This window comes from Candidatus Pelagibacter sp. PS_11, from assembly GCF_059417975.1.
This window is the reverse complement of the sequence record NZ_CM182075.1, coordinates 513366-744051: the sequence shown is the minus strand read 5'-3', so window position 1 is coordinate 744051 and position 230686 is coordinate 513366. Positions and strand designations below refer to the sequence as shown.

At 29.5% G+C, this 230686-nt stretch carries 214 protein-coding genes, 11 tRNA genes, 1 pseudogene and 1 riboswitch (1 of these 227 running past the window's edge); of the genes and pseudogenes, 152 read left to right on the top strand and 74 right to left on the bottom strand.

Going from position 1 to position 230686, the window contains the following annotated elements; genetic code table 11:
• Nucleotides 1-47: 47 nt before the first annotated feature.
• Together xsc and AC5SLT_RS03895 are read left to right on the top strand one after the other, a co-directional pair.
• Nucleotides 48-1832, top strand: coding sequence for a sulfoacetaldehyde acetyltransferase (gene xsc / locus AC5SLT_RS03900; protein WP_494591246.1), 1785 nt, complete (start codon nt 48-50; stop codon nt 1830-1832).
• Nucleotides 1833-1871: 39 nt separating this feature from the next.
• Entirely contained in the window at nt 1872-3176 is a 1305-nt protein-coding gene (locus AC5SLT_RS03895; protein WP_494591245.1) for an NAD(P)/FAD-dependent oxidoreductase, read from the top strand.
• Here the strand turns inward: AC5SLT_RS03895 and AC5SLT_RS03890 are convergent, their stop codons facing one another.
• Nucleotides 3177-5762 (bottom strand): ABC transporter permease, encoded by a 2586-nt coding sequence (locus AC5SLT_RS03890; RefSeq protein WP_494591244.1) that lies wholly within the window; start codon nt 5760-5762, stop codon nt 3177-3179.
• The gene (locus AC5SLT_RS03885) at nt 5698-6363 is read right to left on the bottom strand and encodes an ABC transporter ATP-binding protein (protein WP_006997068.1); all 666 of its coding nucleotides are present in this window, start codon (nt 6361-6363) and stop codon (nt 5698-5700) included. The genes AC5SLT_RS03890 and AC5SLT_RS03885 overlap by 65 nt, the downstream gene beginning before the upstream one ends.
• On the opposite strand from AC5SLT_RS03885, the gene AC5SLT_RS03880 reads away from it, so the two are divergent.
• From AC5SLT_RS03880 to AC5SLT_RS03845, 8 genes and pseudogenes are all read left to right on the top strand, one after another.
• Nucleotides 6362-6976: an arylesterase gene (locus AC5SLT_RS03880; RefSeq protein ID WP_006997067.1), complete on the top strand. Its 615-nt coding sequence runs from the start codon at nt 6362-6364 to the stop codon at nt 6974-6976. The genes AC5SLT_RS03885 and AC5SLT_RS03880 overlap by 2 nt on opposite strands.
• Nucleotides 6977-6990: 14 nt before the next feature.
• Nucleotides 6991-8283, top strand: coding sequence for an NAD(P)H-dependent oxidoreductase (locus tag AC5SLT_RS03875; RefSeq protein WP_494591243.1), 1293 nt, complete (start codon nt 6991-6993; stop codon nt 8281-8283).
• 20 nt (nt 8284-8303) lie between these two features.
• On the top strand, nt 8304-9368 hold the full coding sequence (locus AC5SLT_RS03870; RefSeq protein WP_494591242.1) for a tartrate dehydrogenase: 1065 nt from the start codon (nt 8304-8306) through the stop codon (nt 9366-9368).
• A gap of 84 nt (nt 9369-9452) precedes the next feature.
• Complete coding sequence (locus AC5SLT_RS03865) at nt 9453-9812, top strand: hypothetical protein (protein WP_494591241.1); 360 nt, start codon at nt 9453-9455, stop codon at nt 9810-9812.
• A gap of 104 nt (nt 9813-9916) precedes the next feature.
• Nucleotides 9917-11143, top strand: coding sequence for a DegT/DnrJ/EryC1/StrS family aminotransferase (locus AC5SLT_RS03860; protein WP_494591240.1), 1227 nt, complete (start codon nt 9917-9919; stop codon nt 11141-11143).
• Nucleotides 11140-11963, top strand: a pseudogene (locus AC5SLT_RS03855) (NAD-dependent epimerase/dehydratase family protein). The gene AC5SLT_RS03860 and the pseudogene AC5SLT_RS03855 overlap by 4 nt, the downstream one beginning before the upstream one ends.
• Entirely contained in the window at nt 11960-12688 is a 729-nt protein-coding gene (locus AC5SLT_RS03850) for a glycosyltransferase (RefSeq protein ID WP_494591239.1), read from the top strand. The pseudogene AC5SLT_RS03855 and the gene AC5SLT_RS03850 overlap by 4 nt, the downstream one beginning before the upstream one ends.
• The gene (locus AC5SLT_RS03845; RefSeq protein ID WP_494591238.1) at nt 12685-13881 is read left to right on the top strand and encodes a hypothetical protein; all 1197 of its coding nucleotides are present in this window, start codon (nt 12685-12687) and stop codon (nt 13879-13881) included. The genes AC5SLT_RS03850 and AC5SLT_RS03845 overlap by 4 nt, the downstream gene beginning before the upstream one ends.
• 249 nt (nt 13882-14130) lie before the next feature.
• Here the strand turns inward: AC5SLT_RS03845 and AC5SLT_RS03840 are convergent, their stop codons facing one another.
• From AC5SLT_RS03840 to AC5SLT_RS03815, 6 genes are read right to left on the bottom strand one after another with little or no spacing between them, the layout of a single operon-like run.
• Nucleotides 14131-15282 carry a M24 family metallopeptidase gene (locus AC5SLT_RS03840; protein ID WP_494591237.1) on the bottom strand — a complete coding sequence of 384 codons (1152 nt, stop codon included), beginning with the start codon at nt 15280-15282 and terminating at the stop codon, nt 14131-14133.
• An 18-nt stretch (nt 15283-15300) separates the two neighbouring features.
• Entirely contained in the window at nt 15301-16077 is a 777-nt protein-coding gene (locus AC5SLT_RS03835; protein ID WP_494591236.1) for a fumarylacetoacetate hydrolase, read from the bottom strand.
• On the bottom strand, nt 16077-16877 hold the full coding sequence (locus AC5SLT_RS03830; RefSeq protein WP_271616042.1) for a M23 family metallopeptidase: 801 nt from the start codon (nt 16875-16877) through the stop codon (nt 16077-16079). The genes AC5SLT_RS03835 and AC5SLT_RS03830 overlap by 1 nt, the downstream gene beginning before the upstream one ends.
• On the bottom strand, nt 16862-17620 hold the full coding sequence (locus AC5SLT_RS03825) for an SDR family NAD(P)-dependent oxidoreductase (RefSeq protein ID WP_018414038.1): 759 nt from the start codon (nt 17618-17620) through the stop codon (nt 16862-16864). Before AC5SLT_RS03825 ends, AC5SLT_RS03830 begins: the two co-directional genes overlap by 16 nt.
• Complete coding sequence (locus AC5SLT_RS03820) at nt 17621-18211, bottom strand: TerC family protein (RefSeq protein ID WP_020169329.1); 591 nt, start codon at nt 18209-18211, stop codon at nt 17621-17623.
• Nucleotides 18211-19806, bottom strand: a complete 1596-nt coding sequence (locus tag AC5SLT_RS03815; protein ID WP_494591235.1) for a GMC family oxidoreductase — start codon at nt 19804-19806, stop codon at nt 18211-18213. The genes AC5SLT_RS03820 and AC5SLT_RS03815 overlap by 1 nt, the downstream gene beginning before the upstream one ends.
• 151 nt (nt 19807-19957) lie before the next feature.
• Between AC5SLT_RS03815 and AC5SLT_RS03810 the strand changes: the two genes are divergently transcribed.
• The 6 genes from AC5SLT_RS03810 (at nt 19958) to AC5SLT_RS03785 (ending at nt 26180) form a co-directional block, all read left to right on the top strand.
• Nucleotides 19958-21052 (top strand): TRAP transporter substrate-binding protein, encoded by a 1095-nt coding sequence (locus tag AC5SLT_RS03810; RefSeq protein WP_018414041.1) that lies wholly within the window; start codon nt 19958-19960, stop codon nt 21050-21052.
• 69 nt (nt 21053-21121) lie between these two features.
• The gene (locus AC5SLT_RS03805) at nt 21122-21769 is read left to right on the top strand and encodes a TRAP transporter small permease subunit (protein ID WP_034391601.1); all 648 of its coding nucleotides are present in this window, start codon (nt 21122-21124) and stop codon (nt 21767-21769) included.
• Nucleotides 21769-23103, top strand: a complete 1335-nt coding sequence (locus tag AC5SLT_RS03800; protein ID WP_494591234.1) for a TRAP transporter large permease — start codon at nt 21769-21771, stop codon at nt 23101-23103. The genes AC5SLT_RS03805 and AC5SLT_RS03800 overlap by 1 nt, the downstream gene beginning before the upstream one ends.
• A 25-nt stretch (nt 23104-23128) precedes the next feature.
• Entirely contained in the window at nt 23129-24586 is a 1458-nt protein-coding gene (locus AC5SLT_RS03795) for a cytosine permease (RefSeq protein WP_494591233.1), read from the top strand.
• A gap of 4 nt (nt 24587-24590) precedes the next feature.
• The gene (locus AC5SLT_RS03790) at nt 24591-25337 is read left to right on the top strand and encodes an SDR family NAD(P)-dependent oxidoreductase (RefSeq protein WP_020169333.1); all 747 of its coding nucleotides are present in this window, start codon (nt 24591-24593) and stop codon (nt 25335-25337) included.
• A 201-nt stretch (nt 25338-25538) separates the two neighbouring features.
• Entirely contained in the window at nt 25539-26180 is a 642-nt protein-coding gene (locus tag AC5SLT_RS03785; RefSeq protein WP_006997048.1) for a DUF3047 domain-containing protein, read from the top strand.
• Between the two features lie 2 nt (nt 26181-26182).
• Here AC5SLT_RS03785 and AC5SLT_RS03780 read toward each other — a convergent pair whose 3' ends face one another.
• Nucleotides 26183-26320 (bottom strand): hypothetical protein, encoded by a 138-nt coding sequence (locus tag AC5SLT_RS03780; RefSeq protein WP_006997047.1) that lies wholly within the window; start codon nt 26318-26320, stop codon nt 26183-26185.
• Nucleotides 26321-26377: 57 nt separating this feature from the next.
• On the opposite strand from AC5SLT_RS03780, the gene AC5SLT_RS03775 reads away from it, so the two are divergent.
• Nucleotides 26378-26803, top strand: coding sequence for a YbgC/FadM family acyl-CoA thioesterase (locus tag AC5SLT_RS03775; RefSeq protein WP_018414049.1), 426 nt, complete (start codon nt 26378-26380; stop codon nt 26801-26803).
• On the opposite strand, the gene AC5SLT_RS03770 is transcribed toward AC5SLT_RS03775, so the two are convergent.
• Complete coding sequence (locus AC5SLT_RS03770) at nt 26796-27470, bottom strand: uracil-DNA glycosylase (RefSeq protein WP_494591232.1); 675 nt, start codon at nt 27468-27470, stop codon at nt 26796-26798. The genes AC5SLT_RS03775 and AC5SLT_RS03770 overlap by 8 nt on opposite strands.
• A gap of 2 nt (nt 27471-27472) precedes the next feature.
• Here AC5SLT_RS03770 and AC5SLT_RS03765 point away from each other — a divergent pair, with 2 nt between their 5' ends.
• A complete protein-coding gene (locus AC5SLT_RS03765; protein WP_494591231.1) occupies nt 27473-28024 on the top strand; it encodes a histidine phosphatase family protein in 552 nt (183 codons plus the stop codon).
• Nucleotides 28025-28042: 18 nt separating this feature from the next.
• Nucleotides 28043-28180 carry a hypothetical protein gene (locus tag AC5SLT_RS03760; RefSeq protein ID WP_020169337.1) on the top strand — a complete coding sequence of 46 codons (138 nt, stop codon included), beginning with the start codon at nt 28043-28045 and terminating at the stop codon, nt 28178-28180.
• On the opposite strand, the gene AC5SLT_RS03755 is transcribed toward AC5SLT_RS03760, so the two are convergent.
• The 3 genes from AC5SLT_RS03755 to AC5SLT_RS03745 are packed head-to-tail and all read right to left on the bottom strand — an operon-like array spanning nt 28177 to nt 29012.
• Nucleotides 28177-28611 carry a hypothetical protein gene (locus AC5SLT_RS03755; RefSeq protein WP_494591230.1) on the bottom strand — a complete coding sequence of 145 codons (435 nt, stop codon included), beginning with the start codon at nt 28609-28611 and terminating at the stop codon, nt 28177-28179. The genes AC5SLT_RS03760 and AC5SLT_RS03755 overlap by 4 nt on opposite strands.
• The gene (locus tag AC5SLT_RS03750; protein ID WP_006997042.1) at nt 28598-28768 is read right to left on the bottom strand and encodes a hypothetical protein; all 171 of its coding nucleotides are present in this window, start codon (nt 28766-28768) and stop codon (nt 28598-28600) included. The genes AC5SLT_RS03755 and AC5SLT_RS03750 overlap by 14 nt, the downstream gene beginning before the upstream one ends.
• Nucleotides 28761-29012, bottom strand: a complete 252-nt coding sequence (locus AC5SLT_RS03745; RefSeq protein WP_494591229.1) for a DUF1289 domain-containing protein — start codon at nt 29010-29012, stop codon at nt 28761-28763. Before AC5SLT_RS03745 ends, AC5SLT_RS03750 begins: the two co-directional genes overlap by 8 nt.
• Before the next feature lie 101 nt (nt 29013-29113).
• On the opposite strand from AC5SLT_RS03745, the gene AC5SLT_RS03740 reads away from it, so the two are divergent.
• From AC5SLT_RS03740 to lpxB, 42 genes are all read left to right on the top strand, one after another.
• A tRNA-Leu gene (locus tag AC5SLT_RS03740) sits at nt 29114-29198 on the top strand.
• Nucleotides 29199-29214: 16 nt separating this feature from the next.
• Nucleotides 29215-30636 carry a trigger factor gene (tig, locus tag AC5SLT_RS03735; protein ID WP_494591228.1) on the top strand — a complete coding sequence of 474 codons (1422 nt, stop codon included), beginning with the start codon at nt 29215-29217 and terminating at the stop codon, nt 30634-30636.
• A gap of 31 nt (nt 30637-30667) precedes the next feature.
• Nucleotides 30668-31279 (top strand): ATP-dependent Clp endopeptidase proteolytic subunit ClpP, encoded by a 612-nt coding sequence (gene clpP, locus AC5SLT_RS03730; RefSeq protein WP_006997039.1) that lies wholly within the window; start codon nt 30668-30670, stop codon nt 31277-31279.
• Nucleotides 31280-31370: 91 nt separating this feature from the next.
• Entirely contained in the window at nt 31371-32639 is a 1269-nt protein-coding gene (clpX, locus tag AC5SLT_RS03725; protein ID WP_006997038.1) for an ATP-dependent Clp protease ATP-binding subunit ClpX, read from the top strand.
• A gap of 59 nt (nt 32640-32698) precedes the next feature.
• Nucleotides 32699-35083, top strand: coding sequence for an endopeptidase La (gene lon, locus AC5SLT_RS03720; protein ID WP_494591227.1), 2385 nt, complete (start codon nt 32699-32701; stop codon nt 35081-35083).
• 49 nt (nt 35084-35132) lie between these two features.
• Nucleotides 35133-35208, top strand: a tRNA-Val gene (locus AC5SLT_RS03715).
• 13 nt (nt 35209-35221) lie between these two features.
• A tRNA-Asp gene (locus tag AC5SLT_RS03710) sits at nt 35222-35298 on the top strand.
• Nucleotides 35299-35386: 88 nt separating this feature from the next.
• Complete coding sequence (locus tag AC5SLT_RS03705) at nt 35387-35755, top strand: NADH-quinone oxidoreductase subunit A (RefSeq protein WP_006997036.1); 369 nt, start codon at nt 35387-35389, stop codon at nt 35753-35755.
• An 11-nt stretch (nt 35756-35766) separates the two neighbouring features.
• Complete coding sequence (locus tag AC5SLT_RS03700; protein WP_006997035.1) at nt 35767-36288, top strand: NuoB/complex I 20 kDa subunit family protein; 522 nt, start codon at nt 35767-35769, stop codon at nt 36286-36288.
• A gap of 5 nt (nt 36289-36293) precedes the next feature.
• Nucleotides 36294-36902, top strand: coding sequence for an NADH-quinone oxidoreductase subunit C (locus tag AC5SLT_RS03695; RefSeq protein WP_006997034.1), 609 nt, complete (start codon nt 36294-36296; stop codon nt 36900-36902).
• Nucleotides 36886-38061: an NADH-quinone oxidoreductase subunit D gene (locus AC5SLT_RS03690; protein WP_006997033.1), complete on the top strand. Its 1176-nt coding sequence runs from the start codon at nt 36886-36888 to the stop codon at nt 38059-38061. The genes AC5SLT_RS03695 and AC5SLT_RS03690 overlap by 17 nt, the downstream gene beginning before the upstream one ends.
• Nucleotides 38061-38669 carry an NADH-quinone oxidoreductase subunit NuoE gene (nuoE, locus tag AC5SLT_RS03685; RefSeq protein WP_011282014.1) on the top strand — a complete coding sequence of 203 codons (609 nt, stop codon included), beginning with the start codon at nt 38061-38063 and terminating at the stop codon, nt 38667-38669. The genes AC5SLT_RS03690 and nuoE overlap by 1 nt, the downstream gene beginning before the upstream one ends.
• Nucleotides 38662-39993: an NADH-quinone oxidoreductase subunit NuoF gene (gene nuoF, locus AC5SLT_RS03680; protein WP_271564600.1), complete on the top strand. Its 1332-nt coding sequence runs from the start codon at nt 38662-38664 to the stop codon at nt 39991-39993. The genes nuoE and nuoF overlap by 8 nt, the downstream gene beginning before the upstream one ends.
• Entirely contained in the window at nt 39986-42025 is a 2040-nt protein-coding gene (gene nuoG / locus AC5SLT_RS03675; protein WP_271741176.1) for an NADH-quinone oxidoreductase subunit NuoG, read from the top strand. The genes nuoF and nuoG overlap by 8 nt, the downstream gene beginning before the upstream one ends.
• A 3-nt stretch (nt 42026-42028) precedes the next feature.
• Complete coding sequence (gene nuoH, locus AC5SLT_RS03670) at nt 42029-43027, top strand: NADH-quinone oxidoreductase subunit NuoH (RefSeq protein ID WP_006997029.1); 999 nt, start codon at nt 42029-42031, stop codon at nt 43025-43027.
• Nucleotides 43028-43029: 2 nt separating this feature from the next.
• Nucleotides 43030-43515, top strand: coding sequence for an NADH-quinone oxidoreductase subunit NuoI (gene nuoI, locus AC5SLT_RS03665; RefSeq protein WP_494591226.1), 486 nt, complete (start codon nt 43030-43032; stop codon nt 43513-43515).
• Nucleotides 43516-43517: 2 nt separating this feature from the next.
• Nucleotides 43518-44150 carry an NADH-quinone oxidoreductase subunit J gene (locus tag AC5SLT_RS03660; RefSeq protein WP_006997027.1) on the top strand — a complete coding sequence of 211 codons (633 nt, stop codon included), beginning with the start codon at nt 43518-43520 and terminating at the stop codon, nt 44148-44150.
• The gene (gene nuoK, locus AC5SLT_RS03655; RefSeq protein WP_026225064.1) at nt 44146-44454 is read left to right on the top strand and encodes an NADH-quinone oxidoreductase subunit NuoK; all 309 of its coding nucleotides are present in this window, start codon (nt 44146-44148) and stop codon (nt 44452-44454) included. Before AC5SLT_RS03660 ends, nuoK begins: the two co-directional genes overlap by 5 nt.
• Nucleotide 44455: 1 nt before the next feature.
• Nucleotides 44456-46369: an NADH-quinone oxidoreductase subunit L gene (nuoL, locus tag AC5SLT_RS03650; RefSeq protein ID WP_494591225.1), complete on the top strand. Its 1914-nt coding sequence runs from the start codon at nt 44456-44458 to the stop codon at nt 46367-46369.
• Nucleotides 46369-47862, top strand: coding sequence for an NADH-quinone oxidoreductase subunit M (locus tag AC5SLT_RS03645; RefSeq protein WP_011282019.1), 1494 nt, complete (start codon nt 46369-46371; stop codon nt 47860-47862). The genes nuoL and AC5SLT_RS03645 overlap by 1 nt, the downstream gene beginning before the upstream one ends.
• Nucleotides 47862-49277: an NADH-quinone oxidoreductase subunit NuoN gene (gene nuoN / locus AC5SLT_RS03640; RefSeq protein ID WP_494591224.1), complete on the top strand. Its 1416-nt coding sequence runs from the start codon at nt 47862-47864 to the stop codon at nt 49275-49277. The genes AC5SLT_RS03645 and nuoN overlap by 1 nt, the downstream gene beginning before the upstream one ends.
• Nucleotides 49277-49840 (top strand): biotin--[acetyl-CoA-carboxylase] ligase, encoded by a 564-nt coding sequence (locus AC5SLT_RS03635; protein WP_494591223.1) that lies wholly within the window; start codon nt 49277-49279, stop codon nt 49838-49840. Before nuoN ends, AC5SLT_RS03635 begins: the two co-directional genes overlap by 1 nt.
• A complete protein-coding gene (locus AC5SLT_RS03630) occupies nt 49837-50583 on the top strand; it encodes a type III pantothenate kinase (protein ID WP_271480035.1) in 747 nt (248 codons plus the stop codon). The genes AC5SLT_RS03635 and AC5SLT_RS03630 overlap by 4 nt, the downstream gene beginning before the upstream one ends.
• Nucleotides 50584-50585: 2 nt before the next feature.
• A complete protein-coding gene (locus tag AC5SLT_RS03625) occupies nt 50586-52241 on the top strand; it encodes a ribonuclease J (RefSeq protein WP_494591222.1) in 1656 nt (551 codons plus the stop codon).
• The gene (locus AC5SLT_RS03620; RefSeq protein WP_011282023.1) at nt 52242-52487 is read left to right on the top strand and encodes a DUF1467 family protein; all 246 of its coding nucleotides are present in this window, start codon (nt 52242-52244) and stop codon (nt 52485-52487) included.
• A 2-nt stretch (nt 52488-52489) separates the two neighbouring features.
• Nucleotides 52490-53824, top strand: coding sequence for a proline--tRNA ligase (proS, locus tag AC5SLT_RS03615; RefSeq protein ID WP_494591221.1), 1335 nt, complete (start codon nt 52490-52492; stop codon nt 53822-53824).
• The gene (locus tag AC5SLT_RS03610) at nt 53821-55053 is read left to right on the top strand and encodes an FtsX-like permease family protein (RefSeq protein ID WP_494591220.1); all 1233 of its coding nucleotides are present in this window, start codon (nt 53821-53823) and stop codon (nt 55051-55053) included. The genes proS and AC5SLT_RS03610 overlap by 4 nt, the downstream gene beginning before the upstream one ends.
• Complete coding sequence (locus AC5SLT_RS03605) at nt 55046-55732, top strand: ABC transporter ATP-binding protein (protein ID WP_494591219.1); 687 nt, start codon at nt 55046-55048, stop codon at nt 55730-55732. The genes AC5SLT_RS03610 and AC5SLT_RS03605 overlap by 8 nt, the downstream gene beginning before the upstream one ends.
• Nucleotides 55716-59132, top strand: a complete 3417-nt coding sequence (gene dnaE, locus AC5SLT_RS03600) for a DNA polymerase III subunit alpha (protein WP_494591218.1) — start codon at nt 55716-55718, stop codon at nt 59130-59132. Before AC5SLT_RS03605 ends, dnaE begins: the two co-directional genes overlap by 17 nt.
• Nucleotides 59133-59261: 129 nt before the next feature.
• Nucleotides 59262-60083 carry a 30S ribosomal protein S2 gene (gene rpsB, locus AC5SLT_RS03595; protein ID WP_494591217.1) on the top strand — a complete coding sequence of 274 codons (822 nt, stop codon included), beginning with the start codon at nt 59262-59264 and terminating at the stop codon, nt 60081-60083.
• A 1-nt stretch (nt 60084) separates the two neighbouring features.
• Nucleotides 60085-60936 (top strand): translation elongation factor Ts, encoded by an 852-nt coding sequence (tsf, locus tag AC5SLT_RS03590; protein ID WP_494591216.1) that lies wholly within the window; start codon nt 60085-60087, stop codon nt 60934-60936.
• A complete protein-coding gene (gene frr / locus AC5SLT_RS03585; RefSeq protein WP_271486466.1) occupies nt 60937-61488 on the top strand; it encodes a ribosome recycling factor in 552 nt (183 codons plus the stop codon).
• Nucleotides 61485-62162, top strand: a complete 678-nt coding sequence (uppS, locus tag AC5SLT_RS03580) for a polyprenyl diphosphate synthase (RefSeq protein WP_494591215.1) — start codon at nt 61485-61487, stop codon at nt 62160-62162. Before frr ends, uppS begins: the two co-directional genes overlap by 4 nt.
• The gene (locus tag AC5SLT_RS03575) at nt 62159-62827 is read left to right on the top strand and encodes a phosphatidate cytidylyltransferase (protein WP_494591214.1); all 669 of its coding nucleotides are present in this window, start codon (nt 62159-62161) and stop codon (nt 62825-62827) included. Before uppS ends, AC5SLT_RS03575 begins: the two co-directional genes overlap by 4 nt.
• A gap of 1 nt (nt 62828) precedes the next feature.
• Nucleotides 62829-63995 carry a 1-deoxy-D-xylulose-5-phosphate reductoisomerase gene (locus tag AC5SLT_RS03570; RefSeq protein ID WP_494591213.1) on the top strand — a complete coding sequence of 389 codons (1167 nt, stop codon included), beginning with the start codon at nt 62829-62831 and terminating at the stop codon, nt 63993-63995.
• A gap of 6 nt (nt 63996-64001) precedes the next feature.
• A complete protein-coding gene (bamA, locus tag AC5SLT_RS03565) occupies nt 64002-66242 on the top strand; it encodes an outer membrane protein assembly factor BamA (RefSeq protein WP_494591212.1) in 2241 nt (746 codons plus the stop codon).
• A complete protein-coding gene (locus tag AC5SLT_RS03560) occupies nt 66242-66772 on the top strand; it encodes an OmpH/Skp family outer membrane protein (protein ID WP_494591211.1) in 531 nt (176 codons plus the stop codon). The genes bamA and AC5SLT_RS03560 overlap by 1 nt, the downstream gene beginning before the upstream one ends.
• Before the next feature lie 2 nt (nt 66773-66774).
• A complete protein-coding gene (gene fabZ, locus AC5SLT_RS03555; RefSeq protein WP_494577488.1) occupies nt 66775-67224 on the top strand; it encodes a 3-hydroxyacyl-ACP dehydratase FabZ in 450 nt (149 codons plus the stop codon).
• Nucleotides 67225-67280: 56 nt separating this feature from the next.
• Nucleotides 67281-68261, top strand: coding sequence for a UDP-3-O-(3-hydroxymyristoyl)glucosamine N-acyltransferase (lpxD, locus tag AC5SLT_RS03550; RefSeq protein WP_494591210.1), 981 nt, complete (start codon nt 67281-67283; stop codon nt 68259-68261).
• Nucleotides 68258-69034: an acyl-ACP--UDP-N-acetylglucosamine O-acyltransferase gene (gene lpxA, locus AC5SLT_RS03545; RefSeq protein WP_494591209.1), complete on the top strand. Its 777-nt coding sequence runs from the start codon at nt 68258-68260 to the stop codon at nt 69032-69034. The genes lpxD and lpxA overlap by 4 nt, the downstream gene beginning before the upstream one ends.
• A 1-nt stretch (nt 69035) precedes the next feature.
• Nucleotides 69036-69830, top strand: coding sequence for an LpxI family protein (locus AC5SLT_RS03540; RefSeq protein WP_494591208.1), 795 nt, complete (start codon nt 69036-69038; stop codon nt 69828-69830).
• Complete coding sequence (gene lpxB / locus AC5SLT_RS03535) at nt 69827-70963, top strand: lipid-A-disaccharide synthase (protein ID WP_494591207.1); 1137 nt, start codon at nt 69827-69829, stop codon at nt 70961-70963. The genes AC5SLT_RS03540 and lpxB overlap by 4 nt, the downstream gene beginning before the upstream one ends.
• Here lpxB and gltX read toward each other — a convergent pair.
• The 7 genes from gltX to AC5SLT_RS03500 form a co-directional block, all read right to left on the bottom strand.
• Nucleotides 70940-72340, bottom strand: a complete 1401-nt coding sequence (gene gltX, locus AC5SLT_RS03530) for a glutamate--tRNA ligase (protein WP_494591206.1) — start codon at nt 72338-72340, stop codon at nt 70940-70942. The two genes, lpxB and gltX, sit on opposite strands and share 24 nt — an antisense overlap.
• A 22-nt stretch (nt 72341-72362) precedes the next feature.
• Nucleotides 72363-73040, bottom strand: coding sequence for a transcriptional repressor LexA (lexA, locus tag AC5SLT_RS03525; RefSeq protein ID WP_271487021.1), 678 nt, complete (start codon nt 73038-73040; stop codon nt 72363-72365).
• Between the two features lie 88 nt (nt 73041-73128).
• Nucleotides 73129-73920, bottom strand: coding sequence for an indole-3-glycerol phosphate synthase TrpC (locus AC5SLT_RS03520; RefSeq protein ID WP_494591205.1), 792 nt, complete (start codon nt 73918-73920; stop codon nt 73129-73131).
• The gene (gene trpD, locus AC5SLT_RS03515) at nt 73913-74905 is read right to left on the bottom strand and encodes an anthranilate phosphoribosyltransferase (RefSeq protein ID WP_494591204.1); all 993 of its coding nucleotides are present in this window, start codon (nt 74903-74905) and stop codon (nt 73913-73915) included. The genes AC5SLT_RS03520 and trpD overlap by 8 nt, the downstream gene beginning before the upstream one ends.
• Nucleotides 74902-75477 carry an aminodeoxychorismate/anthranilate synthase component II gene (locus tag AC5SLT_RS03510; protein WP_018414084.1) on the bottom strand — a complete coding sequence of 192 codons (576 nt, stop codon included), beginning with the start codon at nt 75475-75477 and terminating at the stop codon, nt 74902-74904. The genes trpD and AC5SLT_RS03510 overlap by 4 nt, the downstream gene beginning before the upstream one ends.
• A complete protein-coding gene (trpE, locus tag AC5SLT_RS03505; protein ID WP_494592561.1) occupies nt 75477-76931 on the bottom strand; it encodes an anthranilate synthase component I in 1455 nt (484 codons plus the stop codon). Before trpE ends, AC5SLT_RS03510 begins: the two co-directional genes overlap by 1 nt.
• Nucleotides 76931-78352, bottom strand: a complete 1422-nt coding sequence (locus tag AC5SLT_RS03500) for a SurA N-terminal domain-containing protein (RefSeq protein ID WP_494592559.1) — start codon at nt 78350-78352, stop codon at nt 76931-76933. The genes trpE and AC5SLT_RS03500 overlap by 1 nt, the downstream gene beginning before the upstream one ends.
• A 56-nt stretch (nt 78353-78408) precedes the next feature.
• Between AC5SLT_RS03500 and AC5SLT_RS03495 the strand changes: the two genes are divergently transcribed.
• From AC5SLT_RS03495 to AC5SLT_RS03420, 16 genes are all read left to right on the top strand, one after another.
• Nucleotides 78409-79149 carry a triose-phosphate isomerase gene (locus AC5SLT_RS03495; protein ID WP_006996994.1) on the top strand — a complete coding sequence of 247 codons (741 nt, stop codon included), beginning with the start codon at nt 78409-78411 and terminating at the stop codon, nt 79147-79149.
• Nucleotides 79150-79154: 5 nt separating this feature from the next.
• Entirely contained in the window at nt 79155-79454 is a 300-nt protein-coding gene (gene secG / locus AC5SLT_RS03490; protein WP_006996993.1) for a preprotein translocase subunit SecG, read from the top strand.
• Nucleotides 79455-79540: 86 nt separating this feature from the next.
• A complete protein-coding gene (locus tag AC5SLT_RS03485) occupies nt 79541-81457 on the top strand; it encodes a TolC family protein (protein ID WP_494592558.1) in 1917 nt (638 codons plus the stop codon).
• A 14-nt stretch (nt 81458-81471) separates the two neighbouring features.
• The gene (locus AC5SLT_RS03480) at nt 81472-81699 is read left to right on the top strand and encodes a hypothetical protein (protein WP_011282048.1); all 228 of its coding nucleotides are present in this window, start codon (nt 81472-81474) and stop codon (nt 81697-81699) included.
• A gap of 56 nt (nt 81700-81755) precedes the next feature.
• Nucleotides 81756-88331, top strand: coding sequence for a cadherin-like domain-containing protein (locus tag AC5SLT_RS03475; protein WP_494592556.1), 6576 nt, complete (start codon nt 81756-81758; stop codon nt 88329-88331).
• Nucleotides 88291-108066, top strand: a complete 19776-nt coding sequence (locus AC5SLT_RS03470; protein WP_494592554.1) for a cadherin-like domain-containing protein — start codon at nt 88291-88293, stop codon at nt 108064-108066. The genes AC5SLT_RS03475 and AC5SLT_RS03470 overlap by 41 nt, the downstream gene beginning before the upstream one ends.
• Before the next feature lie 14 nt (nt 108067-108080).
• Nucleotides 108081-108794 carry an efflux RND transporter periplasmic adaptor subunit gene (locus tag AC5SLT_RS03465; RefSeq protein WP_494592552.1) on the top strand — a complete coding sequence of 238 codons (714 nt, stop codon included), beginning with the start codon at nt 108081-108083 and terminating at the stop codon, nt 108792-108794.
• A complete protein-coding gene (locus tag AC5SLT_RS03460) occupies nt 108791-110125 on the top strand; it encodes an efflux RND transporter periplasmic adaptor subunit (RefSeq protein ID WP_494592550.1) in 1335 nt (444 codons plus the stop codon). Before AC5SLT_RS03465 ends, AC5SLT_RS03460 begins: the two co-directional genes overlap by 4 nt.
• Entirely contained in the window at nt 110122-112224 is a 2103-nt protein-coding gene (locus tag AC5SLT_RS03455) for a site-2 protease family protein (RefSeq protein WP_494592548.1), read from the top strand. The genes AC5SLT_RS03460 and AC5SLT_RS03455 overlap by 4 nt, the downstream gene beginning before the upstream one ends.
• Before the next feature lie 78 nt (nt 112225-112302).
• Nucleotides 112303-112920, top strand: a complete 618-nt coding sequence (locus tag AC5SLT_RS03450) for a pilin (protein ID WP_494592546.1) — start codon at nt 112303-112305, stop codon at nt 112918-112920.
• 87 nt (nt 112921-113007) lie between these two features.
• Nucleotides 113008-114624: a CTP synthase gene (pyrG, locus tag AC5SLT_RS03445; protein ID WP_494592543.1), complete on the top strand. Its 1617-nt coding sequence runs from the start codon at nt 113008-113010 to the stop codon at nt 114622-114624.
• Nucleotides 114621-115445, top strand: a complete 825-nt coding sequence (gene kdsA, locus AC5SLT_RS03440) for a 3-deoxy-8-phosphooctulonate synthase (protein WP_494592542.1) — start codon at nt 114621-114623, stop codon at nt 115443-115445. The genes pyrG and kdsA overlap by 4 nt, the downstream gene beginning before the upstream one ends.
• Nucleotides 115446-116702: a phosphopyruvate hydratase gene (gene eno / locus AC5SLT_RS03435; protein WP_027306928.1), complete on the top strand. Its 1257-nt coding sequence runs from the start codon at nt 115446-115448 to the stop codon at nt 116700-116702. It begins immediately after the preceding gene.
• Entirely contained in the window at nt 116702-117004 is a 303-nt protein-coding gene (locus AC5SLT_RS03430; RefSeq protein WP_006996975.1) for an FtsB family cell division protein, read from the top strand. The genes eno and AC5SLT_RS03430 overlap by 1 nt, the downstream gene beginning before the upstream one ends.
• A complete protein-coding gene (gene lipA, locus AC5SLT_RS03425; RefSeq protein WP_018414093.1) occupies nt 116994-117920 on the top strand; it encodes a lipoyl synthase in 927 nt (308 codons plus the stop codon). Before AC5SLT_RS03430 ends, lipA begins: the two co-directional genes overlap by 11 nt.
• 61 nt (nt 117921-117981) lie before the next feature.
• Nucleotides 117982-118356 (top strand): type II toxin-antitoxin system RatA family toxin, encoded by a 375-nt coding sequence (locus AC5SLT_RS03420; RefSeq protein WP_494574318.1) that lies wholly within the window; start codon nt 117982-117984, stop codon nt 118354-118356.
• A 17-nt stretch (nt 118357-118373) separates the two neighbouring features.
• Here the strand turns inward: AC5SLT_RS03420 and AC5SLT_RS03415 are convergent, their stop codons facing one another.
• Genes AC5SLT_RS03415 through ispD form a run of 3 tightly spaced genes read right to left on the bottom strand, consistent with a single transcriptional unit; the run spans nt 118374 to nt 120443 of the window.
• Nucleotides 118374-118865, bottom strand: coding sequence for a CinA family protein (locus AC5SLT_RS03415; protein WP_018414094.1), 492 nt, complete (start codon nt 118863-118865; stop codon nt 118374-118376).
• On the bottom strand, nt 118832-119335 hold the full coding sequence (locus AC5SLT_RS03410; RefSeq protein WP_494592540.1) for a phosphatidylglycerophosphatase A family protein: 504 nt from the start codon (nt 119333-119335) through the stop codon (nt 118832-118834). The genes AC5SLT_RS03415 and AC5SLT_RS03410 overlap by 34 nt, the downstream gene beginning before the upstream one ends.
• Nucleotides 119328-120443 carry a 2-C-methyl-D-erythritol 4-phosphate cytidylyltransferase gene (gene ispD / locus AC5SLT_RS03405; RefSeq protein ID WP_494592538.1) on the bottom strand — a complete coding sequence of 372 codons (1116 nt, stop codon included), beginning with the start codon at nt 120441-120443 and terminating at the stop codon, nt 119328-119330. Before ispD ends, AC5SLT_RS03410 begins: the two co-directional genes overlap by 8 nt.
• A gap of 33 nt (nt 120444-120476) precedes the next feature.
• On the opposite strand from ispD, the gene AC5SLT_RS03400 reads away from it, so the two are divergent.
• The 10 genes from AC5SLT_RS03400 to AC5SLT_RS03355 all read left to right on the top strand — a co-directional run bounded on the left by AC5SLT_RS03400 (nt 120477) and on the right by AC5SLT_RS03355 (nt 131511).
• Complete coding sequence (locus tag AC5SLT_RS03400) at nt 120477-122258, top strand: sensor histidine kinase (RefSeq protein WP_494592536.1); 1782 nt, start codon at nt 120477-120479, stop codon at nt 122256-122258.
• Nucleotides 122258-123613: a sigma-54-dependent transcriptional regulator gene (locus AC5SLT_RS03395; protein WP_494592534.1), complete on the top strand. Its 1356-nt coding sequence runs from the start codon at nt 122258-122260 to the stop codon at nt 123611-123613. Before AC5SLT_RS03400 ends, AC5SLT_RS03395 begins: the two co-directional genes overlap by 1 nt.
• Nucleotides 123614-125005, top strand: coding sequence for a Trk system potassium transporter TrkA (gene trkA, locus AC5SLT_RS03390; protein WP_011282062.1), 1392 nt, complete (start codon nt 123614-123616; stop codon nt 125003-125005). It begins immediately after the preceding gene.
• A 4-nt stretch (nt 125006-125009) separates the two neighbouring features.
• On the top strand, nt 125010-126419 hold the full coding sequence (locus AC5SLT_RS03385) for a TrkH family potassium uptake protein (RefSeq protein WP_027306936.1): 1410 nt from the start codon (nt 125010-125012) through the stop codon (nt 126417-126419).
• Between the two features lie 31 nt (nt 126420-126450).
• Nucleotides 126451-126527: transfer RNA gene (locus AC5SLT_RS03380), tRNA-Arg, on the top strand.
• A gap of 170 nt (nt 126528-126697) precedes the next feature.
• A complete protein-coding gene (locus AC5SLT_RS03375) occupies nt 126698-127738 on the top strand; it encodes an amino acid ABC transporter substrate-binding protein (RefSeq protein ID WP_011282064.1) in 1041 nt (346 codons plus the stop codon).
• Between the two features lie 65 nt (nt 127739-127803).
• Nucleotides 127804-128949 carry an amino acid ABC transporter permease gene (locus tag AC5SLT_RS03370; protein WP_006996964.1) on the top strand — a complete coding sequence of 382 codons (1146 nt, stop codon included), beginning with the start codon at nt 127804-127806 and terminating at the stop codon, nt 128947-128949.
• Nucleotides 128949-130229, top strand: a complete 1281-nt coding sequence (locus tag AC5SLT_RS03365) for an amino acid ABC transporter permease (RefSeq protein ID WP_018414101.1) — start codon at nt 128949-128951, stop codon at nt 130227-130229. The genes AC5SLT_RS03370 and AC5SLT_RS03365 overlap by 1 nt, the downstream gene beginning before the upstream one ends.
• A 3-nt stretch (nt 130230-130232) precedes the next feature.
• Nucleotides 130233-130967, top strand: a complete 735-nt coding sequence (locus AC5SLT_RS03360) for an amino acid ABC transporter ATP-binding protein (RefSeq protein ID WP_020169391.1) — start codon at nt 130233-130235, stop codon at nt 130965-130967.
• A gap of 172 nt (nt 130968-131139) precedes the next feature.
• A complete protein-coding gene (locus tag AC5SLT_RS03355) occupies nt 131140-131511 on the top strand; it encodes a helix-turn-helix domain-containing protein (RefSeq protein WP_018414103.1) in 372 nt (123 codons plus the stop codon).
• Between the two features lie 112 nt (nt 131512-131623).
• On the opposite strand, the gene AC5SLT_RS03350 is transcribed toward AC5SLT_RS03355, so the two are convergent.
• Both AC5SLT_RS03350 and AC5SLT_RS03345 read right to left on the bottom strand, forming a co-directional pair.
• Nucleotides 131624-131699: transfer RNA gene (locus AC5SLT_RS03350), tRNA-Asn, on the bottom strand.
• 51 nt (nt 131700-131750) lie between these two features.
• Nucleotides 131751-131824, bottom strand: a tRNA-Cys gene (locus AC5SLT_RS03345).
• Between the two features lie 127 nt (nt 131825-131951).
• On the opposite strand from AC5SLT_RS03345, the gene AC5SLT_RS03340 reads away from it, so the two are divergent.
• Genes AC5SLT_RS03340 through AC5SLT_RS03330 form a run of 3 tightly spaced genes read left to right on the top strand, consistent with a single transcriptional unit; the run spans nt 131952 to nt 137499 of the window.
• Nucleotides 131952-134579: a valine--tRNA ligase gene (locus tag AC5SLT_RS03340; protein ID WP_027306938.1), complete on the top strand. Its 2628-nt coding sequence runs from the start codon at nt 131952-131954 to the stop codon at nt 134577-134579.
• Nucleotides 134579-136297, top strand: a complete 1719-nt coding sequence (gene ilvD, locus AC5SLT_RS03335; RefSeq protein ID WP_027306939.1) for a dihydroxy-acid dehydratase — start codon at nt 134579-134581, stop codon at nt 136295-136297. The genes AC5SLT_RS03340 and ilvD overlap by 1 nt, the downstream gene beginning before the upstream one ends.
• Nucleotides 136297-137499 carry a sugar phosphate nucleotidyltransferase gene (locus AC5SLT_RS03330; RefSeq protein ID WP_494592531.1) on the top strand — a complete coding sequence of 401 codons (1203 nt, stop codon included), beginning with the start codon at nt 136297-136299 and terminating at the stop codon, nt 137497-137499. Before ilvD ends, AC5SLT_RS03330 begins: the two co-directional genes overlap by 1 nt.
• A 57-nt stretch (nt 137500-137556) precedes the next feature.
• Here the strand turns inward: AC5SLT_RS03330 and AC5SLT_RS03325 are convergent, their stop codons facing one another.
• A complete protein-coding gene (locus tag AC5SLT_RS03325) occupies nt 137557-137778 on the bottom strand; it encodes a DUF6552 family protein (RefSeq protein WP_006996955.1) in 222 nt (73 codons plus the stop codon).
• 112 nt (nt 137779-137890) lie between these two features.
• On the opposite strand from AC5SLT_RS03325, the gene AC5SLT_RS03320 reads away from it, so the two are divergent.
• From AC5SLT_RS03320 to AC5SLT_RS03310, 3 genes are read left to right on the top strand one after another with little or no spacing between them, the layout of a single operon-like run.
• Nucleotides 137891-138253: a Fur family transcriptional regulator gene (locus AC5SLT_RS03320; protein ID WP_006996954.1), complete on the top strand. Its 363-nt coding sequence runs from the start codon at nt 137891-137893 to the stop codon at nt 138251-138253.
• Entirely contained in the window at nt 138253-138651 is a 399-nt protein-coding gene (locus AC5SLT_RS03315; RefSeq protein WP_006996953.1) for a hypothetical protein, read from the top strand. The genes AC5SLT_RS03320 and AC5SLT_RS03315 overlap by 1 nt, the downstream gene beginning before the upstream one ends.
• 14 nt (nt 138652-138665) lie before the next feature.
• The gene (locus tag AC5SLT_RS03310; RefSeq protein ID WP_020169397.1) at nt 138666-139664 is read left to right on the top strand and encodes an Ldh family oxidoreductase; all 999 of its coding nucleotides are present in this window, start codon (nt 138666-138668) and stop codon (nt 139662-139664) included.
• Here AC5SLT_RS03310 and xth read toward each other — a convergent pair.
• On the bottom strand, nt 139656-140432 hold the full coding sequence (gene xth / locus AC5SLT_RS03305; RefSeq protein ID WP_020169398.1) for an exodeoxyribonuclease III: 777 nt from the start codon (nt 140430-140432) through the stop codon (nt 139656-139658). The genes AC5SLT_RS03310 and xth overlap by 9 nt on opposite strands.
• Nucleotides 140432-140749 (bottom strand): HesB/IscA family protein, encoded by a 318-nt coding sequence (locus AC5SLT_RS03300; protein ID WP_006996950.1) that lies wholly within the window; start codon nt 140747-140749, stop codon nt 140432-140434. Before AC5SLT_RS03300 ends, xth begins: the two co-directional genes overlap by 1 nt.
• A gap of 50 nt (nt 140750-140799) precedes the next feature.
• Here AC5SLT_RS03300 and AC5SLT_RS03295 point away from each other — a divergent pair, with 50 nt between their 5' ends.
• Genes AC5SLT_RS03295 through secF form a run of 12 tightly spaced genes read left to right on the top strand, consistent with a single transcriptional unit; the run spans nt 140800 to nt 151561 of the window.
• The gene (locus tag AC5SLT_RS03295; RefSeq protein ID WP_494592529.1) at nt 140800-141915 is read left to right on the top strand and encodes a deoxyguanosinetriphosphate triphosphohydrolase; all 1116 of its coding nucleotides are present in this window, start codon (nt 140800-140802) and stop codon (nt 141913-141915) included.
• Entirely contained in the window at nt 141915-143648 is a 1734-nt protein-coding gene (gene argS / locus AC5SLT_RS03290) for an arginine--tRNA ligase (RefSeq protein ID WP_027306942.1), read from the top strand. Before AC5SLT_RS03295 ends, argS begins: the two co-directional genes overlap by 1 nt.
• Nucleotides 143648-143911: a hypothetical protein gene (locus AC5SLT_RS03285; protein WP_011282074.1), complete on the top strand. Its 264-nt coding sequence runs from the start codon at nt 143648-143650 to the stop codon at nt 143909-143911. Before argS ends, AC5SLT_RS03285 begins: the two co-directional genes overlap by 1 nt.
• Entirely contained in the window at nt 143901-144851 is a 951-nt protein-coding gene (locus AC5SLT_RS03280) for a glycoside hydrolase family 3 N-terminal domain-containing protein (RefSeq protein WP_011282075.1), read from the top strand. The genes AC5SLT_RS03285 and AC5SLT_RS03280 overlap by 11 nt, the downstream gene beginning before the upstream one ends.
• A gap of 8 nt (nt 144852-144859) precedes the next feature.
• Nucleotides 144860-145600: a segregation and condensation protein A gene (locus AC5SLT_RS03275; protein WP_011282076.1), complete on the top strand. Its 741-nt coding sequence runs from the start codon at nt 144860-144862 to the stop codon at nt 145598-145600.
• Entirely contained in the window at nt 145597-146298 is a 702-nt protein-coding gene (gene scpB, locus AC5SLT_RS03270) for an SMC-Scp complex subunit ScpB (RefSeq protein WP_011282077.1), read from the top strand. Before AC5SLT_RS03275 ends, scpB begins: the two co-directional genes overlap by 4 nt.
• A 42-nt stretch (nt 146299-146340) precedes the next feature.
• Nucleotides 146341-146541 carry a twin-arginine translocase TatA/TatE family subunit gene (gene tatA / locus AC5SLT_RS03265; RefSeq protein WP_006996943.1) on the top strand — a complete coding sequence of 67 codons (201 nt, stop codon included), beginning with the start codon at nt 146341-146343 and terminating at the stop codon, nt 146539-146541.
• Between the two features lie 5 nt (nt 146542-146546).
• On the top strand, nt 146547-147518 hold the full coding sequence (gene tatC / locus AC5SLT_RS03260) for a twin-arginine translocase subunit TatC (RefSeq protein WP_494592527.1): 972 nt from the start codon (nt 146547-146549) through the stop codon (nt 147516-147518).
• Entirely contained in the window at nt 147511-148770 is a 1260-nt protein-coding gene (gene serS / locus AC5SLT_RS03255; protein ID WP_494592526.1) for a serine--tRNA ligase, read from the top strand. The genes tatC and serS overlap by 8 nt, the downstream gene beginning before the upstream one ends.
• Nucleotides 148771-148820: 50 nt before the next feature.
• Nucleotides 148821-149108 carry a preprotein translocase subunit YajC gene (gene yajC, locus AC5SLT_RS03250; RefSeq protein ID WP_420887231.1) on the top strand — a complete coding sequence of 96 codons (288 nt, stop codon included), beginning with the start codon at nt 148821-148823 and terminating at the stop codon, nt 149106-149108.
• A 12-nt stretch (nt 149109-149120) separates the two neighbouring features.
• Entirely contained in the window at nt 149121-150674 is a 1554-nt protein-coding gene (gene secD / locus AC5SLT_RS03245; protein ID WP_494592524.1) for a protein translocase subunit SecD, read from the top strand.
• Complete coding sequence (gene secF / locus AC5SLT_RS03240) at nt 150674-151561, top strand: protein translocase subunit SecF (protein WP_494592522.1); 888 nt, start codon at nt 150674-150676, stop codon at nt 151559-151561. The genes secD and secF overlap by 1 nt, the downstream gene beginning before the upstream one ends.
• Nucleotides 151562-151564: 3 nt before the next feature.
• Here the strand turns inward: secF and AC5SLT_RS03235 are convergent, their stop codons facing one another.
• Both AC5SLT_RS03235 and uvrA read right to left on the bottom strand, forming a co-directional pair.
• On the bottom strand, nt 151565-152158 hold the full coding sequence (locus AC5SLT_RS03235; protein ID WP_494592521.1) for a urate hydroxylase PuuD: 594 nt from the start codon (nt 152156-152158) through the stop codon (nt 151565-151567).
• Nucleotides 152159-152185: 27 nt separating this feature from the next.
• Nucleotides 152186-155065, bottom strand: coding sequence for an excinuclease ABC subunit UvrA (uvrA, locus tag AC5SLT_RS03230; RefSeq protein WP_494592519.1), 2880 nt, complete (start codon nt 155063-155065; stop codon nt 152186-152188).
• Nucleotides 155066-155155: 90 nt separating this feature from the next.
• On the opposite strand from uvrA, the gene ssb reads away from it, so the two are divergent.
• The 7 genes from ssb (at nt 155156) to AC5SLT_RS03195 (ending at nt 162000) form a co-directional block, all read left to right on the top strand.
• Nucleotides 155156-155614 (top strand): single-stranded DNA-binding protein, encoded by a 459-nt coding sequence (gene ssb / locus AC5SLT_RS03225; RefSeq protein WP_006996934.1) that lies wholly within the window; start codon nt 155156-155158, stop codon nt 155612-155614.
• Nucleotides 155615-155619: 5 nt separating this feature from the next.
• Complete coding sequence (gene gyrA / locus AC5SLT_RS03220; protein ID WP_494592517.1) at nt 155620-158169, top strand: DNA gyrase subunit A; 2550 nt, start codon at nt 155620-155622, stop codon at nt 158167-158169.
• Nucleotides 158169-158663 carry a pantetheine-phosphate adenylyltransferase gene (gene coaD / locus AC5SLT_RS03215; protein ID WP_011282085.1) on the top strand — a complete coding sequence of 165 codons (495 nt, stop codon included), beginning with the start codon at nt 158169-158171 and terminating at the stop codon, nt 158661-158663. Before gyrA ends, coaD begins: the two co-directional genes overlap by 1 nt.
• Nucleotides 158656-159210 carry a peptidylprolyl isomerase gene (locus AC5SLT_RS03210; protein WP_011282086.1) on the top strand — a complete coding sequence of 185 codons (555 nt, stop codon included), beginning with the start codon at nt 158656-158658 and terminating at the stop codon, nt 159208-159210. The genes coaD and AC5SLT_RS03210 overlap by 8 nt, the downstream gene beginning before the upstream one ends.
• Before the next feature lie 18 nt (nt 159211-159228).
• A complete protein-coding gene (gene tgt / locus AC5SLT_RS03205) occupies nt 159229-160341 on the top strand; it encodes a tRNA guanosine(34) transglycosylase Tgt (protein WP_494592515.1) in 1113 nt (370 codons plus the stop codon).
• 200 nt (nt 160342-160541) lie between these two features.
• Nucleotides 160542-160617 (top strand) — tRNA-Lys (locus tag AC5SLT_RS03200).
• 96 nt (nt 160618-160713) lie between these two features.
• A complete protein-coding gene (locus AC5SLT_RS03195; protein WP_494592514.1) occupies nt 160714-162000 on the top strand; it encodes a hypothetical protein in 1287 nt (428 codons plus the stop codon).
• 343 nt (nt 162001-162343) lie between these two features.
• On the opposite strand, the gene AC5SLT_RS03190 is transcribed toward AC5SLT_RS03195, so the two are convergent.
• A complete protein-coding gene (locus AC5SLT_RS03190) occupies nt 162344-163171 on the bottom strand; it encodes a M48 family metallopeptidase (RefSeq protein WP_494592512.1) in 828 nt (275 codons plus the stop codon).
• 183 nt (nt 163172-163354) lie between these two features.
• On the opposite strand from AC5SLT_RS03190, the gene AC5SLT_RS03185 reads away from it, so the two are divergent.
• Nucleotides 163355-163945, top strand: coding sequence for a DUF502 domain-containing protein (locus AC5SLT_RS03185; protein WP_494592568.1), 591 nt, complete (start codon nt 163355-163357; stop codon nt 163943-163945).
• A gap of 3 nt (nt 163946-163948) precedes the next feature.
• Here AC5SLT_RS03185 and AC5SLT_RS03180 read toward each other — a convergent pair whose 3' ends face one another.
• Nucleotides 163949-166000 (bottom strand): ATP-dependent DNA helicase RecG, encoded by a 2052-nt coding sequence (locus tag AC5SLT_RS03180; protein ID WP_494592511.1) that lies wholly within the window; start codon nt 165998-166000, stop codon nt 163949-163951.
• A 24-nt stretch (nt 166001-166024) separates the two neighbouring features.
• On the opposite strand from AC5SLT_RS03180, the gene AC5SLT_RS03175 reads away from it, so the two are divergent.
• Nucleotides 166025-166291, top strand: coding sequence for a succinate dehydrogenase assembly factor 2 (locus tag AC5SLT_RS03175; protein WP_271481469.1), 267 nt, complete (start codon nt 166025-166027; stop codon nt 166289-166291).
• Here AC5SLT_RS03175 and AC5SLT_RS03170 read toward each other — a convergent pair.
• A tRNA-Ser gene (locus AC5SLT_RS03170) sits at nt 166292-166381 on the bottom strand.
• 92 nt (nt 166382-166473) lie between these two features.
• Here AC5SLT_RS03170 and rarD point away from each other — a divergent pair.
• Genes rarD through AC5SLT_RS03125 form a run of 9 tightly spaced genes read left to right on the top strand, consistent with a single transcriptional unit; the run spans nt 166474 to nt 174854 of the window.
• Entirely contained in the window at nt 166474-167355 is an 882-nt protein-coding gene (gene rarD, locus AC5SLT_RS03165; RefSeq protein ID WP_494577367.1) for an EamA family transporter RarD, read from the top strand.
• On the top strand, nt 167342-168343 hold the full coding sequence (locus AC5SLT_RS03160) for a lytic murein transglycosylase (protein ID WP_271564266.1): 1002 nt from the start codon (nt 167342-167344) through the stop codon (nt 168341-168343). The genes rarD and AC5SLT_RS03160 overlap by 14 nt, the downstream gene beginning before the upstream one ends.
• Nucleotides 168333-169091 (top strand): hypothetical protein, encoded by a 759-nt coding sequence (locus tag AC5SLT_RS03155; RefSeq protein WP_494592509.1) that lies wholly within the window; start codon nt 168333-168335, stop codon nt 169089-169091. Before AC5SLT_RS03160 ends, AC5SLT_RS03155 begins: the two co-directional genes overlap by 11 nt.
• Nucleotides 169084-170235, top strand: a complete 1152-nt coding sequence (locus tag AC5SLT_RS03150; RefSeq protein ID WP_494592508.1) for a D-alanyl-D-alanine carboxypeptidase family protein — start codon at nt 169084-169086, stop codon at nt 170233-170235. Before AC5SLT_RS03155 ends, AC5SLT_RS03150 begins: the two co-directional genes overlap by 8 nt.
• Entirely contained in the window at nt 170228-170839 is a 612-nt protein-coding gene (gene tmk / locus AC5SLT_RS03145) for a dTMP kinase (RefSeq protein WP_271564269.1), read from the top strand. The genes AC5SLT_RS03150 and tmk overlap by 8 nt, the downstream gene beginning before the upstream one ends.
• A gap of 4 nt (nt 170840-170843) precedes the next feature.
• Nucleotides 170844-171776, top strand: coding sequence for a DNA polymerase III delta subunit-related protein (locus tag AC5SLT_RS03140; protein ID WP_494592506.1), 933 nt, complete (start codon nt 170844-170846; stop codon nt 171774-171776).
• On the top strand, nt 171777-173318 hold the full coding sequence (gene metG / locus AC5SLT_RS03135; RefSeq protein ID WP_494592504.1) for a methionine--tRNA ligase: 1542 nt from the start codon (nt 171777-171779) through the stop codon (nt 173316-173318). It begins immediately after the preceding gene.
• Nucleotides 173311-174075 carry a TatD family hydrolase gene (locus AC5SLT_RS03130; protein WP_271564272.1) on the top strand — a complete coding sequence of 255 codons (765 nt, stop codon included), beginning with the start codon at nt 173311-173313 and terminating at the stop codon, nt 174073-174075. Before metG ends, AC5SLT_RS03130 begins: the two co-directional genes overlap by 8 nt.
• Nucleotides 174075-174854 carry an MBL fold metallo-hydrolase gene (locus AC5SLT_RS03125; RefSeq protein ID WP_020169420.1) on the top strand — a complete coding sequence of 260 codons (780 nt, stop codon included), beginning with the start codon at nt 174075-174077 and terminating at the stop codon, nt 174852-174854. Before AC5SLT_RS03130 ends, AC5SLT_RS03125 begins: the two co-directional genes overlap by 1 nt.
• Here the strand turns inward: AC5SLT_RS03125 and AC5SLT_RS03120 are convergent.
• The 3 genes from AC5SLT_RS03120 to AC5SLT_RS03110 are packed head-to-tail and all read right to left on the bottom strand — an operon-like array spanning nt 174843 to nt 177090.
• Nucleotides 174843-175355, bottom strand: a complete 513-nt coding sequence (locus AC5SLT_RS03120; RefSeq protein ID WP_494592502.1) for a glutathione peroxidase — start codon at nt 175353-175355, stop codon at nt 174843-174845. The two genes, AC5SLT_RS03125 and AC5SLT_RS03120, sit on opposite strands and share 12 nt — an antisense overlap.
• Nucleotides 175356-175400: 45 nt before the next feature.
• Nucleotides 175401-176573, bottom strand: a complete 1173-nt coding sequence (gene nhaA / locus AC5SLT_RS03115) for a Na+/H+ antiporter NhaA (protein WP_020169422.1) — start codon at nt 176571-176573, stop codon at nt 175401-175403.
• 4 nt (nt 176574-176577) lie between these two features.
• The gene (locus tag AC5SLT_RS03110) at nt 176578-177090 is read right to left on the bottom strand and encodes a zinc-ribbon domain-containing protein (protein WP_494592500.1); all 513 of its coding nucleotides are present in this window, start codon (nt 177088-177090) and stop codon (nt 176578-176580) included.
• Nucleotides 177091-177183: 93 nt separating this feature from the next.
• On the opposite strand from AC5SLT_RS03110, the gene AC5SLT_RS03105 reads away from it, so the two are divergent.
• The 18 genes from AC5SLT_RS03105 to AC5SLT_RS03020 all read left to right on the top strand — a co-directional run bounded on the left by AC5SLT_RS03105 (nt 177184) and on the right by AC5SLT_RS03020 (nt 190859).
• Nucleotides 177184-177260: transfer RNA gene (locus tag AC5SLT_RS03105), tRNA-Pro, on the top strand.
• Nucleotides 177261-177264: 4 nt separating this feature from the next.
• Nucleotides 177265-177546, top strand: a complete 282-nt coding sequence (locus AC5SLT_RS03100) for an ETC complex I subunit (RefSeq protein WP_006996913.1) — start codon at nt 177265-177267, stop codon at nt 177544-177546.
• Between the two features lie 2 nt (nt 177547-177548).
• Nucleotides 177549-178541, top strand: coding sequence for a putative transporter (locus AC5SLT_RS03095; protein ID WP_494592498.1), 993 nt, complete (start codon nt 177549-177551; stop codon nt 178539-178541).
• Nucleotides 178541-179488, top strand: a complete 948-nt coding sequence (gene glpX, locus AC5SLT_RS03090) for a class II fructose-bisphosphatase (RefSeq protein WP_494592497.1) — start codon at nt 178541-178543, stop codon at nt 179486-179488. Before AC5SLT_RS03095 ends, glpX begins: the two co-directional genes overlap by 1 nt.
• Entirely contained in the window at nt 179485-181179 is a 1695-nt protein-coding gene (recJ, locus tag AC5SLT_RS03085; RefSeq protein WP_494592495.1) for a single-stranded-DNA-specific exonuclease RecJ, read from the top strand. Before glpX ends, recJ begins: the two co-directional genes overlap by 4 nt.
• A gap of 50 nt (nt 181180-181229) precedes the next feature.
• Nucleotides 181230-181304: transfer RNA gene (locus tag AC5SLT_RS03080), tRNA-Glu, on the top strand.
• A gap of 26 nt (nt 181305-181330) precedes the next feature.
• Complete coding sequence (locus AC5SLT_RS03075) at nt 181331-181567, top strand: GIY-YIG nuclease family protein (protein ID WP_494578734.1); 237 nt, start codon at nt 181331-181333, stop codon at nt 181565-181567.
• Entirely contained in the window at nt 181564-182634 is a 1071-nt protein-coding gene (locus AC5SLT_RS03070) for a glycosyltransferase family 4 protein (protein ID WP_494592493.1), read from the top strand. Before AC5SLT_RS03075 ends, AC5SLT_RS03070 begins: the two co-directional genes overlap by 4 nt.
• A 107-nt stretch (nt 182635-182741) precedes the next feature.
• Entirely contained in the window at nt 182742-183686 is a 945-nt protein-coding gene (locus AC5SLT_RS03065; RefSeq protein WP_494592491.1) for a glycosyltransferase, read from the top strand.
• Complete coding sequence (locus AC5SLT_RS03060; protein WP_494592489.1) at nt 183687-184574, top strand: glycosyltransferase family 2 protein; 888 nt, start codon at nt 183687-183689, stop codon at nt 184572-184574. It abuts the gene before it with no gap.
• Nucleotides 184575-184576: 2 nt separating this feature from the next.
• Entirely contained in the window at nt 184577-185098 is a 522-nt protein-coding gene (rfbC, locus tag AC5SLT_RS03055; RefSeq protein WP_494592487.1) for a dTDP-4-dehydrorhamnose 3,5-epimerase, read from the top strand.
• Nucleotides 185098-185730, top strand: coding sequence for a class I SAM-dependent methyltransferase (locus tag AC5SLT_RS03050; protein ID WP_494592485.1), 633 nt, complete (start codon nt 185098-185100; stop codon nt 185728-185730). The genes rfbC and AC5SLT_RS03050 overlap by 1 nt, the downstream gene beginning before the upstream one ends.
• Entirely contained in the window at nt 185730-186377 is a 648-nt protein-coding gene (locus AC5SLT_RS03045; RefSeq protein WP_494592484.1) for a LicD family protein, read from the top strand. The genes AC5SLT_RS03050 and AC5SLT_RS03045 overlap by 1 nt, the downstream gene beginning before the upstream one ends.
• A gap of 19 nt (nt 186378-186396) precedes the next feature.
• A complete protein-coding gene (locus AC5SLT_RS03040) occupies nt 186397-186795 on the top strand; it encodes a sugar 3,4-ketoisomerase (RefSeq protein WP_494592483.1) in 399 nt (132 codons plus the stop codon).
• The gene (locus AC5SLT_RS03035; RefSeq protein WP_494592481.1) at nt 186792-187715 is read left to right on the top strand and encodes an SDR family oxidoreductase; all 924 of its coding nucleotides are present in this window, start codon (nt 186792-186794) and stop codon (nt 187713-187715) included. Before AC5SLT_RS03040 ends, AC5SLT_RS03035 begins: the two co-directional genes overlap by 4 nt.
• Before the next feature lie 38 nt (nt 187716-187753).
• The gene (locus AC5SLT_RS03030; RefSeq protein ID WP_494592479.1) at nt 187754-188911 is read left to right on the top strand and encodes a class I SAM-dependent methyltransferase; all 1158 of its coding nucleotides are present in this window, start codon (nt 187754-187756) and stop codon (nt 188909-188911) included.
• Nucleotides 188912-190036 carry a DegT/DnrJ/EryC1/StrS family aminotransferase gene (locus tag AC5SLT_RS03025; protein ID WP_494592478.1) on the top strand — a complete coding sequence of 375 codons (1125 nt, stop codon included), beginning with the start codon at nt 188912-188914 and terminating at the stop codon, nt 190034-190036.
• 19 nt (nt 190037-190055) lie between these two features.
• A complete protein-coding gene (locus AC5SLT_RS03020) occupies nt 190056-190859 on the top strand; it encodes a hypothetical protein (RefSeq protein WP_494592477.1) in 804 nt (267 codons plus the stop codon).
• Here AC5SLT_RS03020 and AC5SLT_RS03015 read toward each other — a convergent pair.
• Nucleotides 190856-191719, bottom strand: a complete 864-nt coding sequence (locus tag AC5SLT_RS03015; protein WP_494592475.1) for a glycosyltransferase — start codon at nt 191717-191719, stop codon at nt 190856-190858. The genes AC5SLT_RS03020 and AC5SLT_RS03015 overlap by 4 nt on opposite strands.
• Nucleotides 191720-192238: 519 nt before the next feature.
• Here AC5SLT_RS03015 and AC5SLT_RS03010 point away from each other — a divergent pair.
• On the top strand, nt 192239-192610 hold the full coding sequence (locus AC5SLT_RS03010; RefSeq protein ID WP_494592473.1) for a class I SAM-dependent methyltransferase: 372 nt from the start codon (nt 192239-192241) through the stop codon (nt 192608-192610).
• An 11-nt stretch (nt 192611-192621) separates the two neighbouring features.
• On the opposite strand, the gene AC5SLT_RS03005 is transcribed toward AC5SLT_RS03010, so the two are convergent.
• Entirely contained in the window at nt 192622-193578 is a 957-nt protein-coding gene (locus AC5SLT_RS03005; protein ID WP_494592471.1) for a site-specific integrase, read from the bottom strand.
• A 310-nt stretch (nt 193579-193888) separates the two neighbouring features.
• Here AC5SLT_RS03005 and AC5SLT_RS03000 point away from each other — a divergent pair, with 310 nt between their 5' ends.
• Together AC5SLT_RS03000 and AC5SLT_RS02995 are read left to right on the top strand one after the other, a co-directional pair.
• Nucleotides 193889-194326: a GNAT family N-acetyltransferase gene (locus AC5SLT_RS03000; RefSeq protein ID WP_018414140.1), complete on the top strand. Its 438-nt coding sequence runs from the start codon at nt 193889-193891 to the stop codon at nt 194324-194326.
• Complete coding sequence (locus AC5SLT_RS02995; RefSeq protein WP_494592469.1) at nt 194307-194585, top strand: methylated-DNA--[protein]-cysteine S-methyltransferase; 279 nt, start codon at nt 194307-194309, stop codon at nt 194583-194585. The genes AC5SLT_RS03000 and AC5SLT_RS02995 overlap by 20 nt, the downstream gene beginning before the upstream one ends.
• A gap of 597 nt (nt 194586-195182) precedes the next feature.
• On the opposite strand, the gene AC5SLT_RS02990 is transcribed toward AC5SLT_RS02995, so the two are convergent.
• The 7 genes from AC5SLT_RS02990 to rplM are packed head-to-tail and all read right to left on the bottom strand — an operon-like array spanning nt 195183 to nt 200434.
• A complete protein-coding gene (locus AC5SLT_RS02990) occupies nt 195183-196031 on the bottom strand; it encodes a DMT family transporter (RefSeq protein WP_041185791.1) in 849 nt (282 codons plus the stop codon).
• A 17-nt stretch (nt 196032-196048) separates the two neighbouring features.
• Entirely contained in the window at nt 196049-196951 is a 903-nt protein-coding gene (locus AC5SLT_RS02985; RefSeq protein ID WP_494592467.1) for an AEC family transporter, read from the bottom strand.
• Nucleotides 196951-198243, bottom strand: coding sequence for a homoserine dehydrogenase (locus AC5SLT_RS02980; RefSeq protein ID WP_494592465.1), 1293 nt, complete (start codon nt 198241-198243; stop codon nt 196951-196953). The genes AC5SLT_RS02985 and AC5SLT_RS02980 overlap by 1 nt, the downstream gene beginning before the upstream one ends.
• Nucleotides 198244-198468, bottom strand: a complete 225-nt coding sequence (locus AC5SLT_RS02975; RefSeq protein WP_494592463.1) for a hypothetical protein — start codon at nt 198466-198468, stop codon at nt 198244-198246.
• Nucleotides 198465-199487, bottom strand: a complete 1023-nt coding sequence (argC, locus tag AC5SLT_RS02970) for an N-acetyl-gamma-glutamyl-phosphate reductase (protein ID WP_494592461.1) — start codon at nt 199485-199487, stop codon at nt 198465-198467. Before argC ends, AC5SLT_RS02975 begins: the two co-directional genes overlap by 4 nt.
• A gap of 34 nt (nt 199488-199521) precedes the next feature.
• Nucleotides 199522-199971 (bottom strand): 30S ribosomal protein S9, encoded by a 450-nt coding sequence (rpsI, locus tag AC5SLT_RS02965; RefSeq protein WP_494592459.1) that lies wholly within the window; start codon nt 199969-199971, stop codon nt 199522-199524.
• A 1-nt stretch (nt 199972) separates the two neighbouring features.
• Nucleotides 199973-200434 carry a 50S ribosomal protein L13 gene (rplM, locus tag AC5SLT_RS02960; protein WP_006996896.1) on the bottom strand — a complete coding sequence of 154 codons (462 nt, stop codon included), beginning with the start codon at nt 200432-200434 and terminating at the stop codon, nt 199973-199975.
• A gap of 139 nt (nt 200435-200573) precedes the next feature.
• Nucleotides 200574-200642: riboswitch (SAM riboswitch) on the top strand.
• 4 nt (nt 200643-200646) lie between these two features.
• Between rplM and AC5SLT_RS02955 the strand changes: the two genes are divergently transcribed.
• Nucleotides 200647-201975 (top strand): O-acetylhomoserine aminocarboxypropyltransferase/cysteine synthase family protein, encoded by a 1329-nt coding sequence (locus AC5SLT_RS02955; RefSeq protein ID WP_006996895.1) that lies wholly within the window; start codon nt 200647-200649, stop codon nt 201973-201975.
• On the opposite strand, the gene AC5SLT_RS02950 is transcribed toward AC5SLT_RS02955, so the two are convergent.
• A complete protein-coding gene (locus AC5SLT_RS02950) occupies nt 201968-202939 on the bottom strand; it encodes a COX15/CtaA family protein (RefSeq protein WP_494592457.1) in 972 nt (323 codons plus the stop codon). The two genes, AC5SLT_RS02955 and AC5SLT_RS02950, sit on opposite strands and share 8 nt — an antisense overlap.
• Before the next feature lie 81 nt (nt 202940-203020).
• On the opposite strand from AC5SLT_RS02950, the gene AC5SLT_RS02945 reads away from it, so the two are divergent.
• On the top strand, nt 203021-203311 hold the full coding sequence (locus tag AC5SLT_RS02945) for a chorismate mutase (RefSeq protein ID WP_006996893.1): 291 nt from the start codon (nt 203021-203023) through the stop codon (nt 203309-203311).
• 2 nt (nt 203312-203313) lie between these two features.
• On the opposite strand, the gene AC5SLT_RS02940 is transcribed toward AC5SLT_RS02945, so the two are convergent.
• From AC5SLT_RS02940 to AC5SLT_RS02915, 6 genes are read right to left on the bottom strand one after another with little or no spacing between them, the layout of a single operon-like run.
• A complete protein-coding gene (locus AC5SLT_RS02940; RefSeq protein ID WP_006996892.1) occupies nt 203314-203505 on the bottom strand; it encodes a 50S ribosomal protein L33 in 192 nt (63 codons plus the stop codon).
• A 1-nt stretch (nt 203506) separates the two neighbouring features.
• Nucleotides 203507-203884, bottom strand: coding sequence for a MerR family transcriptional regulator (locus tag AC5SLT_RS02935; RefSeq protein WP_271563510.1), 378 nt, complete (start codon nt 203882-203884; stop codon nt 203507-203509).
• Complete coding sequence (locus AC5SLT_RS02930; RefSeq protein ID WP_018414148.1) at nt 203874-204176, bottom strand: HU family DNA-binding protein; 303 nt, start codon at nt 204174-204176, stop codon at nt 203874-203876. The genes AC5SLT_RS02935 and AC5SLT_RS02930 overlap by 11 nt, the downstream gene beginning before the upstream one ends.
• Entirely contained in the window at nt 204176-205180 is a 1005-nt protein-coding gene (gene plsX, locus AC5SLT_RS02925; RefSeq protein ID WP_494592455.1) for a phosphate acyltransferase PlsX, read from the bottom strand. Before plsX ends, AC5SLT_RS02930 begins: the two co-directional genes overlap by 1 nt.
• Before the next feature lie 14 nt (nt 205181-205194).
• Nucleotides 205195-205377, bottom strand: a complete 183-nt coding sequence (gene rpmF / locus AC5SLT_RS02920; protein ID WP_011282128.1) for a 50S ribosomal protein L32 — start codon at nt 205375-205377, stop codon at nt 205195-205197.
• 7 nt (nt 205378-205384) lie between these two features.
• Nucleotides 205385-205852 carry a ubiquinol-cytochrome C chaperone family protein gene (locus AC5SLT_RS02915; protein ID WP_494592453.1) on the bottom strand — a complete coding sequence of 156 codons (468 nt, stop codon included), beginning with the start codon at nt 205850-205852 and terminating at the stop codon, nt 205385-205387.
• Here AC5SLT_RS02915 and AC5SLT_RS02910 point away from each other — a divergent pair.
• Complete coding sequence (locus AC5SLT_RS02910) at nt 205851-206315, top strand: hypothetical protein (protein ID WP_494592451.1); 465 nt, start codon at nt 205851-205853, stop codon at nt 206313-206315. The two genes, AC5SLT_RS02915 and AC5SLT_RS02910, sit on opposite strands and share 2 nt — an antisense overlap.
• A gap of 1 nt (nt 206316) precedes the next feature.
• Here AC5SLT_RS02910 and AC5SLT_RS02905 read toward each other — a convergent pair whose 3' ends face one another.
• The 11 genes from AC5SLT_RS02905 to AC5SLT_RS02855 all read right to left on the bottom strand — a co-directional run bounded on the left by AC5SLT_RS02905 (nt 206317) and on the right by AC5SLT_RS02855 (nt 215859).
• On the bottom strand, nt 206317-208422 hold the full coding sequence (locus tag AC5SLT_RS02905; RefSeq protein ID WP_494592450.1) for a sodium-translocating pyrophosphatase: 2106 nt from the start codon (nt 208420-208422) through the stop codon (nt 206317-206319).
• 86 nt (nt 208423-208508) lie between these two features.
• The gene (gene thiL, locus AC5SLT_RS02900; RefSeq protein ID WP_494592448.1) at nt 208509-209468 is read right to left on the bottom strand and encodes a thiamine-phosphate kinase; all 960 of its coding nucleotides are present in this window, start codon (nt 209466-209468) and stop codon (nt 208509-208511) included.
• Nucleotides 209461-209865, bottom strand: coding sequence for a transcription antitermination factor NusB (locus tag AC5SLT_RS02895; protein WP_011282132.1), 405 nt, complete (start codon nt 209863-209865; stop codon nt 209461-209463). The genes thiL and AC5SLT_RS02895 overlap by 8 nt, the downstream gene beginning before the upstream one ends.
• 2 nt (nt 209866-209867) lie before the next feature.
• Nucleotides 209868-210254: a 6,7-dimethyl-8-ribityllumazine synthase gene (ribH, locus tag AC5SLT_RS02890; RefSeq protein WP_006996882.1), complete on the bottom strand. Its 387-nt coding sequence runs from the start codon at nt 210252-210254 to the stop codon at nt 209868-209870.
• Nucleotides 210254-211354, bottom strand: a complete 1101-nt coding sequence (gene ribB, locus AC5SLT_RS02885) for a 3,4-dihydroxy-2-butanone-4-phosphate synthase (RefSeq protein ID WP_006996881.1) — start codon at nt 211352-211354, stop codon at nt 210254-210256. The genes ribH and ribB overlap by 1 nt, the downstream gene beginning before the upstream one ends.
• The gene (locus tag AC5SLT_RS02880; protein ID WP_494592446.1) at nt 211341-211934 is read right to left on the bottom strand and encodes a riboflavin synthase; all 594 of its coding nucleotides are present in this window, start codon (nt 211932-211934) and stop codon (nt 211341-211343) included. The genes ribB and AC5SLT_RS02880 overlap by 14 nt, the downstream gene beginning before the upstream one ends.
• 4 nt (nt 211935-211938) lie before the next feature.
• Complete coding sequence (gene ribD / locus AC5SLT_RS02875) at nt 211939-213039, bottom strand: bifunctional diaminohydroxyphosphoribosylaminopyrimidine deaminase/5-amino-6-(5-phosphoribosylamino)uracil reductase RibD (protein WP_494592444.1); 1101 nt, start codon at nt 213037-213039, stop codon at nt 211939-211941.
• Entirely contained in the window at nt 213020-213478 is a 459-nt protein-coding gene (gene nrdR, locus AC5SLT_RS02870; RefSeq protein ID WP_006996878.1) for a transcriptional regulator NrdR, read from the bottom strand. The genes ribD and nrdR overlap by 20 nt, the downstream gene beginning before the upstream one ends.
• Complete coding sequence (gene glyA / locus AC5SLT_RS02865) at nt 213478-214788, bottom strand: serine hydroxymethyltransferase (RefSeq protein WP_494592443.1); 1311 nt, start codon at nt 214786-214788, stop codon at nt 213478-213480. The genes nrdR and glyA overlap by 1 nt, the downstream gene beginning before the upstream one ends.
• Before the next feature lie 2 nt (nt 214789-214790).
• Nucleotides 214791-215216, bottom strand: a complete 426-nt coding sequence (gene rpiB, locus AC5SLT_RS02860; RefSeq protein WP_494592441.1) for a ribose 5-phosphate isomerase B — start codon at nt 215214-215216, stop codon at nt 214791-214793.
• A gap of 1 nt (nt 215217) precedes the next feature.
• The gene (locus tag AC5SLT_RS02855; protein WP_494592440.1) at nt 215218-215859 is read right to left on the bottom strand and encodes an aspartyl/asparaginyl beta-hydroxylase domain-containing protein; all 642 of its coding nucleotides are present in this window, start codon (nt 215857-215859) and stop codon (nt 215218-215220) included.
• A gap of 72 nt (nt 215860-215931) precedes the next feature.
• On the opposite strand from AC5SLT_RS02855, the gene hemB reads away from it, so the two are divergent.
• Nucleotides 215932-216921, top strand: coding sequence for a porphobilinogen synthase (hemB, locus tag AC5SLT_RS02850; protein ID WP_494592439.1), 990 nt, complete (start codon nt 215932-215934; stop codon nt 216919-216921).
• Here the strand turns inward: hemB and recO are convergent, their stop codons facing one another.
• The 10 genes from recO to dapA are packed head-to-tail and all read right to left on the bottom strand — an operon-like array spanning nt 216922 to nt 224250.
• Complete coding sequence (recO, locus tag AC5SLT_RS02845; RefSeq protein WP_494575774.1) at nt 216922-217602, bottom strand: DNA repair protein RecO; 681 nt, start codon at nt 217600-217602, stop codon at nt 216922-216924. It abuts the gene before it with no gap.
• Nucleotides 217599-218267 carry a ribonuclease III gene (gene rnc / locus AC5SLT_RS02840; RefSeq protein ID WP_271480929.1) on the bottom strand — a complete coding sequence of 223 codons (669 nt, stop codon included), beginning with the start codon at nt 218265-218267 and terminating at the stop codon, nt 217599-217601. Before rnc ends, recO begins: the two co-directional genes overlap by 4 nt.
• Nucleotides 218267-219001, bottom strand: coding sequence for a signal peptidase I (gene lepB / locus AC5SLT_RS02835; RefSeq protein WP_494575776.1), 735 nt, complete (start codon nt 218999-219001; stop codon nt 218267-218269). Before lepB ends, rnc begins: the two co-directional genes overlap by 1 nt.
• Nucleotides 218998-219384: a holo-ACP synthase gene (acpS, locus tag AC5SLT_RS02830; RefSeq protein ID WP_271626341.1), complete on the bottom strand. Its 387-nt coding sequence runs from the start codon at nt 219382-219384 to the stop codon at nt 218998-219000. Before acpS ends, lepB begins: the two co-directional genes overlap by 4 nt.
• A gap of 2 nt (nt 219385-219386) precedes the next feature.
• Nucleotides 219387-220106 carry a pyridoxine 5'-phosphate synthase gene (locus AC5SLT_RS02825; protein WP_494575778.1) on the bottom strand — a complete coding sequence of 240 codons (720 nt, stop codon included), beginning with the start codon at nt 220104-220106 and terminating at the stop codon, nt 219387-219389.
• Nucleotides 220103-220690 carry an orotate phosphoribosyltransferase gene (gene pyrE / locus AC5SLT_RS02820; protein WP_018414157.1) on the bottom strand — a complete coding sequence of 196 codons (588 nt, stop codon included), beginning with the start codon at nt 220688-220690 and terminating at the stop codon, nt 220103-220105. Before pyrE ends, AC5SLT_RS02825 begins: the two co-directional genes overlap by 4 nt.
• Nucleotides 220647-222392: a bifunctional (p)ppGpp synthetase/guanosine-3',5'-bis(diphosphate) 3'-pyrophosphohydrolase gene (locus AC5SLT_RS02815; protein ID WP_271479680.1), complete on the bottom strand. Its 1746-nt coding sequence runs from the start codon at nt 222390-222392 to the stop codon at nt 220647-220649. Before AC5SLT_RS02815 ends, pyrE begins: the two co-directional genes overlap by 44 nt.
• A 19-nt stretch (nt 222393-222411) precedes the next feature.
• Entirely contained in the window at nt 222412-222933 is a 522-nt protein-coding gene (folK, locus tag AC5SLT_RS02810) for a 2-amino-4-hydroxy-6-hydroxymethyldihydropteridine diphosphokinase (protein ID WP_271563469.1), read from the bottom strand.
• Complete coding sequence (gene smpB, locus AC5SLT_RS02805; protein WP_006996865.1) at nt 222899-223369, bottom strand: SsrA-binding protein SmpB; 471 nt, start codon at nt 223367-223369, stop codon at nt 222899-222901. The genes folK and smpB overlap by 35 nt, the downstream gene beginning before the upstream one ends.
• Nucleotides 223369-224250, bottom strand: a complete 882-nt coding sequence (gene dapA, locus AC5SLT_RS02800; RefSeq protein ID WP_494592437.1) for a 4-hydroxy-tetrahydrodipicolinate synthase — start codon at nt 224248-224250, stop codon at nt 223369-223371. The genes smpB and dapA overlap by 1 nt, the downstream gene beginning before the upstream one ends.
• A gap of 41 nt (nt 224251-224291) precedes the next feature.
• Between dapA and AC5SLT_RS02795 the strand changes: the two genes are divergently transcribed.
• Nucleotides 224292-226505 carry a lytic transglycosylase domain-containing protein gene (locus tag AC5SLT_RS02795; protein ID WP_006996863.1) on the top strand — a complete coding sequence of 738 codons (2214 nt, stop codon included), beginning with the start codon at nt 224292-224294 and terminating at the stop codon, nt 226503-226505.
• Here the strand turns inward: AC5SLT_RS02795 and AC5SLT_RS02790 are convergent.
• A tRNA-Ser gene (locus AC5SLT_RS02790) sits at nt 226506-226597 on the bottom strand. It lies immediately after the preceding gene.
• A gap of 68 nt (nt 226598-226665) precedes the next feature.
• On the opposite strand from AC5SLT_RS02790, the gene AC5SLT_RS02785 reads away from it, so the two are divergent.
• The 3 genes in view from AC5SLT_RS02785 to AC5SLT_RS02775 are tightly spaced (at most 4 nt apart) and all read left to right on the top strand, a layout consistent with a single transcriptional unit that may run on beyond the window.
• A complete protein-coding gene (locus AC5SLT_RS02785) occupies nt 226666-227919 on the top strand; it encodes a sarcosine oxidase subunit beta family protein (protein ID WP_006996862.1) in 1254 nt (417 codons plus the stop codon).
• Nucleotides 227919-228194: a sarcosine oxidase subunit delta gene (locus AC5SLT_RS02780; protein WP_006996861.1), complete on the top strand. Its 276-nt coding sequence runs from the start codon at nt 227919-227921 to the stop codon at nt 228192-228194. The genes AC5SLT_RS02785 and AC5SLT_RS02780 overlap by 1 nt, the downstream gene beginning before the upstream one ends.
• Nucleotides 228195-228198: 4 nt before the next feature.
• Nucleotides 228199-230686, top strand: partial view of a sarcosine oxidase subunit alpha family protein gene (locus AC5SLT_RS02775; RefSeq protein ID WP_006996860.1) — the 5' portion only. 521 nt of this gene lie beyond the right edge of the window; only the first 2488 of its 3009 coding nucleotides appear in the window; its start codon is at nt 228199-228201; its stop codon lies beyond the right edge, outside the window.

Sequence of the window (230686 nt, the reverse complement as noted above, 5' to 3'; positions counted from 1 at the left end):
ATTATTTATAGATTTTTTAACAACTTAAGCAGGAAGGCCTAATTATTATGACTAAAATGACAACAGAAGAAGCTTTTGTAAAAGTTTTACAAATGCATGGAATTGAACACGCATTCGGAATTATTGGTTCAGCTTTTATGCCTATTTCAGATATTTTTCCTGATGCTGGAATTACTTTTTGGGATGTTGCTCATGAAACAAACGGTGGATTAATTGCCGATGGTTACACAAGATCAACTGGTAAAATGTCAATGGTTATTGCTCAAAATGGTCCTGGAATTACCGGTCTTGTAACACCAATTAAAACTGCATACTGGAACCACACACCATTATTATTAGTAACGCCGCAAGCTGCTAACAAAACTATGGGTCAAGGTGGTTTTCAAGAAGTAGAACAAATGAACTTATTTAAAGATATGGTTTGCTATCAAGAAGAAGTTAGAGACCCTTCAAGAATGGCAGAAGTATTAAATAGAGTAATTGAAAAAGCGATCAGAGGATCAGCTCCAGCACAAATAAATGTTCCAAGAGATTATTGGACACAAGTAATTGACATTGATCTTCCTCCAATTGTTAGACTTGAAAGGCAAGCAGGTGGAGTTGATGCAATTAAAAAAGCAGCTGACTTATTGTCAAACGCTAAGTTTCCAGTAATACTATCTGGGGCAGGTGTTGTAATTGGTGGGGCAATTGAAGATTGTAAAAAATTAGCTGAGAAATTAGATGCTCCAGTTTGTTCAGGGTATCAACATAATGATAGTTTTCCAGGAAGTCACCCATTAGCAGCTGGACCTTTAGGGTATAATGGATCAAAAGCTGGAATGGAATTAATTAAGCAAGCTGATGTTGTTCTTGCACTTGGTACAAGATTAAATCCTTTCTCAACATTACCAGGTTATGGAATGGATTACTGGCCTAAAGATGCAAGTATCATTCAAGTTGATATGAATTCAGATAGAATTGGTTTAACAAAAAAAGTCACAGTTGGTATTTGTGGGGATGCAAAATTAGTATCACAACAAATTTTAGCTCAACTTTCTCCAACAGCAGGTGATACAAATAGAGAAGAGAGAAAAAATACAATCCACCAAACTAAATCTGCTTGGTTACAAGAGTTATCAAGTTTAGATCATGAAGACGATGATGAAGGAACAGTTTGGAATGCTGAAGCTAGAAAAAGAGATGCGGATAGAATGTCTCCTAGAGAAGCTTGGAGAGCAATTCAAGCTGGTATGCCTGATGATGTAATTATCTCCAGTGATATTGGTAATAACTGTGCAATTGGAAATGCTTATCCAACGTTTGAAAAAGGTAGAAAATATTTAGCACCAGGATTATTTGGTCCTTGTGGTTATGGTTTTCCAGCAATTCTTGGAGCAAAAATTGGATGTCCTGATACACCAGTAATTGGTTTTGCAGGTGACGGTGCATTCGGTATTAGCATGAACGAAATGAGCTCATGTGCTAGACCAGAATGGCCAGCAATTTCAATGGTAATCTTTAGAAATTACCAATGGGGTGCTGAAAAAAGAAATACTACTTTATGGTTTGATGATAACTTCGTTGGAACAGAGCTTGATCCAGAATTAAGTTATGCAAAAGTTGCTGATGCTTGTGGATTAAAAGGGGTCACTGTTCGAACCATGGAAGAGACTACTGCTGCTATCAAGCAATCATGTGAAGATCAAAAGAAAGGGATTACAACATTTATTGAAGTAATTCTTAACCAAGAACTGGGAGAGCCTTTCAGAAGAGATGCTATGAAAAAACCAGTTAAAGTTGCAGGGATTAAAAAAGAAGACATGATCAAGCAACCTTCTTTGGTATCTTAAGATCTTTCAAAAATATCTTATCTGTCATAATCTAACTACATGAAAGTAGTTAATGATACTAGCTGTAGTTGGATCAATGACCTTGTTAAAAGATCTAATATAAAATTTTTAGATAAAGAAAAATCCTGTGACTGGCTAATAATAGGTGCTGGTTATACAGGCTTGTCTGCTGCTAGAAAATTATCAGAACTACACTCAAATCAAAAAATTATTATTGTTGATGCCCAATTAGCAGGTGAGGGTGCAAGTGGAAGGAACTCAGGATATTTAGTCGATACGACCCTTAATGATGGTTTCACCTCAAATAAAGAACTTTCTAATTATAAAAAGAAAACAGACATTTATAAATTAGGAATTGATGTTGTGAAAAAGTTTATTAAAGAGCATCAGGTAGATTGTGATTGGAATGAATGTGGAAAATATTTTGCCTCATCAAATGAAAAAGATAGAAAGATACTGGATAATTTTAGCAAAACTTTATTAAAATTAAATTTTGAACATAATATTTTTGATAAAGATGATTTAGGTAAAAGATTAGGTACAAATTTTTATAACTTAGCACTTTATACTAAGGGTGGAATTTTATTACATCCAGGAAAGCTTGTTAGAGCTATGATTGACACTTTGCCAGATAATGTTGAGCTATTAGAAAACACTCAATTAAATGAATGGTCAAAAAATAAAGATACGATTATTTCTAGATTTAATAATCATAAAATAATTACTAAAAAGATTATTTTTTGCACAAATGGATTTTTAAAATCACTTGGTATTAAGAATAATTATAATTTCCCCTTAACCTTAACTGCAAGCATGACAAGACCATTAACTGATACAGAGTATAAGTCTATTGGTGAGCCTAGAGAATGGGGTGTGCTGCCTGTTAGACCAATGGGAGCAACTATTAGAATGACAAAAGATAAAAGAATTTTAATTAGAAATACTGCAGAAGCTCATAGTCCTTTTAAAATGTCAAAAATAGAGTTAGATAAAAGATCTTTAAATCAAAAACTTGGTATCAAAAAAAGGTTTCCAAGTTTAGCAGATAATATTATTGAATCTAGTTGGTCTGGGGTTGTATCTAGAACTAGAAATAGTTCACAAATTTTTGAAAAAGTAGAAGACAATGTTTTTGTGGCAGGCTGCTATAACGGTTCTGGTATTGGAGTTGGAACTTTATTTGGTGAACAGATAGCAATTAAAGCAAGTAATGAAAATAGTGATGAAATTAATATAATAGAATCTAGAACTAAACCTACTTGGCTTCCACCTCAGCCTTTTTTAAATATTGGGGTTAAAACAAGATTGATGTTTGAGAGGTTTAGATCTCGATCTGATGTGTAGTTATTGATTTCTTATAAGTGGATAAACCTTAGGGCTTAAATATTTAAAATTAGTAATCATAATTAAGATTAAAGTAGCCAGTCCAATTCCAATAGTTACCTGCAAAAATATTACTAAATCAAACTTCCAAGTGATTTGAAAAATATTTTCAATGATAAATTGTGAACCTATGACCGCAAAAAAGAGAGCTATTAGAATTATGGATGTGAATATTATAAAAAACTCAATAATTGAAGAAAGTATAACCTCAACTTTGGAAAAACCTAAAATTTTAAATATTAAATTTTGAAATTCTTTAATTTTACCCTGAACTATAATTGCACTTGAAATGACAATTAAACCAATGACTATAGTTATTGCAGAGATAACGGTTACAGCAATAAACACTTTGTTTAAAAGATCTGTTACTTTCTCCAAGTAATCAGTAATTTTTATAATAGAAAGACTAGGCATTTTATCTAGTAAAGCAGTTTCGTTAAAATTCTCTAAACTTTTAAACTTTGAAGTAGCCAAATATTCGTGAGGTATATTTTTTGCAAATTGAGGATTTAATAACATTGCAAAGTTAATAGAAAAATCTCTGTAGTCTACTAATCTAAAATTTACTATTTCACCTTCAATTTCACGTCCATAAATATTAAGAGTAAAAATATCACCAATTTTAATATCAAAATCTTTAGCAATTTTACTATCAAGTGAAATTTGAAGTTTATCAGGTCTATCTAGATCCCACCATTTGCCTTCTACAATTGGGTTATCTTTTAAAACTTTATCAGCCCAAGAAGACCTTCTGTCATTTCTGATCACCCAGTGGCTATCATTACTTGAATCGATATAAGTATTTGGATCTATTCCATTTATTTTTACAATGCCTGTTGAAACCATTGGAACAATTTCAAGGTTAGCTTCTTTATCCATTTTAAAAATTAAATCTTCAAATATTTGTCTTTCATCACTTTGAATACCAATGAAAAAATAATCAGGCGCAAGTTCTGGTATAGATTTAGCAATTTCTCTTTTAAAATTTGAACCTACAAAAGCTAAAGTTAATAGTAAAGTGACCCCTAAACCTAAAGACATAATAGTTATAGGGGTAATACTTTTAGTTTGAGTAATATTTTTAACTGATACTTTAATTGAAATATTTGGGTGCTCTTTAAGTCCTTTAAATAATTTAATGATCAAGTTTGATAATAAGTAGAAGACCAATAGACAAACAAAGAAAGCTCCAAAATAACCCAAGCTATAAATGGGGCGAGCTGAACCGATGGTAAATAAAGAAATTAAAATTGATAATAATAACAGACTTAAAAGAATTGATTTTTTTGAATAATAAAATTGCAGGTTTTGAAATACATTTCTAAATAAGTTTGATGCTTTAACTTGATCAATTGCATTAATGGTTGGTATAGAAAATATGATTAATACTAATAACCCTACTAAAAAAACTTTGAAATAATTAAGAATAGAAAAACTACCTTCAATATTTAATCCAAGACCAGCTGACAGATAAACATCAACAATAGGAACTAGAAAGAAACTAAAAGAGTAGGCGGCAGTGGATATTAAGAATAATAGAATGAGTAATTGTAGATAGTAGACTATTTTAATATCTTTTGAGAAAAAGCCTAAAGACTTCTTAACTGCAATAGACATATTGTTCTGATTTATAAATGAAAGTAACGTGTTAGCAATTCCAATTCCTGCAATTAGCATTGCACTGATTGATACAAGAGACAAAAATTGAGAGAAATTATCAATTATTCGCTTTAAAGGACCGTCAGATTTTTCGTGATATCTAAGTCTAACCTTCTTTTCATTTTTGAATAACTGCTCAATTTTTTTAGATAAAGTATTTGGATTATCTCCCTCATTAAATTTTACTTTATACTCATAGTTTAAAAAGCTCCCCAGATTATTAAGTTTTAATAATTCTAATGTTTGTTTGCCAGCTAAAGCAAAATCACCAAATACAAAAGCACCCCCAATATCAGGTACTGATTTTACGATACCAATTACAGTAAACAACTGATCTTGAACTTTGATTTTATCATTAATTTTTAAATTGAGATTTTTGAAAATGTTTTCATTAACAAGGATTGTATTCTCTATAGTTTGTAATTTTTCAAATGCACCACTTGGTTCATAACCTACCTTGCCAAATAATGGGTAATTTTGATCTACTGTTTTAATTCTAGAAAATATTGATTTATTTTTAGATTGATTGGTAGTTGAGATCATGGTGCTAAACTCAACCATTTGTGAAACAGTAGCAAATTCTTTAACTTGGTTAATTAATTCTAAGTTGCCAACATTACGATTATAGTCAATTTCAATATCTCCACCTAAAAGTGCTCTTGAATTATTATTTAATTCTTTATTCAAACTATCTTCAATGGTGAAAATTGAACTTAAAATAAATAGGCTGATAAAAAGTGTTAGAATAATACTAGAAATTTTTTTATAATTTCTACTCAAGTCTCTTAAGGCATATATCAAAGTTAACTTGTACTCTGAAAGCTTAGACAATTTTTCCATCTTTGATTTTAATTTTTCTTTTTGCTTTATTTGCAAGTTTTGGGTCATGGGTGACCATAATTAAAGATGATTTTTCTTCTTTAATATATTTGAATAAAATATCTGCAATCATTTGTGAATTTTCACTATCTAAATTTCCCGTAGGTTCATCTGCCAAAATTAGTTTAGGTTTCATGGCTATAGCTCTTGCAATTGCCACACGTTGCTGTTCACCACCTGAAAGTTGACTCGGTAAATTATTAAATCTATTTTTTAGTCCAAATCGATCCAACAACTCTTTGGCTCGTTCAGTAGGGTTTTTTAAATTATTTAACTCTAAGGTTAGAGCAACATTTTCAACAGCTGTATAATTTGGAATAAGATAGAAAGATTGAAAAACAATACCAATATTTTTTCTTCTAATTTTAGAAACTTCATCTTCACTCATTTTAGATATTTCTTGATCTTCAAAAAATATCTTACCAGAGGTTGCTTTCTCTAGTCCACCAGCAAGCATGATTAAGCTAGTTTTTCCAGATCCACTTTCACCAACTATTGAAATAGACTCATTTTTTTTAGTTTCTAAATTAACATTCTTTAAAACCTTAATAGTATCATTACCAGTTTGGTATTTAAGATTAACGTTTTTTAGCTTAAGAAGACTATCCATGATTAAAAGATTTATTATTAAAATTATTGCCGTCTGTCTAGTGAGCATAAACGTCAATGCTCTAGAAAACGTTATCTTATTTGGTGATAGCTTAATGGCAGGCTATGGTCTTCCACAAGAAAAACATTTAGCCATTGTACTTCAAAATAATCTTAATGATAGTGGTTATGATCTTGGAATTATTGATGGAAGTGTATCTGGAAGCACATCTGCTGGAGGATTAAATCGAGTTGAATGGTCTTTATCTCAACCGAATATTGACTTAATGATCTTAGGATTGGGTGCTAACGACATGTTAAGAGGAATAAGCCCAATCGAGACTGAAAAAAATTTAGAAAAAATTATTCAAACAGCAAAATTAAAAAATATAGAAATAATTTTAGCAGGAATGATTGCTCCAACAACTCATGGAATTAGTTATAAAAAAAAATTTGATAATATTTATCCAAGTTTAGCTAAAAAATATAAACTAAATTTAATCCCTTTCTTATTAGAGGGTGTTGCTTTAAAACCTGAACTTAATCAAGATGACGGTATGCACCCAAATGAAAAAGGAACTATAATTATAAGTGATACACTTACAAAAAGTATCATCAATTTTATAAAAAAATAGTATATCGTGATCAAATGTTTTTAAATACTAAACTACAATCCAGAAAAAAACCAATAAAAGTTGCATTCATTGGCTGTGGAAAATTTGTAAGCATGTTTCTTGCTCAATACAATCAATTACAAAAAATTACTATTGATACTATCGTTGATATTAATATTGATAACGCCAAAAAAAACTGTCTTAAGAGCGGTTTAACTACAGAGACAGTTAATAAAATAAATTTTGTAACTACTTTAGATGAGGCAATTGATAGAGATGTTGAAGTTTTTATAGAAGCTACTGGAAATCCAATTATAGGAACAGTTCATGCTGTAAAGATTATTAAAAACAAAAAACACATCATATTAGTAAATGTTGAAGCTGATATTACTTGTGGGAAATACCTTGCTGATCTTGCAAAAGAAAACAATGTTATTTGTTCAATGGCATATGGTGATCAACCTTCATTAATTATGGAACAGATTGAATGGGCTAAGTTAAACGGTTTTTCTGTAGTTTGTGCAGGAAAAGGAACAAAGTACCACCCAGATTTTGAATATTCAACACCAGACACGGTTTGGGGTCACTACGGTTTAAGTAAAGAACGTGCTGAAATTGAATCTGGTATGAATCCTAAAATGTTTAATAGTTTTTTATGTGGAGATAAATCTGCAATTGAAATGTGTGCAGTCAGTAATGCATCAAATTTAAAATGTCCAAATAATGGATTAACTTTTCCACCTGTTGGGGTTTATGACATTGCTAAAAAATTAATTCCAAAAGTGGAAGGAGGATTAATTGATTATGAAGGTCAAGTGGAGGTGATATCTAGCATTGATTTAAATCAAAAAGATGTTCCAAATGATCTTAGATGGGGTGTTTACATAGTAATTAAAGCTCAAAATCAATATGTCAAAAATTGCTTTAAAGATTATGGAATGGTGACCGATTTGTCTGGCAGTTATTCAGCTATATGGAGGCCATATCATTATATTGGTTTAGAACTTGCTCAATCGATATATGCAATTGCACTTGATCAAAAAGCAACAGGTCAAACTATAAATTATAATGCAGATGTTGCAGCTTATGCTAAAAAAGATTTAAAAATTGGTGAGCGATTAGACGGTGAGGGTGGTTTTTGTGCTAGAGGAAAATTGATAACTTCTAAAAAATCTAAACAAGAAAACATATTGCCGTTAGGTCTTACTGATAACGCTGTGTTAAAAAAAGACATAAATAAAGATGAAGTTATAAAAATTGATGATGTTGAGTTAAATTTACCTAAAGAGGTAATTGAAGCTAGAGATTATCAATACAATTTAATATAAAAAGTTAATAAAATTATCTTATGAAAACATACAATATTGCATCAATAGCAGGAGACGGAATAGGAAAAGAAGTTGTCCCAGTAGCACAAAAAGTTTTAAAAAAAATTTCAGAACAACATCAATTTAAATTAGTAATTGATGAATTTGATTTTTCATCGTGTGATTACTACGAGAAACATGGAAAAATGCTTCCAGATGATTGGAAAGAAAAAATTGAAAAACATGATGCCATTTTCTTTGGTGCTGTCGGTATGCCAGAGAGATACCCAGATCACATAACTTTATGGGGTTCATTAATAAAATTTAGAAGAGAATTTGATCAATACATCAATCTAAGACCAGTAAAATTATTTCCAGGAGTTAAATCGCCATTAGCTGACAAAACACCCGGCGATATTGATATGATTATTGTTAGAGAAAATACAGAAGGAGAATATTCATCTGTTGGTGGTAGAATGTATGAGGGAACAGAGCGAGAAATAGTTCTTCAAGAAACAATAATGTCCAAGCATGGTATTGATAGAGTGCAAAAATTTGCTTTTGAAATAGCAAAATCACGAAAAAGAAAAAAATTAACTAGTGCAACAAAATCTAATGGTATTTCAATTACAATGCCATATTGGGATGAAAGATTTGATGCTAATAAAAAAAATTACACTGAAATTGAAACCGATCAATTTCATATTGATATTTTAGTTGCAAGATTTGTTTTAAACCCTGAATGGTTTGATGTTGTTGTAGCATCAAATTTATTTGGAGATATTCTGTCTGATTTAGGGCCAGCTTGTACCGGTACTATTGGTATTGCTCCATCTGCAAATATAAATCCGGAGAAAAAATTTCCATCACTATTTGAACCCGTTCATGGTTCAGCTCCTGATATTGCAGGCAAAGGTATAGCAAATCCTATAGGACAAATTTGGTCTGGTGCTTTAATGTTAGATCATCTTGGTGAGAAAGAAGCAGCTAATGCAATTATGTTTTCAGTAGAAAAAACATTATTGGATAAAAAAAATAGAACAAAAGATTTGAGTGGAGAAAGTAATACAATCGAATGTGCACAAGCTGTATTAGATAATTTATAATTTAATTAAGTAGCAACAAAAAATAATGAATAGGATTACTTGAAGTCAACAGTGCCTCAGTCCTAAAGAACAATTAAATCAGAGTTGGATAAAAGATCTTTAAATCAAAAGCTTGGAATTAAAAAAAGATTTCCAACTTTACCTGAAGGTATTATAGAAACTAGTTGGTCAGGAATTGTATCTAGAAGTAGAAATAGCTCGCAAATTTTTGAAAAAATTGATGAGTGTATATTTGCAGCAGGTTGTTATAATGGTTCTGGCATTGGTGTGGGGACTTTATTTGGTGAACAAATAGCTTTTAAAGCAAGCAATATCAACACAAAAGAAATTTTAATAATCGAGTCTAAAATTGAACCATCTCGTATCCCACCAGAACCAATTCTTAGTATAAGTGTAAAAATTAGATTAATTTATGAAAGATTTAAAGCTTTATCAGAAATCTAAAAAAAATAATTTTAGAAATGGTCTTATTTAAAATCTATATATAAGCTATATATTTAAAGTGACATTTAAATTAATTATCACATAACTTTAGATTATAAAAATTTATGAAAAAAAATTTATTAAATTTATTTAACATAAAAAAAAATAGCAATAAAAAATTTTATCACCCATTACATGAGGATGCACTGAATAAAGAAGATTTATTAGAAGCTGTTAAAGTATTGATCAGTAGACAGTTAACAATGTCAAAAAAAACAATTGAATTTGAAAATTATTTTAAAAAAAAATTAGGACTAAATTATTGTTTAATGGTAAACTCAGGATCTTCAGCAAATTTGTTGGCTTTATTTACTTTAATAAATCCAAAAAAAAAAAATAGATTAAAAATTGGTGATGAATGTTTGGTACCGGCGGTATGTTGGGCCACCTCATTGTGGCCTGTAATTCAAGCTGGTTTAACACCAAAATTAATAGATGTAGATTTAAACTCTTTCTCTATTAACCTTGATTTGATTAAAAAGAACATAACAAAAAAAACTAAAGCTATCATGATGATTAATGTTTTGGGTAATTGTTCTGAAATTGATAAAATTCAAAGATTTGCAAAAGAAAAAAATATATATTTGATAGAAGATAATTGTGAGTCTTTAGGCTCTAAATACAAAAATAAATATCTTGGATCCTATGGTGATTTTAGTTCTTTTTCATTTTATTATTCACACCAAATTACTGCTGGTGAAGGTGGAATGATAGCTTGTAAAAAAAAAGAAGATTATGATTTATTAAAAACTTTAAGAGCTCACGGATGGGATAGAGATTTAACTAAAAGTAAGAATAAAAAATTTAATTTTATTAATTCTGGTTTTAATTTAAGGCCTTTAGAAGTTTCTGCAGCCATAGGATTAAATCAATTTAAAAGACTATCTAAAATGATGTCTATAAGAACTTATAATAGAAATAAAATAGTTAATACTCTTCAAAAATCAAATAATTGGAATGAACAATTTACTTTTTTTAATCATAAAAAAGATTTGAAACCTAGTTGGTTTGGATTTCCATTATTAATAAGCCCTAAATTTAAAAAAAATAAAGATAAATTTTTAAAGTTTTTAAATAATAATAACTTAGAAACCAGACCAATTATTAGTGGTAATTTTGTAAATCAACCCGCTATAAAACTATATGATATTAAATATAACAAACATGAACTTAAAAATTCTAATGAAATTGATAAAAGAGGTTTTTTTATTGGACTTCCTACAGTTAAGTTGACTCAAAAAAAGTTAGATAAAATAAGTGATTTACTACTTAGTGTATCAAATTTGAAATGATTACTTGTGCAATAACAGGCTCAAATGGAGTGCTTGGTAAAAAATTAAAAAGAAAATTACCCTATAGATTTTATGAATTTAAGAAAGATATAAGAGATGTAAAGAGTGTTGAAGATTGGGTTTTAAAAAAGGATTTTGATATAGTAATTCATCTTGCTGCAGTAGTTGCAGTGGATGAAGTTAACAAAAGCTATAAAAAAGCTTATGATATTAATGTTAATGGCACTTTAAACTTGATTAATTCAATTCTAAAAAAAAAAATAAACCCAAATGGTTTTTTTTTGCATCAACTTCCCATGTTTATAAGCCAACATTGAAACTTAGAATAATTAATGAAAAAAATATTACAAATCCACAAAATAAATATGGAAAAACTAAATTAATTGCTGAAAAACTTATTAAAAATTTATTAAAAAACAATTCTATAAAATTTTGTATAGGTAGAATTTTTAGTTTTACTGATAGTAAACAAAAATCACCATACGTTATACCAAATATTATTAAAAAGATTAAATCAAAAAATAAAATTATTACTTTCAAGAATTTAAATAATTTCAGAGATTTTCTAAATATCAAAGATATTGTCCTCGCAATAGATACTCTAAGAAAAAATAAAGCATTTGGTGTTTACAATATAGGCTCTGGCATAAGTTTTGATTTAAGAAAAATTGCTACAATTTTTTCCAAAAAATATAATAAAAAGATTAATTTTCAAAGTTTATCTAAACCTTCTTTTTTAATTTCCAATAATAAAAAAATTAAGAAATTAGGATGGAAACCCACTAAATTTAATAATAAAATTGAATATTTTTTTAAATGAAAAAGATAAATATTGTAATTCCCACATTTAATGAAGATAAAAATATTTTGCCTTTAATTAAAAATATTAAAAAATATGTGCCACATGCTTATATATGTATTGTTGATGATTCAAAAAAAAATAATGTTGGTAGAATTTTAAAAAAAAATAATCTTCATAAAGTAATTTATTTTCATAGAAAAAATAAGAAAGGAAGGGGTTCTGCGGTTATATATGGATTTAAGAAACTATTTAATAAAAACTTAGATCAAATTTTTATAGAAATGGATGCTGATTTTTCTCATAAGCCATCAGAGTTAAAAAAAAATATTAGATTATTTAAAAAAAATAAAAGTGATTTACTAATTGCAAGTAGATATCTTAAAAAAAGTAAAATTTTAAATTGGTCAATATCTCGAAGAATATTATCAAAAGTCTCAAATATTTTAGCAAAAACTATTTTGAAGGTTAATATCAGTGACTATACTAATGGTTTTAGAATCTATTCAAATAATTCTATTAATTTGATAATTAAGAAATGTGGACGTATTGGTGACGGATTTATTGTTTTGTCCGAAATACTCATGGTTATTCATGTTAATAATTTAATAATTAATGAGACTCACTCAATTTTTAAAAACAGAGTTAGGGGTGAAAGCTCGGTAAATATTAAGCTAATTTTTCATTCTTTAATAGGGCTATTAAAACTTTTTTTAATTAAGAAGAAATATAAATTATTAAAATGAAAAAAATTCAATTGTCAATTTTACCCTTTCTATTAGCAACCTTTGTTATTTACTTATCAATCAATGACCATTTATGGGTTATTTTTTGGAAAACTTTAAATATACCCGCAGTTATACCTCCATTTTCTGATTTAGATTCCATTACAAAAACTTTATTGAGTAAAAACTTTGGTTTCAATGTTTACTTGGAAAATCCATACGACCCAACACATGGTGTTTATATGTATCCATCTATATGGCTAACTATATTTGATTTTTTAAAATTATATAATTTAACTTATTTTAAAATTTTCAACTTTATTATAATTTTGATCTATTTTTTTGTGATACAAGATATTTATCTTAGAAATTCAAAAATCAAATCAAAATTTATCTTAATTATTTTTTTCTTTTCAACGACAAATTTTTTGATTTTAGAAAGACTAAATATTGAAATTATAATATTTTCCTTAATTTATTTTGCAATTATTTCTAGAAATTATATCTTGAAGTCACTACTTTTTTTAATTGCTTTAGCAGGAAAAGTTTTTCCAATTTTTTCTATATTTTTATTTATAGCAAATAAGCGTTTCTTTTATCTAATTTTATTTTTTTCTATTTTATATTTATTTTTAATTAAAGATGAAATTTATTTTATGTCGACAAATATGATTGAGTATGCGCGAATTTTTGCATATGGTTCAGGCTCCATATCGAAAGCAATTTATTATTATTCTAGAGAGTATAATTTATTTATTAATGATGAAAATTATATCTATCTAAAATTAATAATTATTTTTTTGTTTTCAGTTATTGCAATTACTCTTTTTAAAATTAATTTTATATCTGGTGATAAACCCTTAGAAAAAAATATTAACTTAGATGATGCTTTATTTTTAGCTGGTGGAGGTATTTATTTAGGAACATTTATTTTTTCTGCAAATGTTGACTACAGGCTTGTTTTTTTATTATTAACCTTTTCTTTTATGTTAAAAATTAATAATTCTCTTATAAAAAATATTTATATTATCTCATGCTTAATAATATTTAACAGTTTTATATTTGAAGGGGGAGACCCATACTCAATTAAATATTTTATTAAAGCTGGTTTTATATACTCACTTAAGTTTATTGTATTTGTAGTTATTTGTTATTTTTTTGGTGTAGTTCTAAATAAATATTTTAAAATTCAAATAAAGAGTAATTGGAATTAATCCAAATCATATACATGCTCAAAATAATTTAGGAATAATTTTTCAAAATTTAGGACTAGATGACTAAAACCAACATCTAATAGTCAGATATGTAAGAACCTAATACTGTAAGTGTAAGTCTTTATTTAAAAGCTAAAACTACGTTTGGTTTCCAACAGGACCCCTATGATAACAGGACCCCTATGATAATAGTAGAAGTTATAATTAAGCTTATTTATTGAAACTAGAAGCAAACTGGAAGATAGAGCCCTATAAGACTACTAAATCCAACTTTTGCTTACCTAATCTCTCGTTACCATTCTCGGTCACCAAATAGGTTTCACCTAAATTCATAGCTAGTTTACTATCTGAATCCATTAAGATCATGTGCATAAAGAAGACATTACCAGGAACAATCTTATAAGGATTACCTGTGTATAGCATTGGCCAGTCCATCCAATTGGGTGAGAAGGTTGTCCCTAATGAATAACCACAAGCATTCATTCTGGCTTTATTGTATCCAAGATCATCAAAAGTTTTAGCATGTACATCAAATACATCTCCAGCAGTTTTTCCTGGTATTAAAGTTTTTGCACAATTGGTTAAAGCCTCAAGACATGCCTCATGCATTTTAATGTGCTTTGGATCAGCTTTACCAATAGGAATAGTTCTAAACATTGCAGAGTGATAATGTTTATAAGTACCAGCCCATTCAATAGTTAACTGATCAGTATCTGATAAAATTCTTTTCTCGGATTGATATCTGCATAATAATGCATTGTGTCCAGAGCCTATAATATATTCATTTGCTGGATAATCACCGCCACCTTCTAAAACAACTCTTTGCATTTCAGCTAAAATTTTTGCTTCACTAGCACCAGCTTTTGCATATTTCCATGCTTCATCTAGCGCTTGATCAGCAAGTTCTGCAGCTTTTTTTACATAAACAATTTCTTCAATAGATTTAACAACCCTATGTTTGGTGATTAATTCTGATTGATCTGCTACCTCACAATAACCTTTTAGAGATTTATTAAGTCTTAAAGCATTACGACCTGTCATACCGTAAGCTTCGTATTCAACTCCGATTTTTTTATCTTTTAGATTTAATTCATTTAAGATGATTTTAAGATCATCTGTTGGATTAGACTGGTCTTTATCTATCCAAATTCTTATATCTTCAATATTTGAAGTGTTTTGAGCCTGTCTTAAATCTGGAGCCCTTGTTAAAAGAATAATATTTCCTTTATGGTCTAATATTAATGTTTGAAAGAAAACATAACCAAAGGTATCGTAGCCTGTAAGCCAAAACATAGATTCTTGTCTGAACATTAAAAGAGCATCAAGATTTTGCTCTTTCATTGATTTTAATGTAGCCAGTTTTCTTTTCTCAAATTCTTGTTTACTAAAGTGTAACGCCATTAATAAATTTTTTAAAAATTAATGAATAATTGCTTTGGCAGATCCAAGTTGATCTACTTTTCCAGTGTAAAGACCTTTACCTAAAATTGGCACAACCCCAACAGTTGATCCAGTGAATACATAAAAATCTTTATCAAGATTTACTTTATCTTTTTTTAATTCATTCAAAACAAATCTAAGTGAATTAAGTGGATTTATATAAACAGTATTTGTATTTCCATTAACACTTTGCCCAATTTTTTTATTAGTAATATTTGTCTTTAAGTTTCCAATTTTTATTCTTTTGTATTTCTTCTTTTGACCAATCAAAAATTTAACGTTAGCACCAAAGTCACTACATAAATCTCCAAAACTAGTAATGCCTTTTTTCTTTTGTCTATAACCTATAACCTCAATACAAGCTGCCATGTGAGAAATATGTTTTGTTATATTTTTCGTTGTAATTAATCCTTTTGATGAGAAAAAGTTTTTCTTAATTAGGTAACAAACCTCAAGTTCTATCCCTAAAGTTGATTTATTAATTTTTACTTTTTTTCCACTTTTTAAAAAATTCTTTTTAAAGATTGCAGCATAGAAAGGTTTTTTTTCTTTAAGTTTTTTCATGACGGGTATACCTGTCCCTGCAGCTTTAAATCCTATTATTGGATCTTTAACTTTACTCTCACATAATTTTCTTAGCTTTTGAGCTTCACTTAATGTTTTTGTAAATTTTATTGGAAGTGGTGCAATAATTTTATTGTTAACAAATGCATTAACTAATTTATCTGCTGTTTTTTCTAATATGGTTTTTTTCATTATTGAATGTTTAATATAGTTGCAGGATCTAGTCTAGTACCAAACCAATTAAGTCTTACATCAAGATGAGGTCCTGTTGATCTACCAGAGGAACCAACTGTAGCAATGATATCTCCTTTTTTAACATGATCACCTACATTTACAAAAATTTCATCCATATGCATGTAAAGAGTTGAAACACCATGACCGTGGTCAAATATTAAAGTTGCTCCAGTATAAAATAAGTCCTTTTCAGCCAGAGTAACAACACCGTTATTCATTGCTTTAACTGGAGTACCTTTTTTTTGAGCAAAATCTAAACCATAATGAGGCCATTTGGGTATGCCATTTAAAATTCTTTGACTGCCATAAACACCAGTAATTATTGCATCATCAACTGGGATAATAAACTTTTCTTTAAAAAACTGTAAGTCACTTTCAATTTCTCTTGCATCAGCTATTAATTTGTTTTCCCTTTTTATTCTTGCATAAAATTCTTCAGGTGGTGTAACTTTTTTTTTAGGTAAGCCTTCAATTTTTTGAATATTATATTTTCTTTTTTTAATTTTTTTTACAATTTTGTTATTATTTTCAGTAATTGTAATGTCAAATTTTCTATCTTTTTCAATTCCAAATGCAAAATAACCATCTTTTGTGACTTTAACTTTTTTTTTATCTACAAAAATTGATGACCCAGGCTCAGTTTTTCCAATAATGTAATGTCCTTGAATGAATTTTCCCTGAAACTCTACGGCAAAAGATTGAGTTGAAAAAAATAACGCTACTAATGAAAGTAATCTATATATTACTTTGCTGTCCATCCACCGTCTACTAGGATTGATGTAGCTGTAATCATCGATGAAGCAGATGAAGCTAAAAAACAAACGCTTGTTGCAACATCACTTTCTGTTGCTAATTTTCCCATAGGAATATTCCCTAAAGCTAATTTTTTAAATTCTTTATTTTTAAAAAATCTTTTAACCATTGGTGTTGCTACAAAAGTAGGGGCCACTGTATTTACTCTAATATTGTTTTTTGCAAGCTCAACACCCATACCTTTAGTCAAACCTTCAATACCAAATTTTGTCATATTATAAACATTTCTGCCAGACATTCCAACATGACCAAGTTGAGATGACATATTAATAATAGATCCACCTCTTTTTTTATTTTTTAACATTTTTTTAACAACTAATTGAGCAACATTAAAAGCAGCTTTAAGGTTTAAATCTACTAAGTAGTTCATGCTTTCTTGTTTAATTTTTTCAAAAGGTTCTGGAATATTTGTCCCAGCATTATTAACCAAAATATCTATAATCTTAATCTTATCTAGTTTTTCTTTAAGATCTTCATAATTCATTACATCACAATTAACTTTGATAACTTTACCTTTTATCTTTTTTATTTCTTTTTCAAGTTTATCAAGATCTGATTGAGTTCTACTTAAAGCAATGATTGTAGCTCCAGCTTCAGCTAGAGCAATTGAGCAGGCTCTTCCCAATCCTTTGCCAGCACCTGTAACTAATGCATATTTGTTTTTAAGATTTATTTTTTGTAAGTACATTTAAATAAATAACTTTAAATCCGTATAAATTAATTCGATAGCAACAACCAGTATAGCAATTAAACCAATCCAGGCTATCCATTTATATTCATTAATCCATCTTGAAATTACAGTAGCTGCTGTTGCCATAAGAATTATTGATAAAGCTAAACCAAATATTAATAATACATAGTGATCACCTGCAGCACCAGCTACACCTAAAACATTATCCAAACTCATCGTAAAATCAGCAAGTAAAACTGTCCATATAGCTTTCATAAAGCTTGAATTGTCTACTTTAATATCTTCTTCACCTGACTGACCTTTAATTACATCTGTGTAGAGTTTGTAGACTATATAAAGAAGAAGCAATCCTCCTATTAATCTTAATCCTGTTATTTGTAATAAATAAGCAGTTAACATGGTTAAAATAATTCTTAAAATTACTGCACCACCTATTCCCCAAAAGATTACTTTTTTTCTTTGTTCGGGTGGAAATTTAGAGGCAACCATTCCAATAATAATGGCATTATCACCAGCTAATACTAAATCGATAAATATAATTTGGCCTAAAATTATAAGTTGTTCAGGCCCGAATAATTCTGCAAACATTAGCTGCTTAATATCATATCAGCACCTTTTTCTGCAATCATTATTGTGGGTGCGTTAGTGTTTCCAGAGGTGATATTGGGCATTATTGATGCATCTATTACTCTTAAATTTTTAATTCCATGAACTTTTAGTTGATCATCAACAACGGCCATATCATCTTGACCCATTTTACATGTTCCAACAGGATGAAAAATAGTTTGAGCATAATCTGCTGCTGCTTTTAAAATATCTTCATCTTCTGTTAAATGAATTCCAGGTCGGTATTCTTCTGGGCTAAATTTTTTAAATGTCTCAGATTCTAAAACAATTTTTCTTGTTAATTTAAGACCAGCTGCTGCAATTTTTCTATCTTCATCTGTCGACAAATAATTCATTTTTATTTTTGCGTAAGTTCGTGAGTCTTTATCTGCTATACTAATATGACCTCTACTAGTTGGTCTAATTTGTGAAACTGTTGGAGTAAAACCATGAAAATCATGGTTTTTGGTAGCTCCCAATGTATCCATACTCATTGGCTGAACATGCCATTGTAAATCAGGCAGCTCTAATGAAGGATCACTTTTTGCAAACATACACATCTGACTTGCACCCATAGTCATTGGCCCACTTCTATTAAAGATATATTCTAATCCAATTAACAAGTTACCAAATAAACTATTAATTTTTTTATTAAGAGATTTTATATTTTGTATTTTATATATTGGTCTAAACATTAAATGGTCTTGTAAATTTTCACCTACACCCTTTAATTCATGTACCATTTCAATTCCTAGTTCCTTTAATTTATTTGAATTTCCAACTCCAGATACTTGTAATAATTGTGGAGAACCAATTGCTCCTGAAGATAAGATAATTTCTTTATTTACACTTACAGTGAATATTTCATTTTCAATCCAATACTCAACTTCTTTAGCAACTTTGTTTTCAAAATTAATCTTTTTAACATGCGCTTTTGTAACTATTCTTAAATTAGGTCTTTTCTTAGCTGGGTTTAAATAACCAACAGCAGTACTACATCTAAAGCCATCCTTCTCTGTTACTTGAAAATAACCACAGCCATGATTGTCTCCTGTATTAAAATCTTTAGTTTTTGGAATTCCAAATTCCTCAGCCGCTTTTTGAAACTGATTTAATAAAGGCAATTGTATTCGTTGATCAGAAACAGACAAAGGACCTCCTACACCATGAAATTCACTTTCTCCTCGTTCTTGATTTTCAGCTTTGATGAAATAAGGTAATACATCTTCCCAACTCCAGCCTTTATTTCCTAGCTGCCTCCAAACATCGTAGTCTCTGTGTTGACCCCTAACATAAAGTAGACCATTTATTGATGAGCTACCTCCAAGAGTTTTTCCTCTAGGATACCTTATGGACCTATTGTTCATAGTTTCATCCGGTTCTGTATTATAACACCAATCAACATTGGGGTTATGCATAGTTTTGAAATATCCTACTGGTATATGAATCCATGGGTAATTATCTTTGCCACCAGCCTCAATTAAAAGAACTTTGTTTTTTGGATTTTCAGACAGTCTATTTGCAAGAACACAACCTGCTGATCCAGCTCCTAAAATAATATAATCAAAATTTTCCATCAATTTAGAATGTCTATAATAGTAAAAATTAAAATTCTAGTACTACCAATGCTTATAATCAGTATTTTTCTAATATTAAGACTTGTTTTATTTTTTTATTTTTGAAAAGGTAGTTTTTTTATAAAAAAACACAACAAGAGGAAATATAAATATGAAAAAAATCATATCTTTGTTTGTTGGATCGCTTCTACTTACTGTAATGACAGTAACGGGTGCATCTGCACAAACTCTTAAGTGTCAAACAGTAATTAGTTCAAAAGCTGATGAAGTGGTAATGTTGAAAGACTTCACTGATACAGTAACAGAATTAACTGGTGGATCGCTTAAGTTCGAAATTATGCCAGCTGGATCTGTAGTGGGTGTAAAAGAAACTTTAGATGCAGTTGATAAAGGATTAATTGATTGTGGTTTTGCTTGGACTCACTATTGGTCAGGCGATCACCCAGCAGCTATGTTATTTGGTTCGCCAGTAGCAGGTGCAGGTGTTGGTATCGATAACATCGCTTTTTTATCTTGGTTCCAATATGGTGGTGGTAAAGAACTTTACGACCAACTATGGTCTGAGATGGGAAGAGACATCAAAGGATTTATGTTACAACCAGTAGGACCTGAAGCTTTAGGTTGGTTCAAAGAGCCAATTAATAGCATGGCCGACTTTAGAAAGTACAAGTTCAGAACTCCTCCGGGAATTCCTGGCCAAACTTATAAAGACATTGGTGTAGCTTCTGTTGCAATGGGTGGTGGAGATATTTTACCAGCACTTGAAGCAGGAACAATTGATGCTGCTGAATGGTGTTGTCCTAAGCCAGACATGACATTCGGTTTCCAGAAAGTTCTAAAACATTACTATCTACAAGGTCTTCACCAAGTAGTAGTAAATGCTGATTTCTACATTACAGGATCTAAGTATAAAAAGATGTCTGCTTTAGAGAAAAAAGCTTTAGAAGTTGCTGCGAATGCATCTCTATCAAAATCTATGAGTTACAGAATATATGAAAACGGAAAAGCTCTTGCTGAGTTGACCGGAAAACACGGTGTGATTTTACATGATACTCCAGCAGATTATTTCCCAGCATATATGGCTGCTGCAAAAGCAAGTCTAGAAAAAAATGCTAATGAGAACAAATTCTTTAAAGAAGTTTGGGACTCTCAAAAAGCGTTTGCTGATATTGCAGTTCCTTTCTGGTCTGGATCTCAAATGTCTAATGCTAAGCTAGGAATGGCTCACGCAGCTACTTTAAAGTAGTATTTAGATAAAAAATAAATATAACTAGAGCGGATTTTACGATCCGCTTTAGTTTTTTTTTAAATATTTATGCCAAGAAACCACAAATCTAAAAAACCTCTTAAATCTATAAAGCCTATGAAACTAGACATTTCAGATGAAATGATTGCTGAAAGAAGAGGTGGTTCAGGTAAAATGCCAAGAAATATGCCTAAGTGGATGGCATTAGCAATTACAAAAATTGATTTATTTAATAAATGGGTTGGCAACACAGTTTGCTGGATTACTATACCGTTAATATTTGCAATGGTTTATGAAGTTTTAGCCAGAAAACTTTTCAATGCACCCACTATGTGGGCTTATGACATGAGTAGATTTATGTATGGAGCTTTATTTATGTTGGGAGCTGGTTATGCGCTTTCAAAAGGTGTTCATATTAGAGCAGACTTTTTATACAGAAATTTTAAAACCAAAAACCAAGGAAGAATAGATTTTTGGCTTTACCTAATATTTTATTTTCCAGGACTAAGTGTATTTCTTTATATGTCAACTGGCTTTCTTCAAGAGTCTATCATGAGAGGTGAAAAGGGTATGGACACAGCATGGATGCCTTATATGTGGCCAATTAAAGCTTGTTTGTTTGTCGGAATTATTCTTTTGATTGTTCAAGGGATATCGGAATTATTTAAAAGTTATTGGGCAGCTACTAAAGGTAAGTGGCCTGGAGAGGAGAAATAATGTTAGCTGAATTTATGGATCCTGCTTTATTAGGATTTATTCTTATAGGAGTAATGCTTTTTTCAATTTTTGTAGGCTTTCCAATTTCATTTACCTTAATTTTCTTGGGTTTTGTATTTGGTTATTTGGGATTTGGTAAATTAGTATTCTATTTAATGACCTTGCAGTTTTCTATGGTCATGACAGAGCAAACACTTGCTGCAGTTCCCCTCTTTGTCTTTATGGGAATTATGATGGAGCAAGCTGGATTAATGGAAAGATTATTCTCAGCTTTCCAACTTATGTTAGCTAAAGTAAGAGGCTCACTTTATTATGCTGTGCTTTTCGTTTCTGTAGTTTTTGCTGCAGCAACTGGAATTGTTGGTGCATCAGTTACCATCCTTGGGATTATGGCTGCAAAATCAATGAATAAGTCAGGATACAATGTAAGATTAGCAGCTGGAACTATTACTGCTGGTGGAACGCTTGGAATTTTAATCCCACCTAGCATTATGCTTGTTGTGATGGGTCCAATAATGGAAATTCCTGTAACAGATTTGTTTGCTGCAGCAATAATACCAGGTGTATTGCTTGCAACTCTTTATGGGGCATACACAACAATTAGATGTTGGATAGATCCAAGTTTAGGACCTGTATTACCAAAAGAATTAAGAGCAACAAGTATGAAAGAAGTTTGGGTTGAATTTTTCTTAGGATTAGTTCCACCTGCAGCATTAGTGTTTGCTGCTCTTGGAAGTATCTTGTTTGGATTTGCAACACCAACAGAGGCTGCAGGGTGTGGAGCTATGGGATCTTTACTTTTAGCTTTAGCTTATAGAAAATTAACTTTCAAAAAATTACAAGACTCTCTTGTTAAAACATTAGAAATAGCAGCATTAATTATGGTTTTAGTTGCTGCATCTAACTTCTTTGGAGCTGTATTTTCAAGACTTGGAACACCCATGCTTCTAACGGAATTTTTACTTGGTCTAGAGATGAACAGATACTTAATTCTTGCAATGATTATGGTTATAATTTTTCTTTTAGGTTGGCCTCTAGAATGGGTACCAATCGTAATGATAATAGTTCCAATCATATTGCCTTTAGTAGAAGCACTTGGTTTTAATTTAACTTGGTTTGCAATACTTGTTGCAGTCAATCTCCAGACAGCCTGGCTCTCACCACCAGTCGCCTTATCAGCATATTTTCTTAAAGGTGTTGTTCCAGAGTGGGATCTTAAAGATATTTACTACGGCATGATGCAATTTATGGTAATTCAAATTATAGGATTGATTTTAATAATAATCTTCCCACAAATAGCTTTATGGTTACCAACCTATCTATATGGACAGTAGAACTTATTAGTTTATTATAGTTTTAGTGAATCAGATCAAATCAAAAAATACCCTAATTAACTGGGAATTAGTTGCAGTTAATCCAAATGATAAAAATTGGAATTGGAAAGATCTGTTTTATTTTTGGGCGAATAATATCCAAAGTTTGATTGCTTTTTCTTTAATTGCCTCACTTTATTTGGTTTATGAATTAAATGTTTTTGTAGTTTTAACTGGAAGTTTAATTGCTTCAATATTTGTTTATTTCTTTGCAAATTTAATTGGTAAACCATCCCAAAAATATGGACTTCCTTTTCCAGTAATTTTAAGAACCTCGATTGGAATAAAAGGAGCTAAATATTTTGCTCTATTAAGAGGATTGGTTGGAATTTTCATGTTTGGAATTCAAACATATTTTTTATCAAAACTTTTTAGCTACTTAATTAGAATAACCTTATATTCTATTGATAGTTCACTTTTAGATCAGGATATTTTTTTAGTATTTGTTTTTGGTTTAAATTTAATTGATTGGATAGCATTTGTTTTTGCAATTTTATTACAAGCTTTTTTATTTAGTAAAAGCCATCAGTTTAATAGACTTATAATAAAAGTTTCTGCGATTACCGTTTATTCAGGAATGCTTATATTTTTTTTAACAGTTTTTCTTTATGATGTTAAGGTTACTTCTGCTGCATTTGTTGATATTTTTTCGATACAAAACATTTTAAATAGTAGCAATGTTGCTCCATTGATTACTGTGGCGGCAACTTTATTTGCTTATTTTTCAGTAGTTATTGTCAACTATGGTGACTTTAGTAGATATGTAAAGAATGAGAGTGAATTAAAAAAAGGAAACTTAAGCTTAATATTAAATTTGATAATTTTTTCTTTCTTTGCAGTTTTTATAGTCATTGGATCGGATATTTTTCTAAACAAAAATTTAGAACTCATGGAAAGAATTTTAACAAATCCTACAGATATCATTGGTAAAATTGACAATTCTCAGTTAACTGTGATTGTCTTATTTTTTATTGTTTTTGCATCTGCATCAACAAATTTAATAGCAAATTATGTTCCAGCTCAAAATTCATTACTGAATTTTTTTCCTCAAACTCTTGATTTAAAAAAATCTGCTATTGTTATTACTGTTATTGGTTTTATTGTTGGTATGCTTTGGTTACCATTATTAAGCCAGATTGGAATATTAGCATTTGTAGATACCCTTGGTTCTTTTTTTGGCCCATTATTTGGTGTTATGGTTGTTGATTATTATCTATTAAAAAAAACTAACTTAAATAACAATGAGATTTTTTCTTTAGACGACAAGGGCATGTATTTTTATTCTAATGGCTGGCATTTGAAAGGTATCTACTCTTTAGTTTTAGGTTTTATTTTTGCAGCCTCAACTATCTGGAATGAAAGTTTAATGAGTTTTCACTCTTATTCTTGGATCATTGGAGCATTTGTATCATCTTTGACTTATTATCTTTTAGCTAGTAAATAAACTAATGCATCAGTTTGATTTAAATAATAGAACAGCAATTATCACAGGTGGAGCTCAAGGTTTTGGTCTTGATATAGCAAAAAGATTTTTAAGCTCAGGTGTTAAAACTATTATTTGGGATATAGATGAAAATGAACTTAAAAAAGCTACTCAAGAACTAAACAACCCAAATCTGTCTTATAAAGTTGTTGATGTTTCTAATTATAAAAATGTTAAAGAAACTGTAGATGAAATAACAAAATCTACGAACATTGATATTTTAATTAATAATGCTGGTATTACAGGTTCGACATCCTCTCTATGGGATTATGATGTTGATGAGTGGAATAAAATAGTACAAATTAATTTAATGGGGACTTTTAATTGTTGCAAGTGTGTTGTGCCCAATATGATTAAAAATAATTATGGTAGAATCATCAATGTTGCATCTGTAGCTGGCAAGGATGGTAACGCTAATGCTAGTGCCTACAGTTCAGCTAAAGCAGGAGCTATTGGTTTAACTAAATCATTAGGTAAAGAACTGGCTGATAAAAATATAGCTGTAAACGCTGTTACCCCAGCTGGTGCAAAAACAAGAATTCTTGATCAAATGTCAAAAGAACATGTTGCCAGAATGCTTTCTAAGGTTCCTAGAGGTAGATTTTTAGAGATAGAAGAGTTTACTTCATTAATTTGCTGGCTAGCTTCAGAAGAAAACTCATTTTCAACAGCAGCTGTTTTTGATATTAGTGGTGGTCGTTCTACTTACTAACTAGCACTTTAGAATCAACATTAAGAGACTTACTTTCTTTAGAAATAACTGGTGCCAGTAGAATTATGGACCAATATATTAATAAAACAAATATAGAAATTAATTTCATTCTATTTATATAGTATCCAATATTGATAATTTAATGCTTAAAGTGTGTTCAAATATTGTTTTAAAATTAAATTTAGATATACCCTCAGACTGATGAAATTTTTTTTAATATTATTAGGATATTTATTTTTAATAACAAAACCTTTGTTAGCTGAAAATGTTTATGTTTTCGATTTTACTAACGATGAGCTAAATACATTAAAAGTTAAAAAAGTTAAAGGAGAGACCAGCTGGGCTGTTGGGTCTAACGAAAATGGTAACTTTATAAGAGCAGAGGCTGAAGGTGTTGGGTCAGGCTTGGGAAAAGAAATTAGAATTGATCTTAATAAAACTCCTATTATTAATATTACATGGAAAGTTGAGAAAGATTTATCTGGAATTATTGAAAATAGTAAAAAAGGGCACGATTATGCTGCTAGAGTTTTTGTAATAAAAAAAACAGGTTCTACACCATTATCTAACAGGGCAATTAATTATGTTTTTTCAAGTAATAATGATGTTGGAAAATATTGGCCAAGTCCATATACAAAAAAATCTATTGATTATGTTCTCTCAACCACAAAAAATAACAAAAATACATGGGTTACTGTTAAAGCAAATGTGCAAAAAGATTTTAAGAAACTTCATGAAATTGATGTTACAGAAATTTCAGGTATAGCTATAATGACTGACACTGATAATTCGAAATTAAAAGCTATCTCTTATTATCAAGATATTTATTTTTCAGCTGAATAAGATTATTTAAATACTTTTTTAAGACCAATACTTAAAAAAGATAAAAGTACTGCAACAATTACATCTTCAATGGGTGCAGCATTAGGGACCAAATAATTCCAAGCAATTACACCTAAAAGCCAAATAATATAAACTTTCATTGTTATATTATATCTTAGTTTGATGCTAAAAATATTTATTTTTGATAGTATAAATTCATGCACGAAAATTTTTTTCACAATATAAAGGTTTATTATGAAGACACTGATGCAGGTGGAGTTGTTTATTATGCAAACTATTTGAAGTTTCTTGAAAGAGCAAGAACAGAAGCATTGTTTACAATCGGATTTAATAATAAAAAAATTAAAGAAGATTATGGAGCCTTAATTGTTGTTAAATCTTGTAACATTGAGTACAAAAAACCCTCTTATCTTGAAGACGAGTTAAAAATTAGATCCTTTGTTAAATCTATTACAAAAACTTCTTTTTTTATGTCACAATTTATTTCTAGAGATGACGAATTAATTGTTGAGGCAAAAGTACATTTAGTTTTTGTAGATAAAAATGGAAAACCTATAAAAGTTCCAGAGGACATTTTTAAAGTTTTTAAACCTTATTTTTGCGATAGTATAAAAATTAAATAATTTTCTTAGCCTTCTTTAACAAGCTTACCATTTTTTGTGTATTAATTATTTTTCTATTAACATTTCTTGGACTAGGGTGATAACTAGGAATTAGAATTTTATTATCAGGTAATAAATATTTTACACCGTGAATGAAGATTAATTTTTTATCAAAATGATAATTTTTTTTATAAAATTCTATACAATTATCAAATGAAACTTTACCTAATGCTATAATAACTTTTAAATTTTTTAATAAGTTCAATTCATTTTTAAAAAATGTTGAACAGTTGGATAATTCATTTTTTAAAGGTTTATCTTCTGGAGGGACACATTTAAGAATATTTGTAATATAGGTTTTATTTAATTTTAAACCATCATCAATATGCGTAGAAGTTGATATATTCGATATGTTAGCTTTAAATAAACAGTTAAAAAGAAAATCTCCAGATTTATCTCCAGTGAACGCTCTGCCTGTTCTAGTACCCCCGTGAGCTGCAGGCGCCAGACCTACTATTAATAGTTTAGCGTTAATATCACCAAATCCTGTAACTGGTTTAGCCCAATAAGTTTCCTTTATATTTTGTTTTCTTTTTTCTATAGAAATTTTTTTACTAAACGTAATTAACCTAGGACAACTTTTACATTTAACTATTGAATTATTTAATTTTTTGAATTTTATATCCATATATGAAACTTATAAAATTTTTTTTATTAATACTTTTATCTTTCAATATTTCAGTAAAAGCAAATTCAAATGATGAAATACAAAGTTTGTTAAAAGAAGGTAAAAAATTAATATTTATAAGACATGCAATTGCACCAGGTGGAGGTGATCCATTAGATTTTGATATATTAAAATGTGAAACTCAACGAAATTTAAGCATAGAGGGTATTGAACAATCTAAAAATATTGGGAAGTTTTTTTCACAAAATAATATTAAGATCGATAAGGTGTTATCTAGTGAGTGGTGTAGATGCAAACATACAGCTCAACATGCTTTTGATAAATATGAAACAAAAAGTTTTTTAAATTCATTTTTTAGTGCAAAATTTGCAAGTAATAAAAATAAACAAATTTATGATTTAAAAAAATATATTAATGAATGGAACGGTTATAACAATTTGGTATTAGTTACACATTATGTAACAATTCAAGAAGTACTAAATATTACAACTTCTTCTGGAGAGATAATCATTTCAGACAAAAATTTTAATGTTCTTGCTCGACAAAATTTTTAAAAAATATAAACTAACAAAATGTCATCTAAAAAAGCTATGAAGTTAGCTCAAAAACAAGCTTATGCTAAACATAGAAGCAATATAACTAATACTAGGTTTGGTTCAAAAAAAATAAACTTTACAAGTAAAGTAAATAAGAAAAGTAAAAAATCTTAACTTTCTTTTACGAAAACTTCCACTTTATCACATGTTGAAATTTTTGAGATACCTTGTTCTCCATTTATGACTGTTTTGATTTTAATTAATGGTTTATTTTTTTCAAAAACTAGTTGGGTATAAAATTGTGGGTAACCAATTTTGTCTGTTAGTATTAAGTTCTCATCTTCATAGATAAATCTTTCAATTAAATTTTCTTGTTTAACACTAAGATCAGTAGATTTATATTTTTTAAAAGTTTTACTGTCATAAATATAATTTCTCTTCATTAAAGACTTTTCTAAATCTAAAATATATTCATTTTTAATAAAACCATCTTTTAAATTCTTACAGCCTGTTAAATGCATAATTTCAGATAAAGCAAATGTCTGGAAGCTTACTAATAAGATTGAAAATATACCAAAAAAAAATATTTTTTTACTTTTTTTCATGTTTGTCAGCGTAAAAAAGTGCAATTAATAAAATTGCTGTCCAAATTATCCCTATAAAAGCTTTGGGTCCAGTTTCTGCACTCCATATATTTAAAACCAACGCTCCAAAGATTAACCCCGCAACATAAATTAATATAGCTAAAGTAGATTTACTCATTATTTAAATTCTTTTTATAAAGTGAAATTCCATTTTCAATCTTATGACCATAAGATTCTTTAAAACTCTCTAATTGCCAGCCACTCAGACGTGTTTGAATGATTGTTAAGTTTGATTTTTTCCATTCTTCTGTAGTTTTTTGCATTTTCCACATTTTTTTTTCCTCATTATTTCTTGCACATCCATAACAATATCCTGTTTGAGGATCTGTTTTACATATACTTATACATGGAGAAATAATCATTTTTTTTAAATTACTAGTAAATATAATTGATTATTAATATATTTCATTATTATTGTCATTGGACAAATAGAAACTATCCTATATAAAGCCACAAGAATTGTGGGCGAATGGCGGAATTGGTAGACGCGCTGGTCTTAGGAACCAGTATCGCAAGATGTGAAGGTTCGAGTCCTTTTTCGCCTACCAACAAGCTTAAAAAATTATGAAAGTTACAGTAGAAAATAAAAAAGGTTTAAATAAAGACATTAAAGTTTTCATAGATAAAGAAACTATGAATTCTTATATGGATGAAAAATATGAAGAAATTAAAAAGACTGTTAACTTAAAAGGTTTTAGACCTGGCAAGGTGCCTAAAGAAGTTTTAAAAAGACAATTTGGCCAAGCAATTTTTAGTGAAGTGCTAGATAAAGTTCTTAAAGATACATCAGTTAAAGCTTTAGAAGATAATAAAATTAAGCCAGCTGGACAACCAAAGCTCGATCTTAAAACCTATGGTGAAGATAAAGATTTAGAATATGTAATGTCGATAACAGAACTTCCAAAGGTAGAGTTAAAGTCTGTTGAAAATATTAAATTTGATGAATATTCAGTTAAAATTGACACAAACGAAACAGATAAAAGAATTAAAGAAATAGCCAAAAGTCAGAACAATTTTAAAGAAGTTGCAGCAGATGTTAAAGCAGTAGAGGAAAATTTAGTTATTTTTGACTACAAAGCAACGATTGATGGAAAAGATTTTACTGGTGGTGAAGGAAAAAATACTCAATTAATTCTAGGTAAGGACTTATTTATTAAAGGCTTTGATAAACAGCTTATCGGCGTTAAAAAAAATGATGAAAAATCTGTTGACGTTACTCTGCCTGAAAATTATCCACAAAAAGAATACGCAAATAAGAAAGCTAATTTTATTTGTAAAATTACAGAAGTAAAAAAATCAGAGGAAGTAAAAATAGATGATGTTTTTGCTAAAAACTTAGGTGCAAAAGATCTTGCTGATTTAAAAGTATTAGTTAGTAAACAAATTAATGATGAATATAAAAATTCTCTAGATAAATTGGCAAAAACTCAAATCTTAAAAGAAATTGAAAATTTTAAAGTGGATGAAATTCCGGAAAACTTAATTGAAGAAGAAGTTAAGATTTTATCTCAAGGTATGACTGAAGAAGATTCTAAAAAAAGTAGAAAAAATTTTGAGGAAATCGCTAAAAAAAGAATTAAAGTTGGGTTGATATTAAATGAATTCGGTGAACAAAATAAAATCAAAGTAACTGAACAAGAAGTTCAAGCTGAAGTTCAAAAACAACTTAGAATGATGCCTGGCCAAGAAAAGATGGTTATGGAATTTTATCAAAAAAATCCATCAGCATTAGCTAGCTTAAGAGGAACCGTGTATGAAGAAAAAATTATCGATTTAATTAAAACTAAAGCAAAACCATCTAAAAAAGAAATTAGCAAAGAAGAGGCAGAAAAAATTTTAAAGGAACATCAAAAACAAGATCATAATCATGAACATGACCACGATCATCCTGAGGAAAAAAAAGCTTCAAAATCTACTAAAATTGAAAAAAAACCAAAACCCTCAGCATCTAAAAAACCTTCAACAAAAAAAGTTAGTAAAAAGTAATCACAAGTTGTATAAGTAAGAGAATCAACTTATGACAACAAATTTATTAGATCAAATGAATACTCTTGTACCTATGGTTGTTGAACAATCAAATAAAGGTGAGAGAGCTTATGATATTTATTCAAGACTTCTCAAAGAGAGAATTATTTTTTTGGTAGGACCAATAAATGATAACGTAGCATCTTTAGTTACAGCTCAACTTTTGTTTTTAGAGTCTGAGGATCCAAAAAAAGAAATCAATTTATATATCAATAGTCCTGGAGGACTAGTGACAGCAGGTCTTGGAATTTATGATACTATGCAATACATTAAACCAGATGTTTCAACATTATGTATTGGTCAAGCTGCATCAATGGGTTCATTTTTATTAGCTGCAGGTAAAAAAGGTAAAAGATTTTCTTTGCCAAATTCTAGAATTATGGTTCACCAACCTTCTGCTGGTTTTCAAGGACAAGCTACAGATATTGAAATTCATGCTAACGAGGTTTTAGCCTTGAAAAAAAGACTTAATGAGATTTATTCAAAACATACTGGAAAATCTGTTGATGATGTGAAGAAAGCACTAGAACGTGATAACTTTATGACTCCAGATACCGCAAAAGAGTTTGGTTTGATAGATGAAGTAGTTGAAAATAGATCTTAATACACAACATCTTGACACCCCATTAAACTGATACTTGATTAGTATGAGTCTTCTATATTAAAGTAACTTTACTGATTCGTTTATAAATTATATGACAACAAATAATAAAAATATTCTTTACTGTTCTTTTTGTGGAAAGAGCCAACATGAAGTTAGAAAACTTATTGCAGGTCCAACTGTATTTATATGTGATGAATGCGTTGAACTATGCATGGATATCATCAAAGAAGAAAGTAAAGACACATTTGTTAAACATCAAGATGGGTTACCACCGCCTAAAGAAATTTGTGCTGTATTAGATGATTATGTTATTGGGCAGCCTCACGCAAAAAAAGTTTTATCAGTTGCTGTTCATAATCATTATAAGAGACTTAATTATGAGACTAAAACCAGCAAAACAGTTGAACTTTCAAAATCAAATATTCTTTTAGTTGGTCCAACTGGTTGTGGAAAAACTTTATTAGCTCAAACTCTAGCAAGAATCCTTGACGTTCCTTTCACAATGGCAGATGCAACCACTTTAACAGAAGCAGGTTATGTTGGTGAAGATGTTGAAAATATAATTTTAAAATTATTACAAGCTGCTGATTACAACGTTGAAAAAGCACAACGTGGAATTGTATACATCGATGAAGTTGATAAGATTAGCAGAAAGTCAGAAAACCCTTCTATAACTAGAGACGTGTCTGGAGAAGGTGTACAACAAGCTCTATTAAAAATTATGGAAGGGACAGTGGCGAGCGTTCCACCTCAAGGTGGCAGAAAGCATCCACAACAAGAATTTTTACAAGTAGACACAACAAATATTTTGTTTATTTGTGGTGGAGCATTTGCTGGCTTAGATAAAATAATATCTCAAAGAGATAAAGGTACATCAATAGGATTTGGTGCAAATGTAAAAAAAACAGATGATAAAAAAACAGGTGAGTGGATGAAAACTTTAGAACCTGAAGATTTGTTAAAGTATGGCTTAATCCCAGAATTTATTGGAAGACTTCCAATGATAGCTACATTAGAAGATCTTGATGAAAAATCTCTAGTTAAAATACTACAAGAACCAAAAAACTCGCTAATTAAACAATACCAAGAATTATTTAAATTAGATGGAGCTAAGTTAAGTTTTAAAGAAAATGCGATCAAAGAGATTGCACAAAAAGCAATTAATAAGAAAACTGGGGCTAGAGGCCTTAGATCAATCTTAGAAAATATTTTATTAAAAACAATGTACGATCTTCCAAGTCAAGACAATGTGGAGGAAGTTATTGTAGACGCTAGTGCGGCCAAAGGACTATCTCAACCAATCATAGTTCATTCAAAAAATAGTAGCAAAACAAAGACTGACAAAACTTCTGCTGCCTAATTTCACGTTAATAAGTAATAAATAGCTATTGCAATATCATATTTAATATCCATATTTAGATGATGGATGTAAAAATTGAACGACCTTTATTACCGTTAAGAGATATTGTTGTATTTCCAAATATGGTAGTTCCATTATTTGTTGGTAGAGATAAATCTATTGCCGCTTTAAATGAAGTTATGAAAAAGGACAAAAAAATTGTTCTAGTTACCCAAAAAAATTCAGAAATAGATGACCCTAAAAAAACTGATGTTTTCATGTATGGTTGTGAAGGTAATATTCTTCAGTTATTAAAATTACCAGACGGTACAGTAAAAGTTTTAGTTGAAGGAAGTAAAAGAGTAAAAATTTTAGATTTTAAAGATAATGAGAAATTTATTATTTGTGAATATGCTCATCACCATGATGTAGTAACTAAAGATGAAGACTTAATACCACTAGCAATGACTGCTGTAAGAAGATTAGAAAAACTAACTTCAATTAATAAAAAAGTATCAAGTGAAACGATTAATAATATTAAAAAGTTAACTAATGCATCACACATTGCTGATAATATCGCATCTCACCTAACAGCTACAATTTCAGAGAAGCAACAAATATTTGAAACTATAGATGTTAAGAAAAGACTTAATTCTATAATTAAAATAATGGAGAATGAAACCAGTATTATTGGAGTTGAAAAAAGAATTAGAGGAAGAGTTAAAACTCAAATGGAGAAGACTCAAAGAGAATATTATTTAAATGAACAACTTAAAGCTATTCAAAAGGAATTGGGTGAAATCGAAGATGGAAAAGATGAAACTTCAAGTTTGAATAAATTAATTATTAAAGCAAAAATGCCAAAAGATGTTGAGAAGAAATGTATGGCTGAGCTTAAAAAATTAAAAAATATGAGCCCAATGTCTGCTGAGGCTACTGTTATCAGAAATTATCTTGATTGGATGACAGATCTTCCTTGGTATAAAAAAAGCCAAGTTGATATTGATCTGAAAAAAGCACTTGCAGTTCTTGATGCAGATCATTTTGGTTTAGAAAAAGTTAAAGAGAGAATTATTGAATTTTTAGCAGTCCAAAAAAGAATGGAAAAGATTAAAGGTCCAATTTTATGTTTAGTTGGTCCTCCAGGTGTTGGTAAAACATCATTAGGAAAATCAATTGCAAAAGCTACTAACAGAGAATTTGTAAGAGTTTCTGTAGGTGGTATGAGAGATGAAGCGGAAATAAGAGGACATAGAAGAACTTATATAGGCTCTTTACCTGGTAAAATTATTCAAATGATGAAAAAAGCAGGTACAAAAAATCCACTTATTCTTCTTGATGAAATAGATAAAATTGGAAATGATTATAGAGGAGATCCATCTTCTGCTTTGTTAGAAGCATTAGATCCAGAACAAAACACAACATTTAATGATCATTATCTAGAAGTTGATTATGATTTATCTGACGTCATGTTTGTTACTACAGCTAACACTTTGAATATTTTACCACCGTTATTAGATAGAATGGAAGTCATTAGATTAGCTGGTTATACAGAAGATGAAAAAATTAATATTGCAAATAAGTATCTACTACCCAAACAAGTTAAAGATAATGGAGTTAAAGAAAATGAAATGACTTTATCTGAGGATATAATTAAAGAAATTATCCAAAGCTATACAAAAGAGTCTGGTGTAAGAAACCTAGAAAGAGAAATTTCAAAAGTAGCGAGAAAAGTTGTTAAGAAAGTAGTTTCTGGAGAAGAGAAAGAAGTTAAAATTGATTTAAAAAATTTACCAGACTATTTAGGAATTCAAAAATTTAAATTTGGTGAACTTGAAAGTAAAGATAAAATCGGTGTTGTTACTGGTTTAGCTTGGACTGAATACGGTGGGGAAATTCTTAAAATTGAAACTGTTATAATGCCAGGAAAAGGCAGAATGCAAATTACAGGAAAATTAGGTGAGGTTATGCAAGAGTCTATCAAAGCTGCAAAATCTTTTATTAGATCAAAAAGTTTAGATTATGGAATCATTCCTCCTTTATTTGAAAAAAAGGATTTTCATATTCATGTTCCAGAAGGAGCTACTCCTAAAGATGGACCCTCAGCAGGTATTGGTATGGTCACTTCAATAGTTTCTGCAATCGCAAATAATCCCGTCAGAAGAGATGTTGCAATGACAGGCGAGGTAACATTAACAGGTCAAGTATTGCCAATTGGTGGATTAAAAGAAAAACTATTAGCAGCACACAGAGCTGGGATAAAACAAGTTATAATTCCGAAGGAAAATGAAAAAGATCTTGTTGATATGCCTAAGAAAATTATTGATGATATAAAAATTACTCCTGTTGAGCATGCTGACGAAGTATTAAAAATAGCTTTAACAAAAGAATTAAAAAGAGTTGAGTGGGTCGAGGTTGAGAAAATTTCTCAATCTAATGATAAATCTCAAGCCAGTATTCAATAATTACCAATTTACATTATCTATTCCTTGATGTAATAGTAGCGCTTGTTTTGGGCGGTTAGCTCAGTTGGTAGAGCATCTCGTTTACACCGAGGGGGTCAAAGGTTCGAGTCCTTTACTGCCCACCAAAACAACTAAAGTGGGGGTGTAGCTCAGTTGGTTAGAGCGATCGCCTGTCACGCGATAGGTCGAGGGTTCGAGTCCCTTCACTCCCGCCACTTTTTCCCTATTAATTAACATTTATATTATTAAAAATGTGACGTAAGTACCCTTCAACAAGAGGTAAAAACTGTTATATAGACTCAAATGCTTTCAGAATTTTTAAAAGATTACTTACCAATTATTATATTTTTGATTATTGCACTTGGTCTGAGTTGTGCTTTTGTTGTTGTAAACTTAATATTATCACCAAAACATCCAGATCCAGAAAAATTATCTGCGTATGAATGTGGTTTTGAACCCTTTGAAGATTCAAGAATGGAATTTGATGTAAGGTTTTATTTAGTGGCAATTCTATTTATAATCTTTGATTTAGAGATAGCTTTCCTTTTTCCTTGGGCAATATCATTGGGCAATATTGGAGGTCTTGGCTTTACTTCAATGATGATATTTTTATTCATTCTTACGGTTGGATTTATTTATGAATGGAAAAAAGGTGCACTAGACTGGGAATAAAATTTTAGATTATGAACTTAGAAAATAAAAATAAAGAAATTCCTGAAGAATTTAAAAAACTTGCTGAAGACTTTAGTAAAAATGGTTTTATCACAACTTCACTTGATAATTTAATAAACTGGTCAAGAGCTGGTTCATTACACTGGATGACTTTTGGTTTAGCTTGCTGTGCTGTTGAGATGATGCAAACAGCAATGCCAAGATATGATTTAGAAAGATTTGGTGCTGCACCAAGAGGGTCACCAAGACAATCTGATGTTATGATTGTAGCTGGAACTTTAACTAATAAAATGGCACCGGCATTAAGAAAAGTTTATGATCAGATGCCTGAACCGAGATATGTTATTTCGATGGGTAGTTGTGCAAATGGTGGTGGTTATTATCACTACTCTTATTCTGTAGTCCGTGGTTGTGATAAGATAGTACCTGTGGATATTTATGTGCCAGGATGTCCTCCATCAGCTGAAGCATTACTTTATGGAATCTTGCAATTACAAAAAAAAATTAGAAACAAAGGATCTTTTGAAAGGTAATTTATATGCAAAATTTAATAGATCTTGAAAAAAAAATTAACTCGGAACTTACAACTAAAATTAAAAAAACTGAGATTAGACATGAACAGTTATATATTAATATTGATAATGAAGATTTGATAGATGTAACGTTATTTATTAAAAGTAACGAGAATACAAAATTTAGACAGTTAATTGATATTACAGTTGTTGATTACCCTGAAAATGCTCAACGTTTTAAAGTTGTGTATTTGTTTTTAAGTCATGAATTTAATCAAAGAATTATATTAAGTTACCTAATAAGTGAAAATGAAGTTATTCCATCACTAACACCGATTTATCCTGCAGCAAATTGGATGGAGAGAGAAGTTTTTGATATGTATGGAGTTAAGTTTAAAGACCATCCAGATATGAGAAGAATACTTACTGATTATGGCTTTGAAGGACACCCATTAAGAAAAGATTTTCCTTTAACTGGTCATACTGAAGTTAGATATAGCGAAGATCAAAAGAAAGTTATTAGTGAACCAGTTAAGTTAGAGCAAAATTATAGAAATTTTGATTACGAAAGCCCTTGGGAAGGAACAAAATATATTAAAGATCAAACTGACCTTGAAAATGACAAAAAAAATTAAAACATTAAATCTAAATTTTGGACCTCAGCACCCCGCAGCTCATGGTGTGTTAAGATTAATTTTAGAATTAGATGGAGAGGTTGTTGAAAAAGCTGATCCACATATTGGTCTTCTACACCGGGGAACAGAAAAGTTAATAGAAAATAAAACGTATATGCAAGCAGTCCCTTATTTTGACAGACTTGATTATGTTGCTCCAATGAATCAGGAACATGCTTTTGCTTTAGCTATAGAAAAAATTTTAAAGATAAATGTTCCAATTAGAGCCCAATTAATCAGAGTAATGTTTTGTGAAATTGGAAGAATATTAAGTCATATATTAAATGTTACAACTCAAGCTCTTGATGTAGGCGCTTTAACTCCATCACTATGGGGTTTTGAAGAACGTGAAACATTAATGACATTTTATGAAAGAGCATCTGGTTCAAGACTACATGCCAATTACTTCAGGGCCGGTGGTGTTCATCAAGATTTACCGATGGGTCTTGAAGAGGATATAGGTAATTTTTGTGAGTCGTTCCCGAAGATAATAGATGATCTAGAAACATTATTGACTGACAACAGAATATTTAAACAGCGAAATGTTGATATAGGAATTGTAACCAAGGAAGATGCGTTAGATTATTCTTTTAGCGGTGTTATGATTAGAGGCTCTGGAGTTCCTTGGGATCTAAGAAAATCTCAACCTTATGACTGCTATGAACAACTAGAATTTAAAATTCCAGTAGGAAAAAATGGAGACTGTTTTGATAGATATTTATGTAGAATTGAAGAAATGAGAGAAAGTGTTTCAATAATCAAACAATGTTTAAGTAAAATGGAAAAAGGACCAATTAAATCATTAGATGGAAAAATTAGTCCTCCACCTAAAAAAGATATTAAACAATCAATGGAAGCTTTAATTCATCACTTTAAATTATTCACTGAAGGTTATCGTGTTGACAAAGATGAAATTTATACTGCTGTTGAAGCACCAAAGGGTGAATTTGGTGTTTATTTAATATCTGATGGAACCAGCAAACCTTACAAATGTAAAATTAGAGCTCCTGGCTTTTCTCACCTACAAGCAATGGATTATTTGATTAAAGGACATATGCTTGCTGATGTACCTGCTGTTTTAGGTTCGTTAGATATTGTTTTTGGAGAGGTTGACAGATAATGAGTTTAAGAAAACCTGCAAAAGAACAACCAGAAAAATTTGAATTCACAGCTGATAGTCTAGCTGCAGCAAAAGAAATGATTTCCAAATATCCAGAAGGAAAACAACAAAGCGCTGTAATGGCATTACTATATATCGCTCAAAAACAAAATGATAACTGGATACCACTTGCAGCAATGAAATATATCGGAAAGTTTTTAGATATGCCTTATATAAAAGTTTATGAGGTGGCCACTTTTTATACAATGTATAACCTATCACCAGTTGGAAAACACTTTATTCAAGTTTGCACAACTACACCATGCATGATCAGAGGAGCTTATAAACTTGTTGAAGCATGCAAAGAAAAAATTTCAGAAAATGAAAATGAATTATCCACTGATAAATCATGCTCATGGATGGAAGTTGAATGTTTGGGTGCATGCGTTAATGCCCCAATGATGCAAATTAATGATGACTATTATGAAGACCTAGATAAAGAAAAAACTTTAAAAATTTTAGATGAGATACTTGACGGTAAGACGCCAAAGCCAGGATCTTATAGAGGAAGAGTTAATAATGAACCTGAAAATAACAGAAAAACACTTTTGGATTTAAAAAATGCTTAACGATAAAGATAGAATATTTCAAAACCTATATAATGATAAAGGTTCAGATGTTGAGTCTTCAAAAAATAGAGGCGACTGGGTAGATACTGCTGAAATAATAAAAAAAGGTAGAGAATGGATTATAGAAGAAGTTAAATCATCGGAATTAAGAGGAAGAGGTGGTGCTGGATTTCCTACGGGTCTTAAATGGTCTTTTGCCCCAAAAGAACTTGGTTCTAGACCTCACTATCTAGTTATAAATGGTGATGAATCTGAACCTGGCACATGTAAGGATCGTGATATTTTAAGGTTTGAACCTCACAAATTAATAGAAGGATGTTTGATTGCTGCTTACGCAGTTCAGGCCCATGTTTGCTATATTTATATACGTGGCGAATATTTTATTGATGGACAAAAACTTCAAAAAGCAATCGATGAAGCTTATGAAAAAAAACTTATAGGAAAAAATGCCTCTGGTACTGGCTGGGACTTAGATATTTATATTCATTATGGAGCAGGCGCTTATATATGTGGTGAAGAAACAGCACTTCTAGAAAGCATCGAAGGTAAAAAAGGTCAGCCAAGATTAAAACCTCCTTTTCCAGCTTTAATAGGATTATACGGATGTCCAACAATAATTAATAACGTGGAAACTATAGCTGTTGTTCCGACGATTTTGAGAAAAGGTGGTAAATGGTTTGCGTCATTAGGAAAAGCGAAAAATACAGGAACTAAAATATTTTGTATATCTGGAAATGTTAATAAACCATGTAACGTTGAAGAGGAAATGAGTATATCTCTTAAAGAGTTAATAGAAGTACATGCTGGCGGAGTAATTGGTGGATGGGATAATCTACAAGCAGTAATACCAGGTGGATCTTCTATGCCTATTATACCAAAAAAAACATGTGAAACTTTAACAATGGATTTTGATTCACTTGTTGCTGAGAAAAGTGGTTTAGGAACCGCAGGTATTGTCGTTATAAATAATGATCAGGATATTATTAAATGTATGGCAAGAATTGCTAGATTTTATAAACATGAAAGTTGTGGACAGTGCACACCATGTAGAGAAGGTTCTGGATGGATGTGGAGAATGTTAGAAAGAATGGCTAAGGGAGAAGCGTCAAAAGATGAAGTAGAAATGCTTGGTGATGTTACAAATCAAATTGCTGGTCATACTATTTGTGCTTTTGGTGAAGGATCTTCATGGCCTGTCCAGGGTTTGTTAAGACATTTTAGAAAAGAAATTGAGGAACGAAACAATTTTGAACCAACAATAAAAAAAAATAATGAAGTTCCTTATTTAGTCGATCAACATTTATTGGATAAAAAAAATGCCTAAATTAAAAGTTAACAATATTGAAGTTGAAGTTGAAGATGGCTTAACAGTCTTACAAGCTTGTGAAAAAGCTGGAGTTGAAATTCCAAGATTTTGTTATCACGAAAAACTTTCAATTGCTGGAAATTGTAGAATGTGCCTAGTTGAAATGGAAAAATCTCCAAAACCAGTTGCATCATGTGCGATGCCTGCTGCTGAAGGTATGAATATTAAAACGAATACTGAATTTGTTGAAAAAGCAAGAAAAGGTGTGATGGAATTTTTACTTGCAAATCACCCATTAGATTGTCCTGTATGTGATCAAGGTGGCGAATGTGATCTTCAAGATCAATCAATGTTTTATGGGGTAGATAAATCTAGATTTAAAGAAAATAAAAGACAAGTTCCTGAAAAAAATATGGGTCCTTTAATTAAAACTCAAATGACAAGGTGCATCCATTGTACTAGATGTGTTAGGTTTGCAACAGAAATTGCTGGTGTACCAGAAATAGGAGCAATAGGACGTGGTGAAGATATGCAAATAACTACTTACCTTGAGCAATCAATGCAATCAGAATTATCTGCTAATGTTGTTGATTTGTGTCCTGTTGGAGCTTTAACATCTAAACCATATGTTTTTGAAGCAAGACCTTGGGAATTAAAAAAGACCGAATCTATTGATGTTATGGATGCTATTGGCTCTAATATAAGAGTTGATACCTATGGCTGGGAAGTTAAGAGAATTTTACCAAGAATAAACGAAGACATTAACGAGGAATGGATTTCTGATAAAACAAGACATGCTTGCGATGGTTTATCAAATCAAAGACTAGATACACCTTATATTAAGTATAATGGAAAATTTGAAAAAGCATCATGGTCTGAAGTTTTTAATATAATTAAATCTAAGTTTAAAAACACTGATAAAGAAAAAATCTGTGGGTTAACTGGTGATTTAGTCAATATGGAAACACTTTATATATTTAAAGAATTTTTTAATAAAACATTAGGTTCTCAAAATATAGAGTCTAGAGATAATTACAGTTATTTAAATCCAGGAAAGCGAGAAAATTATTTATTCAACTCATCAATTAATGGAATTGAAGAAGCTGATTTTATTTTCCTTTTAGGAACAAACCCTAGATTTGAAGCAACAATTTTAAATGCCCGAATTAGAAAATCCTATCTTCAAAACAAAACTAAAATTATTTCGCTAAATGAAGTAGGTGACCTTACATACCCTTACCAGTCTTTAGATGGAAACACTGAAACTGTTAAAAAAATTATCGAAGGTAAACATGAGGTATCTGATTTAATTAAACAAGCAAAGAAACCTATGATTATAATGGGTCAATCTGCACTAAAAAGTAAATCATCTAAATATATTTTTGAATCAATCAAGCAATTTTTAGATGAAAATAATAAACTTTCCAATGATTGGAACGCTTTAAATATAATTTCTGAAAATGCATCCACGGTAGGTGCGTTTGATCTTGGGGTATACAAAACAACTGATGGTGACAATGAAGTTTTGAAAGACTTGGAAGATCACAAGTTTGAAATTGTTTATCTTCTAGGTCTAGACACTATTAATTTTGAAAAAAAAAATGAGTTTATTATTTATCAAGGCTCTCATGGAGATAAAGGAGCGGAAATAGCAGACATTATTTTGCCAGGGGCTGCTTATACAGAACAAAATGGTTATTTTACAAATTTAGAAGGTAAATTACAAAAAGCCTACAAAGCATCTTATCCACCAGAACTTGCAAAAGATGATTGGGTAATAATAAATGAACTTGCAGAGTCCATGAATCATAGAAAATTATTTAATGATAAAGATGAGCTGGATAGCAGTTTAATTAATCAAATAAATCTACATATTGAAAAAAATAACTCTTTAACTTCATCAAAAGTTAAGGAATTAATTTTTGAAAATGAATTGATTAAAATAGATAATGATTATTATTATTCAAATGTAATTGCTAGAGCTTCAAAAACTATGTCTGAGTGTAGACATTTAAAAGCAGATTTAAAGTCTACAGGAACAGAAGGTTAATTTATGGAATATCTTAATATTATTTTTTTACAAACTTACAAAATATTATTTTTATTAGTTCCTGTTTTAGTTTCTGTGGCTATGATTGTGTGGCTTGACCGACGTATTTGGGCCTTTGTACAAAAAAGGCAAGGACCTAATGTTGTTGGACCTTTTGGTTTGCTTCAATCATTAGCTGATGCATTAAAATATATTTTTAAAGAAGTTATAATTCCTTCAAGTTCAAATAAAGTAATCTTTATACTAGCACCAATTGTAACTATGACTTTGGCCTTAGTTTCGTGGGCTGTTATTCCATTCAGTGCAACTCAAGTATTGGCTGATATTAATGTAGGTGTCCTTTATCTATTCGCTGTTTCTTCTTTGGGTGTTTATGGAATTATTATGGGTGGTTGGGCTTCAAATTCAAAATATCCTTTTTTAGGCGCTATTAGATCTGCTGCACAAATGGTTTCCTACGAAGTATCAATTGGAGTTATTATTATAAATGTTTTGCTTTGTGTTGGTTCTTTAAATTTGAACGATATAATTATGGCTCAAGAAAATTTATGGTTTATAATTCCATTATTTCCAATGTTTGTGATTTTCTTTATTTCTGCATTAGCGGAGACAAACAGACCGCCATTTGATTTGCCTGAAGCAGAAGCAGAACTTGTTGCGGGTTATCAAACTGAATATTCAGGCATGATGTATGCAATGTTTTGGCTTGGAGAATATGCAAATATTCTTTTGATGTGCGCTATGGGGTCAATACTTTTTTTAGGCGGGTGGCTATCGCCCATTGATCTTTATCCATTTAACTTAATTCCAGGCGCAATTTGGATGATTTTTAAAATATTATTCTTATTTGTTTTGTTTGCCTTGGTTAAAGCTATTGTTCCAAGATATAGATACGATCAATTAATGAGACTAGGATGGAAGATATTTTTACCATTATCATTAACATGGGTAGTTCTAACAGCTAGCTATTTGTTTTACTTCAACTTATTACCGGTTAATTAATTATGAAAATTTCAAGAATATTTAAAACAATTTTTTTATTAGATTTTTTAGGCGGCTTAAATATTGCTATCAAAGAAATATTTAAATCTAAAAAAACAATAAATTACCCTTTTGAAAAAGGAAAAATAAGCCCAAGATTTAGAGGTGAGCATGCTTTAAGAAGATATCCTAACGGTGAAGAAAGATGTATTGCATGTAAGTTATGTGAAGCTGTGTGTCCAGCTCAAGCAATCACAATTGAATCCTCTGAAAGAGCTGATGGTAGCAGAAAAACTACTAGATATGATATTGATATGATGAAATGTATTTATTGTGGTCTTTGTGAAGAGTCTTGTCCAGTTGATGCTATTGTACAGGGGCCTAATTTTGAATTTTCAACTGAAACAAGAGAAGAGCTTTATTATAATAAAGAAAAATTACTCGATAATGGAGATAGATGGGAAAATGTTTTAGCAGCCAATATTAAAGCTGATAACTCTTACAGATAATTATGTTAGCGCACGCAATATTTTTTTATACGTTTTCTTTTATAGCAATTGTTTCTGCTATAATGGTAACAGTATCTAAAAACACCGTTCATTCTGTTTTCTTTTTAATTTTAGATTTCATAAGCATTTCATGCCTATTTATAATGATCGGCGCTGAATTTTTGGGAATGATCATGTTGATTGTTTATGTAGGTGCGGTTGCTGTTTTATTTTTATTTGTAGTTATGATGTTAAATGTAGCTCAACAAAAAAATCAGTGGTTTAGTGCACAGGAAAGTTCAAAACATATACCTATTGGACTAATAGTAAGTGTTATAATATTTTTCGAATTAATAATCGTAATTGGTGGATGGAAATATAAACCTGATCTTGTCTCGGCAATGTCTTTAACAATAGATAAAAATATAACCAATACTCATTCAATTGGTTACGTTCTATATACAGATTACATTCATGTTTTTCAGTTAAGTGGAATGATTTTATTAGTTGCAATGATAGGTGCTATTGTTCTTACATTTAGACAAAGATCTGGAGTTAAAAGACAAAGTTATTTTAGTCAAATATCTCGTGAAAGATCAGATGGTGTTGAATTAATTGATGTTGAGAACAATAAAGGAGTCAAATCTGATGATTAGTATAGGTTTAGGTCACTATCTTACATTGGCTGCAATAATTTTTACTATCGGCATAGTCGGATTATTTTTAAATAGAAAAAATATTATAGTAATTTTAATGAGTATTGAGCTTATTTTATTAGCTGTAAATATTAATTTAGTTTCATTTTCAATATTTTTAAACGATATTTCTGGTCAAATATTCACTCTTTTTATATTAACTGTTGCAGCGGCAGAGGCGGCAATAGGTTTAGCAATTATTGTTGTCTATTATAGAAACTCATCAACAATTGATGTTGAGAAAATTGACAGTTTAAAAGGATAATATGGAATTAGCTTTAATATTTCTTCCATTATTAGCCTCAATAACTTCAGGTTTTTTTGGTAAATATTTAGGTGATAGGAATTCAGAAATTGTAACTAGTCTTTTTGTGTCAATTTCAGCGTTACTTTCAATTATATTATTCTATCAAGTAATTGTTAACGGATATGAAAGTAATGTAGTTGTAGCAACTTGGATTAACTCTGGAACTTTAGATGTTAATTGGTCTATTAAAGTTGATGCTTTATCATCTGTAATGCTTGTTGTTGTAACTTTAGTTTCAGCTTTAGTGCATATTTACTCAATTGGTTATATGTCTCATGATCCGCATAAGCCAAGATTCATGGCTTATTTGTCACTTTTCACTTTTTCAATGCTAACATTAGTTACCTCTGATAATTTTCTTCAGCTATTTTTTGGATGGGAGGGTGTAGGGCTTTGTTCATATTTCTTGATTGGTTTTTGGTTTAAAAAAGAAACAGCAAATGCAGCTGCAATAAAAGCCTTTGTGGTAAATAGAGTAGGTGATTTTGGCTTTGCTTTAGGAATTTTTTTAATCTTTTATTTATTTGGTACTGTAAACTATGTAGAAGTATTTAATCAAATTCCACAAATTGTTGAAAAAAAACTTTTATTTTTAGGAATGAATGTTGGAGCAATTGATTTAATTTGTATTCTTTTATTCATAGGTGCAATGGGTAAATCAGCACAAATTTTCTTACACACTTGGTTGCCAGATGCCATGGAAGGCCCCACACCAGTTTCAGCTTTAATTCATGCGGCTACCATGGTTACAGCTGGTGTTTTTTTAGTGGTAAGATGTTCTCCAATTTTTGAATACTCACCTCTTACGCTAAATATAATTACTGTTGTTGGTATGACTACAGCTTTTTTTGCTGCAACTGTAGCTTTAGTGCAAACTGATATAAAAAAAATAATTGCATACTCAACTTGTAGTCAGCTTGGTTATATGTTTTTTGCGGCAGGAGTAGGTGCTTATAATGTTGCTATGTTTCACTTATTTACTCATGCCTTTTTCAAAGCTTTACTTTTTTTAGGTTCTGGATCTGTAATTCACTCATTTAAAGATGAGCAAGATATTAATCAGATGGGAGGTGTTTATAAAAAACTTCCATATACCTATATATTTATGATTATTGGAACATTAGCTCTTACTGGTTTTCCATTCTTATCTGGTTTTTATTCAAAAGATGCAATTATAGAATTTGCGTATCTTAAAGGAAATACAACAGGATATTATGCGGCAGGTGTAGGAATTTTGACTGCTGTTTTAACATCAATTTATTCTTGGAGATTAATTTTTAAAACGTTTCATGGAGATTATAATAATAAAAAAATTAATATTAACGAAATGCACGAATCCCCATTAGTAATGCTTTTACCTTTATTTATACTTGCTATTGGAGCTATTTTTGCTGGTTTTTTATTTAAGGATTTGTTCATTGGTAATAGTAGTGGAAATAGTTTTTGGGGAGATTCAATTAAATTTTTAAATCCATTAAGTACAAAACATCCTCCTTTATGGTTTCTTTTAACTACACCAGCACTTGTATTAACCTCCATTCCAATTGCTTATTATTTATTTGTTAAAGATAAAGATATTCCAAATCGAATTGCTCAATCCAATAAACCATTACATAATTTTTTAATAAACAAATGGTATTTCGATGAACTTTATGATGTTTTGTTCATTAAATTTTCAAAAAAATTAGGAATATTTTTTTGGAAGGTGGTTGATGTTAAAATTATTGATAAATTTGGACCAGATGGAGTTTCTTCATTGATTAATAGGCTATCTTTAAAAGCAAGTAAATTTCAAAGTGGATTTATCTATCAATATGCATTTATGATATTATTAGGATTTTCTGCGTTATTAACATTTTTAATTTTGAATTAATGAATTTTCCAATTTTATCATCTTTAATTTTACTTCCTGTAGTGGGCTCTTTGTTTCTATTATTTTCCAAAGATAAGAATTCTAATACAGGTAAATATGTTGCTTTATTTACATCGTTTGTTAACTTTTTGATTTCTTTATACCTTTGGTATCAGTTTGACCCAACCACTTCTGATTTTCAGTTTGTTGAAGATAGAGAATGGTTAAAGGGAATTATTAATTATAAGATAGGTATTGATGGAATATCAATCTTATTTATAGTTTTAACTGCGCTAATAACACCACTTTGTATAATCTCAGTTAACAATACTGTTAAAGACAGACTTAGAGATTTCCTGATTGCTATCTTAGTAATGGAAAGTTTAATGATTGGTGTTTTTTGCTCTCTTGATCTTGTTATATTTTATTTATTTTTTGAAGCTGGATTAATACCTATGTTTTTAATAATTGGAATATGGGGTGGAGCAAGAAGAGTATATTCAGCATTTAAATTTTTCTTATACACATTACTTGGTTCTGTTTTAATGCTAATTGCTATAATTTCGATCTACTGGATATCAGGAACCACAGATATAACTCAGCTTTATGAACTTGGTATAGACACCAAATATCAAAATTTATTATGGTTAGCTTTCTTTAGTTCTTTTGCTGTGAAAACTCCAATGTGGCCTGTACACACTTGGTTGCCAGATGCACACGTTGAAGCTCCTACTGCTGGCTCTGTTTTGCTTGCAGCTATATTACTTAAAATGGCTGGTTATGGGTTTATTAGGTTTTCTTTAGGACTTTTCCCAGTAGCTTCTGATTTATTTACGCCTCTTGTTTATGCCTTGAGCTTGATTGCTATTGTATACACTTCTCTTGTTGCGCTGATGCAAGAAGACATGAAAAAGTTAATAGCGTATTCTTCAGTTGCACACATGGGATTTGTTACATTAGGTATTTTTACAATTACCCAACAAGGTATTGAAGGAAGTATAGTTCAAATGATAAGTCATGGTTTGGTTTCAGCAGCATTGTTTTTATGTGTTGGAGTTGTTTATGATCGTATGCACTCCAGGTTAATAGCAACTTACGGTGGCTTAGTTTCGGTTATGCCTAAATATTCTATATTATTTATGCTTTTTACTTTAGCTGCATTAGGCTTACCCGGTACTAGTGGTTTTATAGGTGAATTTTTAATACTGATGGGGGCATTTAAAGATAATTTCTTAGTAGCCGTTATAGCTAGTTTAGGTGTTATTTTTGGCGCCGCATATATGTTGTGGCTATATAGAAGAGTTGTATTTGGAGAAATTAAAAATAAAGAACTTTTAAAAATGCCTGACCTTAATAATTCAGAAAAATTTATTTTGTGGTGTTTAGCAATACCAGTTTTATTTTTTGGATTTTATCCAGAACCTCTTATTAACACGATTGAAATTTCTGTAAAAGATTTAATAGAGATGTACAATTTTAACTTAAATATGAATATAACAGAGATACAAAATTAATGGATAATTTAAATTTTATACTACCTGAAATATTTATCTCTTTGTCTATAATGTTTTTATTGCTTCTTGGAGTTTATAAAAAGAATAGCTCAAATATTGTTCATAATCTTGCAGTAGGTTCTTTACTTATTACGGGTATTTTAATTTTTAATAATCCGTTAGATCAAAATATCTCACTATTTAATGATGGTTACATTGTGGACAATCTTTCATCATTTATGAAAATACTCACTATTTTAGGAGGTGCATTTGTTTTATCAATTTCAACAAGATATCTCAAAATATTTAAGATTTTTTTAATAGAATATCCAGTTTTAATTCTTTCTTCAATTTTAGGCATGATGGTAATGATCAGTTCAAATGATCTTATGGTTTTTTATATAGGTCTTGAGTTGCAATCTTTAGCTTTATATGTGTTAGCATCATTTAATCGAGATCAATTAAAGTCTTCAGAGTCTGGACTAAAATATTTTGTTTTGAGTGCTTTATCATCAGGATTATTGTTGTATGGATGTTCTTTGGTTTATGGGTTTTCTGGATCAACTAATTTTAATGTTATTGGTAATGCAATGAATTCATCTCATTATGGTTTAACATTTGGAATTGTTTTTATACTTGTTGGTTTGGCATTTAAGATATCAGCTGTACCATTTCACATGTGGGCACCAGATGTGTATGAAGGCTCTCCAACTGTTGTCACATTATTCTTTGCAATTGTACCAAAAGTTGCTGCTCTTACGGTATTCATAAGATTTTTATATATACCTTTTGTTAATATGATCGATCAATGGCAACCTATATTAATATTTTTATCAATCGCCTCTATGATCTTTGGTGCTATTGCTGCAATTGGTCAAAATAATCTTAAAAGGTTGATTGCATATAGTTCAATAGGTCATATGGGTTATGCTCTAGCTGGTTTGTCTACAGGTTCAAACGAAGGCATTCAAAGCTCTATTGTATATATGTCGATATACTTGGTTATGAATCTTGCCTTTTTTAGTTGCCTATTGATGTTAAAGAGAAATGATGCGTACTATGAAACCATTGATGATTTATCAGGGCTATCAAAAAATCATCCAATTTTATCTTTATCATTACTAGCTATCCTTTTTTCATTAGCAGGCATTCCTCCACTAGCTGGTTTTTTTGCAAAATTTTATATTTTTAAAGCTGTCATAGAGCAGTCAATGTACTTCTTGGCTATTGTAGGTCTTTTATCAACGGTAATAGCTGCATTTTATTATCTCAAAATAATTAAGGTTATTTACTTTGATAAAGAAAAGGAAAGTTATGACACAGATCATAATATTTGGCTAAAAGGATCCCTGACTTTTTCAACATTATTAATTCTCTTATATTTTATTTTTCCAAGCAAATTAGTGGAAATTGTATCTAGAATTAATATTATTTAATGAAATTAAAAAAGTTCAATTTTAAAACTGTAAATAGTACTAACGATCTAGCTATACAAATAATTAAAAAAACCAATAACAAATCTGGAATTATAATTGCTGAAAAGCAAAAAAAGGGAAGGGGTCAATATGGAAAAAAATGGACTTCTTTTAAGGGAAATTTATTTGTTAGTATTTTTTTTAAAATTAACAAAGTCCAATTATCATTGAAAGATTTGACAAAAGTAAACTGTCTTTTAGTTAAAAAATTATTATCAAAATTTTATAATGGTAAAATTATAATTAAAAAACCAAATGATTTGTTAATAAATAAAATGAAAATTTCAGGTATTTTACAAGAAATATTAATCAAATCTGGTGAAAAATTTATTGTTGTTGGAGTGGGTATAAATTTGACCAAGAGTCCAATTATAAAAAACTATTTAACTACAAATTTGTTTGACTTAACTGGAATCAAAATTACACCTAATTATGCTGCTTTAAGGTTAAAAAAAATTTATGAAACTTTTATTCCAATGTTTCCTAAATTTAATATAAAAAACTTAGATAGAAATTTAAAATGATTATTGTTGGTGATATAGGAAATACAGAAACTAAAATTTGTTTGGTAAACTCTAAAAATATTATTATTAAACGTGTTACTTTGTTAACAAAAAAAATAAATCACTCCTCACTTAATAAATCTTTACTTGGCCTAAATTTAAAAAATAAATCAATTAATAAATGTTTATTTTGCAGCGTTGTACCAAAAAAATTTAATGCAGTTAAAATCTTTTTTAACAAAGTTTATAAAATTAAGTGTCACGAACTGAAAAAACTTAAGTTAAATAAATTGATTAAGATTAAAGTTAATTATAAACAAATTGGTTCAGATAGATTAGCAAATGCAATTAGCATCATTAATAACAAGGATAATTTTATAATTTTAGATTTTGGAACTGCAACCACATTTGATGTTTTGATTAAAAATACTTATCATGGTGGCGTTATAGCGCCTGGTGTTAAACTCTCATTGGATACATTAACCGATAAAGCATCACAAATACCAAAGATCAATTTAAAAAAAACAAATAGAGTAATTGGATTAAACACTATTAGTGCTGTTAGAGCAGGTTTTTTTTGGGGATATGAGGGTTTAATTGACAATATTGTTAATTTAATTAAGAAAGAGACTAAGATGTCCTTTAAAATTATTATTACTGGAGGATTTTCTGGTTTATTCAAAAATTCAATAAAAACGAAAGTTACATTAAATAAAGACATAACAATTAAAGGCCTAATCAGAGCCACTACTTTAATTAAATAAATATGAAAGATGAATTATTATTTTGCCCTCTAGGAGGGTCCGGTGAAATTGGTATGAATATGAACCTATTTGCCTACGGTAAACCTGGTGAGCATAAATGGATCATGGTTGATATTGGGGTTACATTTGCTGATGATACTTTACCCGGTATTGATCTTATTTACCCAGATCCTGGATTTATTGTTGATAAAAAAGACGACCTTTTAGGAATTATTTTAACTCATGCACATGAAGATCATATTGGTGCGATCGCACATCTTTGGCCTCAACTTAAATGTAAAATCTTTGCAACTCCATTTACTGCAGTTTTAATAAAAGAAAAATTTAAAGAAAAAAATATAGATGTAACCAAGTTTCTCAAAATAGTTCAATTAAATGGAACGGTAAATTTAGATCCATTTAAAATAGAATATATAACTCTAACTCACTCAATCCTTGAACCCAATGGTCTTAGAATTGAAACTCCTTCAGGTGTAATACTGCATACTGGTGATTGGAAGATTGATCCTGAGCCACTTATTGGTGAAAAGATCAATTCAGATAGACTTAAAGAAATTGGTAATGAGGGTGTGCTTGCTATGATTTGTGATTCAACAAATGTATTTAGCATGGGTAAAGCTGGTTCAGAGTTAGATGTTAGAAAAAGCTTATTAAATATCATGGGTAGCCTTAAAAAAAGAATTGTTATGGCTTCTTTTGCATCGAATGTTGCACGTATGGAAACAGCTTTTTATTGTGCAGAAAAAACTGGTAGAAAAATATCTTTAGTAGGAAGGTCCATGCATAGAATATTTAAAGCAGCAAGACAATGTGGTTATTTAAAAAATGTTATTGAACCTGTCGATGCGCGTGATGCAAAAAAAATTGCTAGAGAAAAAATAGTTTATCTTTGTACAGGTAGCCAAGGGGAACCTATGGCAGCACTAATGAGAATTTCTAGTAATACTCACCCAGATGTATTCATTGAAAAAGATGATGCTGTTATTTTTTCTTCAAAAATTATTCCAGGTAATGAGAAAAAATTGTATAAATTACAAAATCAACTAGTTAAAGATGGTGTTGAAGTTATTTCAGAAGAAAGCGAATTTGTTCATGTTTCTGGACACCCCAATAGAGATGATCTTAGAGAGATGTACGATTGGGTAAAACCTCAATGTGCAGTTCCTGTTCATGGTGAACACAGACATATGATTGAACATATGAAGTTTGCTAAAGAAATGAAAGTTCCACATCCTGTTCAAGTTGAAAATGGAGATATTGTAAAATTAGCGCCTGGTAAACCACATGTTTTTGATAAAGCACCAAGCGGTAGACTTTATTTGGATGGTAATATGAGTGTAGAAGAAGATGCTCAATCAATTAAAGATAGAAAAAACATTAGTGCAAATGGATATATGGAGGTTACTATTTTAATTACTGCAAAAGGCAATATCCACAAAAGACCCGTATTAACTTTTAGAGGACTGCCTGTTTATGATGTTGATGAGTTTATATACGAATTAGAAGAAGCAATCGAAAAAACAACTAGAACTTTTTCTATAAAAAGTAAAAAGCAAGAATTTAATTTAATTGATGCTTTAAAAATAACATGTAGAAAATGTGCTAAAGATTTCACTGGTAAAAGACCATTTATCAATATCAACCTAGTAAGAATTTAAATGAGTGCAACAGGTCTTGCTATAATTTATATAATAATTTGGTGGATAGTTTTTTTTACAATCCTTCCAATTGATGTAAATAGACAAAAATCTATCAAAATTGATGGTGAAGACGCAGGTTCTCCTGAAAATCCTAAGATGCTAAAAAAATTCATTTATTGTACTGGTATTACAACAGTTATTTTCGTGATAATTTATTTATTGATAAAATATGAATATTTAAATTTAAGATATATAATTAATTAAAAATGTACATTTCAAAGTCATTCATTCCAATATTAAAAAATAACCCATCAGAAGCAAAAATTAAATCACATCAGTTAATGCTAAGGGTTGGTATGATTAAACAATCCTCAGCAGGTATTTATTCATGGCTACCTTTAGGTTTTAAGGTGATGAAAAAAATTGAACAAATAGTAAGAGAAGAACAAAATAAAATTGGCGTCCAAGAAATACTTATGCCAACTATACAACCCAGTGATATTTGGAAAGAAAGTGGTCGTTATGACGATTATGGTGATGAAATGCTTCGTATTAAAGATCGTCAAGGTAGAGAAATGCTTTATGGACCAACCAATGAAGAGTTAGTTACAGATATATTTAGATCAAGTATTAAATCTTATAAATCACTTCCTCAATTATTATATCATATACAATGGAAATTTAGAGATGAAGTTAGACCAAGATTTGGAATAATGAGAGGTAGGGAGTTTTATATGAAGGATGCATATTCGTTTGACGTTAATGATGAAGATGCAACATTCTCGTATAATAAATTCTTTTTCTCATATTTAAAAACATTTAAAAGATTAGAACTTTCAGCAATACCAATGGCAGCTGATACAGGACCAATTGGAGGAAATTTATCTCATGAATTTATTATTTTAGCAGATACAGGAGAAAGTAAAATTTTTACAGATAAAAGAGTTTTTGATTTAGGTAGTGAAGGAACTGTATTGGATAGACTATCCTTACAAGACTTAAGAAAAAAATATGAACAATATTACGCTGTAGCCGATGAAAAATTTAATAAAAATGAATTTGAAGAAAAGGTGTCAGAAGAAAATAGACTAATTACAAAAGGTATAGAGGTAGGTCACATTTTTTATTTTGGAGATAAGTATTCAAAAGCTTTAAATGCAGCTGTAGACCTTCCAGGTGGCAAAAAAGATTTTGTTAAAATGGGATCTTATGGAATTGGTGTATCAAGGTTAGTTGGAGCAATTATAGAAGCTAAATATGATCAAAAAGATGAAATAATGAAATGGCCATTTTCTGTAGCACCATACGAACTTGCAATAATACCTATGATTAACAAAAATGATACATCGGCATTAGATAAAGCAAATAAACTTTTTAAACATTTTGAAAGTAAAAATATTGATACAATTATTGATGATATGGATGAAAATCTTTCATCTAAAATTAAAAAATTTAATTTGATAGGTGTGCCTTATCAAATAATTTTAGGAAAAAATTCAGAAGATAATTTATTAGAGTTTAAAGAGATTGGAAGGGATCCTAAAAGTTTAACACTAGATCAAATAACTCAAATTTTAACTGAACAAAAATTAAAAAATTGATTTCTGCATTAGAAAAAGAAATTACACTTAGATATTTAAAAACCAGAAAAAAAGACGGTTTTTTAAATATAATATCCATTTTTTCATTTATTGGAATTAGCCTTGGTGTTGCAGTACTTATTATTGTGATGTCTGTTATGAATGGTTTTAGAAGTGAGTTAATTAATAAGATTGTAGGATTTAATGCTCATATTACTGTTAAGCCATATGAGACTTCTATTAATTTAGAAAAACTAGATAGTGAAAATCTAAAATTAATTTCAAAAGAATTAATACTTAGTAATTCCGGTGAAGCAATTGTTATTAGCAAAAAATACACCAAAGGTTTAATTTTAAGAGGTTATAGTAGAGAAAACTTTCTAAAACTTGATGTTGTAAAAAAAGGAAACTTAATTGGTAAATCAAACCAATTAACAAAGAATTCGATATCAATAGGTAAAGAATTAAGTTTTAATTTAGATCTTAGTGTAGGAGACAAAATATCAATAATGTCTCCAGTAGGCATTGAAACAATAATAGGAAGTTTACCCCGGCAAGAAACTTTTATTATTAGATCTATCTTTGATAGTGGTTTAGCGGATTTCGATGCAAATATTGCTTTTATAAATTTAGAAACATTGGAAAACTTTTTTAGTTTTAAAAAAGAAAAGCGTAACCTAGAAATTTATTTGAACAAACCATCAAATATTCAAGAAGCAAAAAGTAAAATTCAACAAATATTCAAAAATGAATTTGTATACAGTTGGGCTGATATGAATAGCTCATTGTTTTCTGCATTAAAGGTTGAAAGAAATGTAATGTTTATAATCTTATCTTTGATTATTATAGTAGCTGCTTTTAACATTATTTCGGGTCTTACAATTTTAGTTAAAAATAAGACAAGAGATATAGCTATACTTAAGTCCATTGGTGTCCTGAACAAGTCTATTGTTAAGATATTTTTCCTTGTGGGTGTTATTATTGGAACTACAGCAACACTTTTTGGAATCTTTTTAGGTGTAATATTTTCTTTATACATTGAAAACCTGAGAGAATTCTTAAGTAATACATTTAATATTAGCTTGTTTCCTGAAGAGATTTATTTTTTGAGCACAATGCCTTCTGAAATAAACCCAACTTCAATTTTTATAATTTCTCTTTGTTCAATTTTTATAACTATTATCGTTTCAATTTTTCCAGCAATAAAAGCTTCAAAATTAGACCCCGTTAAAGGACTTAAGTATGAATAATTTGATATCATTAAAGAACATATCTAAATCTTTTTCCAACAATAAAAAAATAAATGTTTTAAAAAGAATTAATTATTCTTTTACAAAAGGTAAGATTTATTCTCTAGTTGGTCCATCTGGATCTGGAAAGTCTACACTATTAAATGTTTTGTCACTAATAGATAAACCTACCACTGGTTCATTGTTAATTAATAAAACACCGGTAAACTTTAATGAAAATGCAAAAAATGATAAAATTAGATCAAGTAAAATTGGTATTATCTATCAACAAAATAATTTACTTCCAGATTTTACAGCATTAGAAAATGTTTATTTTGCTGGTTTAGCTTTAACTAATGATAAAAAAAATTCAATTGAAAGAGCAAAAGAAATTATAAAAACAATGGGTCTTTCATCACGTGAAGCTCATTTTCCATCTGAACTATCAGGAGGTGAAATGCAAAGAATTGCCATGGCTAGAGCACTAATTAATGAACCTGAAATTATATTAGCAGACGAGCCTACAGGCAGCTTAGATCATACTACTGCTAAAGAGGTTTTTAATGTTTTATATAAATTAAAAAATAAAAATAGATTAATAATTTATGCAACTCACAATAGATTTTTTGCTAATATGGCTGATTGCAAATTAGAAATGATTGATGGTAATATAAAAACTATCAATGCCAGAATTAAATAATCAAAATTTTAATCACTTAAAAATTCACACACAGTATTCAATTTGTGAAGGTGCTATCAAAATTGATAACTTAAAAGATTTTTGTAAAGAAAAAAAAATACCTTGTTTAGGTATTTCAGACACATCTAATTTATGTGGTGCATTAGAGTTCGCTGAAAATATTTCTAAGGTTGGTACACAGCCAATTATTGGCACTCAAATTTATTTTAGATTTGAAGATACAACAGGGCTATTACCCCTAATAGCTCTTAACGAAAATGGATATAAGAGAATTATTGAACTTTCCTCAAGGTCTTACCTTGAAAATGATGCATTATCTGACCCTCATTTAGATGTAAAAGATCTTTTAATAGACACTGAAGGTGTGTCCTTACTTTCTGGAACTATTCAAGGGTTATTCGGTAAACTATTTGAAAAAGGTCGTTTAGATGAAATATCAAAACTATATAGAAGCTTATCATCAAAATTTAATGATAATTTTTACTTAGAAATCCAAAGACATGGTGATCAAAACGAAATTGCTTTTGAAAAATTCAATTTAGAACAATCTTTAAAAATTCAAATACCAATTATAGCTACAAATGAAGTTTATTACTTAACACCTGACATGCACGAAGCTCATGATGCTTTAACGTGCATTGGTTCTAAAACTTATGTTAATGAAAAAAATAGAATTAAATATAGCAACCAGCATTATTTTAAATCTAATGAAGAAATGTCAAAGCTATTTTCAGATCTTCCTGAAGCTTTAGAAAATAACTTCAATTTACCATTTAAATGTAATTTTAGACCACAGTTTTCAAAACCTGTACTTCCAAATATTAGTTCTGAAAAAGGAGGCAATGCTGATGAAATGCTTAAAAAAGATTCGCTAGACGGATTAAAAGAAAAATTCCAAAAAGTTTTTAAAATTGAAGAAAACAATTTAAAAACAGATGATAAATTTTTGAAATACAAAGATAGACTAGATCATGAGTTAAAAATCATAATCGAAATGAAATATCCAAGTTATTTTTTGATTGTATCTGATTATATTAAATGGGCTAAAAATAACGATATTCCAGTAGGACCTGGTAGAGGTTCTGGGGCTGGCTCTCTAGTTGCTTGGTGTTTGTCCATTACTGATGTTGACCCGATTAAATTTAATCTAATATTTGAAAGATTTTTAAACCCTGATCGAGTATCAATGCCTGACTTTGATATAGATTTTTGTGAGGAAAAAAGAGATCTTGTTTTTAAATATTTAACTACAAAATATAAAGATAGTGTTGCTCATATAATTACATTTGGAAAATTAAAAGCAAGAATGGTTATTAGAGATGTTGGTAGAGTATTAGGCTTACCATATGGTTTTGTTGACAGTATTTCAAAGATGATCCCTTTTGACCCTTCTAGACCTCAGAGTCTAACAGAGTGTATAAATAGTGAACCACGACTTCAAAAATTAGTTAATGAAGACCCACGTGTAAAAAAATTAACTGATCTTTCTTTAAAATTAGAAGGTTTAAATAGAAATGTAGCAACTCATGCAGCAGGTGTTGTAATAGCTGATAGAAAATTAACAGAAGTTGTACCTTTATACAAAGATGCTGCAGCAGACTTGCTGTTGCCATCAACACAATTTGATATGTATTCAGCAGAAAATGCTGGCTTAATCAAGTTTGATTTTTTAGGATTAAAAACTTTAACAGTTATTAATAGAACACAAAAATTGATTAATAAAAAAGTTAAAGATTTCAAAATTGAAGATATTGATTTTGATGATCAAAAAGTTTTTGAACTTTTATCTTCTGGTAATACTGTTGGATTATTTCAAGTTGAAAGTGCTGGTATGCGCGAAGCTTTGTTGCAAATGAAACCCAACCATATTGAAGATATTATTGCTCTTGTTGCTCTTTACCGTCCAGGACCTATGAGCAACATACCAATTTACAATGACTGTAAACACGGAAGACAAACACCTGATTATTTGCATCCATTACTTGAGGATATTTTAAAACCTACTTATGGAGTTATTATTTATCAAGAACAAGTGATGCAAATAGCGCAAAAACTCTCTGGTTTTACCGCTGGTGAGGCAGATATTTTAAGAAGAGCTATGGGTAAAAAAAAAAGAGCCGAATTAGAAAGGCAGAAACAGGGATTTATTGCTGGTGCTTTGAAAAATGGAATTAGCAAAGAGGTTGCAGCTAGTATATTTTTAAAAATTGAACCATTTGCTGAATATGGATTTAACAAAAGTCATGCTGCTGCTTATGCTATAATTTCCTATCAAACAGCTTTTTTAAAAGCCTATTATCCTAAAGAGTTTTTTGCAGCATCTATGACAATGGATATTTCAAATCAAAATAAATTGGGCGAATTCCATGAAGAACTAAAAAGAATTAATATTAAAGTTATACGACCTGATATTAATAAGTGCTTTGCAGATTTTCAATTTGATGACAATAATTTTTATTATGCTCTCGGTGGAATTAAAAGTGTTGGTTATGAAGCAATATCAAATGTTGTTAAAGAAAGAGATGAAAATGGTGATTTTAAATCTATAAATGATTTTTTAAATAGAGTTAATCCAAAAGATATAAATAAACTTCAATTAGAAGGTTTGGTTAAAGCAGGAGCTTTTGATAATATAGATAACAATCGACAAGCCTTATTTAATTCTATTCCAAATTTTATTTTAAAAACAAAAAATATTTATGAAAACAAAGCAGCAAATCAAATTGATCTTTTTGGCTCAGATGAAGAGCAAGATAATGAAATAGTTTTAAATATTGAAGATTGGAAGTTTGAGGATCGTTTAGCAAGAGAATTTGAAGCTATCGGTTTTTTTATATCTGACCATCCCTTAAATCAATTCAAAGAAATTTTTGACGACTATAAAATTGTCGATTATGCAAAGTTTAATTTAGATGATACAATAAAAGAGGCAAATATCGCAGCTACACTTTTAAAAATCACTGAAAGAAAAACTGCAAAAGGTAATTCATACGGTGTTATTAAGTTCACTGATTTAACTAGTGTTTTTGAGCTTTTTATTTTTTCAGATATTTTAGAACTTAATAGAGAGTCTTTAGTTGAAGGTAGCTCTTTAATCATAACCTTGATCAAAACCATTTCTAACGATGAGAATAGATTTAAAAGAATAAATGTTCAAAAAATAGCTTCTCTCAAGGATCTCTTTAATAAGCCTGTTAATGAAATCGTATTTAATATTAAATCAATTCAAGACATCGATAAAATATCTGATTTAGTGGATGCAGAGGGGACAACTGAGGTAAAAATTAATATAACTGATAAAAATAATGAGATTAGCTTTAAATTGAAAAACAAGCGTCTAATTGACAGGAAAGCTATTAATATCATCAGAAATAAAGATATTTCGACAATTATTCATTAAAAAAGACTTGTTTGTTCCATGAATAATTTGTAAATAACTCTTAAATTAAATTAACACGCACACAGTTTGTGGTTTTATACCTCCGGTCCTTAAATGGAAATTACTGTGGTGGCTTAACCGGGAATAAATATGAAAATACCAAGTCTAACTATCCAACAATTATTAGAAGCAGGCGTTCATTTAGGTCATAAGACCTTAAGATGGAACCCAAAGATGAAAAAATACATTTTTGGAAAAAGAGATTCAATTCACATTATTGATTTAACTCAAACATTAGAATTAACGAATATAGCTTTGGAAAAAGTTTACAATACGATAGCCAATAATGGCAAAATTCTTTTTGTGTCTACAAAAAAACAAGCATCAGAAGCTATTGCTGAAGTTGCAAAAGAAACTGGACAATACTTTGTAAACTACAGATGGTTAGGTGGAATGCTAACCAACTGGGGAACAATCTCAGGATCAATTAAAAAGATGAAAAAATATGAGGCTGATCTTGTAGCTGAAAATAGAGGCTTTACAAAAAAAGAACTATTAAAGATGAGTGTTAAAAAAGATAAATTAGAAAGAGCATTGGGTGGAATTGCAGAAATGAAAAAGGTTCCCGATCTAGTTTTTATTATTGACACTAATTATGAATCTCTAGCTATTGCTGAAGCTTCTAAATTAGGTATTCCAATCTGCGCTATACTTGACAGCAATTCTAATCCTGATGGTATTGATTACCCAATTCCTGGTAATGATGATGCTAGAAGAGCAATTGATTTATATTGTAATTTAGTAAAAGAAACTATTGAAAATGCAAAAAAAGCTGCTCCATCTAAATCTGAAGAAAAACCAGATGTTGATGAGACAAAAATAAAAGAAACTTCATCAAAAACTATTCAGGAGATTGATAGAGAGAAGTTAGATGCTAAATTTTCAAAAAAAGATATGGAAAAACTTAATTAACATGAGTGATATAGAAAAAGTAAAACAATTACGTGAAGCAACTGGTGCTGGATTTAAAGATTGTAATTTAGCAATCAAAGAATCTGGAGGTGATCTAGATAAAGCTGTTGAAATTTTAAGAGTAAAAGGAATTTCTAAAGCATCAAAAAAAATGTCAAGAGATGCTAAAGAAGGTGTTATTGCAACTTCAGGTGATGAAAACAAAATATCTGTTATTGAAATTAACTGTGAAACAGACTTTGTTGCTAAAAATGATGACTTCGTATCTTTTGCGAAAGAATTAAGTGAATTAAATAATCAAAATTCATCTGACTTAGAGAAACTCAATAAGTCAAAAATGGCAAATGGAGAAACAGTTGAAGATAGCCTTGTTGCATTAATTGCAAAAATGGGAGAAAAGATAACACTTGGTAAAGCTAAAACATTTAGCCAACCAGGTTCTAAAAATTTTAATTATTTGCATACTGTAGTTAAAGATAATTTGTCTAAATTATCAGTCATAACTTCACTTGAGACCTCAAACGATAGTGAAGATGTTAAGGCATTTGGTAAACAACTTTCAATGCATATTGCAGCTTCAAATCCTTTGGCTTTAAGTTCAGATTTAATTGATAAAGACCTTCTTCAAAAAGAACAGGATCTTGTTACAGAGGAGTTAAAAAATTCAGGAAAACCAGAGGAGATTGCACAAAAAATTAGCTTAGGTAAAATGAATAAGTTTAAAGAGGAAAATGCATTATTAACACAAGCATGGGTTATGGAACCAAAAAAGAAAGTTCAAGATATTATAAAAGAACTAAACATACCAGATTTAAAGATTAACAATTTTCTTAGAATTAAAATAGGTGAATAAATGTTTAATGAAAAAACATACAGCCAGAAGATGGATAAAACCATTGAGGTTTTTCAGAAAGAGTTAACATCATTAAGAACAGGTAGAGCAAATGCTTCAATGTTAGATCTTGTTAAGGTGGAAGTTTATGGTCAAGCGATGCCTTTAAATCAAGTTTCAAGTATAACAACCCCTGATGCTAGAACAATTAACATCCAAGTTTGGGATCTTAATAATGTTCCACTTGTTGATACTGCAATTAAAAAATCAGAATTAGGTTTAAATCCTCAAATCGATGGTCAATTAATTAGGTTGCCCGTACCAGATTTAAATGAAGAAAGAAGAACGGAGATTAAAAAATTAATAAAATCTATGGGTGAAAAGTGTAAAATCTCAATTAGAAATATTAGAAGAGAAGCGAATGATGATTTAAAAAGCTTAGTTAAAGAAAAAATAATTAGTGAAGATGATGAAAAAATTAATGAAAAATTAGTACAAACATTTACGGATGAGCATATTAAAATCATAGATACTAAAGTTGAAGCAAAAGAAAAAGAAATAATGACCATATGAACCCAGTCAAACATGTGGCCATCATCATGGATGGAAACGGAAGGTGGGGTATTAAACATAAAAATTCAAGAAACGCAGGCCATAGAGCAGGGTTATATACAGTTGAGTCTGTTATTGATGAATGTTTAAAGATAAATATTAAATATTTAACACTCTATACCTTTTCAACTGAAAATTGGAAAAGACCAAAAAAAGAAATAAATTATTTATTTAATTTATTGGAAAATTTTTTGACAAATAAAATTGACAACCTATTAAAAAAAAATATTAAACTAAAATTTATAGGCGAAATAAATAAGTTACCCATTAGATTAAGAAAAATTTTAAAAAATTCAGAATTAAAAACATCAAAAAATTCATCATTACAGGTAAATGTTGCTTTGAATTATGGTTCCAAAAGTGAATTAATTAACTCTATAAAAAACATCAGGAAAAAAAAAATTAAAATAAATGAAAAAAATATTGATAATAATTTATTTACAAAAAATATAATAGATCCAGATATTTTGATAAGAACTGGAAATACTCAGAGACTAAGTAATTTTATGCTATGGCAGTTGGCATACACGGAAATTTTCTTTGAAAAAAAATTATGGCCTGACTTTAAAAGTAATGATTTTAAGAAAATATTGAATAAATTTAAATCCATAAAAAGAAATTTTGGCTCAATATGATAAATAACGAATTAAAAAAAAGAATATTCACATCTATTATTTTACTTTCTTTATTGGCAGCAATGTATTTTTATACATTTATAATGATTGGTTCAATAATGATTATAGCAATAATTATATGGATTGAATTTTATGCATTGATTTCTAAAATTATAAAAGGCAATAGATATCAGGACCATTTTTTTAGGTATATATCAAAGTCAGCTTCATTACTGTATTTATCTATTTTGGTTTATTTTCTATTTATAATAGAATCTGATTATACTGATTTAAAAATATATTTATTGTATTCAGTTTTAGTTGCAATTTTATCTGACATTGGTGGATTAGTATTTGGAAAAACTTTTAAAGGAAAAAAACTTACTAAAATAAGCCCTAATAAAACTATATCAGGATCCATTGGTTCAATTGTTTTTTCGATGGTTTTAATACCAATATTTTATAATGAAGTAATTATATACGACTTGCTTACTTTAATAATACTAACAATTGTAATTTCTTTAATTTCCCAAATAGGAGATCTATTCATCTCTCTTTTAAAAAGAAAAGCTAAAGTTAAAGATACTAGCGATCTTCTTCCTGGTCACGGTGGATTACTTGACAGAATGGATGGCATAATTTTTGCTGTGCCGTTAGGTATACTTTTGTTAAATTTTTTAAACTAATATGAAAAAAAAAATAGTACTTTTAGGCTCGACCGGTTCAATTGGTAAATCCTTTTTGGATATACTTAAAAAAGATAAAAAAAATTGTGATATTTTATTATTATCTGTAAATAGAAATATTAATGAATTACTTAAACAATTAAAAATTTTTAAAGTTAGAAATATTGTTGTTAGAGAAAAAAAAAGTTTTTTAAAAATTAAAAAAATACTTAAAAATAAAAAAATTAATATTTATAATAACTATGATTCAATACATAAAATTTTTAATAAAAAAAAAGCTGACTATATATTAAATGCAATTTCTGGTTTGGATGGTTTAAGCCCCACTTTAAAAGTAATTAGGTTTACAAAGAATATAGCAATAGCCAATAAAGAGTCTATCATTTGTGGCTGGTCATTAATAAAAAAAGAATTAGATAAATTTAAAGTTAAATTTATACCAGTAGATTCTGAACATTTTTCAATATGGTCTTTAATTGATGATGCTAAAAATATTAATATAGAAAAAGTGTTTATTACAGCATCAGGTGGACCATTTAACAAATTAAATTTTAATAAGTTTAAAAAAATTACTATAAAACAAGCGCTTAAGCACCCCAATTGGAAAATGGGAAAAAAAATAACAATAGATTCTGCAACATTGATGAATAAAGTTTTTGAAATTATAGAAGCTAAAAAAATTTTTAATTATAAATATAGTCAATTAAACATCTTAATTCACCCAGCTTCCTATGTTCATGCTATTATTAAATTTAATAATGGCTTAACTAAAATGTTAATACACGATACAAATATGAAAATTCCAATTTTTAACTCTTTTTATAGCAAGTATGAAAAAAAAATTCGAACGCAAAAACTTAACTTTAATCTATTAAGTAAACTTAATTTTACAAAGGTAGATACTACTAAATTTCCAGTTGTAAAAATTTTAAAGAAGATGCCACACAATGACTCATTATTTGAAACTGTTATAGTAAGTGCGAACGATAAATTGGTTGATTTATTTTTAAAGAAAAAAATAACATTTAATCAAATATCAACTTTCTTATTGAAAATAATCAAAATGAAGGAATTTACAAAATTTAAAAAAATTAAGGTCAAAAATATTGATGAAATCATCAAATTGAACAGTTATGTAAGTTTGAAAATTAACAAATTAACTATATAAAACCTTATGTTTAAAACAATTATAAGAATTAATTTTATTTTATTCTTTATTTCCTCTTTATCTATAGCTCAAACTATTAGTGAAATTAAGGTGGATGGTAATAAGAGAATATCTAAAGAATCTATAATAATTTTTGGTGATATAGATTTTAACAAAAGTTACAATGACGATGATTTAGATATGGTGCTTAAGAATATTTATGAGACAAATTTTTTTAAAGAAATTAACTTAAAAATTAATAATTCAATCTTAGAAATTTCTGTCATTGAAAATCCAATCATCGAAGATGTCCAAATAAATGGAATTAAAAGTACAAAATTAACTGAGCTATTATTAGATAAGATTAAATTAAAAAACCGTAGTTCTTATATCGAATCATTGTTTCTATCAGATTTAAATTTAGTAAAGAATATTTTGAAAAGTAGCGGGTATTACTTCGCTGATGTTAAAACTACCTCTACATTAAATGAAGAACAAAATTCTACAAGACTTACTTACGATATAAATCTAGGCAAAAGAGCCAAAATTCATGAAGTACAATTTATTGGAGATAAAAAAATTAAAGATAGAAAACTTATGAACATAATCACCTCTGAAGAGTCTAAATTTTGGAAATTTATTTCACAATCTATTTATCTTAATTCGGAAAGAATCGAATTAGACAAAAGACTATTAACAAATTTTTATAAAAATAATGGGTATTATAACGTAAAAATAACAAACTCCTTTTTAGAATTTAATAATGAAGATTCTTTTAAGTTAATTTTTAATATTAATTCTGGTGAAAAATTTATATTTAACGAATTAACTTTAGTATTATCTGATGACTACGATTCAAAATATTTTACGAAAATTAATGAATCCTTAGTAGATTTAAAAAATCAAGAGTACTCATTAGATAAAGTTGAGAAAATTTTAAGAGAAGTTGATAAAATAGCGCTTACTAAACAATACCAATTTATTGATGCGTCACTAGAAGAAACAATAATAGATAATAATAAATTGAACATTTCATTTTCTTTAAAAGATAACGAAAAATTTTATGTTGAAAAAATTAACATACTAGGAAATAATTATACTATTGAAGAGGTTATTAGAAACTCTTTAATAGTAGATGAGGGTGATCCTTATAATGAAATTTTATTCAACAAATCTGTAAATAATATTAAAGCAAAAAATATTTTTTCAAAAGTAGAAACTAATATTGTTCCAGGTTCTAGCGAAGGTCTTAAGGTGGTAAATCTTACTGTTGAAGAAAAACCTACTGGAGAAATTTCTTTAGGTGCTGGTGTTGGAACATCAGGCGGCACAATAGGTGGAGGTATAAAAGAAAATAATTTTTTAGGGAAGGGGATTAAATTAAACTCAAATTTACAATTTTCAGAAAATTCTATTAAGGGACAATTTATATATGAAAAACCTAATTTTAATTATTCAGATAACTCTTTATTTACTTCTATAAGAAGTACCAGTACTGATAATATAACTGACTTTGGTTACAAAACATCAGATTTAGGTGTATCCCTAGGTACTTCTTTTGAACAATTTGAAAATTTATACTTTAGACCTGAGGTTGATATCTCCTACGAAAAACTTGAAACAACAAGCGCTGCATCAACATCTCTTAAAAAACAAGAAGGAAATTATTTTGATAGTTATTTTAACTATTCTTTAGACTATGACTTAAGAAATAAAAGATTTCGACCAGATGAAGGTTTTAGAAATATATTTCAACAGGAACTACCTGTAATGTCAGATAATTATGAAATTGTTAATTCATTTGAGTCAACCAGATATCAGAAAATATTAGATACGGTTACAAAAGTTAGTTTTTATGGAAAAGCTGTAAATTCACTTGGTAATGAGGATGTAAGAATCTCAAAAAGGTTATTTATGCCTAGCAGTAAACTCAGAGGTTTCGAATCTGGTAAAATTGGTCCAATCGAAAATAATGACTATATTGGTGGTAATTATATTTCTGCTCTAAATTTCAGTGCTACACTACCTAAACTTCTACCATCCTTTCAAAATATGGATTTTTCTCTATTTATTGACGCTGCTAATGTATGGGGTGTCGATTATGATAGTGCTATTGATGATAATAATAAGATTAGAAGCTCAACAGGAGTCTCAATGGATCTATTAACACCAATTGGACCTCTAAATTTTTCATTGTCTCAACCTATTACTAAAAGTTCTACTGATAAAACCGAAAGTTTTAGATTTAACCTTGGCACAACATTTTAATGACTTTCAAAAAAATCTGTATTTATTTAACCACAGCATTTATTCTTTTTTATACAAATATTGCTCTATCAAATAATAATATTTACTATCTAGATATAGATTATTTGATGAATAATTCACTAGCTGGGAAGTTAATCATTAAGAAATTAGATGAAAAAACTAAATTTAATAAAAAAAAGTTTGAAGAAATTGAAAAAAATTTACAAACTGAAGAAAGGAATATAATTTCAAAAAAAAATATTTTAAGTGAAAAAGAATATCTCATTGAAGTACAGCTATTTAAAAAAAAAGTTGAAGACTACAAAGTATCTCGAAGTAAAACAATTAATCAAATTACAAAAATAAAAAACGTTGCCCAAAGAAATCTTACTGAGTCACTTACACCAATTCTTGCGGATTATGCTAAAAAAAATTCTATCTCATACATCATTCCAAAACAGGGCATTATAATAGGTAAAAAAGAATTAGATATTACAAGTCAGATACTTGAAATTTTAAATTCAAAAATTAAAAGTATAGAATTACAATAATTATGACCAATAAATTAAATAAAAAAGAAATAATCAATTTATTACCTCATAGAGAGCCCATGCTCCTTATAGAAGAATTAACTAATATCAAAAAATTATTTTCTGCAACGGCAATTGTTAATGTTAAGAAAGATAGTTTTTTTGTACAAGGACATTTCCCTGGTAATCCCGTTATGCCAGGAGTTTTGATTGTTGAAGCTTTTGGTCAAGCAGCTGCAGCTCTTACCGCGCATGGTATTGATAGAGAAACTTATGAAAACAAACTTGTTTTTTTAATGGGTATTGAAAAAGCAAGATTTAGAAACCCAGTTATTCCAGACTGTAAGCTAGAACTAAATATAGAAGCAATTAGATCTCATGGAAGAGTCTGGAAGTATAAGGGTGAAGCATTTGTTGATGGAAAAAAAATGGCTGACGCTCTATGGTCAGCTACTATCGTAGATAAAAAATAATTAGTAATAATTCTTGATAAGCAAACCTTTAAAATTTTTGATAAAAAACTTTATCAATGAATAATCTATTTTTTAAGAATAAAGGTCCTATAAAAATTGATGATATCTTAATTTCTGCAAATATTAATAATAAACATAAATATGTTGAAACAAATATTTTAGATATCAAGGATCTTGTTACAGCATCAAATACAGATATTACTTTTTTTCATTCAAAAAAATATGAAGCTGCGGCTTCAATCACTAAAGCTGCTTATTGCCTAACTACTAAGCAATTATCAAGTATATTACCAAATAATTGTAAACCTATTGAGGTTGATAATGTTCTTATCTCTACCGCTATAATTACTAAAATATTTTATCCAGATTCTGTTACTGATGATTTTGATCCTCAAACTGAAAATATTGAAAAAACAATTTTACATAAGACTGTGAAACATGGTCAAAATGTATTGGTTGGAAAAAATGTTAAAATTGGGCTCAATTCTTCAATAGGGCATAATTCAATAATTGAAAGCAATGTAATCATTGGTGATAATTGTTCAATTGGATCTAATGTTATCATCAGAAATACTTTAATTAAAAATAACGTTTATATTTTAGATGGATGTGTAATTGGAAAAAAAGGTTTTGGTTTTTTCCCAAATAAAAATGGAAATACTAGATATCCTCACATAGGAATTGTGATAATTGAAGATAATTGTGAAATAGGTTGTGGATCCACAATAGACAGGGGCTCCTTGTCTAATACTTTAATTGGCAAGAATACCTTTATTGATAATCAAGTTCATATTGCTCACAATAATAAGATCGGAGAAAATTGCATCATTGCTGGTCAAGTTGGATTTGCTGGAAGCTCTTCATTAGGAAATAATGTGATGATTGGTGGTCAAGCAGGAATATCTGGACACTTAAAAATTGGTAATAATGTACAAATAGGAGGTGGATCCGGTGTTATAAAGAATATTCCTGATAATACTAAACAAATGGGTTATCCTGCTAAAGATTTAAAAAAATTCATCAAAGATAATAAATGATCCATAAAACAGCAATAATAGATCCAAAAGCAAAAATAGCCTCAAATGTTGAGATTGGTCCATATTGTGTAATTGGTCCAAATGTAGAAATTGATGAAAATACTATCATTCATTCTCATGTAAATATTTCTGTAAGTGCTAAAATCGGAAAGGGAAATAAGATTTATCCTTTTGTTTCAATTAATGATCCACAGGACTTGAAATACAATGGTGAACCCACCAATTTAATAATTGGTAATAATAACAAAATTAGAGAGTATGTAACAATAAATCCTGGTACAGTTAGTGGTGGGGGCAAAACAGTTATTGGAAATAATTGTTTATTTATGATTTCATCCCATATCGCTCATGACTGTCATGTTGGTAATAATGTAATAATAGCAAATAATGTACCATTAGGTGGTCATGCAATTATTGAGGACAATGTTGTTATTGGCGGCAATTCTGCTGTTCAACAATTCACTAGGATTGGAAAAATGGCAATGATTGGTGGAATGACGGGTGTTTTACATGACGTAATACCCTATGGATTGTCTACTGGAAATAGAAATTCATTGCAAGGATTGAACTTAATAGGGTTGAGAAGAGCTAAGTATGAAAACAAGGATATCTTAGGTTTAAGTGACGCTTACAAAAAAATTTTTGCTACAAAAAATGTTAATGAAAATATAAGTAAATTGAATGGTTCTTTTCAAGAAAATCCGTTAGTTAAAGATGTAATTAAATTTATAACAAAAGATAAAAAAAGATCTATTTGCACACCATTTTCATAAGATGATAGGATTAATTTTTGGTGATACTGATTTTCCAAAGGAAATTCTAAAAACAATTAAAAAAAATAAAATAAAATATTTGATAATTGATTTATCAAAAACAAAGAAATTTAAGAAAGATAAAAATTCTTTTGCTGTATCCATTGGTCAATTCGGTAAAATTATTAATATTCTTAGGGAAAATAACTGTAAAAAAGTCTTATTTGCTGGAAAAGTAAATAAACCAAACTTTTCTAAATTAAAATTAGATTTAAAAGGAATTTATTATATACCAAGAATAATCAAAGCCTCAAAGCTTGGAGATGCAGCGATACTTAAAGAAATTATTAAGATATTTGCTCAAAACAAGATTAAAACAGAAAATTCTCTTAAATTTAATCCCGAATTATCTTTAACGAAAGGTAATTATTCAAAGATAAAACCAAACAAACAAGATCAATTAGATATTAAAATAGCAATTAAAACATTAAATAATTTAAGACAATATAATTTTAGCCAAGCTGTTGTGGTTAGAAACAAAAAAGTGATTTCTATAGAAGGAAAAGGTGGAACCAAAAAAATGCTTGAAAAAAGCAAAAGTAAAATATTTAGAAATCATGGAGTATTAGTTAAGTTTCCCAAAAAAAAACAAGACTTGAGAGTAGATCTGCCAACGATAGGATTAAAAACTATCAAACAAAGCAAGATTGCTGGTTTAAAGGGTATTGTTATAAAAAACAAACAACATGTTTTTTTAGATAAAATCAAATGCATAAAATTTGCGAATAGAAATAGGATGTTTATCTCAGTAAAATGAAAAAAATCTTTATATTAACTGGTGAACCCTCTGGAGATAAACTTGCCTCTAAAGTCATATCCAAAGTCCAAAAAAATAATCCAAATATTCAATATGCTTGTGTCGGTGGAACACATTTAAATTCGTTAGGGATAAAATCTATTTTTAAGCTAAAAGAAATTACCCACATCGGCTTTACAAGTGTTTTATTAAATATTTTTAAAATAAAGAATAAAATAGATAAAACTGTAGAAGAGATAATAAGATTTAATCCAGATATTTTGTTTAGTGTAGATAGTCCTGATTTTACATTAAGAGTTGCAGAAAAAGTTAAAAAATTAAACAATGATATAAAAACTATTCATTATGTAGCACCACAAGTATGGGTATGGCGTGAGGGCAGAGTAAAAAAATTTAAAAAGTTTTTAGATCATATTTTATTATTATTTGATTTTGAAAAAAAATACTTTGATAAAGAAAATATTCCAAATACTTTTGTCGGTCATCCGTTGCTAGAAGAAGAGTCAAAAAACAAAATAGATCTAACTAACATCATATCTAATGATAAAAAAATTATTTCTCTTTTTTCTGGAAGTAGATCGTCGGAAGTTAATTTACTTTTACCTATCTTGATAGATTTTATTAATATGATGAATAAAAAATTTAATAATTTTACTTTTATTTTTCATACTACTGAGGATAATAAAAATTTAATTAGTGAGAAAATTAATAATATAAATTTAAAAAATGTTGAAGTTATTTCTGAAGAAAATATTAAAAAACAAATTTTAAATAAATCTATTTTTGCAGTTTCTAAATCTGGAACTGTTTCTCTTGAAATTTGTAATGCAAGAGTTCCTTCTATAATTATTTATAAAATGAATTTTTTGAATTTTTTAATTGTTAAAATGTTAGTGAAAACAAAATTTGCCAATATCATCAATATTATTAACAACAAAGAGATAATTCCTGAATTAATACAAAAAGAATGTAATGCTAAAGAGATTTACGACTCTGTTGTTTATTTTTTAAAAAATCCAGAATTAATGAAAAAACAAATCAATGAGTGTGATGAAACTTTAACTAAAATTAGATCAAAAACCTCATCTTCTGATGAAGCTTCTTCCGTATTAACTAAGTTTCTTATTAGTTAATCTTTTTATAACTTCCTCTTTTCCAAGTGAAATAATTATATCATATATGCCAGGTCCAAATTTTGAACCTGTTAAAGCTATCCTTAAAGGCTGACCAACTCCTTTAAAATTTGTATTATTTGATTTAATTAGTTCATTTACTATTGGCTCCAATGTTTCTTTGCTAAGTTTATCTATGATAGCAAATTGAGCATTGAAAGCAGAAATGATTCTTTTTGCCTTATCATCAATGATCTTAATGTCATCCTGATTAAAATTTATCTCATCTACAATAATATATTGACCATTATTAAATATATCTTCTAATGTTTTTGCTTTATTTTTTAAGAAAGTTAGAGATTTTTTGATCTTATCTTTTTTATCTGACTTAATTTCACTTTTATATAATTTGCAGTATTCTATTAGCTGATTAAATAAATCATTTTCATCAATATTTTTAATATAATGTTCGTTCATTGATAGAATTCTACTCATATCTAGTTTAGATGGTGATCTTCCTATACCTTCTAAGTTAAAGTACTTAATGCTCTCATCTAGGGTAAATATTTCTTTATCTTCAAAAGACCAGCCCAATCTCAGTAAATAATTCCTTAATGCATCGGGTATTATTCCTATTTTGGAGTAGTCATCTAAAGTTGATGCATTATCTCTTTTTGATAATTTTTTACCCTCTATTGTATGAATAAGAGGTATATGTGCAAATTGAGGAACTTCCCATTTCATTGCTAAGTATATTTGCATTTGTTTAAATGTATTAATCTTATGATCGTCGCCTCTAATGATATGGGTCATATTCATTTGATGATCATCAACGGTTGCAGATAAATTATATGTTGGCGTTCCATCATTTCTTAATATTATAAAATCCTCTATTGTAATATTCTCTATTTCAACATTTCCTTGCACCAAATCTTTTAGTACTGAGGTTCCTTTAATTTTACTTTTAAATCTAATTACTGGTTTGATAATTGTAGGCGCATTAGACTCTTGAAGATCTCTACATTTTCTATTGTAAACATAAGGAAGTTTTTTTTGTCTCGCTCGTTTTTTTTGCTCTTCTATTTCATCACTTGAACAATAACATTTATAAGCATGACCATTTTTAAGCAGTTCATTAGCTACATTTACATGATCATCAATTTTAGTTGATTGAATGTATTCATCACCATCATGCTCAATACCAATCCATTTTAAAGACTTGATAATTTGAATTTTATGTTCATCTTTAGATCTTTCCTTGTCTGTATCTTCAATCCTTAGATGAAAGGTCCCATTTTTATTTTTAGAATATAGCCAATTGAATAAGGCAGTTCTTACACCACCAATATGAAGAGCTCCAGTAGGAGAGGGAGCAAATCTTGTTGCTACTTTTGACATCAATGATTTTTAGACTATTTTCTTAGAAGTTTCTATATAAAGATACAAGAATACCTTGAACTTTTACTCTATCTGGACCAAATATTTTGGTTTCATAGTTTCTATTAGCACTTTCAAGCGCTACAGTTTTTCCTTTTCTTCTAATTCTTTTCAACATTGCCTCGTGTTCATCTATTAAAGCTACTACAATTTTACCGTTATCAGCAGTGTCAGATCTTTTTATGATAACAGTATCACCTTCATTAATGCCAGCCTCAATCATTGAATCACCTTGAACTTTTAGACCAAAATATTGACCGTTTTTTTCAAGATTGCTTGGAAGAGGTATACGAGAAACTTCATTTTGTATTGCCTCTACAGGTGTTCCTGCTGCTATACTACCTAATACAGGAATTTCCATTTCATTTAAGTTAGTATTTTCTGTATCTAGACCACCCTTAATAACACTAGGTGAAAAGCTATTGTAAATATCATTAGCAGAAGCTGTTTCAGGAAGTTTTATAACCTCTAAAGCTCTAGCTTTGTGAGCCAACCTTCTAATAAAACCTCTTTCTTCTAAGGCACTTATTAATCTGTGTATTCCTGACTTAGACTTTAAATTTAAAGAATCTTTCATTTCTTCGTATGAAGGAGATACACCTGAGGCTCTCAATTTTTTGTTGATGAATAAAAGCAGGTTTTTTTGTTTTTTAGTTAGCATAAGAACAAATAAAGTACAAAATATGTTCTACAAGTGTTCTTTTAATTCTGCAATAGCTAAAAAATGTTTAAAATAGGGGCTTATTTTACTAGAGAATGGAAAAAATAGAATTTTTATTTAAATTTTTTAAAAGTGATTCACCAATTAAAAAAGTTTTTATTTCTGTTTTGTTCTCTAAAGAAAGAAGTTCTTCCTTTGTTTTAATGCCGCTTTCAGAAATTAAAGGGGAGGAGTGATTACTTAAGACGTTATAGATATCATAAGTTGTATTAAGATCTGTTTTTAAAGTTTTAAGATTTCTATTATTTATTCCAATTAATGCTTCTTTAAAGTTAAGAGCTTTTTCGGCTTCTTCAATTGTATGGACCTCAACAATTATTGACATATTAAGTCTCATTGCTTCTTCATATAATTCATTAGCAAGGTCGTCAGAGACACCAGCTAATATAATTAATATTGCATCCGCACCATAACTTTTTGCAAGAGGTACTTGAAACTTATCAATAAAAAAATCTTTACATAAAACAGGTAAATTTATTTTTTCTTTCACTTTACTAATGTCACTTAGGCTGCCCAAAAAGAAATCTTCTTCAGTAAGAATTGATAAACATGTTGCTTTATTGTTATTGTAGATTTTTGCTATTTCTATAGGGTTATAATCATCAATTATAATACCAGCGGATGGGCTTGCCTTTTTTATTTCTGCAATTAGAGAAATTTTATTATTATCAATGTTGTTTTGAATTTTATCTTTAAAGTTAATAAATGATTTATTTTGATCTATTTGTTCATTTAAAGAATTTAATGAAATTGATTTTTTTAATAAATCAACTTTTTCAATTTTTTTTTTAATAATTTCCTCTAGTACATCTTTAGACATTTTGAATTTCCTTTAAGTCATTGTATGTTTTTCCTGACAATATATGTGTTCTTGCTTCGTTATAAGCTTCAATAAAAATTGTATATTTTTCTGAAACGATAAGACCTGCTGCAGCATTTAAACAAACAGCTTTTGAAAAATCGTTATCTTCACCTTTAAATATATCTAGCATTTTATTTGCGTTAAATTTTGCATCATCACCAAGTAAATCTTCAAATTTATTCGCACCTATATTTAATTTTATAGGATCAATTAATATTTCAGAAATTTTACCATTTTTTAATTGAACAACATTAGTTTTTGAATAGGGTGATATTTCATCTAATCCATCTTCACTATTTACAATCCAGGCAAATTTAATATTTAAATTATTCAAAGCATTAGCAAAAATTTTTAATAGTTTTTTATCAAAAACACCAATTACTTGTCTATCAACTAGTGCAGGATTACTTAAAGGGCCAATCATATTAAAAATTGTTCTTTTTCCTATTTTTTTTCGAGTAGGACCAACAAATCTCATTGCACTGTGATAGTTAGGTGCAAACATAAAACCAAAGTTATTTTTTTCAATTTGTTCCTCAATATTTTTAGGCTCTAAATCTATCTTTATATTTAAAGCTTCCAAAACATCTCCTGAACCACATTTAGAGGAAACAGCTTTATTGCCATGTTTTGCAACTTTTATCCCCATACTAGATAGAAGTAGTGCTGAAGCGGTTGAAATATTAAGTGTGTTCATACCGTCTCCACCCGTTCCACATGTATCAATACAGTCATTAACGTTAACTCTTTTAGATTTATCTCTTAAAACAAAAACCCCTCCAGCAATTTCATCTGAGCTCTCACCTTTAGATGAAAGTAGAGTTAAAAAATCAAATATCTCATCATCTGATGCTTTACCATCCATTAGTATTTCAAAAGCATTTTTGCTTTCATTGAACGATAAGTCTTGTTTATCTTTTAATTTATCTATGAAAACTTTCATTTACTTTTGTAATTAATAAAATTTTTTAATATTTTAATTCCAATGGTAGTTTTTATACTTTCAGGGTGAAATTGAACACCGTGAATATTATATTTTTTATGCATTATGCCCATGATAATTCCATCTTCAGTTTCTGCAGTAATTTCAAGATGATCAGATAACGTTTTTTTATCAACTATAAGACTGTGATACCTTGTAGCTTCAAATTTAGAGGGAAGATTTTTAAGTATACCTATTTTTTTTGATTTTATAAAACTAGTTTTCCCATGCATTAACTTTTTTGCTTGAATAATTTTTGAACCGAAAACTTGGCCAATAATTTGATGACCTAAACATACTCCAAGAATTGGTATTTTTCTATAAAGTGCTTTTACTATTTTAATACAATTTCCTGATTGATTTGGATTACCTGGTCCTGGTGATATAATAATTTTGTCATATTTAATTTTTAGTATTTGTGTATGGGTGATTTTATCATTTCTAACCACATCAACTTTAACGCCTAGTGATGATACATAGTGATATAAGTTAAATGTAAAACTATCATAGTTATCTATTAATAAAATTTTCATTATTTTAATGCATTCATTAAAGCTTTGGCTTTATTAACAGTTTCTTCGTATTCTTTAATTGGATTACTGTCAGCTACTATTCCTGCACCAGCTTGAACATAGAATTTTTTATTTTTTGCTACAGCAGTTCTTAAAGCGATGCAGGTATCAAATTCACCATTTGCAGAAAAATAACCTATTCCTCCAGCATAAATTTTTCTTTTAGTTTTTTCTAGCTCATCGATTATTTCCATAGCTCTAATTTTAGGTGCACCAGAAACAGTCCCTGCAGGAAATCCAGCAAGTAGTGATTTAAATTTTGAAATTTTATTATTATAAGTACCCATCACATTGGAAACTATATGCATTACATGAGAGTATTTCTCGATCATAAAACTATCTGTAACTTTAACAGTTCCTATTTTAGAAACTTTACCAGCATCATTTCTACCCAAGTCAAGTAGCATCAAATGTTCAGAAAGTTCTTTTTTATCTTTAAGCAAATCTTTTGCAAAAAAGTTATCCTCTTTTAAATCTTTACCCCTAGGTCTAGTTCCAGCAATTGGTCTAACAGTAATCTTGTTATCTCTTAGTCTTACTAAAATTTCTGGACTAGCGCCTATAATTTGAAAATCATCAAAATTAAAAAAATACATAAATGGAGATGGGTTAGTAATTCTAAGTTTTTTATAAATTTCTAATGGTCTTTTAGACAATTCAGCTTCAAACCTTTGACTTAAGACGACTTGAAAAATATCTCCAATTTTTATGTATTTTTTAGCTTTGTTTACCATCTTTAAAAACTTATTTTTGGTTGTATTAGATTTAATTTTTATATTTTTGATAATGGCTTTATTAAAATCTTTTTTTTGGAGAGAAGCTTGAATTAATAATTCATTTATTTGTTTTTCAATTTCAAGGTATTTATTCTTATAGTTTGTAATTTTTTCATCCTTAAAGATATTAACAATATAAAAAATCTTTTTTTTCAAGTTATCGTGGACAACTAACACCCTTGGTCTTAAAAGCCTTACATCAGGTAGTTTTAAATCATCTCTACATTTGTTTGGAATTTTTTCTATGTATCTAATTGAATCATAAGAAAAATAACCAGAAATTAATGAACTAATAGGAGGAAGCCCTGATGGTATCTTAAATTTAAATTCTTCAATTATCTTTTCTATAATTTTTTCAGGTTTTCCTTTAATTCTTTTTTTAGTTTTGTTTGTAACTAAATATGAATTGTTATTATTGAACTCCCAAATTTTATCAGGGTTTTTACCAAAAATAGTGTATCTACCTCTTATTTTTCCCTTTTCTACGGATTCAAAAACAAAACTATTTTTTTCTAGAAGAAAATTATCTATTAGATTTAGGATTTCGTCATCATTTCTTATTTTCCTAGTGGTGTAGAGGATTTGATTTTTGTTTCTTTTATGTTGAAACTTAAAATCATTAAAGTTTCTGTTTAACATTATTTAAAATAATTTTTAACTCGCTCAAGTGTTTTTTCATTCACAACAACTTGGTATCTGTTATTTAAAAATAAATCATATGATTTTAAAATATTATTTTTACTTTGAGCTCCCTCTTCAGAAGATATTTTTCCAAAATTAGCAGAATTTTTGTTAATGTTTTTTTCTTCGTATTTTATAGTCTTTGCAATAAACACATCATTTTCATTGTTTGCAATTAATGTAAAAGAATTAATAGGAAGAGAATAGAGTATTTGAATTGAGTTTGTCTCAAATTTTTTAGTATCATTTATAGAATCTAGCTTAATTTCTTTTATATTGTTTTTACCAAACTCATCAAATGACACTTGATTGAATGTTTTTTTATTAATTTTTTCTAAAATATTTTTATTAAATTCTAACTTTTCTTTTTGAAATAGAAGATTTGTAATTTGTTCTTTAATTATAGGATTTTCAAGATCTGGCAATTTAGAGATTGAATTATTTATATTGTAAAAAATATAAGCACCATTATTTTCAAGAATTTCAATTTTATCTTCTCTTGAATTATAGATCATATTTTCTATTATTTTTTTATTATCAAGATTTATGTATGAGTTAACTTCGGTAGGGGAAATATCCAAATTTTTAACTATAGTTTTAAAGTCAATATTTTTTGATATTTGGTTTTCTATATCGTCAATTTTATCAAAAAATGCTTGATTAAAATCATCAATACCTAGTAAGTTTTTTGGGCTAATTTCAACAAAAGAGAAATCAATATAATCTTGTTTTAATTTTTCTGCATTTTCTTCAACGAAAAACTTAATATCGTTATCTGTAAACATTTCCTTTTTTTTATAAAAGGTACTTAGATCGATATATTCGATATCTAATTTTTTGTTATTTTCTTTATAAAATTTATTAATTAAAAATTCTGGTGATTTTGTTCCACCACTTATGTAGGTAAATAATTGTTTTTGAAGTTCATTATTTTTCAAGCGTATTTCAAACATGGCTGCAGAAGAATTATTTGTTAATAAAAATTTTTCATATAATGTTCTTTGAAATAATCCATTTTCATCATGGAAATTTTTATTATTTTTAATTTTTCTAATCAATACGTCTTCTGTGATTGAAAGATTAAGTTCTTCTATTTCAAGATCAAGAAGAGTCGTGGATACTAATGTAGATAAAAGTTCTTCTATAATATTTTTATCGATATTTTCTTTAATTACCTGTTGGCTTAATCCCGTTTCATTTAAATAATCCATAAAATCTTGTGTAGAAATATTAGTATTATTTATCTTAGCTATGTTGTTTTGATTGCCAGTGCTAAATCCTCCACCAAAACCACCAAAACCAAAAGCTACTATAATTACAAAAATTAGTAGTAGACCACCAATTTTCTTTTTAGAAAAATTTTTAAAAGGATTTATCATTACTTCATTAATTTATTGATCTTTAAAATACCAAGCTATAGATTAAATTTTTCATTATGACAAATAAATATATGTATTTTGTAGCTAATTGGAAAATGTATGGGAATTTATCTTCTTTAAATACATTGGATAAAGTTATTAGATTTTCAAAATCTAAAGAAATAAAGGGAGGTAGATTAATTTACTGCCCTCCAAATACTTTAATAAGTTCTTTTGCTAAAAAATTTAATAATTGTCAAATTGGTATTGGTGGACAAAATTGTCATGAAAGCAAAGATTATGGTGCTCACACTGGCCATGTTAATTCCCGTATGTTAAAAAACATTGGTGCGCATTTTGTAATTATTGGTCATTCTGAAAATAGAAAACAAGGTGAGAGTGATAAACTAATTAATCTAAAAATAAAAAGTGCTCTCGAAGCTAAATTAAAAGTTATTTTTTGTATTGGTGAAACTTTAAGTGAAAAAAGAAAAAAAAAGACACGTTCAATTTTATCTAAACAAATTAAAATTGGTCTAAAAAATATTAAAAATAAATCTAATATTTTTATTGCTTATGAGCCTGTTTGGGCTATTGGCAGTGGCATTATACCAAAATCATATGATCTTTTTAAAACTATAGAATTTATTAAAAGTAAATTTAGAGATAAATTGCCAAAAGTTTTATATGGAGGTTCAGTCAACCCTGAAAATATTACAAACTTAAAAAAAATTAATAATATTGATGGTTTTTTGATTGGTGGTGCATCTCAAAGTGCTAAAAAATTTATTGATATAGTCAAAAAAACGTATAGTTAAGCCACATGGAAAATATTTTATTAGTGGTCAACTTAGTACTAGCAACAATACTTGTACTTTTGATACTTGTACAAAAATCAGAAGGTGGTGCTCTTGGCATAGGTGTCTCTCAGGATAATTTTATGCTTTCCAGATCTGCAGGTAATTTTATGGGGAAGGCTACTGCAGTAGTTGCAACTTTATTTATAATTTGTAGCTTAGCTTTAACAATTATATCTAGAGGTGAGTTAACACCTACTGAATCAGTTTTGGATATCATTGAAGAAAAGTCTAGTGATACACCTTCAATTCCTGAAAATAATTAAAAAATTAAAAAAAAGTTTAAGAAATAAATACTTTTTTCCCTTTAAAACCCCAAACTGGTCACTCAACCTTTATTAGAATATTTCTAATGATTTATAAAGAGTTCGTGTACCAAAAAATTATAAAAATTGTATTAATCTTAAGCCTTAGCTTGTTGGCTTCGTGCGCCAATAGAGGCCCATTGCCATTTTCTTTTGATTTTTTAAAGAAATCTGCTGATGAAGATATTGAAAAAATTTCAAAAATTAGAAAGCAAAATGAAATATTACAAAAAAACTTAGACATTGATTTATATACAGCGATCGCCCTTGCAATCGAAAATAACAAAGATTTAAAAGTAAAATTATTCGAAACCGCATTAGCGGACCGTCAATTGAAAGACGTAAAGTTTGACATGTTACCAACCATGTCAGCTAATGCAGGTTATTCTGGAAGTGACAATTATCAATCATCCACAAGTGCAACTGTTGGAAATAATGATATAGCAGCATCCAAAGGGTCTACATACTCTACATCACGAAATAGAGATGTTGTTGATCAAGATATAGGTTTTGCTTGGAACGCACTTGATTTTGGTTTGTCTTATATTAGAGCAGGACAAACAGGGGATCGTTTTTTAATTGCAAAAGAGATAGAAAAAAAATCAGCCAACAATATTGCAAAAGAAGTTATTCGATCTTATTGGAATGCTCTTTCTGCAGATAAGTTAATTCAAAAATACGATCCTTTAATTAAAAAAGTAAAAATAGCTTTAAGCGACTCTCAAAAAATAGAAGAGATGTTGCTACAAAAACCAATGGATGCACTTTTGTATCAAAAAGAATTGCTAGATATAAAGAGAGCTCTTATTACACAAAGACAAACTTTAATTAATTCTAAAATTGAATTAGGAACCTTAATGGGATTGTTGCCCAACCAAAGCTATAAATTAGTAGCAACCAATCAACCTATCAATATTTTAGACATGGATTTAAAAAACATGGAAAAACATGCTTTAGTTAGTAGAGCAGAGTTATTAGAAAATCGATATCAAGAAAGAATATCCGTTGCTGAAACTAAAGTTGGATTAAGATCTTTGTTACCTAATTTTAATATTAACGCAGCTTTCACAAGTTCTTCAAATGATTATTTACAAAATAAATCAAATTTTGAATTTGGTTCTTCAGTTGGCGCAAACTTATTAAATGTCTTTAGAGCACCATCGATTAAGAAAATGAATGAGGCAAATACAGAAATTATTAAAGAACAACGTCTTGCTTTATCTATGGCTATCTTATCACAAGTTCATTTAGCAAATATTGATTTTCAAATGAGCATGGAAGAATATGATACGGCTGAACGTTATTTAAAAGTCTCAACAAAAATTGCCGACCAAGTTCGAAACGCACAAAAAATTGCAAGATTTGGTGAGTTAGAATTAATTAGAGAAGAAGCAGGTACTCTTGTTGCTGAACTAAGAAGAGATATTTCATTTTCTAAAATGCAACATTCAATTGCACAAGTTTATACCTCAGTTGGAATTGATATTACCACAAGAGACACCATAGTAGGGGGAACGGAATTATTTGCATATGAAATTAAGAATAAATTTAGTGGTTTAGGTAAAAAATACATTGCAAAAGTAACAGAACCTATTCAAAAACAAAATCCAGTTGCTAAACAATTTGATGAAAATTATAAAAAATTTGAATTTTCAGATAAAACGTTCAAACTTGAAGGTCAAGGTTCTGTTCAATATTCAGCAAGATTAGCAAATGATCAACCATTACCTAGTTGGATAGATTTTTTACCAACGCAAAGAGCGTTTTTAATAGACTCGGTACTAAAGGGCGATATTCATGAAATAGATCTTATTGTTAATGCAAAAAATATCAATTCTACAGTTGATGATCAATTTACTTTGATAGTGGATCCAATTTTAAAGAGCCAAAAAGATTTAGCAAAAATAATAGGTACCACATTAAAAGAAAAAGCTGAAATAGTTAAAGCTTCAAAAATCCAATAAATTAAGGAGATCTAATGAAGAAAATTACAAAGAATATTAAGGTTAAAGTTGCCTCGAATAAAAAAAAAGTTTCAGGAAACATATTGAATGCACCTAAAACGCACAAATTACCTCGTGTGGTTAAAGCAAGAGCAGGACAAACTATAACAGGTAAAATTGGAGGTATTAGAAAGACACCCAATAAATCAATTGCAAAACCAGGACAAACAATAACTGGTAAAATTAGACGAAGAACCAATTGACCCAAAAACCTAAAAAGAAACAGAAAATATTTATAGAAGCCCTTGAGCAGAGGATAATGCTCGACGGAGCAGGGGCCTCAACCTTTTTAGATTTAATTGATGAACGTAATCAAGAAGATATAAAAAAAAACTCTAAAATAATCGATACCACTAAAGACAACAATGAAGTTCCTTTTGCAAACACTGCAAGAGACCAAAACAAAAAAAATGTAGTCTTTATTGATAGTGCTGTCTCTGATTATGAAACCATTATTAATTCATTTAAAGAAAACACTGAGTTTTATTTAATCAACTCCAATGAAGATGGATTTAAAAGAATTAGTGAAATTTTAAATGATCGAAAAGATATTGATGGTTTACACATCATCGGTCACGGTAGTGCTGGACAAATTTTATTTGGTAATGCCTTTTTAAATAACGATACCATCACTAATTACCAATCAACTTTAGCATCCATTGGTCAATCGTTAACCACAAGTGGAGATATTTTATTTTATGGTTGTAATGTTGCATCCACTGAACAAGGTGAAATTTTAATTAAAAAAATATCAGAGATTACTAAAGCAGATATTGCAGCGTCAGATGACCTTACTGGTAAAGGTGGAGACTGGGATTTAGAAAAAGAAGAAGGTTTTATTGATGTAAAAGAACTAAGAGTTGAAAATTACGATCACTCATTAGGATCACTATCTACCTCAGGGGTTATAGCAAACTCAGGTGTTACTCACATAGATACCAATATTGAAATGATTGACTCGGGAAATGTAGGACTTGGATCTACTGGAGCTACATCACAATTATCAGCAAATCATTTTGGTTTAGTTGTTGAGGAAAAATATGTCTCTGTTTCGTCTGGTGATCTTATTTCCGATGTAGATGTAGACCAAGAATATACTTTAAACGATAATGATAATGGCAGTGGTAATAATGCAATAATAGCAGGAGGCTCAAATCAGAATGCTTCAACTTCTATGTCTGTCAATTCCTATCTATTGATGGCGGTGTTTAATGATAATAGAAGATCAATAGGTGATGCTGCTGAAGTAGTATTTGATGGTGAAATAGTTGGAGTTTTATTCGATCAAGCACATACACGAGGACAAGATATTGATGGTAATACTTTTCATAGTTCTAGCCTTGTTTATGCAATGGGAGGAAGTGGAGGAAACTCTAATTCAAATGATACTGACGGGGGTAGAATTATTGAAGGTAATTCTTCGAGTGATAGTTCATGGAGAAATTTTTTTAATACGGCCATTACCTCAATAAGTAACTCAAAAAGAGCTAGTAATGGTGTTGATTGGGTTGCTGTAGGAGATTACGGCAGTGGTACAAACAATTATTTGAAATTTGGATCAAAAAATTCTGGAACTAGTACAGGGGATTATATTCGTGTTTTAGTTAAAGTTAATGCGGATCCAAGTGCTGTTGCAGATACTGGATATATTCAAGAAGGTAAAACATTAACTGTTGCTAATAGTGGATCAGCAGTTGCTGGCACGACTACTGGAAGTAATACAGGTGATATAACTGATAATGATACAGATGCCAATAATGACAGTTTAACTGTCACACACATTCAACATAGTGGTGCAGGTTCTTCAACTTCTGTAACAAATGTTACTTATAATCATGGATCAGCAACTTCTGTTAGTGGTACTTATGGAACCTTAACCATTGGTTCAGATGGTTCTTATCAATACGTTGCAAGTTCAGATATCAATAATTTAGATGCAGGTGATGCAAATGTAACCGATGTCTTTACTTATACTGTATCAGATGGAAATGGTGGAACCGATACTGAAACATTAACTATAAATGTTATTCCAAGCCAAGATCTTACCGCAAGAAATGATACAGGAACTGTAAATGAAGATGCTACGTTAACTGTTGCAGATGGTGATAATGCTAACAGTATTACAACTGCTGCAACCTCATATAGTGCAGATGATGCTGAGAGTATTAGTGTTCAAGAAAATAAAGCTGCTGGACTTGCTTTTAGCAAAGATGGTTTAAAAATGTTTCATGCAGGAAATGATAATGATGATATTCATGAATACACTTTAACATCAGCATTTGATGTATCGTCAGCTTCTTATGTAGATTCTTTAGATGTCTCAGCAAGAGATGCCGAAATTTTTGGTATAACTTTTAATAATGATGGAACTAAGTTGTATTTCACTGGTGCTAACACAGCTGATGCAGTTTTCCAATATAGTTTAAGTACAGCTTACGATATTTCATCAGGAACATACGATAACGTTAGTTTATCTGTTGTAGACAATAGACCTTGTGGAATTCGTTTTAATAATGATGGAACAAAATTATTCGTAACTGGATTTGATAGTCAACGAATTGAAGAATATTCTCTATCAACAGCATTTGATATATCTTCATCTTCAGTTACGTATGCAGGTGATAGTGAAAGGTTAAATACATCGTCTTATGAAACTAATCCTAGAGACATTGAATTTAATAGCGACGGAACAAGATTATTTATTACCGGAGGTACGGGTGATGATATTACGGAATATGAATTATCTACTGCTTTTGATGTTTCTACAGCAACATATCATGGCGAATACGATACGTCATCACAAGACATAGACACTTTTAGTTTAAGGTTTAATAACGATGGATCTAAAATGTTTATGTTGGGTTATAATTCAGATAAAGTTCATGAATATAATTTAGCTAGTCCTTATAATTTAATAGATATTTCAGGTGAACATTCAGGAGATGTCATTAATACAAGTTCAACTGCTAATTATGATACAGACCCTGACAGCGATACTCTTACAGTTACTGCAATTAGAACAGGATCAAGTGAGGGTTCAGGAACTGATGGTTCAATTGGTTCAGCTTTAACAGGAACATACGGTCAATTAACTATTGCAGCAAATGGATCATATACATATGTAGCAAATCAATCTGCTGCAGATGCATTGGATCCAGGTGATGTGGTAACTGACACTTTTAATTATACAGTTTCAGATGGGCAAGGCGAAACGGATATTGCAACTATAACCATAACAGTTATTGGTGTTAATGATGCACCAGTTGCAGATAATGAAACTGGGTCTGTTAATATCAGCCAAACTTTAACAGTTACAGATGGATCTTCAGATCTTTTAGATGGAGACACGGATCCTGATACAAGTGCTTCATTAAGTGTATCTAGTATTGTTGCAACCACAGCAAGTGGAAGTGCTACAGCTGTAAATTCAGGAACCGCTTATAATTCAGGTTATACATCAGTTACTGGAAGTTATGGTACTTTAAGAATTGGTGCAGATGGTACTTATCAATATATTGCAGGTTCAAGTGCAGGAACGGATGTTTTCACTTACACATTATCAGATGGAACAGCTACAGATACTGCTACTTTAACTATTACAGTTAATGCCTTACCGGTTGCACGTAATGATACCGGTAATATTAATGTTGGTGGAACTTTAACCGTTTCAAATAGTTCTAATGCAACAAGTGTGGATACAGCTACATTCAGTTCCTCAAATTCATACAGTTCACAATACCCATCTCATTCTTCTGATGTAATTTTTAATGATGATGGAACAAAAATGTATGTATCAGATTCTAGTACTGGTTATATATACCACTACAATCTCTCAACTGCCTTTGATGTAAGTAGTGCATCTTACCTTAATGCCTATGCGAGTGGTTTTGCCGTCCAATCCATGGCATTTAATAATGATGGAACAAAATGGTTTATGCTAAATACAAACCAAATAAGAGAATACAGTGTTTCAACAGGATTTGATACAACTGCTAGTAACGTAAGCGCAACTACATACAGTACTCTTAATTCCCAAGACGCAACTATGATGGGGGTAACCTTTAATAACGATGGAACTAAGATGTTCACCGTTGGTGCATCAAACTATAAAGTATATGAATACGCCCTAAGTACAGCTTTCGACGTTTCATCATCATCACTTTCATATACTGATAGTGTTAGTATTCAATCTCAAGAAATATACCCAACAGACATAAGATTTAATCACGATGGAACAAAAATGTATATCACAGGTACAAATGGTCGAGATATTAACGAGTATACGTTATCATCTGCCTTTGATATATCATCTACTGTTACCCATAAAGGTAGTTACAGTCTTGCTACTTCAGACTCGTATCCAACTGGTTTTTCTTTTAATAATGATGGAACAAAACTTTTTACCACAGGTCAATATTACGATAGAGTTAATGAACATTCTTTAACAACTCCTTTCAGCCTAGTGGATGTCTCTGGTGAACATTCAGGTGATGTCATTAACACAAGTTCAACTAATAATTATGATACAGACCCTGATGGTGATACTTTAACAGTTACAAACATATCACATTCTAACACTAATACAGATACAGTTGACTCTGGTTCTACTTATTCTGACAGTGGAGGACAACCTGGAAGTATTGCGGGTACCTACGGAACAATAACTATTGGTGCAGATGGAAGTTATAAATATGTTGTTGCAGATAACAGTACAACGAATGCCCTTGATGCAGGCGATATTGTAACCGATGTATTTACTTATACTGTTTCAGATGGAAATGGTGGAACAGATACAGCAACTATAACCATAACAATTACTGGAATAAATGATGCGCCAACAGCAGATAATGATACAGATACTGTTACGGCAGCTGGTACTGTAACTGATGCCACTAATAGCGCTGGAACCTTAGTTTTAGGTGATACCGATGCTGATGCAAGTTCTAGTTTATATGTAACAAAAATTACTCACACTAACGGAAACAGCTCAGAGGTAACGTATAGCTCAACAAAATCATCGAATGCAGCAACCATTGTTGGTTCTAAAGGTACCTTAACATTTGGTTCAGATGGTACTTATTCTTATACTGCAAATTTAAATGTCACAACAGGACCGGATATTTTTACTTACACCGTAACTGATGGAACCTCTACAACAACTGCAACACTTACAATCAATGTTGTAGTTAATCATTTTGGTTATATCCAAGAAGGTAAAACATTAACGGTTGCAAATACGGCCTCACTTGTTTCTGGTACAAGTACTGGAAGTAATACAGGAGACATCGTCTTTAATGATACTAGCGATACATATACTGTAACACATATCCAACATAGTGGAGCAGGTTCTGCAACCTCTGTAACAGATGTTACTTACTCTCATGGTTCAGCAACTTCTGCTAGTGGTACTTATGGAACCTTAACCATTGGTTCAGATGGTAGTTATAACTATGTTGCAAACTCTAATATATCAGGTGTTAATGCAGGCGGTTCAAACGTAACCGATACATTTACTTACACCGAGAGTATTGGAGGTGTAGCCACTACAAAAACATTAACTATATATGTTATTCCAAGCCAAGATCTAACCGCACGTAATGATACCGGTAATATTAATGTTGGTGGAACTTTAACCGTTTCAAATAGTTCTAATGCAACAAGTGTGGATACAGCTACATTCAGTTCCTCAAATTCATACAGTTCACAATACCCAAATAATTCTTCTGATGTAATTTTTAATGATGATGGAACAAAAATGTATGTATCAGATTCTAGTACTGGTTATATATACCACTACAATCTCTCAACTGCCTTTGATGTAAGTAGTGCATCTTACCTTAATGCCTATGCGAGTGGTTTTGGCGTCCAATCCATGGCATTTAATAATGATGGAACAAAATGGTTTATGCTAAATACAAACCAAATAAGAGAATACAGTGTTTCAACAGGATTTGATACAACTGCTAGTAACGTAAGCGCAACTACATACAGTACTCTTAATTCCCAAGACGCAACTATGATGGGGGTAACCTTTAATAACGATGGAACTAAGATGTTCACCGTTGGTGCATCAAACGATAAAGTATATGAATACGCCCTAAGTACAGCTTTCGACGTTTCATCATCATCACTTTCATATACTGATAGTGTTAGTATTCAATCTCAAGAAATATACCCAACAGACATAAGATTTAATCACGATGGAACAAAAATGTATATCACAGGTACAAATGGTCGAGATATTAACGAGTATACGTTATCATCTGCCTTTGATATATCATCTACTGTTACCCATAAAGGTAGTTACAGTCTTGCTACTTCAGACTCGTATCCAACTGGTTTTTCTTTTAATAATGATGGAACAAAACTTTTTACCACAGGTCAATATTACGATAGAGTTAATGAACATTCTTTAACAACTCCTTTCAGCCTAGTGGATGTCTCTGGTGAACATTCAGGTGATGTCATTAACACAAGTTCAACTAATAATTATGATACAGACCCTGATAGCGACACACTAACTGTTACTGCAATTAGAACCGGTTCAGATGAAGGTAATGGTACAGGAGGTACTGTTGGTTCAGCCTTAACAGGATCGTATGGTAATTTAACTATTGCAGCAGATGGGTCTTATACTTATGTTGTTGCAGATAACAGTACAACGAATGCCCTTGATGCAGGCGATATTGTAACGGATATCTTTAATTACACTGTATCTGATGGACAAGGCGAAACAGATATTGCAACTATAACAATTACAATTACTGGAATAAATGATGCGCCAACAGCAGATAATGATTACAGATACTGTTACGGCAGCTGGTACTGTAACTGATGCCACTAATAGCGCTGGAACCTTAGTTTTAGGTGATACCGATGCTGATGCAAGTTCTAGTTTATATGTAACAAAAATTACTCACACTAACGGAAACAGCTCAGAGGTAACGTATAGCTCAACAAAATCATCGAATGCAGCAACCATTGTTGGTTCTAAAGGTACCTTAACATTTGGTTCAGATGGTACTTATTCTTATACTGCAAATTTAAATGTCACAACAGGACCGGATATTTTTACTTACACCGTAACTGATGGAACCTCTACAACAACTGCAACACTTACAATCAATGTTGTAGTTAATCATTTTGGTTATATCCAAGAAGGTAAAACATTAACGGTTGCAAATACGGCCTCACTTGTTTCTGGTACAAGTACTGGAAGTAATACAGGAGACATTGTCTTTAATGATACTAGCGATACATATACTGTAACACATATCCAACATAGTGGAGCAGGTTCTGCAACCTCTGTAACAGATGTTACTTACTCTCATGGTTCAGCAACTTCTGCTAGTGGTACTTATGGAACCTTAACCATTGGTTCAGATGGTAGTTATCAATATGTTGCAAACTCAAACATTACTAATTTAGATGCAGGTGATTCAAACGTAACCGATACATTTACTTACACCGAGAGTATTGGAGGTGTAGCCACTACAAAAACATTAACTATATATGTTATTCCAAGCCAAGATCTAACCGCACGTAATGATACCGGTAATATTAATGTTGGTGGAACTTTAACCGTTTCAAATAGTTCTAATGCAACAAGTGTGGATACAGCTACATTCAGTTCCTCAAATTCATACAGTTCACAATACCCAAATAATTCTTCTGATGTAATTTTTAATGATGATGGAACAAAAATGTATGTATCAGATTCTAGTACTGGTTATATATACCACTACAATCTCTCAACTGCCTTTGATGTAAGTAGTGCATCTTACCTTAATGCCTATGCGAGTGGTTTTGGCGTCCAATCCATGGCATTTAATAATGATGGAACAAAATGGTTTATGCTAAATACAAACCAAATAAGAGAATACAGTGTTTCAACAGGATTTGATACAACTGCTAGTAACGTAAGCGCAACTACATACAGTACTCTTAATTCCCAAGACGCAACTATGATGGGGGTAACCTTTAATAACGATGGAACTAAGATGTTCACCGTTGGTGCATCAAACGATAAAGTATATGAATACGCCCTAAGTACAGCTTTCGACGTTTCATCATCATCACTTTCATATACTGATAGTGTTAGTATTCAATCTCAAGAAATATACCCAACAGACATAAGATTTAATCACGATGGAACAAAAATGTATATCACAGGTACAAATGGTCGAGATATTAACGAGTATACGTTATCATCTGCCTTTGATATATCATCTACTGTTACCCATAAAGGTAGTTACAGTCTTGCTACTTCAGACTCGTATCCAACTGGTTTTTCTTTTAATAATGATGGAACAAAACTTTTTACCACAGGTCAATATTACGATAGAGTTAATGAACATTCTTTAACAACTCCTTTCAGCCTAGTGGATGTCTCTGGTGAACATTCAGGTGATGTCATTAACACAAGTTCAACTAATAATTATGATACAGACCCTGATAGCGACACACTAACTGTTACTGCAATTAGAACCGGTTCAGATGAAGGTAATGGTACAGGAGGTACTGTTGGTTCAGCCTTAACAGGATCGTATGGTAATTTAACAATTGCAGCAGATGGGTCTTATACTTATGTTGTTGCAGATAACAGTACAACGAATGCCCTTGATGCAGGCGATATTGTAACGGATATCTTTAATTACACTGTATCTGATGGACAAGGCGAAACAGATATTGCAACTATTACAATTACAATTACTGGAATAAACGATGCGCCAACAGCAGATAATGATACAGATACTGTTACGGCAGCTGGTACTGTAACTGATGCCACTAATAGCGCTGGAACCTTAGTTTTAGGTGATACCGATGCTGATGCAAGTTCTAGTTTATATGTAACAAAAATTACTCACACTAACGGAAACAGCTCAGAGGTAACGTATAGCTCAACAAAATCATCGAATGCAGCAACCATTGTTGGTTCTAAAGGTACCTTAACATTTGGTTCAGATGGTACTTATTCTTATACTGCAAATTTAAATGTCACAACAGGACCGGATATTTTTACTTACACCGTAACTGATGGAACCTCTACAACAACTGCAACACTTACAATCAATGTTGTAGTTAATCATTTTGGTTATATCCAAGAAGGTAAAACATTAACGGTTGCAAATACGGCCTCACTTGTTTCTGGTACAAGTACTGGAAGTAATACAGGAGACATTGTCTTTAATGATACTAGCGATACATATACTGTAACACATATCCAACATAGTGGAGCAGGTTCTGCAACCTCTGTAACAAATGTTACTTACTCTCATGGTTCAGCAACTTCTGTTGATGGTACTTATGGAACCTTAACCATTGGTTCAGATGGTAGTTATAACTATGTTGCAAACTCTAATATATCAGGTGTTAATGCAGGCGGTTCAAACGTAACCGATACATTTACTTACACCGAGAGTATTGGAGGTGTAGCCACTACAAAAACATTAACTATATATGTTATTCCAAGCCAAGATCTAACCGCACGTAATGATACCGGTAATATTAATGTTGGTGGAACTTTAACCGTTTCAAATAGTTCTAATGCAACAAGTGTGGATACAGCTACATTCAGTTCCTCAAATTCATACAGTTCACAATACCCATCTCATTCTTCTGATGTAATTTTTAATGATGATGGAACAAAAATGTATGTATCAGATTCTAGTACTGGTTATATATACCACTACAATCTCTCAACTGCCTTTGATGTAAGTAGTGCATCTTACCTTAATGCCTATGCGAGTGGTTTTGCCGTCCAATCCATGGCATTTAATAATGATGGAACAAAATGGTTTATGCTAAATACAAACCAAATAAGAGAATACAGTGTTTCAACAGGATTTGATACAACTGCTAGTAACGTAAGCGCAACTACATACAGTACTCTTAATTCCCAAGACGCAACTATGATGGGGGTAACCTTTAATAACGATGGAACTAAGATGTTCACCGTTGGTGCATCAAACTATAAAGTATATGAATACGCCCTAAGTACAGCTTTCGACGTTTCATCATCATCACTTTCATATACTGATAGTGTTAGTATTCAATCTCAAGAAATATACCCAACAGACATAAGATTTAATCACGATGGAACAAAAATGTATATCACAGGTACAAATGGTCGAGATATTAACGAGTATACGTTATCATCTGCCTTTGATATATCATCTACTGTTACCCATAAAGGTAGTTACAGTCTTGCTACTTCAGACTCGTATCCAACTGGTTTTTCTTTTAATAATGATGGAACAAAACTTTTTACCACAGGTCAATATTACGATAGAGTTAATGAACATTCTTTAACAACTCCTTTCAGCCTAGTGGATGTCTCTGGTGAACATTCAGGTGATGTCATTAACACAAGTTCAACTAATAATTATGATACAGACCCTGATAGCGACACACTAACTGTTACTGCAATTAGAACCGGTTCAGATGAAGGTAATGGTACAGGAGGTACTGTTGGTTCAGCCTTAACAGGATCGTATGGTAATTTAACTATTGCAGCAAATGGGTCTTATACTTATGTTGTTGCAGACAACAGTACAATAGATGCACTCGATGCAGGCGATATTGTAACGGATATCTTTAATTACACTGTATCTGATGGACAAGGCGAAACAGATATTGCAACTATAACCATAACAATTACTGGAATAAATGATGCGCCAACAGCAGATAATGAAACCGGGTCTGTTAATATCAGCCAAACTTTAACAGTTACAGATGGATCTTCAGATCTTTTAGATGGAGACACGGATGCAGATGGAAGTGCTTCATTAAGTGTATCTAGTATTGTTGCAACCACAGCAAGCGGAAGTGCTACAGCTGTAAATTCAGGAACCGCTTATAATTCAGGTTACACATCAGTTACTGGAAGTTATGGTACTTTAAGAATTGGTGCAGATGGTACTTATCAATATATTGCAGGTTCAAGTGCAGGAACGGATGTTTTCACTTACACATTATCAGATGGAACAGCTACAGATACTGCTACTTTAACTATTACTGTTGCTCCAAATAGCGCACCTTCAGCTACAAATGATACAGATGCTGTAAATGAGGATGCAACTATAACTGAAAGCTCAGGATCGAAATTATTAGTTGCAGATGATACAGATGCAAATAGCGATACTTTAACCGTTACACAAATTGCAGCAACAGGTGGAGAAAATAGTTCAGTTGCTGGAAGTAGTACTTACAATAATAATTTTACGTCAGTTACTGGAAATTATGGAACATTAAAAGTTGGTGCAGATGGAACGTACACTTACGTTGCAGACCAAAATGCTGCTGATGATTTAGATGCTACAGATACTGCAACAGATAGTTTTACTTATACTGTTTCAGATGGAACAGATACTGATACAGCAACTTTGATTATTACTGTAACAGGTATCAATGATGCTCCAGTTGCAGATAATGAAACGGGAGCTGTTAATGAAGATGCAACATTAACCGTTACTGATGGAACGTCTGATGTTTTACACGGAGATACAGATGCAGATGATAGTGCATCTTTAACAGCTACAACTTATTCTCATACTTCAGCTACAAATCAAAGTGGTGGAAGTGCATCATCTGGAAATGGAAATAGTGGAACTGCAGGATCAAGTGCTGTTGTAGGTTATTATGGTACATTAACTTTAGCAGCGGATGGAACTTATACTTATGCAGCTGATCAAAGTGCTGCTGATGATTTAGATGCTTCAGATACTGCAACAGATGTCTTTACCTATACACTATCAGATGGAACGGCAACGGATACTGCAACAATCACAATTACGATTACAGGTGTTAATGATGCTCCAGTTGCAGATGATGAAACGGGAGCTGTTAATGAAGATGCAACATTAACCGTTACTGATGGAACGTCTGATGTTTTACATGGAGATACGGATGCTGATGATAGTGCATCTTTAACAGTTTCAGCAATTAGAACTGGAACTGAAGGTGGAAGTGGAACCGCAGGCTCTATTGGCTCTGGTCTAACTGGTACTTATGGAACTTTAACTTTAGCAAGTGACGGAACATATACATATGTGGCCGATCAAAGTGCTGCAGATGATTTAGATGCCTCAGATACTGCAACAGATATCTTTACCTATACACTATCAGATGGAACAGCAACAGATACCGGAACGATTACAATAACTGTAACAGGGATCAATGATGCTCCAGTTGCAGTCAATGATACTGATGCTGTAAATGAAGATGCAACAGTTACAAGAACTTCAGGATCAAGTCTATTAATGGATGATGATAGTGATGCTGATGACGATGATAGTTTCACAGTTACACAAATTGCAGCAACAGGTGGAGAAAATAGTTCAGTTGCTGGAAGTAGTACTTACAATAATAATTTTACGTCAGTTACTGGAAATTATGGAACATTAAAAGTTGGTGCAGATGGAACGTACACTTACGTTGCAGACCAAAGTGCTGCTGATGATTTAGATGCTTCAGATCCTGCAACAGATAGTTTCACTTATACAATATCGGATGGAACAACAACAGACACTGCAACATTAATCTTTACGGTAACAGGAGTTAATGATGTACCAACAGCTGCAGATAAAACTGTAACTACAAACGAAGATACTCCTTACGTATTTTCAGCATCAGATTTTGGCTACACAGATGCAGATGATGATGATGCATTAGTAAGTATAAAAATTACAACATTAGAAGATGCTGGTGCATTACAATATTATAATGGTAGCGCTTGGGTAGATGTAACTTCAAATCAAGTAATAACAGCAACAGACATTGCTGCTAATAAATTGAGATTAAATCCAACTGCAAATGAAAACGGATCCCCTTACACTACTTTTAATTTTACAGTAAACGATGGCGATGCAGATAGTGCATCAGCCAATACTATTACAGTAAATGTAACAGCAGTTAATGATGCACCAGTAGCAGATGATGAAACGGGAGCTGTTAATGAAGATGCAACATTAACCGTTACCGATGGAACGTCAGATGTTTTACATGGTGATACCGATGTTGATAGTGGTGATACTTTAACAGTTTCAGCAATTAGAACTGGAACTGAAGGTGGAAGTGGAACCGCAGGCTCTATTGGCTCTGGTCTAACTGGTACTTATGGAACTTTAACTTTAGCAAGTGACGGAACATATACATATGTGGCCGATCAAAGTGCTGCAGATGATTTAGATGCCTCAGATACTGCAACAGATATCTTTACCTATACACTATCAGATGGAACAGCAACGGATACTGCAACAATTACAATAACTGTAACAGGTGTTAACGATGCTCCAGTTGCAGTCAATGATACTGATGCTGTAAATGAAGATGCAACAGTTACAAGAACTTCAGGATCAAGTCTATTAATGGATGATGATAGTGATGCGGATGATGATGATAGTTTTACAGTTACACAAATAGCAGTAACAGGGGGATCTAATAACGCAGTTACTGCAAGCAGTACTTATAATTCTGGTTCACCAGAAACAGTAACAGGAACTTATGGTACACTTACTGTTGGAGCTGATGGAACATATACATATGTAGCTGATCGAAGTGCTGCGGATGATTTAGATTTAAATGATACTGCAACAGATAGTTTCACTTATACAATATCGGATGGAACAACAACAGACACTGCAACATTAATCTTTACGGTAACAGGAGTTAATGATGTACCAACAGCTGCAGATAAAACTGTAACTACAAACGAAGATACTCCTTACGTATTTTCAGCATCAGATTTTGGCTACACAGATGCAGATGATGATGATGCATTAGTAAGTATAAAAATTACAACATTAGAAAATGCTGGTGCATTACAATATTATAATGGTAGCGCTTGGGTAGATGTAACTTTAAATCAAGTAATAACAGCAACCGATATTGCTGCTAATAAATTGAGATTAAATCCAACTGCAAATGAAAACGGATCCCCTTACACTACTTTTAATTTTACAGTAAACGATGGCGATGCAGATAGTGCATCAGCCAATACTATTACAGTAAATGTAACAGCAGTTAATGATGCTCCAGTAGCAGATGATGAAACGGGAGCTGTTAATGAAGATGCAACATTAACCGTTACTGATGGAACGTCTGATGTTTTACATGGTGATACCGATGTTGATAGTGGTGATACTTTAACAGTTTCAGCAATTAGAACTGGAACTGAAGGTGGAAGTGGAACCGCAGGCTCTATTGGCTCTGGTCTAACTGGTACTTATGGAACTTTAACTTTAGCAAGTGACGGAACATATACATATGTGGCCGATCAAAGTGCTGCAGATGATTTAGATGCCTCAGATACTGCAACAGATATCTTTACCTATACACTATCAGATGGAACAGCAACAGATACCGGAACGATTACAATAACTGTAACAGGGATCAATGATGCTCCAGTTGCAGTCAATGATACTGATGCTGTAAATGAAGATGCAACAGTTACAAGAACTTCAGGATCAAGTCTATTAATGGATGATGATAGTGATGCGGATGATGATGATAGTTTTACAGTTACACAAATAGCAGTAACAGGGGGATCTAATAACGCAGTTACTGCAAGCAGTACTTATAATTCTGGTTCACCAGAAACAGTAACAGGAACTTATGGTACACTTACTGTTGGAGCTGATGGAACATATACATATGTAGCTGATCGAAGTGCTGCGGATGATTTAGATTTAAATGATACTGCAACAGATAGTTTCACTTATACAATATCGGATGGAACAACAACAGACACTGCAACATTAATCTTTACAGTGACAGGAATTAATGATGCTCCAGTTGCAGTCAATGATACTGATGCTGTAAATGAAGATGCAACAGTTACAAGAACTTCAGGATCAAGTCTATTAATGGATGATGATAGTGATGCTGATGACGATGATAGTTTCACAGTTACACAAATTGCAGCAACAGGTGGAGAAAATAGTTCAGTTGCTGGAAGTAGTACTTACAATAATAATTTTACGTCAGTTACTGGAAATTATGGAACATTAAAAGTTGGTGCAGATGGAACATACACTTACGTTGCAGATCAAAGTGCTGCAGATGATTTAGATGCTTCAGATCCTGCAACAGATAGTTTCACTTATACAATATCGGATGGAACAACAACAGACACTGCAACATTAATCTTTACGGTAACAGGAGTTAATGATGTACCAACAGCTGCAGATAAAACTGTAACTACAAACGAAGATACTCCTTACGTATTTTCAGCATCAGATTTTGGCTACACAGATGCAGATGATGATGATGCATTAGTAAGTATAAAAATTACAACATTAGAAAATGCTGGTGCATTACAATATTATAATGGTAGCGCTTGGGTAGATGTAACTTCAAATCAAGTAATAACAGCAACCGATATTGCTGCTAATAAATTGAGATTAAATCCAACTGCAAATGAAAACGGATCCCCTTACACTACTTTTAATTTTACAGTAAACGATGGCGATGCAGATAGTGCATCAGCCAATACTATTACAGTAAATGTAACAGCAGTTAATGATGCTCCAGTAGCAGATGATGAAACGGGAGCTGTTAATGAAGATGCAACATTAACCGTTACTGATGGAACGTCAGATGTTTTACATGGTGATACCGATGTTGATAGTGGTGATACTTTAACAGTTTCAGCAATTAGAACTGGAACTGAAGGTGGAAGTGGAACCGCAGGCTCTATTGGCTCTGGTTTAACTGGTACTTATGGAACTTTAACTTTAGCAAGTGACGGAACATATACATATGTGGCCGATCAAAGTGCTGCAGATGATTTAGATGCCTCAGATACTGCAACAGATATCTTTACCTATACACTATCAGATGGAACAGCAACGGATACTGCAACAATTACAATAACAGTGACTGGTGTTAACGATGCTCCAGTTGCAGTCAATGATACTGATGCTGTAAATGAAGATGCAACAGTTACAAGAACTTCAGGATCAAGTCTATTAATGGATGATGATAGTGATGCGGATGATGATGATAGTTTCACAGTTACACAAATAGCAGTAACAGGGGGATCTAATAACGCAGTTACTGCAAGCAGTACTTATAATTCTGGTTCACCAGAAACAGTAACAGGAACTTATGGTACACTTACTGTTGGAGCTGATGGAACATATACATATGTAGCTGATCGAAGTGCTGCGGATGATTTAGATTTAAATGATACTGCAACAGATAGTTTCACTTATACAATATCGGATGGAACAACAACAGACACTGCAACATTAATCTTTACAGTGACAGGAATTAATGATGCTCCAGTTGCAGTCAATGATACTGATGCTGTAAATGAAGATGCAACAGTTACAAGAACTTCAGGATCAAGTCTATTAATGGATGATGATAGTGATGCGGATGATGATGATAGTTTTACCGTAACTCAAATAGCAGTAACGGGTGGGTCAAATTCAAGTGTAAATTCAAGTACCACTTATTCAAATGGAACTTCAATTACTGGAACATACGGTACTCTAGTTGTTGGAGCTAATGGAACATACACTTACGTTGCAGATCAAAGTGCTGCAGATGATTTAGATGCTTCAGATCCTGCAACAGATAGTTTCACTTATACAATATCGGATGGAACAACAACAGACACTGCAACATTAATCTTTACGGTAACAGGAGTTAATGATGTACCAACAGCTGCAGATAAAACTGTAACTACAAACGAAGATACTCCTTACGTATTTTCAGCATCAGATTTTGGCTACACAGATGCAGATGATGATGATGCATTAGTAAGTATAAAAATTACAACATTAGAAGATGCTGGTGCATTACAATATTATAATGGTAGCGCTTGGGTAGATGTAACTTTAAATCAAGTAATAACAGCAACCGATATTGCTGCTAATAAATTGAGATTAAATCCAACTGCAAATGAAAATGGATCCCCTTACACTACTTTTAATTTTACAGTAAACGATGGCGATGCAGATAGTGCATCAGCCAATACTATTACAGTAAATGTAACAGCTGTTAATGATGCACCAACGGCAGCCAATAATACAGTAACTACCAATGAAGATACTGATCATACATTTGCTGCAAGTGAATTTAACTTTACTGATGTAGATGGAGATAGCCTAGATCATATCTCAATTGAGACATTGCCATCTAATGGAACTTTACTCCTAAGTGGCAATGCAGTTAGTGCAGGAGATCAAATATCTATAACCAATATTGCTAATCTTGTCTTTAGACCTGCTACAAATGAAAATGGTACAGGTTACGATACATTTACATTCTCAGTTAACGACGGAACAGTTGATGGTGCTAGTACTTACACAATGACTGTAAATGTAACAGCAGTTAATGATGCACCAGTAGCAGATGATGAAACGGGAGCTGTTAATGAAGATGCAACATTAACCGTTACTGATGGAACGTCTGATGTTTTACATGGTGATACCGATGTTGATAGTGGTGATACTTTAACAGTTTCAGCAATTAGAACTGGAACTGAAGGTGGAAGTGGAACCGCAGGCTCTATTGGCTCTGGTCTAACTGGTACTTATGGAACTTTAACTTTAGCAAGTGACGGAACATATACATATGTGGCCGATCAAAGTGCTGCAGATGATTTAGATGCCTCAGATACTGCAACAGATGTCTTTACCTATACACTATCAGATGGAACAGCAACAGATACCGGAACGATTACAATAACTGTAACAGGAGTTAATGATGTGCCAACTGCTGCAGATAAAACTGTAACTACAAACGAAGATACTCCTTACGTATTTTCAGCATCAGATTTTGGCTACACAGATGCAGATGATGATGATGCATTAGTAAGTATAAAAATTACAACATTAGAAGATGCTGGTGCATTACAATATTATAATGGTAGCGCTTGGGTAGATGTAACTTCAAATCAAGTAATAACAGCAACAGACATTGCTGCTAATAAATTGAGATTAAATCCAACTGCAAATGAAAATGGATCCCCTTACACTACTTTTAATTTTACAGTAAACGATGGCGATGCAGATAGTGCATCAGCCAATACTATTACAGTAAATGTAACAGCAGTTAATGATGCACCAGTAGCAGATGATGAAACGGGAGCTGTTAATGAAGATGCAACATTAACCGTTACTGATGGAACGTCTGATGTTTTACATGGTGATACCGATGTTGATAGTGGTGATACTTTAACAGTTTCAGCAATTAGAACTGGAACTGAAGGTGGAAGTGGAACCGCAGGCTCTATTGGCTCTGGTCTAACTGGTACTTATGGAACTTTAACTTTAGCAAGTGACGGAACATATACATATGTGGCCGATCAAAGTGCTGCAGATGATTTAGATGCCTCAGATACTGCAACAGATGTCTTTACCTATACACTATCAGATGGAACAGCAACAGATACCGGAACGATTACAATAACTGTAACAGGGATCAATGATGCTCCAGTTGCAGTCAATGATACTGATGCTGTAAATGAAGATGCAACAGTTACAAGAACTTCAGGATCAAGTCTATTAATGGATGATGATAGTGATGCGGATGATGATGATAGTTTTACAGTTACACAAATAGCAGTAACGGGTGGGTCAAATTCAAGTGTAAATTCAAGTACCACTTATTCAAATGGAACTTCAATTACTGGAACATACGGTACTCTAGTTGTTGGAGCTAATGGAACATACACTTACGTTGCAGATCAAAGTGCTGCAGATGATTTAGATGCTTCAGATCCTGCAACAGATAGTTTCACTTATACAATATCGGATGGAACAACAACAGACACTGCAACATTAATCTTTACGGTAACAGGAGTTAATGATGTACCAACAGCTGCAGATAAAACTGTAACTACAAACGAAGATACTCCTTACGTATTTTCAGCATCAGATTTTGGCTACACAGATGCAGATGATGATGATGCATTAGTAAGTATAAAAATTACAACATTAGAAAATGCTGGTGCATTACAATATTATAATGGTAGCGCTTGGGTAGATGTAACTTCAAATCAAGTAATAACAGCAACCGATATTGCTGCTAATAAATTGAGATTAAATCCAACTGCAAATGAAAACGGATCCCCTTACACTACTTTTAATTTTACAGTAAACGATGGCGATGCAGATAGTGCATCAGCCAATACTATTACAGTAAATGTAACAGCAGTTAATGATGCTCCAGTAGCAGATGATGAAACGGGAGCTGTTAATGAAGATGCAACATTAACCGTTACTGATGGAACGTCTGATGTTTTACATGGTGATACCGATGTTGATAGTGGTGATACTTTAACAGTTTCAGCAATTAGAACTGGAACTGAAGGTGGAAGTGGAACCGCAGGCTCTATTGGCTCTGGTCTAACTGGTACTTATGGAACTTTAACTTTAGCAAGTGACGGAACATATACATATGTGGCCGATCAAAGTGCTGCAGATGATTTAGATGCCTCAGATACTGCAACAGATATCTTTACCTATACACTATCAGATGGAACAGCAACGGATACTGCAACAATTACAATAACAGTGACTGGTGTTAACGATGCTCCAGTTGCAGTCAATGATACTGATGCTGTAAATGAAGATGCAACAGTTACAAGAACTTCAGGATCAAGTCTATTAATGGATGATGATAGTGATGCGGATGATGATGATAGTTTTACAGTTACACAAATAGCAGTAACAGGGGGATCTAATAACGCAGTTACTGCAAGCAGTACTTATAATTCTGGTTCACCAGAAACAGTAACAGGAACTTATGGTACACTTACTGTTGGAGCTGATGGAACATATACATATGTAGCTGATCGAAGTGCTGCGGATGATTTAGATTTAAATGATACTGCAACAGATAGTTTCACTTATACAATATCGGATGGAACAACAACAGACACTGCAACATTAATCTTTACAGTGACAGGAATTAATGATGCTCCAGTTGCAGTCAATGATACTGATGCTGTAAATGAAGATGCAACAGTTACAAGAACTTCAGGATCAAGTCTATTAATGGATGATGATAGTGATGCGGATGATGATGATAGTTTTACCGTAACTCAAATAGCAGTAACGGGTGGGTCAAATTCAAGTGTAAATTCAAGTACCACTTATTCAAATGGAACTTCAATTACTGGAACATACGGTACTCTAGTTGTTGGAGCTAATGGAACATACACTTACGTTGCAGATCAAAGTGCTGCAGATGATTTAGATGCTTCAGATCCTGCAACAGATAGTTTCACTTATACAATATCGGATGGAACAACAACAGACACTGCAACATTAATCTTTACGGTAACAGGAGTTAATGATGTACCAACAGCTGCAGATAAAACTGTAACTACAAACGAAGATACTCCTTACGTATTTTCAGCATCAGATTTTGGCTACACAGATGCAGATGATGATGATGCATTAGTAAGTATAAAAATTACAACATTAGAAGATGCTGGTGCATTACAATATTATAATGGTAGCGCTTGGGTAGATGTAACTTCAAATCAAGTAATAACAGCAACAGACATTGCTGCTAATAAATTGAGATTAAATCCAACTGCAAATGAAAACGGATCCCCTTACACTACTTTTAATTTTACAGTAAACGATGGCGATGCAGATAGTGCATCAGCCAATACTATTACAGTAAATGTAACAGCAGTTAATGATGCACCAGTAGCAGATGATGAAACGGGAGCTGTTAATGAAGATGCAACATTAACCGTTACCGATGGAACGTCAGATGTTTTACATGGTGATACCGATGTTGATAGTGGTGATACTTTAACAGTTTCAGCAATTAGAACTGGAACTGAAGGTGGAAGTGGAACCGCAGGCTCTATTGGCTCTGGTCTAACTGGTACTTATGGAACTTTAACTTTAGCAAGTGACGGAACATATACATATGTGGCCGATCAAAGTGCTGCAGATGATTTAGATGCCTCAGATACTGCAACAGATATCTTTACCTATACACTATCAGATGGAACAGCAACGGATACTGCAACAATTACAATAACAGTGACTGGTGTTAACGATGCTCCAGTTGCAGTCAATGATACTGATGCTGTAAATGAAGATGCAACAGTTACAAGAACTTCAGGATCAAGTCTATTAATGGATGATGATAGTGATGCGGATGATGATGATAGTTTTACAGTTACACAAATAGCAGTAACAGGGGGATCTAATAACGCAGTTACTGCAAGCAGTACTTATAATTCTGGTTCACCAGAAACAGTAACAGGAACTTATGGTACACTTACTGTTGGAGCTGATGGAACATATACATATGTAGCTGATCGAAGTGCTGCGGATGATTTAGATTTAAATGATACTGCAACAGATAGTTTCACTTATACAATATCGGATGGAACAACAACAGACACTGCAACATTAATCTTTACAGTGACAGGAATTAATGATGCTCCAGTTGCAGTCAATGATACTGATGCTGTAAATGAAGATGCAACAGTTACAAGAACTTCAGGATCAAGTCTATTAATGGATGATGATAGTGATGCGGATGATGATGATAGTTTTACCGTAACTCAAATAGCAGTAACGGGTGGGTCAAATTCAAGTGTAAATTCAAGTACCACTTATTCAAATGGAACTTCAATTACTGGAACATACGGTACTCTAGTTGTTGGAGCTAATGGAACATACACTTACGTTGCAGATCAAAGTGCTGCAGATGATTTAGATGCTTCAGATCCTGCAACAGATAGTTTCACTTATACAATATCGGATGGAACAACAACAGACACTGCAACATTAATCTTTACGGTAACAGGAGTTAATGATGTACCAACAGCTGCAGATAAAACTGTAACTACAAACGAAGATACTCCTTACGTATTTTCAGCATCAGATTTTGGCTACACAGATGCAGATGATGATGATGCATTAGTAAGTATAAAAATTACAACATTAGAAGATGCTGGTGCATTACAATATTATAATGGTAGCGCTTGGGTAGATGTAACTTCAAATCAAGTAATAACAGCAACAGACATTGCTGCTAATAAATTGAGATTAAATCCAACTGCAAATGAAAACGGATCCCCTTACACTACTTTTAATTTTACAGTAAACGATGGCGATGCAGATAGTGCATCAGCCAATACTATTACAGTAAATGTAACAGCAGTTAATGATGCTCCAGTAGCAGATGATGATACAGCTAGTGTTAATGAAGACGCTACTGCAACCATTTCATCTGCATCAAGTGGAGTAATAGATAATAATGATACAGATCCAGATTCATCAGATACTTTAACTTTAACTAACATTGCTCATACAAATGGAAACACGGAAGGTGTTACAGCAAGCACCACTTATTCTAATGGACAATCAATTACTGGAACTTATGGAACTTTAACAATAGGAGCTAACGGTACCTATACTTATGCAGCTGATCAAAGTGCTGCAGATGATTTAGATGCCTCAGATACTGCAACAGATATCTTTACCTATACACTATCAGATGGAACAGCAACAGACACTGCAACAATTACAATAACTGTAACAGGGATCAATGATGCTCCAGTTGCAGTCAATGATACTGATGCTGTAAATGAAGATGCAACAGTTACAAGAACTTCAGGATCAAGTCTATTAATGGATGATGATAGTGATGCGGATGACGATGATAGTTTCACAGTTACACAAATAGCAGTAACGGGTGGGTCAAATTCAAGTGTAAGTTCAAGTACAACTTATTCAAATGGAACTTCAATTACTGGAACATACGGTACTCTAGTTGTTGGAGCTAATGGAACATACACTTACGTTGCAGATCAAAGTGCTGCTGATGATTTAGATTTAAATGATACTGCAACAGATAGTTTCACTTATACAATATCGGATGGTGATGCCACTGATACAGCTACTTTAATTATTACAGTGACAGGAATTAACGATGCTCCAGTTGCGGATAATGAAACAAATTCAGTAAATGAAGATGCAACACTTACAGTCACAGATGGAACTTCAGATGTTTTACATGGAGATACGGATGCAGATGACAGCGCATCTCTAACAGTTTCAGCAATTAGAACTGGAGCGGAAGGCGGAAGTGGAACTGCAGGCTCAATTGGTTCTGGTTTAACTGGTACTTATGGAACTTTAACTTTAGCAAGTGATGGAACATATACATATGTAGCCGATCAAAGTGCTGCTGATGATTTAGATTTAAACGACCAAGTAACAGATAGTTTTACTTATACAGTTTCAGATGGAACGGCAACGGATACTGCAACAATTACAATAACAGTGACAGGTATCAATGATGCTCCAGTTGCAGTCAATGATACTGATGCTGTTAACGAAGATGCGACAGTTACAAGAAGTTCAGGATCAAGTTTATTAATGGATGATGATAGTGATGCTGATGATGATGATAGTTTTACCGTAACTCAAATTGCAGTAACAGGAGCTTCTAATTCTTCAGTTGCAAGCTCAAGTTCTTATAATTCAAGTGGGACTCAAGTTACAGGTACATACGGTACACTTACTGTTGGTGCTGATGGAACATACACTTACGTTGCGGATCAAAGTGCTTCAGACGATTTAGATGCTTCAGATACTGCAACAGATAGTTTCACTTATACAATATCGGATGGAACAGCAACAGACACTGCAACATTAATCTTTACAGTAACTGGAATTAATGACATTCCAACAGCATCAAACAATACAGTTTCAACACAAGAGGATACCCCTTACGTATTTTCAACTTCTGATTTTGGCTACACAGATGCAGATGACGATGATGTGTTAGTAAGTGTAAAAATTACAACATTAGAAAGTGCTGGTGCATTACAATATTATAATGGTAGCGCTTGGGTAGATGTAACCTTAAATCAAGTAATAACTGCAACCGATATCTCAAATAATTATTTAAGATTAAATCCTACTGAAAATGAAACAGGCTCACCCTATACAACAATTGGTTTTTCTGTAAATGATGGAGATGCGGACAGTTCATCTTCGTATACAATGACCGTTAATGTAATCAATACAAATGATGCTCCAGTAGCTGACAACGAAATTAATTCAGTGAATGAAGATGCAACGGTCACAGTCACCGATGGAACTTCAGATGTTTTACATGGAGATACGGATGCTGATAGTGACACTTTAACAGTAACTCAAATTGCAGTAACAGGTGAATCCAATAGTTCAGTTGCTGGAAGTAGTACTTATAACAATAATTTTACCTCAGTTACTGGAACTTATGGAACATTAAAAATAGGAGCTAACGGAACATACACTTACGTTGCAGATCAATCAGCGTCAGACGATTTAGATGCCTCAGATACTGCAACAGATAGTTTCACTTACACAGTTTCAGATAGTAATGCGACAGACACTGCAACATTAATCTTTACAGTAACTGGTGTTAATGATGTGCCAACAGCATCAAACAATGCAGTTTCAACAGAAGAGGATACACCATATGTATTTTCAACATCTGATTTTGGCTACACAGATGCAGATGATGACGATGCATTAGTAAGTGTAAAAATTACAACATTAGAATCTGCTGGTGCTTTAGAATATTATAATGGATCAAACTGGGTAGATGTAACCTTAAATCAAGTAATAACTGCAACAGATATCTCAAATAGTTATTTAAGATTAAATCCTACTGCAGATGAAAATGGATCTCCTTATACAACAATTGGTTTCTCTGTAAATGATGGCGATGCAGATAGTGCTTCAAGTTACACTATGACAATTAACGTAACCGCTATAAATGATAATCCGGTTGCTGATAATGAGACAAATACTGCAACAGAAGGCACTACTACAACAGTCACAGACGGGACTTCAGATATTCTCTATGGCGACACAGATACAGAGGGAGATACATTAGAAATATCAGGCATAAGAACAGGAACAGAGTCTGGCTCTGGAACGTTTGGAGCAATAGCTACACCTTTAACTGGTACTTATGGATCTTTAACAATTAATTCAGATGGAACATATAGTTATACGCCTAATGATGTTTTAGGTAGTGGAGAAACTGGAATAGATTATTTTACATATACAGTTTCAGACGGTAATGGTGGAACAGATACAGGACAACTTACTATAACGGTTACAGGTGCTAATGATGCCCCAGTTGGTGTTAATGATAGTAATACAATTGATATAGCAGCAACTTCAACTTTAACAGTCACAAATGACTCTGAAAAAGATGTGTTAACTAACGATACTGATCCAGATTCAAATGATACATCAATAGTAACCGAGATAAAAACAGGATCAACTGAAGGCTCAGGTACTGCTGGAACATTAGGGGAGGCATTAATTGGAACTTATGGTTCTTTGATAATGAACTCAAATGGTAGCTACACATATATAGTTAATGAAGGTTTAAAAGATACATTGGATCCAGGTGAAATAGTTTATGAATATTTTAATTATACAGTTAGAGATGGCAGCGGTGTTACGGATACAAGTTCAATTGTATTAAAATTACAAAATGGTGGTGGTGTTGTTAAAGAAATTAGAGAAAAGAAAGCTGAAAGAATTATTAGAAATCAATCTAAAATGGAAGCAAGAGTTCAAGTTGAAAATACTTTCACAGAACTAAATCAATCAACAGAATTTGATTTAAATAATTTTGAATTTGAACAAACCGCAAGAAAAACAGATTATTCCCAAGGTCTCAAATTAGTTGATTTAGTTGCCGAAACAGACTCTCTTCAAATTTCAGAAGGAGAACTTTCAAACCTTAAAGTTAAAGACAAACAAGAAGGTTTAAAATTGAAATTTGGTGTCATGAATGAAGCCGACAATGAGATTGTTAAATTTGATGGAAAAATGAGTGATGGTTCTGCATTACCTGAGTGGATTAAAATTAATCCTAAAACAGGTCAAACAACCACAAATATTCCAGAAGGTGTAGATAAAGTTGAAATTATGATTATTGCAACGGATAAAAACAATGAAACTCGAGAAATTGCAGTTGAGATTGATCCTGAAAAAATAAAACAAGATAGAAAAATTATCAAACAAGCAAAAAGAACAAATTCTTCAATTACTGTTAATGAAGATGGTACGGTTAATATTGTAAAACAAAATGAAGATGGATTAGTTGAAAGATCATTTAACAAAACATTAAATTTTAACAATCCAGCAGATATCAATGAAATTATTGAAACGTTTAAACCAGAAACAATTTTTCAACTTAAACCTTTAAATATTGGAAATGATTTAATTATAGATTTACCCAATGAGCTAAAAGGTAATTTTAATAATACTAAACTTGTTCTTAAAGATGGAACCGAAGTACCTGACTGGCTTGAGTATGATCCTGTAACGGGTCAAATTATTGCAGAAAATCCACCTGAAGATGTTTCTCAATTAGAATTAAAACTTATTATTGAGCAAGATGGAAAAATTATTGTAAAAGATTTAGAAGTTGATTTACAAGAGCAAAATGTATCCCAAAATTTTGATGGGGGTGAAAATAATAGATTTGTTACTTTAAGCGACCAATTAGATAAAGAATTTAATGATTGGGAAGATTATGGTAATGACCTTATTAATAGACTATAAAATAACTTAGCCTCATGAAACAATTACTATTTATATTATTCATTTATTTATCATTTTTAAACCCTGTTCATTCTGAAGAAAGGGAAGCTCGAGGTTTAGTGAGCGCAACGGAGAAAGTTTCCATTTCCAGTGAAATTGCTGCAAGAGTGAAAAGTATCAATTTTTTACTAGGGGATGCTTTTAAAGAAGGGGATGTGCTGATTAGTTTTGATTGTGAAATTTATAAAGCACAAAAAGATGTAATTAAAGCCGAACATGAGAGTGCAAGAATACAATTAGAAAATGATAAAGAATTATTAGAACTAAGATCAATTGGTAAACTTCAATACCAATTAACAGTTTCAAATTATGAAAAGGCTAAAGCAGAATTGAGTATTGCAACTTTAAATGTGGATCGATGTGAAATCATTGCTCCTTATGATGGAAAAGTGATGGATGTTTATACAACTATTTTTACCAGTATAGAACAAAGACAACCCTTAATGGACATTGTTGGGGATGGATTATTAGAAGCTGAAATTGTTGCTCCAAGTAATTGGCTTAAATGGTTAAAAAAAGGACATAGCGTAAAAATCATTATTGATGAAACTGGAGAAACGTTAGATGCAACCGTTATTAGTTTAGGAGCTACAGTGGATGCAATTAGTCAAACAATAGAATTAAAAGCACAGTTTAATGAAAAATACGATTCATTAATACCTGGAATGAGTGGGATCGTTAAATTTTGAGTGAAGATAAAAACATAAAAGTTGCTCGGTTATTTGGTTTAGAAAAAAAAGCAAGAGAAGCAAGATCTCAAGACGAACTACGTTTTGTAATCGCAAATGAGACAAGACAAATTATCGATTATATCAGTGCGTTTTTATTATTAAAAACACCAGCGGATAAATTTAATATTAAAGCAACCTCTGATTTAGCTACAGTTGATAGAACCTCACCTTTACTTACTTTTATAGAAAACTTTGTAAACAACGATAAATCGTTAAGTGATAAAGAAATTCAAAATTTAGAATTAGACAAAATTGCTAAAAATATTAATTCTGAGAAACCAAAAAATTTACCCGAAAACATTTTATTTATTCCAATTATTTCACCTCAAAAAGGCCTACAAGGTTATTTATTATTAGTAAGAAGTGAAAAATTTTCTGAAAACGAAATTGAACTTGCCGGACATTTGTCTTCAACTTATGGTCATGCTTTTAATTCGTTCTTAAAAGATTTTTCAATTAAAAATCATTATAAAAAATATTTAACTGGAAAAAAATCATGGAAAATTTATGCAGCTATTTTTATAATTTTAATTTTACCTATTCGAATAACCAGTACGGCTCCAGTTGAGGTTATAGCAAAAAATCCAAGCTTAGTTACTTCACCATTTGATGGGGTGGTTAAAAATATTGTAGCAAGTAATAACGATAAAATTAAGCAAGGTGATTTATTGGTTTTATTAGAAGATATCGAACTTAAGAATAATTTAAATATTACAAACCAATCCCTTCAAGTAGCTCAAAAAGAACTTCTTCGAAGCAGACAATCATCCTTTACGAATAATGAGGAAAAAGCTCGATTAGCAGAATTAGTGGCACAAGTTGAATTAAAAAAAGTAGAAGTAGCATCAGCACAAGAAAAGCTAAAAAATACAAAATTATTTGCAAAACAAAAAGGAATTGCAATTGTAGATCAAAAAAATGATTGGCAAGGACGACCCGTTGCAGTGGGTGAAAAAATTATGACCGTTGCAAATCCTGATGAAGTTGAGTTTTTGATATGGTTGCCAGTTAAAGACTCGTTAGTGATTAAAGAAAATTCTAAAGTTAAAGTGTTTTTAGACATCAATCCAATTAGCTCGTTAAAAGGAAAACTTTTAAGATCTTCTTACGAACCTTCTTTGTCTCCTGAAGAAATATTGTCTTATAAATTAGGGGCTAGTTTTGAGGGAAAAAAACCTCCAAGAATAGGATTGAGAGGAACGGCTAAAGTTTATGGTTCAAGGGTTTTTCTATTCTATTATGTTCTTAGAAAACCAATTACTTTTGTAAGACAACTAATAGGAATATGATCGTTCCTTATCTAAGACAAGATTTAGAAGTTTTTCGTGGTAATAGCCGTGAAGATGGTTCACCAGCATGGCTTTTATATGATGCAATTCGAAATAAATACTTCACACTTGGTTTAACTGCTTTTAAACTTATTAAAAACTGGAGTGGAGGTGAAGATATTAAAAACTTTGAAAAGAAAATTAATTCATCAGGAATTGAAACCAGTGAAGATGAAATAAAAAGTTTTATTAGTTTTCTTCACCAAAATAATTTAATTGTCCAACCTTCCGGTCAAAACGTTAGCTATTTACTACAACAAAAAAATAGCATGAAGAAGAGCTGGTTATTATATTTAATACACAGTTATCTATTTTTTAAAATTCCATTATTTAAACCAGACAATTGGCTTTCTAAAACTTTAAAATATGTAAAATATTTTGGTTCAAAACGATTTAGAAATATTACTTACTTCTTTGGTTTTGTTGGTTTATTTTTAGTCGCTCAACAATTTGAAACCTTTAAAAGCACTTTTCTTTATTTCTTTTCTTTTCAAGGGTTAATGCTTTATTTCTTAACTTTAGTTTTTGTAAAATGTCTTCATGAATTAGGACATGCTTATATTGCAAAACACTATGGCTGCAGAGTATCTGCGATTGGAATAGCTTTTTTAGTTTTTTTTCCATTTTTATATACCGATACAACTGATGCCTGGAGACTTAGAAATCACAAAGAAAGATTATTAATAAACTTTGGTGGTATACTTACAGAATTACATCTAGCGTTATTTGCAACTTTTATTTGGGGAATTTTACCTGAGGGTGGATTTAAAAGTGCAGCCTTTTTCATTGCAACAACATCATGGATTTCATCCTTAACAATTAATGTAAGTCCTTTCATGAGATTTGATGGCTACTATGTTTTTTCCGATTGGTTAAAAGCTGAAAATTTACAACCTCGTTCATTTGCTCTTGCAAGGTGGAAAATAAGGGAAACTTTATTTGGTCTTAATCATAGTCCTCCAGAAGAAATTAACCCCTCAAGAAGATGGACTTTTATCGTTTATGCTTGGGCGACATGGCTGTATCGATTTTTTCTATTTTTAGGTATTGCACTTTTAGTTTATCACCTAGCATTTAAATTTTTAGGAATCATACTGTTTGCGGTTGAAATTTATTGGTTCATTATGTTACCGGTAATTCGTGAAGTGAATAATTGGTACAAATTAAAATCTGAAATAAAATTTAACAAACAAACCAAAAGAACTTTAATCATTATTACTGCTTTATTAATGGTTTTATTCTTACCCTGGAAGTCATCTTTAAAAATACCTGCAGTATATATTTCTGAGCAGTATTTAAAAATTTACGCACCTTATCCTTCAATGATTAAAAGAATATTAGTTGAAAAAGATGATGAAGTTGAAAAAGGACAAAATCTTATTGAACTTTATTCGCCTGATTTAGAGAATGAAATTATTTCATTAAGAAGAAATATAAAACTAATCAAGACAAAGATTAATCGATTAAGTAATTCAGCAGGAAATATGGATCAATACTTAACGTTACAACAAAGATTAATTGCTCTACAAACTGAATTATCTGGTCTTACAAAAGTTCAAAATAAGCTTTTAATTAAAGCACCCATTAAAGGAAAGATAAAAGATTTTTATAATTTATCTGAAGATATGTGGGTTAGTAATTTAGATCAACTTTTAGGTATTGTTCAATTTGGTACTGGAAAAGTAAAAGGATTTATTAAAGAAGAACAAATAGATCGATTTTTAGAAGAAAACCCAGCTGTCTTTATTCCAAACGATGGAATTCATGATAAAGTTTATTTAGTTTCAAAATCACTAGATTTATCTGCTGTTAATAATCTTCCTTACATTTCATTAAGCTCAATTCATAATGGTCCAGTTGCTATAAGAAATTTTACAGGAGGAAAATTTCAATATCGTCCACAAACAGCACATTATATTGCAGACTTCAAACTTGCGAAACGTAGTAAAATTCAATTCGAATTACCTGGTTATGTTCATATTGAAGGGAGTCGATACAGCCCTTTTACAAAATTGTTTAAAAATATTATTGCTATTCTTGTAAGAGAAAGTGGTTTTTAAATATCATTAGTTTATTAAACCTAAAATGGACGTCTTTTGATATAAAAAGATACATCAAATCGATTATAAATTTTAAAAATGAAAGTTATAAATAATAAAAAAGGTTTTACCTTAATTGAATTATTAGTGGTAGTTGCCATCATTGGTATTTTATCATCTGTCGGGGTTGTTGCTTATAATGGGTATACAGCTGGGGCTAAAGAATCAGCTTGCAAAGGTAATTTTAGAACCATAGTTAAAGCTGTTTATGAAAATATAATGTGGTGTGAGCTTAACCCAACAATTAATTTTTTGTGGAATCCTGAACAATCTTGGGAATATGATTGTAATACTATGTTCATTGGCGGCAGGGACGTTGTGTATCAGTATGGGTACACGAAAAATGAAAAATTAGCCAGGCTTACTATAAATGAAATTACTATTACAGATTTATCGAGAAAAGCAGACTCAAATATAGGTTCAAGAACAACACTTAACGGGATGGCCAATCCCTACAATCGTTATGGTGTTTTTCATCCTACCGGAACCAGGGAACTATATGAAGGAGATAAATATGATATGAGAGGTAATGTATCTCTTAGAAAAAGAGATAGTAGTGGAAATGAATTAAGCAATAATTGGCAGTCAGAGGGACAACTGTTTCTAATAACTAAATGTGGTGATAAGGTGATAGAACACGATTTTGATTTCTATTGAAAATTTATATGTTTTCTTAAAATGGATAAATAATTAACATAAAATACTTCTTTCCATTTTCATATTTAATGTCTATAAGATACTACCATGGCGCGATATATCTTTGTCACCGGCGGTGTGGTTTCTTCTCTTGGTAAAGGTCTCTCTTCAGCATCGTTAGCTTATCTATTACAATCAAGAGGTTACAAAGTTAGAATTAGAAAACTAGATCCGTATTTAAATGTGGATCCAGGAACTATGAGCCCATTTCAACATGGTGAAGTTTTTGTGACAAATGATGGTGCCGAAACAGATTTAGATTTGGGTCATTATGAAAGATTTTCAGGAATATCTTCAAAAAAATCTGACAATATCACAACAGGAAAAATTTATAGTGATGTAATTAAAAAAGAACGTAAAGGAGGGTATCTTGGAAAAACTGTTCAAGTTATTCCACATATAACTGACCGTATTAAAGAGTTTATAAAAAATGATACCTCAAAGGAAGATTTTGTAATTTGTGAAATTGGTGGAATAGTAGGAGATATAGAAAGCCTTCCATTTGTAGAAGCTATCAGACAATTTTCAAATGATGTGGGGAAAAAAAATGCTTTATTTGTTCATTTAACTTTAGTTCCTTACCTTAAAGCATCAGATGAAATTAAAACAAAACCTACACAACATTCTGTAAAAGAATTAAGAAGCCTTGGTATACAACCAGATATCATCATTTGTAGATCGGAAAGACCTATTCCATTAGATCATAGAAAAAAAATATCATTATTTTGTAATGTGGATATTAAAAATGTAATTCAAACTGTTGATGTTAAAACTATTTATGAAGCTCCAATTAGTTTCAATAGAGAAAACTTAGATAAACAGGTGCTTGAATATTTTAAAATTAAATCAAGGAAAAAAGTTAATTTAAATCCTTGGAAAAAGATTACAAAAATAGTTTTACAAACAAAAAAATCTATTAATATTGCAATAATTGGTAAATACGTTGACCTTAAGGATGCTTACAAATCCTTAGATGAAGCACTAACTCATGGTGGTATTGATAACAATTTAAAGGTTAACTTAGTCAGAATAGATTCTGAAAATTTAAAAATTTCTGAAATAAAAAATAAATTAAAGGGAGTTTCTGGAATTTTAATACCAGGAGGATTTGGCAAAAGAGGTACAGAGGGTAAAATTGAAGCAATTAAGTTTGCACGAGAAAAAAAGATACCTTTTTTTGGAATTTGTTTTGGAATGCAAATGGCTATTATTGAATTTGCTAGAAATAAGTTAAAAATTAAAAAAGCTACATCAAGTGAGTTTGGAAACACCGGTACTCCAATTATTGGTTTAATTACAGAATGGAATAGAGATGGAAAATTAATAAAAGGAACAGATAAAGATCTAGGTGGTACGATGAGACTTGGTCTTTATGAGGCTAAATTAAAAGAAAATTCATTAATTAAAAAAATCTATAAATCAAGATCAATCCAAGAAAGACACAGACATAGATACGAAGTTAATATAAGCTATAAAGACCAATTTGAAAAAAATGGCTTAATTTTTTCAGGGCTATCTCCAGATAAAAGACTGCCAGAGATTATTGAGTTAAAAAACCATCCTTGGTTTATAGCAGTTCAATTCCATCCTGAATTTAAATCTAGACCTTTAGCACCACATCCTTTATTCTCATCATTTATCAAGGCTGCAAAAAATTATAAATGAAAAATATTAAAGTAAATTGTGGAAATATTGAAATCGCAAATAATAATAAAATTTGCATTATTGCGGGTCCTTGCCAACTTGAAACCGAGCAACATGCCATGGATATGGCGGGTAAAATCAAAGAAATTACTTCAAAATTTAATATGGGTTTTATTTATAAAACCTCATTTGATAAAGCTAATAGAACAAGTTTAAAGGGTCAAAGAGGTGCGGGTCTCGAACAATCTTTACCTATTTTTGATAAGATTAAAAAAGAATTAAATGTTCCGATTTTAACAGACATACATAATGCTGAGCAATGTTCTGTAGTAGCTCCTTATGCTGATGTATTACAAATTCCAGCTTTCTTATGTAGGCAAACAGATTTATTAATTGCTGCTGCTAAAACTGGAAAAATTATAAATGTTAAAAAAGGTCAATTTCTTGCACCATGGGATATGGTTAATGTTACAAAAAAAATTGCTGACTCTGGTAATAATAATATTTTAGTTACCGAAAGAGGTGCTAGTTTTGGATACAATACACTTGTATCTGACATGAGGTCACTTCCTATAATGGCAAAAAATGGATATCCAGTTATCTTTGATGCTACGCACTCAGTGCAACAACCTGGAGGTTTAGGTGAAACAAGTGGTGGTCAAAGAGAGTTTGTAGAATACTTAGCAAGAGCTGCAGTAGCTGTAGGTGTTGCGGGTGTTTTTATTGAAACACATCAAGACCCAGATAATGCTCCATCTGATGGACCTAACATGGTTCCATTAGATAAATTAGAAAAATTATTATCTCAATTATTTGAAATAGATAATCTGATTAAAAAATAAATGAGTAAGATTTTAAAGATTAAAGCTCGTCAAGTTTTTGATAGTAGAGGAAACCCCACAATTGAAGCTGAAGTTTATTCAAAAAAATTAAGTGCGTCTGCCATTTGTCCATCGGGTGCTTCAACCGGAACTTATGAAGCATTTGAAAAAAGAGACGATAACAATAAAAAATATTTAGGTAAAAGTGTTTTAGGTACAGTCAATTTAGTTAATACGAAAATTTCAAAAAAATTAATAGGTACAAATATTCATGATCAAACACGTATTGATACAATCTTAATTAATCTTGATGGTACTAGGCAAAAAACAAATTTAGGTGCTAATGCAATTTTAGCTGTATCAATGGCTGCTAAAAAGCTTTCAGCAAAGATTAAGAATGTTCCACTGTATAAAACTTTTTTAGTAAAAAATAATTATAAATTACCATATCCATTAATGAATATTATTAATGGTGGAGCACATGCTAATAACGGATTAAGAATTCAAGAGTTCATGATTAGACCCGATAAAGCTAAGAGTTTTTCAGAAGCTATGAGAATATGCTTTGTTGTAATTAATAACTTAAAAAAGCTAATTATAAAGAAAGGGTTGTCAACATCTGTAGGAGATGAGGGGGGCTTTGCTCCAATGATTAGTAATAATGAAAAAGCTTTAGATTTAGTTGTTGCTGCAATTAATAAGTCTGGTTTTAAAAATGGCAAAGATGTTTCGATTTGCTTAGATGTAGCGGCAAATGAATTAATGAAGAAAGATAAGTATTCTATTCATTCAAAAAAATTTGTTTCGGTAGATCAATCTATTAAAGAATATAAGAAAATAATAAATAAATACAAAATTAAATCTATTGAAGATCCATTTGGAGAAAATGATTGGATGGCATGGAGTAAATTAATGAAAAATACTAATAATGTGCAAATAGTTGGAGATGATTTGTATGTAACTAATTTAGAAAGACTTAAAAAAGGCTTTTTAAATAATTCTTCAAACTCTATATTAATTAAACTCAATCAAATTGGTACGGTATCTGAAACACTTGAAGTTATAAAGTTTGCACAAATCATTGGATATAAAACAATAATTTCTCATAGATCTGGAGATAGCGAAGACACTTTTATAGCAGACCTGGCTGTAGGTACAAATTCAAATCAAATAAAAACTGGATCTTTAGCTAGATCAGAACGTGTTGCAAAATATAATCAATTATTACGTATAGAAGAAGAGCTTGGAAAAAAAGCATCAATGAGTAAAATTCATTAATGCTGGGGAAATTAAAAAAAAATTATTTTTTATTAATCTCTACTTTTTTAATACTTTATTTTTTCTTTAACCTTCTAGATGGTGAAAGAGGTCTTTTTTCTTATTTTAAAAAAAAAGAAATTTTAGTTAATTTAAAAATTGAAGAAGCTAATTTATCTAATAAAATCAAAGAGCTTGAATTTAAAAACTCTCTATTAAGTACTAAATTAGACCTAGATTATGTTGAAACCTTAATTAGAGAAAAATTTATGTTTGGCAAAGAAGGAGAGACCCTTTATATAATTAAAAAGAATGACAACTAAGCCAAGACATCCAGAAAAAGTTAACAAACCTTTAAATCCAATCAAAAAAAAACCTGACTGGATAAGATCTAAACTTGTTAATAGTAAAGAGTTTTTTCTAACAAAAACAATTGTTAATAATAATAATTTAGTAACGGTATGTCAGGAAGCTAACTGTCCAAATATCACAGAATGTTGGAGCAAAAGACATGCAACATTTATGATAATGGGTGATACTTGCACAAGAGCATGTGCTTTTTGTGATGTAAAAACAGGCAAGCCAGGAAAACTAGACTCATTAGAACCCGTTAAAATAGCTGAAGCCGTAAAAAAATTAAATTTAAAACATGTCGTAATCACTTCCGTTGATAGAGATGATCTCGACGATGGAGGATCAAATCATTTTTTTGAGGTAATTGATCAAACAAGAAAAAAAAATCCTAATACATCAATTGAAGTTTTAACACCTGATTTTCTAAGAAAAGGAGATGCTTATAAAAAAGTACTAGAAGCTAATCCTGATGTTTTTAATCATAACATTGAAACTGTGCCTAGACTTTATTTAAAAGTAAGACCAGGCTCTAGATATTTTTCATCATTAGAACTCTTAAAGAATGCAAAATTAGTTAATAAAAATGTTTTCACAAAATCAGGATTAATGGTTGGATTAGGTGAAAATAAAGAGGAGATCATTCAAGTGATGGATGATCTAAAAGCAGCTGATGTAGATTTTTTAACTGTTGGTCAATACTTGCAACCCTCTGTAAGACATCACCCTTTAGATCGTTATTACCATCCAGATGAATTTAAAGAGTTAGAAACTATTGCAAAATCAAAAGGATTTTTATTAGTTTCATCGACACCTTTAACTAGATCTTCATATCATGCAGATGAAGATTTCGCTAAACTTCAACAAAATAGAATTAATAATCATTAATGCCTAAGGCATCAGTTAAAAGAAGTATAAATAAAAAAAAAATAAACTTATCGAGTTTGTTTTGGATATCGAAAAATATCCAGAATTCATCCCTTTTTGCCTAGACTCAAAAGTCTACGATAGAAAAGATGAAAATAATCAAATTTTAATCATAGCAGATTTAACAATTGGAAAGGGTCCTTTTAGCGATACTTATAAAAGTGACGTTAGATTTAATAAAAAAGATGACACGATTAATGTTACTAATTTAGATGGACCACTAAAACACTTACAAAATAATTGGAAATTTATAGAAAATAATAACATCACTGAGGTTTATTTTGATGTTGATTTTGAAATTAAAAATAAGTTTTTAAATTTGTTAATGGAAAAATCTTTTGAATTTGGTTTAAATAAAATTGCTGATGCTTTTCAAAAAAGAGCTGAAACAGTATAAAAAATTTAAAAAACTGCTCAAATTAAAGAGCTAACAATATCCAAGGCCCTTTTAACTGAAGCTTTTTGAATTGAGCTTCTTGTTTTTTGTTTAAAAATATTTTTTGTTATCACCAATTTATTGGATCTTTTTACTCCTATATAGACTAATCCGATGGGTTTGTTTTTAGTTCCACCATTAGGACCTGCAATTCCAGTGACAGATACATTTATTTGAGCTTTAGATATCTTTGCTAAATTCTTAACCATAGCCTCACAACATTCAGCGCTAACAGCACCATATTTTTCGATAATACTTTTATTTACATTTAAAATATTGATTTTTGCTTGATTAGAATAGGTAATAAGACCTATGTTGAATACTTTAGATGCACCACTAATAGAAGTAATAGATGCAGCTAACATCCCTCCTGTGCAAGACTCAGCAAAAGATATTTTAAGTTTTTTTTTGATTAATTTTTTTACAATATTTTTCATTATAAAATGTAGCTCTTTAAAATCATGAAACATACAAGGGTTAGAACCACATAAAAACCAGCACAGATATCATCCATAATTACACCAAAGCTATTCTTAAAGTTTTTATCAAAAAAGTTTACAGGAAATGGCTTCATGATATCAAAATATCTAAAAAGAATAAAAAATAGAGCATAATAAACAATAGCTTCACCACCATCTTTTGTTGTTCCATGTGATATCTCATAAAGATATATAGGAATTGATTGACCTAAAAACTCATCAATTATTATTTCACCAGGATCCTTATTTTCACTATTTTCTATATAACTTGAAACAGCATAAAATGAGTAAATAAATATTATTATCAATCCAAATAAAATTATATTTGGTGAAATATTTAAAGTGTGGAATAGATAATAAAGAATAATTACAGTCGCCAGTGACCCAAATGTTCCAGGCATATATCTAATTTTACCAAGACCAAACATAGTAACTAATAATGAGTTGAAAGATTTAATCATTTTTAATAACAGAAGCTATAACTTCACAAGCTATAGCTTTTTCTTTACCAATTACACCTAACTTTTCGGTTGTTTTACCTTTTATATTAATTTGAGTGGGAGAGATATTACAAATTTTTGCAATACAGTTTATTATTTGTTTTTTATATTTTTGAATTTTAGGTTTTTGAGTAACGATATTAATATCAAGATTATTTATTAGATAACCTTTTTTTACAGTTTGCTTGATTATTTCACTTAACAGAATTGTAGATCTGATATTTTTAAATTTCTTATTCTTATCAGAGAATTTTTCACCAATATCACCCATAGAACACGCTCCAAGTATAGCATCTGTTACAGCGTGTAACACAGGATCTCCATCTGAATGACCTAATGTACCAATAGGTGAGGGTATCTTAATTCCACCTAAATAAAGTTTTTTGTTAGGCACTAACCTATGAACATCAAAACCTATTCCAAATTTTATTAAATTATTAAATCTAATATCTGATTTTATTGTAATTTTTTTGTTAGCGGCTTCTCCTTTTATAATCTTTATTTTTTTACCAGCTCTTACAAACAAGTTGGCATCATCAGTAACTTCTTCACTTTTATTATTTTGAAGTGCAAAAAGTTTTTTATAGTTAAATGCTTGTGGTGTTTGGATTAAGTAAATATTTTCTCTTTTTAAATTTTTAACATTATTTGATATTTTCTGCTTAACTGTATCTGCAGTTTGAATTGCAGGAATTATACAATCATTTGATTTTAATTCATTCATTAATTTATTTAAAAGTTTTAAAGAAAAATTTGGTCTTGCAGCATCATGAATTATTACATTTTTAAAATTATTTCCTTTAATACTTTTTAAGGCATTATAGGCAGACTCTGCTCTTGTTTTACCACCTATGATAATTTTGATGTTTTTAATATTAAGCTTATTGATAAAATTTTTGTGTTTTTTATTTACTACTAGAACAATTTTATTAAATTTATTAAAAACTTTAGCTTTATCAATTGAATGCAATAATAAAGGTTTACCTTTATAATTTGTGTAGGGTTTTGGAGTATTTGAATTAAATCTTTTACTTTCACCTCCAGCAAGTATTATAAAGCAACTATTCATGATAAAAATATATAACACATTATTTTGTTCAAAATGATTGATTTTATTAAAAAAAATATATTCATCATTCTAGTATTTTTAATTACTTTATTCATAGGTTTTATAACTTTTTTAACGTTTATTGATAAAAGTTTTTTAAAATTATCTGATGACAATCTCCAACTATTATTAATTGTAAATACTGCATTGTTAATACTTCTTTTTTTTATGATATTTTCAGAAGTAAGAAATTCTTTAAAGATAGATGTTGATGTAAGCGGCTCTAAGGCCAATAGAAAATACATAACATTCTTTGCATTATTTACTTTAATTCCTTCGATTTTAATTTCTTTATTTTCATTATTTCTCCTTTCATTTGCTCTTGATAAATATTTGGATAAAAAAATTACAACAGCTGTTAATAATTCTTATGAAATTGCAAAAAGCTATACTGAGGAAGTTAGAACAAAAACACAATCAGAAATAATTTTAATAGCATTTGATTTAAACAAAAGTATCAATTTTTTAAATACAAATATTAATCAATTTAAAAGTTTTCTAAAAACTCAAAAACTAATTAGAGGTATGGACGAAGTTCATATTATTGAAGGTAATGGAAATTTATATTTATCAACTTTAGAAGATACTACTTTATATACACCTCCTTTAAGTGATGCTTTAGAAATGGTCCAAAGCGATAAAAGACCACTTAAAATTATTAATGCTTATAAAAATCAAACAGCATCCATTATAAAGCTTGAAAATTTTGAAGGTAAGTATTTATATATAGTAAAGTATTTAGATAAAAAAATTTCTCAATATTTATTAGAATCTCAAGAAGCTCTTAATTTTTACTACACAGTTTTAAATAAACAAACTGGGATTAAGATATCATTTGTATTTATTTATCTAGTTATAGTTTCACTATTATTATTTTTATCCATATCAATAGCTATAAGATTTTCATCAAGATTTTTTAGGTCTATTAATAATTTAATTATTGCATCCTCCAATATTGGAAAAGGTAATCTAGATATTAAAGTACCAGAAATTAAAACTGATAAAGACATGGAGATTTTAAATCAAAATTTTAATTTAATGATAGATAAATTAAAATCACAACAAGAAAAAATTATAATAAAAGAAAGACACGAAGCTTGGGAAAATTTAGCTAGAAAATTAGCTCATGAAATTAAAAATCCACTCACACCTATTCAATTAACTATCGATAAATTAAAAAATAAATATTCTGAAAAAATAGCAGATCATGAAAAAGAAGATTTTTCCAAAAGTTTATTGATTATTGGAAAGCAAATTAAACAAATTGAAAATTTAGTTAATGAATTTTCAGATTTTGCAAGAATGCCAAAACCAATTCTCAAAAATAACAACTTAGTTTCTTTGATAAAAGATAATGTTAAATTAATAAATGAATTAGATAATGAAATCATAATTGATTTTAAATCAAGTAAATCTAAAATTCTTTTAAACTCTGATAGTGAACAATTAAGCAGAGTTTTCTTCAATTTAATTAAAAATTCTATTGAAAGTATACAGGATAAGAAAATTGATAATGTTAATTTTAATGGAAAAATCGATATTTCTATAAATGAGAATGAGGAAATAATTAACTTCATTATTATCGATAATGGATTAGGATTTGGAATATTTAAAAACAATATAAAAGACATTCTAAATCCTTATTTTACAACCAAAAAAAAAGGTACGGGCTTAGGTTTGTCTATTGTTAATAAAATAATAAATGATCATAATGGTAAAATAAATTTTATATCACTTGAAAAAGGTGCAAAAATTGAAATTACATTTACAAAATAATGAGTACTGAAATATTAATTATTGATGATAATGCAGATATTAGAAACATTATTAATGATCTAATAATTGAAGCTGGTTACAAAACAAGATTAGCTGCAAACTATAATCAAGCATTAAATGAGATTGATAAAAAACTCCCAGATGTTGCAATAATAGATGTTAAGTTAGATAAAAGTGACAATGATGGTTTAGAGCTATTATCACACATCAAAACTAAGGATAAAAATATTCCAGTTATAATAATTACAGGTCATGCGAATGTTGAAATGGCAATCAAGGCTTTAAAAGCTGGTGCTTTCGAATTTATTGAAAAGCCCTTTAATCAGGAGAGATTATTAAATTTTATTAATAGAGCTGTTGAAAACTTAAATCTTAAAAATAAGAATAAAGAATTTGAAAGTAAACTTTTTTATTCTTATGAACTAATTGGTGATAGTGACAATTTTAAAAAAATAAAAGATCAAATAGATAAAATATCAGTTTCTGAAAGTAGAATTTTTATCAATGGACCTACTGGATCAGGTAAAGAATTGATAGCAAGAAAAATACATAAAGAATCCAAAAGACAGAAGGGTCCTTTTGTTATTTTGAATGGCGCATTGCTTGATATTAAAAAATATGAATTAGAATTATTTGGCGAAGAAAAAGATAATGGCTCCATAACTTATGGTGCTTTAGAGAAATCAACAAAGGGTATACTTTTAATAGATGAAATTTCTGAAATCCCACTTGATACTCAATCTAAAGTTTTAAGAGTTTTAATAGATCAAAAATTTAGAAGAATTAATGGTAGTCATGATATTAATGTTGATGTAAGAATTATATGCTCATCCAGTAAAGATATAAAAAAAGAAATAGAAAATGGTAATTTTAGAGAGGACTTATATCATCGACTTAATGTATTTGAAATTAACATCGACCCTTTAAAAGACAGGGTTTCAGATATACCTTTGTTAGTTGAATATTTTTCTGAAAAAATTTCAACAAACTATAATTTAAAAAAACTAAGTATTGATACAAATAATAAATATTTACTCAATTATGATTGGCCAGGAAATGTTAGAGAATTAAGAAACTTAATAGAGAGAATAGCAATACTTTCGCCTGATAATAATGACAAAATTTCAAATATTATTAAAGAATCCCTAAAAACACCTGATATTAAGAATATACCATCAGAAAACTCTTTATCTATACCATTAAAAGAAGCTAGAGAAAATTTTGAAAAAGAGTATTTAACTACACAATTAAAAAAATTTAATGGCAATATATCAAAAACTGCTGATTTTATTGGAATGGAAAGATCTGCCTTACATAGAAAGCTTAAAGGTTTAGGGATCAAGGAATTAAACTAAATGAATATTATAATTTGTGGAGCTGGTAGAGTGGGCTTTACTATCGCAAAAATTTTAAGTGAGCAAGGTCACTCAATAACTATAATTGATCAATCAAGTGAAGATATACAAAAGATTGATGACACACTGGATGTAAAGTCAATTGTGGGTAAAGCTACTTATCCATCAATTTTAGAAAAGGCAAACGCAACTGAAGCTGATATGATTATCGCAGTAACTCGTAATGATGAAATTAACATGTTGATATGTCAAATTGCATTTTCAATATTTAATGTTCCAAAAAAAATAGCAAGGATCAGATCACAAGATTATTTAAATCCAAAATTTACAAAAGTTTATAATAAAGAAAATTTACCAATAGATGTTATTATCTCACCTGAGATTGAGATAGCAAAGTCACTTCAAAGAAAACTAGAAGCCCCTGGTTCACTAGATAATGTTCCTTTTGCTAATAATAAAATTAGATTGCTTGAGATTTTGATAGATGAAAATTGTCCAATAAAAGATATCAAACTTAATGAACTTACAAAAAAATTTCCAAAACTTAATTCTAATATAATGGGAGTAATTAGAGATGAAAAATTTGTTTTATTAAAAAAAACGGATGTAATGCTTAAAGAAGACAAAGCTTATGTTGTAATTAATGCCTCACAAATGAATGAAACTTTAGCAGCCTTTGGTCATACAGAAAAAATTTCTAATAAAATTTTGATAATTGGAGGAGGAAATATAGGATTTAACTTAGCAAAAAATTTAGAAGAAAGCTTTGATTCTGCAAGAGTTAAGATAATAGAAAAAGATAAGGAAAGAGCAGAACTTATTGCAAGCCAATTAAATAACACAATTGTTATAAATGGAGATGCTTTAGATGAAGAAGTTTTATTGGAGGCAAATTTAGAAGAGGTTCAAACTGTTTTGGCTCTGACAAATGACGACGAAGATAATTTAATGATAAGTGTATTGGTTGAAAAATTTGCTAAAGACAATGATGAATTAAGTGACAAAAGAACTATGGCATTAATTAACAAGCCTAATTATTCTCTTTTACAATCTTCTTTAAAAATTGATGATTTTATTGATCCTAGAATGAATACTGTATCAAGTATCTTAAAACATATTCATAAAGGCACTATTGAAAATGCTTATAGTATTTTGAATGGTGAATATGAGATTATTGAAGCTGAAATTATTGAAACTTCAGAGTTAGTAAATAAAGAGTTAAAAAATTCTAACTTACCAGATGAAATAAGAATAGGTGCAGTTTTAAGAGGTGAAGAAGTAATTATTCCTAGATCAAATTTTGTATTTAAAAAAGAGGATATTGTTGTTCTTTTGGCTAATAAAGATTTCTTACATGTTGTAGAAAACATGTTTCGTATAAGCTCTATTTAATTTAATGAAATACTTTAAACTCATTTACTTGAGTGTTTTTTTTGGAATAGTTTCAATTTTAGCTTTTTTTAATATCACTTACTCTTACTATCTAAACCTCTATCTAAATCTAAATACTTATATATTTACATTTATAGTCTCTATTCTTTTAACAATATTATTTTATTATTCAAAAAATAATGATGAAAAAAAAATAACTATATATGATAAAATATTAACAATACTTCTTGGTTATTTTTTATTACCACTAGTTATTTCTATACCTTTTTATTTTAGTATTTATAATTTAACTTTTGTTAACGCTTTCTTCGAGTCAATTTCTGGATTCACCTCAACAGGTTTTACTATTTTTGACAATATTAATCATATTGATCAAAGCTTAATATTATGGAGATCTGCATCTCAATGGATAGGGGGTCTTTATTTTTTATTTTCTATAATACTTTTAATTGATATTTTTGATCATAGTTTTAAAAAATCTTTAACTAATTTTTTATCTTTTAATAAATCTGAAACATTCAAACAAGCATTCAAAATTTTTTTATTTTATTCATTAATTACACTTTCAATTTTTATAATTTTAAGTTTATTTGATATTAGGTTATTTAATTCTCTAAATTTAGCAATGACCATAATTTCATCAGGTGGTTTTTTACCATCTAATAATTTGTCTAATTTATTGGTCAATAATTCTCAAGTTATAATTATATCAATTTTATTACTATCTTCTTTTTTTAGTATTTTTTTAATTTACAATTTAATCTTTACAAAAAACCATAATCTTAATTTCTTTAATGAAGATATTCATTTGTTGTTTTATTTCTTATTTTTGTTGATTATTTTTTTTGTATTTTTAAATTTTGAAAATAATTTTAGTGAGTTATTTTTATCCTTAACAAGTAGTATTTCTAATGTAGGTTTTTCTCTTAATAATTCTTCTAGTAATTTATCTTTTGTTTTTCTAATACTTGTTATTATTGGAGGATCTTTTTTTTCGACAAGTTCTGGTATCAGGTTTTTAAAAATCTATTCTTTATTTAAATATTCAATTAACGAAATTCTTTCTTACAGTAGACCTAAAAATATTTACATAAATAAACACTTGTTTTCAAAAGATACATTCAAATTAGATGAAATTTATAAATATTTTTTATCTGTAATAGTTTTTATAATTTCTTTATTAATTTTAACCTTTTTATTAACTTTAAGCGGAATTGATTTTGAAAGCTCTTTTAAACTCTCAATATTAACCATAATGAATACAGTAAACTCCTCAATGTTTGGGTTGGCTGATTTTAGTTTTTATGATCTACATTTTATCACTAAGTATTATCTAATTTTATTTATGATTATTGGTAGACTAGAGCTTCTAACTTTATTAATTATTTGTAAAAAATTTCTTTTTAAAAATTAAATTCGTACTATAAATATACTAATATTAATTTGCGCTCTTAGCTCAGCTGGATAGAGCATCGGTTTTCTAAACCGAGGGTCGGTGGTTCGAGTCCACCAGAGCGCACCATCACTATATGTAACACATTGTTTTTAATGGAGCACTACATATAGTTAGAACAATTCTAAAGACTAAATTTTTATTTTGATGGTAGATATAAAATGTTAAACATCTAACTTAATTCAAATCATTTTGAATTATTTGTTAACAAATAAATAAATAAAACAGAGGAATAAAATATGTTTAAATACGTAAAACAATTAACTTCTCTAGTTGCTATGGTTGCAGTTCTGTTTACTTTTACAACAGAAACAATGGCCGCTAAGAAGTCAAAAACTCTTAAGAACACTCAGAAAAAAGGTTTCGTAAGATGTGGTGTATCTCAAGGTCTACCTGGATTCTCAAATGCTGACGCTGCTGGAAATTGGACTGGTGTTGACGTTGATGTATGTAGAGCGGTTGCTGCTGCAGTATTAGGTGATGCGAACAAAGTTAAGTTCACTCCACTAAGTGCTAAAGAAAGATTCACAGCTCTAACTTCTGGTGAGATTGATATCTTATCAAGAAACACAACTTGGACACTTTCTAGAGATGCTGACATTGGTTTAACTTTCGTTGGAGTTAACTTCTACGATGGCCAAGGTTTCATGGTAAGAAAAGACTCAGGAATTACTTCTACGAGCCAATTCAAAAATGGAATTTCAGCATGTACTAACATTGGTACTACAACTGAACTAAACATGAGAGACTTCTTTAATTCAAAAGGAATTTCTTATGAGCCAGTTGCTTTCGAAAAAGCTGATGAAGTTGTTGCAGCTTATGACTCAGGCAGATGTGATACTTACACAACTGACAAATCTGGTCTAGCAGCACAAAGAACAAAAATGACTAACCCTGATGATCACGTAGTGTTACCAGAGACTATTTCTAAAGAGCCTCTAGGACCTGTTGTACGTCAAGGTGATGCAGTTTGGGAAGACATCGTAAGATGGTCACTAAACGTAATGATCGAAGCTGAAGAGTACGGTATTAACTCTGCAAACGCTGACATGATGAAAACTTCTGAAAACCCACAAATCAAAAGACTTGTTGGTTCTGAAGGTGAATTAGGTGCAGCATTTGGTTTAGATAACGATTGGAGCTTAAGAATTATCAAACAAGTTGGTAATTATGGAGAAAGCTACAAGAGAAATATCGCTGATACTGGTATTTTACCTGACAGAGGTCCAAACCAAATTTGGACTAAAGGTGGACTACTATACGTACCACCAGCAAGATAATTATTATCTAACAAAACATAAAAAGGGCTAGATTTATCTAGCCCTTTTTTTATAATACTCATCACATGAAATTAAAAAAAATCTTACCTCAACTATTAACATTATTATTTATAGTTTTAATATTTGGTTTCTTTACCATGAATGCTCAAGAGAACATGGATACAAGAGGTATTCAGTTTGGTTTTGGTTTTTTAACCCAAGAGGCATCATTTGATATACAATTTTCTTTAATTGATTATGATGGGTCACACTCTTATGCAAGAGCATATCTTGTTGGATTATTAAATACACTCTTAGTAGCTTTCATTGGAATTATTTTAGCTACATTATTGGGTCTTATTGTTGGTGTTGCAAGATTATCCCCAAATTATTTGATTAGAAAAACTGCTTCTTTTTACATAGAATTCTTTAGAAATGTTCCATTATTATTACAGATTTTCTTTTGGTATTTTGCAGCCCTAAGAGCTCTGCCAATGCCTCAAGATGCTACATTATTATTAGGTTCATCTTTTATGACCATAAAGGGACTTTATACACCAGCTCCAATTTGGACAAATTTCGATATTTTTTTTACAACGTTAATTGCTGCAATGATTTTAATTTTCTTTTTTGTCAAATTTGCAAAAAAGAAACAAGAACAAGAGGGAAAACAGTTGCCTGTATTAATTGTCTCATTAGCTATTTTTATAGGTCTACCACTGTTAACATTTTTAGTAGGTGGTGTTGATTTATCTTTTAGCTTTCCAGAATTAAGAAAAATGTCACAATCTTCTTACACATTTGATGGGGGTATGGGTATACCACCTGAACTAATTGCGTTAACTTTAGCCTTAACTCTCTATACGGCAACTTTTATTGCAGAAAATGTAAGAGCAGGTATTCAAGGTATTGGCAAAGGGCAAAAAGAAGCTGCTGCATCAATTGGTTTAACACCAAGCCAAGTTTTGAAATTAGTAATTATGCCTCAAGCGTTAAGAATAATTATACCACCTACTACTAATCAATATTTAAATTTAACCAAAAACTCTTCTTTAGCAGCAGCAATTGCTTATCCAGATCTAGTTTTAGTTTTTGCGGGTACTGCTATGATGCAAACAGGAAAAGCAATTGAAATTGTTGGTATTACAATGGCCACATATTTAACTATTAGTATAGCAATTTCATTACTAATGAATTGGTACAACCAAAGAATAGCGATAAAGGAAAAATAATGAATTCAAAAAATCTTGATTTACCAAAAGCTAAAATTCAAATAAATAGAAATACTTCTCTTATTATTGGAATTTTATTTTTTTTCTTAGGTATTTTTGATTTTTGTTTAAATAATTTCTTTGGTACAAATATTACCTCTTTCTTACCTAGGTTTATTAACTTTTTTACTCCCTTAATCTTTGGGGTAATTGGTCTTCATTTTATTAGAATTGAATTTTCAGGTATTAAAATTTTAGATAGCCTTAATAAAAACATTAACCCAAGTAATTTTAACGCAGCTTTAAGTTTGTGTATTATTTTTCTTATAATATTTTCACTTCCTCCATTATTAAATTGGTTCATTTTTGATGCTAATATTTCTGGTGACACTAAAGAAGCGTGTACAGGTGGTGGTGCTTGTTGGGTTTATATTAAAGTTTGGTTTAATAGATTTATGTATGGAATGTATCCTAATGCAGAACAATGGAGAATTAACATTACATTTATTGCTGTATTAGCCTTTATGGCAGCTGGATTTTTTGTACCTGCTAAATTTAGAAATTATCTTTCTCTTTATTACACCCTTATATTACCAATTATTTCTTTTATCTTAATCTACTATTTGATTTCAGGAGGTTCTTTTGGACTAGAGTGGGTTGAAACAGGTGCGTGGGGTGGCTTATCTTTAACTTTTATAGTTTCTTTTTTCTCATTAATTTTTTGTTTTCCAATTGGCATGATGCTGGCTCTTGGTAGAAGATCTGATTTACCTGTTGTTAAATATTCATCTCTTTCATTCATTGAATTTTGGAGAGGTGTTCCTTTAATTACAGTTTTATTTATGTCAGCTGTAATGTTTCCAATGTTTTTACCTGATGGAACATATGTAGATAAACTAATTAGAGTTGTTGTAGCAATTACTTTATTTGAAGCGGCTTATACAGCTGAAGTTATAAGGGGAGGACTACAAGCTCTTCCAAGAGGCCAATATGATGCAGCTAAGTCACTTGGGATGGGTTACTGGAAACTTCATATTTTTGTTATCCTTCCACAAGCTTTAAAATTAGTAATTCCAGGAATTGCGAATACATTCTTAGCACTTGTAAAAGATACACCACTAATTTTTGTAGTAGGTCTTTTAGAGGTAGTTGGTATGTTAAATTTAGCTAAAACTAATCCCGAATGGCTAGGATTTTCGATGGAAGGATACGTATTTGCTGGAATAATATTCTGGATTATTTGTTATAGTATGAGTAAATATAGCCAGAAATTAGAATTAAAATATAAAACAGATAGATAAATTATGTCAGATTCAATTATTCAAATTCAAAATGTAAACAAGTGGTTTGGGGACTTTCAAGTATTAAAAGAAATAAATCTTGAAGTTAAACCTAAAGAAAAAATTGTTGTGTGTGGACCATCTGGATCTGGAAAATCTACATTAATTAGATGTATTAATAGACTAGAAGAGCATCAAAAAGGATCAATCATTGTTGATGGCACTGAAATTTCAGAAGATACAAAGAATATAGAACAAGTTAGAGCTGAAGTTGGAATGGTTTTCCAACAATTTAATTTATTTCCTCATTTATCTATTTTAGACAATTGTACGTTAGCTCCAATTTGGGTAAAGAAAATGCCAAAAAAAGATGCAGAACAATTAGCTTTAGAACACCTTGAAAAAGTACAAATTTTAGATCAAGCCCAAAAGTTTCCAGGTCAATTATCAGGCGGACAGCAACAAAGAGTTGCCATTGCAAGAGCACTTTGTATGGAACCTAAAATTATGTTATTTGATGAGCCTACATCAGCATTAGATCCTGAAATGATTAAAGAAGTATTAGATGTTATGGTTAATTTAGCAAAACAAGGTATGACGATGATTGTTGTAACTCATGAGATGGGCTTTGCTAAAGAGGTAGCTGATCAAATGATTTTTATGGATGAGGGAATGATCGTTGAAAAGGCCACAACAAAAGACTTCTTTGCTAATCCCAAAAATGATCGTACTAAACTTTTTTTAAGCCAAATTTTATAAGTCTTTTAAGCTTATATCCCAACAATTTTACTTATAAATTTTACCCCATAAACTCTTGACACATTTTGTTTTTTTGTACCTAATTTTCTAAAATAAATAAATTTTTGTGTTGCGATAATAGTCAAAAATTAGTTCAATATGAATTTAAAAACAAACTTTAAGAGGGGTCTTAATGGAAGATAATTTTAACAAACATTTAGGTAATAAATTAAAGCTAAGAAGATTAGCTTTAGGTCTCACGCAAACAAAAGTTGCAAAAGCAATTAATGTTACTTTTCAACAAATTCAAAAATATGAAAAAGGAACTAATGGAGTTAGCTCAATAAGACTTCTTCAATTAGCAAATTATTTAAAAGTTCCAGTAAATTATTTTTTTGAAGATTTTTCAGAATATTTAATAAATCTAGAAAGATCTCAAGAAGGTCACATGAATGTAAATTATAATTTTTTAGTTAAATTATATTCTGAACTTAGTAACGATCAAAAACTAAAATTTAGTAAATCTTTACAAATTTCAAATATTGGAGTTTCAAAAGTAGGCTAATATAAATCATAGTTTAAGACCCCAATAAATTTAAATATTTTCATATAAATAAACTAATAATTTTAAGTTCTTTTTTAATAAGATTTATCAATAATAAAGAAAGTAATTTTTTTGGCTCCTCGGGCAGGACTCGAACCTGCGACCAATTGATTAACAGTCAACTGCTCTACCAACTGAGCTACCGAGGAATATTAAAAACACAACTTACTTTTTTTTAAGAGTAAAACAACATTTTTTTTTGGAGGCATCGCCCAGAATCGAACTGGGATACAAGGATTTGCAATCCTCTGCGTAACCATTCCGCCACGATGCCTTTTCATCTCAATTTAAAACAAATAGAGAGCCTTTTATATATTAAATATATAAAATTAGTCTACCAAATAAGCTTTCAAAATGATTATTGTTAAATCATATTATTAAATTATAAACTTATTATCACCATGAGTAACGACAAATACATACATACAGATGTTGAAGATAAGATTTATTCTTATTGGGAAAAAAATAATTTATTTAAACCCATTAAAAATAAGAAACAATTTTCAGTGGCTATACCTCCACCCAATGTAACAGGTAGCCTTCATATGGGGCACGCTTTGAATAATTCAATTCAAGATCTTTTGGTTAGATATCACCGTATGAATAATTACGAAACATTATGGCAACCAGGAACAGATCACGCAGGTATTGCTACACAGGCTTTAGTTGAGAAAAAATTAACCACTGAAGGTATTGATAAAAATCAAATTGGAAGGAAAAAATTTATAGAAAAGGTTTGGGAATGGAAAGAAGAGCATGGTGATATCATTTTAAATCAACTAAAAAAATTAGGCTGCTCTTGTGATTGGTCGAGAAATGCTTTTACAATGGATGAAAATCTTTCAAAATCAGTTTTAAAAGTTTTTGTAGAGCTTCATAAAAAAGGTTTAATCTATAAGGATAAAAAACTAGTTAATTGGGATACAGTTTTAAAAACTGCAATATCTGACTTAGAAGTTGATCAACGAGAAGTTAATTCTAAAATTTATTACATTCAATATCCAATTGAAGGTTCTAGTGATTTTATAACTATAGCTACAACTAGACCTGAAACTATGTTGGGTGATACAGCCATCGCGGTAAATCCTAAAGATGATCGATTTAAACATTTAGTTGATAAGTTTGTAACAGTTCCAATTGTTGGAAGAAAAATAAAAATCATCAAAGATGATTATGCTGATCCAGAAATGGGAACTGGTGCTTTAAAAATAACACCTGCTCATGATTTTAATGACTATCAAGTTGGACAAAGAAATAATTTAGAAATCATAAATATTTTTACTGAAGGTGGTAAAGTTAATGATAATGCCCCCAAAGAATATATTGGCCTTGATAGATTTGAAGCTAGAAAAAGAATTTTAAAAGAACTTAAAGAAAAAGAATTCTTTGTTAAGGAAGAAAATATAAAGAATAAAGTTCCCTATGGGGATAGATCTAACTCGATAATTGAACCTTTTTTAACAGAACAATGGTTTGTAGATGCAAAAAAATTATCAGTTAAAGCTAAAGATATAGTTAACTCTAAAAAAACTAATTTTTTTCCTGCTAATTGGTCAAAAACCTATTTTCAATGGATGAACAATATTGAGCCATGGTGTATCTCAAGACAACTTTGGTGGGGACATCAAATACCAGCATGGTATGGGCCAGATAAAAAAATCTTCGTTGCAATAAATGAAGACGAAGCAAAAGCTGAAGCCAAAAAATTCTACAATAAAGAAGTAGATTTAATTCGTGATCCAGATGTATTAGATACCTGGTTTTCATCAGGCTTATGGCCCTTTGCTACATTAGGGTGGCCTGATGATAAAGAATATGTTGATAAATTTTACCCTACATCAGTACTTGTTACAGGATTTGATATTATATTTTTCTGGGTAGCTCGAATGATTATGTTTGGAATGGAGTTTCTAGACAAAGAACCTTTTAAAGATGTTTATGTTCACGCCCTTGTTAAAGATGAGAAAGGACAGAAAATGTCTAAATCTAAAGGAAATGTAATTAACCCTTTAGATTTGATTGAAAAATATAGTGCAGATGCTTTAAGATTTACTTTACTTTCAATGGCATCACCTGGAACAGATGTAAAACTTTCTGAAGATAGAGTTAAAGGTTATAGAAATTTTTTAAATAAATTATGGAATGCAAATAATTTTTTAATTACCAATAATTGTGATTTTTCTAAAATTGATGAAAAACCAAGTTTATCAATTAATATTAATAAATGGATCTATTCTGAACTTATAGAAACTAAAAATAAAATTGAAAAAAATCTAAAAGATTACAGGTTCGATGAAGCTGCAAAAAATGCTTATCAATTCACTTGGCACTCTTATTGTGATTGGTATTTAGAACTATCTAAAACAATCCTATTTTCAGAAGATGAAAAAGCAAAAGATGAAGTAAGACAGGTATCTGCTTATGTGTTTAGACAAATATTAATAATATTACATCCATTTATTCCGTTCGTGACTGAAGAAATTTGGCTAAATAATAAATTTGATAACTCGGGTAAAGACTTTTTAATGTTAGCTAATTGGCCTTCTGGAGAGCTTGAAAGTGATTCATCTAATAATCAAGTAAAGAAGATTATAAGTATAGTCTCAGAATTAAGATCGTTTAAAAATGAATTAAGTGTAAGCCCTGGGTCATTTATAGATATTTCAATAGAAACTGTTAGTAAAAAAGAGCAATCATTTTTTATTGATAATGAAATTATTCTTAAAAAACTTGGTCGCATTAGAAATTTACATAATAAAGATTTAGACAAACCAGCGGCTACATTGATGGTTTCTGGTGATCTGTTTAAAGTATATTTTGATGAAGATGTTGATTTAAAATTAATCAAAAAAAACTTAACTACAAGACAAGATAAATACCAAGAGGAAATGAATAAGATATCAGAAAGATTAGCTAATAAAAGCTTTGTTGATAGAGCACCAAAAGATATTGTTGATCAAGAAAAAACTAATTATAATAATTTAAAAAATGATGTTGAGAGAATATCAATAACTATAAAGGGTATATAATGGCAAAATTTAATAAAAAGAAATTACCAAGCAGACATACTTCATTAGGTGCTGATAGAGCTCCACATAGATCATTTTACTATGCGATGGGTGAAACTGAAAAAGATGTAGCAAAACCTTTTGTTGGTGTTGTGTCAACTTGGAATGAAGCTGCTCCTTGTAATATTGCTTTAATGAGACAAGCTCAATCGGTTAAAAAAGGTGTTAGAGCCTCAGGTGGTACTCCTAGAGAATTTTGTACAATAACAGTAACTGATGGTATTGCGATGGGTCATGAGGGAATGAAATCGTCTTTAATTTCTCGTGAAGTAATTGCTGATTCAACTGAACTTACTGTACGTGGTCATTGTTATGATGCATTGGTTGGTATTGCAGGATGTGATAAATCTTTACCTGCTTTAATGATGGCAATGGTTAGATTAAATGTCCCAAGTGTATTTATTTATGGTGGTTCAATACTTCCAGGTCAATACAAAGGTAAAGATGTAACTGTTGTTGACGTATTTGAAGCGGTTGGAAAACACTCAGCAGGGCAAATGACTGCTAAAGAATTAAGAAAATTAGAATTGGTTGCATGTCCAAGTGCTGGCGCTTGTGGAGGTCAATTTACTGCAAATACTATGGCCTGCGTTTCTGAAGCTATTGGTTTAGCATTACCTTATTCAGCTGGAACACCTGCTCCATATGAAGAACGTGATAAGTATGCATTATTGAGTGGAAAGACTGTAATGAATTTATTACAAAAAAATATTCGTCCAAGAGATATTGTTACCAAAAAATCTTTAGAAAATGCTGCAACAATAGTTGCGGCTACTGGTGGATCGACAAATGCTGCTTTACACTTACCAGCTATTGCTAATGAAATTGGAATTAAGTTTGATTTAATGGATGTAGCTAAAATATTTAAAAAAACTCCTTATCTTGCTGACTTAAAACCAGGTGGAAAATATGTTGCAAAAGATATGTGGTTAGCTGGTGGAGTTCCAATGTTATTAAAAACTCTTTTTGATGGTGGTTTTATTCATGGTGATTGCATGACTGTTACTGGAAAAACGATGAAACAAAATTTAAAAAATATTAAATTTAATCCTAAGCAAAAAGTTCTAAGAGCATATGACAATCCCTTATCACCAGATGGAGGAGTTGTTGGTCTTAAAGGTAACTTAGCCCCTGATGGTGGAATTGTTAAAATTGCTGGTTTAAAGAAATTACAATTCACTGGAAAAGCTAGATGTTTTGATAATGAAGAAGCTGCAATGGCTTGTGTGCAAAATAAAAAATATAAAGCAGGTGATGTAATTATCATTCGTTATGAAGGACCAGTTGGGGGACCTGGTATGAGAGAAATGCTTTCAACAACGGGTGCTATTTATGGTCAAGGTATGGGTGAGAAGGTTGCCTTAATTACTGATGGAAGGTTTTCAGGTGCCACAAGAGGCTTTTGTGTGGGTCATGTTGGCCCTGAGGCGGCCTTAGGCGGTCCTTTAGCTCTTTTACGTAATGGTGATGTAATTGATATAGATGCTAAAAAAGGAACTATTAACGTTAGATTAACTAAATCACAATTAGCCACAAGACATAAAAAGTGGAAAGCAAAAAAATCAAGCTTTGGATCTGGTACTATTTGGAAATATGCTCAAACAGTAGGTCCCGCTTATTTAGGTGCACCAACACATCCTGGTAAAAGAAAAGAAGTAAAAGTTTACGCTGATATTTAATGAAAATTAGACCAGTTATATTATGTGGCGGAGCAGGAACTAGACTTTGGCCTAATTCTAAAAATCATCAGGCTAAACAATTTATTGATTTTGGTAATTGGACTTTATTAGGAAAAACTTTTGATAGAGTTAAATCTTCAAATTTTGCTGCACCGATCATAAGTACAAATCTTAAATATTTAAAAGAAGTAAAAAAACACCTTAAAAAACACAAGATAAGTAGATATAAAATTGTTTTAGAACCTGCAAAAAGAAATACAGCACCAGCAATTCTTACATCAGCATTAATTAAAGATATTCCAAATGAACAACCCTTAATGTTTTTTGCAGCAGACCACTTAATAGAAAAAGCAAGAATTTTTAATAAAGCTATCAATAAGAATAAAACTAATTTAACAGACAAAAATATATTCATCTTTGGAATTAAACCAACATCACCATCAAGTGAATATGGTTATTTTTTAACAAAAAAAGTTAAAGGAAATATTAATAAAGTAACAAAATTTATTGAAAAACCTAAAGAAGCTAAAGCTAAACAAGTCATTAAACAAAAAGGTTATTGGAATTCTGGTATGTTTTTTTTAAGAAAAGACTCAATAATAAATAACTTTAAAAAATACCAACCTACAATATATAAAAATTGTCTTAATGCTGTTTCAAAAGCTAAACTTAAAGATAACACTTATTACTTAAATAAAGCTTCATTTGAAAAAGCTACAGCAAAATCTTTTGATTATGCAATTTTAGAAAAAACCAAGCAAATTAATGCTATTAAATTAGACATTCCTTGGTCAGATCTTGGCAGCTGGAAAGAGATCTTAAAAATGTATGATAAAAATAAGAATAAATATTATAAGAAAAAAAATGTTTATTACCGGCCTTGGGGTAGGTACGTTAATTTATTCGAAGGTAAAGGTTTTTTAATCAAAGAACTATTTGTTAAGCCTAAAGGTGTTTTAAGTTTACAAAAACATCATCATCGATCAGAACATTGGTTTGTAACTCAAGGAACGCCTAAAATTACACTTAATAAAGATAGTTTTTTTAGAAAAAAAAATGATCATATATTCATTCCATTAGAAGCAATTCATAGAATTGAAAATAAAGGCACAAAGCCTGTTAAAATTATTGAAGCACAAGTTGGATCGATATTAAAAGAAGGTGATATTGTCAGGTTTCAAGATGTGTATGGTCGTACTTAATAATATTAATACAGCTACATAAAGATGTAAGATACAGCTTGTTCTATTCAATTAATCCTAAAATATAATTTTATAAATTCCAATTAAAAATAATGGTATCTGTAACCCAAAGTTTGTTAATATGGCTTTATCTTTTGATATAAAACCAGCTATTGTCCAACCAATAACTCCAAGACCATGGAAGTAGATGTTAATAGGGTAGATATTTAAGTTAGTTAATAATATTCCAGTTAATACTAAAGCAGTGCTGATCCATTTTAGGTATTTTTTTATAAGCATAGTCTCCTTTAAATGTAAGTTTTGTTAGGAATTTATTACAATTATAGAACAAACAAAAACCTTTATTACTGGGGTATTGACATAAAAAAATGTTATGTTATAACATAACAAAATGAATAATCACGACATAGTTTTTGATATAATTAAGAAATCTAAAAAGCATTTAACGGCTTATGAAATATTAGATAAATTTCAAAAATTTAAAAAGATACAGCCAATGGCTGTTTACAGATCTTTAAAAAAACTAATTGAAGAAGATAAGATACATAAATCTAATCAAAATAAGACCTATGTATTGTGTAGTCATGAGCATGTTAAGCATAATCCATCTATAGCTATTTGTAGAGATTGTGGAGACACAGAAGAGCTTAAATCAGAATTATTTGAAACAATATTTAAAAAAAACCCAATCAAAAAATATGACTTCAGTGATTTTCAGCTTGAAGTCTCAACAAAATGTAGGAGATGTAACTAATGGAACACGCACATGAATTACCAGAATTTCTTCACTTTTTAGAAGAACTTATAGAGGAATATGGAATATTAAGAGGATTTGTATTTGGTTTTGTTCATACGTTAATACCATTAATTGGTTTTTATTCAGGTTGGAGCATAAACCGTTTTTTGAAATTAGTTTCTAATGGTGCAATTGCTGGAATAATTGGAATAGTTTTAGCTCATATTATAGCAGACTTTATAGCAGCATTACTTGATCCAAATTTAAAAAGTGCTGCCTTTGGAATTGTTCTTGGAGGCTTCTTACCTTTATTAGCGGTACCTTTTTTAGAAAAATATGTAACGAAAAGCCAATACCATAATGTTGTTGGTGATCATGAAGATCTAAAAAAAGATTTGAAAAGCAAGCATAAATAATATTTAATATTGGGATGAGTACAGTTCCCTTAACATTAAAAGAAATTTTAGAACTAGCCAAAAAAACACTATTAGCTAATGGTTGTGATGAGGAAAATGCTAGTATTCTAGCGGATACTATTATGAGAGCTGAAAGAGATGGTTCTGTTTCTCATGGTTTGTTTAGATTACCAGCTTATGTAGCAGGCTTAAAAAGTAAAAAGATTAATGGTAAGGCAAGACCCGAATTAGAAAATGTTGCTCCAAGTATTATTAAAGTACTAGGCAACAATGCAGTTGCTCCTATGGTTTTAAGTTTAGGATTACCTGCAGTTATTGAATTAGCAAAAAAAAATGGTGTAGCAGTTCTTGCCATAAAAAATTCACATCACATGGCAGCCCTTTGGCCTGAAACTGAAGCTATTGCTGAAGCTGGACTTGTTGGTATTGCTTGCACATCTTATAAGCCAGCTGTTGCACCAGCGGGTGCTACTAAACCTTTATATGGGACAAATCCAATTTCTTTTGCTTGGCCTAGACCTGGTAAAACTCCTGTTGTCTATGATATGGCAACTGCTTCAATGGCAATGGGTGAAGTTCAAATTGCAAAAAGAGAAGGGCACAAAGTTCCCCTTGGAACGGGTTTAACTAAAGAGGGTAAAGAAACAACCGATCCTGGAGAAATAGCTGATGGTGGAGTTATACTTCCTTTTGGAGGCTATAAAGGATCTAGTATTGCAATGATGGTTGAATTATTAGCTGGAGCATTAATAGGTGAAAATTTTAGTTTTGAAACTGCTGCTAAAGATAATAACGATGGTGGTCCTCCAAGTGGTGGTGAATTTATCATGGCAATCTCACCAGATAAAATTTCTAGTAAAGGTTGGGATAAACACGCAGATGAATTTTTTAGTAAAATGTCAGCTATGGAGGGTGTTAGGCTTCCAGGAGAAAGAAGACATAAAAATAGATTAAATAAAGGACCAAGAAATATTAATGAAGAACTCGTTAATAAAATTAAATCTTTAAGCTAATTCAATTTCAATAGGTGTGTGATCAGAGGGTTTTTCTTTTCCTCTTGGGTCTTTATTAATATTAACATTTTTTACTATATTTAATAAAGAATTTGATACTAAGAAGTGGTCAATTCTTAATCCATTATTTTTCTGCCAAGCACCTCTCATATAATCCCAATAAGTATAGCCTTCCTTTTCACCATGAATGTGACGGTAGGCATCATGAAAACCCAGATTAATCATTTCTCTAAATTTTTTTCGTATCTCAAGTCTGTATAAAGCATCATCTTCAAACCCTTTAATATTATAAGCATCTTCAGCTGAGGGAAGAATATTAAAATCTCCAGCTAAGATAATATTTTCATTTTTCTTTGAAAGAGTTTTTAATTGTTTAATTAATTTATCTAACCAGTTTTTTTTATAAGTGTATTTATCAGTATCTACAGGATTACCATTTGGAGTATAAATATTAATCAGTTGAATATTTTTTTTTTTATGCTTTAGTTCAGCTGAAATAATCCTAGATTGTTTCAATTTATCTTTAATCAAATCTATTTTAACATTTTCTAGTTTGTGTTTGGATATAATAGCAACACCATTATAACTTTTTTGTCCAAATACATGACTCTCATAATCTAATGCTGAAAAATCATCATAGGGAAAAGTCTCATCTTGTGTTTTAATTTCCTGCATCATAACAACATCTGGAGAAAATTTTTGAAGATATTCTTTAATATTTTCAATTCTTGCTCTAACAGAATTAACATTCCAAGATGTAATAATCATTATATAGAGAAAGAAACACCACAACCGCAAGAAGATTTACTTTGTGGGTTAGTGATCTTGAATTGATCGCCAATTAGTTCTGAAACAAAGTCCACTTCTGAACCTTTTAATAAGTCTGCTGAAGTTTTATCTATAAGAATATTTTCATGTTTTAAGTCGTCAGCTTCTAATTTTTTGTCAAAAGTAAACTCATATTGAAAACCTGAACAACCACCGCCTTTAATAGCGATTCTAAAAAATGACCCTGGATCTTTTTGAGACAACAAATTATTAATCTGTTTTATAGCTTTATCTGTAAATTTAATTTCTTTAATCATATAACAACACTGATAATACTAATATAATATCAATTTATTAAATTTAAAGTATGAATAATTACTCAAATTTAGCTTTATCTAAAAGCAAAGGTCGTATTTTTAAAGAAGCTAATTCACTTTACAGAACTCCATTTCAAAGAGACAGAGATAGAATTATTCACAGTGCCTCATTCAGAAGGTTAAAACATAAAACACAAGTTTTTGTTAACACAGAATGGGATCATTTTAGAACTAGAATTACCCATTCAATTGAGGTTGCGCAAATTGCAAGATCAATAGCTAAACATTTAGGTTTAAATGATGATCTAGCTGAAACCTTAAGTTTGGCTCACGACTTAGGGCATACTCCGTTCGGACACGCTGGAGAAGATGCTCTTAATGAATGTATGGTTAACTTTGGAGGCTTTGACCACAATCTTCAAACCTTAAGAATAGTTATGTTTCTTGAGCATAAATACCTTAAATTTAAAGGCCTGAACTTAACATTAGAAACTTTAGATGGATTATTAAAGCACAATGGCGCAATTGATGATCTCTCCACAGTTAATAGGTTGATTGGATTAAAAAGTTTTAAGAATAAAATAAACTTTACTAACTCTGGTTCATTGGAAGCTCAAATATCAGCAATCTCAGATGACATTGCTTATAATAATCATGACATACAAGATGGAATTAGAGCTAAAATGTTTAATTTAAACGACTTGATTGAAATTAATTTTTTTAAAGATATTTATAAATCACACAAAAATAATATTAAAAACAACAATAAAGATATTTTGATATATCAAATAATACGAGATTCAATTGATTTAATGGTTAGAGATTTAATTAAGAATACTAAAAATAATTTAAAAAATAATAAAGTCAAATCTTTAAAAGATGTTTATAACTTAGATGATCCTATAGTGTGTTTTTCAAGTAAATTTCTTAAAATTGAAAAAGAAGTTAGGTTTTTCCTTAGAAGCAAAATGTATAACAATAAAAAAGTATTATTAAAAAATAATCATGGAAAAAAAATTATTAATAAACTCTTTTATAAAATTAAGAATAAGCCCAAAAAATTTTTAAACGATGATCAATTAAAGAATGATCTAAATAGAGCAATAGCTGATTTTATCTCAGGTATGACAGATAGATATGCAATCAATTTAAATAAAGGTATTTAATGAACATTTTTGATCTCTACTTGGATAAAATAATAATCTTGATTAAAAAGCTTAATAAAGATGGTTCTTTAGAATTACCTGAATCTTTAAATGGAATTAATGTAGATATACCACCATCAAATTTTGACTGCGATATATCAACCAATGTAGCCATGGTGCTCTCTAAGGCTAATAAAAAATCTCCAATTGATATTGCAAATATTTTAATTGAATTAATTAAAAATGAAGATGAAAAAATAGAATCTATTTCTGCAGCAAAACCAGGATTTATTAATATTAAATTTAAGACAATATATTGGAATAATTTTATTAAAAGTATTAATCAAAATCACAAGGATTACGGTGTCAATAATAAAGAAAAAAAACAAAAATATCTTATAGAATTTGTTTCAGCTAATCCCACTGGCCCTCTTCATGTTGGACATTGTAGAGGTGCAATATTGGGAGATGTTATTTCAAATATATTAATTTTTAACAAGCATGATGTTTCAAAAGAATATTATGTTAACGATTATGGTAATCAAATCATAAATTTTACAAAATCTGTTTTTTTTAGAATTAGGGAAATACTTTTTAATGAAAAATTCCCAATTGAAAACTCTGATTTATATCCTGGTGATTACTTAGTTGGTATTGCTAAAAATATTATAAAATCTAATAAAGTTTTAAAATTTGATAAATTTGAAAATGTTTCAAAAGAACTAACTTTATTATCGGTTTCAGAATCTTTAAAATTGATTAAAAATAATTTATCAAATCTTGGAATAGTGCACGATAGATTTACAAGTGAAACTGATATTGTCTTAAATAATGAAGTTCAGAAAGCAATTGATAAATTAAAGGAAAAAAAGCTTGTTTATAGTGGAAAAATTAAGGCTCCCAAAGGTGAAGATGATGAAAACTGGGTAGAAAGGGAGCAACTTTTATTTAAATCAACAGATTTTGGTGACGATAAAGATAGAGCACTTCAAAAGTCTGATAAATCGTGGACTTACTTTGCTAGTGATGTTGCCTATCATGATAATAAATTAAATAGAAATTACGATACACTTATTAATATATTAGGGGCTGACCATGCTGGCTATATTAAAAGGATAACTTCTGTCGTTGAAGCTCTATCAGGAGATAAAAAAAAATTGATTTGTAAAGTAAGTCAACTCGTCAAATTAATTAAAGATGGAAAACCTTTTAAAATGTCAAAAAGAAAAGGTGACTATATAACAGTTGAAGACTTGATAGCCGAAGTTGGTAAAGATGCCACGAGATTTATTATGCTTAATAGAAGTAGCGATGTAGAGTTAGATTTTGATTTTACAAAAGTTAAAGAAAAATCTAAAGATAACCCACTTTATTATGTCCAATACTGTTATGCTAGAATATCATCTGTCTTTAGACACGTAAATCTTAATATAGAAAATGATTTGAATATAAAAGATTACGAATTTGCATATACGGGTGATGAAATAAAGATATTAAAAAAAATAGCAGAATGGCCTAAGTGTATTGAAGCTGCAAGTCTAAGACTTGAACCCCACAGAATACCAGTTTATCTTTACGAACTATCATCAGAATTTCATTCTTATTGGAATATGGGCAAAGAGGATCAATCAAAAAGGTTTATTAACGAACAAAAGAAAATTTCAAATGATAAATTAGTTTTTTTAAAAGTTATATCTAATGTTATCAAATCTGGAATGGATATTGTTGGAGTAGACACTCCTCAAAAAATGTAATGTTAAAAGAACTTAAATATCTTTTATTTTTGATTGTTATAATTTTATTTTTTTTTCTATCTTTCAAATATTATTTTTCAAATGAAAATAAAAAAAATTCATACCGATCTTTGAAAAATATTGAGGATAAAACTGAAAATTATTCTCGCAATCTTATTATACTTAAAAGTGATACTGTTGATATTGTTGAATATGTTGAAAAAACCATAGATAAAAATAAAAAGAATTACAAGTTTTGGGAACTAATTAATAATGATGGATAATCGTAAAAGTTTCATAGTTGGTTTAAAATCTACTAAATTATTGACTAGTGAAAAAAAATTTCTAATTAAACACAAGCCTTGGGGAATAATACTTTTTTCAAGAAATATTAAAAATATTGAACAATTAAAAAAATTAACAGGTCAAATTAGAAAAATATTCAATGATAAAAAATATCCTATTTTAATTGATCAAGAGGGTGGTAGAGTTAATAGATTAAAAAAATTTTTTAAAGCAGATAAGTTTACTGGAGAATTTTTTGGTAATCTTTATCTTAAAGATAAAAAAAAATTTTATATCGAATATAAAAAGTTTATCAATAAAACTGTCTTATTATTAAAAAATGTAGGAATTAACATAAATACTTTACCAGTCCTTGATGTTAGATCCAAAGGATCAAGTGCAATAATTGGTGACAGAGCCTTTTCAGACAATGCAAAGATTGTTTCAGAAATTGGAGATATTTGTATTAAAGAGTTTCATAATAATAAAATTGCCACTGTGATAAAGCATATACCAGGACATGGTTTAGCAAAGGTCGATAGTCATAAAAAAACTCCTACAATCAATAAGGAATTAAGATATTTAAATAATCATGACTTTTTGGCATTCAAAAATAAAAACAGTTTATTTGCAATGACAGCACATCTTATTTATAAAAAAATTGACAAAGTTAATACCGCAACACATTCGAAGAAAATTATAAAATTAATAAGAAATCTAATTAAATTTAGAAATATTTTGATGTCCGATGATATATCAATGAAAAGTTTAAAAGGCTCTATAGCAATTAATACAAAGAAATCTTTTAGTGCAGGTTGTGATTTAGTTCTTCATTGTAATGGAAATTTAAAAGAAATGAATGATGTAGCCCTATATTCACCAGTTATAAGTAAGTTTATTAAAAAAAAAACATCACAATTTTATAAGATTATAAGCTAATATTTGTCATGGCCGATTCTGATTCTAAAAACTTTAATGTAGATCTTGATAATTATAACGGCCCACTTGATGTGTTATTAGATTTGGCAAAAGCTCAAAAAGTTAATCTTGAGAATATTTCTATAACATTACTGGCTGATCAATTTCACAATTATATTACTAATGAAAAAAATCTAAATCTAGAATCTGCATCAGAATACTTGTTGATGGCTACATGGTTAACTTATCTTAAATCAAAACTTTTGTTGCCAGGAAATCCAGAAGAAGAATTTAAAGTTTTAGAAGTTGCTGAAAAATTAAAATTACAATTAAAAAAATTAGAATTGATTAGATTACTTTCTGACCAAATGTTACAAAGAAAAAGACTTGGTAGAGAAATAAGAACTAGAGGAATTAAAGGAAATATACGATCTATATATAGTACTGAATATAAACTAAATCTTTACGAACTTTTAAAATCTTATTCCTCAATTATTATGACCAAAGATTTTCAAAGGATGAATATTCCTAAACTTCCAGTTTTTACCACTGAAGATGGCATCAAAAGAATAAAAGAATTCTTTGGTAAATTAATTGATTGGAGAAATATTAATGAACTAATACCTTCTTCATTTAAAAGTGGCTCAAAATTTAAAACAACCGGTAAAGCAGGAATTTTTGCTGGTTCCTTAGAGCTGGTTAAAGAGGGCAATCTGACTATAAAGCAAGAAAACTTATTTGATGATATTTATATTAAAGAATTAAAATGACAAAAATAAAAAAAGAAACAAATAACAATATAGTTACTTTCCCATCAAAAATGAATGATGGCGAAAGAGAAGTTGAGGCAATAATTTTTGCTGCTGCTGAACCATTAGATATTGACACTATCGAATCTAAAATTTCAAAAAAAATTGATGTTTTAAAATCATTACAGAAATTACAAAAAGAATATTCATTAAGAGGAATTAATCTAGTTTGTATTTCTAATAAATGGTCTTTTAGAACTTCTGAAAATTTATCGAACCTTATGTCTCAAGAAAAAACTGTAGAAAAAAAATTATCAAGAGCTGCAGTTGAAACATTAGCAATAATTGTTTATCACCAACCTGTTACTAGAGCTGAAATAGAAGAAATAAGAGGTGTTGCTTTTGGAACAAACACACTTGAGATTTTAATGGAGCTAAATTGGGTAAAACCACAAGGCCGTAAAGATGTACCCGGTAAACCAATTCAGTATGGAACAACTGATGATTTTTTAAGTCATTTTAGTCTTCAAAAATTGTCTGATTTACCTACAGTTGACGAATTGGGATCTGCCGGTCTTATTGATAGCTCAAATATTGATAATGCAATATTTGGTACTGGTAAATTTTACAAAGAGAAACAAGTTGAAAAAAAAGAGGATATTTATGAAAATATCGATGAGATGTTAGGTGGAACACTAAGTCCAGATGAAGAAAAGTAAAAAGTTACTTTAAAAATAAATTTAAAAGAGGTATAAAATATTATGAGCATTGGAATTTGGCAAATAGCAATCGTAGTCATTCTTGTTGTACTTTTATTTGGTAGAGGCAAGATATCTAGCTTAATGGGTGATGTAGCCAAAGGTATAAAAAGTTTTAAAAAAGGTATGGCTACAGACATTACAGATGAACCTGAGCCTAAAAATGTTTCAGAAAATAATCAAGATAGCAAAGACAAAGAATAGATTAAATGCCCACTATTGGCTGGTTTGAGATTTTAATAGTAGTTGCTGTTGCAATCATTGTTATTGGACCTAAGGACTTCCCCTATATGTTAAAAAAAGTTGGTTCGTGGATTGGAACCACAAAAAGATATATTAGTAATATACAAAATGAGGTAGCTGACCTTGATATCAATTCTAATGAAATAGAAAAACCTATAGAAGAAAAAAAGATAATGACAAAATCTGAAAATGAAGGCGGTTTTGTAAGCCATCTAACTGAACTTAGAAAAAGGTTAATTCATTCTTTTATTTTTTTATTCATTTTTTTTATTGGATGTTATTTTTTTTCAGAACATTTATATGGTTTTTTAGTTGAACCTTTTGCTAAAGCAGTAAATGAAAGTGGAACTGATAGAAGGTTAATTTTTACAGCTTTACAGGAAACATTTTTAACATACTTAAAGGTTTCTTTTTTTGCAGCATTCTTTGTTGCATGTCCCTATATATTGGTACAAATATGGAAATTTATTGCACCAGGACTCTATAAACATGAAAAAATTGCAATCGTTCCTTATTTAGTTTTAACACCTATATTATTTTTTCTAGGAGGCATGCTTGTTTATTATTTAATAATGCCGCTAGCCATAAAGTTTTTTCTCTCTTTTGAGAGTACAGGAGCTTCAACAGGATTACCCATTCAATTGGAAGCTAAAGTTAGCGAATATCTTTCTCTGGTTATGAAATTAATTTTTGCATTCGGTATAAGTTTTCAGTTACCAGTTGTCCTTAGCTTATTAGCTAGAGTAGGTATTGTTGATGCTGAATTTCTTAGAAAAAAAAGAAAATATGTCGTTGTAATGATTTTTGCTGCTGCTGCACTATTAACACCACCTGATCCCATAACTCAAATTGGACTAGCAATACCATTATTGATTTTATATGAATTATCTATATTTTCTGTAAATATTATTGATAAGAAAAATAAAAAAAATGCATAATATTAAAGAAATTAGAAATGATGTTGAGGCTTTTAAAAAAGCTTTGAATAAAAGATTTATAGAAATAGATGTAGATAAGATTTTATCATTGGATGAGAATAATAGAGAGTACATCCAACAAAGAGAATTACTTGAAAAAGAAAAAAAAGATATCTCAAAGTCTAAAGATCAATCACTTTTTGAAAAATCAAAAAAGATAACTGTTGAAATAGATAATATTAGTAAATTACAAGCTAGCGTTAAATATGAATTGGAAACAATTTTGTCATCAATACCAAATATACCTCATCCAGACGTTCCTACAGGTAAAGATGAAAACTCAAATGTAGAAATTTCTAAATCAGGAACAATACCAAATTTTAAATTTAAACCTAAATCACATTATGAATTAGGTGAAGACTTAAACATGCTTGATTTTGATCTAGCAACGAAAACTACTGGTTCAAGATTTGTTTTTGTAAAAGATAAATTGGCCATGCTAGAAAGAGCTTTATCAAATTTTATGCTTGATACACATGTGAATACTAATGGTTATGAAGAAATATCCCCGCCATTAATTGCAACAGATGCTACTATGTATGGTACGGGACAATTACCTAAATTTGATAATGACCAGTTTGAACTTAAATTAGACGACTCTAGTGACAGAAAATTTTTAATTCCAACTGCTGAAGTTATTTTAACCAATATTGTAAAAGACCAAATTATTGATAAAAAAAAACTTCCAATGCGAATGGTTGCCTCAACACCCTGTTTTAGAAAAGAAGCAGGAAGTTATGGTAAAGATACTAAGGGAATGATTAGACAGCACCAATTTTACAAAGTTGAAATGGTGAGTATTGTCGAAATTGATAAGTGCTTACCAGAACTTGATAGAATGACTGATTGTGCAACTAAAATTTTAGATTTACTAAAACTTCCATACCGAAAAATTGTTTTATGTACTGGTGATATGGGTTTTAGTGCTGAAAAAACTTATGATATTGAGGTGTGGCTTCCATCTGAAGATAAATATAGAGAAATCTCAAGTTGCTCTTCATGTGGGTCATTTCAAGCTAGAAGGATGAAAGCCAGATATAAAAACGAAAAAAAAGAAACTGTGCTTGTTGGCACCTTAAACGGCAGTGGTTTAGCAGTTGGTAGAACATTAGTTGCTATATTAGAAAATTATCAACAAGAAGACGGGTCTATTCTAGTGCCAGAAGCTTTAAAGCCTTACATGAATAATATTGAAAAAATCGTTAAGATTTAAAGTTGTTTTAATTAGATAGATGTTGTAAGAATTCACTTTAATTAAGGAGAATTATGGATCAAGGAATAGGCCAATTTATACCACTAATTTTAATTTTTGTTATTTTTTACTTTTTTTTAATAAGACCTCAACAAAAGAAAGTTAAAGAGCATAAAGCCATGGTAGAAAACTTATCAAGAGGAGATAAGGTTGTAACTTCTGCTGGTATTATAGGGACAGTTGAAAGAATTATTGATAATGAAAAAGTTGAAGTGCAAATTGCTGACAACGTTAAAGTAGAAATTATTAAATCTACAGGTATTCAAGGATTACTTAACTCCCCTGAAGTAAAAAAATAACATTTTACTAAAGTGTTATACTTTTCCAAATTAAGAATTACCTTAGTTTCTTTAGTATCAATTTTTTTTATTTTTATTGCTGCATCAAATTTTCAAAACCCTGAAGACAGTTTTATTTCTAAAAAGATAAATCTAGGTTTAGATTTACAAGGCGGATCATATCTTTTGCTAGAAATTGATAATGAACCCGTTGAAATTCAAAAATTACAAAATACAACAACTGTTATTAGAAATTTTTTAAAAGATAAGAAAATATCTTTTAACGATCTAAGAATTGAAGATAAAAAAATAATATTCAGTATACCCAATGATAATATTGAGTTGGTTCAATCTTTTTTTCTTGATAAAGAAAGTGATATTAACCCTTATTATTTTCAATATAAATCACATCAGTTTGATGTAAATATTCAAGATAATGAATTTACGCTAACTCTATCAAAATATGGACTTATTGAAATTAAAACATCTTCACAAGATCAAGCTATAGAAATAGTTAGAAGAAGAGTTGACGAAGTAGGTACAAATGAACCCAATATTCTGAAAAGAGGTAATAATAGAATTCTAGTTGAGCTTCCTGGTCTTGATGATCCCATGCGTATCAAATCACTTTTAGGAAAAACTGCAAATTTAACATTTAGATTTGTCACTCAAAATAATAATGACACTTTTGGTACTGAAATGCTTCAATTTGAAGATGGAACTAGCGAAGCAATGGTTAGCAAAAGAATAATCTTAAATGGTGAGAATTTATTGGATGCTCAACCACAAATGAATAATCAAACCAACGAAACAGTAGTATCATTTACACTTGATAGAGTGGGGGCAAAAAGATTTGGTAAAGCAACTAGTACAGGAATTGGCAAACAATTAGCAATTGTTCTAGATGGTAAAATTGTTAGTGCTCCAGTAATAAGGGATACTATAGCAAGTGGAAATGGTCAGATCAGTGGAAATTTTACATTTCAATCTGCAACAGACTTGGCATTACTTCTAAGATCAGGAGCGTTACCAGCGCCACTTAACATTATCGAAGAAAGAACAGTTGGACCTGACCTTGGTCAAGATTCAATTAATGCAGGAGTTATCGCCCTTATGATTGGTTTCTTATTGGTGATAATTTTTATGTTTGTTAAATATAGAATTTTTGGTCTAATTGCTAACATAACACTATTAATTAACTTATTTTTTTTAGTCGGAATTTTAACTTTATTTGAAGCAACATTAACACTTCCTGGAATAGCAGGTATCATTTTAACGGTTGGTATGGCAGTTGACGCTAACGTGTTAATTTTTGAAAGAATTAAAGAAGAATGCAAGAAAGAAAAAAATAATATTATAGCTTTTGATACAGGTTATGTGAAATCAAAAACTGCAATTATAGACGCAAACATAACCACATTAATTGCAGCTGTAATCTTATTCTTTATGGGTTCTGGACCTGTTAAAGGTTTTTCTGTGACTTTAGCTGTAGGAATTTTTACAACACTGTTTTCAGTTTATTTTATTGCAAGAATGCTTACAGGTCTTTATGTCGTAAGAAATAAAGAAAAGACTGAACTAATATAATGATTAATTTTAATAAATTTTATAAACTATTTAATCTAATCTCTTTAAGTTTAGTTGTTGCATCTGTTCTATTATTATTTTTTAAAGGACTTAATTTTGGTGTAGATTTTAAAGGTGGAACTTTAATAGAACTAAGGTCTAACGATAAAAATATTAACGTTACTTCTTTAAGGCAATCTTTTAACAAAATGAATTTAGGAGATTTTAATATCAAAAAATTTGGCAATGAAAACGATTTTTTAATCAAAATAGAGAAAAAAGATACAAGCGCAAACGCTATAGAAGTTATAAAAAAAGATTTAACATCTTCATTGGGGAGTTCTTTTAATTTCAGAAGAGTTGAAAATGTAGGTCCAAAAGTTAGTTCTGAATTATTAAAGTCTGGTATTATTGCAATTGCACTATCTCTAGCTGCAATGTTATTTTACATATGGATAAGATTTGAATGGCAATTTAGCTTAGGTGCTATTTTAGCCCTATTTCATGATGTCATTATAACACTTGGTCTTTTTTCATTATTTAGTTTGGAAATAAATCTATCAATAGTTGCCGCCGTTTTAACTATAGTTGGTTATTCAATGAACGATACTGTTGTCATTTATGACAGAGTTAGAGAAAATTTAAGAAAGTTTTCTGATATCAAGATTTATGAACTTACAAATATCTCAATCAATGAAACACTTTCTAGAACTATAATTACATCAGCCACAACATTGCTTGCTTTAGTTTCAATTTATTTATTTGGCGGAGAAATTTTAAAAGGTTTTTCTCTAGCTATGATAATGGGTGTTGTATTTGGAACTTATTCTTCAATTTATATAGCTAATCCTATACTTGTAAAACTTAGAGTGTCCCAAAAAACAATCCTAAAAGAAGAAACGGAATAGAATTTAATAAAGATTTTGAGCTGCTACCATTGAAAGTAACATTGGTAACGATAAAAGAGTATTTGTTCTTGAAAACAACATTGCTGTCCTTGCTGATTTTACTTTAAGATCAGATTCGCACTCAACAATACCTAGTGCTCTTTTTTGATTTGGCCAAATTATAAACCAAACATTAAAAGCCATGTATAAGCCAAGCCACATTCCAATACCAATAGCTGTACTTTTTCCACCACCACCTAAAGTCATAGCATCATGTAAATAACCATTTAAATAAGCTAAAATTAATCCAGACAATACTGTTAGTAAAGCTGCCCATCTAAAATAAAACAAAGCTGCTGGCGCAATAACTTTACCTATAGCAGGTTTTTGTTCATCAGGAATTTTAGGCATGTTTGGAATTTGAACAAAGTTAAAATACCAAAGAAGTCCAATCCACATAATAGCAACCGTTACGTGAATAAATCTTGTTAACCAACTCCAAAAAATTGTATCAAAATCAAAACCACCATTACCATAAAACAATCCTAGAAAAAGGATAATAGCTAAAGCTAATGATGCATGAATTGTCTTTGGAAGAGATGATAGTAAATTACCCATAATTAGAATCACTTATACACTAATTTTTTAAATCTTTAACTTCTTTTTAAATTTTTCTTCCAGCATAGGTTTTAAGAATTCCCCAGTATAACTACCTTTTATTTTTATAATATCCTCAGGTTTACCTTCTGCGATAATATTTCCACCTTTGACACCACCCTCAGGACCCATATCAACAATATAATCAGCTGTTTTAATCACATCTAAATTATGCTCAATAACAACAACAGTATTTCCTAGAGCCACAAACGTATGTAGTATTTCTAATAATTTTTTAATATCATGTTGGTGAAGTCCAGTAGTTGGTTCATCTAAAATATACATAGTTCTTCCTGTAGATCTTTTCGATAGTTCCTTGGCCAACTTAATACGCTGAGCCTCTCCACCAGATAATGTTGTAGCCTGTTGTCCAATCTTTATATAACCAAGCCCAACTTTTTTTAATGTTAATAGTTTGGTTTTTATATTTGAAATATTTTCAAAGTATTCACATCCTTCATCCACAGACATATTTAATACATCGGCTATACTTTTATCCTTAAACTTTATTTCAAGAGTTTCTCTATTATATCTAGTTCCCTTACATTCATCACATTGTATATAAACATCAGGTAAAAAATGCATCTCGTAAGTAATTACTCCATCGCCTTCACAAGCTTCACATCTTCCACCTTTAACATTAAATGAAAATCTTCCAGGTTTATATCCTCTTGTTTTTGACTCAGGTAGTGCCGTAAACCAATCTCTAATAGGCCCAAAGGCTCCGGTATAGGTTGCCGGATTTGATCTTGGTGTTCTCCCAATTGGTGATTGATCTATATCAATTATCTTATCTATAAGCTCAACACCCTTATAATTTTTAAATGCTTTTGGAACTTTTCTAGCTTTGTTATTTAAGGTTAAATTTAATGCATGATATAATGTTTGCAATATCAATGTAGATTTACCACTGCCAGAAACTCCAGTAACGCAAGTAAAGCTTCCTGTTGGAATTTTAAGATTAACGTTATTCAAATTATTTCCACTAGCTCCATTAATTTCTACAAATCTACCATTCTTAGCAAGTCTTCTAATTCTTGGAATTTCTATATATTTTTTATGAGATAGGTATTGACCAGTGATGCTATTTTTATTTTTAAGTATCTCGTTATAAGTTCCTTGTGCAATGATCTCACCACCGTTAGTACCAGCTTCTGGTCCTAAATCTATTATGTGGTCAGCATTTTCCATAGTTTCAGTGTCATGCTCAACAACGATTACTGTGTTTCCAAGATCTCTTAGTCTTTTCAATGCATTAATTAGTTTAACATTATCTTTTTGGTGCAAACCTATAGAAGGTTCGTCAAGAACATATAATACTCCTGTCAATCCTGAACCAATTTGCGAAGCAAGCCTAATTCTTTGTGCTTCTCCACCGGAAAGAGTCCCGGACTCTCTTGATAAAGTTAAATACTCAAGCCCAACATTTAAAAGAAACGTTAACCTCTCATTAATTTCTTTTAGAATATGTTCTGCTATTTTAAATTGTCTTTTATCAAGATTTTGTTCCAACCCTTTAAACCAGTTAGCAGCATCTAAAATAGATTTTTTTGTAACATCGCTTATATTTTGATTATCAATTTTAACACATAAAGCTTCCTCTTTTAGTCTATTACCATTACAACCTTCACATGCAGAATCCGATTGATATTCCGCTATAGCTTCTCTCTTCCACTCACTGTCAGATTCAAGAAATCTTCTTTCAAGATTGTTTATGACACCTTCAAAAGTTTTTTTATGAGAGTATTTTTCATATCCATCATCATAGACAAATTTTATTTCTTCCTCGTCTGATCCAAATAAAATCACATCTTTAAATTTTTTGGGTAATTTTTTCCATTTTTCATCTAAAGAAAATCCATAGTGCTTAGCAATAGAGGCTAATGTTTGAGCATAATATAGTGTGGTTGATTTAGCCCACGGTTCTATAGCACCATCAGCTATACTTTTTTTTTCATCAGGAACTACTAAATTTGGATCTACATTTAATTTAATACCAATACCTTCACATTCAGCACACGCCCCATATGGACTATTAAAAGAAAAAAGTCTTGGTTCAATTTCTTCGATTGTAAAACCACTTTCTGGACATGCAAATTTTGTTGAGTAAATTAATTTTTCAATTTTTCTAAATTTTTGAGGTAAAGTTTCGTCTTCGTACTCAACAAAAACAAGACCATTTGATAAATTTACAGCTGTTTCAATACTTTCAGCTAAACGATTTCCTAGATTTGAGTTCAAAACAATTCTGTCAATTAAAACAGATATATCATGCTTAAGTTTTTTATCTAATTCAGGTGCTTTATCTATGTCATAAAGAACCTCATCAATTTTAATTTTTCTAAAGCCTCTTCTTTTATAGCTTAAAATATCTTTTCTATATTCACCTTTACGGCCACGGACCACTGGCGCATATATATAAATTGTAGATTTTTTGGGAAGTTTTTTTATTAAATCGACAATCTGTGTAATTGTTTGTGATGTTATTGGTTTTCCAGTAAAGGGTGAATAGGGCACACCAGCTCTCGCATAGAGCACTCGCATATAATCATAAATTTCTGTAACTGTAGCAACAGTTGATCTTGGGTTCTTTGATGTATTTTTTTGTTCAATAGCTATTGCTGGACTTAATCCTTCAATAAGATCAACGTTAGGTTTTTTCATTTTATCTAAAAATTGACGAGCATAAGCAGATAAACTTTCAACATATCTTCTTTGTCCCTCTGCGTAGATAGTGTCAAACGCTAATGAAGATTTTCCAGAACCGGAAAGTCCAGTAATAACAACAAATTGATCTTTGGGTATTTCTACAGAAACATTCTTTAAATTATGCTCCTTTGCACCCTTGATAACTATCTTTTTGATCATAATTTTAGTTGCTTTAAATTAATTAAATTAATATTGAGTTTATATTGTGATATAAAAACTAAATAAATAAATAAACACTTATAAAATATTATGGCTGGAAGTTTAAATAAAGTATTATTAATTGGGCGTTTAGGCGCAGACCCTGAAATTAAACAAATGGTAAACGGCAAAAGCGTTGCAAGATTGAGTTTAGCAACAAGTCAATCATGGAAAGACAAGACAACAGGTGAAAAAAAAGAAAAGACGGAGTGGCACCGAATAGTTGTATTCAATGATGGGTTAGTAAATGTTGTTCAACAATATTTAAAAAAAGGAGCTCAAATTTATGTTGAAGGACAAATAGCTACTAGAAAATGGAAAGATGAACAATCTGGACAAGACAAATATTCTACAGAAATTGTAATTCAAGGATATAACTCCTCACTAACAATGTTAGGTGGAGGCAATACAGGTGGTGGAATCCAAAATGATAACACACAAGCACCTGCTAATAATTTTGAAGATAGTCCACAAACTTCAAATGATATGGATGACGAAATTCCATTTTAGTTTCTATGAAAGACACAGAAATACCTAAAGATAAAAATATTAAACTTATCTCAATGCATGATGAGATGAGTTCATCGTATTTGTCATATGCGATGAGTGTAATTGTGAGTAGGGCTCTTCCTGATGTTAGGGACGGACTTAAACCTGTTCATAGAAGAATATTATTTGCCATGTATAAAGGTGGTTACGATTGGTCAAAACAATTTAGAAAATCTGCAAGAATAGTTGGAGATGTTATTGGTAAATATCACCCACATGGAGATCAGTCTGTTTATGACGCTCTAGTTAGAATGGTTCAGGATTTTTCTATGAGTTTACCTCTTGTTCAGGGCCAAGGTAACTTTGGATCTATTGATGGAGATCCAGCTGCGGCTATGAGATATACTGAGACTAGATTGGCTAAAGTTTCGCAATACTTAATAGACGATATTGAAAAAGATACCATCGAATACAAGAGTAACTACGATGAAACAGAAAAAGAACCATCAGTTTTACCCGCTCAATATCCCAATTTATTGGTTAATGGAGCTGGTGGTATAGCAGTTGGAATGGCAACAAGCATACCTCCACATAATTTAGGTGAAATCATTGATGGAACATTAGCCTTAATTGAAAATAAAGATATTAAGATTAAAGAATTAATGAAACACATTCCAGGTCCTGATTTTCCTACAGGTGGTGTCATCATTGGGAAAGAAATTATTAAAGCAGGATATAATGTGGGTCGTGGGTCATTTAAAATTAGAGGTGAAATAAGTGTTGAAGCACAAAAAAATGGTAGAGAAAGACTAGTTATTACATCTGTACCTTATCAGGTAAATAAATCAGTTTTAAATGAAAGAATTGCCCAACTCGTTAGAGAGAAAAAAATTGAAGGAATAAAAGATATTAGGGATGAGTCTAATAGAGAAGGGATTAGAGTAGCAATTGATTTAAGAAATGGTGTTGAGCCAGAAACTATTAAGCGATTACTTTATAAAAATACCTCGATAGAAAGTTCTTTTGGTTTTAATACTTTAGCAATCGTTGATGGCAAACCTAAAATATGTAATTTAAAAGAGTTTTTAACAAATTTTTTAAAGTTTCGTGAAGATGTTGTTATTAAGAAAACTAAATTTGACTTAAAAAAAGCAGAGGACAGAGCTCATATTTTGATTGGGTTATCTGTATCTGTTGAGAATTTAGATAAGATTATAAAAATTATACGGTCTTCAAAAACTCCTGATGATGCTAAAAAATCATTATTAAACACTAAGTGGAAAATTAATAAATCTTTAAAGTTAATTTCACTTGTCGAAGACAAGAAGGGGAAAAATTTATACTCATTATCTGACCCTCAAGTAATTGCTATTTTAGAACTTAGACTTCAAAAACTTACAGCTCTTGGTATTAATGAAATAGAAGTCGAAATCAAAAAATTAGCTGATTTAATTAAGGGATATAAGAAGATAATTAATTCCAAAAAAGAACTTTTAAACGTAATAAGTGAAGAGCTTAAAACTATTAAAGAAAAATTTGCTGTACCACGAAGAACTAAAATTATAGATGCTATTTTAAACTATGATATTGAAGAAACTATTCAAAAAGAGTCTGTTATTATTACAGTTACACTTCAGGGATATATTAAAAGAGGAGCATTAAGCAGTGTTAAACAACAAAAAAGAGGTGGTAAGGGTAAATCTGGGATTACAACGAGAGATGAAGATTCTGTAGTACAAACTTTATCAGTTAACACACACACTTCTGTTCTTTTCTTTTCGACAGAAGGACTTGTCTACAAAATTAAAGCTTGGAAGATACCTGAGGGTTCAACTACATCAAAAGGTAAATCTCTATTTAATATCTTACCTTTAAAAAATCATCAATCAATCAGTTCAATTATGCCATTCCCTGATGATGAAAGTGATACGAAAAATCTTCAAATTGTTTTTGCAACTGCAAAGGGCAAGGTTAGAAAAAACAGTCTAGAAGACTTTTCTTCCATTAATTCAGCTGGAAAAATTGCAATAAAATTAGATCCCAATGATAAAATCGTAGGAGTTGAAATTTGTAAAGATGATCAAGATGTAATGCTAAGTACAAAAAATGGTAAATGCATTAGATTTGAATCAAAAAAACTAAGAATATTTAAGGGTAGATCCTCAAAAGGTATAAAGGGTATAGAGCTATCTCCTAATGATGAGATTGTTTCTCTTTCAATAACAAATAAAGAAAAAATAAAAAAAGATACTAAATCTGATGGAAGATTTGTTTTATCAATTACAGAAAATGGATACGGCAAAAAAACTTTAAACAATGAATATAGAGTTACCAATAGAGGTGGTAAAGGCATAATTGGAATTGTTAACTCACCTAGAAATGGCAGTATATGTTCGTCATTTCCTGTTATAGAGGGAGATGATGTGATGATTTCAACAAATAAAGGTAGAGTGATTAGAGTTGCTGTTAAAGAAATCAGAACAGCGGGAAGAAATACTCAAGGTGTAAGAATTATCAAATTATCTGGTGATGAAAAAGTTGTTTCAGCAATAAAAATTGATGATAACTTGGAGTAATGAAAAAAGTTGCCGTATATCCTGGAACATTTGACCCAATTACCTTTGGTCATATTGATGTTATAAATAAAGCTTTAAAATTATTTGATAAAGTTATTATTGCTGCTTCTGATGGTGCTAATAAAAATTATCTTTTCAATTCACTTGAAAGAGTACAATTAATTAAAAAAGCCTTATTTGTTGATTTAAAGTTTGATAAAAAGAAGATTGAAGTTATTTCATTTACATCATTAACAACTGATTTATGCAAAAAATACAAATCTAATATTATTTTAAGAGGTTTAAGAGCAGTATCTGATTTCGAATATGAATTTCAACTAGCTGGAATGAATAGAAAATTGAACAATAATATAGAAACAATCTTTTTAATGTCTGATGTTGAAAATCAAATCATTTCATCAAGATTTGTTAAAGAAATAGTTAGACTAAAAGGCGATATCAAAAAATTTACTACAAAAAGCACAATAAAATCTTTAAAAGAAAAATATGAATAAACTTATAACAAAATTTTTAATTTTATTTTTTATACTAACCAACAACACAATCGCAGAGGAGAATATTATGATTTTAAAGCTTAAAGATGGAGACGTTAAAATAGAACTTTTTGAAGATGTGGCACCTAATCATGTCAAAAGAATTAAGCAACTAGCAAAAGATGGTAAATACGATGGTGTTGTATTTCACAGAGTGATTGATGGCTTTATGGCGCAAACAGGAGATGTTCAGTTTGGTAACTCTTCTAATGATCAATTTGATTTAAGAAGAGCTGGAATGGGTGGTTCTGATTTACCTGATCTTAAAGAGGAATTTAGTGATTTACCTCATGAAAGAGGAACGCTATCTATGGCTAGATCACAAGATCCAAATAGTGCAAACAGCCAATTTTTTATATGTTTTAAAGAGGCGTCTTTTTTAGATAGACAATATACGGTATTTGGTAAAGTTATTGAAGGCATGGATCTTGTTGATAAAATCAAAAGAGGAGATCAAAACAATAACGGTTCTGTTTCTAACCCAGATAAAATCATTAGCTTTAAATAATTTTAGTTCACAAATTTCATGGCGTTAAAGAATTTCAAATTTAATGTCATAGAGAGCGATAAATTTGCTAGAGTTGGAGTAATCGAAACTCATAGAGGCAATATTCAAACACCTGCTTTTATGCCTGTTGGAACACAAGCTACAGTTAAAGCATGTTTGATTGATGATATTGTTAAAACTGGGTCTGAAATAATTTTATCAAATACCTATCATTTAATGATCAGACCAGGTGTTGATAGAATTATTTCTGCTGGTGGTCTACATAAATTTATGAATTGCAAGCTACCCATACTTACTGATTCTGGTGGGTTTCAAGTTATGTCTCTTTCTAAATTAAACAAAGTAGACAGAGAAAAGGGTGCAATATTCAACTCTCATGTAGACGGTAAAAAATTTATATTAAGTCCAGAAGAAAGCATAAGAGTTCAAAAAGGTTTAGACTCGGATATTGTTATGATTATGGATGAGTGTCCTAAAAAAACTACGGACTACGATGTAATAAATAAATCTATGGAGCTATCAATATACTGGGCCGAAAGGTCCAAAATAGCTTTTGGTTTAAATCCACACAAAGCTTTATTTGGAATAGTCCAGGGTGGTTTATTCAAAGATTTAAGAACTAAATCTCTTAATGAGTTAATTAAAATTGGTTTTGATGGATATGCCATTGGAGGACTTGCTGTAGGAGAAAGTCAAAAAGAAATGTTTAGTGTTTTAGATGATTTAAAAAATATTATGCCTGATGATAAACCAAGATATTTAATGGGTGTAGGGACACCAGCTGATATTCTTGGAGCTGTTAAGAGAGGTGTTGATATGTTTGACTGTGTAATGCCTACGAGATCTGGAAGAACCGGTTTAGCTTTTACTTGGAATGGTCGTGTGAATATCAAAAATAATAAATATAAAAATGATAATGAACCTCTTGATCCAAATTGTTCAAATTTAAATCTTAACAAATATTCAAAAAACTATATAAATCATCTCTTCAATACGAATGAAATCTTAGGTTCTACACTTTTAACCTTACATAACATCAACTTTTATCAAGAATTAATGTCTTCTATTAGAGAAAATATTAAAAAAGGAACATTTGATAAATTACATGATGAATACATTGATAAGTTGTAATTTAAATATTTGCAATTTGCGATGTTATGGAATAAATAATTGTTTTTTGGTAATAAAAATTATTCAAGTTTGATATTTTTTTATTGTTTAAATTTTTAAGTGTAAAGAAATTTAAAAATTTTAAAGAAGACTTCACCAAAAGTTTTTTTTTAAAATTAAATAAAAAAAAACGTTTATCTCATCTTTAATAATTTATATGTGGGCCCTTAGCTCAGTTGGTAGAGCAATTCCCTTTTAAGGAATGGGTCGATGGTTCGAGTCCATCAGGGCTCACCAGAAAACTTCCATTTTACGTGAGTAATTAACCATTTTTTAATCCTTAAAAGATTTTTAAAAAAAGTGTACGGTGAGTGTACGTTTTATTTATTTAGGATGAAAAAAATATTAAATTTTATTGTCATTTTTGTTTTATTCACCAGTAATATTTTTGCTGCTGATGAAATTGATAAAGGTAAAACACTATTAAAATCATTATCTAAAAAAAGTCTAACTAAAGAAGAAACCATCAGTTTTTTAAAAGAATACGCAATCATATTAGAGGACGAGAGGGGTGATGGCGAAGTAACATATGTTTTTGATGATGAAAAATATATTAGGTACAAGGGCACAAAAATTATCTCATCAGATGCTTGGAGATTTAGTAAACTAGGGGCACTTAGGCTTTTTAACAAAGACGTTAAAATGACTTGGAAAATTAAACCCAATACAAAAAAAACAGAAAATCTAATCAATATCAAAACTAAATTTGATCCAGTTGGTAAATTATATGAGTTCGAGGTAAAGACTAAAAAAGAATTTTTAGATCAAATAGAGCAAATCAAACAAGCTGAGATACAAAAAAAAGAAGCTATTGAAAAAGCTAGGATTGAAAAAAAGAAAAAACTGGAGCAAGAAAAATTAGCTGCGGAACAGAAACGTAAAGAAGATGAAAGAAAATTAGAGGAAGAACGTTTAGCTGCTGAGCAAAAACTTGAAGAGGAAAAGAGAAAATTTGAGGAAGAACGATTGGTTGCTGAGCAAAAACTTGAAGAGGAAAAGAAAAAGCTTGAGGAAGAAAAATTAGCATTACAGAAAGAAATTGAAGAATTAAAGATTAAGAAAGCCGAGAATTTGGAAAAAAACAAAAAAACACCTGAGCAAATTTTAAAAGAAGAAAAAGAAAGATTAAAACAAGAAAAATTGTCTACAAAGCAAATAGTTAAAGAAGAAAAAGAAAGATTAAAACAAGAAAAATTGGCTACAAAGCAAATAGCTAAAGAAGAAAAAGAAAGAAAAAAACAGGAATTATTAGCAAGAAAAAAAGAAATTAAAGAGAGAGAAAAAAAACTAAAAGAAGAGAAAATAGCAAAATCAAAGGTTAAAGATGAAAAAAGTTTAAATATTGAAAAACATAAACTCTGTATGAAAATGATAGAAGCTTCTTTTTATCAAGATTGGGATAATAAGATTTTTAAAAATAAGACTGTTAAAAAAGCAATTGAATCAACTGGAATTAAAGAAGATTTAAAAATGGTAAGAATGATGTTAGTTATGGGTTCTACTAACCCCACAAAACGAAAAGGCAAATATCATTGGGATGATTTTGCTGGAATGGGAATGTTACAATTTTGTCCACCAGATCAATATAATTTAGAACTTACAGATGTTGATTTTTGGTAAATTATAAAAATTAAGGAATCTACTCACCAAGCAATTCCTCACTACGGAACTACACATAAAAAAAACGTACACTTTTTAAAAACACTCTAATTTTTCGCACACCTGTTGTGTAATTCCTTTTCGCACACTTTTATTAAAAATTACAAAACCAGAGTGTACGAAAAGTGTACGGTTTTATAATTTAGATTTCACACATCTCTTAACTTTTAATCAGCTCATACGAACGTTAAACGAAGGTTTTTTCTTTTAAATTGGAAATTATGTTGTTGTGTGATTATCTTTTAAGGAATGGGTCGATGGTTCGAGTCCATCAGGGCTCACCACTAAAATAATCTTTTAAATATTAGCTAATTGTAATCGGTGGATAGTCTAAAATGATACTATTTTCCCATTCTGATAAATCTTTTATTCTTTTTGAGGATGATGGATGAGTACTCATAAATTGAGGAGGCTCTTTGCCTTTATTTGCCTCTTTCATTCTTTCCCATAATTTTTTAGTTTCTCTAATATCATATCCTGATAATGAAGCAAAAATCATACCCAAATAATCAGCCTCACTTTCTTGTGTTCTAGAAAAGGGATTCATTATTCCTATTTGTGAAAGTAAACCAACAGTATTCATTCCTGTTACTCTGTTTACTTGTGACAACTTCCCACCAGAAAATATATCAATAAGTTGCGTGCTTGTATTTAATAAAACTCCTCTGCTAGCTCTTTCAACAGAGTGTTTTGCAACAGCGTGTGCAATCTCATGACCCATAACTGAGGCAAGACCGTTTGTATTTTTTGTAACATCAAGTATTCCTGTGTACACAGCTATTTTACCACCTGGCATGCACCAAGCATTTTTTACTTTTTTATTATCTATTAAAATATACTCCCAATCAAAATTAACAGTTGGATCATTTTGACCTGCTCTATAAAAATACTCAGATATAGCGTCTTCCATTCTTTTTCCAATATCTTTAATTTCATTGAGTGTTTTAGTGTCATCACTCATTTTTTCTTTTTCTTTAATTTTTTCAAAAATTTGAGCTGCCTGAGCATTTAATTTTGATTCAGGTATAATTTTCAATTGTCTTCTGTCTGTTATTGGGGTCGTAGAACAAGCGCTGAGCATTAAGCCCGAACATCCACATCCAATATAATTTAAAAATTTTCTTCTATTCATTTTATTAAAATTTTGATAATCATATAAATATATACTTTTATGAATTTAAACAATAAAATCTTAGTTGTACTTTTTGTTATAGCTGTATCTTTTGTAATTTATTCTAGCTACAATTAGATTATGAATAATAAAAATTCAGAAAAAAAACCTATCACAAAAAAAGAGATTGTTAAATTGTGGTTTATGATTTTTACATTAAAAATTAGAAATTATTTTTTTACTGGCATAATTGTTTTAGTGCCGATTGGATTTACGTTATATTTAAGTAAATTTTTGATGAATGCCTCTTCAAATTTACTTCCTTCAAAAGTTAACCCTAACAGCTATTTGCCAATTAACATACCTGGTATTGAAATTATTATTACAATATTTTTTATTACCTTTATTGGTTTTTTGTCACTGTCATTTCTTGGTAAAAAGTTTTTACAGTTAATAGACACTTTGTTTAAAAAAATTCCATTATTAGGAACTTTTTGGTCAGCTGTTAAGCAAATGTCACAATCCTTTAAAGATAATAAACACAAAAAAAGAAGCGTAGTTTTAGTTGAGTATCCAAGAAAAGGTGTTTGGGCAGTAGGTTTTGCTACCAAAGAAAATGAAGGAGAAATCAAAAACAAAACTAACAAAGAACTTATAAATGTATTTGTACCAACAACTCCTAACCCAACAAGTGGTTTTTTATTAATGTTTGAAAAAAATGATATAATCTACTTGGATATGAGCTTTGAAGAAGCTTCTAAATTTGTAGTTTCAGCTGGCACTACAAGTCCATAAAAATTAGACAAGATCGTTTATTATATCTGCTTGATCATATAACTTGAGTAAAGCTTTATATTTTTTAATATCAGTATTTTCTAATTCTATCTTTTTAATTTGTTTTTCTGCCATTAAAAATAAATCTTCATTTTGAATGGGGTCTGCTAACCTAAAATTTTTAATTCCACTTTGCTTAAAACCAAGTAAATCACCAAAACCTCTTAACTTCATATCTTCTTCTGAAATTTCAAAACCATCATTTGAGTTTTTTAAAATATTAATTCTTTTTTTAGCATTCACACTTAAATTTGACTTAAACATTAATATACAGCTTGCCTGTTTTGTTCCACGTCCAACTCTTCCTCTTAACTGATGTAGCTGAGATAATCCAAATTTGTTAGCATTTTCTATTATGATTACATTAGCATTAGGAAAGTCAATACCAACTTCTATAATTGTTGTCGAAACTAAAATTGAATATTTTTTATTAAGAAATTTATTTAATATTTCTTCCTTCTCTTCATTTTCAATTTTTCCATGTAGTAGTGCAACTTTATTTGGAAAAATTTCATTAAGAAATTTATATTTCGTAACTGATGATTGGTGATCTAATTTTTTTGATTCCTCTATCAAAGGACACACCCAGAAGATTTGGTTTCCTTCTTTTATTTCTTTTTTTACAAAGTTGATAACATCATCTATTTTACTTTCTAATTTGCTATAAGTTTTAACTTCTTTTCTATTACTTGGTTTTTCTTTAATAATAGAAACATCCATATCACCATAAACTGACATAGTTAGAGTTCTCGGAATTGGTGTCGCTGACATTAAAAGAACATCACAATTATCACCCCCTTTATCTGATAAAAGTTTTCTTTGTCTAACACCGAATTTGTGCTGTTCATCAATTATAATATAACCAAGGTTTGCAAAAATAATTTTTTTTTGAAAAATTGCATGTGTGCCAAATACCATTTGAATTTCATTGTTTTCCAGGTTTTTTATAATTCTCTTTTTTTCACTATTTTCACTCTTACTAGAAAGTAATTCAATTTTGATATCTTTAGGAAATAGTTTTTTTGCTAAAGTATAATGCTGTCTTGCCAATATTTCAGTAGGAGCCATTAATGCAACTTGGAACCCTGAATTAATGACATTCAACGAAGAAATCAATGCAACAATAGTTTTACCACTCCCAACGTCACCTTGCAAAAGTCTAAACATTTTACTTTTAGAATTTAGATCCTTATTAATATCACCCAATGAAATTTTTTGATCATTGGTAAGTGTAAAGTTTAGTTTATTAACTATATTCTTATGAGCTTTTTCGCTGAAGTTTTTAGAAATTTTTTTAATTTTTTTAATTTTTTTTCGAATTTCCGAATTAACTAAAAAAGATGCTAATATTTCATCATAAGCAAGTCTTTTATAAAAATCAGATTTATAATTTTCAATATTTTTTGGATCATGTAATTTTATTATAGATTCGTTCCAACTTTCATTATTAAAAATTTTTAGAATATCTTTATCATGCCACTCCGGTAAAATAGGTAAGTTTTTTAAAATTTGATTAATAATTTTATTATAGGTTTTTTCAGTAATACCTTCTGTTAATGAGTATTTATTATCAATATTTTCAATTAATGAATTGTCTTGTGAAATATATGTTGGATTCGTTATTTGATATCGTCCTTTATAATTGCCTATCTTACCGCTAATTGTCACTTCTTCATTTAGTGGTAAAATTTTTCTTACATATCCTTCATGACTATTAAAGAATATACAATCAATCTTTCCAGTTTCATCAATACAATTAACTCTATTGGGTAAGTTTCTAACTCTTGGAAATTGATATTTTAATGGAACAATCCTGATAGTTTGGATTACACCTATTTGAAGATCGCAAACTTTACTAACGAGCGTTCTGTCTGTATATGATTTAGGCAGTCTCCACAGCAAGTCAAAAATATTATTTACTTTTTTTTTCTTCAAAATTTCCATGGTTTTTTTACCCACACCATTTAATTTGGTTAGATCAGCTAATAAATAATCATAATTATTCTTATTTTTCATATTAGTTGTAATATATTAAATATTATGACCATTAATATAAAGGATTTAAAAAATAAAATAACTTATAGAGCTAACTATAGAGGCACTAAAGAAATGGATAAGTTGTTAGGTTCATTTACTAAAAAATATATTGATCAGTTTAATGAACAAGAGCTAACCCTTTTGTGTGATTTGTTAGACTTAGATGATGAGAATCTTTATAAATTTAATCAAGGTCAAAATCCAACGATTCAAATTGAATTAAACAAAGTTACAGAGATGTTTCAAAACTATAATTATGCAAGTGAATAGTGGCGGAGAGACTGAGATTCGAACTCAGGAAAGAGTTGCCCCTTTGCCGGTTTTCAAGACCGGTGCATTCAACCACTCTGCCATCTCTCCGTTAGCAACGTTTTATTATTATAAATTTTTAATTCAACAATAAAATTGATAAATTAAACAGATAATCATTTAATAGGTATAAATTTATTACTGTGGAAAAGCAAAAATTCAATACAGGTATAGGATTAACTGCACTAGGTTCTTTTTGGTGGGGTGTTATTGGTGTTATTTACTTCAAATATATTTCATTTGCAGGCTCTATAGAGGTAGTGATCCATCGTTGTGTGTGGACATCTGTAGCTTTAATAATAACTACTTTTTATTTTTCTAAATGGGATATTTTTTTTGAAATTATAAAAAATAAAAGAAATATAATTTATTTATTTTTTTCAAGCTTACTAATTTTTATAAATTGGGCAACCTGGATTTATGCAGTGGGTACTGAAAAAATTATCGATGCAAGCTTTGGTTATTTTATTATGCCAATCTTAAGCGTATTCCTGGGATATATCTTTTATGGTGAAAAAATTAATAAAAGAAGAGGTCTTTCCATACTTCTTGTTTTGCTGTCTATTTCATTTCTTTTATTTAAAAGTTTTCATTCGATACCATGGGTTGGAATAATTGTAGCTCTAAGTTGGGGTTTTTATAATCTTCTTAGAAAAAAAGTAAATGTTGATACCGATGTTGGACTTTTAATAGAAAGTCTTTTTATACTACCATTTGCATTATTTGCTTTTTTTTTACTTTTTAAAAATAATTTAAATATTTTTAGTATTAACGAGCCTTCATTGATGTTTATACTAATGTTAGCTGGACCAATGACTGTTATACCTCTATTTCTATATGTAAGAGGTGTTGAGTTGTGTGGCCTTGGACCCACTGGAATGATTTTCTACATAACCCCAACATTTCAATTTTTATTGGGCTTTTTTTATTATGATGAGGCTTTTTCTTTTGATAAATCATTAAGTTTCATTTTAATATGGATTGCTGTAATTATTTATTTAAAAGATTTATATGAACATAATTAAATATTTTATAATTATATTTTTCACATTTATTCACGGAACACTATATGCCAATGAAAAAGAATTTAAGGAGTGGTTGGTTAATTTCAAAGCTTATGCTTTAGAAAAAAAAATCTCAGAAAAGACATTCAATTTAGCAATGTCTGATGTTGTGTTTTTACCTGATGTAATAAAATATGACCGTTTTCAGCCTGAGTTTTATGAAGATACCAAAACTTACATATCCAAAAGAACTTCTAAACAAAAAGTAAGTGCGGGCATTAAACTTTATGAATTAAATAAAGATTTCATAAATTCTGTCGACAATAAATTTTCTGTTGAGAAAGAGTTGCTTTTAGCATTAATGGGAATAGAGACTAATTTTGGAACTTATGTTGGAAAAATGGATATATTATCATCACTTGCAACTTTAAGTTATGATCAACGTAGATCTGATTTCTTTACCAAAGAATTAATTACTATTCTTCAATTAATAGATGAGGGGAAAATAAACCATAACATTTTATATGGGTCATGGGCAGGTGCCTTTGGTTTTTTTCAATTTATGCCATCTACAATAGACAACTATGCAATAGACTATGATAAAAATAACATTATTGAGCTTAAATCAACTAAAGATTCATTTGCATCTGCAGCTAACTACATAAATAAAATAGGATGGAAAAAAAACCAACCTTGTTTCATTAAAGTCAAATTAAAAGAAAATATACCTAACAATATATTAAATATATCTGCAAAAAAACTTCACAATAAAATTAAATTTAAGCTTTTAAAGAAATATATAATTAATGAAGATAGTTTTAATTCTATTAATGAAAATTTGATTGCATCAATAATAACGCCAGACAAAGATATAATACCAGATGCACAAAACTTAGATCCAGCCTACATAGTTTTTGATAATTATGAAAAAATACTACAATGGAATAGATCTTTAAGATTCAGTCTCGCAGTATGCACATTAAAAGAAAAGTTTGAAAATGCTTTATAAAAAACTATTAATTTTATGCTGTTTAATTTTATTAAATAACTGTTCAGCAACAACCACAACCAAAAATAAAAATCTTAATTCATTAGAAAATCCATTTATAAATAAAGGATTTAGTCTTATATATAATGATAAACTTTATTATGATAAGGTTGTTTCCAAAAAAATTGATGAACGAAGCTTAGTTATTTTTCAAAAAAATTTAAAAAAAAATACAATTGTTAAAATTACTAATATTTTAAATAACAAATCAATTATAGGTACTGTTGGTAGTAATGCTGATTATCCTTTATTTAACAATGCAGTATTATCATTGAGAATAGCAGATGAAATTGGTTTGAATGAAAATGAACCTTATGTAGAGATTTTACAGGTCCTAGAAGATGCAATATTTGTTGCAAAAAGAGCAAAAACATTTGAAGAAGAAAAAAAAGTTGCTAACAAAGCACCAGTTAACAATATTAATATTAGTGATCTTAGCACTAAACAGACAAACACTAAAAATGAATTAAGTAAAAAATTTTCTTATGAAATAAAAATAGCCGATTTTTATTTTAATGATACAGCATCATTGTTAGTTGATAGAATCGTAAAAGAAACCATGATTAAAAATGTCAAAATCAAAAAAATTAATGAAAAAAAATATAGAGTATATGCAGGTCCTTTTAATAACATTAACACTCTACAAAAATCATTTAATGATATAAGCATACTTGAATTTGAAAATATTGAGATTATTAAAAATGATTAAATTAAGATTTATAACGATTTTATTGACGCTCTTACTAACATCTAATGCTAATGCAGCTTTTGATGTAAAGGCTAGAGCTGCAATATTACAAGATTATCTTTCTGGTGAAATATTATTTGAAAAAGATGCCGATAAATCAATTTATCCTGCATCAATGACAAAAATTATGACAACCATTATTGCGTTTGATTTAATTAGAAGTGGTGACCTAAGTTTAGATGAAAAATTTTTAGTATCAGAGAATGCCTGGAGACTTTCATCAGCTGGCTATTCTTCAATGTTTATAATGGTTGGTGATGAAGTTAGTGTGGAAAATTTACTTAGGGGAATAATTGTTGCATCTGGTAATGATGCTTGTGTTGCGTTAGCTGAAGGTATAGCTGGAACAGAGGATGAATTTGCAGTGATGATGACAGCGAAAGCCAAAGAAATAGGAATGAATAATACTAATTTTGCTAATTCATCAGGTATTAATGATACTGAAAACCTATCAACTGTAAGAGATATTATGCTTATGTCCAATTATCTTATTAAAGAGTTTCCTGAAGAATATAAGTATTTTGCAGAAAAGGAATTTACTTGGGATAGAACAGGGGGTGATCCCATTACTCAAGGTAATAGAAATCCGTTATTATATAAAAGCCTTGGGGCAGATGGAATTAAAACTGGTTATTTAGCTGTTGAAAAATATTCACTGGCATCATCTGTTGAAAGAAATGGAAGACGATTAATAGCTGTAGGTAGTGGCTTCAATACTAAAAATGATAGATCTCGTGAAAGTGCCAAACTTTTAACATGGGGTTTAACTAATTTTGACCTGGTTGAAATTACAAAAGCAAACACACCAATAGAAGACATTGATGTTTGGTTGGGTAAAAAGGATACTGTTAAAACTTATATAAAAAATGATATCTACAAAACTATTCCTAAAGCAAAAAAAAGACTATTGAAGGTATCATTGAATTATAATGGTCCAATTCAAGCACCTATTAAAAAGGATGATATCTTAGGAAAATTAAAGCTAATCTTTGATGGTGAACTTATTGAAGAATATGATCTACTTGCTTATGAAGATGTTAAGAAATTAAATGTTTTTTCAAGGTTAATGAAATCAATTAATTTTTTAATTTGGGGCGATGTCTAAAAAACCAATAATTGTATTTGAAGGTATAGAGGGGACAGGTAAATCTCATCATATTAAAAATGTTGCTAACTACTTAACACGTAAAAGGATTAAATTTATTCAAATTAGAGAACCTGGCGGCAGTACAAATTCAGAAAAAATAAGAAATCTTATTCTTAATAACAAATCTACATTTAATAAAGAAACTGACTTATTACTTTATCTTTCGGCAAGAAGTGAAAATATGGAAATTATAAGAAAAAATTTTGGTAAAAAGATAATATTGATAGATAGGTTTTCAGATTCAACGATTGCCTATCAGCATTATGGTATGGGTGTAAACCTTAAGTTAATACAAAATATTAACGACCATCTTTTAAAAAATATTAAAATTGATTTTACTTTTTTAAATACAGTAAATTTATCAAATATGAAAAAAAGGCTTAAACTAAGAAAAAAGCTTAACAGATATGATAAATTTAACAGTAAATTTTATGAAAAAGTACAAAATGGTTTTATAAAGATATTAAAAAAAAATCCTAAAAAATATATTAGAATAAATTCAAATCTAGATATAGATCTTAATGAAAATATAATATTAAATAAAATTAAAGACTTAATTTAGATTTATGAATTTAAAACCATCTGAAAACACTAAAATTTATGGTATGGAAAATTTTTTTCATGAATTATGTGGACTATATAAGCACAAAAAATTGCCTAATAAAATTTTACTGTCTGGAAAAAAAGGATTAGGAAAATCAACATTAGCCTATCATTTAATCAACTATATTTTATCCGAAAATGAGGATTATAAATATAATTTAGAAAATTTTTGCATCCATAAGGACAATAAATCTTATAAACTTTTGCAAAATAACTCCCATCCAAATTTCTATTTAATAGATTTATTAACAGAAAAAAAAAGCATTGATGTAGGTCAAATACGTGAAATGATTAGTTACACAAATAAATCAACATTTAATAATATGGCTAGATTTATTTTAATAGATAATGTTGAAAATCTAAATAAGAATTCTGTCAACGCATTACTTAAAATTATTGAAGAACCAAATGAAAATGTTTTTTTTATCTTAATAAATAATAGTGAAAAAAATACACTACCCACACTAAAATCAAGATGTTTAACATTCAAGATTAATTTTACATTTAATGAGTCCTTAAGTATTTCAAATTTAATACTGGATAAAAATGTACTTGATTTTATTAATTATGACTTACTAAGTTTTTATAATTCACCCGGTGAAATTATTAGTTTGTTTAATTTTGCAGAAGAAAAATCTATTAATTTAAAGGATCACACTATTTCAAGTTTTATAAGTTCGATAATAGAAAATAATTACTATAAGAAAAATAAACCTGTCAAAATTTTATTAATAAATTTAATCGAGCTATTCTTTTTGAAAAAATATCTGATAACAAATTCAAAGGTTACATTAATTAATTTTTATCAAAAATTTATAAAAAAAATTTATAATACGGAAAAATTTAATCTAGACGAAGAAAGTTTATTTTTAGAATTTAAATCAAAATGGTTATAAATGGATAAAAATTACTATATAACTACACCAATTTATTATCCTTCAGCAAGACCCCATATGGGTCATGCATACTCAAGTATTGTTGCTGATTTTTTTGCAAGATTTAAACGTATAGATGGGTTCAATGTTCATTTTTTAACAGGTACGGATGAGCATGGTTTAAAAATACAACGAGCAGCAGAGAGAAAAAAAATTGATCCTCAAACTTTTTGTGATGAAATTAGTCAAACGTTTAGAGATCTTTCAAAAACATTAAATTTATCTAATACTGATTTCATTAGAACTACTGAAGAAAGACACAAAAAAACAGTTCAACATCTGTGGAATGAACTTGAAAAAAATGACGATATTTATTTATCAAAATATTCTGGTTGGTATTCTGTTTCTGACGAAGCTTATTACAGTGATGAAGAAATTATTGAGAAAGAAAACGTTAAAATAGCCATTTCATCTGGTTCTTCGGTTGAATGGATAGAGGAAGAGTCTTATTTTTTTAGATTATCTAAGTGGCAAGATGAACTACTAAAATATTATGAAAAAAATCCAGACTTTATTTCACCAAAATCCAGAAAAAATGAAGTAATTAGTTTTGTAAAAGGTGGGTTAAAAGACTTATCCATAAGCCGTAAAGCATTCTCTTGGGGCATCAAAGTTCCTAATAGTCAAGATCATGTAATTTATGTTTGGCTTGATGCTCTAACCAATTACATAAGTGCTTTAAACTACCCAGATACAAATGATGAGCTGTTTAAAAAATTTTGGCCTGCATCTGTTCATTTAATAGGTAAGGATATATTAAGATTTCATTCTGTTTATTGGCCGGCATTTTTAATGGCTGCAAAAATACCTTTACCTAAGAAAGTATATGGTCATGGCTGGATTTTATCTGGTGATGAAAAGATGTCAAAATCAAAAGGAAATATTCTTGATCCCTTAGATATTATCGAAATTTATGGACTTGATCCATTAAGATATTATTTGATTAAAGAAGTTTCATTTGGAAATGATGGTAATATTTCACAAGATAGATTAGAGGATTGTATCAATAGTGATTTGGCTAATAATTATGGTAATTTATGTCAAAGAGTGACTGCATTTGCTGAGAAGAATTGCTCTTCATTAGTACCAGATAATATAAAATTTAATGATGAAGATTTAGTGATGCTAAATAAATTTACTGATAATTTAGATCTAATACGAACTGAAATTGATAATCAAAATATTAATTATTATATTAATTTCATTGTTAGTGCTTTATTTGAAGCAAATAAGTATTTTAACGATCAAGAACCTTGGAAAAAAAAAGATGATAAACATAGATTGAATACCATTGTCTATACATCTTTAGAAATGATTAGAAAAATTTCATTTATGCTTTATCCAATAATTCCAAGCTCAATAGAAAAAGCCTTAAAGATTTTTGATTTAAATATTGATGCAATTAATTTTGAATCTATCGCAAACCATGACTATCTAATATCTGGAAAACCAATCAACAAAATAGATATTATGTTTAAAAAAATTCAAAAAAAACATGATTGATTCTCATTGTCATTTAGATCATGAACCTTTACTTGAAAATTTAAATGAAGTTATAAAAAGATCTAAAGAAGTCGGAATCTCAAAATTATTAACCATATGCACTACACCTGAAAGTTTTGATAGGATAAAAAAAATTATTATAACGGACCCGATGATTTATGGAACTTTTGGTATTCACCCTCATGAGACTGAGAAAAGTCATTTAATTGATAAAAATTATATAACAAATCAAGTAAATAAAAATGAACGAATTATTGGTATTGGTGAAACAGGCTTAGATTTTTTTTATAATCATAGTAATAAAGAAAGGCAAATTGATAGCTTTAAAGCTCATATAGAGGCTTCTATAGAGCTTAATATGCCTATTATCATACATTCTAGAAATGCAGAGGATGAAACGTATGAAATTTTAAAATCATATAAATCAGAAAAACTTAAAATTTTGATGCACTGTTTTACTGGTTCGTTAAATTTTGCAAATAAATTGATAGAATTAAATGCCTTTTTTTCAGCAAGCGGAATAATTACTTTTAAAAATAGTTTAGAACTTCAGGAAACTTTTAAAAATATTCCCTTAGATAAACTGCTTGTTGAAACAGATAGTCCATTTTTAGCGCCCATACCAATGAGAGGAAAAAAAAATGAACCAAGTTTTATTAAATATACTTTAGAAAAATTATCTATTTTAAAAGAAAAAACTGATCAAGAAATGTCAGATTTAACTACTCAAAATTTTAATAAACTTTTTAATTTATAATGTCTCTTAAATTTGTTATTTTAGGTAGTGGTAGCTCAATGGGTGTACCTAGAGCAGATGGATATTCTGGAGATTGTGATTTAAATAATAAAAAGAATTTTAGAACAAGGTGTTCTGCTCTAATTAAATTTAATGATCAAAATATTTTAATAGATACATCGCCAGATTTGAGATCACAACTTCTAAAAAATGAAATTAAATCTATTAGTAAAGTTTTTTATACCCATCTTCATGCTGACCAGACACATGGTATTAATGACCTTCGACCATTTTTTTTGATAAACAAGAAACAAATTCCGGTATATGCGGACATTAATACTAAGAAATATCTGCTTTCAACTTTTAAATATTGTTTTAAATCATCTTTTGGTTATCCATCAACTTTAAATATTAATAGCCTTAAAAAAAAACATGAATTTATAATTAAAGATAAAAAAATTAAAATTGAATCAATACCTGTTCAACATGGTAAGATTAAAAGTATTTGCTATTTAATTAACAATAAATTAGCCTATGCAAGTGATATTAGTCTATTCTTTAAAAAAGATTACAAAAAATTAAAAAATTTAGAATATCTAATTATTGATTGTCTGTGGTACCGTAATCATTCAGCTCATTTCAATTTAAATCAGGTTTTAGAAATAGTTAAAATCCTTACTCCTAAAAAAACTATATTAACAAATATGCATAGCGATTTAGATTATGTAAAACTTAAGAAAAAATTACCCAAAAATATTATTCCTGGTTTTGATGGTTTGACTGTTAGTTTAAAGAATTAAATCTATTTGTTTTGTTATCTTATCTGACATTGGTGTAATAAGAGAATTGAACGTGTCCTGTATTTTTCCTTCTTTATTAATTAAAATCTTATGAAAGTTCCACTTAGGGACAGTTGAATTACCATAATTTTTTTTTGCCCATTTATATAAGTCATGGGCATTATTACCTTTAACATCAGTTTTGTCTGTTATTGGAAAAGTAATACTAAAATTAGTTTCACAAAAATCTTTAATTTCTGAATTATTGCCAGGTTCTTGACCACCAAATTGATTTGATGGAACGCCAATTACATAGAAACCCCTGTCTTTATACTTTTCATAAAGTTCTTGCAGGCCTGTATATTGCTTAGTAAATCCACACTTACTAGCTACATTTACTAAAAGTATAGTTTTTCCTTTGTATTGATTTAAATCAATAGTTTCATTATTTATATTTTTTATTGAATGATCAAAAAATAGCTTTTCGTATTTAGCATCAACTTTTTCAAAAAATGTAAACATAGATAGAATTAATAGAATTAATAAATTATTTTTATAAACCATGACTTATTTTTTAGAAGCATACAATAATATAAAATATCCAAATACAGTAGACAGTAAGGATCCAGCAAGAACACCGATTTTTACTCCATCAATATATTGAATATTTTCGGCAAAGGCTAAGTTTCCAACAAATAAACTCATAGTAAAACCAACCCCTGTTAAAATCGAAACTCCATATAAGCTTAACCAGCTAGATTTATCTGGCATTTGAGCCACACCAAATTTAACAGCAATGAAAGAAACAACCATAACCCCAACTTGTTTACCCACGAATAATCCTAAAAGAATACCTAATGGAACAGGTTCTAATAATGATGTTAATGATAGTCCCTCCAAAGACACGCCAGCATTAGCAAATGCAAATATAGGCATTATCATAAAAGCAACGTAAGGACTGATTGCATGTTCTAATTTAATTAATAAAGAGAAATCTTTTTCTTTAATTCTGTGAGGTATGGTCGAAGCTAAAAGAACACCTGCTATTGTTGCGTGAATTCCAGACTTATATGTGAAGAACCACATGAAGGCACCAATTATTAAATAGGGAATAAACTTTTTAACACCAAATTTATTTAAGGTAAGTAATAAAATATATGAAATTAAGATTAAACTTAAATAGCTTATGCTTAAGTCACCAGAATAGAAAAAAGCTATAATTAATATTGCACCAAGATCATCGATGATAGCAAGAGCCGTTAAAAAAACTTTTAAAGAAATTGGAACTCTTGAACCAAGTAATGATAAAATTCCCAATGAAAACGCTATGTCTGTAGCAGATGGAATTGCCCAACCATTCAATGTTTCAGAATTACCAAGGTTTATAAAAACATAGACTAGAGCAGGGACGACCATTCCTCCAACAGCACCTATAATTGGCAGCAATGCTTTTTTTAAATTAGAAAGCTCACCTTGAATAAACTCTCGTTTTATTTCTAGTGTTACAAAGAAAAAGAAAATTGCCATTAATAAGTCATTAATCCAGTGATGTACGGAAAGTTTTAAACCAAAATTATTAATACCTATAAATAGGTATTGGTTTAATGTATCAAAATATAAATTACTTAAACTAGAATTACTTATTACCAGAGCAATAATTGCTGCAATTAATAATACAAGACCACTTGCTGCTTCTAATTGAAAAAACCATTTAAAAGGCTTTGAAAGATTTTTAATCATAATTTTATATTAAATCTCTAATAAATAATGAGATATCTTTAATACTTTCATATAGATTATAAAGTATAAATTCCACATTTGGGACAATTTTCCCAATAGGATATTTAAACGTGTCCACAATAATTATAAAAGCTACGAATGAAATAATTGATAAAATAAAAATATTAAATATTTTAAAATTTTTTTGTTTTTTTGGCTGTGTATTTACTTGTGTGCTTTCACCTTTGTTTATCTCAATTTTTTCTTTAGTTTTTTCTTCTAAGTTAACTTCTACTTCGTCATTAGACGCATCTGATACACTTTCTACATCATTGATCGATGAATTATTTTGTTCAAAAATATTAACATTATCATTATTAATATCTTCATCAGTTGGACTTACTGTGTTTTCAGGAACTACTTTTTTAAAAAACCATTTATGATCACAGCTAGCACACTGCAATAAACGACCCATGTCGGGAATTAAACTTGAGTCTACATCGAATTTTTTATTACAATTATTGCAAGTGATGATCATAATTGATGTATATCTGATTCTTATAAAAAAGCCTTATTTTTGATGTTCTTTATTCTTTGAAATTATCAATATCTAATGTATTAGTACCTCAATCGGGGCGTAGCGCAGCCTGGTAGCGCATCTGGTTTGGGACCAGAGGGTCGCAGGTTCAAATCCTGCCGCCCCGACCATTTTATGAAAAAAGCGAAGATTTATATACCCACAAAAAATTCAATGCAATCTGGTTTAGGTAAATCAGACAAATGGTTAATTGAATTTGAAACTGAAGATACAGGAATTAATCCTTTAATGGGCTGGGAAACTAACTCTAATACGCTTTCAGAATTAAATTTAGAATTTTCTTCTAAAGAATTAGCAATAGAATATGCAAAAAAAAATAAAATTGACTTTGAAATCATTGAACCTCAAAAAAGAAAAACTGTTAAAAAATCTTACGCAGATAATTTTTTAAAATAATAATGTTTAAATTTTTCACTCAAAAAGAATGGCGATTATGGTCATGGGTTGGTTCATTTATTATTCTTTCATCACTTTGGATTCAGGTACAAATTGATGTTAAAATAAATGAATGGTTTGGTCAGTTCTATGACATGATACAAAAAGCCTTAGCAGCACCTAACTCAATCACAATTGGAGAGTACTGGGCAAGTTTGTTATCATTTATTACATTAGCAGGTCTTTATGTGGCTTTGGCTACGGTTGTTGCTTTCTTTACTTCGCATTATTTATTCAGATGGAGAACTGCAATGATTGACTGGTATCACAGTGTCTATGATAAGGCCCGAACTATTGAAGGTGCTTCACAAAGGGTTCAAGAAGACACAATAAAGTTTTCAAGAATTATGGAAGGACTTGGTACTAGCTTTATAGAAGCAATAATGATGCTTGTTGAGTTCACACCTATATTATTTGGTTTAAGTGTTGGAATACCTATTTTATTCTTTGGGGATTGGAATTATGGTTTAGTGACAGGTGCATTTATATGGACTGTAGGTGGAACTCTTTTCTTAATTGTATTAGGTTCAATTTTAAGATTAGTTGGTGTTGAGTATGATCTTCAAAAGAATGAAGCTTCTTACAGAAAATTACTTGTTATAGCTGAAGACGATATAACAGTAAGACCAAAGAATTTAGATGAATTATTTAATGATGTAAGAAAGATTCATTTTAAGTCTTACTTAAGATATTTTTATTTTAATCTAGGTCGTATAACTTATCTTCAAGCTAATGTTCTATCTGCTTATGTTTTTTTAGCTCCAGCAATAGTAGCAGGCGTTGTGACATTAGGGGTAATGCAGCAAATTATAAGAGCTTTTGGAAGAGTAGAGGGGTCTATGCAATATATCTTTAAATCATGGCCTACTATCATAGAACTTGCTAGTGTTTATAAAAGGTTAAAAGAATTTGAATCTAAGATCAATACTACTGAATCAATTACTCAAAAAGATTAATGGCTATTGATAAAAAATATGTTGATCAAATTTTAAAAGTTTCTGAAAAAGCAGCACTTGCCTCTTCATATTTAGTTGGAAAAAAAGATAAGATTGCAGCAGATCAAGCGGCTGTTGATGCAATGCGATCAGAATTAAATAAAATTGATATGAATGGTGAAGTTGTTATTGGTGAAGGTTCACTTGATGAGGCACCAATGCTTTATACAGGTGAAAAACTTGGAAATAAAAATGGACCCTATTTTGATATTGCAGTTGATCCTTTAGAAGGAACAAATTTTGCAGCAAATAATTTACCTGGAGCAACATCTGTTATTGCAATTGCAGAAAAAGGAAATCTTTTTAATGCACCAGAAACTTATATGGATAAAATTGCAACCGGACCAATTGAAAAAGGATTGGTTGATTTAGATTTTCCATTAAAGAAGAACCTTACAAATCTTGCAGACTTTCTAAACAAAGATATTTCATCACTGACAGCATGTGTAATGGACAGACCAAGACACAAAAAAATAATTAATGAATTACAGCAATTAAGTATTAATATTAAATTAATTACAGATGGAGACGTACTTGGTGCATTGTATGTGACAAACTCAAAATATAATGTTGATATATTTTTGGGTATTGGTGGTGGTCCTGAAGGAGTGTTGGCAGCATCAGCTCTTGACGCTTTTGATTGTCATTTCCAAGGCAGATTTATTTTTGATAACGACAAGGATATTAAAGATGCAAACAATATGGGTATAACTGATTTGAATAAAAAATACGAATTAAATGAAATTATAAGAGGAGACTCTATATTTTGTTCAACAGGAATTACTACAAGTGAGATGTTAGCTGGTGTAAAAATCGATATAAACAATTATACAACCGAAACATTGGTTACACATAAAAGTTTAAAATTTAAAGAAACGATAAAAAGAACAAATCTTATCGAAGAATGATTTCTGTTTCAGGTAGGAAGTGGGAACAAAAAAAAATCAATCAAAACTTAGTTGACAAAATAAAACAAGATTTTAATTTTAGTGATATTTTATCTAGGCTAATTATTTCAAGAAAATTTGAAGATAATGAAATTGCAACAATCACTTCAGATTTAGATTTAAATAACGTTTTTTTAAAAAATAAAGATTTCAGTCAATCTATTAATCTTGTTGTAAATTCTATCAATAATAATGACAAAATTTGCATTTTAGGCGATTATGATGTTGATGGGTCCGCTGCTACATCATTATTTGTTAAGTTTTTAGAAGATATAAATCATCCTTTTTTTTACTATATACCTGATAGGGAAAAAGATGGTTATGGTGCTACCAAAAAATTATTCCAAAAACTGATCTTAGAAAAGCCGAAATTAATTATAATGGTGGATTGTGGTTCTACCTCTAACGAAGCGATAGATTTTTTGAACGAAAATGAAATAAAGTCTTTAATTATTGATCATCACGAAATTAATAAACCCTTTCCTAATGCAAACTCAATTATAAATCCTAAAAAAGATAATGGCTATAGAGAGTACGAATCTTTGTGTGCAACAACACTTACATATTTTTTTTTAGATTTACTGATTAAGGAAATCAAAAGTGAAATAAATATTTCTGATTATTTGATATATGTTTTATTAGCTACTGTCTGTGATGTTATGCCTTTAAGAAAACTTAATAGATTAATTGCGTTAAATACGATCAAAAATTTTGATATAACAAAAAATTTACCTCTTAATACTTTATTTGAATTAAATAATAAAAAAAATAAAATTAATATTAATGATCTAGGTTATTTAATTGGTCCCATATTGAATGCTGGTGGTAGATTAGGTAAGTCTCAATATGCTACAGAATTATTATCTTCTAATAATGATCAAGTTATCAAAGATAGGTGTAATCACTTAATTAAATTGAATAATAAAAGAAAAAAAATTGAAACTTTAATATTAAATGAAATTGATTTTCAAAAAATTGAAAAAGAAAATAAAGAAGTAATTATCTATTATAATCCAAATATTAACGAAGGTCTAATTGGAATTATTGCCGCAAGATTAAAAGATTATTTTAATAAGCCAGCTATTGTTATAACCACATCTAATGAATTATTAAAGGGATCTGCAAGATCTGTTTATAATTATAATATTGGTTGTGTAATTAAAAATTCACTAGATCAAGGTATAATTTTAAAAGGTGGTGGCCATAATATGGCTGCTGGATTTACACTAAATAAATCTAGCCTAAAAGATTTTGAAAACTACATATTAAAAGATTTTTTAAAATCTAATACAATAAATCATAATAATTTCTCATACGAATCAGAAATTTCATCACTCGCATTTAACAAAGATTTTTATGAGCATATAAGGAAATTAGAACCTTTTGGGACAGGCAACCCAGTGCCAACATTTCTTATAAAGGACTTAAAAATAATTAAACCTGTATTATTAAATAACAAGCACATATCTACAATACTAAAATCAAAAACAGGGTATTCGATTAAATCAATATCATTTAATTCTATTAACACTAAGATTGGTGAATACTTAATGAGTTATAAAAATAGCATTAATGTAATAGGTCAAATCAATGAAAATATCTGGAATAATAAAAAAACTCTTCAATTAACTATTAGAGACCTTATCTTATAGCTTAATTGCGCTTGATAAATAATAACTTTTAAAATAAAAGATCACAACGTGGTCCCTTCGTCTATCGGTTAGGACAGCTGGTTTTCATCCTGCAAAGGGGGGTTCGATTCCCCCAGGGACCGCCATAATCTTCATGTATTATTTTACATATATGCTTAAATCAATCACTCCAGGGACTAAAAAGAGTTATGTTGGATATACTATAGATATTGATAAAAGATTAAATAAACACAATTCCAATAAAGGCGCAAAATCTACCAAAGGTTACAAGTGGAAATTAATTTATAAAAAAAAATTTAAAAGTAAAAATGAAGCAATGTCATTTGAATATAAATTAAAACACAATAAAGTATTAAGAAAAGAGATTTTAGAAAAATATAATAAATGAAAATTTCTATATTATTGCCTTATAAAGAAAATTATTCACCTCAATATGCAGGTGCTGTATCACTATTTGTAAACGATATTACAAAGATAAGTTCTTTTAACAAAGATATTCTTATTTTTGGTAACACCCAATCTAAAAAAAAATTATCAAAAAATTATATTAACTTAGAATTAAATAAAAAAATATTTCAAAGTACTAGTAAAATTTATGTTGAAACTTTTCTTAAAGCTCAAGAGAAATTAAATACTGAACTTATAGAAGTTCACAATAGGCCAAATTATATAAAAATAATTAAACAGAAATATATAAATAAATTATTTTTAATTTTTCATAATGATCCTCTAACAATGAATGGTTCCAAAACTGTAAAGGAGCGAATTTTTCTACTAAATAATGTTGATAAGATTATTTTTAATAGCAAATGGTCACAAAATCGTTTCTTTTTAAATATTAAAAATAAACATGATTTATTGCTCAAAACATCTGTGTGTTACCAATCTTCCTCTAAAACAAAAATTAATTTTAATAATAAAAAAAAAATAATTTCTTTTGTAGGAAAGCTTAACAAAGCTAAAGGCTATGATCTATTTGGAGATGCTATAGTTAAGATATTAGATAAATATCCTGATTGGTCTGCTAAAGTTTTTGGAGATGAGCCAAGAGAAAAGTTATTATTTAAACACAAAAATTTAAAAATATTAGGTTTTAAAAAAAATGAATATATATTGAAAACCCTAAAAGAAATAAGTATATCTGTAGTTTGCTCTAGATGGAATGAACCCTTTGGCAGAACCAGTTTAGAAGCCTCAAGCAGGGGAAGTGCTGTTATAATTAGTAATAAGGGCGGTCTTCCAGAAACGGCTAAATCTGGGATAATATTAAAAAATCTCGATAGTCAAACTTTATTTAATGAAATTGAAAAACTTATACTTAATAAGAAAAGATTATTATCTATTCAAAAAGATAATTATAAAAATTTTATTTTAACACACGCCTATGTATCAAAGATCTTTGACAAATTGCGATATTCACATGTAGAAAAAAAAAAATTAATCTTTTTAACATAAGTAAAAAAGCTATTTTAAAAATTATCCATATCACAAATTTCAACCAGCGCTTTGATGGACGACTTCATTATAATACTGGTAAAAGATTACAAAATGGTTTTATTAGATTGGGACATAATGTTTTAGCTATAAGTGATAGAGACATAATAAGTAGGAACAAATCTATAAATGATTTTGATGGAAAAAAAACCTTACAAAAAACAATAATTAATACCTATGGAAATTTTAAAGCAGATTGTATAATTTTAGGTCACGCTGACTCCGTTGATAGTGAAACATTATATAAATTAAAAAATTTAAATAAAGATTTGAGAGTTACACAATGGTTTTTAGATCCTTTAGGTAAATATGGACCAGATTATATTAAGAATAATGAAAGAATTAACAAACATGGAAACCTTTTAGATTCAACATTTGTAACTACCGATCCTAATTCTATAACAAAAAAAATTAATAATTCTTTTTATATACCAAATCCTAGTGACCAATCTTTTGAGATTTTAAAAAATTATGAAAGTGATTGTGAAAATGATTTATTTTTTGCAATGAGTCATGGTGTTCATCGTGGATCTTTAAAAAAAGGTAAATATGATAATAGAGAATTATTTATCAATAAACTTATGAAAAAAAATAAAAAAATTAAATTTGACGTATATGGCATGAACAATGTTCAGCCCGTTTGGGGAGATAACTTCTTAAAAAAAATATCTAATTCATCAATGGGTTTAAATCTAAGCCGAGGAAAGCCTATTAAATATTATAGTAGTGATAGAATTGCTCAATTATTTGGTAATGGATTATTAACATTTATTGATGAGGAGATATCTTTTAATGATTTTATACCAGAAAATTGTTTTATCAATTACAGCAACATTAATGATTTAAGTTATAAATTAAATAAATATCAAAAAGATAAAGATGAAAGAAAAAAAATTTCACAGTCTGGACAAAAATTTTATTTAAAGTTTTTAAACTCAACCTTAGTTGCTGATTTTATACTTTCTAAAACATTTGACTATAAAAGCAAAAATACTTTTGTTTGGGAAAAATAGATGTTTTCAATTATAATACCAACATTTAATAACCTAGACTATTTAAAAAAATGTATTGAAAGTATAAAAAAAAATTCAACATATGATACACATGAAATAATTCCTCATGTAAATGATGGATCTGATGGTACTCTCAATTTTTTAAAAGAAAATTCTTTCACTTATACTCATACAGTTCACAATTCTGGAATATGTACTGGAATGAATATGGCAGCTCAAAAATCTAAAACAAATTATCTACTTTATGCTCATGATGATTTTTACTTTTGTCCTAATTGGGATTATGTTTTGAAAAATGAACTTGATAAAATTGGTCATAACAAATTTTATTTATCAGGCACTATGGTAAATAATGGTCAAATTGATTTAGATTGTGGTAGTGATTTAAAATCATTTGACGAAGGTAAGCTACTAAATGAAATTGATAATGCTAATTATTATGATTTTCAAGGTTCTACATGGGCTCCTCATTTAATTCATAAAGAAATGTGGGAAAAAGTCGGTGGTTTTAGTGAGGAATTTTTTCCCGGTACTGGTTCTGACCCAGATTTAAATATGAAATTATGGCAACATGGGGTTAGAATTTTTAAAGGAATAAATGATTTTAAAGTTTATCATTTTGGATCCATTGTAACCAGAAAATATAAAAACCACCCAACCATTAAAACTGAGTCAGGTAGTAGAGGTGCAAAAATTTTCTTATTAAAATGGAGAATTACAATTAAATTTTTTAAAAAATTTGTATTAAATTCTGATACAAAATATTCAGGTGAATTATCAAATCCAAAAAAAAATATTAACTATTTATTTCAACTACTATTGTGTAAGTTAAATTATTTATATACAAGATACATTTATAATATGAACAATAAACATAATCTTTTCTAAATATGAAATTACTAAATACAAAAATTAACGGTCCAAAGATTATAAAAACTGTAATATTTAAAGATATTAGAGGTTTTTTAAAAGAAACTTACAGAAAAAATATTCTAAATGAGAAAAATTTTCCCTTTGATGTTATGTCATTTTCAAAAAAAAATGTGCTGAGAGGGCTACACATTCAAACAAAAAAAACACAGGCAAAAATAATAACTGTTACACATGGTAAAATATTGGATGTTGCAGTAGATTTGCGTAAAAACTCTAAATCATTTGGTAAATATGTCTCTCTTATCATTTCTGATAAAGATGATTTTTCATTTTATATCCCAGAGGGTTTTGCTCATGGTTTCTTATGTTTATCAAAAGTGTGTACTGTTAACTATAAATGTTCTCAATATAGAAACCCAGAGTCAGAAAAAACACTAAAATGGAATGATCAAGATATTAATATTAAATGGAAAATTAAAAAACCTATATTATCTTATAAAGATAAAAATTTAGGACTAAGCTTAAAAGATTTTTATTAATGTCGATAATAACTTTTAAGAATAAATATTGGAACTCATTTTATCAAAGTGCAGTTAATAAAATTAATATAAATCACCCATCTCAATTTGCTGTATTCACAGTAGGTGAGGCTAGAGGTATAAATACTATATTAGAATTTGGCTGTGGCAATGGAAGAGATGCGTTTTTTTTTTCGAATTATTTTAAAAAAATATATGCATTTGACTCAAGCGAGGAAATAATTAATAAAAATATAAAACAATATTCAAAAATTAATAATTTAAAATTTCTAAAATATGATCTAAATAATAATTTTGTTAAAAAGAATGTTTTATTAACAGAAAAAAAAGCAATATATGCTAGATTTTTTATACATGCATTAACTGATGATGAAATAAGATTATTTATCTCTCTATGTGCCAAATTACTGAAAAAAAATGAATGTTTATATCTAGAGTACAGAACTGAAAAAGATAAAAAAGGTAAAAAAGTTACTAAAAATCATTACAGAAATTATATTAAAAAAAGATTCTTAAATAATTTATTAAATGATTTTAATTTAGAAAGTATATATTATGTTATGGGTTTAGGTTATGCGAAATTTAAGGATGATGATGCATATGTAGCCCGACATATAATAGTAAAAAAATAATGCTAACAAAAAAGATAAAATCGCACAAACAGTTATCTACTAAAGTTTCATTAGAAAATAATGAATCTAATTTAGTTTTTTTTTCTAAATTACTCATTAATGTTGAATACTTTATTTTTTTTGGAACTTTGCTTGGCATCACAAGAGAAAATAGGCTTATTGATGGAGATGATGATATTGATTTTTATATTAATCATAAAAATCGCGATCAATTAATAAAAGACCTTAAAATTAACAATATTAAAGTTGATCTTTCATTATCTGTAAATCAAAATAAAAACTTTCTTCAAGTAAAAAGAGTTATGCAAAACGAAATCTTAATAACTGATTTTTATTTTTATGAAAGCGATGTTGAAAAAAATTTCATAATCGAAAAATGGAATTTTGAAGGTGGTACAAATGACGAAAGTAAACATCTAAGAATTCCCAAAACATTTATTTACCCATTAAAAAAAATTTCTTTTAAAGAAACTGTATTGTGTGTACCTAATGAAAAAGAATTAATCTGTGAATTTTTATATGGAAGGAATTGGGATAAAAAATTAATAAAAGATCTTGAGTATGAAATTAAAGTAATCAACGGTAAGCCATATCTTTATATGGTCAAAAAATTTTTATTTTTTAAAAGATTAATTTTAACACTCTAAATTTAAGTAAAATTATATTATGAAGAAATCAAAATTTAAAATATTTAGTAGTAAAACTGGTTCTTTATTGCCAATATCATTAAAAAAAGACATACCATTTTATTCCAAGAGGATTTTCATTATAAATGGTAAAAAAGACACTAAAAGAGCAGATCATGCTCATCATAAGTGCTCTCAGTATCTAATACCAATATATGGTTCAATTGATGTAAATTATGAAAATAAAAAGGGTAAATTTAAAAAAAAATTATCTTATAAAAATTGTGAAGGTCTTCTACTGAAACCTAAAAACTGGGTTAAAATTAAATTTAATACTTTGAATTCTAAACTTCTAGTCTTTTGTGATAGAGAGTATGAATATAGTGATTATATAGAGAAATACGATAATTTTTTAAAAATAATAGGAAAAAATAAATGAATTTATTAATTACTGGTGGATGTGGACATATAGGGTCTTATATTATTGATAATATTAAAATGATTAAAAAAATAAAAAAAACAATAATTATTGATAATTTAAAAACAACACAAATAAATTCCTTATTTAACAGCAAAAAAAAAAATAATTTAAAGTTTTATATTAGAGACTTAACTAAACAGGATAGCTTAAAAGATATTAAAAAAATTGACTATGTAATTCATTTAGCCTCAATGACAAATGCAGCAGGTAGTTTTAGCAAAAAAAAAGAGATGTATAAAAATAATCTGACTTGTATGAAAAATATTATTAATTTTTGTATTAAAAAAAAAGCTAAATTGATTCATATTTCCTCTACAAGTGTTTATGGAAAACAAACTAATTTAGTAGATGAAACTTGTGAAAAAAAATACTTGAAACCACAATCACCTTATGCGGATATTAAGTTAATCGAAGAAAAAATGCTAAAACAAGCTAAAGATAAACTTAGATATGTTACTTTTCGTTTTGGCACTATCTCTGGAACATCTAAGGGTATGCGCTTTCATACTGCAGTAAATAAGTTTTGCTTAAATGCAGCTCTCAATGAACCTATTAAAGTTTACAAAACTGCTCTTAATCAATTTAGACCTTATTTAGCTTTAACTGACGCTTTTTTGTTATTTAAATTTACAATTGAAAATAATTTTTTCAAAAATGATATTTATAACGCTTTATCTGAGAATTATACAGTTAATCAAATATTGAATAAAATAAAGAGATATAAAAGAAATATTAGTGTTAAATTTGTTTCATCGCCAATAATGAATCAACTTTCATATCATGTTGATAAAAATAAAATTAATAAAGAAGGGTTTTTCTTTAGAAATAAAATTGAAACTGATATAAAAAATACTCTTAATTTATTAAAGAATCTTTAGATGATTTGTAAAATTACAAAAAAAAAATTAAACCATTTATGTCATTTGGTGAAATGCCAATTGCAAACGGTTTCTTAAATAAAAAAGATTTTAAAAAAGAATTTATATTTAAAATGGAGGTTGGTTTTTCCAATGAAATTTCTTTATTCCAATTAAATGATCACCCCAAACCAAAGCTAATGTTTAATAATAATTATCCATTTTTTACATCTAGCTCAAAATATATGGTTAATCATTTTAAGGATTTTTCTAAGTGGATTAAAAATAATTACTTTAATGATGTTAAAAATATAATTGAAATTGGCTCTAATGATGGTTCTTTTTTAAAAAATTTTAAATCAAATAAATTAAATATTCTTGGGGTAGAGCCTTCAAAAAATGTAGCTGATATATCAAAAAAAAATGGAATCAATGTTATAAACAAATTTTTTACTTCAAAAACTGCAAATAATCTTAAGAAATTTAAAAAACAGACTGATATTATTTGTGCTGCTAATGCTATTTGTCATATTCCAAACTTAAATGATCTTATAAAAGGGATTGATATTCTTTTAAGCCAAAAAGGCGTTTTTATATTTGAAGAACCTTACTTGGGGTCAATGTATGAGAAGACTTCTTATGATCAAATTTACGATGAACATATTTTCATGTTTTCTGTAACATCTATAAAAAAAATTTTTGATCTTTTTGATTTTGATTTGATTGATGTAAAATCACAAAAAACTCATGGTGGATCTATGAGATATGTTGTGGCAAGAAAAAATGAATTTAAAATCAAGAAGTCTGTTTATAAAAAATTAAAATATGAATCTGATAATTTTATAGATTCTATAAAAGGATGTATGATTTTTAAAAAAAATTGTGAAATATCAAAAAAAAAAATAAAACAAAAAATAACAACTATCTTAAAAAGTGGAAAAAATATTGCAGGATATGCAGCGACCTCCAAAAGCACAACACTTTTAAATTATTGCGGTATAAACCACAAGCACATCGATTTTATATGTGACACGACTATTAATAAAATTGGAAAATATTCGCCAAGATCTCATATACCGATAGTAACTGTTGATCATTTTAGAAAAAATATACCTGATTACACTTTTTTATTTGCCTGGAATCATAAACAAGAAATTTTCTTAAAAGAAAAAAGTATTTTTAAAAAAACAAAATGGTTTGCTCACGTAAATATTTAAATGATAGACTTTTGGTCCTATAAAAAGGAATATAAAATTCTAAGAAAAGAAATACTTAGCTCCATAGATAAAACCTTTTCAAATGGTGTAATTTTTTTTGGCAAAAATCTAATAAAATTTGAAAATAATTTCACTAAAAAATATAAATCTAAATATGGACTAGCTGTTAAATCGGGTACAGACGCTTTATTAATTTCGTTAATGGCTATAGGGATTAAAAGAGGAGACCAGGTTATTACCGCATCAAATACTGCTATACCTACAATTTCCGCAATAATAAACTCAGGCGCTATACCAGTATTAGTTGATATAAATAATGATTATCTGATGGACCATACTAAAATTCTCAAAGCTATAAATTCAAAGACTAAAGCAATTATTCCAGTACATCTTTACGGAAAATCATGCAATATGACAGAAATATTGAGAATTATTAAGAATAAGAATATTCACATAATAGAAGACTGTGCTCAAGCTCAGGGTTCAATGTTTAAAAATAAATTTGTTGGTACATTTGGTAGCTTTGGTTGTTTTTCTTTTTATCCCACAAAAATTTTAGGAGGATATGGAGATGGTGGATTCATATTAACCAATTCTTACAAACTTTTTAATTTAGCAAAAAAAATTAGATTCTATGGAATTGAAACTGTTAATAAAGATGACAAACTGTACGGCAAGTATTATGCAAATATTAATGGATTAAATTCAAGACTGGATGAAATTAACGCAAAAATTCTTGATATCAAACTTAAAAAAATTAACAAATTTATAAGCAGGAGAAGAGAGATTGCTAAAATTTATAATGATAACCTCAAAAATACATCGTTAACACTACCTAAAAATATATTAAAATCTAATCATGTGTACCATCTATACACAGTTAGTCACAAAGATAGAGACTTTATTATTGATAAATTATATAAAAAAAAAATCGGCACCAAAGTTATTTACCCTTACCCAATACACAAAATGAAAGCATATAAAAAAATATTTAATAGAAAAAAATTTATCAATTCTGAAATTTTTTCTAAAAAAATTTTTTCTTTGCCAATTTATCCTGAACTAACTAACAAACAAATTTTTAAAATTATTTATGAGTTAAAATTAATTTTAAAGAGTTTATGATTTAAAGAATATCTTTAATATGAAAAAAAAACCTTTAGTCTGTTATTTATTTACAGTTTTTGATAAAAAAAATTCTTTAAAGAATTTTATAAGAAACTACAAAAAATATAAATCAGGATATTCTCATGACTTATTGATTTGTTATAAAATGATAGGTGAGAAGCATATTACTAAACTTGAAAAAGAACTTCTTGGAATAAAGCATATAAAGTTTGTAGATACTTTTCAAAAAAATGATTGGGATTTTGGGAGTTATAGTAGGGTAGCAAAAAACTATTTAAACAGTTCAATTTTTTTTATGAATAGTCATTCTTATCCAATTAAAAATAATTGGTTAAAAAAATTCATGGTACATTTTAAAAGAAAAACTATAATTTCATCTTCAGGGTCTTATGAAAGTATAACAAATCAAGTTAAATTTAAAAAACCATACAATATTATTTCTTATATCAAAAAAAAAATTAAAGCTAAGAAGGCCTTTACAGAATTTCCAAACCCACATTTAAATACTGCTAATTTTTTAATAAAAGGTGCTGACTTCTATAATTATATTAAGAGTAAAATATTTAATAATAAATATGACACATGGAAAATTGAAAGTGGATTTGATAGTTTAACTGAACATTTTAAAAAAAAGAATTATAATTTATTTGTTGTAAATTCAGATGGTAAAAAATTCCCTGAAAATAAATGGATGTATAGTGAGACCTATCATTATAAAGACCAATCTAAAAGTCTTATGTCTGATAAACATTTAAGAAAATATTTAAAATATAATAAATCAAAAAAATTAATTTCTCAAAAAGCTGTTTGGGGAATTTAATTTTTTATATCTTTGAGCCTTAAGTAAGAATTATTTCCAATTATAGAATTGTACAATCCACTTAATCTAAACTTATATTTGACAAGTTTTTTTTTATCATAAAAAATTGAGTACAAGGATAATCTAAATAGTATTCTTATAATTATTGGTAAAAAAATTATAAATGAAAATATAAAACCATATTTTTTTTTACTTGTGTAAAATTTGGACCATATAAAATGCCATACTAATAGATTGAGCCAGTTTCTTTTTTCATTCTCATTGTTAATTTTAACTGTAGTGTCTATAGTTTTTGTTTTGATTGAATTTATTTGATAGCAGTTAAGGCCTAATTTTTTGCCTCTATAAGCATAATCAGTTTCTTCAAAATAAAGAAATATTTTATCATCCAAACCATTTATTTCGTCAAATCTCTTTTTGTTTATAAACATGTAAGAACCATGTATTGAATCAATTTTTCCATATTTTAATTTTTTATCTATCTGAATATGTCCTTTTTTTTTAGTATTTAAAAATCTAGGACCTAATGCACAAAAATCATCATTAATTTTTTTTGCATACTTAAAGAAAACTTTAATATCTTTATAATCAACTTTTAAATCTGGACTTAAATGAAGGAAATAATTCGTTTTAGTTTTTTTTGCAGCATAATTTAGAGAACTACTTACACCTAAATTTTTTCTCAAATATACCTGTACATTTTTATATTTTTTTTCTAATTTTTTTTTTAATTGAAAATTTTTAGAATTCTCTACAACAATAATCTTTATTTTTTTGGGTATATTATCAATAAATTTATAAATGATTTCATCACTTTTAAATGTTATTATTATTATCGTTAAATCTTTATAATATTTCATTAAATCTATTAATTTTTTTAATTTATAGCAAATTTTAAGTATTATTAAAGAAATCATGATGTTATTAATATTTTATTAAGCCCTATTATTTATTATGAATTATGATTTTTTAAACAAGTTGCTTGTTAAAAATTTTACAAGATTTTTTCCAAAAACTATTAATCGTAAACTTTTTAGAAAATACCATATTTTTTTTGTACCAACAAAATTATCTAATTTACCAAAAAACTTTTATCCTGTGAAAACTAATTTAAGATCTCAGATAGATTTTATTTTTCAATTTAATAAAAAAAAAAATTAATAAACGAAACAACTAAAAAAAATATAGATAAATTTCTATTTGATTTATATAAAAAATATCCGTTTTCTTTTTTAGATGTTGGTGGTGATAATATTGATTTATACCTTTTTCTTTCAAATAAACTAAATATTAAAAAATATTTCATATTGAATTTTCCTGAAATTATTTCTATTTTTAATAAAATAAAATCACAATTTAGTTATAAAAAATTTTATCCTATGAAAAAAATAAACTCACTCAAAAATGTTGATTTTGTTTATTTTGGTTCGTGTATACAATATTTTAAAAACTATAAATCTTTTTTAAAAATTATTTTCAAGAAAAAACCAAAATATATTCTTTTTTCTGGTACAAGTTTTTTTTATAATTCTATTAATAAAGACACATTAGTTGTTAAACAAACAAATATTCTTCCTAGCACGGTTTATTTATTTTTTTTTAATTATAAAAATTTTATTAATTTTTTTGATCACAGTGGTTACAAGCTCGTTAGCTCAACTAAAAATAATACTACTAAAGTAAATTATGAAAATTTTAAACCATTGCTCCAAAAGGTTGAATATTTAGATCTATTATTTAAGAAAAAGTAATTTTAAATTCTTTAAATTTTAATTTTATTTAGTGCATTATTTTTAAATAAATTTGCTTCTTTAATATACCTTCTTACCATCTCTGTTGATTTGTGGCCTGTCATTGCCATAATACTTCTTTCTTCCGCACCTGATTCTGCAGCCGAAGTAGCAAAGCCTGATCTTAAACTATGACCTGAGTAGTTCCTGGAATCAATTCCGGTAAGCTGCAGATACTCCTTAATAAGCAAGGCAACTGTCTGATCAGTTAACCTCTTATCTGATAACTTTGAGCCTTTAACAAATTTTCTAAAGAGTGGTCCTGAACTTATTTTTGATATTTCTATCCACTTTTTTAATGATACTACCGGGCAAAATTTAGAATTATCAAAGTAGGGTAGTGCTTTCGTAAAACCTTCACCAAATTGGTCTGTTTTAGAGCTTCTAAGGTTGATTTTTAAGCCCTCTGGAACAAAATCTAAATCGTCAAAGTCTAGCGAGACTATCTCGTTTCTCCTAAATCCACCTGAAAAACCGATTAGAATTATAGTCCTATCTCTTAATTTCTTAATTTCTTTTTTATTTTGCTCATCTATAACTTTAATTAATTCTTTTAAATTATTGATTAATAATGGTTTTTTACCTTTTTGAATACTACCTTTCCTTCTTTTTATACCCATTATATTTTCAATAATTGATGGATGTTTGGTGTCCAAATAATATCCTTTTATCTTATGGATGACGCCTATTGATACTAATCTACGCTTTAAAGTGCTGATTTTATTCTGTTTTGTTGACAGGTAAGTTAAATATAAGGAAACAATTTTAGGCTCTGTTGGCAAAGATTTAAATCCATTTTTAACACAAAATAATCCAAAGTCATTAAAATCAGATTTATAGGCTCTAACAGTATTATTAGCTTTAGAGCTTTGGAGATTTAATAAAGTTTCTTCTTTTAATGCTTTTATATCTGTTATTATATCATTCATACTTATTACTATTGATAACCATTAATTATCGTTAGTAATATATTAAGTGATTTCTTATGTCAACAGCTATAATTTAACACAATGAAAAAATAATATCTTATTATCTTATCCATATTTTTTGGTTCGATCATTGTCGCTACAGCGACATATATGGGAACTACTTATGAATTTAGATCCAAATTAAAAGTTTGCGAAGAACATTATAAGCCATATATAAAAAAAATTGAAAAATGTAAAAAGACTGCAAGATTTGGAAATTTGGGTAATTAGTATATAGATATCAATAATTTAAAGTTGTTATTTAAAGCAAATGATTAGAAAATTAGTGAAAAAAGATAAGGAAAATTGGGCAAAATTATACAATAGTTATGCTAATTTTTACAAAGTCCCAATGAATACAGGGATTTTAGACATTTTATGGGGATGGATTCATGATAAAAGTCATGATGTTAATGCTATTTGCTATGAATTAGAGGGTAAAATCGTTGGAATTGCCCATTACAGAACAATGCCAAGACCGATTAAGGGCCAATATATTGGTTTTTTAGATGATTTGTTTGTAGAGCCAGAATTTAGAGGTCAAAAAATAGCTCAAAAACTTATTAGTCACCTAAAATCATTATCTAAAGCCAATAATTGGGATGGAATTCGTTGGATCACCCACTCTTCCAATGAAAATGCAAAGAAATTATACGATAAAATAGCTAATAACACTGGGTTTGAACTCTATGAACTTAAAGGGAACTAAGTTTCAGCTAAAAGTTTGGAATTACCTAAAGAAAATACCCAAAGGTAAAGTTAAAACATACTTGGAAGTTGCTAAAGCTATTGGAAAACCTAAGGCATTCAGAGCTGTTGCTAATGCAGTGGGTAAAAACCCTTATCCACCTAAAATACCCTGTCATCGAGTCATCAGATCAGATGGACGTCTCGGTGGATACTCTGGAAAGGGTGGAATGCAACAAAAACGACGTTTATTGAGATCAGAAAAAGTCTTCATAAAATAGTACTTTTAACCCAAAAAAACATAAAAAACCATTGGTATTAAATACTTTTTAGCTATTTAGCCATATTTTTGTCTAATTACTCTAATGCATCCTTCAGTTGTACTACAAATGGACTTTTAGCTAAAATAGACCATCCTATGGACGTTTAAACAGTATATTCTCATACTGCATTGCTCTACTTGTCAACAATAGCAACGATTATAGAGAGAGTAAAAAAGACCATTTTACTAGCTTTTTTAACCCCCTATTCTACTCTATAAATACTCTAATTTTAACAAAAATACCCTATTAATTGAAATAAGTATTTAATATCAATACTTAAATCACCATTTTAGCCAGCTTAAAAACTATGTTTAATTTACTAAAAATTAAAATTACCCAATTCTCGCTTTTTCAACGTTAGAAAAATAGATTTATGCTACTTTTATTTTATTTTAAGCTATTTTAGTAACTATAATTTAACTATTTTTAAATATTATTATATTTTATCTGTATTTTTTTGAAATTAATAATATTATAATTAAATTAATAATTACAGTAGTATATAATATATTATTAATGTATAATATTAGATATTAGTAAACAAATAATACCTAGTTAATAGGATTTAATATAAGATTCTCTTCTAGATATATAAACTCCACTCATAATAATAATGGATAAGCCTAAGAATGTCCAATTATCAGGAAAGTCACTAAAGAAGTAATACCCAATAATTATATTAGTAATGATTTCAAAGTAGCTAAATGGAGCCAATTTAGAGGCATCAGCGTATTTAAGTGATAATATAAGAAATAAGTGCCCAATGCAGGCAAATACGCCTATTGAGGCCATCATAGACCATTGAGAAGGAGTTGGATTAACCCATACAAAAGGCATTAATCCTGAAACGGCGATTAACCCAACTAATCCAGTTAGTAATAAAGTTAATAAAGGGTTATCTGAAGTGCTCAATTTACGTGTAATTATTAAATAGAACCCATACATTACACCTGTTCCTAATGCAGCTAGACTGGCCAAGTTAATCTCCACAAAACCTGGTCTTATAACCACTAGAGAGCCTATAAATCCTATAATAACAGCAGTCCACCTTCTTATACCCACCTTCTCACCCAAAAATATAGGAGAAAATGCAGTAACAATTAAAGGTGCTACAAAAGCAAGTGTCAGAGCTTTAGCTAGAGAGATAACAGATATTGCGTAGAAAAAACAAATATTAGCAGAAAGTAGTATTAACCCTCTTATTATTTGTAACTTAGGCTTATCTGTCCAAACAAGCTGCTTATTATAAAACAAGAACATTATTGGAAGAGTGAATGCGACCGTAAAAAAATATCTAGCCCACGTGATCTGTAAAACGGGCATATCGGCACTTAAATATTTTGCAAAACCATCCATGATTGGAAGCATTACCCAGGCTAAAAGGTTAAATATGATGGCTTTCATAAGCCAATAGATACAGTTTAATTAAAGTATTTTAAAGCAAAGAATACGACAACAGGAATAGTAAAAAAAGACATGACTGTTGAAACAACAATGGTACTAGCAACACTATCTACAATCTTTTTTGGTGAATAAATTGATGCCACAAGATAATTTAAAACAGCGCTAGGCATTGAACATTGAATTAATAGAACACCAGCAGCAAAACCTGAAAGGTTAAAATATTTTATTATTGAAAAACCAATTATTGGTCCAATTATTACCCTTCCTATTGATGATATAAATGCTTTTTTGAATGAAAAAATCTTAAAACGAGTAAGAGCAATTCCTAAAGACATTAATATTAAAAAAATAGTAGCATACATTAGCAGAAAAGTTGTATTTTCAACAAAGAGAGGAAGTTCTATTCTAAAGTATAGAAAAATTACTGAAATTATAATTGCATAAAAAGGTGGGTTTTTAAGAATTACACTTAAATCAAATTTTCTATCAGCAAGAAATACTCCAAGAGTAAAATGGCATAGCACTATTAAGGCTGAAATTGCAGCAGCGATACCTAAACCTTGAGTGCCGTAAGCGAATAAACATATTGGTAAACCCATATTACCAGTATTAGGCATAACAAAAGGGGGTAACTCACGAATAATATCTTTAGTACTTAAAAAAAATAAAAAAACTATACCTACTATTGTAAAAATAAAAATTGCTATCAAATAGTACCAAAAATAATTTTTAAAAATGTCAAAAGACATTCCAGTTGATGTTAAAGAATATATTATCATTGCTGGAGTACCAATATTTGCTGCAAAGGTAGTAATAAAAGATGTATCTAATTTTGGATTATTTATGCCAAGATAATAACCAATACCAACAACAAAAAAGACAGGAAATAAAACCTCAAAAAGTTTTAGATATATTTCCATTAATTATAAATTCTAATCAATGTTGGGTATCTTAGAATATTTTTGTCTTTATTAAAAACAGAAAGACAGTTCTTAGAATTAAGTTCATTAGTTTTATGAGTAATAATAACAATTGTAGCTTTATTATTTTTTTTGTCAGGAGTTTGGATTAATCTTTTTACTGAAATTTTATACTTAGCTAGTCGGTTTGTGATTGTTGATAAAACACCTGGTTTGTCTTTAACTTCAAATCTCAAATATAGTGAATTCACATAATTATCAACGTTGTAACACTTAATTAATTTACGTTTATTGCCAGGAATGCCAAATGGCTTTTTAATATTACCTCTTAAAATTGAAAGTAAATCTGATAATAAAGATGAAGAAGTAGGTCCAGGGCCAGCTCCCTCCCCTTGCAATATACTTTCACCAACAGGTTTTCCTTCGAGAATAACAGCATTCATAACACCACCAACGTTACCAATATAAGAACTTTTACTAACTAAGCATGGGTGTACAGTTTCAAAAAGTTGACCATTAATTAGTTCTGAAATGCCAAGGAGTTTGATTCGTAAATTTAATTGATTGGAAATTTCTATGTCTTTTAATTCAATTTTTTCAATACCTTCCATTAAGCATTTATATTTAGAAATTTTAGTATTAAAGGCTAGAGCAGATAAAATTCTTACTTTAGCAAATGCATCAAAACCATTTAAATCTAATTTGGGGTTACCTGGTTCAGCATATCCCAATTTTTGAGCTTTTTTTAATACGTTAGAAAAACTATCATTAGAATTTTCCATTTCTGAAAGAATATAGTTAGAAGTACCATTTAAAATTCCATAAACTTTAGAAATTTTGTTAGTTGCAAGACCTTCTTTAATGGTTCTTAGTATTGGAATACCACCAGCAACAGAAGCTTCAAATTCTAAATTAACATTATTATCCTCTGCTAATTTTCCTAAATAATCACCATGTTTAGAGATAAGTGCTTTATTAGGAGTGATTACATGTATTCTATTTTTTAAAGCAGTTTCCACAACTTTTTTTGAAATCCCATCTGACAAACCTATAGCTTCAAATAAAATATCTACTTTGGTCTTATTAAAAATTTCTAATGGGTTTTTAAAAAATATTTTCTTATTAACTTTAAATCTTCTTTTTTTAGAAATGCTTCTTGCTGAAACAGCTACTACGTTAATCTTTTTTCCTGTCTTAAGTTCAATATCTTTTTTTTTAGTATTAAGTTCATTTAACAAATAAATACCAACTTGTCCTAGACCAACTACAGCAATGTTGATTATATTTTTCATCTATTGGTTAATATCTGGGTATTCTGCATTTTTTGAATAATCTTTAAGAAAGAGGTTAAATTCATCAAAAGTCATAGATTTGTAATCACCAGTTTTTTTTAATATCTGAGAAAGTTTTTTGTCATCATTAGACTTTTTAATAGGATCTTCATTCCAATAAGTAGACTCTTTGTTTAATGAGCACGAAGTTAAAAATATAATTAGGGATAAAAATAAGTATTTCAAATTAATCCTTTTGTTTCATTAAAACCATATTTGATATTCATATTTTGTATTGCTTGACCTGCCCCACCTTTAATCAAATTATCAATAACAGATAAAATAATAACTCTATTTTTATACTTAGTTTTACAAATTACTATAGAGCAATTATTTGTGTTAATTACGTCATTTGTACTTAACAATGAATTTGTTTTTAAAATTTTAACGAATCTGTTTTTTGAATATTGACTCTTTAAAGTGTTTTCTAAATGTTTAATACCTACACCTTTGTTAAGGTCTAAGTAAATAGTACTAAGTATCCCTCTAAACATTGGTGTTAAATGGGGTGTGAATGTAAAAGAAAATTTCTTTTTAGTGTAGTTTTCGATTTCTTGTTGAATTTCAGAGTTATGTCTATGGAAACCCACACCATAAGCGCTTAAGGATTCATAAAGATTTTTATCCTTATATTTTTTATGCACACCTCTTCCAGCACCAGAGTAACCAGATTTTGAATCTATAATAACATTATCTGTTTTTATTAAATTTTTCTTAACTAATGGAATAAGTGGTAAAAGTATTGATGTTGGGTAGCAACCTGGACATCCAATAATATTAAATTTCTTTAATTTGTCACCATTGATTTCTGGTAATGAATAAATTGATTTTTTAATATTTTTGACAGATCTGTGTTTTTGTTTGTACCATTTTAGATAATTTGATGCTTTATTAAGTCTAAAGTCTGCAGCTAAATCAATTAATATATTGTGTTTTAATAAATCATTTGAAATATCTTGTGCTTCACCATTAGGTAGAGCTGTAAAAACAAGGTCTATGTTTTTTAAAAGTTCTTTATTGTATCTAATAATTTTAGGTAATTTTTTTGAACTTAATGATTTTTCATAACTAGAGATATTTTTTCCAACAGACGTATTACCACAAAGATATTTAATGTTAACATTGCTGTGTTTAACTAATAATTTAATTAATTGAACACCAATATAACCTGTTGATCCAGCAACTAAAACATTAAGCTTAGGCATTTTTTTATTATAACAGTTTAGAGTTAAAAAAGAATTATCTTTTCGAGAATTGGAAGCTTCTTCTTGCTTTTCTACGACCAGGTTTTTTTCTTTCAACCGATCTAGAGTCTCTAGTATTAAGCTTTTCTGTCTTAAGTACTGCTCTATTCTCTGAATCAAATAAGATTAATGCTTTAGCAATACCATGGACCATTGCACCAGCTTGACCTGTGTGACCACCACCTGCTACTCTACATCTTACATCATAATCAGTTGCTTGGTTTATAATCTCAAATGGTCTTGTGATTTGCATTTTGTGACTTCCGCTAGTGAAATACTCATCCATAGTTCTGCCATTAACGTAAATTTTGCCAGTACCTTTTTTCACCCAAATTTTTGCAATAGATTTTTTTCTTCTACCAGTTGCGTATTTACTATCTTTAAAATCTAATTTAATTTTAGGTTTTTTTGTAGATACTTTATTTGGTGTAGCTGCTGTTTCCATATTAATTTCTTATTAGATTTTTACTGTTTAATTTACCTAGGTCTAAAAGTTTTGGGTTTTGTGCTGCATGAGGGTGTTCTTCACCAGCATAAATTTTTACTTTAGTTAATTGTTTTCTTCCTAGAACTCCACCAGGTAACATTCTTTTAATAGCTAATTTTAATGTCTCGCCAGGTTTATTTTTTTCTAATAATTTTTCAGGAGTAATTTCTTTAATTCCACCTGGGTGACCAGTATGTCTATAATATTTTTTATCTTTAAATTTTTTTCCTGTGAACTTTGCTTGTTCAACATTTTTAACAACAACAAAATCACCATCATCCATATGAGGTGTAAAAGTTGTTTTATTTTTTCCTCTAACAATCATAGCGATAATAGAAGCTAATCTGCCAACTACAGCATTTTTAGCATCAATCTCAAACCAGTTACTGTTTAAATCACCACTTTTTAGAAATTTTGTCATTGTGCGAGGATTAATACTATTATTAGATATAATGTCAATTTTATATTTCCCTTGCAATATCTTGCTTAAATGATATTTCTATATAGCCGATTTGTTCCTATTGCAGGCTAGTTATTGCTAAAAAGGATTTTTTACCCACATTATCGGTAGGCGCATTTGAACTGTATTGTACGCCTTGCATAAAGCAAAAGTACTAAAAAAGGAGTATTAAGATGAGTACAAAAAGACAAAACCCTGAGACTATAGCTATACATGGTGGTGATTATAGAAGCGATCCAACAACCAAAGCAGTAGCAGTTCCAATTTATAGAACAACATCGTATCAATTTGATAGTACTGAACATGCTGCGAATTTGTTTGCTCTTAAGGAATTTGGAAATATTTATACAAGAATAATGAATCCAACAAATGATGCTCTTGAAAAAAGAGTTGCTTCATTAGAAGGAGGATTAGCCTGTTTAACAGTAGCATCTGGACAAACCGCATCAACTTTTGCAATTTTAAACGTTGCACAAGCCGGAGATAATATAGTCAGCTCTACGGATTTATATGGAGGTACTATTTCGTTATTCACGCATACATTAAGTAAACTTGGTATTGAGGTTAGATATGCAGACCCTTCTGACCCAAAAAACTTTGAAAAAGCTGTTGATGATAAAACTAGAGCTTTTTATGGTGAGACTTTACCAAATCCTTATTTGAGAGTTTTTCCAATTAAAGAAGTTTCTGATATTGGTAAAAAATACAATATACCATTAATAATGGACAACACAGCTGCCCCTGTAATTTGCAAACCTTTAGAACATGGTGCTGCTGTAGTAGTTTATTCATTAACAAAATATATAGGTGGTCACGGTACAGTTGTAGGTGGAGCTTTAGTTGATGGAGGTAATTTTGATTGGACAGCTGATCCCAAAAGACAACCTTTATTTAACGAACCTGACGCAAGTTACGGTGGAGCTATATGGGGAAAAGTGGTTCCAGAATTAACTGGGGCTAATGTTTCTTTTGCAGTAAGAGCGCGGGTTACATTGCTAAGAGATCTTGGTTCTGCCCTATCACCTGACAATGCATTTGGAATTATTCAAGGGCTTGAAACAGTTGCTCTTAGAATGAAACAACACTGCTCAAATGCATCAAAAGTTGTTGACTATTTAAAGAAAAATAAAGAAGTAACAAGAGTAATCTATCCAACAGAACATGAGGGTAAAATTGCTGATCGTGCTAAAAAATACCTAAATGAAGGAAATGGTGGTTTAGTTGGTATAGAGCTCAAAGGTGGTATTGAAGCAGGTAAGAGATTTATCGAGTCTTTAAAAATGTTTTATCATGTTGCAAATATTGGAGATGCAAGAAGTTTAGCAATTCATCCTGCAACAACAACTCATAGTCAGTTAACAGAAAAAGAATTGTTAGCCTCAGGTGTAACTCCTGGATACGTAAGATTATGTATTGGTATTGAGCATATAGATGACATTATTGAGGATTTAGACCAAGCTTTAAATAAATCTTCTAAAGGGAATTTGAAAGCAGTTAGTTAGAGTTTTTATATAATATCAAAAAATAAGAACTCAAAACTAATATTGAACCTAGCTGGTGTAGTGAAGCGTATGTAATCTCTACACCAGAAATCAAAGTTATAATTCCTAAAAAAATTTGAAACAAGATAGCAACATCAAAAAATAATACATATTTAAAATCATATTGTTTTTTAAAATAGATAAAATTTAAAATAATTATAAAAAATAAAAGCAAATATGCAGTTGATCTATGAAAAAATTGAATAATTGATGGGTTGTTAAATAATTGAGTAGTAATTAAATCACCATAACTAACATCATTTGGAAAAAAACCACCATTCATATCAGGCCATGAATTATAGATGAGACCACCATCTAAACCTGATAAAAAAGCACCCAATACAATCTGCAAAACTATCAATTTAAGTATAAATAATAAAAATAAATTTGGAATTTTATTTTCAAATTTTTTAATTTTATGAATATCTAAAATATACCAAAAAATTAAACATAAAATAAATAAAGCCAAAGATAAATGAATGCTAAGTCTAAAGTGACTAACGTCATTATTTTCAATTAATCCGCTAGATACCATATACCAACCAATGAACCCCTGAAGACACACAAGAAAAAAAATCCAATAATATTTATTAGAATAATGCAGGGTTTTTTTAAAATAGAGAGTGAAGAAAAGCAAAGGCACTAAAGTAAACAAACCTACAAATCTTGCTAACAATCTATGAGCATACTCCCAATAAAAAATCACTTTAAATTCATCTAAGGACATGCCGTAGTTAATATTTTTATATTCAGGAATTTTTTTGTACTCTGAGAAATAAAAATTCCACTCATTAATATTCATAGGTGGGAGTATTCCAGTAAAGAGCTCCCAGGCTGTGATTGATAAACCAGAGTCTGTTAGTCTAGTAAGACCACCGACAGCTACCATAAGAACAATTAATGAAAATAAAGTTATTAACCACAATTTCAAATATTTTATATAGTTGTCGCTATTTACAAACATAAATTATACTTATAATAATTATCTTAATAACCAATTGAATAAATGTCGCCTACAAATAAAAAAAAACTAAATCAGATTAGAATTAAGCTTGATAAACTTGATAATGATTTACTTAAATTAATCAAAAAAAGATCTTCTCTAGTCAATGAAGTGCTAAAAGTAAAAATCCATAAAAAAGAAATAATTGATCAAAAAAGGATCAATTTTATACTTAAAAAAATTAAAAAAAAATCAATACAAACTAATATTGACCCAAAAATCACTAATAGAATTTGGAAAAATATGATTTGGTCTTTTATTGATTACGAAAAAAGAAATTTTAGAAAAAAATAGTACTATTTACTGTGTGGAGGTAATTTTTTTTCCACAAACATTTCATGTTTTCTTGTAGAAGGGTTATATTTCTTTGCAGACAATTTAACTTTAGCTTTTTCACCACCCGCAGGTTTTTTAACATAATAAAAAAAAGGACTATCAGGTTTAGCCTCTGGTACTAATCTAACTTTAACGTGCGTTTTTTTTGCCATTTTATTTTAAACTTTTTATTTTTTTTATTAAATCGGAAATCTTCTTAAGTTTATTTTTTAAATTATAATCAGCATTTATAGAATTATTTGGTAATTCGTCAAGTTTTAATGATTTATCAGAATTAAGAACTTTTTTAACACCAATAATTGTCATTCCTTGATCTTTGAGTAGATATTTAACTTTTTTTAAAACCTCAATAGTATCATTATTATAATATCTTCTATTACCATTTAAAATTTTTGGCTTAATTTGCTTAAATTCCTTCTCCCAAAATCGAATAGTATGAGTATTCAAGGTTCCTTTTTTTTTGTTTACAAGACCAAGAATTTTAGCAACCTCACCTATTGACTTATAAGCATCACTATTTTTATGAATCATTCTTAGAATTTACCAAATCTTTAAATTCCTTAGAAGCTTTAAATAAAACAACATCTCTATTAGATATAGTTGTTTGTTCTTTTGTTTTGGGATTTCGTCCAATTCTACTTTTTTTTGCCCTTATAGAAAAAGTACCAAATTTAGAGAGCTTTAATTTTTTTTCTATTTTTAAATTGTCTACTATTGTAATTAGAAAATCATCAATTAAATTTTCAGATATATTTTTTGAAAAACCAATTTGCATATAAATTGAATTTATAAGATCTTTTTTTGTTAAGTTAGTTCTTTTCATTAACTCATGTTGTTTCTTATCTTTTCTATTAAATTTCCAGTGACAATTCTAGTACAAACACTTAATGAGTTTGAAAAACCTATATAATCTGTTCCACCATGGCTTTTAATAACAGGAGAATCTAAACCTATGAAAATTGCACCATTATAAAGTCTTGGATCTAATCTTTCTTTAAATTTTTTTAAATTTGAAATATTTAGTAAAGATGAAATTTTACCAATAATATTACCTGTCATGGCTTTCTTTAATTCACTGGTAATAAAATTTGCAGTACCTTCGGCTGTCTTCAAAGCAATATTCCCAGTAAATCCATCTGCAACGATAACATTTACATCGCCATTCATTAACTGATTACCTTCTATATAACCCTTAAACTCAAAGTCAGTGTTATTTCTTTGATTTAATTGTTGGTAAGTTTCTTTGATAGTCTCATTACCTTTAATTTCTTCAGACCCTATATTTAATAAAGCAACTTTAGCGGTATCATCAGGATATAACGATTTAAATAACGAAGATCCCATTATAGAAAAATCAATTAAATTTTTTGGACTACATTCGATATTAGCTCCCAAATCTAGCACTACACTCATATTCTTTTTATTTGGCCATAAAGCAGAAAGAGCTGGTTTATCAATGTTTTCAATCATCTTTAGATTAAGTTTTGAAATAACAAGTAATGCTCCCGTGTTACCAGCAGAAATAACTATGTCAGATTTTTTTTCTTTAACACTTTGTATGGCTAACCACATACTAGTGTTTTTTCCTCTTTTAGCTCCTTCTAAAGGACTATCAGTTCCTTTAACCAAATCTTTGGTGTGAATTATTTCAAATGAAGATGTAGGTAATTGATCATTGATATAATTTTGGATTTTTTCCTTATCACCAAAAATTTGATAAAAAGTATTAGTGTTACTTTTAAAATGATGAATAATTCCATCAATAATTTTTTTTGGTGAGTTATCTCCACCCATTGCATCGACTGCAATTTTTATTATTTTACTCATTTAATTTTGGACTTTTATTCCTTAGGATCTAAAACTTGTCTACCTCTATACATGCCTGTTTTTAGATCTAAGTGATGAGGTAATCTGTATTCTCCAGATTTCTTGTCCTCAACAATGTTGGTAGATTTGAACTTCATATTCTGAGCTCTTCTCATTCCAGTTCTTGACGGTGATTGTTTTCGTTTAGGTACAGCCATAATAAAATTAGTGCTTAACTACACCTTTTATATAAGAATTTAAAGTATTATTTTTTAAATTTAACCTATAATTTTCAAAATAATTAACCAAATACTCAATATTAGATGAATTATCTAAAAAATTTACCAAAATAGAGTTTCTAGATTCTATATCTAATTCATCCCAACTGTGAATTTTGTCGATCATTCCATAGAATAAGTTTAGGTAATCTTTCATTTTTTTATTAATCGATTGGTCACCATAACCAATTTCCCTGATACTTAATTCAACTTGTCTAAAGGTAAAATCATAAATCTCTTGTAGTATTTTTTTATCATTATTTTCCTTATAAACTTTCAAAAAGAAAGCGAAATGCAGTAAAAAAAATATCAATCTATCAGAAAAAGTGTCTTGGTTTTTAAAATCTTTATACAAATCTTTATTTCTAGTTAATTTTACTAAATTGTTGTAAATATTCAAATATTCTTTGCTCATGAAAAATTATTTTTATCTAGTTATTATTTTTTTATTTATTTCAAATTGTACATTAAATAAAGTTATAAAACATCATGGAGTACATTTTTTAGAAAAGAAGAATGAAAAACTTATAATCGGTAAAACAAATAAAAACGATATAATTGAACTTTTAGGACCTCCTTCAACAAAAGGGGCTTTTAATCAGGAATTATGGATTTATATGGAAATACAAACTAGCTCCTCAAAACTATCAAATTTAGGGAAAAAAGAATTGTTAAAAAATAACATCTTACTATTGGATATTGATAACAGAGGTGTTTTATCAAAAAATGTTTTTTTAACTAAAGAAGATATGAACAATATAAAATTTTCTGAAGACACAACTCAAATGAGTTATTCTAAAAATAATTTTATATATGAGTTTTTGTACTCAGTAAGACAAAAAATAAACGACCCTCTCGGTAAAAAAAAAATAAATTAATTTAACCAGCAATCACCGCCAACAATAGTAAAGCCACAATATTTGTAATTTTAATCATTGGATTAACAGCAGGACCAGCAGTATCTTTGTAAGGATCTCCAACAGTGTCACCAGTTACAGCAGCTTTGTGTGCTTCAGAACCTTTTCCACCGTGATTTCCATCTTCAATATATTTTTTCGCATTATCCCAAGCTCCACCACCAGCAGTCATTGAAACAGCAACAAACAAACCTGTTATAATCACTCCTAACAACATTGCACCAACCGCAGCTAAAGCAGCAACTTGACCACCTATAGCTAGTATTACAAAGTACAAAACAATAGGAGAAAGAACTGGCAATAACGAAGGTATAATCATTTCTCTAATTGCAGCTAAAGTTAATAAATCAACTAATTTAGCATAATCAGGTTTTTGTTTACCCTTCATGATGCCAGGATATTTTTTAAATTGTCTTCTTACTTCGACAACCACTGCACCACCGGCTCTACCAACAGCTTGCATACCCATTGATCCAAATAAATATGGAAGCATTCCACCAATTAATAAACCAACTACAACGTAAGGATTTGATAAATCAAAAGTTACAACAATTCCTTCAAGCTTTGAACCGGCTACACCTGAAAAGTGCTTGATGTCTTCAACATAAGCTGCAAATAATACTAGAGCTCCTAAACCTGCAGAACCTATAGCATAGCCTTTAGTAACAGCTTTAGTCGTATTACCTACTGCATCTAATGCATCAGTAGTTTTTCTAACACTATTTGGTAATTTAGCCATTTCAGCAATACCACCAGCATTATCTGTTACAGGTCCATAAGCATCAAGAGCAACAACCATACCTGCTAATGCAAGCATTGTAGTTACTGAAATAGCGATACCATAAAGACCAGCGATTGAATTTGTTGCTAATATACCGGCAACAATAATTAAAGCTGGTACAGCAGTGGCTTCCATAGAAACAGCTAAGCCTTGGATAACGTTTGTTCCATGACCAGTTGTAGAAGATTTAGCAATACTTCTTACTGGTCTGTATTCAGTACCAGTATAGTATTCAGTAATCCAAATTAATAGTCCAGTAATAACTAAACCAATTATTCCACAATAATACAAACTCATACCAGTAAAGCTCTTACCATTAACAGTATATTCGCTTGCAAATCCAATTACATAATCAGTAACAGGGTATAAAATTATTAATGAAGAAACAGCAGAAACTACAAACCCTTTATATAAAGCATTCATAACATTTTTACTTTTTCCAAGTTTAACAAAGAAAGTTCCTAAGATTGATGTTAAAATACAAGCCCCACCAATAGTTAGAGGGTAGATCATCATATTTATATCACCATAGAAAAATATCGAAGAAAGAACCATTGTTGCAACAATTGTTACAGCGTAAGTTTCAAATAAGTCTGCTGCCATACCAGCACAATCACCAACGTTATCTCCAACATTGTCAGCAATTACAGCTGGATTTCTAGGATCATCTTCTGGAATACCTGCTTCAACTTTACCAACTAAGTCAGCACCAACATCAGCACCTTTTGTAAAAATTCCACCACCTAATCTTGCAAAAATTGATATTAAAGAAGCACCAAAGCCTAATGCAACTAATGCATTAACAACTTCTCTGTCATCAATACCTACTTTTAATAAAAAATAGTAATAAACTGCAATTGCAAGCAAAGCTAATCCAGCAACTAACATTCCAGTTACAGCACCTGATTTAAATGCAACAGCAAGACCGCTTGCTAAACCTTTTCTTGATGCTTCAGCAGTTCTAACGTTAGCTTGAACAGAAACTAACATTCCAACATAACCAGCTATACCTGATAATGTAGCACCAATAAAATAACCTAAACCAACTAATGGACTGAACACAAAGCAAATAATAACTAAAACAACAACTCCAACCACGGCAATTGTTTTATATTGTCTTGCTAAATAAGCCTTAGCACCAATTTGAATTGCTGATGCTATTTCTTGCATCTTGGCATTTCCTGCACTTGAATTAAGGATATTCATTCCTGTAAAAAAACCATAAACGATTGAAAGAGATCCAGCTGCTATGGTAAATAATAATATTGTTTCTATTAGTGAGTTCATTTTGCCTTTGGTTGTTTGGTTGTTAAATTTTATTCTTTAAAGTCCGGACAATACAAAAAAAGCAATAAAAGGCAATATTTAACTTTTTAAAACTTATGAAAATAACCTTTATTTTTAAGGGTAATTTGCCGATTTTCATTATCTACAATGGATGATTTTTTAACATGGCTTTGAATTGTGCCAATTTTAGTTAGCTTAACTCTACAATTAGTAGCTATTTTTCTTATGATTCTCATCTTATTTTTAGAAGCTGTAAATAAGACCTGATAATCATCACCATTAGAAATGTAATTAATCTTAGATAGTTTTTTAAGAGCAAGTATCTTCTTTAGGTTACTTGAAATTGGAATATCTTTTAAAAAAATTTTATAAGATAATTTCTGATTATTAATCATTTTATCAAGGTCCGCTATAAGTCCATCAGATATATCAATTGAGGTATTGGCAAACTTTTTAATTTGATCAATTAATTTTAATTGAATATTTGGCATAAAATATTGATTAGTAAAATATTTTTTTAATCTTGAATTAAGCTTAATTTTATTTTTTAAAACTAATAGCCCTAAATAGCTGTCTCCTATATTTCCAGAGACATATACATCATCATAAAGTTTAGCTTTGTTTCTATAGATAATATTATCGGCAAAACCTATTGAAGTAATTGTAAAACTTAACTTGTTAGAAAAAACTGTATCTCCACCACTTAAAAATATTTTATATTTATTTTGTTCTTGATTAAGTGATTTGCTGATTTTTGATAAATTTAATTTAGAAAAACTTTTTTTATTACCAGAACCAGAAATAAAATAATATTTTGGTTTAATACCTTTGCATATTAAATCTGAAATTGATGATCTAATTATTTTCTTAATGACAAGATCAGGTCTTTTAAAGTCTATGAAATGATTGCCTTCTGTATATGTATCAACAGATACTGCTAATTTATTTTTTTTATCAAAAAAAACATCATCATTCAAATTTAAGGCACTTGGTGATTTTTTAGAAAGTTTTTGAAAATAATTTTTTATTAATTCAAATTCATGCATTAGTGGTTCTTATTTTTTTAGCTATTTTGTCTAATATTGCATTTAAATATTTAGTTTGACCATCTTCTAAAAAAAAGTTTGATGCATCAAGATATTCTTTAATAATTATTTTGGAAGAAACTTTAGGTTTGTATAAAAACTCAAATATAGCAGATTTTACTATCACTTGAAAAACCTGGTCTAAATTAGTTAACTCTAAGTCTTCACTTAGATATTTTTTAACCTCTTCTTTAATAACTTCATCTCTTTCAATGGTACCTAAAACAACATCCTTAATGAATTTTTTAAATCTATGTTTGGGAAAAGTTAAGTCTGTGTCATCATTAAAAAAATTTCCATATAACTTTTGGATAATAATTACCCTCGGACTTTGATTGGGATTATATGGAGTTCTCATTGTTATTGAGATAGAACAGATATTACAGCTTGAGCTGCTTCTCTACCCTTTTTCTTCCTAGCTATAGCTTGACGCATATTAAGACAGGTAATAATTCCATTACCAATGGGTTTTTTGCTATCTACAGAAAGTTTCATTATTGCATCAGTTGAAGAATGAGAAATAAAATCAAAATGAGGTGTTTGGCCTTTAATAACACAACCAAGAGCTAAAAAAGCATCATATTTTTTAATATTCTTTGAAATCGTGACTGGTATTTCAAAAACACCAGGAACATTAATAATTTTTATTAAACTAGATTTGGGTAATATGCTCTTTGCACTACTTAGTAAACCCTTTGATATATCTTTATAATAATCAGCAATAACTATTAAATATTTTCTTTTCATTAAATAATTTCCTGTTTAGTAATCTTTATATCATAACCTTCCAAACCAATAACTTTTTTAAGAGACTTAGTAATTAATATCATATTTTTAATCTTTAAATCTTTAATTATTTGAGCACCAATACCATAATTTCTTATAAGCTTATCATTTCCTTTTTTATAGAAATTTTTATTTTTATAATCCTTAAGTGTTTGTGTAACAGATTTTAAATTTGTATCTTTTATAAAAACTAAAACACAGTTATTAAATTTCTTAAAATAATTTAAAGTTTTATCAAATGAATTTGGTAATTGTTGATTGATTAAATAATTTTGAACTACGTTAGAAGAAATTACTCTAACTCTTGGTATTATCCCTTTTTTAATATTTCCTTTAATCAAAGCAAAATGCTCAGATCCATCCAAAAGGTTTTCATAAATTCGAATTTTATATTTTTGATTTTTTACTTTAATATCTGATTGTTTTTTAAGTTTAATTAGTTTTTCTTTTTTTAAACGATAAGCAATAAGGTCTTCGATTTTACCTATCTTTAAATTATGTTTGTTTGCAAAATCGAATAAATCTTGACCTTTGGCCATTGTCCCATCTTCATTCATTATTTCACAAATAACTGCAGAGTTATTTTTTTTAGCAAGTTTTGAAATATCAACAGAGGCTTCTGTGTGGCCAGCTCTTACTAAAACGCCGCCATCTTTCGCAATAATTGGAAAAACATGTCCAGGTGAAACTATGTCTTTCTTATTTGCATTTTTTTTTGAAGCAATTTTAATTGTCTTTGCTCTATCTTTTGCTGAGATACCTGTTGTTATTCCTTTTTTTGCTTCAATAGAAATTGTAAATGCAGTTTTATTCCTTGATTGATTTATTGGTGACATCAAAGATAAATTTAAACGTTTTGCTTGTACACTATCTAGCGCCAGACAAATTAATCCGCGACCATATTTTGCCATAAAATTTATATTTTTAGCACTTGAGTCTGTGGTTGATATTATTAAGTCTCCTTCGTTTTCTCTTTTCTCATCGTCAACTAAGATAAACATACCGCCCTTCTTTGCGATATTTATTATACTTTCAATGGATGCATAATTATTTTTTTTCATTAAAATAATTTCTAACGTATTTAGATAAGATATCTATCTCTATATTAACTAGACTGCCTTTTTTTAACGAAGATAAATTTGTTAGCTTAAAGGTGTGTGGAATAACCCAAACTTGAAAACCTTTTTTGGTTACTTTGGAAATTGTTAAAGAAATTCCATTTATACATATAGATGCTTTATCAATTAAATTTGCTCGTTCTTTTTTGACAATTTCAAAATCAAATAAATACGATTTATCAATTTTTTTAATACTCTGTATTTTACCTACCGCATCAATGTGGCCTTGGCAAATATGTCCTGATATCTTTTGACCAAATTTTAAGGGAAGTTCAAGATTGATTTTATCATTTATTTTTAAAAATTTAAATTTTGATCTTTGTATAGTTTCATCAGAAAGATAAAATTCCATTATCTGTTTTTTGATATCGATCAATGTTAAGCAAACACCATCACAAGCAACTGATACACCCAGATCTTTATGTGTTAACTTTAAATCAGCTTTTACAAAAATATTAGTACCTTTTGATCTTTTTTCAAATTTAGTAATTAAACCTTGATTAAAAATTATTCCATTAAACATAATATTATTTGTAAAGTGTAATTACATCTTTGCCTAACTTTTTATTAATTTTTAATTTATTTTTATAATTTTTCTTTAATTCTTTAAGAAAACCAATCTCTTTATGATTGACTAACTTTGATAAACTTTTAGTACATTTGTATAAATAAAATTCATTAAATAATTTTTTTTTAATAAGGTGTTTAGATAGATCATTTCCCCCTTCAACTAATAAATTCCTACAGCCAAGGACATAGAGTTTCATTAAAATTGATTTAATATCAAAGCTATTTTTATTTAATTTACTTTTGATTAAAGTTATACTTTTTTTTTTTAACATTAATTTCATCTCGGCTTTGGCGTTATGATAAAAAATTATAGTATTGTCTTTATTTGCTGTTTTAAAAATATATGAATTCTTTTTAATTTCTAAGTTTCTATCTAAAATTATTCTTTTAGGAGAAAATTTACTCAAACCTTCTAGTCTGCAATTAAGTTTTGGGTCATCTTTATTTAAAGTTTTGGAGGAAATCATTAACGAGTCATTTTTATATCTAAGAAAATGTGTAAATTTATCAGTATGAATATCTGAAATTCTTTTAGTATCTTTGCTATATATCAAATTATTTTTAGAAATTGCAATTTTACCAGTAACATAAGGAAGGTTTTTTTTTCTATTAAAAAAATAAGGTGCATAAAATTTATTAATTTGTTTTTTGAGTAAATCTTTTTTTACTAAAATATTTTTTGACTTAAGAATTCTTAAAGTTTTACCTTTAACTTTTTTATCAATATCTTCAACTCCATAGACAACTTCTTTAATTTTATTTTTAATTATAATATTTGTGCAGGGAGGCGTTTTTCCATAATGACTACATGGTTCAAGGGTCACATACATTTTTGAGCCTTCTAAATTTTCATGTGAATTTTTAATGGCATTAAATTCCGCATGAGGTGTACCTTTAAAACCTGTTTGACCAATTGAAAGTACTTTATTATTTTTGACAATTACACAACCTACAGAAGGATTAATTCCAGTTAGTCCATGACGAGCTTTTGCCAAATTCAAGGCAAGCTTCATAAAAGTTTTATCTTTATTTGAAAATTTATCTTTTTTTGTAGACATCTAATTTGTCCACGAATTGCACAAAGTCTTTTTCTTCTCTAAAATTTCTATAAACAGATGCAAATCTAACGTATGCAACAGGATCAAGATCTTTCAAACCTTCCATAACCATTGTGCCAATTGTATTTGATGAAATTTCACTTTGACCAAGTTCTTCTAAAGCTCTTGAAGTCCGACTAATAAATTTTTCTGCAGTTTCGGTATCAATAGGTCTTTTCTTTAATGCTATATAAATTGATTTAGAAAGTTTATCTCTATCAAACGATGATTTTCTTCCATTCTTTTTGACGACCATTATTTCTCTAAATTGTACTCTTTCGAAAGTTGTGAATCTAGCTCCACACACACAAAGTCTTCTTCTTCTTATGGCTGTTCCATCTTCTGTAGGTCTAGAATCTACTACTGATGTTTCACCTTTTTTACAAATTGAACAAATCATTATTTTAAATTTTTATAGATTGGAAAGTTAGATGTAAGATCTATAACTTCATTTCTAACCTCTTCTTCAATTTTACTGTTATCCTCAGGGTTTTCAGACAAACCTTTTACAACTTTGGTAATTAATTCTCCTACTTTCTCAAACTCTTTTAAACCAAAGCCTCTAGTTGTTGCAGCTTGAGTTCCAAGTCTTATCCCGGAAGTAATCATTGGCTTTTCAGTATCAAAAGGTATTCCATTTTTGTTACAGGTAATATTAGCATTTGAAAGGCTTTCAGCAGCGGCATTACCCTTAACATTGAAAGGTCTTAGATCAACTAACATTAAGTGTGTATCAGTTCCACCAGAATAAATTTTAAAACCATTATTCTTAAGTGTCTCAGATAAAATTTTGGCATTTGCCAAAACTGATTTGATATAATCTCTAAAATCTGGTCTTAAAGCTTCCAAAAACCCAGCAGCCTTTCCAGCGATGACATGCATCAACGGTCCACCTTGATAACCAGGAAATACTGCAGTATTAAATTTTTTTGCTAGGTCTTCATGATTAGTTAAAATAATTCCACCTCTAGCACTTCTAAAAACTTTATGAGTTGTTGAAGTAACTACGTGTGCGTGTTCACATGGGTTAGGATAACCTTTACCAGCAACTAAACCTGAAAAATGAGCCATATCCACCATCAAATATGCCCCTACTTTATCGGCAATCTCTCTAAATCTTTTAAAGTCAATTACTCTAGAATAAGCGCTACCACCACAAATTATGAGTTTTGGTTTATGTTCTAATGCAAGTTTTTCAACATTATCATAATCAATAAGTTCAGACTCTTTATCAACGTCATACCCTATAGGATTAAACCATTTACCTGACATTGATATTTTTAACCCATGAGTAATATGTCCACCAGAATTTAAACTCATTCCCATAAATGTATCACCAGGATTTAATAGCGCTAAAAATACAGCACCATTTGCTTGAGCCCCAGAATGTGGTTGGGCATTTGCAAATTTACAATCAAAAATTTTCTTTAATCTCTCTATGGCTAAATTTTCAGCAACATCAACATGCTCACATCCATTATAGTATCTTTTTCCAGGATATCCTTCTGCATATTTATTTGTTAATACAGAGCCTTGAGCCTCTAAAACAGCTTGAGAAACTATATTTTCAGAAGCAATTAATTCTATATGTTGTTGTTGTCTTTTTAGCTCATCACTTATGGCTTTATGTAATTCTGGATCAGTTACAGATAAGCTGTCTTCAAAAAAGCTTTTATAATTTTCATTTAAATAGTTTTTTTCACTAGACATAATTAAATCTTTTTAATTCTTTTTGCGTGTCTTCCACCTTCAAACTTTGTATTTAAAAAAACGCTAACACAATTTAAAGCAGTTTTATTAGTAAGAAGTCTTGATCCTAATGTAATGATATTTGCATCGTTATGCAATCTTGATAATTTGGTCGATTTCAAATTAAAACACTGAGCAGCACGTATATTTTTATGTCTATTTGCAACAATATTCATTCCCATACCAGAGCCACATACGAGTATGCCGGCATGATTATTGTTTGTTTTAACTTTTTTAGCAACTTTATGAGCATAGTCTGGATAGTCAACACTTTCACTATTGAACGGACCTAAGTCTGTATAGTTAATTTTCTTTTTATCCAAATGAAGTTTAATTAATTCTTTTAATTTAAAGCCAGCGTGATCAGAAGATAAAAATATTTTTTTCAATTTAATTAAACTTATAATCTAAAACACAGGCTACCAAGTGAACTCTGTTTTCTTCACCACCATTAAAGGCATTATGGTATTTTACATTATTAGTTACCCACACTGAGCCATCAGCAGGCATATGTTTTGCGACATTATCAATAACCATTAAGCAACCAGGGTTTGTAATTATAGGTATATGCAACCTTGGCTCTGGATCTCTGTGCCAACTCAATGTTGATCTTGGCTCCTTAAGTAAAATTCTAACTCTACCTAATTTGTATTTTGAAGAAAGTGCATCAAAAACTTCCTTGAAATAAGTGTTTTCATAGTCTGGTATAAATTCAGAATATGCTGCTTCATCTATTGAAACATCTCTAGTAACTTCTTTTCCTGATTTGTCTGGTTTTGTCCAGTAAGAGCCTCTAGCCTTGCTTCCTTTAATAGAATCTGGATCTCCAGGAATTTGTGTTAGACAAATAGCCCCAAAGTGAGCAATACCACCGCCGTCATCAAATTTTCTTGTTTGAACAATTTGGTTATAAGCGTCTTGGAGTTTATTAATATCAAATTTAATATCTTGTTTTTGAAAATCACTAAAATCTAAAACTTTTTGATCTTTTTTTAGATCTAGGTCAATTATGTTTTTGCTGTCTAAGCTCATGCAGTTGTTTTCTACCTTTTTTAATATATATTTGTATAATACATTTGTCGCATTTTAAAAGCAGATTTAAACATGATTACAGGAAATTACCCAAATTTAAGACTTAGACGTAGTCGTAAAAATGATTGGTCTAGAAGATTAGTTCAAGAAAATAGCCTGTCATCTAGCGATTTTATATTACCTATATTTTTGATTGATGGAAAAAATATAAAACAATCCATTAAAACAATGCCTGATGTTTATAGATACACAATAGATAAACTTGGAATTATTGTTGATAAAGCAATCAAAAGCAAAATACCTATGGTTGCATTGTTCCCTTATACAAATAAAACAAAAAAAAATGAAATTGGAACTGAAGCATTAAATGAAGACAATCTTGTTTGTAAGGCCATTCGATATATTAAAAAAAGATATAAAAATGAAATTGGTATTATGTGTGATGTAGCTTTAGATCCTTATACCTCACATGGTCATGATGGTTTAATAAAATCTGGCTACGTGCTAAATGATGAAACTATTGAAATATTAATAAATCAATCATTGTTACAAGCAGAAATTGGCTGTGATGTTCTAGCTCCTTCAGACATGATGGATGGAAGAATAGGTAAAATAAGGAAAGCTTTAGATAAGGAGGGTCATGAAATGGTTCAACTACTTTCTTATGCAGTAAAATATGCTTCAAGTTTTTATGGTCCATTCAGAGATGCAGTTGGTTCTAAAGGTTTGTTAAAGGGTGATAAGAAAAATTATCAAATGGACTTTAGAAATAGCAATGAAGCAATAAGAGAAGTGGCGCTAGATATTAAAGAAGGGGCTGATATGGTTATGGTTAAACCTGGCATGCCTTATCTTGATATAATTAAAACAGTTAAAGATAATTTTAAAATCCCTGTTCTCGCTTACCAGGTATCAGGTGAATACTCACTATTAAGTAATAGTATCAAAAAAGGTCTAATAGATAAAAACTCAGTGTTAGAGAGCTTGATTGCTTTTAAAAGAGCCGGAGCAAACGCTATAGTAAGCTATTACGCAGATAGAATTGACGATTTAATTAAATAACTATTTTAAAAGATTAATAAAATGAGTTCTAGAAGTAGGAAGATTTAAATTATTTGGTTTTAGAATACTTTTTTCAAGGTAATCACTAACAAGCTTGAGTCCTTTAAGTAAATTTTTTAAATTAACATCCATATTATTTTCATCTATTAGAAAATTTGGAATACTTTTTTTTTCAGTTGAGGATTTAACGTAATAATTAACTTCACTATCAACAATTTCTTTTTCAGCCATAGTTTTTAATTCCAAATCATATCCCAATAATTTTAAAAGTTCTAACTCCCAGAAAATATATTTTTGAATCCAATTTTCAGATTTTAATATTTCAAAAAATTTATCAATTAATTTAAAAATTTCTTTATTAGATTGTGCTTCAGCAGTAAGAAGTTTTATAAGGTGCATTGCCGATGTAATGCATGATAGTTTCTGATTTTCATCAAAATAGAGCGGTGTTAAAGCTTTTAAAATCTCTATTTTGAAATAACCAATTCTAGTAACACTTTTTGAATTATAGTTTACATAAATCTTATTACCAATTTGCAAGTAGTTTTTGATTTTCTTTGAAGTTCCACCAAAAATTATCCCTGAGATTTTTCCATGATTTTCTGTAAAGACCTCAGCGATTATTGAATTTTCACTATATTTATTTTTAGAAACTAAATAACCGCTATCGTCCCAATTCATTTTTTAAAAATATCCTCTAAACATAAAGAAGCAGCATTCTGCTCTGCATCTTTTTTAGAAGTTCCTTCTGCTGTAAAAAATTTAGTATTTTTTAATTTAACGGCAACCTTAAAAAGAGGTTTATGTCGGGGCCCTGTATTTGAGATTAGTTTATAAATAGGCAAAACTTTGAAAATTTTAAGTGAGTATTCTTGTAGTTTTGTCTTAGCATCAATTTGAGTTATAACACTTGCTGTAATATGTTCGCTCCATAAATTAAGAATAAATTTTTCAGTAAAATTTAAACCTTTATCGAGATAGATTGCTCCAATTAAAGCCTCCAAACAGTCTGCTACAATTTTATCTTCAATTTCAATTTTTTTATTCTTGGGGTTTAAAACTAAAATATATTTTTCTAGTTCTATTTTTTTTGCAATTTCTAAACATTTTTTTTTATTTACCAATGAAGCAAATTTTTTATCTAACACCCCTTCCTTTTCATCAGGATAAAGTTCTAGTAATTTTTTTGCAATAATAAGACCTAAAACTCTATCCCCTAAGAATTCAATTTTTTCATTGTTGTTTATTGAGTCAAAACTTTTATGCGTTAAACTCTTAATAAAAATTTTTTGATCAGAAAACTTTAACTTTAATTTCTTTTCTAATTTTATGGGGTTAATTTTCATTAAATAATTTTCTTAAAAAACCTGTCGAATCTAATTGTCTTATGCCATTTCCAAAAAGAAAAAATATTTCCAATTCTAAAATCAGATGAAAAAAAAATAAATTGAGCTTTACCGACTAAATTATCTTCATGAACATATCCAACACTAGTCAAATATCTACTATCTTTAGAACAGTCTCTATTATCTCCTAAAAAAAAGTAGTGTTGAGGCGGAACTATAAAGTTATCTGAACTTTCAAAACTATAACTTTTTAAATAAACGCTATTATGTGTTTTGCCATTTGGAAGCTTTTCTTCAAATGTATTAACATCTATTGTTTGATTTCCACAATAAATTTTATCATTTTGAGAAATTCTAGATTTTAATATTTGATTATTATTTACGAATAAATCGCCGTTAATAAATTGAATATTGTCTCCTGGCAGACCAATTAATCTTTTAATATAATCAGTTCTGTTGTCAGCTGGTGTTTTAAAAACAATAATATCTCCAACCTTAGGTTTGTTATAAAATAGTCTTCCATTTATTATTGGTGGACTAAAAGGAAAAGAATGCTTGCTATAACCATAAGAATATTTCGTAACAAACAATCTATCACCAATTAATAACGTTGGTTCCATTGATGAAGAGGGAATATAAAAAGGTTGAATAAAAATAGATCTAATAACAATAGCTATAACTAAAGCATAAAAAATTGTTTTAATATTATCGATTATAATCTTTTTTGATATCATTTTTTTTGTAAAATCACGTAGGCTACAGAATATTTTTTTTCATCTGAAATTGACAGAAAGAAATTAAAGGATGATATTTTAAATTGCTTTTTAACAATTTTTTTTATTTTGTCTGTGACCACAAATGAGGGTTTACCTAACTTATCGTTAATTACAGTTATATCCTTGAAATTCAAATTCTCTCTAAAACCAGTTCCAATTGCTTTAGAAAATGCTTCTTTAGCAGCAAATCTTTTAGAATAATAAGATTTTTTATTAGTTATTTTTTTGGCTAACAATATTTCTGAGCTAGAAAAAACTCTTTTAATAAAATTAACATTTTTTAAAGATTTATGTACTCTAATATTTTCTACTATATCAACACCAATACCAAGAATTTTCATATTTATTTATTGGTTATTTTTTTAAATATTTTAATAGTTTTTTTTAAACCATGAGTAAGTGACTCACCAATTATAAAATGACCAATATTAAATTCTGTAATTTCTTTAATTTTACTTAGTATAGAGGTAGTTTTGTAGTCAAGACCATGACCTGCATGAACCTCAATACCAAGTTTAACTCCCAGTTCTGAACATTTTTTAATTTTTAAATATTCATTTTTATAACTTTTGTTTTCTTTTATTAAATTTGAAATTTTTCCTGTATGTAGCTCAACACAAGTAGCATTTAATTCTTTTGCAATTTTTATATCTTTTAAGTTTGGGTCAATAAATAGACTTGTTCTAATATTCTTCTTATTAAATAATGATATTATAGATGTGATTTTTTTCTTATTTTTAATTAAATTTAATCCACCTTCTGTTGTCACCTCTTTTCTTTTTTCAGGAACTATACAAATGAAATTAGGTCTATTCTTTAATGCTATATTGATTATTTCTTTGTTAAGTGAAATTTCTAAATTAGTAATTATTTTTCTACTTTTGCAAATTTTAACAACATCAGAATCTTTTATGTGTCTTCTGTCTTCTCTTAAATGAATGGTAACTGAGTTTGCTCCACATTTAATAACATGTTTGGCAATAGTAAATGGGTCGGGATGAAAAGATCCTCTTGCATTTCTTACTGTTGCAACATGATCAATATTAACTCCTAGTCTTTTCATTTAATAAATCTACTTCCAGGAACTGTAATTGGAGTATTTTTAAGACTTTCAGGTAATTTATTACTCTTAAATGTTGGAACATCTATCTTCATATGTGAGATAATATTTTTTTTTATTTTTAATGAATTCTTGGTCGATCTGTCAATAATCGACGCAAAACCAATAAGCTTTGCACCAGGTTTTGTTATCAATTTAACACACTCTAAACTCGATTTACCAGTTGTTATAACGTCTTCGATTATTAAAACTTTTGATCCTTTTTTTATATGAAAACCTCGTCTTAAAGCAAATTTACCATTAACTCTTTCACAAAAAATTGTTTCTTTTTTTAAAATTTTACCAATTTCATAACCTATAATAACACCACCCATTGCTGGAGCTAAAATCAAATCTATAGATTTAAATTTTTTTTTAATTTTTTTTGCTAATGAATTACAAATATCTTTTGCTAAATGTGGAAAGCTTAAAAGTTTGGCACATTGAATATATTTAGGTGAATGCAAACCTGATGAAAGAACAAAATGACCTTCTAAAAGAGCATTAGTTTTTTTTAAAATATTTAAAGATTTTTTGTGTGAAAGCATTCCTTTTTTCCTCATGTCTAATGATTTTAAATTTAATATCTTTTTGTTTTAGCTCACTGATAAAATTTGTAAAGTTTTTCAAGTCTCTAATAATAAGGTTAAATCTGAAGTTAATATAATCTTTAGTTTTTTCTTTCATCTCTACACTTGATATATTCAATTTATGAGAGCCTAATGATGTGGTTATTTCACCAAGTTTACCAGGTTGATCTGGGAGAGAAATCCAAAGTGTTGTATTGTATTTTTTTATTCTTTCCTCTTTTTGCTCACCTTTAGAATGCCAGTATCTTCTAATAGCAGCTCTTGCTTTTCCAGTTTTTGTAATTGGTATCCAATGCAATGATGGTGATTTATTTTTAGAGGTTATGATTTCAACTACGTCACCGTTATAAAGTATGTTTTGTAATTCACTGTCATTACCGTTAATTTTACAGGATATTGCATGATCGCCAACTTTTGTATGAACAGCATATGCAAAATCTATTGGTGTTGCATTTTTTGGCAATTTGATAACTAAGCCTTTTGGTGTAAAGCAAAAAACATTTTCTTGAAACATTTGTAGTTTTGTATACTCAAAAAAATGTTCAGGGTTTTCATTTTTACCAATAATTTCCACAAGGTCAGCTAACCAGTCATATTCTTTCCATGTTAATGAATCAAATTTTTCAGATGATTTATATTTCCAATGGGATGCAATACCTCTTTCGGCAAATTCATGCATTGGCATAGTTCTTATTTGAATTTCAATAGGTCTTCTATTTGGACCTATCACAGCTGTATGCAATGACTGATAATTATTTATTTTTGGTGATGATATATAATCTTTAAATTTTCCTGGTATACAATTCCAGTGTTGATGAAAAATTCCTAAAGCTTTATAGCAATCCTCTCCACTATTAAGAATAACTCTAAATCCAATTATGTCTGTAATTTGCTCTAATGATGTTCTTTTTTTTTGAACTTTTCTCCATATAGAAAATGGAGTTTTTTCTCTTCCAAAAATTTCAGCATTAATCTTATGTTCGTTTAAAAGCTCGCTTAATTGTAAAGAAATAGAATTAAAACTATTTACTTTGTCTTCTTTAATTTCGTCTAATCTTTTTTTAATAAGTTCACGTGCTTCATTATTCAAAACTTTAAATGATAAGTCTTCAAGTTCATCTCTAATTCTATGCATGCCCATTCTATCTGCTAAAGGAGCATAAATTTCCATTGTCTCTCTCGCTATACGTTCTTTTTTTTCAACTTTAGATATAGCATCAATAGTTCTCATATTATGTAAACGATCTGCCAGCTTTACAAGTAATACTCTTATGTCTTTTGATGTAGCTAAGATTAATTTTCTAAAGTTTTCTGCTTTAGAAGATGATGTTGCTTGATTTTCAAAAACAGAAATTTTGGTTACACCATCTACAAGATTGGCAATCTCTTCACCAAATTCATCTTTAATATTTTCATAAGTTGCGTGAGTATCCTCAATCGTATCATGTAAAAGCCCTGTAACAATAGTAGCACTGTCTAACTCTAGCTCACTAAGTATTGAAGCAACAGCTATAGGGTGATTTGAATAAGGATCACCAGAATCACGTTTTTGGTTTTCGTGAGCTTTAACAGCATAATTATATGCTTTACTTAATTTTTCTGGATTTAAAAATTTATTATAAGTTTTAACTTTATTTATTAACTCTTCTGAATTAATCATTTTTAACTATAACACCAATTTATATTTGTTTAATAGATCTTAAATCTTTAATTGATAAAGAATTAATTAAATTTACTATATTAATCTTAGATTCTGGATGCTTCCAACTTCTGTTTATCTCAAATAATGGTAACAATACAAAATTTCTCTTAGTCATCTCTGGATGAGGTATTATTAACTTGTCATTATTTATATTCAAAATTTTTTTATCATAATCAATTATATCAATATCACATGTTCGTGGAGCATTTTTTTTTAGTCTAACCCTGCCTAATTTTAATTCAATATTGTTACAAATTTTTAATAATTCTAAAGGTGTTAAGATTGTCTCGATTTCTATTACAATATTTATGAAACTTGGCATTAAAGGATTTGGCCAAGATTTTGATAAATAGTGAGATGAAACTTTTTTTATCTTAATTTTATTTTTCTTAAGTTCAGACAAGGCTATATGAATGTTGGTAATTTTATTACCTAAATTTGATCCTATTGCTAAATATGATTGTTTAACTTGATTTTCTAATATGTCTTGCTTTTTCACGATTCCAGTCTCTATTTTTTTTAGTAGCTCTTTTATCAAATTGTTTTTTACCTTTTGCGACTGCTATTTCTATTTTAGCTTTTCCCTTTTTAAAATACATCTTTGTTGGAACAAGTGTAAAGCCATCCCTCTGCATTTTACCAATTAATTTGTTAATTTCCTTTTTGTTTAATAATAATTTTCGTTCATCTGTTGGATTATGATTTGAATAACTGGCTTGCTTAAATGCAGCAATATGAGAGTTAATTAAAACTATTTCACCGTCTTTCTCTACAGCATAAGAGTCTGCAATATTAACTTTTCCATCTCTAATTGATTTAATCTCAGACCCTTTAAGAACTATCCCAGCTTCAATTAAGTCTTCAAAAAAAAAATTAAAACTTGCTTTTCTATTTAAGCAAATAATTTTTAAACCAGGATTGGCTTTCTTGTTCATTAGAGTAGATTTGCTGATACTAAAGCTTCTTTAACAATATCCTTAGTTGGGTCTGTAACTTTAACTAAAGGTAATCTAACCCCATCATCACAAAGACCCAGAAGTTTTGCGGCATATTTAACAGGGCTTGGATTGCTTTCTATAAACATTGAGCTGTGAATGGGTTGTAAAATTTTATCTAATCTGATTGCTTCAAGCTTGCTTTCATTATTTTCTATTTTTGAGGCTTTTTGAAAATCAGAACATAACTTAGGAGCAATGTTAGCAGTTACACTTATAGAGCCTACCCCACCTCTGTTATTAAATTCTAAAGCGTTATCATCATTACCTGTTAGTTGAACAAAATCAGTTCCCATTTTATCTTTTTGTTGATTAACTCTATCTAGATCACCAGTTGCATCTTTAACACCAACAATATTTTTCAATTCAAATAATCTAGCCATTGTATCAACAGACATATCAATTACAGATCTTCCAGGAATATTATAAATTATAATTGGTATCCCACATTTATCGTTTATTGCTTTATAATGTTGATATAAACCCTCTTGAGTTGGTTTGTTGTAATATGGAGTTACTATTAGAGCCGCATCTGCTCCCGCTTTTTCTGCATGAGTTGTTAAAGAAATTGCTTCTTTAGTCGAATTAGAGCCAGTGCCAGCAATAACTATATTTTTTCCATTGCTTTCTTTAACACATAAATCTATTACTTTTTGATGTTCATCATGGCTTAATGTTGGCGACTCACCTGTTGTCCCAGCAGGAACCAAGCCGTTTGTACCGTTTGATATTTGAAAATGAATTAGCTTAATATAAGCCTCAACATCTAGCTCATTATTCTTAAACGGGGTTATTAAAGCAACATTTGATCCTTTGAACATAAATACTTATAACATAGTTTAAAGATTCATTTAGTAAATTTATGCCCAGAAAGATAATTTTTTTTATAAAATCACTATTATTAAGTTTGGTAATTATAGGGAATATATTTGCTGCTGAAATATCAATAATTCCTTTAAAAAAACCTATTTTAGATGAAGAAGTTAAGAAGCAAAAGATATCTCAAGGGATCCTTAAACCTAAACCTAAACCATCACAAAAAAAAGAAGAAGTCAAAATCGTAACAGTCAAAAAAAATAAAAAAAAAATTAATTTTCTCATTCCTAAAAGTAAGCCATTAATAGTTAAAAGTGAAAAATCTGTAGTTCAAAAAAGATCAAAATACTACAGCCAAAAAGACTATGATATTGCAAAAAAATCTATCCAGGCAATGGAAAAAAGTCAATGGACAACTGCATTGAAAAATTCAAAAAATGCTAAAGATAAATCCATATATAATTTTATACAATGGAGACATTTATTAACAACAGGAAACCAAGCTACGTTTTATGACTACATGACTTTTATACAAAACAATAAACACTACCCAAGAATAAGTAGAATAAAATATTTAGCAGAACAAAAACTTTCAACGGATAAAATTTCTCCTAAAAAAATTATTAATTGGTTTGGAGTTGATGAGCCCTTAAGTGGCTATGGTATGCTGGTATTAGGTGAAAGCTTTATACAAACTGGAGATAATGAAAAAGGAATTGCTTTAATTAAGAGAGGCTGGATTACAGCAGAACTTTCTAGAGCTAGCATGAAATCTTTAAGTAAAAAATATAGAAAATATTTAGACTCAAAAGATTATATAAATAGAGCTGATTATTTAGCATGGGAAAATAAATATTGGGATTTAAAAAGAATGCTTCCTTATTTACCTAAAGATTATCAACTACTTTATACAGCTAGACAAATTTTGATGAGTAAATCTTATGGTGTTGACCAGGCAATAAAAAATGTTCCACAAAAATTCAAAAATGATGCTGGTCTCAATCATGATCGACTTAAATGGAGAAGAAAAAGAGGCAGAATTGATAGTTCACTTGAAATATTGTTTTCAATTAAAAATAATAAAGATTATCTAGTGAGACCAGATAAATGGTGGGTTGAGAGAGCAATCATGACACGAGCTCTTATTTATAAAAATAAATATGAGACAGCTTATAAAGTTGCTAGCCAACACTCACTAGATAAAGGATCAGAGTTTGCTGAGGCTGAATGGTTGAGTGGTTGGATTGCATTAAGTTTTTTAAATGACCCTATTTTAGCAGTTGACCATTTCAATAACTTTTATCAAAACGTTAGCTACCCTATAAGTTTGGCAAGAGGCGCTTATTGGCTTGGTAGATCTTATGAAAAAATTGGTGATAAACGACAATCAGAAGATTGGTATCGTGAAGCAACAAAATATCTAACAACTTACTATGGTCAATTAGCTTTTTTAAAAATCAACCCTAGTCAAAATTTTGAACTTGAAGAACAAGCTGATGTTGAAGATGACTATCGAAAATATTTTTACAATAAAGAGCTTGTAAAAATTACACATCTTTTAAATGAATTAAATAAAGATAAATATACCAAAAATATACTGAGACATTTGGCTAATGACAATATTGCAAGTGGAAGTGAGATTTTAGCAGCCGAGCTTGCTACAAATATATCAAGATACGATTTTGCGATCCAAGTATCAAAGTTAGCCTCATATGAAAAAAGATTTCATAATACTTTTAATTATCCAATTATAAGTGTCCCCCAGTATGTTAATGGCAGAAAAATACCTGAAACAGCTTTTATACTTTCTCTTATAAGACAAGAAAGTGAATTTGACATGAGAGCAAACAGTCATGTTGGTGCACAAGGTTTAATGCAAATAATGCCCTATACGGCTAAGCTAGTTGCTAAACAAGCAAAACTTCCATATTCAAAATCAAGGTTAACTTCTGATCCTGAATATAATATTAATCTAGGCTCTCATTATATAGCTGGTTTAATTTTACAATATGATGGTGCCTACCCTTTTGCTACCGCAGCATATAATGCCGGTCCTAAAAGAGTTAAACACTGGAAAAAAATAAACAAAGATCCTCAAAAAAAACAAATTGATTTTGTAGACTGGGTTGAATTAATTCCATTTAAAGAAACTCGTAACTATGTTCAACGTGTTATGGAAAACTACAATGTTTACAGATATATCTTGGAAAAAAAGCCTATTAAAATGAAAGACTTTTTTAAAGATCAGCCTTTATTTTAATGGCGGAAGAGGAGGGATTCGAACCCTCGGTACAAGTTTCCCCGCACGGTCATTTAGCAAACGACTGGTTTCAGCCTCTCACCCACTCTTCCACTGCGACATTGATATAACCGATTGTATTGAATATTCAATATTTATAAAGTAATTCTTGAATAATATTATGAAAAATAAGTATTCAATATTCTCATTAGTCAAAAATGCTTTTTCCTATCATGAAAATTGGCAAAAAGCCTGGAAAGATCCCACTGTAAAAAAAGAATATGATGCAGTTATTATTGGTGGTGGTGGTCATGGTTTGGCAACTGCTTACTATTTAGCAAAAAAACATAATATGACAAATATTGCGGTAGTAGAAAAAGGCTGGATTGGTGGTGGTAATACAGGAAGAAATACTACGATTATAAGATCTAATTATTTATGGGATGCTAGTGCTGGTCTTTATGATCATGCTTTAAAATTGTGGGAAGGTTTATCTCAAGAAATAAATTACAATGTAATGTTTAGTCAAAGAGGTGTGATGAATCTTGCACATAACTTACAGGATGTTAGAGATTTAAAAAGACGAACACATGCTAATAGATTAAATGGCATAGACGCAGTTTACTTAAGCACAGAAGAAGTCAAAAAATTTTGCCCTATTATTAATACCTCACAAGATATTCGATATCCTGTACTGGGTGGAACTTTACAAAGAAGAGCTGGTACCGCAAGGCATGATGCTGTTGCTTGGGGGTATGCTAGAGGTGCAGATGAAATGGGTGTAGATATAATTCAAAATTGTGAAGTTAAAGGAATTAAAAGAAATGGTGATGAAGTAGAAGGTATTGAAACAACCAAAGGTTTTATAAAAACTAAAAAAGTTGGAGTAGTTGCTGCTGGTCATTCAAGTGTGCTAGCAAACATGGCAGGTTTAAGATTACCTTTAGAAAGTAAACCTCTTCAAGCTCTAGTTTCAGAACCAGTTAAACCTATTATTGATACAGTAGTGATGTCTAACGCTGTACATGCATATGTTAGTCAGTCTGACAAAGGTGAGCTAGTAATAGGTGCAGGCACTGATGATTATGTTTCTTATTCACAAAAAGGTAGTCACGATATTGTTGAGGGAACATTAAATGCAATCTTAGAACTTTATCCAATTTTTAGTAGAATGAGAATGCTTCGACAATGGGGTGGAATTGTAGATATCTGCCCAGATGCTAGTCCTATTATTAGTAAAACGACGATAAAAGGTTTGTACTTTAATTGTGGCTGGGGAACTGGTGGATTTAAAGCAACACCTGGATCAGGTGATTTATTTGCTCACACAATCGCAAATGATGAACCACACAAACTAAATGCTGCATTTAATTTAAATAGGTTTATCAGTGGAGACCTTGTTGATGAACATGGTGCAGCGGCGGTAGCTCATTAATGTTTTTAATTACTTGTCCTTTTTGTGGTGAACGAGAACAAAGTGAATTTAAAGCTGGTGGTGAAGCTCACATTGAAAGACCTAAACAACCCACAGAATTAAGTGATGATGAATGGGCAGAATACTTATTTATGAGAAAAAACATTAAAGGAATTCAATTTGAAAGATGGAACCATGCTCACGGATGTAGAAAGTGGTTTAACATGGTGAGGGATACTTCAAATGACCAAATTAAAGCTGTTTATAAAATGGGTGAAAAACCTCCTATAAAATAATTTAATGCTAAAAAATTTAAGAGTTACAACTAGTAAATATATTGATGAAACTTCCAGAGTTTCTTTTAAATTCAATGGAAAATCTTATTTTGGATACAAAGGTGATACCCTTGCCTCAGCTTTGCTAGCTAATGGTATTCATTTAGTAGGAAGAAGTTTTAAATATCATAGGCCACGAGGAATAATGACTTCAGGATCTGAAGAGCCTAATGCAATTGTACAGGTTAATAACAACACAGCACTAACAGAACCCAATGTTAGAGCAACCGAACTAGAAATCTATCATGGGCTTGAGGCAAACAGTCAAAATTGTTGGCCTAGTGTTAACTTTGATATTGGAGGTATAAATAATTTCTTATCCCCACTTCTGCCTGCTGGTTTTTATTATAAAACATTTATGTGGCCTGCTAATTTTTGGGAAAAGTATGAATATGTTATAAGACATTCAGCAGGACTAGGAAAATCTCCAACAGTGCCTGATCCTGACATATATGATCATAAATACATTCACTGTGATGTTTTGGTTATCGGAGCTGGCATTAGTGGAATTATAGCTGCAAAAACTGCAGCAAAAAATAATCTTAAAACATTATTACTTGATGAAAAAAATGAAATCGGAGGATCTACAATTTTCCAAAATTCAGATCATATAAAAATAAACGATCAAAATTCTTCTGTTTGGTTAGAAAATGAAATTAATGAATTAAGAAATATTGAAAACCTAGAAATTAAAACAAGAACTAGTGTTGCTGCTTATCATGGATATAACTATTTATTAGCTAGAGAAAATTTAACTGATCACCTTCCTAAAAATGAAAAAAATAAAAAAGTAAGACAAAGATTATTAAAAATTAGAGCTAAAAAGGTTATTGTTGCTACTGGTTCTTTAGAGCGACCTCTGGTATTTAATAATAACGATAGACCTGGTATTATGCTTTCATCTGCAGTTAAAAAGTATGCAGATTATTATGGTGTTGCAACTGGTCAAAAAAATATATTTCTTACTAATAATGACACAGCTTATGAAAGTGCAATTTCATTACAAAAAAAAGGTATTAAAGTTGAAGCAATCATAGATATTAGAAAGCAATCTAAAACTGCATTTACTAAAGAAGCTGACGATTTAGGGATTAAAGTTTATAGATCACACACAGTTGTAAATACTGAGGGTTATAAAAGAATTAATAAAATTACAATAATGGAATTGTCAGAAGATGGTCAATCTTTTGCAAATCCAGAAAAAATAGAACTTGATTGTGATTGCCTAGCAATTGCAGGTGGATGGACGCCAGCCGTTCATTTGTTTACTCAATCAGGAGGTAAATTAAAATTTAGAGAAAAAGATCAAGTATTTATTCCTGATATATATTCATCAGCTCAAATTAGCATTGGTTCTTGTAATGGTGATTTTGATTTAGATGATGTTATAAAAAATTCTACAAAATCTTTAAAAGAATTTTTAAATATAAATGAAACTGAATTTGACAATTTAGAAATAAATTGTCCTAAAGATAATAAGATTAGAAATATTTGGCTACTTCCATCCGATAAAGTTTTAGGAAAAACAAAACCTTTCGTAGATTATCAAAATGATGCAACTGCAAAAGATATTAAACTTGCTCTAAGAGAAGGTTTTAGATCGATTGAACATGTAAAAAGATATACAACAACTGGAATGGGTACCGATCAAGGAAAGCTTGGTAATATGCATGCCCTTGGTATTATTGCAGAAACTGCTGGTGTTAAGATGGGTGAGCTTGGAACTACAACGTTTAGACCTCCTTACACTCCATTAACATTTGGAACAATTGTTGGACGAAATGTTGGTGAATATTTTGATACATTTAGAAGAACGCCAATGAATGACTGGCACATAGAAAATAAAGCTGAATTTGAAAATGTTGGTCAGTGGAAAAGAGCTTGGTACTATCCAAAAAATAATGAAACAATGCATGAGGCCGTTCAAAGGGAAAGTAAAGCTGCAAGAAATAGCGCTGGTATATTAGATGCTTCAACTCTTGGTAAAATTGATATTCAAGGAACGGATGCTTCAGAATTTTTAAACAGAGTTTATACAAATGCTTGGTCAAAACTTGCCATTGGAAAATGTCGTTATGGTTTAATGCTTAATGAAGATGGTATGGTTTACGATGATGGGGTCACAACTAGACTTGATGAAAATCATTATATTATGACCACAACAACAGGTGGTGCTGCAAACGTATTAGGAAAACTAGAAGATTACCTACAAACTGAATGGCCTGAACTAGATGTGTATTTGTCATCTGTAACGGATCATTATGCAACAGCTAGCATCTGTGGGCCTAATAGTAAAAAAATTCTTAATAAATTAATACCTGATCTTGATCTTTCAGATGAAAGCTTTCCACACATGTCATTCAAAAATACAAAAATTGGCAATATTAAATGTAGAATTATGCGTATTAGTTTTACTGGTGAACATAGTTATGAAATTAATATCCAAGCTAACT

Bases quoted from the DNA above. Each gene is read 5' to 3' on its own strand.
- AC5SLT_RS03510 (WP_018414084.1), bottom strand. From the start codon at position 75,477: ATGAAAATTTTATTAATAGATAACTATGATAGTTTTACATTTAACTTA.
- AC5SLT_RS03415 (WP_018414094.1), bottom strand. From the start codon at position 118,865: ATGTTTCATGATTTTAAAGAGCTACATTTTATAATGAAAAATATTGTA.
- recJ (WP_494592495.1), top strand. From the start codon at position 179,485: ATGATTTCTGTTTCAGGTAGGAAGTGGGAACAAAAAAAAATCAATCAA.
- AC5SLT_RS02825 (WP_494575778.1), bottom strand. From the start codon at position 220,106: ATGAAAAGACTAGGAGTTAATATTGATCATGTTGCAACAGTAAGAAAT.
- AC5SLT_RS03050 (WP_494592485.1), top strand. From the start codon at position 185,098: ATGTCGATAATAACTTTTAAGAATAAATATTGGAACTCATTTTATCAA.
- AC5SLT_RS03520 (WP_494591205.1), bottom strand. From the start codon at position 73,920: ATGTCTAAAGATGTACTAGAGGAAATTATTAAAAAAAAAATTGAAAAA.
- AC5SLT_RS03700 (WP_006997035.1), top strand. From the start codon at position 35,767: ATGAACTTAGAAAATAAAAATAAAGAAATTCCTGAAGAATTTAAAAAA.
- nuoE (WP_011282014.1), top strand. From the start codon at position 38,061: ATGAGTTTAAGAAAACCTGCAAAAGAACAACCAGAAAAATTTGAATTC.
- nuoH (WP_006997029.1), top strand. From the start codon at position 42,029: ATGGAATATCTTAATATTATTTTTTTACAAACTTACAAAATATTATTT.
- AC5SLT_RS03285 (WP_011282074.1), top strand. From the start codon at position 143,648: ATGTTAAAAGAACTTAAATATCTTTTATTTTTGATTGTTATAATTTTA.
- AC5SLT_RS03765 (WP_494591231.1), top strand. From the start codon at position 27,473: ATGAAACTTATAAAATTTTTTTTATTAATACTTTTATCTTTCAATATT.
- AC5SLT_RS03025 (WP_494592478.1), top strand. From the start codon at position 188,912: ATGATAGACTTTTGGTCCTATAAAAAGGAATATAAAATTCTAAGAAAA.
- nuoN (WP_494591224.1), top strand. From the start codon at position 47,862: ATGGATAATTTAAATTTTATACTACCTGAAATATTTATCTCTTTGTCT.
- serS (WP_494592526.1), top strand. From the start codon at position 147,511: ATGCATAATATTAAAGAAATTAGAAATGATGTTGAGGCTTTTAAAAAA.
- AC5SLT_RS02855 (WP_494592440.1), bottom strand. From the start codon at position 215,859: ATGAGCTTAGACAGCAAAAACATAATTGACCTAGATCTAAAAAAAGAT.
- AC5SLT_RS02880 (WP_494592446.1), bottom strand. From the start codon at position 211,934: ATGTTTAATGGAATAATTTTTAATCAAGGTTTAATTACTAAATTTGAA.
- AC5SLT_RS02940 (WP_006996892.1), bottom strand. From the start codon at position 203,505: ATGGCAAAAAAAACGCACGTTAAAGTTAGATTAGTACCAGAGGCTAAA.
- AC5SLT_RS03570 (WP_494591213.1), top strand. From the start codon at position 62,829: ATGAAAAAAAAAATAGTACTTTTAGGCTCGACCGGTTCAATTGGTAAA.
- AC5SLT_RS03410 (WP_494592540.1), bottom strand. From the start codon at position 119,335: ATGATTAAATCTTTCAACTCATTATTAGTTACTATGTTTGGTCTTGGT.
- AC5SLT_RS03370 (WP_006996964.1), top strand. From the start codon at position 127,804: ATGAAATTAAAAAAAATCTTACCTCAACTATTAACATTATTATTTATA.
- pyrG (WP_494592543.1), top strand. From the start codon at position 113,008: ATGGCGCGATATATCTTTGTCACCGGCGGTGTGGTTTCTTCTCTTGGT.
- AC5SLT_RS02785 (WP_006996862.1), top strand. From the start codon at position 226,666: ATGAAAAATAAGTATTCAATATTCTCATTAGTCAAAAATGCTTTTTCC.
- AC5SLT_RS03755 (WP_494591230.1), bottom strand. From the start codon at position 28,611: ATGAAAAAAAGTAAAAAAATATTTTTTTTTGGTATATTTTCAATCTTA.
- AC5SLT_RS03000 (WP_018414140.1), top strand. From the start codon at position 193,889: ATGATTAGAAAATTAGTGAAAAAAGATAAGGAAAATTGGGCAAAATTA.
- AC5SLT_RS03035 (WP_494592481.1), top strand. From the start codon at position 186,792: ATGAATTTATTAATTACTGGTGGATGTGGACATATAGGGTCTTATATT.
- AC5SLT_RS03030 (WP_494592479.1), top strand. From the start codon at position 187,754: ATGTCATTTGGTGAAATGCCAATTGCAAACGGTTTCTTAAATAAAAAA.
- AC5SLT_RS03120 (WP_494592502.1), bottom strand. From the start codon at position 175,355: ATGTTTACATTTTTTGAAAAAGTTGATGCTAAATACGAAAAGCTATTT.
- nuoG (WP_271741176.1), top strand. From the start codon at position 39,986: ATGCCTAAATTAAAAGTTAACAATATTGAAGTTGAAGTTGAAGATGGC.
- fabZ (WP_494577488.1), top strand. From the start codon at position 66,775: ATGACCAATAAATTAAATAAAAAAGAAATAATCAATTTATTACCTCAT.
- rpsI (WP_494592459.1), bottom strand. From the start codon at position 199,971: ATGGAAACAGCAGCTACACCAAATAAAGTATCTACAAAAAAACCTAAA.
- AC5SLT_RS03485 (WP_494592558.1), top strand. From the start codon at position 79,541: ATGATTTATAAAGAGTTCGTGTACCAAAAAATTATAAAAATTGTATTA.
- AC5SLT_RS02895 (WP_011282132.1), bottom strand. From the start codon at position 209,865: ATGAGAACTCCATATAATCCCAATCAAAGTCCGAGGGTAATTATTATC.
- lpxB (WP_494591207.1), top strand. From the start codon at position 69,827: ATGAAAAAAATCTTTATATTAACTGGTGAACCCTCTGGAGATAAACTT.
- argC (WP_494592461.1), bottom strand. From the start codon at position 199,487: ATGCCTAAGCTTAATGTTTTAGTTGCTGGATCAACAGGTTATATTGGT.
- nuoF (WP_271564600.1), top strand. From the start codon at position 38,662: ATGCTTAACGATAAAGATAGAATATTTCAAAACCTATATAATGATAAA.
- AC5SLT_RS03745 (WP_494591229.1), bottom strand. From the start codon at position 29,012: ATGATTATTTCTCCATGTATAAGTATATGTAAAACAGATCCTCAAACA.
- ispD (WP_494592538.1), bottom strand. From the start codon at position 120,443: ATGAATAGTTGCTTTATAATACTTGCTGGAGGTGAAAGTAAAAGATTT.
- AC5SLT_RS03880 (WP_006997067.1), top strand. From the start codon at position 6,362: ATGATTAAAAGATTTATTATTAAAATTATTGCCGTCTGTCTAGTGAGC.
- AC5SLT_RS03385 (WP_027306936.1), top strand. From the start codon at position 125,010: ATGAAATACTTTAAACTCATTTACTTGAGTGTTTTTTTTGGAATAGTT.
- clpP (WP_006997039.1), top strand. From the start codon at position 30,668: ATGACAACAAATTTATTAGATCAAATGAATACTCTTGTACCTATGGTT.
- AC5SLT_RS03470 (WP_494592554.1), top strand. From the start codon at position 88,291: ATGATTACAGATACTGTTACGGCAGCTGGTACTGTAACTGATGCCACT.
- AC5SLT_RS03475 (WP_494592556.1), top strand. From the start codon at position 81,756: ATGCTCGACGGAGCAGGGGCCTCAACCTTTTTAGATTTAATTGATGAA.
- AC5SLT_RS03010 (WP_494592473.1), top strand. From the start codon at position 192,239: ATGAAAAAAATAAACTCACTCAAAAATGTTGATTTTGTTTATTTTGGT.
- AC5SLT_RS03295 (WP_494592529.1), top strand. From the start codon at position 140,800: ATGAATAATTACTCAAATTTAGCTTTATCTAAAAGCAAAGGTCGTATT.
- lon (WP_494591227.1), top strand. From the start codon at position 32,699: ATGATGGATGTAAAAATTGAACGACCTTTATTACCGTTAAGAGATATT.
- uvrA (WP_494592519.1), bottom strand. From the start codon at position 155,065: ATGATCAAAAAGATAGTTATCAAGGGTGCAAAGGAGCATAATTTAAAG.
- AC5SLT_RS03895 (WP_494591245.1), top strand. From the start codon at position 1,872: ATGAAAGTAGTTAATGATACTAGCTGTAGTTGGATCAATGACCTTGTT.
- gltX (WP_494591206.1), bottom strand. From the start codon at position 72,340: ATGTCAAAAGTAGCAACAAGATTTGCTCCCTCTCCTACTGGAGCTCTT.
- AC5SLT_RS03785 (WP_006997048.1), top strand. From the start codon at position 25,539: ATGAAATTTTTTTTAATATTATTAGGATATTTATTTTTAATAACAAAA.
- AC5SLT_RS03195 (WP_494592514.1), top strand. From the start codon at position 160,714: ATGAAAAAAATATTAAATTTTATTGTCATTTTTGTTTTATTCACCAGT.
- AC5SLT_RS03130 (WP_271564272.1), top strand. From the start codon at position 173,311: ATGATTGATTCTCATTGTCATTTAGATCATGAACCTTTACTTGAAAAT.
- AC5SLT_RS03175 (WP_271481469.1), top strand. From the start codon at position 166,025: ATGACCATTAATATAAAGGATTTAAAAAATAAAATAACTTATAGAGCT.
- AC5SLT_RS03890 (WP_494591244.1), bottom strand. From the start codon at position 5,762: ATGACCCAAAACTTGCAAATAAAGCAAAAAGAAAAATTAAAATCAAAG.
- kdsA (WP_494592542.1), top strand. From the start codon at position 114,621: ATGAAAAATATTAAAGTAAATTGTGGAAATATTGAAATCGCAAATAAT.
- AC5SLT_RS03770 (WP_494591232.1), bottom strand. From the start codon at position 27,470: ATGGATATAAAATTCAAAAAATTAAATAATTCAATAGTTAAATGTAAA.
- proS (WP_494591221.1), top strand. From the start codon at position 52,490: ATGTACATTTCAAAGTCATTCATTCCAATATTAAAAAATAACCCATCA.
- AC5SLT_RS03695 (WP_006997034.1), top strand. From the start codon at position 36,294: ATGCAAAATTTAATAGATCTTGAAAAAAAAATTAACTCGGAACTTACA.
- AC5SLT_RS03480 (WP_011282048.1), top strand. From the start codon at position 81,472: ATGAAGAAAATTACAAAGAATATTAAGGTTAAAGTTGCCTCGAATAAA.
- ribB (WP_006996881.1), bottom strand. From the start codon at position 211,354: ATGAAAAAAAATAATTATGCATCCATTGAAAGTATAATAAATATCGCA.
- nuoL (WP_494591225.1), top strand. From the start codon at position 44,456: ATGGAATTAGCTTTAATATTTCTTCCATTATTAGCCTCAATAACTTCA.
- AC5SLT_RS03870 (WP_494591242.1), top strand. From the start codon at position 8,304: ATGAAAACATACAATATTGCATCAATAGCAGGAGACGGAATAGGAAAA.
- nrdR (WP_006996878.1), bottom strand. From the start codon at position 213,478: ATGATTTGTTCAATTTGTAAAAAAGGTGAAACATCAGTAGTAGATTCT.
- AC5SLT_RS03325 (WP_006996955.1), bottom strand. From the start codon at position 137,778: ATGCTTATAAAAAAATACCTAAAATGGATCAGCACTGCTTTAGTATTA.
- AC5SLT_RS03375 (WP_011282064.1), top strand. From the start codon at position 126,698: ATGTTTAAATACGTAAAACAATTAACTTCTCTAGTTGCTATGGTTGCA.
- AC5SLT_RS03800 (WP_494591234.1), top strand. From the start codon at position 21,769: ATGTTAGCTGAATTTATGGATCCTGCTTTATTAGGATTTATTCTTATA.
- AC5SLT_RS03155 (WP_494592509.1), top strand. From the start codon at position 168,333: ATGCTTTATAAAAAACTATTAATTTTATGCTGTTTAATTTTATTAAAT.
- AC5SLT_RS03575 (WP_494591214.1), top strand. From the start codon at position 62,159: ATGATAAATAACGAATTAAAAAAAAGAATATTCACATCTATTATTTTA.
- AC5SLT_RS03235 (WP_494592521.1), bottom strand. From the start codon at position 152,158: ATGGGTAATTTACTATCATCTCTTCCAAAGACAATTCATGCATCATTA.
- AC5SLT_RS03500 (WP_494592559.1), bottom strand. From the start codon at position 78,352: ATGATAAATCCTTTTAAAAATTTTTCTAAAAAGAAAATTGGTGGTCTA.
- acpS (WP_271626341.1), bottom strand. From the start codon at position 219,384: ATGAAAATTCTTGGTATTGGTGTTGATATAGTAGAAAATATTAGAGTA.
- secF (WP_494592522.1), top strand. From the start codon at position 150,674: ATGATTAATTTTAATAAATTTTATAAACTATTTAATCTAATCTCTTTA.
- AC5SLT_RS02905 (WP_494592450.1), bottom strand. From the start codon at position 208,422: ATGAACTCACTAATAGAAACAATATTATTATTTACCATAGCAGCTGGA.
- AC5SLT_RS03210 (WP_011282086.1), top strand. From the start codon at position 158,656: ATGAATAAACTTATAACAAAATTTTTAATTTTATTTTTTATACTAACC.
- rplM (WP_006996896.1), bottom strand. From the start codon at position 200,434: ATGACAAAATTTCTAAAAAGTGGTGATTTAAACAGTAACTGGTTTGAG.
- ribH (WP_006996882.1), bottom strand. From the start codon at position 210,254: ATGAAAAGAAAATATTTAATAGTTATTGCTGATTATTATAAAGATATA.
- recO (WP_494575774.1), bottom strand. From the start codon at position 217,602: ATGAATTGGGACGATAGCGGTTATTTAGTTTCTAAAAATAAATATAGT.
- frr (WP_271486466.1), top strand. From the start codon at position 60,937: ATGTTTAATGAAAAAACATACAGCCAGAAGATGGATAAAACCATTGAG.
- AC5SLT_RS03705 (WP_006997036.1), top strand. From the start codon at position 35,387: ATGCTTTCAGAATTTTTAAAAGATTACTTACCAATTATTATATTTTTG.
- AC5SLT_RS03820 (WP_020169329.1), bottom strand. From the start codon at position 18,211: ATGTTTGCAGAATTATTCGGGCCTGAACAACTTATAATTTTAGGCCAA.
- AC5SLT_RS03040 (WP_494592483.1), top strand. From the start codon at position 186,397: ATGAAGAAATCAAAATTTAAAATATTTAGTAGTAAAACTGGTTCTTTA.
- AC5SLT_RS03630 (WP_271480035.1), top strand. From the start codon at position 49,837: ATGATTATTGTTGGTGATATAGGAAATACAGAAACTAAAATTTGTTTG.
- AC5SLT_RS03150 (WP_494592508.1), top strand. From the start codon at position 169,084: ATGATTAAATTAAGATTTATAACGATTTTATTGACGCTCTTACTAACA.
- AC5SLT_RS03315 (WP_006996953.1), top strand. From the start codon at position 138,253: ATGGAACACGCACATGAATTACCAGAATTTCTTCACTTTTTAGAAGAA.
- AC5SLT_RS02795 (WP_006996863.1), top strand. From the start codon at position 224,292: ATGCCCAGAAAGATAATTTTTTTTATAAAATCACTATTATTAAGTTTG.
- AC5SLT_RS03850 (WP_494591239.1), top strand. From the start codon at position 11,960: ATGAAAAAGATAAATATTGTAATTCCCACATTTAATGAAGATAAAAAT.
- AC5SLT_RS03620 (WP_011282023.1), top strand. From the start codon at position 52,242: ATGAGTGCAACAGGTCTTGCTATAATTTATATAATAATTTGGTGGATA.
- AC5SLT_RS02955 (WP_006996895.1), top strand. From the start codon at position 200,647: ATGAGTACAAAAAGACAAAACCCTGAGACTATAGCTATACATGGTGGT.
- AC5SLT_RS03300 (WP_006996950.1), bottom strand. From the start codon at position 140,749: ATGATTAAAGAAATTAAATTTACAGATAAAGCTATAAAACAGATTAAT.
- lpxA (WP_494591209.1), top strand. From the start codon at position 68,258: ATGATCCATAAAACAGCAATAATAGATCCAAAAGCAAAAATAGCCTCA.
- AC5SLT_RS03310 (WP_020169397.1), top strand. From the start codon at position 138,666: ATGAGTACAGTTCCCTTAACATTAAAAGAAATTTTAGAACTAGCCAAA.
- AC5SLT_RS02995 (WP_494592469.1), top strand. From the start codon at position 194,307: ATGAACTTAAAGGGAACTAAGTTTCAGCTAAAAGTTTGGAATTACCTA.
- tsf (WP_494591216.1), top strand. From the start codon at position 60,085: ATGAGTGATATAGAAAAAGTAAAACAATTACGTGAAGCAACTGGTGCT.
- AC5SLT_RS03560 (WP_494591211.1), top strand. From the start codon at position 66,242: ATGACTTTCAAAAAAATCTGTATTTATTTAACCACAGCATTTATTCTT.
- ssb (WP_006996934.1), top strand. From the start codon at position 155,156: ATGGCTGGAAGTTTAAATAAAGTATTATTAATTGGGCGTTTAGGCGCA.
- xth (WP_020169398.1), bottom strand. From the start codon at position 140,432: ATGATTATTACATCTTGGAATGTTAATTCTGTTAGAGCAAGAATTGAA.
- AC5SLT_RS03780 (WP_006997047.1), bottom strand. From the start codon at position 26,320: ATGAAAGTTTATATTATTTGGCTTTTAGGTGTAATTGCTTGGAATTAT.
- AC5SLT_RS03430 (WP_006996975.1), top strand. From the start codon at position 116,702: ATGCTGGGGAAATTAAAAAAAAATTATTTTTTATTAATCTCTACTTTT.
- AC5SLT_RS03645 (WP_011282019.1), top strand. From the start codon at position 46,369: ATGAATTTTCCAATTTTATCATCTTTAATTTTACTTCCTGTAGTGGGC.
- AC5SLT_RS03540 (WP_494591208.1), top strand. From the start codon at position 69,036: ATGATAGGATTAATTTTTGGTGATACTGATTTTCCAAAGGAAATTCTA.
- AC5SLT_RS03455 (WP_494592548.1), top strand. From the start codon at position 110,122: ATGATCGTTCCTTATCTAAGACAAGATTTAGAAGTTTTTCGTGGTAAT.
- AC5SLT_RS03635 (WP_494591223.1), top strand. From the start codon at position 49,277: ATGAAATTAAAAAAGTTCAATTTTAAAACTGTAAATAGTACTAACGAT.
- trpE (WP_494592561.1), bottom strand. From the start codon at position 76,931: ATGTTAAACAGAAACTTTAATGATTTTAAGTTTCAACATAAAAGAAAC.
- AC5SLT_RS03320 (WP_006996954.1), top strand. From the start codon at position 137,891: ATGAATAATCACGACATAGTTTTTGATATAATTAAGAAATCTAAAAAG.
- AC5SLT_RS02990 (WP_041185791.1), bottom strand. From the start codon at position 196,031: ATGAAAGCCATCATATTTAACCTTTTAGCCTGGGTAATGCTTCCAATC.
- AC5SLT_RS02930 (WP_018414148.1), bottom strand. From the start codon at position 204,176: ATGAAAAGAACTAACTTAACAAAAAAAGATCTTATAAATTCAATTTAT.
- AC5SLT_RS03815 (WP_494591235.1), bottom strand. From the start codon at position 19,806: ATGGAAAATTTTGATTATATTATTTTAGGAGCTGGATCAGCAGGTTGT.
- AC5SLT_RS03885 (WP_006997068.1), bottom strand. From the start codon at position 6,363: ATGGATAGTCTTCTTAAGCTAAAAAACGTTAATCTTAAATACCAAACT.
- AC5SLT_RS03840 (WP_494591237.1), bottom strand. From the start codon at position 15,282: ATGGCGTTACACTTTAGTAAACAAGAATTTGAGAAAAGAAAACTGGCT.
- AC5SLT_RS02910 (WP_494592451.1), top strand. From the start codon at position 205,851: ATGAAAAATTATTTTTATCTAGTTATTATTTTTTTATTTATTTCAAAT.
- tmk (WP_271564269.1), top strand. From the start codon at position 170,228: ATGTCTAAAAAACCAATAATTGTATTTGAAGGTATAGAGGGGACAGGT.
- AC5SLT_RS03775 (WP_018414049.1), top strand. From the start codon at position 26,378: ATGCACGAAAATTTTTTTCACAATATAAAGGTTTATTATGAAGACACT.
- ribD (WP_494592444.1), bottom strand. From the start codon at position 213,039: ATGTCTACAAAAAAAGATAAATTTTCAAATAAAGATAAAACTTTTATG.
- AC5SLT_RS03180 (WP_494592511.1), bottom strand. From the start codon at position 166,000: ATGAAAAATAAGAATAATTATGATTATTTATTAGCTGATCTAACCAAA.
- AC5SLT_RS03790 (WP_020169333.1), top strand. From the start codon at position 24,591: ATGCATCAGTTTGATTTAAATAATAGAACAGCAATTATCACAGGTGGA.
- AC5SLT_RS02935 (WP_271563510.1), bottom strand. From the start codon at position 203,884: ATGATTCATAAAAATAGTGATGCTTATAAGTCAATAGGTGAGGTTGCT.
- secG (WP_006996993.1), top strand. From the start codon at position 79,155: ATGGAAAATATTTTATTAGTGGTCAACTTAGTACTAGCAACAATACTT.
- AC5SLT_RS03185 (WP_494592568.1), top strand. From the start codon at position 163,355: ATGATTTTTACATTAAAAATTAGAAATTATTTTTTTACTGGCATAATT.
- eno (WP_027306928.1), top strand. From the start codon at position 115,446: ATGAGTAAGATTTTAAAGATTAAAGCTCGTCAAGTTTTTGATAGTAGA.
- rnc (WP_271480929.1), bottom strand. From the start codon at position 218,267: ATGAAAATTAACCCCATAAAATTAGAAAAGAAATTAAAGTTAAAGTTT.
- gyrA (WP_494592517.1), top strand. From the start codon at position 155,620: ATGAAAGACACAGAAATACCTAAAGATAAAAATATTAAACTTATCTCA.
- AC5SLT_RS03625 (WP_494591222.1), top strand. From the start codon at position 50,586: ATGAAAGATGAATTATTATTTTGCCCTCTAGGAGGGTCCGGTGAAATT.
- AC5SLT_RS03070 (WP_494592493.1), top strand. From the start codon at position 181,564: ATGAAAATTTCTATATTATTGCCTTATAAAGAAAATTATTCACCTCAA.
- AC5SLT_RS03280 (WP_011282075.1), top strand. From the start codon at position 143,901: ATGATGGATAATCGTAAAAGTTTCATAGTTGGTTTAAAATCTACTAAA.
- AC5SLT_RS03060 (WP_494592489.1), top strand. From the start codon at position 183,687: ATGTTTTCAATTATAATACCAACATTTAATAACCTAGACTATTTAAAA.
- rfbC (WP_494592487.1), top strand. From the start codon at position 184,577: ATGAAATTACTAAATACAAAAATTAACGGTCCAAAGATTATAAAAACT.
- AC5SLT_RS03100 (WP_006996913.1), top strand. From the start codon at position 177,265: ATGAAAAAAGCGAAGATTTATATACCCACAAAAAATTCAATGCAATCT.
- AC5SLT_RS03005 (WP_494592471.1), bottom strand. From the start codon at position 193,578: ATGAATGATATAATAACAGATATAAAAGCATTAAAAGAAGAAACTTTA.
- AC5SLT_RS03110 (WP_494592500.1), bottom strand. From the start codon at position 177,090: ATGATCATCACTTGCAATAATTGTAATAAAAAATTCGATGTAGACTCA.
- trkA (WP_011282062.1), top strand. From the start codon at position 123,614: ATGAATATTATAATTTGTGGAGCTGGTAGAGTGGGCTTTACTATCGCA.
- tig (WP_494591228.1), top strand. From the start codon at position 29,215: ATGAAAGTTACAGTAGAAAATAAAAAAGGTTTAAATAAAGACATTAAA.
- AC5SLT_RS03365 (WP_018414101.1), top strand. From the start codon at position 128,949: ATGAATTCAAAAAATCTTGATTTACCAAAAGCTAAAATTCAAATAAAT.
- nhaA (WP_020169422.1), bottom strand. From the start codon at position 176,573: ATGATTAAAAATCTTTCAAAGCCTTTTAAATGGTTTTTTCAATTAGAA.
- thiL (WP_494592448.1), bottom strand. From the start codon at position 209,468: ATGCATGAATTTGAATTAATAAAAAATTATTTTCAAAAACTTTCTAAA.
- AC5SLT_RS03125 (WP_020169420.1), top strand. From the start codon at position 174,075: ATGTCTCTTAAATTTGTTATTTTAGGTAGTGGTAGCTCAATGGGTGTA.
- tgt (WP_494592515.1), top strand. From the start codon at position 159,229: ATGGCGTTAAAGAATTTCAAATTTAATGTCATAGAGAGCGATAAATTT.
- hemB (WP_494592439.1), top strand. From the start codon at position 215,932: ATGATTACAGGAAATTACCCAAATTTAAGACTTAGACGTAGTCGTAAA.
- AC5SLT_RS03825 (WP_018414038.1), bottom strand. From the start codon at position 17,620: ATGTACTTACAAAAAATAAATCTTAAAAACAAATATGCATTAGTTACA.
- AC5SLT_RS03075 (WP_494578734.1), top strand. From the start codon at position 181,331: ATGCTTAAATCAATCACTCCAGGGACTAAAAAGAGTTATGTTGGATAT.
- scpB (WP_011282077.1), top strand. From the start codon at position 145,597: ATGACAAAAATAAAAAAAGAAACAAATAACAATATAGTTACTTTCCCA.
- AC5SLT_RS03395 (WP_494592534.1), top strand. From the start codon at position 122,258: ATGAGTACTGAAATATTAATTATTGATGATAATGCAGATATTAGAAAC.
- AC5SLT_RS03465 (WP_494592552.1), top strand. From the start codon at position 108,081: ATGAAACAATTACTATTTATATTATTCATTTATTTATCATTTTTAAAC.
- rpsB (WP_494591217.1), top strand. From the start codon at position 59,262: ATGAAAATACCAAGTCTAACTATCCAACAATTATTAGAAGCAGGCGTT.
- AC5SLT_RS03605 (WP_494591219.1), top strand. From the start codon at position 55,046: ATGAATAATTTGATATCATTAAAGAACATATCTAAATCTTTTTCCAAC.
- AC5SLT_RS03360 (WP_020169391.1), top strand. From the start codon at position 130,233: ATGTCAGATTCAATTATTCAAATTCAAAATGTAAACAAGTGGTTTGGG.
- AC5SLT_RS03860 (WP_494591240.1), top strand. From the start codon at position 9,917: ATGAAAAAAAATTTATTAAATTTATTTAACATAAAAAAAAATAGCAAT.
- AC5SLT_RS02980 (WP_494592465.1), bottom strand. From the start codon at position 198,243: ATGAAAAATATAATCAACATTGCTGTAGTTGGTCTAGGACAAGTTGGT.
- nuoI (WP_494591226.1), top strand. From the start codon at position 43,030: ATGAAAATTTCAAGAATATTTAAAACAATTTTTTTATTAGATTTTTTA.
- xsc (WP_494591246.1), top strand. From the start codon at position 48: ATGACTAAAATGACAACAGAAGAAGCTTTTGTAAAAGTTTTACAAATG.
- AC5SLT_RS03275 (WP_011282076.1), top strand. From the start codon at position 144,860: ATGGCCGATTCTGATTCTAAAAACTTTAATGTAGATCTTGATAATTAT.
- AC5SLT_RS03750 (WP_006997042.1), bottom strand. From the start codon at position 28,768: ATGAGTAAATCTACTTTAGCTATATTAATTTATGTTGCGGGGTTAATC.
- coaD (WP_011282085.1), top strand. From the start codon at position 158,169: ATGAAAAAAGTTGCCGTATATCCTGGAACATTTGACCCAATTACCTTT.
- bamA (WP_494591212.1), top strand. From the start codon at position 64,002: ATGTTTAAAACAATTATAAGAATTAATTTTATTTTATTCTTTATTTCC.
- AC5SLT_RS03330 (WP_494592531.1), top strand. From the start codon at position 136,297: ATGAAAATTAGACCAGTTATATTATGTGGCGGAGCAGGAACTAGACTT.
- pyrE (WP_018414157.1), bottom strand. From the start codon at position 220,690: ATGCTTTCACACAAAAAATCTTTAAATATTTTAAAAAAAACTAATGCT.
- plsX (WP_494592455.1), bottom strand. From the start codon at position 205,180: ATGAGTAAAATAATAAAAATTGCAGTCGATGCAATGGGTGGAGATAAC.
- AC5SLT_RS03340 (WP_027306938.1), top strand. From the start codon at position 131,952: ATGAGTAACGACAAATACATACATACAGATGTTGAAGATAAGATTTAT.
- clpX (WP_006997038.1), top strand. From the start codon at position 31,371: ATGACAACAAATAATAAAAATATTCTTTACTGTTCTTTTTGTGGAAAG.
- AC5SLT_RS02945 (WP_006996893.1), top strand. From the start codon at position 203,021: ATGTCGCCTACAAATAAAAAAAAACTAAATCAGATTAGAATTAAGCTT.
- AC5SLT_RS03660 (WP_006997027.1), top strand. From the start codon at position 43,518: ATGTTAGCGCACGCAATATTTTTTTATACGTTTTCTTTTATAGCAATT.
- metG (WP_494592504.1), top strand. From the start codon at position 171,777: ATGGATAAAAATTACTATATAACTACACCAATTTATTATCCTTCAGCA.
- lpxD (WP_494591210.1), top strand. From the start codon at position 67,281: ATGAATAATCTATTTTTTAAGAATAAAGGTCCTATAAAAATTGATGAT.
- dnaE (WP_494591218.1), top strand. From the start codon at position 55,716: ATGCCAGAATTAAATAATCAAAATTTTAATCACTTAAAAATTCACACA.
- AC5SLT_RS03020 (WP_494592477.1), top strand. From the start codon at position 190,056: ATGAAAAAAAAACCTTTAGTCTGTTATTTATTTACAGTTTTTGATAAA.
- glyA (WP_494592443.1), bottom strand. From the start codon at position 214,788: ATGTCTAGTGAAAAAAACTATTTAAATGAAAATTATAAAAGCTTTTTT.
- uppS (WP_494591215.1), top strand. From the start codon at position 61,485: ATGAACCCAGTCAAACATGTGGCCATCATCATGGATGGAAACGGAAGG.
- AC5SLT_RS03045 (WP_494592484.1), top strand. From the start codon at position 185,730: ATGCTAACAAAAAAGATAAAATCGCACAAACAGTTATCTACTAAAGTT.
- AC5SLT_RS03495 (WP_006996994.1), top strand. From the start codon at position 78,409: ATGACAAATAAATATATGTATTTTGTAGCTAATTGGAAAATGTATGGG.
- AC5SLT_RS03355 (WP_018414103.1), top strand. From the start codon at position 131,140: ATGGAAGATAATTTTAACAAACATTTAGGTAATAAATTAAAGCTAAGA.
- AC5SLT_RS03805 (WP_034391601.1), top strand. From the start codon at position 21,122: ATGCCAAGAAACCACAAATCTAAAAAACCTCTTAAATCTATAAAGCCT.
- AC5SLT_RS03875 (WP_494591243.1), top strand. From the start codon at position 6,991: ATGTTTTTAAATACTAAACTACAATCCAGAAAAAAACCAATAAAAGTT.
- tatC (WP_494592527.1), top strand. From the start codon at position 146,547: ATGCCCACTATTGGCTGGTTTGAGATTTTAATAGTAGTTGCTGTTGCA.
- AC5SLT_RS03190 (WP_494592512.1), bottom strand. From the start codon at position 163,171: ATGAATAGAAGAAAATTTTTAAATTATATTGGATGTGGATGTTCGGGC.
- AC5SLT_RS03830 (WP_271616042.1), bottom strand. From the start codon at position 16,877: ATGGACAGCAAAGTAATATATAGATTACTTTCATTAGTAGCGTTATTT.
- AC5SLT_RS03015 (WP_494592475.1), bottom strand. From the start codon at position 191,719: ATGAAATATTATAAAGATTTAACGATAATAATAATAACATTTAAAAGT.
- argS (WP_027306942.1), top strand. From the start codon at position 141,915: ATGAACATTTTTGATCTCTACTTGGATAAAATAATAATCTTGATTAAA.
- dapA (WP_494592437.1), bottom strand. From the start codon at position 224,250: ATGTTCAAAGGATCAAATGTTGCTTTAATAACCCCGTTTAAGAATAAT.
- AC5SLT_RS03760 (WP_020169337.1), top strand. From the start codon at position 28,043: ATGTCATCTAAAAAAGCTATGAAGTTAGCTCAAAAACAAGCTTATGCT.
- AC5SLT_RS03810 (WP_018414041.1), top strand. From the start codon at position 19,958: ATGAAAAAAATCATATCTTTGTTTGTTGGATCGCTTCTACTTACTGTA.
- lepB (WP_494575776.1), bottom strand. From the start codon at position 219,001: ATGATATCAAAAAAGATTATAATCGATAATATTAAAACAATTTTTTAT.
- AC5SLT_RS03845 (WP_494591238.1), top strand. From the start codon at position 12,685: ATGAAAAAAATTCAATTGTCAATTTTACCCTTTCTATTAGCAACCTTT.
- smpB (WP_006996865.1), bottom strand. From the start codon at position 223,369: ATGAACAAGAAAGCCAATCCTGGTTTAAAAATTATTTGCTTAAATAGA.
- AC5SLT_RS03095 (WP_494592498.1), top strand. From the start codon at position 177,549: ATGTTTAAATTTTTCACTCAAAAAGAATGGCGATTATGGTCATGGGTT.
- tatA (WP_006996943.1), top strand. From the start codon at position 146,341: ATGAGCATTGGAATTTGGCAAATAGCAATCGTAGTCATTCTTGTTGTA.
- lexA (WP_271487021.1), bottom strand. From the start codon at position 73,040: ATGCTAACTAAAAAACAAAAAAACCTGCTTTTATTCATCAACAAAAAA.
- AC5SLT_RS02815 (WP_271479680.1), bottom strand. From the start codon at position 222,392: ATGATTAATTCAGAAGAGTTAATAAATAAAGTTAAAACTTATAATAAA.
- AC5SLT_RS03835 (WP_494591236.1), bottom strand. From the start codon at position 16,077: ATGAAAAAAACCATATTAGAAAAAACAGCAGATAAATTAGTTAATGCA.
- AC5SLT_RS03140 (WP_494592506.1), top strand. From the start codon at position 170,844: ATGAATTTAAAACCATCTGAAAACACTAAAATTTATGGTATGGAAAAT.
- AC5SLT_RS02985 (WP_494592467.1), bottom strand. From the start codon at position 196,951: ATGGAAATATATCTAAAACTTTTTGAGGTTTTATTTCCTGTCTTTTTT.
- lipA (WP_018414093.1), top strand. From the start codon at position 116,994: ATGACAACTAAGCCAAGACATCCAGAAAAAGTTAACAAACCTTTAAAT.
- AC5SLT_RS02915 (WP_494592453.1), bottom strand. From the start codon at position 205,852: ATGAGCAAAGAATATTTGAATATTTACAACAATTTAGTAAAATTAACT.
- glpX (WP_494592497.1), top strand. From the start codon at position 178,541: ATGGCTATTGATAAAAAATATGTTGATCAAATTTTAAAAGTTTCTGAA.
- AC5SLT_RS03160 (WP_271564266.1), top strand. From the start codon at position 167,342: ATGAACATAATTAAATATTTTATAATTATATTTTTCACATTTATTCAC.
- rpmF (WP_011282128.1), bottom strand. From the start codon at position 205,377: ATGGCTGTACCTAAACGAAAACAATCACCGTCAAGAACTGGAATGAGA.
- AC5SLT_RS03400 (WP_494592536.1), top strand. From the start codon at position 120,477: ATGATTGATTTTATTAAAAAAAATATATTCATCATTCTAGTATTTTTA.
- ilvD (WP_027306939.1), top strand. From the start codon at position 134,579: ATGGCAAAATTTAATAAAAAGAAATTACCAAGCAGACATACTTCATTA.
- AC5SLT_RS02780 (WP_006996861.1), top strand. From the start codon at position 227,919: ATGTTTTTAATTACTTGTCCTTTTTGTGGTGAACGAGAACAAAGTGAA.
- AC5SLT_RS03690 (WP_006997033.1), top strand. From the start codon at position 36,886: ATGACAAAAAAAATTAAAACATTAAATCTAAATTTTGGACCTCAGCAC.
- trpD (WP_494591204.1), bottom strand. From the start codon at position 74,905: ATGAAAGTTTTCATAGATAAATTAAAAGATAAACAAGACTTATCGTTC.
- AC5SLT_RS03450 (WP_494592546.1), top strand. From the start codon at position 112,303: ATGAAAGTTATAAATAATAAAAAAGGTTTTACCTTAATTGAATTATTA.